Source organism: Fibrobacter sp. UWB13, assembly GCF_900177805.1.
Lineage (GTDB): Bacteria > Fibrobacterota > Fibrobacteria > Fibrobacterales > Fibrobacteraceae > Fibrobacter.
This window is the reverse complement of the sequence record NZ_FXAX01000002.1, coordinates 1-230,686: the sequence shown is the minus strand read 5'-3', so window position 1 is coordinate 230,686 and position 230,686 is coordinate 1. Positions and strand designations below refer to the sequence as shown.

Here is a 230,686-nt window from a genome sequence, read left to right as displayed (position 1 = left end):
TATCGCCCGGGTACCGGCGTGGACCTTTACAAGAAGGCTTCTGGCATTATCGTTGGTTACAACCAGGCTGGCGAATGGCTCGAATACACCGTGAACGTTGCCAAGACGGGTACTTACACAATGAGCGCTTCTGTGGCTTCTGCTAATAGCACCTCGAGCTTCAAGCTCTCCATGGATGGGAAGGACATTACCGAAGAAATTGCTGTTCCGCAGGCAAAATCTGGCGAAGATAATTATGATGACTACAACACGGTTGAAGCGAAGGTGAGCCTGACCGAAGGCGAACACATTCTCCGCTTTACGGTAACCGGTGACTGGATGGACATTGACTGGATTGAGTTTACCGATGGAACGGTGGGGCTGAATAAGGTTCATCTCACGTCGTTTGAATCCGAAAACTCCTATAACGTGTTCAGCGCTACGGGTAAGCACCTCGGCCGCGTGGACTTGAACGGTGCAAGCATGTCGCAGGCTCTCGAAAACGCTGGCTACGCCCGTGGCACGTACATGATGCGCTCCGTCAAGGGTAGCCAAATCTACCGCGTAAACGTCGCTAAGTAAAAGACTAGGGAGGACGCCGCCCTCTCGCGAAATTTCTCCTCACACATTCAAAATGCCCCGCACTCCCGCGGGGCATTTTGTGTTTTTTGTCGCGGTACTCCTTCTAAAAAAGAATATTCCACACTCCCATAGCTATGGATAAACAGTCCACAATATCTCGCCTTAAAACATGAAAAAAACGCATTTTCGAGAATAATTTTAAAGTGTTGTTAGGGCAAACTATGTTTGGTTTTTAAACGTGAGGTTAGGTATGAGCTTCAAAACAATTGGTCATCTTGCCGCAGTTTCTGCACTCTTCCTGGGTGTTACTGTTGCTACCGCCGCTGATCAGGCTACTTTCTATGTCGCTCCCAATGGCAGCGATTCCAACAAGGGTACCGAAGAGGCCCCGTTCAAGACGATTACGCAGGCCCAAAAGGCCGTGCGCGCCATCAACGGTACCATGACGGGAGATATTTCCGTCATTCTTCGTGGCGGAACCTATCAGCTTTCGTCTACGGTCAATTTTACTGAGGCTGATGGCGGTAAGGATGGTTTCTACGTCCGCTATAAAGCCTATCCGAACGAAACTCCGCTTATTACGGGCGGTATCCCGATGTCTGGCTGGACGATTCACGATGAAAAGAACAATATCTGGAAGGTCGAAGGTGTCGATGCCCGTTTCCGCCAAATGTACGTGAACGGCAAAAAGGCAATTCGCGCGCGTATGCCGAACTTGCTCGATAACGGCGACCATAACTTCTTCCGCTTGAACAAAGTGGACTCTGCCGGCAGCGCCTTCCTCCTGAACAGCAGCGATGTCAAGTCTACGGACTGGAAGAATCCGAAGAAGGTCGAAATCCATTTGATGATTGCATGGGCCGAAAGCATCTTGCGTCTTGACAAGATTTCTCAGCAGGGCAATACCTTCAAGTTTGAACCGCAGGATCCTGAAAGAAGCAAGCTTTTCCGCCGCAAGTACCCGATGCTCGGTACCGCTTTCATGAGTAATCCGCCGAAGCAGCAGGTCTACTACCTCGAAAACGCATACGAATTTATCGACCAGCCGGGTGAATGGTACCTCGACGAATCGACCAACACGCTTTACTACAAGGCCCGTGAAGGCGAAAGCATGGCGACCGCAAATGTTGTCGTTCCGCGCGTCAATACGCTCTTCAGCATTCTCGGTAAGGATACTAAGAACAAAGTTGGTTACATGTCTTTTGAAGGCATAACCTTTGCAAACTCCAATTTCTTGCGTCCGAGCGAAGAAGGCTTCCTGGATTTGCAGGCAAGTATGTTCAACATCGAAGTCATGGCTGAAAACGGCCGTCTTGGCTCTAACAAGTTCCTCCTCTGGCGTCCGGATGCTGGTTTCCGCGTCGAAAATGCGCACCATTTCAAAATCAAGAATTGCACGTTCACGCAGATGGCTGCAACTGGTCTTGACTTTGTCTCTGGTACAAATGATGACGTGATTGAAGGCAACGTATTCTATGAAATCGGCGGCTGCGGCATTATGCTCGGCAAGTTCTCTCAAGACTCCACGACCGAAATTCACATCCCGTACAATCCGAAAGACAAGGACGAAATCAGTACCCGCGATACAATCCGTTACAACCTCGTGACAAACGTGACGAATGAACATCAGGGTGCTGTGGGCATTGCCGCCGGGTATCCGCGTTATGTCGTCATTGAAAATAACGAAGTGTCTTATACAAACTATTCCGGTATCTCTGTGGGTTATGGCTGGACCAAGAGCGAAACAGCCATGACGAACAACAAAATTAATAAGAACAACATCCACCACATTGCCCGTTTGCTTTGCGACTCCGGTCCGATTTATACATTGAGCAACCAGGGCACGGGTAGCGAAATCAAGGAAAACTACATCCATGATATGTCCCAGTCCAAGTGGTCGGATTACTGGATTTTGCCGATTTATCTTGACGAAGGCTCTAGTGGCTTTGCTGTCGAAAACAACTCTTACAAGAACGCTCCGAGTGGCGTTGGCCGTAACGCTCCGGGTCAGTTTACCGAAAAGAACAACAATGGCTACATCGCTTCTGTTGCCGAAGCAGCAGGCCTCCAGGGCGAATTCAAAAACATCGGGGATCGCATCAACACCATCCCGCTTCCGGATTTCTCCAACGTGGTTCCGCAGGCTCCGTTTGTCGAAAACATGACCATCCCGGGCACCGTCGAAATGGAAAACTACGATGAAGGTGGCCAGAGCGTTTCCTTCAACGATAAGGACTTTGTGAACGAAGGCGGCGCCTACCGCGAAGATGGCGTGGACATCACTCAGATTGATTCTACGGACAAGTCTAAGGGCTACGCTGTGGGTTACACGCAAGCTGGTGAATGGATGGAATACACCGTGAATGTCACAGCTGGTGAATACGTGTTCCTTGCAAACGTGGCTTCTGGTCTCGAAGGCTCTAGCTTCCAGCTCTTCTTGGATGGCAAGGCTATCAGCGATACGATTGTCGCCCCGAAGGGCGAAGACTGGAACACTTACGACGTGGTCGAAGGAAAGACCACCGCTCTTGAAGCTGGTGAACATGTGCTTCGCGTGGCTATCACGGGTACTTACCTGAACATTGACTGGATCAAGTTTGGCAAGTCCAAGGAAGAAATCCTTTCGATCAAGCCGAGCGTCCGTTACGGTTTGAACATGGATATCTCTCGCAGCTCTACGCTGAACGTGTTCGATATCCGCGGTCATCACATGGGTGCTATCCGCTTGATGGGCATGCCGACGACAAGCTCTGTGATGCAGGCAATGCATGCAAAGAACTTTAAGTCTGGAGTCTACTTTGTCCAGAGCGTGAACAAGGCCTTTGGCAAAATGATTCAGGTGAAGTAGTTTAGGGAAAATGGGGTGAAATATGAAGATGACTAGTAAAATACTTCTCGCGTTTGGACTTGGTTTTGCGTCCAATGCGCTTGCTGAAAATCCGATTATCCAGACGTACTATTCGCCTGACCCGGCTCCGGTTGTGTTTGGCGATACCGTCTGCGTGTACACGGGTAACGACGAAGGCGGTTCCTTCTTTACCATGCACGGCTGGCGTGTTTCTTGCACCACCGATATGGTGAACTGGACCGATATGGGCGAGCTTATCCTCACGAATGAAAGCTTTGGTGGCAATGCCAAGAAAAACGGTGACTGGGCTGCTCAAGTTGTTCGTCGCAATGGCAAGTATTACTACTACGTGACTGTAGAATCGACTCGCGGTGGCCGCGCTATTAACGTCGCTGTGGCCGACAAGCCGGAAGGTCCGTTCAAGGATGCTCGTAATGGTCAGCATCTTGCAGGTCCGAACTGGGATTACATTGACCCGACCGTTTGGATTGACGATGATGGCCAGGCATGGCTCTACTGGGGCAACCCGAAGCTCTATTACGCCAAGCTCAAAGAAAACATGATTGAGTTCGATGGCGATATCAAGGTGACGGATATGAGTCGTGGCTTCTCTCCGAGCGGAAACTCCGTTTACACAGAAGGCCCGTGGATCCACAAGCGTGACAAAAAATATTACATGATTTACGCTTCCCATGGCGTGCCCGAAAAGATTTCTTACTCCACCAGTGATTCTCCGACGGGTCCGTGGAAGTGGGGCGGCGTCATCATGGATCAGGGCAACGGGACTGCGTTCACAAACCATTCCGGTCTCATTGACTTCAAGGGCCGTAGCTTCTTCTTCTATCACAACCAGAAGAACGTGAGTGGCGGTGGCTATAGCCGTTCTACCGCCGTCGAAGAATTCACCTGGAATGCTGACGGTACAATTCCGACCATCAAGTCTACGAATGATGGCGTCAAGAAGCCGATCAAGAACCTTGACCCGTTCACTCGCGTTGAAGCCGAAACGAAGTCTTGGGTCGGTGGCATTAACGTTGACAAGAGCGGTGGGTACACCATCATCAAGCATGTGGCAAAGCAGGGCGATAACGTCTACCTCACCAACATGGGCTCGAACTTCTATACAAAGGTTCGCTCCGTGGACATGGGTGATGGCGCAGACCGCATCATCGTTTGCACGAGAGGTAATGGCGGTAAGATTGAACTCCATGCCAAGTCCGAAACTGGAGCAACACTTGCAACGATGAACATCCCGGCAAGCTCTAGCTGGCAAGAAAACACCTTCGACTTGAGCGATGCCGCAGGCGTTGAAGACTTGTTCTTCGTCGTCAAGCAGGGCGGTTTCGATTTCGACTATTGGTACATGGAAAGCGAAAAGACTGCTGTTCCGCAGACCCCGTTCAAGGAAGTCGCATCTGCAATCCCGGGCAAGATTGAAGCGGAAGATTACGATGTCGGTGGTCACAACAAGGCCTTCTACGATAACGACCGCGAAAACAAGGGCGGCGCCTATCGCGAAGATGAAGTGGACATCGTGCAAATTGACTCTGCGGACAAGTCTAAGGGCTATGCTCTCGGTTACACCGAAGATGGCGAATGGGTGGAATACACTATCGATAACCAGATTGCGTCTGAATACACGGTTCGTTTGAACATGGCTACGGCATCTGATGATGTCGGCGTCCAGTTCTACGTTGATGGCAAGGAAATTACCGATGTCATCAAGGCCGAGAAGGGCGAAGATTGGGATCATTATTCTACGGTTGAAGCAAAGACCAAGGAAATCCCGAAGGGCGAACATGTACTCAGAATGCAGATTGTCGGGAACTTCGTGAACGTAGACTGGTTCAAGTTCTGCATGGGCTTTGACTGCGAAGAAAGCCCGATTGCACTCCAGAAGACTCGCGTGGAACTCCAGATTCCTGAAAAGATTTACGCAGTCTTTGGCATGACCGGCAAGTTCCTCGGCAACGTCGAAGTCAACGGTCAGAGCGTTGCTAAGTCCATCCGCGCCGCAGGCTTTACGCCGGGTGTGTACATGGTCCGCAGCGTTGGTCAGTCCAAGACCTTCCGCGTCCTCGTGAAGTAACGCAGCGTGTCATCCTGAGCGAAGAGGCGTAGCCTCGAAGTCGAAGGATCCAGTAACATTTCAAAATGGCGACCTCCGGGTTGCCGTTTTTTTTTGTTCAAAAATGGTATTTCTTAAAAACGTAAGCTTTTTGAAACGTTTTTGGCGTACATAGTGTTTTTTAGAGTATATTTAATTTCAAAAAAAGGCTGGTAAATATGACTGAAAAGGCAAAAGCAAAGAAAGCTGTCTCCAAAAAAGCTGCAGAATCATCAAAGACAACTACTGCTAAAAAGGCTACGGTTGCTAAAAAGTCTCCTACGGCCAAGAAGGCAGTGGCGTCTCCAAAGGCAACTGCAACCAAGAAACCCGCTGCTGCCAAGAAGCCCGCAGCAACTAAAAAATCCTCTGAACAAAAAATTGTCGTCGCGAAAGACAAAAATGACTTAATAAAGCTGATAAAAGCTGCCATAAAAAAGGATGGCGAAAATTGCGATTTGAATTTCATTGACGTATCTAAAGTTACGGAAATGAACGAACTGTTCATGGAAAGCAAATTTAATGGCGACATCAGCAAGTGGGATGTGTCCAATGTGACTGATATGAGATTTATGTTTGAAGGGTCCCGATTTAACGGCGATATCAGTAAGTGGAATGTGTCAAATGTGACGACGATGGACTCTATGTTCAAACATACTCCGTTCAGTGGCGATATCAGCAAATGGAACGTATCAAATGTGACGAGTATGAACTTTATGTTCTGCGGATCGGCTTTCAACGGTGACATCAGCAAGTGGGATGTATCCAATGTGACCGACATGAGTTTTATGTTTGCTGATTCGCAATTTGATGGTGACATCAGTCAGTGGAATGTGTCAAATGTGACGAGTATGGACTTTATGTTCAAAGAATCTCCGTTCGATGGCGACATCAGCAAATGGAACGTATCGAATGTGACTAGCATGAATTCTATGTTTGATCGGTCCCGATTCAATGGCGACATCAGCAAATGGAACGTGTCCAAAGTAACTACAATGGAAGCCATGTTTGCAGATTCTGAATTCAGCGGTAACATCAGTAAATGGAAGGTCTCAAAAGACGCAAATATGTTTGAATTGTTTGTTGGATCTCCTTTGGAATGTGATCCTCCAAAGTGGTACAAGGAATAAAATTTAACAGTAAATAAATGCGAAAGCAAAAAGGACAAGTGAATATGAAAGACCAGGCAAAAGAAACGAAAAAAGTGAAAAAGACTACTGCCGCCAAAAAGACAACAGTCACCAAAAAAGCTGCAGAATCCTCAAAGACAACTACAGCTAAAAAGGCTACGGTTGCTAAGAAGGCTGTGGCGTCTCCAAAGGCAACTGCAACCAAGAAGACTACAGCGTCACCAAAGAAAACTGCTGCACCGAAGACCGCTGGTCAAAAAACAGTTGTTGCTAAAGACAAGAATGATTTGATGAAATTGATAAAAGCTGCCATTAAAAAGAATGGTACAAATTGTGACCTGAATTTCATCGATGTCTCTAAAGTGACCGATATGAGCAATCTGTTTCATAGATCTCAATTTAATGGTGATATCAGTAAATGGGATGTGTCAAATGTTAAAGATATGTCCTTTATGTTCGCAGTATCGCAATTCAATGGAAATATCAGCCAGTGGAATGTTTCGAAAGTTGAAGATATGGGATGTATGTTCCAAGCTTCGCGATTTGATGGAGATATAAGTCAGTGGAATGTATCAAAAGCAAAGGACATGACTAGCATGTTTGCAGGAACGCATTTCAATGGAGATGTCAGCCGGTGGAATGTATCGAATGTTGATGATATGTCTAGTATGTTCAGTTTTTCGCAATTTAATGGTGATGTTAGTCAATGGAACGTGTCAAATGTTAAAAATATGTCCAAAATGTTCTGTCAAAGTAAATTTAATAGAGATCTAAGTCAGTGGAATGTATCGAATGTTAAAGATATGTCCGGTATGTTCGCGGTATCGCAATTCAATGGAAATATTAGCCGGTGGAATGTGTCGAATGTTGGCGATATGTCCTTTATGTTCAGAAAGTCGCAATTTAATGGTGACATCAGCAAGTGGAAGGTGTCAAAAGATATAGACATGTCTCGTATGTTTGAGGAATCTCCCTTGGAAAAGAAACCTCCAAAGTGGTACAAGGAATAATTTTAACGATAACCCAAAATGCGAAAGAAAAAAAGGCTGGTAAATATGACTGAACAAACAAAAGCAAAGACAACTACAGCTAAAAAGGCTACGGTTGCTAAGAAGGCTGTGGCGTCTCCAAAGGCAACTGCAACCAAGAAGACTACAGCGTCACCAAAGAAAACTGCTGCACCGAAGACCGCTGGTCAAAAAACAGTTGTCGCTAAAGACAAGAATGATTTGATTAAATTGATAGAAACCGCCATTAAAAAGAATGGTACAAATTGTGATTTGAATTTCATTGACGTATCAAATGTTACGGATATGAGCAATTTATTTATGCAATCGCAATTCAATGGCGATATTAGTCAGTGGGATGTGTCTAAAGTTCAGGACATGACATTTATGTTCAGTCAGTCTCAGTTTAATGGCGATATTAGCCAGTGGAACGTATCTAAGGTAAAGAATATGCAAGATATGTTCAGTGAATCTCAATTTAATGGTGATATCAGCAAGTGGAATGTTTCAAATGTTACAGATATGTCTGGAATGTTCTACGGTTCTCAATTTAATGGTGATATCAGTCAATGGAATGTATCTAAAGTAAAGAAAATGCTCATGATGTTCCAAGAATCGAAATTCACTGGCGATATCAGTAAGTGGAACGTGTCTAAGGTTACAAATATGTCCTTGATGTTTGATGGTTCTCAGTTTAATGGCAATATCAGCGATTGGAATGTATCAAATGTTACCAATATGTTCAGCATGTTCTCTAATTCTCGTTTTAATGGTGATATTAGCAAATGGGATATATCTAAAGTGAAAATTATAGGGATGATGTTTGATGATTCTCCATTGAAAAAGAAACCTCCCAAGTGGTACAAGGAAAGCTCCTTGAAAAAATAAAGGATTAAAAGGCTGGTAAATATGAAAGAACAAACAAAAGAAACTAAACAAGTGAAAAAGACTACTGCCACTAAAAAGACAACTACTGCCAAGAAAACTGTAGAAACTAAGAAAACTACAGCTGCCAAAAAGACCGCTGAACAAAAGACGGTTGTTGCTAAAGACAAAAATGATTTAACTAAATTGATAAAAGCCGCTATTAAAAAGAATGGCAAAAATTGCGATTTGAATTTCATTGACGTATCTAAAGTTACGGATATGAGCGATTTGTTTGCGAATAGCGAATTTAATGGTGATATCAGCAAATGGGATGTGTCAAATGTTGTAAATATGAAAGCCATGTTTGCATGGTCTGCTTTTAACGGTGATGTTTGCAAATGGAATGTTTCCAAGGTAAAGGACATGATGGGAATGTTCTTGAGAACGCCTTTCAATGGAGACATCAGCGAATGGGATGTTTCAAATGTCTCTAATATGCAACAGATGTTTGAAGAATCTGCGTTTAATGGTGATATTAGTAAATGGAATGTGTCGAATGTCTCTATAATGAGTTGCCTGTTTCAATATTCGAATTTTAATGGCGATATCAGCAAATGGAATGTTTCAAATGTGACTGATATGTCTAGCATGTTCTGTAACTCTCAATTTGATGGCGATGTCAGTAAATGGGATGTTTCAAATGTGACTGATATGTCCAACATGTTCAGTGAAACGCAATTTAATGGCGACCTCAGTAAATGGGATGTATCAAAAGTTGCTGATATGACCGGCATGTTCGATGGCTCAGAATTTAATGGAGATGTTAGCAAATGGAATGTGTCGAATGTTACGGATATGCGCAATATGTTTGCAAATTCCAAATTTCAGGGGAACATTGATAAATGGAATGTTTCTTTAGAATGTAATGTATCGGAATTGTTTTATGGATCTGATAATGAAGAATATGTTCCAAAATGGAAAATCTTTGACGTCTCTGCAAAAAATGTCGTTGCTCAAAACAGAAATCATTTGGACGCTTTGATTCGTGCGGCTATTACGAAAAATGGTGATAAGTGTGACTTGAATTTTATCGATGTGTCTAAAATTACCGATATGGAAAGCTTGTTCTGTTATAAGGATTTTAATGGCGATATCAGTAAATGGGATGTGTCAAACGTTACAGATATGAGTCATATGTTTCGAGAATCGCAATTCAATGGTGATATCAGTAAATGGAATGTGTCGAATGTTACAAACATGAAGCTTATGTTTAAAAATTCCATTTTTAATGGTGATATCAGCGGATGGGATGTGTCAAACGTTGAGACAATGAGTGAAATGTTCGCATCTTCTAAATTTCAAGGAAATCTTGATAAATGGAACGTGTCGAAAAATGTTGATATGTCCGATATGTTTGCGGATTCTCCCCTGAAAAAGAAGACTCCCAAGTGGTACAAGGAATAAAGTTTAACTATAACAAAAATGCGAAAGCAAAAGGCTGGTAAATATGACTGAACAAACAAAAGCAAAGACAACTACTGCTAAAAAGACTACTGCAACCAAGAAGACTACGACGTCTCCAAAGGCAACTGCAACCCCAAAGCACGCTGCTGCATCAAAGACCGTTGCTCAAAAAACGGTTGTTGCTAAAGATAAGGATGATTTAAAGAAGTTGATAAAAGCAGCTGTTAAAAAGAATGGAAAAAATTGTGATTTGAATTTCATCGATGTGTCCAAAGTTACGGATATGGAAATCTTATTTTATGAAAGCGAATTTAATGGTGATATCAGCAAATGGGATGTTTCGAACGTCACAAATATGCGCCATATGTTTTGGGAGTCTCCATTCAATGGAGATATCAGCGAATGGGATGTTTCCAATGTAACAGATATGTGTGAAATGTTTGAAAATTCTGAATTTCAGGGGAATATTGATAAATGGAATGTTTCCTTAGAATGTAATGTTTACGGTTTGTTAGCAAGGTCTGTTAATGAAAACAAATTGCCCAAATGGAAAATATTTGACATATCTGAAAAGAAAGTCGTTGCACAAACCAGAAATCATTTGGAAGCTTTGATTTATGCGGCTCTTGTGAAAAATGGAAACGAATGTGACTTGAACTTTATTGATGTGTCGCAAATAACCGATATGAGTTCGTTGTTTGCGTGTTCTCCATTTAATGGCGATATCAGTCGATGGAACGTATCTAATGTTACGGATATGAATGATATGTTTAGAGAAACTCCATTTAATGGTGATATCAGCAAATGGGATGTGTCAAATGTTGAGGATTTGAGCTGTATGTTCAGTGAATCTCAATTCAATGGCGATATCAGTAAATGGAAGGTGTCAGATGATGTAAGTATGTATGATATGTTCGCGGGTTCTCCCTTGGAAAAGCATCCTCCAAAGTGGTACAAGGAATAATTTTAACGATGACCCAAAATGCGAAAGAAAAAAGGCTGGTAAATATGACTGAACAAGCAAAAGCAAAGAAACAGGTAAAAAAGGCTGTTGGAGCGAAAAAGGCTCCTGCTCCTAAAAAATCTGCAGAAGCCCCAAAGGTGGCTGCGAAAAAGACTGCTGCACAAAAAATGGTTGTCGCAAAAAATCGAGATGATTTAAGGAAATTAATAAAGGTCGCCATTAAAAAGAATGGAAAGAATTGTGATTTGAATTTCATTGATGTGTCTAAAATTACCGATATGAGTGAGCTATTTAATGATAGTGCTCTTGTCCAATTTAATGGTGATATCAGTAAATGGGATGTGTCTAATGTTGTAAATATGCAGGATATGTTTAGAAATTCTGATTTTAATGGCGATATTAGCAAATGGAATGTCTCTAATGTCACAAACATGCGTTATATGTTTGAAGATTGTGGTTTCAATGGTGATATTAGCGAATGGGACGTGTCAAAAGTCACAAACATGAGTTATATGTTTCAGGATTCTGATTTTAATGGTGATATTAGTAAATGGAATGTGTCTAATGTTAACGATATGATGCGCATGTTTTTCGGATCTAAATTTCAGGGAAATATCGATACATGGCATGTGTCTTTGGATTGTAAGGTCAATAAGACGTTTGAAAAGTCTATTTACGAAAAAAAATTACCCAAATGGGAAATTTATGATATTTCTGGAAAGAAAGTAGTTGCTCAAAATAGCAATCATTTGGCAGCTTTAATTGATGCGGCTATTGCAAAGTCTGGAAATGAATGTGATCTGAATTTTATAGATGTGTCCCGAATAACTGATATGAGTTACTTGTTCTTTTATTCTAAGTTTAAAGGTGATATTTCCAAGTGGGATGTCGGCAATGTGGACGATATGTCCGATATGTTTACTGGCTCACCCTTGGAAGATAATCCCCCAAAGTGGTACAAAGAATAATTTTTAACTAATTTTTGACGGACTAATTAAAACGAAGGTATTATGCTCGACAACAAGTATCACGAGAAAAAGTTCACCAAGTCGGCGTTCAACCAGGCGGTAGAATGTGCGATGTATGCGTATTACTACCGCAATTCCAAAGACTACGCCTACCACTTTGATGGAGTCGATGGCATTGCCGAAGTGGGCGACCAGTTTGGTGCACTTGCCCGCGTTTACGAGGGCGTTCCCGACGAGAACATCATCCGCAGGGATCCGACGCTTTCGCCGGTTCCTGCCCAGATGAAAACCCTTGTAGACACGATGCGCTTTCTCCGTATGGAAAATGCCGATGTGGCTGAAGCCGCCTTTGGCACGAACAACTTCTTGGTCTATGTCGATATCTTGCACAAGCGGGGCGATACCCTCGAAATTATTGAAGTCAAGTCGAAGGGGATTGGTGCCGATGATCCGCTGTATTCTTTTGACGGTCGCGGCGGCAAGTTCAAATCGGATTACCTAGATAAGATTTTGGATGTTACATTCCAGAAATACGTGGTGCAGCAGTTTACCAAGTTCTTTGAGGAATATTCGCACCTCAAAGTTCGTGCCAAGCTGATGCTTGTAAACACGGATGCCGTAAGCGATGTTGATTCTTTGAGCTCGCTGTTACAGATTAAGTTCAAGGATGGTCATCGCGAAGTAGAATGTGCTTCGGACATTCGTGAAAAATTGCAGGGCAAAAATAACATTGCCCGCGTTATCGATGTGGATGAACTCTGTGACAAGATTATCAATGATGAAATTCCTGAAATTGCTAATGAAAAATTTAATGGTTGTTTTGTGGATTTTGTCGAAAAAGTTACGGACATGTATGTCAACAACCGCAAGGACTATAGCCTCTGTAAAGTTGATGTGAAAAATTTCAAGTGCCCGTTCTATGCCACAGACGAGGAACGCAAAGCTGGCAAGAAAGATGGTCGTGCAGAGTTCTTCAAGGATATGCTTGGAGTTGATATTGCAGGGAAACCTTGCATTGTAGATGTCAAGGGTGGTTCAAAGGGACTGCCGCCAAGTCTCAAGGGCAATGGCTGGCTTGAACAGAAAATGCTTCTCCTGACCGATATCAACGAATACGAATATGTTCCTGCTGAAGATGCGACTCCTGAAGCGTTCCAAAAACGCACGAAACTTTCGGATAATGACCTGCGTTTCTTGCATGTTCACAGCGTAAAGACCGGTGAAGTGGCTCCGACTTTCTTGAAGGCTGCCGCGAAAGCTGAAATGGCGAAGTGGACCTATCCGCTGCATTTTATCGATTTTGAAACTTATCAAGGTGCTGTCCCGCTGTTCAAGGGCTCGCGCCCGAACGAAGAAGTTGCCTACCAGTTCTCTCACCATGTCTGTTATGAGGATGGACATTATGAACACAAAGAAGGGCGTGGGGGAGAGTTCATTTCGCTAGAGGCGGGAGTAAATCCGAATTTTAAATTTGTCCGTGAACTGAAAAAACAACTGGACAATGATGACGGAACAATCTTCCGTTATGCAGAACATGAAAATATTATTCTCAACGCTATTCGAGAGCAGTTGATAGAATCAGACGAATCCGACAAGGACGAGCTGGTTCGCTTTATTGAAAAAATTACGCACCCGACGGGAAGTTGTAAGTATCCGTTTACTGCAGGACCCCGTGATATGTTGGATTTGAAGGCGGTCGCTCAAAAATACTTCTACCATCCGATGATGGGGAGTTCCAATTCCATCAAGCAGGTGTTTCCTGCCATTTTGGCTAGTGATGAGACTTATTTCCGCGACCATTACGGCGACGATATGGACCCCTACCATAATTTGCCGATGTTAAAAGAGTTTGCCGCGAATGTTGATGCAAACAAGTTCCCTGCCGATTTCGACGATTCCGACATCTGGAACGATGAAAAACAAATCAACTGCGGTGGCATCAGCAAGCTCGATTACGTGATGCTGCAAGCCGGTCGCTTCAACAAGCTGCATACCGAAGCAATCCGTCAGGCATCCCTCAAATACTGCGAAGTCGACACCCTCGCAATGGTCCGCATCTGGGAATACTTCAGGAAAAACTGTCAGGAGTAAGAGAAAATGAGCGAAGAAATTAACGAAGAACTGCAAAATTTATTTCAGGATTTTCTGTTATGTCCTGATTCAGAATATCCATGGAATATATACGAAAAGTGGAATGAGGTTCGTAATAAAGCAAAAGAATATGAACCTAAAGATTGGAAAGACCTTGTTTATGACAATTCTATATGCTCTGCGAGAGGTGATGGTGCTGTAATTAATGATTTGGATCAAGAAAGTTTGGAAAAAATAAAGGTCTTTGTAGAGAAATGCGATAAAGAAACTTTCCAGTCTTTACAAAAAAATTTAACGAACCTCTTTAATAAGGGAAGAAATAAACAAGCTTCCAATTTCGAAGCAAGAATAAATAGAATTGCTTCCATATTTGATAATGAATGTTCTTTTATACCATCTGTTGGAAAGTTTAAATCTTGTTGTGGAATCTTGAAAGAAAAATGCCAGCTGCAATTAAAAAAAGGCTCTTGGCTAGAAATGAATGCTGAATTAAACGAAAAATTGAAGCCTCTTGTTTCAAATACAGGTTCTGATGGAACTAACGATCCGAGAAAAGATAAAATTTTTCTTTTAAAAGCATTTCCTACATGGGTTCAGTTTTCAAGTAATAGAATTTATCCGACGGAAGATTCTCCAAATGTAATCTTTTATGGTGCTCCAGGAACGGGTAAGACTTATCATGTTAAGGAATATTTGAAAAAGAAATTTGAAGACAATTACGAAGAGCATGTTTGTTGGGTGCAATTTCATCCGTCATATTCTTATGAAGACTTTATCGAGGGTATAAAGCCTATTGGAATAAGTAATGAATCTGTCAATTTAAAATTAGTAAATGGCAAATTTAAGAATTTTTGTAAAAAAGCTAAAGGAAACTTATCTGAAGAGTATTATTTTGTTGCGGATGAAATAAATCGAGCAAATCTTTCGGCTGTTTTTGGTGAAACTTTGTCTCTGTTAGAATCAGGTTATCGAGATTTCCGTAAGATCGAAAATGATGCTAAAGAACAACGTCATTTAATAGAAACTCAATACTCTGAATTAGAACGGAATAGTGCAAATTCCGAAATCTTCTATGAAGAAGAGGAAAAGTATAAAGGAAAATTTGGCGTTCCTCGAAACATTCGATTTATTGGCATGATGAATGACGTTGATAAAAGTATTGATGCCTTTGATTTGGCTTTGCGTCGCCGATTTAAATGGGTGAGGATGGATTGCGATTATAGCGTTATTCGTGATAATATTGTATTGGGAAATGTAGACAAATTTATTATTTCTTGCGCCAAACTGAATTATTGCATTTCAGGTTGTGAACCGAAAGAAAGTCAGGGATTGTCTGATGAAGATATGCAAAAAGTGAAACAGGATGTGTCTAGTAAATTGGAGTTAGGTGCATCTTTTGAGTTTGGACATGCTAATTTTCTTAAAATAAAGGATGTATGTAGGCAAAATAGCATAAAGAAGGTCCATAAGGAAGAATTGTTTGATGGTTATTTGAAACCTACACTAAAAGAATATTTACGTAGCTTGTGCCCTGAAGAAGGAAAACTAGAAAAAAAGCTTAGCGATGCAAGAAATGTTTTTGTAAAAGAAATAGTTGAAAAAAATCCAAAGCAGTGATAGTATGGAAATAATAGATGCGTCCGTTAATCAAAATTTCCATTTTGAAAAGCCAGAAAGCGTTTCTTCAACTAAATTAAAAAATCTTGCGGAAAAATCAGCACTTTCTTTGGGTCGAATAACGGCAGAACGAGATGTTGCTGTTGTATCATTTCGGCAGGATTTTCTATTGAATAGTAATGTTGAATCCGAAGACGATAGGCTTGTTCTTGCTATAGAAAAAAGAAGAAAAAATGATGTAGATGAGTTCTATGTTAAGACTGGCTTGTATGCTGGTCGTATTTCCTATGGCGATGTTTTGTTTAATATAAAACCGGATTGCAGTAATGCTCTGTATGAACAGATGCTCAATTACGCAAATCATATTTATATTGATAAAACTGAAGATAATGGCGAAAGAAAAGATCACAGTGATTTTCCGCTGATAGAATATCTCTTTTTAAGCTCTTTGCAGCGTGCTTCTGTCATGGGGCTTCCTCAAGAATATTCTAAGCAACGGTATCATGATATAAAAGTTCACGGTGGCTTAGATATCCAGAACTATATCAAAAAAGATTTTCCGTTTATGGGACGAATCTCGTCACAAAAAAATGAGCGGCATTATGTTCAGTGTGTTGTAGATGTTCTTTTTACTGCTTTAAAAGCATGCAGAGGCGAAATAGAGAAGAATTTTAAGAGATTAAACTTAATAAAGAATGAGTTAAATGCATCTTACTCAGGAAAATTTCCTTCGCAACAAACTATTCTGAAAGCTCAAACGCACCGAGTGTTAAACAATCCAATGTTTGCAGATTTTAAGCAAACGTTGAAATTTGCAGAAATTGTAATAAGGCATAATGCCATCCTGCCGGATGCGAAGGACAGTGCAATTGCTTCGGGGTATTTATTAGATGTGGCTTCGCTTTGGGAAGTTTATTTGGAACATCTGTTGCAAACAAGATTAGATGGTTGGAGTGTTTCTGCTCAAGAAAAAATAAACTTGTATCAGGATTGTTTCTTTAAACGTGAAAATCGTCCCGATTTTGTTTTGCGGAAAGATGATGGAAGTTGTATTGCTGTACTAGATGCCAAATTCAAGAGAATGGATGGAGTTTATAAAAAATATAGCGATGTTGATAGAGAAGACCTTTTTCAAATACATTCCTATGCAGGCTATTATAGAGAACGGGGCGTGAAAGACATCCGCTGCGGTTTGATATACCCGCTTTCTCAAAAGGTGTTGGAAAAAAATCAAGCGAGTCTTTATGGCTTAACTGAAGAATATCGTGTGCATGATGGTAGTAAAGCAAAGTTTATGGTTGATGGAATTTATAAAGGGATGGATGATTGTTCTGTGTTGGACTCCAAATATTCTGTTGCGGATGCCGAAGATGCGTTTATTGAGCGATTGAAGTTTTTTTTGAATAGTTGATGCAAAATGTATCATCAAATCGCTCTGTTTTGAACATGAAAAAGAAATTATCGCCTTGAACGTATCTCTAACGAAATAGCTCCCGTGCCGCCCCAAATAGCTCCGCGGAGGCTTTTTTGTATACCCATAAATTTTATATATATTACCCCAAGAAAAAAGTGAAGCATATCTAATGCCAAAGCCAAAATTCGTGAACAAAATCAAATTCCAACAAGAGCCAGGCACGTCAGAGACGGTTATGCCGTCAGACGATATGCTTATGTATTTTGAAAAGCACATTATAGCTCCTGCTGAAGAAGAGTGCGGTTACGGCATCTACAGCAAGGCCCTCGAAATCCCTATTTTTTTCGTCAGTGAAAAGACCATCAACCAAAAGGGCCTGGCGATTGATTGTGGCGTTTCCGATGATTTACGTAAACTCCATGATATCGTGGATGAAGATCGGTTTTGGAAACTAGAAACGGCTCTAGTAGATAGGGGTGATCCCATCGGCCTCTACCTCCCTAAGGGCGAGTTTCAGGACCAGGGACCAGAAATTTGGGTCTCATACGAAAAAATTCGCAACCAGCATCAGAAATGGCAGGATTCAAAATACACTACGGCTCTGACCTTGGTTCACGAGCTGGGGCATGCTATTATGGATGCTCCAACGTCGGGCCTTTATTGTCTGAAAACATGGGTTGAGGAGCCTTTGGCTAACATGATTGCCCTCTATTACCTAGATTCTGTCGGCCCGTCAACGACCAATGGATTTGACCGGATGGAATATGTCACGGATTTCGTAAAAACACAGTCGGCGAATTATGCGCTGGGTTTGAATCTGTTCCGTTCCAATCGGGTATTTGATTGGAAGGCATGGAAAAATGCCAAGTGGCTTTTGTGCTTCAAAATTGACGCCCTCTTGGACTGGGTGGAATACATCAAGGGGAACTTGGGCAATGTTGATGATCTGCGTCTTGAGGCTTTGTTCCGCGAGATTGTCCGCCAGCCGATAGAGTTTAACCAGACTCTTTTGCAGCAGGCGGAAAAGCTTTATGAGAAATAAAAAGTAATCTTTTATTGCACAACTCTGATCACGACGACCTCAAAAACGAGAGGCGGTGTGTCCGGAGCCATAATCTCTTCTTCACCGGTTGCGAGCTTTGAGGCGTCCGCGTAATCGAGAAAGTATTTTCCTGCATCGCAAGAATATTGCTCGTATTCGGGCAAGATCTTGATATTGACGCTGTAGAATTTATCGATTCCAGAGATGTCGAAACCGAAATCCTTTTTTACGATGGTGCCCAACTCGGGGGAGTCGTCCAGAATTTTTTGCAGGGGTTCCCTGCGGGGCGATGCGTAAACGACGAGTTGGCCGCCGACCGGGTATTCTCTCATGATTGCGTATGCCGGGTTGTTACTCGATTTAGCCATGTCCATAATATAGATTTTTCTCGAAATCTGCGGTAGGGTCGACCGCCTTGCAAAGTAATATAAATCCACGAATGCGTCTTTATTTGTCGTATGCTGAATCTATATTATAGCCATTCAAATGAATTCTGACTGACTTCAAAAATCGAGGAGGTTCTTATGGCAAATTATGTTCCGACAATGTCCAAAAAAGATTTACTTGAACTAAGAGAAATCCTAAAGCGGACAATTAAAGAAGCCGAAGAAAAAGGTGAAGGAGCGTCAATTGGGTTAGTAGGTACATATGCTGAATTAGAAGATGTTGAAGAACGATTGAAGGAACTTGTATAATTCAGTCTCCATTTGTCGCATACGGTATCTATATTATAACCATTCAAAAGCAATAAAGGAGGTTCATTATGTCAAACGATGAAATTTTCGTCTTTTCTGAAGAGGTTAGTGTCTCGTGTTCTGAATGCGGAAAGGAATCTACAATGAGTCCGAATTTTGCAGAGGTCGCAGGGGACTTACGCCTGAATTTCGTCAAGGTTTGCTCTACGATCCCATCTGATGACACATGCCCACATTGCGGAAACGAAATGGAAGTCGATGTCACGTACTGGCGGCGTGAATTTTACTGCAAAAATAAGGACGGCAAGGAAGTTTGTCGGTATTTCATCCTTTGGCTGGACGATAACTCTGCAGGGTGTTCCGTCGAGGGGTTGGAATCTGTGTATGAGTGCTATGCTTTGGACCATTCCGAAGACCTTACGCTTGATAGCTCTAGTGCTCAGGAACTAATCGACCTTCTCTACAAAAAGACTCGTGACGAATCGTTGCTTCCTATCGAGGAATCGTTGAAGAACGGAAGTGATGTGGAATCCTTAATCCCCGAACTGAAACGAATCATCGATTCTCATGACGATGTGCTGAAAGACGCTTATCTTGCACATTTCCCGGACTAACTTTTACGCTATCAGGAGGTCCTTCATGTTTTCAGTCTATAATTATATTACGATGGACGATGAACAGATTGAAAAGTTCATCAAGCTCTATGGCGAAGGCGATGGGAATTTTTCGCTTGCGAGGGTTCTCCCCGAATACGCCGAAAATGATGCCCGTGAGAACGAAAATGGCGAGGGCCTTGAATTGCGTGCCATATTAAGCGGAAAGGTTTCTTTTGATACGGAAGATTTGCCGCCGATTCCTATTTACGAAAAAATGGCGAAAGACGGGCTCATTTTCAAAATTGACTGGCAGTCCGAAGACATGATAGAGTGGGGGATTGGCCACGGCGAAGTCCGCGATGGCGCATTTTACCATTGCATTGATTTCGAAGAAACAGCAAATTACGTAAGAGAATGGACCGGCGAAGAATGGGACCCGAGCAAGAGTGCTTTTGCGGAAGAATATTCCAAATTGCAACATAAAAGGCTCTAAAAACACCCCTCCCTTTGACAATATATCCACGAAACTAGCAAAATCACTTGTAAAATACCCTCTTTTTGGGGGTATTTTTGAATTAGGAATATGATAAGGGAGGACTTATGAACTTTGGTTCTAGTTTGTCTTTGGTTTTGTCTGCTGGACTATTGTCCGCAGTATCTTTGTTTGCCCAGCCCAACGATGAATGGAATGGCAAGCCAAGAATTTTTGGTGTGAACAGGTTGAATCCGCACGTGACTTCGATGCCATATACGACAGTCGAAGAAGCTGTGAAGGGTGACCGTCACGCTTCGGAATGGTACCAGACGCTTTCGGGTGAGTGGAGATTCTTCCATGTCGATAAGCCTAGCCAGCGTAACAATGATTTCTACAAGGACAACTATGATGTTTCCAAGTGGGATAAAATCAAGGTTCCGAGTTCTTGGCAGCTTTTAGGCTACGATCATCCGATTTACACGAACGTTATTTATCCGTGGTCCCAGAACAACCGCGTTTCTGCACCGTATGCTCCGACGGATTTTAACCCGGTTGGTCATTATCGCCGTACGTTCACGGTTCCCGAAACTTGGGACGGCAAGCGCATCCGTTTGCACTTTGAAGGTGTTGAATCCGCTTACTATGTATGGGTGAACGGCAATTATGTCGGCTACAGTGAAGATACTTTCACGGGTCATGAATTCGATATCAATAAGTACCTCCGCAAGGGCGAAAACAACATCTCTGTGCAGGTGTTCCGCTGGTGCGACGGTTCTTGGCTCGAAGACCAGGACTTTATCCGTCTTTCCGGTATTATGCGCGATGTGTATATCTACGCTGTGCCGCAGGTCCATATTCAGGACTTCCAGATTGATGCTACTCTTACGAACAACTACAAGGATGGTCTCTTAAAGACGACCGCTTGGATTTACAATTCTACGGGCAAGCAGTCTGGTGATTACACCGTGGAACTTTCTTTGTACGATGCTTCCGGTGCCGAAGTAATTAAGCCGACTTCCCAGAAGGTTTCCGGCATTGGTCCGAATGGTGCCGAAAAGAGCGTCCACTTCGAAATTCCGTATTCTTCTCCGAAGCGCTGGTCTGCTGAAACGCCTGACCTCTATACCGCAGTGCTCACGTTCAAGGATGCTGACGGCAAGATTCTCCAGGTTGAAAGTAACAAGATTGGCTTCCGCAAGATTGAAATCAAGAAAGAAAATGGCGCTCCGCGTTTGCTCGTAAACGGCATGCCTGTGAAGTTCCATGGTGTGGACCGTCACGAACTTGATCCGGATAACGGCCGTGCTGTGACTTACGATCGTATGGAAAAAGACATTATCCTCATGAAGCGCTTCAACATCAACGCGCTCCGTATGTCTCACTATCCGAACAATCCGGTGATGTATGATCTCTGCGACAAGTACGGTATTTACGTGATTGACGAAGCGAACGTCGAAAGCCACGGTGCCAACAACGATCTTCCGAAGAATAGCGATGATTGGCGCGCTCCGGCTGTGGACCGCATGAATTCCATGGTGCAGCGTGATAAAAACCATCCGTCCATTATTCTTTGGTCTCTCGGTAACGAAGCCGGTAACGGTAACGTGTTCGCCTCGGAACGTCAGCGTGCTCATGAAATCGACTCTACGCGCTTTGTGCATTACGAAGGCGACTGGAACAATGCCGATGTGAACAGCTGGATGTACTTTGGTCCAGATGCTGTCCAGAATTATCGCGATGCCAACAAGCCGATTATGTTGTGCGAATACGAGCACGCAATGGGTAACTCTGTGGGTGATTTACAGGAATACATGGACGCCTTCTACGGTAACCCGCGCTCTTTCGGTGGCTTCATTTGGGACTTCATTGACCAGGGCCTGCGCCACAAGGGAACTCCGTACTTCGAATTTGGCGGTATGTGGGGCGACTGGCAGAACGACGACAACTTCTGCGCTAACGGTCTCGTGTTCCCCGATCGTAAAATCCAGCCGGAAATGTGGGAAGTCAAGTACCAGTACAGCCAGGTGCGCGTCCATAATGTAGACGCCGCAAAGGGCAAGATTGAAATTGAAAGCCGCTACCTCTACAAGAATCTTGGCGACTTCCTCGATGCCTTCTGGCAGATTAAGGAAAACGGCAAGGTCATTAAGGAAGGTAAGATTGATGGTTCTCAGATGAATATCGGTCCGAACCAGAAAAAGACCGTGACGATTGACATGCCAAAGATTGAAACGACAGTCGGTGCCGAGTACTTCCTGGATATCGATTTCCGCCTCAAAAAAGATGAACTCTGGGCTAAGGCGGGCTACAGCATCGGTCATGAACAGTTCGGCATTGATTTAGGCCAGCTCTGGTCTACTGAAATTGATGTGAGCACCATGGAGGCCCACAAGGTCACTAAGAACAATGGTCTCACGATTGAAGGCTCTGATTTCAAGATTAAGTTTGACGAAAAGTCCGGTACGCTTGCAAGCTACGTTCTTGATGGCGATACGATTATCAAGAACGGCGGACGTCCGAACTTCTGGCGCGCCCCGATTGATAACGACAAGGGCTTCAACATGGAACGTGGCCATGGCGAATGGCGCAAGGCAAGCAATAACCGCTCTGTCACTTCCGAAGTCAAGGAAGTTTCCGCTCGCGAAACGCAGGTGACGTTCAATTTCGGTTTCCCGGATGTCGGCAGCACCCGCATGAAGCTTACGTACACGGTTTACGGCAGTGGCGATATCGTTGTGGAATACACGCTCAATCCAGATGGGTCCAAGAGCTATTTGCCGAACGTGGGTACGCTCTTCACTGTTCCTGGTGGTTACGAAAAGGTCCGTTACTTTGGTCGTGGTCCGGACGAAAACTACATCGGACGTAACCGCGGTAGCTTCATGGGACTTTATTCGACGTATGCAGACTCTATGACCGTCATGTACATGGAAATTGGCGAAACGGGCCAGCGCACCGATGTGAAGTGGGCGACACTTACAAACGAAAAGACGGGCAAGGGCCTTATGATTGTGGGTAACCCGCGCATGGAATTCAGCGCCCAGCACTACACTCCGGAACAGCTCACTAATGTAAAGCTCCCGTGGGAACTCAAGCGCGACAAGGATATCACGCTCCGTGTGGACTTGCACCAAATGGGTGTCGGTGGCATCAACTCTTGGGGCGCAGAACCGCTCAACGCTTACCGCCTGAATGCCAATCGCGAATACTCTCACAAGTTCCGCATAGCTCCGATTCGTAAGCAGTTGAACGATCCGACAGAATACTCGCTGCTTGGTTTCACGAACTTTGGCTGGAACAAGGAAATTCCGCCTGCAAAATACGGCCGTGACGAGATCAACAAGATTTACGAAAATCAGCCGGATAAGGACATTACGGAAGGTGCAAATCCTGATACGGAAGGGCTTATTCCTGTAGCGCTCCCGGGCGAGATTCGTGACCTCTCTGTCGCAGAAAAGAACTACAATGTCTTTGATGCTCAGGGCAAGAAGGTCGGTGCGTTTACGACTCGCGGTGTCGAAGACCTCCATGCGATTACGTCTGGGCTCGTCAAGAATTCTGGCGTGTATATCGTGAAGTCCAAGAACGGTGGCCAAGCTTTCCGCATCACCGTTAAGAAGTAGGAAATAATCGATTGAAGAACTGTCATCGCGAGGCTTCCAACAGCGCCCCGCGATGACTTTTTTTATGCCGCCCGCATGACGTACATTTTGCATTCAAAAAGATTTTTGGTCGATGAGACCCTTTTCTATTGATAAAAAATCAATGAGAAGAATTCCAAACCTATATGAAAACCCCTCTCCGAGGGGTATTTTATATAAGGGAAAATTGTCATCCTGGAGAGTTCGTAGAACTCGATAGGATCTATGAAAACGGTGTTGTTTTGGGTTAATGGAGAACACTATGTTTAGAACAAAGAAATCTTTAGCAAGCCGAATCCTTGGCTCTGCGGCAATAGCTTGTGCCGTAGCCTTTTCGAATGTCGCCGCGACAACGGACAATCCGCTTACACTGTGGTACAATAGTGATGCCGGTTCCGAATTCACGAATGCGCTCCCGATTGGTAACGGCTACATGGGTGGCCTCATCTACGGTGGTGTCGAAAAGGATTACATCGGCCTTAACGAAAGTACGGTCTGGTCGGGCGGCCCTGGCGATAACAACAAGCAGGGGGCGGCAAGCCATTTGAAAGATGCCCGTGACGCCTTATGGCGTGGCGACTATCGCACGGCAGAATCCATCGTGAGCCAGTACATGATTGGACCGGGGCCTGCAAGTTTCCAGCCGGTGGGCGATCTTGTGATTTCTACTTCGCACAAGGGTTCTTCCAATTACCGACGTGAACTTGACCTCAAGACTGCAATCGCAAAGACTACCTACACGGTGGGCGGCGTCAAGCATACCCGTGAATATTTCGCAAGCTATCCCGATCACGTGATTGTCGTGCATCTCTCTGCCGATAAGGATGGCTCCGTAAGCTTTGGTGCAACGATGACGACTCCGCATCGCAATAACCGCATGACCTCTAGCGGCAACACGCTCATTTACGATGTCACGGTCAATTCCATCAAGTTTCAGAATCGCTTGACTGTTGTTACCGATGGTGGCACGGTTTCTGTATCCAACGGCAACATCAACGTGCAGGGCGCAAATAGCGCAACGCTTATCCTCACGACCGCTACAAACTTCAAGTCTTATAACGATGTGAGTGGCGATCCGGGTGCTATTGCATCCGAAATCATGTCGAAGGTTGCAAAGAAGTCCTATGAAGATTTGCTTGCAGCACATCTCAAGGATTACCAGACGATTTTCAACCGCGTCAAGCTGGACCTCGGTACGGCGGACAAGAGCGCAGGCGACATCACCTCCACCCGCGTCAAGAATTTCAATTCCACAAATGACCCGTCTCTTGTAGAGCTTCATTACCAGTATGGTCGTTATTTGCTCATCGCTAGTTCTCGCAAGGGCGGGCAGCCGGCCAACTTGCAGGGCATCTGGAACAAGGACACAAACCCGATTTGGGGTAGTAAGTACACCACCAACATCAACCTCGAAATGAACTACTGGCCGGCAGAATCCGGCAACCTCGAAGAATGCGTTTGGCCGCTCATTGACAAAATCAAGTCCATGGTGCCGCAGGGCGAAAAGACCGCCAAGGTGCACTGGGGCGTGGATGAAGGTTGGGTAGAACACCACAATACCGACCTTTGGAACCGCTCTGCTCCGATTGACGGTGCGTGGGGACTTTGGCCGACAGGTGCTGGCTGGCTCACGACTCACCTTTGGGAACACTTCCTCTACAATCCGACGGACAAGGCGTACCTGCAGGACGTTTATTCAACAATGAAGGGGGCTGCACTCTTCTTCGTAAACAGCCTCGTCGAAGAACCGACTACGGGCAACAAGTATTTAGTCACCGCTCCGAGCGATTCCCCGGAAAATGACCATGGTGGCTATAACGTTTGCTTTGGTCCGACGATGGACAACCAGATTATCCGCGACGTTTTGAACTACACGATTGAAGCTTCCAAGATTCTCGGCGTTGACGAAGATGTCCGTGCCAAGATGGAAGCAACCGTCAAGCGCCTCCCACCGACAAAGACGGGTAAGTACGGACAAATTACGGAATGGCTCCAAGATTGGGATGATCCGAACAACAAGAACCGTCACATTTCTCACTTGTACGGCCTTTTCCCGAGTGCTCAGATTACTCCGGAAGAAACTCCGGACTTAATCAAGGGCGCTGGCGTTACGCTGCAACAGCGCGGCGATGATGCCACCGGTTGGTCTCTTGCTTGGAAAATCAACTTCTGGGCGCGCATGCACGATGGCGACCATGCTTACAGAATGATTCGCATGCTTCTCACGCCGAGCAAGACTTACAATAACTTGTTCGATGCGCATCCGCCGTTCCAGATTGATGGTAACTTCGGTGCAGTCTCTGGCGTGAACGAAATGCTCATGCAGAGCCACAACAACAGAATTAACCTGCTCCCGGCTCTCCCGTCGCAGTGGGCAAACGGCTCCGTGAAGGGCATCCGCGCTCGCGGTGGTTTCGAAATTGATTCCATGGCATGGAAGGGCGGCAAGCTCACGTATGTGGCCATCAAGTCGCTCGTGGGTAGCACGCTGAATGTTGTTTCGGGTACAAACAAGTACTCTACCGCGACTGTTGCTGGTAAGGTCTATGAATTCGATGGCAATCTCAAGGTGACGAACGCTCCGTTCGAACCGCTCGAAATTACGGACAAAATTCAGGCTGAAAACTATGTGGCTATGGACGGCGTGCAAATTGAAGAAGATTCTCTTGGCACTCCGAACATTGGCTGGATTAACGATGGCGATTGGACTCAGTACTACATAAATGTCCCGGCTGCAGGTAGCTACGTCTTGACGGGTCGCGTTGCCACAGGCTCCGAAAAAGAAAGTGTCATCACGGTCACGGATTCTACGGGCAAGATTCTCGGAACGCTCTCCATTGACCCATCAAAGTCTAAGGGCTGGAACGATTGGTATGAAGCAACTACGAAGATTACGCTCCCGGCGGGCAAGCAAAAGCTCACGTTCACGTACACTGGCGAAGACACTTACCTTGGCAACGTAGACTGGTACAATCTTGAAGCCGACCCGACATCTGTTGCAATGCCGGTCATGCGTAATGCTTCGCTCTCCGTAAGTCGCGTGCCGTACTCTCACGCATCCATTGCGCTGATGGTGAATGCACCGGCTAATGATTACGTTGTCCATCTCGTTGGTGTGAACGGCAAGTTCATCGGTACGCAGTGCGGTCACGGCGACGGTCTCGCAGAATTTGGCGTTGGCGCACCTCTTGCACCGGGCATGTATTTTGCCATCGTCAAGAGCGGCTCCATGCAAAAGACCATGAAACTCACTGTCCATTAAACTTGTCACCCCGCACTTGTTGCGGGGGCACCTTACACACTTTCCTCCTCACTCACAAAGCCTGGGACTCTCGTAGCCCCGGGCTTTTTCGTGTTATGTCTCCCCTGATTTATTCCGGGGGCACCTTACACACTTTCCTCCTCACTCACAAAGCCTGGGGCTCTCGTAGCCCTGGGCTTTTTCCTATTGATAAATTGACAAAACAACTTGCATTCACGCATACGACATTCCACATCCAATAGCATATATTTATGGGTGGGGATAGTAGGTTAATAAAAAAGGGAGGATCTCATGAAAAAGAGAGTTCTTGGTTTAGCTTTTCTTCTTTGCGCAAACTCATTCGCCGTTACAAGCCAATTCCGCGGAGTCAACTGGGCGGATAAGCGCGACAACTTCGTCTCGGACGTTCTTGTGCTTTCGGGCTTAAGCCTTTCCGACAATCATGAATCGGCTTATGCCATTGCAGACCGTATTGTCGGGCAGTTCCAGGAAGTGCTTGGTACAAACAGCGTGCGCATGCCGGTGAACGAACCGACCATTCTTAAAGCTTTTGACATGTATTCGGGTGCTTTGGATGCTGCTCTTGAACATGGTCGAGTGGCTATGGGCTACTGGGGCCCTGCGCAGCCTGCGGGGCCCAAGAACATGGACGATTGGTGGAAAATGTGGGCGAAACTCGTCGAAACATACGGCGACCATCCGAACGCCTACTTTGAAATTTTCAACGAACCGCACATGTATAACAAGACGGACCTTCGCAATCTCTATGCGGACTGGCTCAAGAAATTCCCGAACGTCCCGCGCGACCACATTTTGCTCGATGGTTCCGGCCTCGCTTGGAACGTTCCGGACATCGCTGACGACCCGCGCTTTGAAGGCTGCCTCTTTGCCGTTCACGAATACACGTTCTGGAACATGAGCATCACCACTGAACAGGGCTGGAAAAACAGCTTCAAGGGCAAGGTTGGCAAGTACATCGACCGCACCGTCTGCACGGAATGGGGCGGCGCCATGAGTCCTGGCGACAAGGCGGGCGTGCATTACGACTATCAGGATTACAACAAGGCTCCGACCAACTACTTCACCGCTTACATTCGCGGCATGTCCGATCAGCTCCGCGAATGGGAAATGGGCAGCTTCTACTGGCCGGGTCTCCGTGATGGCGACTGGTACAGCATGACCAAGCGCAGCGGGGAAGGCGTAAACACCAAGCTCCAGATAGTGAACCAGTCCGGTGTGGACCGCATGCAGATGGCCTGGGCCGATACGGTTGAAACAACGCCTCCGCAGCAGGACCCGTTTGGCGGCCTTGATGCAGACGGAAAAGCCATCGCCGGTAAGCCTGCAACGCTCCCCGGAAAAATTCAGGCCGAAAATTACGACCTCGGTGGTAGCCGCGTCTCGTTCTACGACAAATCGACCGACAACGAAGGCAAGGCCTACCGCAAGGACGCCGTGGACATTGTTGCTCTTGATTCTGCGGACGCCTCCAAGGGCCATGCCATTGGCTACACGCAAGCCGGCGAATGGATGGAATACACGGTGAACGTCGAAAAGACCGCAACGTATAGCGTTGCCGTGCAGATGGCGACTGCTTCCGAGAAGGCTGGCGTGCAGCTCTTTGTCGATGACAAGGCGGTTTCCGATAGCATCATCGCTACGCAAGGCGAAGACTGGACCACCTATAGCGCCGTCCAGGCCAAGGTGGGCGAGCTTGCTGCGGGCGAACACGTGCTTAAAATGCTCGTCGTCGGGAACTACGTAAACATCGACTGGCTCGAATTCTGCGAAGGCGAAAAATGCGAAGAAACCGTCGGAATCCGCGCAAATCGCGCTTCCTCCGTGCGCACTCTCGAAAACTCCTCCCCGCGCCTCCGCGTCCAAAACAACAAGCTCTTTGTCGAGAAAAACGGCCGCCACTTCGACCTCACCGGCCACCGCATCAAGTAAGCATTGTCATGCCCGCCGAAGCCTCTCATGCCCGACGCCTGTCCTCGCTTGACGGGGATGATCGGGCATCTCCATTACGAATATTCCGTTATGGACTTTTTATCAATAATATGTAATTGCTTTTTCTGAACATATTCTCAAAAAGAGGATATGTTTAGAATGGTTATGGGTATTAACCGTGTACGAGGATTAGGTATATGAGAAAACTGTCTCTCTCTTTGGCTGCAGTAGCCGTTGCTGGTTTTGTCTCCGTTGCTAACGCTGCCCTTGCCGATGGCGGTGCTAAATTCTTAGGTAATATCACTACGGGTGGCCAGATTCGTAGCGACTTTGCTCAATATTGGAACCAGATTACACCCGAAAACGGCTGTAAGTGGGGTTCTATCCATTCCCTTTCTAATGGCAACAGCGGTACAAGCAAGTTCGCCTGGGACAACTTCGACAAGTGCGAAAGCGCCTACAAGTGGGCCAAGGAAAAACCGGGCGAACGCCACTTCAAGTTCCACGCCCTCGTTTGGGGTTCCCAGTACCCGAACTTCCTCTGCAAAAAGAAAAATCCGGGCATTACCGTAGAACTCACCAAAAAGTACATCACCGAATGGTTTGATGCCGTTGCCGCGAGGTTCCCGGACCTCGAATACATTGACGTGGTGAACGAAGCTATTTGGGCGGGTAACAACTACCACTCTGGTTACGGCAAGCCTGCTGCAGGTGCCGAAGGCCACAGCACCGACGATACCGAATGCGGCGGCTCCTACATTATCGAAGCCCTCGGCGGTGACCGCGTTGTAAATGGCAAGCACCAGTACGACTTTATCACGAACGCCTTCAAGATGGCCCGCGAACGCTGGCCGAAGGCTGTGCTTATCTATAACGACTATAACACGCTCTCCTGGCAGATCAACGAAGGTATCGAACTCATCCAGACAATCGTCAAGAATGGAGCTCCGATCGATGCCTACGGTCAGCAGGCTCACGACTGCAAGGGCATGAGCAAGTCCGATTTCGAAAGCAAGATGACCCGTATCCATAACGAGACGGGCCTCCCGCTCCTCGTTTCGGAATACGATATCGGCGAAGCCGACGATACCAAGCAGAAAAACGATTACGCAAACCAGATTCCGTTCATGTGGGAAACTCCTTGGGTCGCAGGCATTACCATCTGGGGCTATATCAATGGTTCTACTTGGGTTGCAAACACCGGCCTTATCGAAAAGGATGGCCGCAAGCGCGCTTCCATGAACTGGCTCGAAGACTACTTCGCCAAGAACTTGAGCAAGGGCAAGAACGATGTGACCTTCACTCCGGTTGAACCCGAACCGCAGCTTCCGTTCAAGGGTGAAGCGATTGCCATTCCGGGTAAGGTCGAAGCCGAAGATTTCGATATTCCGGGTGTGGGCGTCAACGAAGACGGTACGAGCAACCAGTCCTACAGCGACGATTCCGAAAACCACGGCGATAGCGATTACCGCAAGGACACGGGCGTTGACCTTTACAAGAAGGCGACCGGCGTAATCGTGGGCTACAACAGCGAAGGCGACTGGCTCGAATGGACCGTGAACGTGAAGGAAGCGGGCGACTACACGATGTTTGCCGCCGTGGCTGCCGCAGGTTCTACCTCCAGCTTCCAACTCTCTCTCGATGGCAAGGCGCTTACCGAAAAGATTACTGTCCCCGCCGCCAAGGAAGGTGAAGAAAATTATGACGACTACAACAAGGTCAAGGCCAACGTGACTCTCCCGGAAGGCAAACATGTTCTCCGCATGGATGTAACCGGCGCCTGGTTTGACGTGGACTACTTCACCTTCGTGAAGGGCAAGGACGCTACCGACCCCGAACCGATCGAAGAAGAAATTCCGGATGCCATCCACTCGAACCTCCGCATGAATTACCCGGTTCTCAGCGATTACGATGTCTTTGACATGAACGGCGTCCGTCTCGGCCGCATGAGCGCCTACTCCGTAGACGAAGCCGTGACGACCCTCAAGAATACGAGCGCCATCAAGGTCCAGGGAATCTACCTGCTTCGTTCCGTCAAGAGCGGCATGGTAAAATCCGTCCGCGTGACCCGTTAAAATATCCTAATCCATAACTTCCCCGAATGGGGGAGCCTTAAATACCCAAAGGCCTTCGAGCTCACCCTCGAAGGTCCTTTTTTTACTATGTCACCTCGGCTTTGTAAAAATTCCATTATGGACATTTTGTCAATGATAAATTTTGGACTTTTTGGGGCGATTTTTAAAAACAAAGATATGTTTATAATGGTTGTATGGGACTCTTAACCTATGAGGATGTGGAAAATGAAATCAAAATATTTGAAAGGTTTATTGGCTGCTGCACTTTTGGGTGGTGCAGTAAGTTCTTACGCAGGTCCAGGCCTTGCCGATGGCGCGGCCAAGTTCATTGGTAACATTACCCAGAGTAATAGTGTCGGCTCAGACTTTACTGCGCTCTGGAACCAGGCTACGGCCGAAAACGGCTGTAAGTGGGGTTCCGTCGAAGGTACTCGTGGCCGTTACAACTGGGGTGCCTGCGATGCTGCCTATAACTGGGCAAAGCAGAACGGGGGGCACTTCAAGTTCCACGCTTTGGTGTGGGGCTCCCAGTATCCGAACTGGCTCAATGGCCTTAGCACAGACGAAACGAAGAAGGCGATTACCGCCTGGTTCGATGCGGTCAAGGAACATTACCCCGATCTCGAAATGATCGACGTGGTGAACGAAGCTATCCGTACGGGCAACAACAGCTATCATTCTCCTTATGGCAAGAACAACAACATCATTCCGGCACTCGGTGGCGATAATGGTGGCAATTACCAGTTCGTAACGACCGCCTTCAAGATGGCGCGCGAACGTTGGCCGAAGGCTATCCTCATTTATAACGACTATAACACGGTGCAGTGGAACAAGGATCAGGGTATTCAGCTTATCCAGACCATCAAGAAAAACGGTGCTCCGGTTGACGCATACGGTTTGCAGGCTCACGACATGATGAGCCAGGGCGGTGGCGCTGGTGGTACCGGTGGTGGCGGCTCCTGCTTGAGCATCAACACCCTTAAGAGTGTGCTCAAGGAAATTTGGGACAAGACCCAGACCCCGATGTTCATCAGCGAATACGACATTGCAACTACCGACGACAATATCCAGAAGCAGTGCTACTCCGAACAGATTTCTCACTTCATGGAAAACGAACACATTGCCGGCATTACCATCTGGGGCTACATTTATGGTCGCACTTGGCTCGACTGTAACGGCACTGCGAGTGGCTGCTCCGGCATTGTCAAGAATGGCCAGGACCGCGCCGCTTTGAAGTGGATGAGGGAGTACCTCAAGAGCAACAAGGGCGTGAACACGACTGGCCTCAATACAGGTGTTCTCACTCCGGTTGACCCTGTTCCGCAGGAACCGTTCAAGGGCGAAGCTCTCGCTGTTCCGGGCAAGATTGAAATCGAAGACTTCGATAAGCCGGGCCAGGGCAAGAACGAAGACGGTACGAGCAACGAATCCTATGGCGACGATTCCGAAAACCATGGCGACTCCGACTACCGCAAGGATACCGGTGCTGACCTTTATAAGAAGGCTACTGGCGTTGCTCTCGGCTACAACACTACGGGTGACTGGTACGAATACACCATCAACATTGCCGAAGCTGGCGACTACACCGCAATCGCTTCTGTTGCTACCGAAGGCACGGGCGCATTCACGCTCTCTCTCGATGGCAAGTCTCTCGCTGAATTCGAAGTCACTGGCACAAGCTACGACGACTTCTCCGACGTGAAGAAGAAGGTGACGCTCCCGGCCGGTAAGCACGTGCTCCGCATGGACGTGACTCAGCAGTACTTCGACATCGACTACATCAACTTTGTGAAGGGTGAAGTTGCTGACAATCCGGGTGGTGGCGATGAACCGCCGATCTCCATCAAACAGCAGATTCAGTATCAGGCTCCGAGAATTGGCAGCTACGACGTCTTCGACGCAAACGGTGTCCGCCTTGGCCGCATGAACGCTTACTCCATGAACGAAGCCATGCAGATTCTCAAGAGCTCTAACGAAGTCAAGAACAACGGCATCTACATGCTCCGCTCTGTCCAGAATGGTGCTGTGAAGTCCGTGCGTATCTCTCGCTAAAAGGAATCCTAATCCATAACTCCCCTAAACCAAACGGGGAGCCTTAAATACCCAAAGGCCTTCGAGGTTCCCCTCGAAGGTTCTTTTTTTGTGCTTTGTCACCCCGGCCTCCGTGCCGGGGTCACCATCTCGTACAATGTAAACTTCTGTTTGTCGACATTTTGGCAATGATAAATTTTCGCAATCTTGAATAAACTGATGAAAATGAGAATAAGTTTATAATAGTGTTAGAGTACTAACCAAAGAGGATGTTGGAAAATGAAATCAAAATTCATTAAGGGTTTTGTGTCTGTTGCCCTATTGGGTGCAGCGAGTTCCTTTGCAGGCCCCGGCATGGCCGATGGCGGTGCAAAGTTTCTAGGAAATATTACAACTCGTGGCCAGGTTCAGTCCGATTTCGGGACTTATTGGAACCAGATTACCGCCGAAAACGAATGCAAGTGGGCGTCCATCGAAGGCACTCGCGGTCGTTACAATTGGTCGGGCTGCGATGCTTGCTATAATTGGGCAAAAAAGAATGGTGGCAAGTTCAAGTTCCACGCTCTTGTGTGGGGCTCCCAGTACCCGAACTGGCTCAATGGCCTTAGCACGGACGAAACCAAGAAGGCGATTACCGCATGGTTCGATGCCGTTGCCGCTCATTACCCCGATCTCGAAATGATTGACGTGGTGAATGAAGCCATCAAGTCGGGTGGCAGCTACCACTCCGGTTATGGCCGAAACAACAACATTATCCCGGCTCTCGGTGGCGATAACGGCAACTACGAATTCGTGGCAACTGCATTCAAGATGGCGCGCGAACGCTGGCCGAAGGCAATCCTTATCTACAACGACTACAACACGTTCAGGTGGCAGATTAACGAAGGTATCGACCTCGTGAACAAACTCGTGAAGCAGGGTGCTCCGGTCGATGCTTATGGTCAGCAGGCTCATGACTTGACCGATATGAACGCCAACGATTTTAAGAGTGCTTTGAACAAAATCCAGAATAGCGTCAAGAATGCCAAGGGCGAACCGATGCCGCTCTTCATTACCGAATACGATATCGGTACAGATAACGACAACCAGCAGAAACAGCGCTACTCCGAACAGATTCCCGCATTCTGGGAATCTCCTCAGGTCGCAGGCATTACCCTCTGGGGATACATTTACGGCGCCACTTGGACCACGAACGGAAACTCCGGTCTTATCAAGAATGGTAGCGATCGTCCGGCAATGACTTGGCTCAAGCAGTACTTCAAGGAACATCTCAAAGACGGTAAGGATAATACGGGTCTCTTTGCTCCGTATGTACCGCCTGAGCCGGTGCCGCGCAAGCCGTTCAAGGGCTCTGCTTTGGCAATCCCGGGCAAGATTGAAGTCGAAGACTTTGACATTACCGGCGTCGGCGAAACCGATGGCGTCAGCAATGTGTCTTACAGCGATGGTGACCCAGAAAACCACGGTGATTCCGATTACCGCAAGACCGATGCGGCGGATGTCGATATCTACAAGAAGGCGACCGGATACATTGTTGGCTACAACACGACCGGTGACTGGCTGGAATACTCTGTCGACATCGCAGAAGCGGGCGACTACACGGCTACGGCATCTGTCGCTACGGATGGTTCTGGCTCCTTCAAACTCTCCATTGACGGAAAGTCTATCGGTGAGTTCGATGTTTCAGGCTCTAGCTTCGATGAATTCTCTGATGTGAAGAAAAAAGTGACGCTGCCGGCGGGTAAGCATATCCTCCGTCTGGATGTGACTAAGCAATACTTCGATATCGACTATATCAACTTCACAAAGGGCGATAGTGATGATCCGCCTATCGCTATCCAGACCCAGGTTCGCTACGAATATCCGGAAGTCAGCGACTACTACGTCTTTGACGTGAACGGTGTGCGTATCGGTCGCATGAGTGCCTACTCCATGGACGAAGCTGTGACAACGCTCAAGAACACGAGTGCCATCAAGGTCCAGGGCGTCTATATGCTCCGTTCTGTCAAGAATGGTGAAGTGAAGTCGGTCCGTATCGCCCGCTAACTAGAATTCCTAATCCATAACTCCCTCATAGGGAGTCTTTTACACCCAAAGGCCTTCGAGGTACCCCCTCGAAGGTTCTTTTTTGTGCGAAAAATCAAAAAAAACGAAAAATAGGGTTTTTATAGGGATTGTTGTACCTTAATCCATAAAATTGATGTATTTTAATTAATTGCAGAAAGGGAGCGATTATGAGTGATAGTGAAAATCAGGTTGCATACGCTGAACTGTTCTCGGAAATATTTTACGAACAGTTCATTTCCGCATATTATGTGAATTTGCTGGATTTCTCGTATGTCGTTTACTATCGCAAAAAGGGCCTTGAAAAAAAGTATGGCGATGGCGATAACGCCGTATCCGCTCTCCAGAAGTTTATTTCCGAAGATGTCCATCCCGATGACCGCGATGTGCTGAAGGATATGCTATCTGTAGCTTATGTCCGAGGCCGCCTTAAAAAAGAAAGCAGTTTCTCGTTTGTGGTGCGTGAGATTGTAACAGGCAAGGAACGCTATTGCAAGCTCCAGGTGACCCGTGGCCGTGATGAAGACCACATGGCCATCTGCTTCTTGAATGTCGATGACGAAATCCGCAAACGCATGAAGGTCGAGGAAGGCTACCGCGTTATCCAGGCCCTTGCCATGGAATTCAATGCACTTTACCGCATCGATCTTGATTCGGAAAAAATGCATTCCTATGTCAAGTCGCAGACGGCACGCATTTTTGAAAAAGAGCTTCGCGGCGAGATGCTCTATTCCGAGGCTTTAGAGAAATATGCCAAAGAAATTGTAAGTAGCGGAGATGCCAAGCGCGTTTTGACTTTAGCGTCGATCGAGAGCATTCGTGAAAGGTTTTCGAGGCAGAGCCACTTCGAGGTGGACTACAAGAATCGCGATGGCCGCTATTTCCAGATGAAATTCGTCCGGGTTTCCGATGAAAAATCGCCTGTGGTAGTGCTTGGCATTGCAGACCGCGACGAAGAAAAACGTTCGGACGTGATGAACCGCGAATTTTCCGAAATTGCAAATGCGTTGAGCATTGAGTACGAAATTATTTACTATGTGAACTTGAATGACAATTCGTACGACGTGTTCAACCAGGAAAGTAGCTATATCAAGCTCAAGCTCCTGATGAGCCGCCAAAACTTTTTCGAAGAATGTACGAGAGACATCAAGAAGATTATCTACCCGCAAGATGTTGAACGGTTGACTTCGGTCATGAATAAGGATTTTTTGCTTTCTCAGCTTGAGGGCGACAAAACCTTTTCAACCGAATACAGGCTTATGGTCAATGGCGAGCCTCAATACTACCGCCTTAAGGCGCTTTGGTCCAAGGCCGCTGACGATCATATTATTATCGCTGTTGCCAATATCCACAAGGAAGTCCTTGCCCGTAAAGAGCGCGAACGCAACATGGAACGCAACTTCGACATTATCAATGTGCTTGCGACGGAATTCACCTCAGTCTACTATGTCGATCTTGATACGGATACGTTTACGCCTTACACGGTGAGCGACTATGCTGAAGTCAATTACGGAAAGCTGTATCAACACGATAAATGTTATTCTAAAGTGTTCAAGGCGTATGTCAACGGATTTGTCCATGAACTCGATAAGAAAAGAATTGGTGATTTTGCTTCTATTGAACATATCAAGAAACTGCTTGAAGGCCAAAAATCGTTTATAGCGCACTACAGAAAATACGATACTGGAGGAACCCGTTTTAGCGAGATAAAGTTCGTGAAAGTCGGTTCGCAAAATGAAACACCGCGTGCTGTTGTAGTTTGTTTTGCCGACAAGGATGCCGAAATTCTAAACCGCTATGTTGATAGCAAGCTTTATGAAGATTATTTTGGCGTTTATTTTGTGAATCTCGAAGACGATACTGTCCGCAGTATCCGTGAATCGGCGGTTTACGAGAAAGGTAAAACTTATGGCGGCTTTATCAAGTACAGTAGCGCTATTCTTGAGTTCAGCAAGGAGGTCTTGCCGGAGTTCCGCGAAACTTGGGAAAACATGGCGAACGTTGATTTTATGCGTTCATACTTGGCAGATGTCGATAAGCGCGAGTACAGCTACCGTGCGCTCAAGGGTGAATGGCGTCGCGTGACGACGTTTGTTCTGGAACGTAGAAATGGCGTGCCGGTGACCTTTATTATGGCGTTCATGTTCATTGACAATATAACCGCACAAAAGATGGAACTGGACGCAAAGATTGCGGAACAGAAGCGGGAACTTGAGGAACAGCAGAAGCTTTTGGAACAGGCTCTTGTGCAGGCTGAAAAGGCAAACAATGCAAAGACGATGTTCCTTTCGAACATGTCGCATGACATCCGCACGCCGATGAATGCCATTATCGGTTTTACAAACCTTGCGCTGAATAATTTGGATGATCCTGTGCTGGTCAAGAATTATTTGAACAAGACTGTCGTTTCGAGTACGCATTTGCTCTCGCTCATCAATGATATTCTCGATATGAGCCGCATTGAGTCGGGCAAGATTCGCCTTGAAGAGGTAAACTGCAACTTGTCCGAAATCATGCATGACCTGAATACGATTGTTTTAGGTCAGGCGAGTGAAAAACAGCAAAACCTTTACATGGATACGTTCAATATCGAGAACGAACTTGTTATTTGTGACAAGCTGCGCTTGCATCAGATGCTGATCAACCTGCTTTCAAATGCGGTCAAGTTTACGCCGGTGGGCGGTAATATCCACGTGTTTGTCCGTCAGACCGCTAGTGATGAAAAAACGGGAACGTACGAGTTCCATGTCAAGGATGATGGCATCGGCATGAGCCCGGAATTCTTGAAAGTCCTGTACCAACCGTTTGAACGCGAACGCACCTCAACGATTTCCAAGACGCAAGGGACTGGGCTTGGCATGTCCATTACCAAGAAAATTGTCGATATGATGGGAGGCTCCATAAATGTTGTGAGCGCCCCTAATCAGGGAACGGAATTCATCATTCATCTGAAACTGAAAATCCAGGATACTTCTGCGGATTTGACGAATCTCGATGCGTTGCAGAATGCCCGCGCTCTCGTTGTCGCTAGCGATTATAATGCATGCTCCAGTGCGACAAACCTTTTGCGTCGATTGGGAATGCGTGCAGAATGGACAATGTATGGCCGTGAAGCGGTGCTGCGTGCAAAAGAAGCTGTTGATCGCCACGAATGCTATTCCGTCATCGTTCTTGATGACCGATTGCTCGATATGGAAAGCATCAACGCTGTGGAACAACTGCGCATGATTCCGGGGAATGATAATCCGATTATCGTCATGGCATCTTACGACTGTGCAAACATTGAAAAGAGTGCGCGCGAAGCGGGTGTGACATCGTTTATAAGCAAACCGCTGTTCCTGACAGAAATGCATGATGTCTTGGCTCGTGCCATAGGCGTTTTGAAAGACGATGCGAAAGTGGAATGCGATGAGTCTGCGAACTTTGCCGGGAAGAAAATCCTTCTTGTTGAAGATAACGAGCTCAACCGTGAAATTGCGCAAAGCGTTCTTGAAGAAATGGGCTTTGTCGTCGATTATGCCGAAGATGGCTGTGTCGCTTTAGGAAGACTCAAAATGGCAAAGCCGGGCGCTTATGATGTGATTTTGATGGATGTGCAAATGCCTGTGATGGACGGTCTCGAAGCCGCTCGTCAGATCAGGTCTTTGCGCGATGATTACTTCAAGAAAGTCCCGATTATAGCGATGACGGCGAATGCGTTTGAAGAAGACCGCAAAGCTGCTATGGATGCTGGCATGAACGAGCATATTGCAAAGCCCATTGACGTTGAAAAACTCAAGAAAGTCCTTCGTAAATTCTTAGGATAAATTATCGCATACCGTCATGCCCGTGCTTTTTACAATGTCATTCCCCTAACGGGGCTTGACTTGTTCGCCTCGGATATAGAAACATGCAAGCATATTTCTGCATCGCTCGGCTCCGTTGTCATTCCGGCCTCTGTGCCGGGATCACCATTACTTAAAGAATTCCACGCATCCGTAGACGGAAATGAGCTCCGGATTCTCCGGATCGCGCCTGTTCCAACACTGTTGGACTTTAATCTTGCACGGACGCTTTTCGCCTTTGACTCGCATCTCGCTATTGAACGTGAACGAGTCGTTGTTCAGCTGCGGATCGTGCAAAAGCTTTGCAAATTCATCCCAGTTCTCGCGCCCAAAGATGTTCCAGAATTCGCTATTGTTTTCTGGCTCAATCATAGTCTTGGGGAAACTCAAGGATTTTGCATTCTTGGCCTCGAGTTTCAGCATGGAGGGCTCGTAAGTGTATTCGAATGTAACGCCACGATGCAGCGTGGCAAAGAATTGGCTCTTCCGGCGTTCGTTCCGATACTGCTCGTAAATAATGTTGTCTGAACTTTCTTCGGTGCTTTCGAAAATCGAACGTGCGATCTTGGCAAAATCGGCATCGCTGAGTTTGCTTGTGCGTTGGTCGTTCAATTCCTTGGGCAATGTGTCAGCGACATCTCCGAGACATTCCAAAAGCAAAGGGTTGAATACGCCGCACTCGTTGTTGCGGATCATTTCGAGAGCCTTCTCATGGCTGAACGCCTTCTTGTAGCAGCGTTCGCTGGTAAGGGCATCGTATACGTCGGCAACGGAGACGACTTGGGCGCTGATGGGGATTTCGTTCCCTTTGAGACCGTCGGGGTAACCGCGTCCGTCCCAGCGCTCGTGGTGCCAACGGCAAATGTCGTAGGCGAATTTCATCAACGGCTCGTTCTTGAAGAACTGGATGGCATCGAGCATCTTGGCACCGTTCATGGAGTGTTGCTTCATGATGTCGAATTCTTCTTTTGTGAGCTTGTCGGGCTTGTTCAAAATCTCGTCGGGAATCGTAATCTTACCGATATCGTGCATCGAAGATGCTGTAGCGATAGTGCCGATTTCTTCTTCGGTAATCTTGTAATCCTGGGTGCGCTTGAGCAATGCGCGTAAAAGAATGTCTGTAATCTTTTTGATGTGCAGAACGTGCTGGCCGCTTTCTCCGTTACGGAATTCCACAATGTGGCTCAAGATGGAAATCAGCATGTCGCTGTTTCGCGTCCTTTCGTAAATCTTGTCAGCCACAAGTTCCGAAAGCTGCATCTGCTTCACATAAAGATTGATTGTATTGCGAACTCGCGTCTGCACGACCATCTGGTCGAACGGACGGTAGATAAAGTCGGTCACGCCGAGCGAAAAAGCTTTTTCCACTTGAGGGGTGGAGGTCTCTGCTGAAATCATCACGACCGGGGTTCCCTTGATCCACCCTTTTTCGTTCATGACTTCAAGAACTTGGAGACCGTCTCGTCCTGGCATAATCATGTCTAGCAAGACGAGCGTAATGTCTTTTGCCGTTGTTTCAAGAATCCCGATGGCCTCGTCACCGTCTTTTGCTTCGATGATATCATATTCGTCAGAGAGCAGGTCCGAAAGTACGACTCTGTTCATGGCGTCATCATCGACAATCAAAATTTTTGCGCGTTCGTTGCTCATGGTCGAAACACCAATATTTATTTTCTCTTTCTTAAGTGGTTGTACTTCTTTAATTTAAGAAAAATGTAGCGAAAAAGAGCGTTTTGACCCGTGAAAAATCAAAATACCCCTTCCATTTGCGCAAAATCACCATGTTTTTCTAAATTTTCCTCGAAATGCCGAAACCAGCAAATTACTTCCCCGCTATAGACGGTCTCCGTCTCCTCGCAAGCTTAAACATTGTCATGCTCCATTTGGGCAGTTCCAATGCCCTTGTGTACATGTCCGATTGCAAGTGGGTAATGCCCATCATTTCGGCACCAGCTTTTGCTGCGGGGATTTTCTATGTGCTGGCCGGTTTCCTTTTCGCAAGCAAGTACAGCGACCCGGACCGCAGTATCCCGGTCATCCCGTTCATGTTCAGCCGCATTGCAAAGCTTTACCGCTTGCACTTCTTTATGACGCTCCTCATGTTTGTGTTGGTTGTCTTCAAGATGAGCGGCTACACGCATCTGCCTGCGTTTTCTGAAATTGGCGATTGCGCTTCGGCGGGATTAGCTAAGATGTTCCACCCGTGGCGGAGCCTCATCATGCACCTCACGCTCACGTGGTCGATTGTCCCCGATCTTGGTATGAAGTTGAATGAACCGTCCTGGTCCTTGACGAGCTTTTTCCTTTGCTATGCAATTACGCCGTGGTTTAGCCGCTGGCTTATCAAGCAGAACCGCCGTACACTTTGGATTCTCTTTGGCGGAGTGTTCGTTCCGGGAATCCTTTGGGCGGTCGTGTATGGCAATTCGGGCAATTTATGGTTTAATGGTTTCGATGCCAAATACCGCTTTTTCCACATGTTTGCACCGGTGCGCGTTTTTGAATACTTGTTTGGCATGGTGCTTTATCGCCTTTACAATGAGGGCGTCTTTGACGTTTTCAAGAAAGATTATGTGAGCGGTGTGGCTCAGGCGCTTTTGCTCCTCACACTTTACGGAAGCCTCTTCCTCATGCGCCCGGATGCGAACCCTGGCTATAATTACTTCATCCACCATAGCCTTCCGATTTTCATTTACGGTATGTTTGTGGTGAGTCTGCTTTCGGGCAAGGGCTTCTTGGCAAGGTTTTTCTGCATCCCGCTTGTGCGTCGTGTTGGCCGTGCGTCTTTCTACCCGTACTTGATTCATCTGCCCATCATTACGTTTGCATGGGGCATTTGCAACCTGAACCGTCCGAAGAATACCATCCTTTTGCTCCTCTTTATCTATACGGTTAGTACACTTTACATGGAATTTAAAATCTGGCGCCGTAAAAAAGCGAAAGCGAAGGCTTAAATCCAAGACTTTATTCGTCTTTTCTCAAACAAGTCCAAAAAATAAGTGTATTTTATATCCATGGGCGACTGGAGACGCCCGTTGGAAGGGATATTCTTGTCGGAGGAGATACTAAATCATGGACTGTCTTGAATCGTCAGACTTGACTCATGCGATTCTGTCTAGTGCAGGCGTCGGCTTGTGGGTCATCGAAGTAGATGAAGGTCGCCCTCCACGAATGTATGCCGACAAGGCTCTTCTCCAAATTCTTGGATTCCCCGAAGAAACGCTCCCCGAAGACCTCTACAACTTGTGGTGCAATAACGTAGACCTCTCGTATTATGAGGCGTATGCCGAATTTGTAGAGCAGATGAATCGTGGTGAAATGTCCGAACTGGAATACGCCTGGAACCACCAGTCTCGCGGGGTCATATTCTTGCAAAACCACGGCAAGCGCAATGACGAGTACAAGCGGGGGGTGCGCCTTGAAGGCTGTTGCACCGACGTGACCGAACAGATTGAGTTCAAGATGCACTTGCGTGAACTAGACCAGTATTCCGATATTGCAAACACGCTTGGCGATGGTTTCGACAATATTTATTACGTCGATATCAATGACAATTCGTTCATTGAGTTTAACGCCCAAGGTGTCGTGAAGACTCTCGATGCCAAGAACTGTAGTGATTTTTTTGCGGGCTTTGAACAGGCTTTGGAAAAGGTTGTTTACAGGGAAGACTGGGAGGCTGTTCAGGAATTTATCGACAAGGAAAAACTGCTTCGCGATCTCGAAAATGATCGCGCCGTCTCGGTCTCTTTCCGTTTTTCGTTTGACGGGCGCCTGGTTTATTACCGCTTGAAGGCGACTCGAACTCCAGATTCCGAAAACCACATTGTCGTGACGCTTGAAAACGTCGATGAAGAGGAATCCGCCAAGGCGGAACGCAAGGCGATTGCTAACCGCGACATGGCTGTGATTTCGGGTTTGTCCGATGACTTTGGCTGCGTGGTGTACGTGGATTATGAAACGCTATCCGAGGTGCACTATCGCTTTGACCCGATGTTTGATGAGATGGTACCGGGTTGGTCCAAAATCAACAATTTCGGCAAACGTCTGGAAGTGCTTGTCGATACGGTAGTCCACCCGAGCGATCGCGAATCGTTCTGCGCTGCGACAGAACCTGCAAAAGTTCTCGACATGGTGGAACGGGAACACATGTACTTTGTCAACTTCAGGTTGCAGGTCGGTGGCGAAGATATTTACTACCAAATTAAATTCGTCAAGGACGAAAACTTCAAGAACCATGTGATTGCGGGTTTCCATAGCGTCGATGCCGAGACAAAACGCGAAATGGCGAATCTCGAAAAGGCGGAACTTGCGAACAAGGCTAAGAGCGCCTTCCTCTTCAACATGTCGCATGACATTCGCACGCCGCTGAATGCGATGATTGGCTTTACCGACATGGCGGTCAAGAATATCGATGACAAGGCTAAAGCGCTTGATTGCCTCAATAAGTCTAAACTTTCGAGTGAACATCTTTTGTCCTTAATCAACGATGTGCTGGACATGTCTCGCATTGAAAGTGGCAAGGTGGAACTGGATTTGAATCCGGTGAATTTGGGTGAAAATAGCGAAGATTATGTGCCGATGCTCCGTTCCCTTGCCGAAAAGAAAAACGTTCACTTTGATTTTGCGCAACATGATATCCAGAATCGATATGTTTATGTCGACTTCTTGCGTTTGAATCAGGTAGTCATCAACGTCGTCTCGAATGCGGTGAAGTACACGCCTTCGGGCGGTTCTGTGACGGTGGATATATCCCAGATTCCGTCGGAACGGGTAGGCTATGGACTGTACCAGATTGTCATCAAGGATACGGGAATCGGCATGAGTGCCGAATACCAGCAGCACCTTTTTGATGAATTCTCCCGTGAGCGGACATCTACAGTCAGTAAGCAGCAGGGAACAGGTCTTGGACTTGCAATTACCAAGCGCATTATCGATATGATGGAAGGCTCCATCGAAGTGGATAGCAAGGTAGGGGAAGGGTCCAAGTTTACTATCCGTATCCCGATGCGCATTCAGGAACATCCCGAAGACGTTGAACAGGTGCGCTTTGCGCATTCCGAGCAGGAAGCGGTTTCGTTCGAGGGCTTTAAGGTTCTAGTCGTCGAAGATAACGAGCTGAATCTCGAAATTTCCAAAGATATCTTGGAAAGTGCTGGTGTTGTCGTGGAATCGGCAGAAGATGGTTCCATCGCAGTGGAACGCTTAAAAGAAAAAGGTCCCGACTACTACGACTGCATTTTGATGGATATCCAGATGCCGGTAATGGACGGCTTTGAGGCGACGCGTACTATTCGCCAGATGTTCCCGGACAAGCGAATTCCGATTATTGCCCTTTCGGCAAATGCGTTTGATGAAGACCGTCGCAAGTCATTCGAAGCGGGCATGGATGGTCACTTGGCAAAGCCCATCGTCATCGCCCAACTCGAAGACGCGTTGAAGAAGTATCTCAAGAAATAGCTACTCCGTCATCCTGACGCTGAAAGCGGAAGGATCCAGTGAAGCTGAGTAATTAGGTCAATTGCTTGATTCCAGCCACTGCTGCAACGTAGTCTGCTTCGACTTTTTCGAGGAGTGCCTGAGAATTGGCGGTAAATGCTTCCGGACGCAGGTCTTCGGTGAGTGCGCTACTCGATGCGGAGAGCTTGTTCAGTCCGAGATTGGCGGCAACGCCTTTGAGCGTGTGTGCTGCGCGGAATGCCGTCTTGGCGTTGTTTCCGGCAAAGGCTGTCTTGAGTTCATTAAAGCTCGGATCGTTCAAAAAAAGTCCCAAATACTTTGCAACGCGAGATTCCATGCGGAGTCTTTCAAGAACTTCGTCCAATGATTCACCGAGAGAGCTGTAAAATTCAGAGAGTGTCATAAATTTATCCTAACCTTGTTTTGAAATATCGATGTGTCCATAAACGGCAGATAAGACCGGAACATCATTCGCGCCTTTAGTCCAAATCTGAAGCGCCTTGACATTGCAGGGGGTGCTTTGACCGTCTATGTTGAATGTTTGCTTGATAAGGATTGGCTTATCTTTGGGTGTCGATTTGCGTCGTATAATCTTCCTGATCTTTTCGAGGTTTTCTGCGACGTCTTTGGCTTCTTCGTTTGGCTTGTATTCGTCGATAATTGTTCTTGGTAATCCAAGCTTTTGTGATGCCTTTGAAGAAAGCTTTATGACCGACGGGGTGAACGTGTATTCGAAAAGAATCCCGTTCAGTGAGTATTCAAAGAAGTGGCATTTCTTGCGTTCGTCAATTAACTGCCTGAACGCCTGATTGTAAATCGGATGATTTTGGTCGTTCATCATCGCATCAGCGATGTAGTAAAAGTCCTTGTCCGCTTGCTTACTCCAGTCGAACGTCTGTAGCGCAGTCACAAGTCTGTCGGCGATGGCGTCGAGGCATTCAATCAGGATGGGGTTGAATACGCCGCATTCGTTGTTGTGGATCATCTCGAGTGCTTTTTCGTGCGTGAAGGCGTGCTTGTAGCAGCGCTCGCTCGTAAGAGCGTCGTACACGTCTGCGATGGAGACGATTTGTGCGGCTATAGGGATTTCGTCACCCTTGAGACCGTCTGGGTATCCGCGGCCGTCATAGCGTTCATGGTGCCAGCGGCAAATCTCGTAGGCGTATTTCATCAACGGTTCGTCTTTCCCGACCGGGACCGCGTTGAGCATCTGGGCACAGTTGACGGTGTGCGCCTTCATGATGTTGAACTCTTCGGGCGTGAGTTTGCCGGGCTTGTTCAAAATCTCGTCGGGAATCGTAATCTTTCCAATATCGTGCATGGAAGATGCCGTGCAGATAATCCCGATATCGTTTTTATTGATTTGGTACTTGTTCGAACGGTGCAATAGTTCGCGCAAGAGCATTTCGGTGATGGTGTTGATGTGCAGCACGTGCATGCCGCTTTCGCCATTGCGGAATTCCACAATGTGGCTCAGCATAGTCACCATCATGCTGTTGTTGCGAGTCTTTTCGTAAATCTGGTTTAAGACGAGGTCCGAAAGGTTCTTTTGCTTTTGGTAGAGGCGGATGGTGTTGTTTACACGGTTCTTGAGGACCATCTCGTCGAACGGTCGTCCGATAAAATCGGTCACGCCGAGCATGTAGGCGCCTTCGATAAGCGCATGTGCGGTTTCGCCAGAGATCATGATGACCGGGATTTCGTTAATCCAACCGTTCTTGTTCATGATGGCTAGCACTTCCATGCCGTCTTTTTCGGGCATCACCATGTCGAGGAGCACGAGTGAAATTTCGGAGGTCTTTTCTCGGAGGATCAGCAACGCTTCGTTGCCGTTTTCAGCTTCGATAATGTTGTATTTGTCACTGAGTACGTCCGATAACAGTGCCCTGTTCATGGCCACATCGTCAACAATCAGTATAAGAGGGCGTTTCACATCCATAACGCAATCCTTTGAAACCCAAATACAATACGTAATAAATGTATATAATTTTGAAAATCAAGTGTAAGAAAATTGTAACTTCGTTGAAAAAGTTGCTTGCCGTCACAACGCTCTTTTTGTGCTAATATGTTCAATATTGCCATTTTTATAAAAATTGTATATATATTGTAATATAATTATAATAAAATTTGGCTGGATGTTTGCTTATGCGCGTAACGCTCTTAAGTGTATTGTTTTTTCTGCTGGTTGGGGGGCAGATCTTTGCGAGTCCACAGACCGTTAAAGTGGGCTTTTTCGCTAATTCCGGCTATCATGAAATTTCTCCAAAGGGTGAAAAGGGCGGCTACGTATACGAGCTGCTCCGCTTGATGTCGCGCTATGCCGATTTGAATTTTGAATTTGTCGGCTACGATAAGACTTGGAACGACATGCTCAAGATGCTCGAAAGTAGCGATATTGACCTTGTAACATCGAATCAAAAGACTGAAAATCTAGGGGCGTTGTTTACCTGCTCTTTGCCTGTCGGACCCAATGATGATTGCATTCTCGTCCGCAAGTCCGATAAGGGTTTGCTTGACGAAATCAATTATGCGATTGGTCAAATGGATGATGAAAACCCAAGCTGGAGAAACCAACTTTATCTTAAACATTTTGATAAAGAACAAAATAATTCATCGGTGCTTAGCGAACGCGAACGGTTGTTTCTGAAGGCTTTGAAACAATCTAACAAGTTTTTGAAGGTTACTGTTCAAGATGCAAAATTCCCGTACGCCTATATGGATGGTGATGTCGCAAGAGGCGTCTTGATGGATCTCTTTGCTGAAATTGCAGGGCAATACGGCTTGAAGTATGAATTTGTTAAACCGTCAGAAAACGATGGCGATAATAGCGTTAAATTCAAGAAGTTGCAGATAGTTCTTGATGCAACGTATGACATGGCGGGCGGTGACGATTGGTGGGTCTTTACGCCGGAATATTTGCGCGACCGGTTGTTTGATCATAACGACAGCTTGTTGCTTGGCTTGCGCATTGCCGTTCCAAGAGATGTCCCTCGTGAACTGGCTTCTGTCTTGACGAAGAGCATACTGGCGATTTCTCCAAAGACTGTTCGTGCGAAAGTCATCAAGTATGCCGGATTCCGGATGCCTAATTACTCTGGGGTGGAGCGCCAGTATTCTCAGATTATGGTTGTGTTCGGGGCTGTCTTTGGGATTCTTGGATTGATGTTGCTTAGCTCGCTTGTCTGGATTGCTTTTAGACGTCGGTTAAAAAATCGCCAAGATGAACTGGACTTCAAGTTGCGTGAGGCGAATGCCTATGCTGCTGAGGCTAAAGAGGCAAAATCTAAGTTCCTCCTCAACATGAGTCACGATATCCGTACACCGATGAATGCGATTATCGGTTATGCGGACCGTGCCGAGCGCCACCTTCAAAACCAGGTAGATGTCCAGGATGCCTTGCGGAAAATTCGCCTGTCGGGCGGTTTCTTGCTACAACTGATTGAAGAAGTGCTAGACATGGCGAAAATAGAGTCCGGGCAAGTGTCGCTCAAGGAACGTATGGTGAATCTTACCTCCTGCATGGACGAACTTTGCGATGCCTGTGAACCCATGATGAAGCATAAGAATATCTCGTTTGTCAGGGACTTTTCGACAATCAAGAATAACTTTGTCGTCGCCAATGTGAATAGCCTGCGCCAAATCCTGTACAATATTATTTCGAATGCGCAAAAGTTTACGACGTTTGGTGGGCGTGTCGTTTTTACCGTTGAAGAACTCCCGTGCCGTGTTAGTGGATTTGCGGTATTCAACTTTGAAATAAGTGATAACGGTCTTGGCATGTCCAAGGAATTTTTGGAACATATCTACGATGAATTTGCCCGTGAACAGTCTTCGACCCAAAGCGGAGTGCCGGGAACGGGGCTGGGCATGTCTATTGTAAAGCGCCTTGTCGATATGATGGGAGGTGAAATAGATGTCCAGAGTGAAATTGGCTTGGGAACAACAGTCCATGTGCGCACACAGTTCAAAATTGTAAGCGAAAGCGATGTTTCCCTGGAAAATGTAGAGACGTGTTCGCTTGAAAATGCCGAATTTTTAAAGGGCAAGCGTGTATTGCTCGTTGAAGATAACGAGTTCAACCGTGAAGTCGCGCAGGATTTTTTGCATGATGCCGAAATGGTTGTCGAATGTGCCGAAAATGGGTTAGAGGCGGTGACGAAAGTTAGCGAGCAACCGGCGGGTTATTACGACTGCATTTTGATGGATGTGCAGATGCCTGTGATGGATGGATATGAGGCAGCGATGGCTATCCGTAAGCTTTATCCGAGTTCAAAGTTACCTATTGTCGCGCTTTCTGCGAATGCTTTTGAAGAAGACCGTCAGAAGTCGATGGCTTCGGGAATGGATGCTCATTTGGAGAAACCGTTCGTCGCGGCGAAGGTTCTCGGGACGATGAGCTCCTTAATGCAAAGAAAAGTTAACGTAAGTTGATGTATAGGAACACTTTAAGAACACTTTTTGTGTGATTTTACGCATTATGTCAATCCTTTTACAAAAGAAGGGTTGATTTTTTATATAGTATCAAACTATCTTTTAGCTTGGATGGGTGAAATCTTTTTTTTAAAGGAATTCATATGAAGAATTTGGTAAAAGTTATGCTGGGCCTCGCAGCCGCAACTGCAGTGACAGCATCTGCTGCAGGAAACTTCCCGTTTCCGCAGAACACGAAGTATCCGCACGGCAAGATTATTGAATACGCCGATACGGACATGATCAAGTCCCACTATGCAAAGTGGAAACAGGCTTGGTACCAGGCTAGCAATGGTTATGTGCTCGCTCCGGAAGGAACTTGCTCTACCGTTTCTGAAGCTATTGCTTACGGTATGTTGATTACCGTCTATATGGATGATCAGGAAGTTTTCAAAAATCTTTATAAGACTTGGACAAGCAACAGTGTTGGTGCCAATGGTGGTATGAACTGGCGTATCGGATGCAGTGGCGGTACAGGTACTGCATCTGACGCTGACTTCGATGCCGCTCTCGCTCTCGTGATGGCTTCTAAGCAGTGGAATGATGCTTCTTACCTCACTGCCGGTAAGTCCCTCATTACCTGGATTGCTTCTAACGATATCGGCAGCAACAAGATTAAGCCGGGTAACCAGTGGAACGACGGTTTCAACCCGAGCTATACAACGACAGCCAACTTCCAGCTTTTCCAGGACGTTGCCGGTGGTTCTTGGTCTAGCGTCATCTCTCAGGCTTATACGGACTTGAACGCTTGCCAGGATTCCAAGACAGGTCTTGTTCCGGACTGGTGCGACTGGAACTCTCACAAGCCGATTTTGACGTCTGCAGCCGTTGCCAATGACATTGGTTTCTACGATGACGCAGCCCGTACGCCGTGGCGTATGGCATGGGCATATTACTGGTACGGTGATACCAAGGCTCAGGCTTTCAACAAGAAGATTGTGGACTGGCTCATTCCGGAAACCCGCACGGCTAGTGGCGTAAATTCTGGTTATAAGTACACTGGTGGCATCTTCATGGCTGACAAGAGCGACGAACGTAACTTTGTTTCTTCTACGTTCTCCGGCGGTCTCGGCCTTGCAACGTCTTCTATCGATAGCAAGGAAGCTGAAACCTATCTCGGTACGGTTTACAAGGTCCTTAAGGAAAAGGAAAGCTGCACTACCGCCCAGGGTTGCGGTGAAGGTTCTGTCGCTGGTGAAAAGTACTATCCGGCTACTTTGAACATGCTCTACCTCCTCCTCGTGACGGGTAACATGCCGAACTTCTATAACATGACTGGCTTTACCGCCTTCACTCCGGATCCGTCCAAGGCTCCGTCCATCAAGGAAGGCGATGGTGAACACTTGGCATTTGGTGATACGACTGTTGGTGTTTCTGGCCTCTGGAACTGGGGTGCATACCACGACAAGCTCGGTATCGGTACCAAGATGGTCCCGGATTCTGGTGACTCTCCGCTTTACAAGTTGGATGATGGTTCTATCATTGCCCGCGCTTCTATGGAAATCGGTCCGGAACCGGAATGGACTCCGGAAGCTGCCGCTGCTGGTACCCTCAAGTATCCGTCTGCTGGTATCGCTGTTTCCTTCAAGAAGGATGACTGCAAGAAGGACAAGAGCTGCGGTGTGGACTTCTCTGCTCTCGGTATTAAGTACATCCGCGTGACGGCTAAGTCTACTGGCCCGATCCGCATGGCTATCCTCAATACCATTACTGACGAAAACGAAGAAAAGAAGGTCGAAAACGCTGGTGCTGGTTCTGAACCGGGTGTCTATGTTGACAACACCGAAGACTACAAGGAAGTGACCTATGATATGACTCCGAGCGATTACGGTTTCGTTGGCTTGGGTGGCAAGAGTGAAATTACCATTCTTGACTGGGTCAGCAGAAACAATGCTCCGGAAGGCGCTCAGATCCTCAAGGCTATCAAGGGCCTCAAGTGGGAAGTCAAGGATGCTAAGGGTGGCATTGGTGAAATCTCCATCAAGGCTGTCGAATTCCTCGATGGTTCTAAGCAGGCTATTGATCCGGTTAAGCTCACTGGCGTGGAAATCAAGCCGGTCAGCCTCTACAAGGTCTCCATGATGCCGACCTTCAGCGTCCGTGCAAACGGCATGAAGCTCGAAATCAATGGTGCTAAGGCTGGTAGCGTGTTCGCTGTCTACAACATGCAGGGCAAGGCAATTGCTGGTGGCATGCTGATGAGCAGCAGCTTGACCGTTAACGTTCCGGCTACGGGTTCCTACATCGTTCGCGTGGGTTCTGAAATGAACCGCGTCAACGTCAAGTAATCCGCAACGTTACAAGCGAATTTGCAAAAAACCGAGGCGAAAGCCCCGGTTTTTTTTGATGTCATCCCAGCCTGTCATCCTGAGGGCTTAAGCCCGAAGGATCCAGTTATTTCTTGTATTTTCGTTAGGTCAAGAAGGCTATCGATGAACTTTTTTGATTAAAGGCGTTTGACTGGCCGCTTCGGCGCGGATGATGTATGTGCCTTTGGAGAATTTTGCCGGCACTTCAAAGCCGTTGACGTTCCCAAGAGCATTTCCGTTCAAGTCGAAGAGTGTGTACTTTGTGTAGTTTTGGGAACCTGCAAGCGGTCGTTTTGCTACGCCCGGAAGTGACGTTTCCGAATTGGGATTTTCGCCGGCTTTGGGCTTTCGAACCTTGAGGCTTTTTTCTGTGAATTCGATAATGTAGCTGCCATCGCTTTCGCGCTTGATGGCTTTGCCGCCCTGTTCTACGATTGCATTTTCGCCAACGCTTTGTGTGTCGATGTTTACGCGGAGCGGAATGCTTGCGGGCATGTACTCGCTAGGAATTTCCCATTCTACAGTAAAGCCGTCGTCTGTTGCGGTTTCTTTGGCTGCATCGACGATAAAGTGGGCGCGGTAATAGGCACCTACGGTGCCAAACGGTGCGACCCAAAGCTTGTTTTCGATAGCGTGCTTGAATTGCTTTTCGATATCCGCAGGGTCGATGGCGTAATCGTCGCCCTGGTCGTCAGTGACGCCATGGTTTAAGACGACGAGCCAGGAACCGCCTTTCACTTGAACGTCCCACGGGTTCGCGCCTTCGAAGTTGCCGATGAAAGCCGCCGTGTCGAGCGACGAAAGCATCTCGTCTACGGTGGCGCCTGAGCGCGTCCAGATTTTGGCTCTGAGGCTTAACCAGTCCGGTTCGGTATCCCATTCGTTGCGCCCATGCCAACCGCAGTCGCGGTTGATAAAGTGGTGCTTGGCGATGAAACTTTTGATATTGTCATTGTTTTCGCAGAAAGGAGTGGCAAATGAAATCACGCGTATGTTTGCTCCGTTGTCCGCGAGCGTCTTTTCGATGTTTTCGGCAAACTGGATGATTTCTTTTTCCAATTCGCTGTTGTCGCTAATCGAAGTCAGGTGCCCATGCGATTCGGTATGGTTGCCCATTTCGTGACCGCTATTTGCGAGCGCAGCGTAACCGTCAGCCTGTTGCCTATAGCCGCTCCCCATACTCGTGAGGAAAAACGTGACGTGCACGTCGGGCAGTTTGTCAAGCACAGGCTTTAGATTTTCGATTTGGTTTTCGAGAGCGTCATCGAAAGTGAAACTTACGGCTCCGACATGGCCGTTCCAAGGAATGGTTTTGATGGGGTTTGCCATGGCAATGCCTGCGAGTCCGAACGCGAGTCCAGAAGTGAGTGCTAATGTTTTGTAATTCATAATCCTAATCCAACAACAATTTAAATACCCAATAAAAATTAAAATAGTTATATAAGGAAAGGTCCCGGAAAATCCGAGACCTTCGATGGGCTGATTTATAGCAAATCTTGTGATTACATGGCTTCGAGCTTCTTGCCCTTGGTTTCGTTCACCAGCTTGGCGACTAACACAAAGCTTATTGCTGCGAAGGTCGTGTAAATCAAGTAGGTCGGGCCGATGCCGATGCCGTCCTTGCCGACGAGAACCGGGAAAGACCAGCTGACCAGGAAGTTTGCACCCCACTGGGCAAGGCCGCATATTGCGATTGCCACGGCACGAATGCGGTTGTTGAACATTTCGCCGAGCATCACCCACATCACCGGACCCCAAGTAGCGGCAAAGAATGCCACATAGAAGTTTGCGGCGAGGAGGGCGAAAATACCGCTATTGCCTGTGAGGTTGCCGCTTGCATCGGAACCGAAGAGGAAGCAGCACGCGAGAATGCCAAGCGTAACGGTCATTCCTGCAGAACCGATGAGCAAAAGCGGCTTACGACCAATCTTATCGATAAGGAGAATAGCAGCGATAGTCATGGTCAAGTTGATGGCACTGGAAATCACGCTCGTAAGGAATGCATCGCTTTCGCCGAAACCGACACTCTGCCAAAGCATGGAACCATAGTAGAAGATCACGTTAATACCCACGAGCTGCTGGAGGATAGCGATACTGAGGCCTGCCCAGACAATCGGAGCGACGCGCTTTTTGCCAGCGACCGTTTCGAGGAGGTCAGAAAGCTTGGCCGGCTTGTGAGTCTTGAAGGAGTCTTCGATTTCCTGAGCCTTTTCCTTGATGCCGACGGATGCAATCATCGAAAGCACTTTCTGAGCTTCTTCCATGCGACCCTTGCTCACGAGGAAACGCGGGGATTCCGGGAGCTGCCAGGCGGCGACACCGTAAAGGAATGCCGGGATGGCTTCGACCCAGAACATCACCTTCCAGGATTCAATGCCCATAATCAAGTTGCTTGCTGAACCCGAAATGCGGACAATGATGTAGTTCGAAAGCAGTGCCACGAAAATACCGATAACGATAGCGAACTGCTGCATGGAACCTAGACGTCCGCGCAAATGCGCCGGTGAAGTTTCGGCAATGTAAATCGGGGCGATGATGGATGCCACACCGATACCGATACCGCCGATGACACGCCAAGCGATGAAATCGTAGATGGTGAAGGGGAGACCAGAACCGATTGCACTGATAAAGAAAAGGACGGCGGCTGCAAGCATGCAACGCACACGTCCGAACTTATCGGCCAGACGGCCGGCGAAATATGCACCGATGGCAGCGCCGATCAATGCGAGAGAAACCGCAAGACCAAGCTGCATATCGTTACAGTTGAAATAGCCCTTGAGGGCCACGTTGGCTCCGTTAATCACGGATGAGTCAAAGCCGAAAAGGAACCCTCCGATGGCGGCGGAAAGGGTTATCATAACGACATGTCCAACTTTATAATTGTCTTCTACTGCCATTTTCGTACCTCTGTTTTTGATTTTTTCAAATGGATTAGCCGCTAATATAGCTATCAAGAAATTGTAAATTCAAGGTTTACAATAAATCTCGATAGTCCAAAAAGGACTAACGGTTTTCTTACATAAGTCGAAAGTTGTGGCTTCACTGCTCCCGTCCTATTTATTAATAGATATATATAATTTTCTTACAGTGGGCGAATTTTCTTGCGAATTTTGTGAATTTATTTTTGGTAAATTAGTTTAAGTTGGAATACTCTGTGGAGGTAATATGTTCTTTTCTTTTGTTAAAAGATGGTGTGTCGGCTCCGTTTTTCTTTGTTTGTCTGCATTGGCTTTTTCGGGGTGTGCGGTGACCTCGTCAGGGAACATGTTGGGCGATGCGGCGGTTCTCAAGTATTCGTCAGATCAGAAAAAATTTCGCTTTATCGAGGCGAGTGGAATTTTCGCGGGCGATGAAAATAGAGAAATTTCGTCCCCGCATACAACAAGCTCTGTTGGTGGTGGGGCTTTCAATGGAAGGGTAGAATTGCTTTCGTTTGATTACTCGCTTGCAGGGCAAAAGGGCGGATTGTTTTTGTCTGTTCCATTTTCAATTCCGATGGATATTGGGGTGCGCCCGAGTGTTGTGCAATGGATTGGCCCTGCATATTTAGGGGCGGGAGTCTCTTTTGTGGGTGGCTATTATTCCAATGAACAAAAAGAAAATTATGAACCTAATGTGAAAAATCCGACGGGACGTTTTGACGGTTTTATTCTGTACAATGTTGGCGGCGGTGCGATGTTTGATCTCGGTGAAGTATTTTCTTTGGGTGCCTACGTCAATTATGAACGATTGGCTTTTAATAGCGGTGGTTCTACAGTAAAGAACTATGGAATCTATATAGATGTTTTGGGTTCTTCGCATGAGAAAGAAAATTATCCAGGGTATGCTCATCGTGTGAATGTGTTGACGATTGGAATCAGTGCATTTTGGAAAAAGAAACATCCTTGGGGATTGTATTTCGAATATGCACCTGAAGAAATCCCGTTAAATGACAAACGTGGTAAGCTTCAGGCTGGCTGGATTTTCTTGTATTGATTTGATAATAGAGGGGGAATTTGCTAATTGGCGCTCCTTCGGAGCGCATTTAGTTCGGCTCGGCAATGTCAAAACAACTAGTTGTTTTGCCGCTGCACTCGCCTTTGACACTCTTTGAGTGTCTTTTGCTAGGCTCGGAAATGGGCCTGTAAACAGTCCCGCTTCACTCGCCTTACGCAAAAGTTTCTAAATTTACCCCCGAAAATTTAATGTGGGGTGTTTGCCCCTGAGGTTCAATCATGTTTCGTGAAGTAAAGAAAGAAGAGACCTTCCCGCAGATCGAAGAGCGCGTGCTCGGATTGTGGGACAAGGACGATAGTTTCAAGAAGTCGCTTGACAGCCGTCCGGAAACCGAACCGTACACATTCTATGATGGCCCTCCGTTTGCAACGGGCCTTCCGCACTACGGTCACTTGCTTGCCGGTACCATCAAGGACATCGTTCCGCGTTACTGGACCATGAAGGGCAAGAAGGTTCCGCGCGGTTTCGGTTGGGACTGCCACGGTCTTCCGATTGAATCTCTCGTGCAGAACGAACTCGGTCTCGCTGGCGTTGCCGAAATCCAGAAGCTTGGCGTCGACAAGTTCAACGAAACTTGCCGCGGCAAGGTGCTCAAGTACACCAGCGAATGGAAGAAGACTGTGCGCCGCATGGGCCGCTGGGTCGACTTCGACAAGGGCTACAAGACCATGGACAAGAACTTCATGGAATCTGTGTGGTGGGTGTTCAAGCAGTGCTTCGACAAGGGCCTCATCTACCAGGGCTACCGCATCCAGCCGTACAGCCCCGCTCTCGCTACTCCGCTTTCGAACTTCGAAACGAACCAGGGTTATAAGGACCGTCAGGACCCGTCTCTGACGCTCATCTTCCCGCTCAACACGAACGAAGCCAAGTTCAAGGACACGAGCATCCTCGTGTGGACGACGACCCCGTGGACACTTTATTCCAATTTCTGCATTGTTGTTGGCCCGGATATGGACTACAACCTTGTGGAACAGGATGGCAAGAAGTACTGGATTGCCGCAAGCCGTACCGCTGCTTACTTCAAGAACCCGAACATCGTTGATACCTGCAAGGGTTCCGAACTCGTGGGCAAGGACTACGAGCCGCTTTCCCGCATTTCCGATGCATTCGTGACGCCGGACCAGCTGTCCCGCCACTACAAGATTTACCCCGCCGACTACGTGAGTACCGAAGACGGTACTGGCGCCGTGCATACCGCTCCTTCCTTCGGTGAAGAAGACTTCCAGAAGGGCGCTGAACTCGACCTCGGCCTTTTCGACCCGCTCGATACCGAAGGCAAGTTCACCGACAAGGTCCCGATGTGGAAGGGCCTCGGTGCGAAGGAAGCCGACAAGGAAATTATCCGCTTCTTCAAGGAACAGGGCCGCGTGTTCAAGCAGGACACGATTGTGCATAGCTACCCGCACTGCTGGCGTACCGGCGTTCCTCTGATTTACCGCGCCCTCAAGACTTGGTTCCTCAAGATTGACGCTCCTGTTACAAGCAAGGACGGTATCACCAAGACTCTGAAGGAATGGATGGTCGAAAACAACCAGACCGTGAACTGGGTTCCGGACCACATCAAGAACGGACGCTTTGGCAAGTGGCTCGAAGGTGCCCGCGACTGGAACCTTTCCCGTAACCGTTTCTGGGGTACGCCGATTCCGGTGTGGCTCTCTGACGACGGCGACATGATTGCCGTGGGTTCCATCGAAGAACTCCAGCAGCTCACTGGCGTGAAGCTCGACGACCTGCACAAGCACTTTGTCGATAAGCTCACGATTGAAAAGGACGGCAAGGTCTATCGCCGCACGCCGGAAGTTTTCGACTGCTGGTTTGAATCCGGTTCTATGCCGTATGCTAGCCGCCATTACCCATTCGAAAACAAGGAACTCGTGGAACGCAGCTTCCCGGCTGACTTCATCGCCGAAGGCCTTGACCAGACTCGTGGTTGGTTCTACACGCTGACCGTGCTTTCTAACGCTTTGTTCCAGAAGCCGGCTTTCAAGAACGTTATTGTGAACGGTATTATCTTGGCCGAAGACGGTTCCAAGATGAGTAAGTCCAAGCGCAACTACCCGGACCCGAACGACCTTATTGAACGCACGGGTGCTGACGCTATTCGCTTGTTCATGATTAACTCCGCCGCTTTGAAGGCTGAAGACCTCCGCTTCAGTGAAGAAGGCGTGAAGGGCATCGTGAAGCAGGTGATGCTCCCGCTCTGGAACGCCGTTGCATTCTTTGTCTCTAACCATAACGCCGATGCCGCTAAGGGCCAGCTTACGTGGAAGCCGGGTCAGGAAGTCAAGAGCGACAATGAACTTGACCGCTGGATGCTTGCTACGTTGCAGGATCTCGCCGCCAAGGTCGAAGTGGAAATGAAGGCTTACCGCTTGTACAACGTGGTGCCCGCTGTGATTGCCGCGGTGGATGACCTCACGAATTGGTACGTGCGCCGCAGCCGTCGCCGTTTCTGGAAGAGCGAAAACGATGGCGACAAGAACGCCGCCTACGCTACCATGTACAAGGTGCTGGTGGACTTCTCCAAGATTCTCGCTCCGTTCCTCCCGCTCCTCGCCGAAGAAATCTACCAGATTCTCGTGCGCGAAGTGGACGCTAACGCCCCGGTGAGCGTGCACCTCTGCGAATTCCCGAGCGCCGACAAGTCCTTGATGGACGAAAAGCTTGTGGAACGCATCGCCATGGTGCGTGGCATGGTCGAAATGGGCCGTGTGATCCGTGCAACGAACAACGTAAAGAACCGTATGCCGATTGCTAGCATGACGGTCGTTGCTCACGGCAACGAAGAAAAGAATGTTGCTGAAACGATGAAGGACTTGATCCTCGAAGAACTCAACGTTCGCGAAATGAAGTTCCTCGAAGACGAAACCAAGCTCGTGCAGCTCTCCGCCAAGCCGAACTTCCTCGCCATCAAGGCGAAGGGCCCGGATTACGCGAAGAACATGAAGGTGATTTCCGCCAAGCTGAATTCGTTGAGCGTCGATGAAATCAAGGCTCTGCAGAATGGTGAAACCATCAAGTTCGAATTTGGTGAAGTCGGTGCCGACTGCCTGATGCTCAACCGCATCGTGGCCGACGGCATGGCTGTGGAAGCCAACCAGCACTTCACTGTGGCTCTGGACTTGAAGATCACGGACGAACTCCGCCGCGCCTGCGTGGCTCGCGAACTCGTGAACCGCATCCAGAACCGCCGTAAGGACCAGAACTACGCCATCACCGATAAGATCGAAGTGACGCTGTTCTCTGCAAGTGACGTCTTCAAGCAGGCTGTGGCCGAGAATGAAGCCTACATCGCTGGCGAAACTCAGGCCGTGAAGATTGCCTGGGCTGCTACAGCCGATGGCTTGGAAGCCAACGACGCTGATGGCGAAGCCTTCAGCTTCACGACGGTAAAAGCGTAATTGACAGGAATGTCATTCCCGACTTGATCGGGAATCTCCCTGCCAGACCCGAAATACTTTATCCCCGGAATCTAAAATTCCGGGGATATTTTTATATTCATATGAAGATGTTTTGCTCCAATGTTTATTGATGTATTGTGGTAAACCATGTTGTGCTTTATAAAGTATTTCCTGACTCTTATACTATTTGTTGCTTGTGCATCAGGTGACATAGGACCGTCTAAAGAATTGACAAAAGCCCCTCCGCAAAGTGAATATAGAACGGAGTTAGTTCCACCGACGGGTGTGGGTTATTATGTTGATTTTTATGGCCGTATTAGTGACGAAGAAATATCGTGGAAAGATAAGGGGTTTTATATCCTTTTTGAAAAAGATCATCAAAAGAAAATAGGCTTTATCCCATTAGACTCAAATAAAATTCGTATTTATAAGTTCCTTAATTTTCCATCTTGGGATATTGGATATCCGGATATCGGATTATGTGTAGGAGAAAGTTACACTTCCCAGGAATATGAAAATTTTTTCATGGACAAATGTCGTAAAGAATACTCAATTAACTCTATGGATTACAGACTCGTTATGTCTTATTTTTCTGAAAAAAAATGTCCATTAAAAAAAGAGGAATTCCTCCACGTGAATGTGTTGGTGAAACATTGAATATCATTTACTATGACGGAAATGAATATCAATATTTCGACATGATAAGTCCTAAGTGTTTTGATAGCGCCTTGAGGAATAATCCTGAGTCTTTTGAGTATAAACTTTTTTATGAGAAAATAGATGGCATTATGGAAGGTGATTTCCAAGAATGCCGATGGGATAATTTTATAGACTCAGACGTTGTAGAAAAATGTGTATCAAAATATAGATGATTGTAAAATTTATAACTTTATTTATATTTATACATCATGAAGTATTTCCCGTAAAAAAGAAACCGAACTTCTTTATGTTTCCGGAAGGCTTTTTCCCGAGCCTTTGCGGTAGGGCGCCTCGCGCCAGACGCAAGCGAACGCTATCGTGTGGAAGGATTCTACTGCTGGTTTGCAGGAATCTGATGCAGATGGCGAAAAGGTCTTCGTCGAAGCAGTAAGATAGCAGGCTGTGGCCGACAACTGCAAAAGGCGAGGGTCGCGACCGTGCTTGCACGGGCATGACCGAGCCGCTGAGGCTAGGATGCGAAGCATCTATGCTTAATAAGGCGAAAGTCGCATAGTCGTCTTTTTGAGACTTGAATTATTAATCCTCGGAATCTAAAGTTCCGGGGAATTTTGCGTTATACGCAAGACTGCTTCGGTTACGAAATATCGAAATATAAATGTTTCGCTGCTTCGTAACCTTGCACGTCTTTTTTTATTCGGTATATCCCAATCAGTTTACTTTTTATTTTTGTTTTTCGATAATAATTATGCATGTATTAGTATATATGCGCCCGACGTGCGTGGAAGGGGCCTGATTTTAGGGGACCTGGGGGAGCATCGTCGAAAATGGTGAAATTGCCGATTATGATGGAAAAACGGCGTTTTTATTTAAAAAGGAGTCCAATATGGAAGAAAAACAAATTGAAAATGATCAGAAGCAGAACAACAAAACTGTCCCCAACAAGATCGTTCTTCCTCCAAAGAAAGGCGATCCCGGTTACGAAGCGTTCATGAGGAGACTTTTTAGATCAGCAGCTTCGAACATGCTGAGGGATGACGAAATATAAAAGTGGGTAGAATGATTAGACAAGATTTGAAATCAACGCTTAACAATTTTTGGTTTTGGGCGAGTGTTGTTTTTTTTTATATCCACGTTTGTCACAGAGTTGATTATTGAAATCAATAGAGAACGAGAAAATTTCTTGAGGGAGTATACGAGCAAATGCCCTGATGGATTTACCAGTTGGGAAAACACTGAATTTGAAACTACAGACAAGTTTGAAAGAAAAGGCGATACATTGCTCTATTTTCAAAAGCGAATTGAGTCGGGGTGCCGCCCTTTTGATTTTTCGAGAGTTCCTCGTGCTACTGTCGATAGTCTAATTCGTGTCCACAATGTCATTCACTATACTTGGATTGATGGGCTGGTGAACCTTAGTGAAGGAATTTTGTTAAATGCTGACACAATGCGTTCAGAAAAACCTCACAAATACCGTTAAAAACACACTAGATTCGGAGGTGTTTTATGGAAAAGTCGACAATCAGCGATGACCAGCAGGCGTTGCACATGGAAGAAAGTGCAATTGCTGATATTTACAGGGCCCGTAAGGAACGCCGTAGACGCATCCTTCGCGAGAATGTGCCTCTATTTATTCGTAACAGGGAGCGCATTTTTGCTGATGATAAGATGGCGCGTTGCCATATAGACTGCATTCGTTTTGGGCTAGCTTATTCTGGAGAATGGAATGTGCCGGTGGCTTTTTTGGGCGGGTTGCTTCGCTTGTGGGAAAAGCCGATGTTTCAGGCGGAATGCCCGAAGTGTCACGAAACTGCCTATTGTACGGGCGGTGGTGGGAGTCCTCTTTCGGGGGCGAAAAATATCGCGATGACTTGTGGCACGTGCGGTCATCAGTTTGGGACTTCGGTGATGAAAGCTGACGTGAATGCTACTTCTTTTGGAAAAGCCTTGATCGCATCGATCAACAGTTCGAATGCGGGTCTCGGAAGCATGGAAGATGAAAGCCTGCCCATCGAGGATGTTGTCCATATACTGGCACCCTTTTAAGGGTGCTTTTTTGTATATTGTAGAGAACAAATTAAGAGAGTGGAGAAGGATCCCTTATGAAGAAAACGACTTGGAATGTTATTTGTGCCGCATCTGTTCTTGCTTGTGGCATGATGCTTGGCTGTGATGATAATTCTGCATCACCGCAAGAAAATGTTTTGCAGTCTTCATCTTCTGCGGATGTTTTGGGTTCCGGCGCTGGTAATAATCTCAGCTCGTCAGCGGCGCTTTCTTCTGCGGAAAATCCGTTTGCCGAAAGTTCTTCGAGCGTTGCAACTTCGAAGACGTTGTGCCGTATTGATATGACGACGATGCAGGGGTATTACCCGATGGCTTACAATATATCGAAGGTGTCGTTTTGCTTGCCTATGGATAATTGCGACTCTTTGACTCTGGAATTGGGCTTCGCTAAGTGTCATAATAATGAAGCGACAGTAGAGGGCTGCTATTCGATGGCATCTCCGAAGATTGTCGAGGCATGCGATGAATCGTATGATGAAACTTGCGAAACGCGTAATGGTACGGCTTATGTTTACGGAGCTCTTCGTTTGAATTGTCGGAATATTGTGCGGTAGTTCAAGTTTGATTGCGTTTTTGGGTGCTTTGCTTTCATGAAATTTATTTGTCCTTTTATTTTTGCAGTTCTGCTTGCGGCGCCTTTGTGGGCGAAAACGTCGTATTACATATTGCCGGTGCATTTGAAAAATGTTCACGAAGACTATGCTGAAAAAATTGTTTCTTTAACTAAAGAATATGTTGCCGTTGAAGGCAATGAAGTTGTCCCCAATAAGTCTGATTGCGATTACTTGCTGCAAATAAAGTTGATTCGCAAAGAAAAAGGGGTAGCTGTCATTTATGAAAAGCGGAGCCCGGAAGGTGAGTTGCTTTGGTCTTATGGACATATTGCTTATTTACCGGAGGACTTTGCTCCTGTTGCAAGTTATGTTGCTCGGGAAATGGATCGCTGGGAAAAAGAATTTATTTGTGGTTTCGGTTTTGGCGCTATAGGGCTGATTGCTCCGATAAAGTTTGTGGATTACAATTATGAACCGTTTGTGCAGTTCAATGTGGAATCTATCAAGATGGCGGCAAATTTGAATATTGCCTTCTTGGGCTCAAAACCCAAAGGCGTGCATGGCTCCGTGCTGGGCGCTTCTTTTTCTGTGGCGTATATGTTCGGGCGTCGTTTTGTGGTCCCGTATCTGGGTGCCGGTATCAATGGTGGACTCGTCGCAACGGAGATCAAAACAGAGTTTGAAAACAGGTATGGTCTTAAAGAAGAAAAAACGGAAAGTGAATCCGTTGTGACACCGGGATATTTTGTGGAATTGGGACTTTCATTAAAGTTGAAAAATGAAGTCCATATTATGCTGGAATCTCGCTATTTCAGAGAAATTTATAAAATGAAAAATATCCTTGATGGCTCGAAAGAAGTTGTTCATGGTTTTTCTGTTGGAGTGAAGTTTGGCGTATGAGATTCTTTTGCATTTTGTTCGTGATTTCGTTTTGGCTGGTGGGCTGTGCTTCTTATATGAGCGTTTCTGTTTCGGATGGGGCTGGGGATTATTCCATTTACCGGAATGGCGAATTGGTGTGTTCTGCTAGCGATGCCTGCACTATTGAAAATACGGCAGAAAGCGAAATGTATTTGGAAGCGAAAAAGGATGACGTTGTCTATGGTGCCGCGTACGTGCATCGAAAAAAGAAAGAAATAGACCACAGCCACGATGATGAACGCGATTGGTGGACGGGGAAGACGAAAAAAGAAGAAAGGGAAGAGCTTGAAGCTGGAAATAGGGAATTGGCGGTCTTGTTTGCCCTTGTGTTTCCGGTGTTCTTGATTTGTGTGGATTTTGGAGCTTATCCTAATGCGGTTGTGATTCCTGTGAAAGAACCCAATTCCGCGGAGGCGAATTATCCATGGAGTCTGCCGATGGAAAAGGTTAATTTGGCGAGGTGAGATAAAGTAATGAATGTCGTTAATGAAATCCAAAAAGCGCTTTTTGCAAAACAGGATTTAAAGTTCAAAGCTTTCCATAGCAAGCTGATTCCGACGACGGATGCAAAGACGATTATTGGCGTGCGCACTCCTGACTTGCGTGCCATAGCAAAGGAATTTGCAAACCGCCCTGACGTGGAAAAATTCTTGACCATGCTTCCGCATAAGTATTACGACGAAAATCAAATCCATGCGTTTATTTTGTCCTTGATTAAGGACTATGATGATTGCGTGTCGCACATTGATGCTTTCTTGCCGTATGTGGATAACTGGGCAACGTGTGACCAGATGCGCCCGAAAGTTTTTGCAAAGGCCGCGAACCGCAAGCGACTTTTGAAAGATGTTGAACGTTGGATGAGTGCTCCCGTGACGGATGTCTACACGGTGCGTTTTGGTATCGAAACTTTGATGTCGTTCTTTTTGGACGATGACTTTGACCCGAAATTTTTGAAATGGGTTGCGAAAATTCGCAGTGAGGAATATTACCTCAATATGATGGTGGCGTGGTTCTTTGCGACGGCACTTGCAAAGCAGTACGAGGCGACGCTCCCGTTCATTGAAAAACGCGTGCTCGATGTATGGACGCATAACAAGACCATACAGAAGGCGATTGAAAGCTATCGCATTACCGATGAGCAAAAAGCGTATCTGAAGACCTTAAAATTATAGTATCTTTAAAATATGATTGATTATACCGTACAGACCGTAAAAACCGACAATTTTGAAATGGACTACCTCAAGTTTGGCACAGGCGCGCGTACGCTCGTGTTGTTACCGGGGATGAGTCTCAAGAGTACGATGGGCCTTGCCTCGATGGTAGTCGATTCGTATAAAATATTTGCAGATGATTTTACGGTTTATCTGTTCGACCGCAAAAAGAATTTCGGTGAATCGTATCCGATGGAACAGATGGCTGCTGACACTGCTGAAGCGATGGATGCGTTGGGCATTGAACGTGCGTGCTTCATTGGAATTTCGCAGGGCGGCATGATTTCGCAAATCATTGCTGAACAATACCCGCAGAAGGTCGAACGCTTGGCGCTCGGCTGCAGTGCTGCCCGCTTGAACGATATGTCTCGCGCGGTGATGACGGAATGGAAACGCCTCGCCGAAGCTCGCGATATCGAAGCCCTCTGCTCGAATTTTATAGACAAAGTTTTTTCTGCCGAAACAATCCGCAAGTACAAAAAGAGCCTGATGCGCATGAACACGAATGCAACGGAACAGGACATGGCACGCTTCTGCGTTTTGGCAAAGGCCTGCCTTGAATACGATGCATACCCGGGACTTGAAAAGCTCAAATGTCCGACGTTTGTTTTGGGCGCCGAACTCGACCAGGTCTTGGGCGTAATCGCCTCTCGCGAAATCGCAGAAGTGCTAAAGCAAAACGGCACGCCGGTGAAACTCTACGTTTACGAGAACTACGGCCATGCCGCCTATGACGAAGCTCCGGATTACCGTGCAAGGATTTTGGAGTTCATGAAGGGGTAGGGGAATGCTTGTTTGAGGACTTGGTTATCTCGGGTTTTCTCGTGAATTGGGCGTGGCGAGCGTTTTTTTAGCGATTTTATGTTAATTTGCGAAAAAATACACTAAAAAAATGTATATATAAAACGTGCAATTAATATTAGGCACAAAAGCCAAAAAATGTTTTTTAATTAATACCTTGGATGCTCGACTTCTGAGGTGTGTTTTTGTTTAAAATTGGAAAAATTATGGACGAAATTCTTTCTCTCGCCTATTATATCACTTACGCGACTCGTAGGGCTGACGCTCCTATTGGTTTCAACTTTCTTCGTCAAGCAGAAAACTTTATTGCAGCGTTGATGCCTTTTGAAGCTGCTACTCAAGATTACTATGATGACGATCTTGTTGCTTTAATTAATATACACATTGCTAGAGATGAGTTTTTAGATGTCCTAGCGCAAATAGAGCGGGGGGTTCGGCCGCGAAATGTCAGTTTGCCAGTAAGAGGTGTTGTCCCTAATCCTCAAGAACGTCCGAGTTTTTTTGAAAACTATATCAACAATATCCATGATGATAGAACAAAATCGTCGGTTTGCCAGACCATCAATCGCTTGAATGAGGTTATGCAAGGCATTTCCTATAATGGTGTTGATGAAAATGGCAATCCTGTTGTTGAGGCTAATAATCCAAAGTCTAGACCGAATGGTTTGGTTGTTGGTCGAGTCCAGTCGGGTAAGACGCGCAACTATATCGGCTTGATGTTAAAGGCTTTTGATGAAGGTTGGAATACAATCTTTGTTTTAACGAGTAATAGCACTGAACTTCGTACACAGACTGCTAGTCGAATTGCCAAAGATTTTGCCAAAGCCGGTATAACGGATAGGTTTGCTCGTCAGGTAGATGTAAGTATTAGAAATGGAAATCTTCCTGCGAATGACACAAATGGTTTCCTCTATTGGGGCGTGGTAATTAAAGAAGTTAATAATATTGGAAATTTCAAGCAATGGTTGAGTGATAGTCGTGCTGTTCATCAGAATATGCGCGTTATGATTATCGATGATGAAGCTGATAATGCAAGTCCGAATTCTAATAATGATCCCAATTTGTTAGAGGACGCAGAAATTGATTTGGAACTTGAAAAGTTGACTTGTCTTGCTGAAGATGAACAATTTGCAGGACTAGTAGATGTTGTTGAATGGTTCAAAAATCTTAGAACATTGAATGCTGAACATGCTGCATTAATTTTTGCTAAAAATATTTTAGCAGAAGGTGCAAGGTCGGCTACTGTTCAACGCGATGCACTTCTTCGAAATCAAAATTGGTGCAACCTGACTGGTGCGACGGAAGAAATTGTTCGTGAAATTTATAGATACTATAATGTTGGCAATAGAAAGCCAAATGTAAAAGAATTTATTTTATTGGTAAAATCAATTCTGTCTATCGCAACTGACAGAAGTCAAATCAATGGTGGCATCATTGAAATCGTGGATAAGACCCATGATGCTGTCGAATACACGTATAATTTTAAACATTGTGCTTATATTGCCTATACAGCAACGCCTTATGCTTGTATCTTGAATGAAAATCCGAACGCAACTTCCATTTATCCTGATTTTATTCAATCACTAGACAAATCAAATCAGTATTTTGGCCTTGCTGAAATTTTTGGACGGTATGATCCTGATAATCTAAATTCGAGAATGCCTATTTTGCAAACTTTTTCGGACGAGGAAGCTGTTCTCGTTGATAAAGTTAAAAATGGTGCTAGAATAGCGGACGATTTATCTGTTGAAGGTGATGAATGGGTTGGCTTGAAGGATGCAATCAGCTATTTTATTTGTTCTGCCGCTGCTCGCCGCGTACGCCGTTTGAGAGATATTCCTGTTATAGAGAATAATGGAAATGAAGAATTTTATTCGTCTATACGAGACGATTTATGGACATCAATGTTGGTAAACATCCATCATACGATTGGAGTTATGGATGGAGCTAAAGATGCTATAAAAACATATTTGCGAAATTTCTTACGGAGAGACGATTTTATAGATGTTTGTCATGAAGCGTGGGTGCATATGACAGGCGAATTTACCGAAGAATATTTTAGGCAGCTTTTCCCCAATTATGGGGAATTTGAACCCTATCCAAGTTGGGAAGCTCTTTTGCCTCATTTAGAGTATTTTCAAGGCGTGGATAAAATCCAGGTTGTAGTGTTGAATACAGGTATTAGCGGTAGAGAAGATTCAAATCGTTACGCAAATAATGGTGATGGTGTTCAACGTTATACGGATGATCGTGCTTGGATTGTTTGTGGTGGTAACAAAATTTCTCGTGGTTTAACGCTTCCGGGGCTTACTGTTAGCTATTTTGACCGATTGAACAAAACGATTCCCGTGGATACGATGACCCAAATGGGGCGTTGGTTCGGTTATCGTCGTGGTTATGAAATGTTACCGCGAATTTGGATGAAACCTGCAAATTTACAGGAATTGAAGAAAATCGCCCAGGTTGAAGAATTGCTTCATCCAAGCATTAGAGAAAATTTTGATAATCATTATTCTCCGGCTGATCCGAACCATTTCCAAACGGTTTATTCATTTGGTAGAAAACTCTCTGGGAGAGAACAAAGTCGCAGAAGAATGGATGCTCCGATGGGAGCTTTAATCCATTCTAAAGCATTGCCTATTCAGAGAGACTCTGTTTTGGCTGCTTATAGTATTGTTAATCGTTTTGTTACGGAACATCAAGAAAAGGTTCGAAATCCGGAAGAGTACCAGTATAATAAAATTCCTTTATGGGAGAATGTTCCTGTAGAAGATGTTGTTAGGACATTGACCGAATTACGAGATTTCTATCCTGAAAAAACGAAACGCGTTTTGAATGCTTTAATTAGGGATATTAATAGTAGCCTAATAAATGAATGGGATGTTGTCTTAGGTACACCAGCTATTGGAGTGCTGGATAGTGTGCCGGAAAATAGGCCTTGTTTCCGAATAGGGAATTTTATGCTTTCTGGAGCAAATCCGAGAATATTCCATAAGGATGGTGTCTTGGAAGCTGAATCCAGACTTCACATTTCGTTCTATGCTAATTTCCCGACAACTGTTTTGGAAGAAACAACTCAATATTATAAGGATTATTTTAGTCATCATCGAGAAAATGTGCCTCAAGGTAAGGATTTGCCGGAAGGTTTCCGCAACAAATCAGATTCTCGTTATATGGCAAAGGCGTTTGCTGGTTTGAAAATCCCTTCAAATAAGAAGCCTGTATTGCAATTCTATGTGATTGATCCGCAGGGGAATGTAGAAGGACTCGAGGCGGGAATACCTTTAATCGCTATATCTGTTTATTGGCCAGAACACAATCCAGATTACTTCGTTGCAAATGAAGTTGGTTATGAACCTCCTCCACGTTCTATTGACAAAACTCATGTCTTTGTGAAAGTCAATAGAATTCTTCAGGAAGCTAACTTCCCCATGACGACAGCGGCTTTAAGGGCGAAATTCCTTGAGTTTTACCCGCTCCGCAAATTCCCGAATGCGGAAACCGTATATAATGCCAATGTGCGTCGCGGTAATGAGAATGGGTATGGTTATTACCAATTCCCGGGTAAAGATGCTTATGCTTCTATAAATTGGGCTGAAATGGAAAATGCGGAAGCAAAAATTGCTCGTGCCTTTTTGGAAAAAATCGCAATGATTTTACGAGGTACCACGAATCAATTGTCTATTGATGAATTAAAAAATGCAGTTCTTGCTGCGGATGCTAGATGGAATGAAAATTTGATGCCTTCAACTCCGGCTGAATTGCAAAGGCTTATAGGGAATCACCCTGAATATAATTTGAAGTGTGCGCCTGGCCGTCCGTATCGTTTTTGGTTTAATCGTGAGGGAATGTAACTATGGCTGATGCTTTGGATGCTAACTTAAAAGAAGTACTGACTGATTTGATGATGCAAATTGGTCAGACTCGACAGAAGATAGTTCGTCGATTTGCTGGTGACTTCTACTTTTTTTCAAATTTTACTCAGATGGGCGTTGCAATCGCCTTCCGTAATGAAGCGAAGGCGTTTATTCGTCAACTAAAAACGTTCTCTTTAGCGCGTAGTGCTGAACTGCAAACGTCAAATGGCTTGTTGCCTGGCCCGTTTTTGACATTGTCAATTAATCCGCAGGAATTCGACTTTGAAAACTCGCTTTCGGTTGGAATTTTCGTTGATTTGATGATTCGCTTTGTTGATGCTGAATATAGGGAAAAGTTTACAACGGATCCCGATATTTGTTATACGATTCTAGCGGACTTGCTTGGCAATACGTTTAAGGAAACTTCGCCGTATGCAGTACTTGCTGAAGTACAAATGCTGCGGATGCTTAATAGTCAGGGTTTAATTCACTCTGTTCGGGAAAATTGGCCTGGGCCGGATGGTAATGTCCATGATTTTGAACTTGAAAACTGCAGTGTAGAAGTTAAGTCGACTTTGCATGCAAAGGATCGACCTGAACTTGTTATTTCATCTCAACATCAGTTGCAAAGAACAGGGGATAAGCCGCTTTATGTAGTCTTGTTCCAGTACGAAAACACAGGTGATTTATCTATTGGTGAAGAAGTCGCTAGATATGAATCTCCTATGATAGAAATTAATGCTCTTGTTAATAAATTGAAGGATAAGGGGATTGTTGAGGGCTCGCTTTCGTGGCAAAAGCAATACCATTGGATTGAAAATCCTCGTTTTTATGAAGTGACAGACGATTTCCCAAGGATTACAGAAGACATGTTCGTGAATAATCAGTTCCCGCAAGATATAACCAAGATTATTTATCATGTGGATTTGAGAAACCAACAAGCTTACACGTTCGAAGAATTTTTAAACAGAATTTCAAATAATTAGGAGAAAATATGGCTGGTCAAAAGTTGGAGCTTACATGGGTTGGCAAGAATAAGCCGGTAAAACTGGAACCGCGTTTATTGCTAGAAGTGCCCGAAAAGTCTTACTGCGCGAAAACGAAGCATAAAGGCGATATTTTTGATAATATGCTTATTCATGGTGATAACTTACTTGCGTTAAAAGCATTGGAAAGTAAGTTTGCCGGACAAGTGAAGTGTGTGTATATTGATCCTCCGTATAATACAGGTGCTGCGTTTGAACATTATGATGACAATAAGGAACATTCAATATGGTTGAATCTTATGAAGGCAAGATTGGATTTGTTAAAAAAATTGCTTTCAGATGAAGGAATATTGTTTGTTCAAATTGATAATAATGAATGTGCTTATTTGAAAGTTTTATGTGATGAAGTTTTCGGTAGAGAAAATTTCCAAACAATGATTACATGTAAAGTAAAGAGTCAAGGCGGACTCACAGCAAACGATGCAATGTTCTTTGACTGCAGTGAATACATTTTGGTTTATTCGAAATCCGCTACAAAAGTAACGTTTAATTTCCTTAAAACAGCCGTGGAAAAAATTGATTCCAAATCAAAAACTGCGAAGAATTACAATCAAGTTTTGCGGAATATTGATTATAGCAAGATGGAATTGATTAAAGAAATAGATGGAATGACGTATTATAGAATACCTAAAGGGGCTTTTGAAATTATTAGGCTGCCGGTAGCGACAATGACTGCTGTTGATTTTTATGACAATCGGAACGAGATTTTTAGGCTTACGGCTTTAAGTGGAGGAATTGGAAAAAAATTAAAAGAACAGACGGCGGATTTTATAAACAACGATGATTTGTTTGTGTATGAATATATCCCGACCAGAGGTAGGGATGCTGGAAAACGTTCACGCTATTTTTTATACAAGGGTAATAAAGTTAGCTATTTAAACAATTATGTGTCTGTTGATGATGAAAATAAAACTTTGACTAAGTTAGAAGGTGCAAGTAATATAATATTTGAAGATTTGTGGCAAGGTATTGCTTCAGAAGGTGGTGTAAAGCTAAATAATGGAAAGAAACCAGAAAAACTATTAGAAATGATTATTTCTATAGCAACAAATCCAGGTGATTTGGTTTTGGACTCTTTTTTGGGGTCGGGGACAACGGCCGCCGTTGCTCATAAGATGAATCGTCGATGGATTGGCATTGAATTAGGTGACCATTGCGAAACCCATGCGATGTCAAGATTAAAAAACGTGGTTGATGGGACCGATCAAAGTGGAATTAGCAAGTCTACTGGCTGGCAAGGTGGTGGCGGTTTCCGTTTCTATGAATTGGCTCCGTCACTCATCAAAAAAGATGAATATGGAATAGATGTAATTGATCGCAATCATTTTGATGCTGCTAAGCTTGCCGAAGCTGTATGCAAAATTATGGGCTTTGAATATGCACCAAGCCAAGATGAATACTTTATCCATGGACAAAGCACTGAAAATGCGTTTATTTATGTGACGACGAACTTTATGACTGCAGAGCATATTCGTTCCATTAGTCAAAAATTGGGTAATCGTCATTTAAGTATTCTTTGTAAAGCATTTGATGCTGTTCCGGCAGATTGTGAAAATATCACTATTTCTAAAATTCCAAAAGAGATTCTTGACAAGTGCGAATGGGGCCATGATGATTATAGCCTTAATGTTAAGAATTTGCCTATGTCGGAAATTGAATCGGAACCTTCTTTGAATTTGTAGGAGCATCTAAAATGAAGCTTGTTGATAGTATTTCTAAGTGTTTAAGCCTTCGCAAGCCGCAGAAGGTAGCTCTCGAACACCTCTCTGCTGTTGTAGAAAAATTTGCAGAAGCCAATCTTTTGAAAAAAGATGCCGATATTGCAGAACAATTGAACATCGTTCAACAATATCAACAGTCTGCTAGTTTGACTCCTATGTCCGATTTTGATCATGGTTTTAGTTCCATGACATTTGACATGGCTACAGGCGTGGGTAAAACACGTTTGATGGGAGCTTTCATTGCCTACTTATATAAAAAGTTTGGTTTGAAAAATTATTTGATTGTTGCTCCAAATACCACGATTTACGAAAAACTTATTGCTGATTTTACTTCTGGTTTTGACAATAAAAAATATGTTTTTCGTGGGTTGGATCCTTTGGGATGGCCGTCGCATCGAATTATTACAGGGGAAAACTATAATAGCGTTGCTGCGGGGACTGATGTTCTTGATGATGTAACTCCTATTACAGTAAATATTTTCAATATTGCCAAATTGACGGAAAAGCAAAGTGCAAAAGAAAATCATTTAGATAAATCGGATGCCGCTGCAGCTCTTCCCCGAGTTCGTCGAATTTCAGAATTTTTGGGTGATAGTTACTTCAATATTCTTTTGAAAAAAGAAGATTTGGTAGTGATTATGGATGAAGCCCATCATTATAGGGCGAAAGCCGGATATAGCGCCATAGATGAACTTCATCCTGTTCTCGGCTTGGAACTGACGGCTACTCCAACTAATCAAACTAGGAATATCCTATATTCCTATGGTTTACCGCAAGCGATGCATGATGGCTTTGTCAAGATTCCTGCAGTAGCGTATCGTAGCAATTTCAATCCCGCTAATTTCACGCCAGAGGAATTGGAACATTTAAAACTTAAAGAAGCTGATTTAATTCATTCAAACAAAAAGGTTGCTTTGAAGGATTATGAGTTTAATCATGGCTTGAAACAAAATGTTAAACCGTTTATATTTGTAATCTCTAAAGATATCGCCCATGCTAAGCAGATTGAAGAATACACGCAGTCGAAAGATTTTTGTGATGGCAAATACAAAGATAAGGTATTGCGCATAGATAGTTCTTCAAGTGACGAAGAAATTAAAAAGCTGTTATTGCTTGAACACCCTTTGAATCCGTATGAAATTGTGATTCATTGCAACAAATTGGGAGAAGGGTGGGATGTCACGAATCTTTATACGATTGTTCCTTTGCGTGCTGCGAATGAGTTGCATTTGATTATGCAGTCCATTGGTCGAGGGCTTCGTTTGCCTTATGGCAAGCGTGTCGGAGATAAGGATGTCGACCAGGTGGTCGTTGTTTCGCATGATAACTTCGATAAAGTTATTGAACAAGCAATTAAAGAAATGGGCCTTCTAGAAAAGATTGACCTTGGTGCAGGAACTCCTGGCGAAGCCGGTAGTGGCGTTCCGCGTAAAGTGCAGATAACGATGAAACCCAAAACAGAAAAGCTGGTTGCTCCGGTTTCGGCTGGTGCTCCTGCTACGGAAGATTCTGCTCCGTCAATAAACGTTCCTCAACCGAGTTCTGTAAATACGCCTGAAGTTGCGGCAGGTAAGATTCTTACCCAAATGAATGAGGATGCTGGCAAAGGCTTAAAGCCAAACCTGAATAATCCTGTATACGTGCAAACGACAAAAGATTCTTTGGCTGAACAAGGTGTATCTGAAAATGTCGCGGAACAAGGCGTTGAAATTGTAAAACATGTGACGATTGATATTCCTCGAATTACATTGACTCCAAAATTTGCTGTAACATGCAATCTTGACAATTTTACCATTGATGGTACAGAAATAAAGAAGTTGCAACCTGTGGACAATAAATTGATGGTCCGAACGGTGTTGTCAAAGCAGGCTTCTTCTTATATCTTAAAGGTCGAAGAAAGAGGTGATGTCTTTGATGAAAAAGATTTCATGTATCATTTGATGCTTGAAATGGCTGAAATTGACGAAATTGATTATGACAACAATGCGAAAGTTGTTAGTGATATTGCTTGTCAAGTCAAAGATATCCTTCTGCAATGTAATAAACCGTCTAATATTGTTGTGAACTATTTCGGACGGATTTGTGAAATAGTGAAGAAACAACTTTTGGCTCACCGAACTGTTGGTAATTTGGAGTATGAAACTCGTGTAGAACCGGGATATGTCAAATTGCAAATCATAAGCGGAACTATCAACGAAGGTGAAAAAATTCGTGATTTCAGGGACGATAAATTTGTAAAAAGCCAAATTAAGTCTATGGCCTTTAACGGATTTGAAAAATGCCTTTATGATGTTCAAAAATTTGATAGCGATCCCGAACGCAAGTTGATGGTTGAATTGGAATCTGATGAGATTTTGCAGAAGTGGTTCCGTGCAACACAAACTACGTTCAGTATTCCGTATGGTGCAGATGGATCGTGCTACACTCCAGATATCATCATGGAAACAGCAAATGAAAAAATTATGTGTGAAGTGAAGGCTGCCAATAAAATGAAGGACGAAGAAGTTCTTCAAAAAGCGGCTGCCGGAAGAATCTGGTGTGAACGAGCTTCGACGGAAGATATTAAACCATGGAAGTATATCTTGATTTCTGAAGAAGAAATCAACCAAAGGCCGTCTTTAGATGTGAGCGGTTTACTTGCATTGGGCGTTTAAGCTTATATTTCCTTAGTAAAGGGCTCCGCTTTGAGCGGAGCCCTTTGGCTATTGAGCTTTTTTGACTACTTATTTTTATATTAAATTTGTTGCGGGCATTACCAATGTGCAGGATCATGCAAGTGTCCGAAATGAACTGCAAATATTTTTTTCTAAAGAACTTCGTATTTGGGAAAATGGTCTATTTGTTAAATTAGGACTCAATCCGCCTTATGAATTGGCGCCTCCTTCTTCGCCTGACTCTCATTATCCTAATCCTGAAAATACTGATAATGCAAAAGATGGTGAAGTTCGCGATGTTCTTAGTCATGACTATGAGCGTGATCCCAAAAATCGTGCAGCCTGCTTAAAACACTTTGGTTATAAATGCCAAATATGTGGTTTTGATTTTTCAACTTTTTATGGGCCGGAATTTGCTGGGAAAATCGAGGTCCACCATATAGATCCGCTTTGTAGAACAAAATCAGCACATGCGATAGATCCCATAAAGGATTTGATTCCTGTATGCCCTAATTGTCATACTGCTCTACACGGTAAAACGGGTGCAAGTGACGAAGTCTATATGCCTGATGAGCTAAGAGCTATGATAAAACGAGCTAAAAAAGAATGATAATGTTAAGGGCGTTCAAAAGAACGCCTTATTAGATTATTACCATGATTGCACTTTTTTGAATAAATAAAAGTGACATTTATATTATTTTTGTATTGAAGAACATTTTACTACGAGGTCTTTATGGAAGATATCATTGGTATTGCGAAAAATATTAAAGAGCGTCTTTGTGATGAATTTAGCAAGGGCTATTCTAACCGTGCTGTTGCAAGAGTGTATTGTGAAAGAGCTGGTGGCGATGTTACGTATTTTTTGACCAACAAAGCGAATGAAACTGTTAAGTTTGGACATGACTTCGTTGGTAATGTAACCACAATTGTTGGTATGCAAGCTCAGCCGAATATTGGAACAACTGTGTATAAGAATACACTATTGGGTAGAGCTTTGATTGGCCAGTTGGGCGTAGATACTCAATATAAGGCCCCTAAAGGCATAAAAACGGTAAGGCCCGTGAATCGTGCTGTGTATGTGCCTTTTGGTGAAAATGCTGAGGATGTTCAGATTAGTCTTGCTGGCGATGCAAATCATTATGTCTATTCTTCATTGAATGAGTTGCTTGCTTTTAAAGCGGGCGAGGAAGCTAAGCTTCAAGAAAAACAGGATCAGCTGGAAGCTCTCCAACGAGAACAAGAACGTTTAAGACAGGAAGAGGCTGAAGCGAAGGCTCGAGCTGAAGAGGCTGAACGCGCTCGCCTTGAAGCGGAACGAATTCAAAGAGAACAGGACGCAAGGGAACGGAGAGAAGAAATTGCTCGCATACAACAGAATATTGCTGCTGCGGAAGAAAATATTAAAAAACAGAGAGACATTCTTCATAAAAATGTAATGCTCCGTTCGCAGCATATTCTTGATCCGTATCAAGAAGACGCGAAACGTTCACATATTTATGATGGCATTCCTATTGTTATTGATGGCGGACCAGGTACTGGTAAGACTACAACGGTCATTCAAAGATTAAAATTTTTACTTTCCAAAGAGTCGTTAAAAGAATATGAAGCCCCACTTTCTGATAATCAACTAAGCCGTTTCGATGATCCTCATCGCTGGAGCCAGCAATGGTTGTTCTTTTCTCCGACGGATCTTTTGCTTCAGTTCCTTCGTCATAATATGCATGAAGAAGAACTAAATGCAAATGAAACGAATACTCGTACAATAGAACGTTTTCGTAAGGTGATGCTTCGTGAATATGGCATCATAGATCCGGCAAATCCGAGATTTATTGAGTGGAAGGATAGGAGCGGGGACTTGCTCATTCTTCAACCGAAATTAGCTATAGACGCATTTGAAAAATTCTGTATTGACCAGATTAAACAAAAACGCGACAAGATTGTATCCTTAGACGTGTCTGATTATGTGTGGTCTAGAGAAGCCAAGGATCTTAAGGAAATTTGCCAAAAGAATGATGTTGTTGATTTGAATTCTTTGATGCGGCTTTTAGAAGCGCTTTATGAAAAGCGTGATGATTCGGTAAAATCTGTAGAAGATATCCTTAAAGAAGAACTTGAAGACCTTTCAGTTGCTGTTAAGCGTTCTATTATGAAAGATGATGCTGTTTCGGCTTCCTTGAGGGACTTGTTCTCTCAGTGGCATAATGATGCTGACGAAGATGCTGCTGATGATGTTCTTGAAGAAAACGATGAATCATCAGAAGCAGAACGAATTGATTTTGATACTGAACTTTATACGAATGTTCGTAAACTTATTCGTAATATTGGCTTGAAAAAAGTTGACGCTAATGCACGAATTAGAGGGCGCCAACAGGAACTCTATAAAATTGTAGAGCCGTTTATTGAACAGTCCGTTGATGAAGAATCGCTGAAAAATATTGGCGAATATGTACTGTTTTCTAAAATTTTTACATCTTTTAGTCGTGGTACGGAAAATTTATTCATCAATAAAATTCCGCAAATGTATAAGCTGTTCCGTAAAGAGATGCTTGTGCAAAATGATTCAATGTACAACAATGCGCTTCTTGAAAAAATAATCAGAAAGGATAGCAATAGATGTCTGCATGCGGATGAGCAAAATCTTTTAATAGGGCTTGTTAATAATGCTCTTTACACATTTAGCAATGCCTTTGGACGCAAGTTTAGAGCTAGGTTTCTTGAATTGAAGGGTAAATCAGCGAAGGCGTATAAGGAATTTTGTCGTCCGATTATTGGTATTGACGAAGCCACGGACTATACGTTGATGGATTATTATTGTATGATATCATTCCGCTTCTATGATTTTTCATCGATTACATTGAGCGGTGATCTGATGCAGGGAATGCGTAAAAACGGAATTCAAAGTTGGGAAGAGTTAAGAGATCTTTTCCCGAATCTTGAAGTGTTCTCCCTGAATATCAGTTATCGACAAACTCCGACTCTTGTTGATATGGCTAGGGATCTTTACAAGGACAGCCTTGGTGAATATCCCGCATACAACAGTAAAAAAATTAAAATGGAAGATGACGCTAAACCGATTTTGATGATTAGTGACGATATGAGTCAAAAGGTTGAATGGATTTGTAAACGTATTTTGGATATTTATAAGAAATACGACCTTTTACCATCTATCGCAATTTTTGTTGGTGATGATGTTGATGTCGGGAAATTTATTGAGGAAATTGAAGATACATATATCCTAAAAGGAATTGATGTCGTGGATTGTACGGGAGGCAAAACTCTTGATTCGAAGGAAGTTGTCCGAGTCTTCAGATTGTCTGAGATTAAGGGTATGGAATTTGAGGCTGCGTTCTTCTATGACATTGACACTGCAATTCAGGGAAAATCCAATGAGTTGATGCGAAGAAATCTTTATGTAGGCGTGTCACGTGCTGCAAGTCATCTTGCTGCAACTATGACAACTGCAGATGGAAATGAATCTATCATAAAGTATTTCGAAACAGAGAATGCCAAATGGTAAGATGTTTTACAAATGAATAAGTCATAATGATTATAAAACCCGATGATCAGATGGTCACCGGGCTTTCAATAATCTAGAGAAAATGAAAATTTCGAACTTATTATGTCGGCGTTTAATATAGCCGTGTCGCTTAAGCTTAGGGCATCTTTCCTTTCCAGGTGAAAGAAATTTTTCTGTGGATTCTTGGATGGCTGACTTTTTTCTTGTCTGTCGTATCGGATGTGGTCTGTGGAATGTTTGTTTGATCTTTAAGATTGAAAATGTAATCGATTGCTTGTTGCGAGGGGTTTTCGAAACCAAGTTTCTTGAAAAGTGTTACGCCATCCAAGTTACTGCTTGCATTTTTCTGCATAGCGATTGCTCGTTCAAGTAAGTTTAATCCTGTGTCGAAGAATTCTCTGCATCCGTTGCGACCGCCCGGTAGAGGAAGAACTTGTGAAACGAATCCCGTTCTTTTCATTAAGACTCCCGTAGACTCAAAATCTTTCTTTGCTTTGCTGTATGCGCTGATATTGGGAATGCTATTGCGAAAAATCCAAATGCTTCTTAATCCCTCTACTATTTTGGATTTGGGATTTTGCAGGGCTCTTAGAGGAATGCCTGATTCAACAAGAATGCGTGCGCAGTAGTGGAACGCGTTGTTGTCTTGTGCTAGGGGAGGTCTTCCTAATACACTTTCTGCGGTGTTTATTAAGGATGCCCATTGGCTAGAACTTAAATCATCAAGGCCGATTTCAGAGGTGTATTCTGGTCTAATCGTGAGGTCCCAGTCATCAGAGCATCTGTTGATAAGTGCGCATCGAATCAGGAATAGGGTTGCAAAAATTTTTGCTTCAATAGGTGTTCCTGTTTTGTAGTAGGTGTCACGATCTTCGTCATATCGATATATGGCTTTAGAATAGTCGTACGAATTCAACTGTTCTGTGATATCTTGGATGTAGTCGTTTAGTTCGTTTATGCTTGCGTTACTAAAACAGCTCCACTTGTAGATGGGGTTCTTTAGGTTGCCTGCTGAGTAGGCAAGACTATTCCAATATGTGTTGATGTCGTATGACATAACGGTAATATTCCTTCTTGTTTTTCAAAAAGATAAATCAAAGATGTCTGTTTGTCAAAAATTTTTAGAGCCAAGTGTATAAAAGCCCGATGATCCAAAGGTCACCGGGCTTTTCGTTCAACTAGGAGGTAGGCTAAGGACTTTTTTACTTGCAACCCTTTGTGGCGTAGCACCTGCCGTTTTTGTAGATGACAGTCTTTTCTTTTGTGTAGCGGAGAATTATTGTGCCGTCTTTGGTGGTGTAAGTCTTTGTGCGTGCCATGTTGGACTCCTTTTAATTGTTGTTTCTACTTATATATCGAAATGAAACTAGTGAATGTAAAGCTCAAAAAAGAAAAAATGGTAGTGTTAAGGGCTGTTTTTTCATTTGACGCTTAACATGTTTACTCCCAAATATGATTTTTCGATATTATTATATATGTGTTTTTGGAGGTTTTCATGGTAGCGCTTCCTTCGATGGCTCAAGTTGTCGCCTGGTTTGGCTGGGGGAATGGCCCCGGCGCCATTGCTGCTGTCAGTGCCGTTTTGACGATAGTCGTTTTGTTGGCTCCTGTCATTGCGGGGCTGATTTTATTTGGGCTTGAACGTTTGCAAGTGTCGCTCATCGGGTCGCTCAATCGCGATTTGGCGTACTTTTTCGTGAATTTTGTGACGTTTCCGGGGACGTTTGTGCATGAGATGTCTCATTTGATATTCGCTGTAATTACAGGGGCGGAAGTGAATGAAGTCTGCATGTTCGAAAATGATGGTGGGCGCCTAGGCCACATCAGTTACCGTACGAGGGGGCCATGGTTCATGGAGGCTGTGCAGCATTCGTTAACCGCAGTGGCTCCGACAGTTGTCGGATTTGTACTTGGCTATGTGTTGCTTAAGTATATCTTTGCAGGGACTCACTCTGTTTGGGCTTACGTCGGGCTTTGGTATTTGGTCATTTCGCTGATTGATCATTCCACGATGAGCAATTCAGACCTGGAGCATTATTTTCAGGGCGTGTGGATTTTTATCCTTCCGGTTTTCCTTGTGTTTTTCGGGCTAGGGTATTGGGGATGAATTTTTTCGCCATGTGAAAAAATCGCCAGCCGGTGGCTGACGATTTGATGATTCTCTAAGCTGAGGCGGCGTTGTCTAGCAATACATTTACATAGGTTTGATATGGAATGCCTGCGGCTGCAGCTTTGCGTTTGATTGCGTCCACTGTTTTGACCTTGAGCCTTATGGAATACATTTTCTTTTCTTCCTTGGCTTCGGCTATGGCACGGCTGATGCGTGCTATGGATTCCTCGATAGTTTCCGACTCGTGTCCTCCGGTGATGATTATCGGATCTCTCATTGTGGTGTCGTTTTCAAGAGCCTCAATTTCTTCCTTAGAAAGAAAATCATCAACCAGCTTGAAACCCTTGGGCAGTTTAACCTTTTCGGGCTTTTTTCTCTTCATCTTCATGAGCTCTCCTTACGGTTATCAAAGTTTTTAAATCGTCAGAAACAATTAATGTCCAAAAATGATTGTCAACTTCGGATGTGATTTTAGATACACCTTCTTTATCGGATGGATCCCGTACTAGGTCTTTTCTCCGCAGTACTTTTCCAAGCATTTCTACGGTAAAGCCTCTTTCACGCATTCTTTCAAAAGCGTGTTTTGTAATATTCATCTATTACCCTCTTTATTATAGAAAATGTATAGACTGATGTCAATACGTATTGCAATATATCAAATGAATATGGTTCATTTGATTTTTGTCTTGTTCTTGGGAAATTTCCACGATTCGCGTGGAAATGGGATGCTCTTGCGGTGCTGTTGGCGAGGGTTTTCCTCGGCGTTACTTGGCGCAGTTTAATCTGCGCACTCGAGCAGGCTGTTTCTCCTGCCAGCTATCCAACAACATCTACAAGAATGTGGATGCGCCTCGTCGCGGATGCACGTACGGGCCATAGGCCTATGCCGACTGTCACGAGGATTGTCGAAATACGAGGATAAATATATGAATAGGCAAAAGGAAAGTCAATAAGGCGCATTTTACTATGACAAAACCCGATGACCTGACGGCCACCGGGCTTTTTCAACTAGGAGGTTACTATGGAATTTTACGTTATTGACTAGGCGTTACGCCGCCATGAGGAGGCGGCATTCGTCTTCGAGCCCGCAGTCAATCAAAAACTTGCAAATGTTCTTCTTGATCTTTCCCGTGTTGGCGCGGGTGCAGTGCAGCGCTTCGGCGACTTCGACGTCGGTGTACTTGTCGCAATTGCGGCTCACCTCGTACATGGTGTCGAATGCCTTGAGCATCTTGGGGCTGTTGGCGAGGCGGTGCCTGATGATGTCGATGATTTCGCACTGTTCGTAGTCGCTTTCGAGCACGTTGCGTTCCCCGGTGAATGGGTTCATATCGCCGTTGTCAATGATGGAGTCGGCTTCGTCATCGTTTTTTTTCAGCCTGCTTTCGGCTTTTTCGACTTTGTCGCGCTTGGCGTTTTTGCGCTTTTCGTCAGCCATGTGCCAGCTGATTTTTTGGGCGAAGAACGCTTCGAAGGGAACTTTCAAGGTCGGGTTGAAATCCTGTACAGCCTTGCAGAAGACCATGTAGGCGTCACCGGCCAGGTTGGCCTTGCGTTCCTTGGGGCTGCAGCCGTTGAGGTTAAAATCGGAGCAAATCTGGAACGAGTTCTTGGCGACGAGTGCCATGACGTAGTCCCCGAAGATGTCCCAAAGGGTGTACATTGCCTTGTCGTGGGCGTATTCGCTCGGGGCGGCCTGGGCAATGGCGATGAGGTTGTTGATCTGGGCGGCGGTAGCCTTGGTGTTGTTGTGCTGCATAAGCAAGCTCCTTTGGGAAGTTGAAAATTTTGAGACAAGACGGCAAAACGCCCTTTGATAGTTTTTTATCAAAAGACTATGGCGTGAATTGCTGAAATGTTGTTTATTTGGTCAAGCCGTTTGCTGGACCTATATAGACGAAAACCGGTGTTGCGCTGTTCAATGCGCTGGAAAAACGAATAGAGAAAATCTTATTCAATCTCATGCTCCTAAATATAGAAAACCGGTATGTCATAATATGACAGCCGAAAATTTCTTTTGTAAAGTTTTCTAAACTTTTGAGATTGAAGAGTGTAGACGTCCAAATCATATCCGTGTTATATATCGATTGCTGATGTGAAAAAGTAAACTGGGAAAAGTTGAAATTTTTTTTGCGTGCCGTATTTACATGTGGCTGAGATTATTCGATATCATTGTGTACGCTTCTTTGGAGGTTAGAGTGAAATTCTTTAAAATCTTTTCTTATAAAATTTTCGGCCAGCCTTTGGGCTTGTTGCTAATCGTGATGGCTTTCTGGTATGTCGTGGGTGCATTGGTGTCCGGCAGGCTAGAGATTTCGTGGAAAACTCCCCATAATTATGCGCATTGTCCTGAAAAGGATATTGATAGCTACTATTTTCAGAAGCTCGAGACCTTTGTGGACCCGCGCGACAGCAATGAATATATAGTGCTGAAGTATGCTGGGTATACTGGCTGCGACATGTCGGAACACGATTCGGGCTTTGTGGCGGGTGGTGATACCGTGACTTTCCACTTGATGCTGGAAAATTTGCGATACAAGACGCATTGCAGTTTCTGCCTGGATTCCACTTGCGAACGAGGGCGCTATTATTCTTCTATAGGGCGGCTCAACGCGTGTCCTGCGGGCTGGAAAATCGCCTCGGCGGAGCAGAATGCGGGGCTGTTTTTCTCCCCAAAGGGGCATTTGATGTATTGGCCGACATTTAGCCCTACTAAGGTTGTTGATTCTTTGGACCCGAGTGGCCTGCAACGTTTGCGTGCTCACCTGCACGAAGAGACTTATGGGTGGGTCGATACGGTTGAACTGAACCTGTCCGGGTTTTACAATAACGAGAAGGATTCTATGGAATTAGTGGACTCCCTGAGCGTCGTCTGGACGAGTGATGGGTTCCCGACTGTGATTGTGCCGAACAGTTACACGAAAGAACAGCAAGATGGGATTAAGGAAACCATGAGAGGTATCCTCTTGAAACAGGATTATTATTACCCAATCCGCTGCATCCGTATTGACGATCCGAACCACATGATGGATAGCCAGAAATCGAATATGACTACGTATTACAACAATATGAGACAATTGCCGTATCTGTATCGGTAAAAAGGAGAACCTATGCTTTTCGGTAAAAAACGCTGGATATGCGGCGAGGTGGAACAAATGCTGTTGGCGCTCCACCCGGCGTACGACATCCGTGTCAAAATCAAGACTAACGGGAAAACAGTGGATTTCCCGTTCCGCGATAACGAGGGCAAGATGTTCGTGGACCCTTATAGGCGCGATGTCGTCAGTGTGGACGTCGATTACATGCGGGAGGGCTATCCCGTAGAAACATTTTATGTCGGGAAGGACGGACTCGCTGATTGGAGTGTGCCTTACATCAGGGAACGTCTGGATCGGTATGTCTCGCAGTTCCCCAAGATGAGCTGGACAACAAGTTTGAAGCGTTTGGCAAATATGCGCGAAGAACTCCGCACGGCGATCTGCAATAGCATGGGGGTGAATTTCACCCGTTTGGAGGGCGACACTTCGTCGTCTATTGGGGTTGCCTTTAATTGTCTTTCTCTTGAGCAGAGGCGGCGAGTCTGCGATGTCATTTGCAACCTGGATAGCGATGCCATCTCGATTCAGGCTGACTTTTTGCTTGATAACGTGGATGAAAATCGTATTTACGCCACGCTCGATGAACTCGCTCTGTACGATGCCGCGAAAGAAGCGGAACAGTACGGATGTGGGGAGGACGGGCTGGGGTTCTAGGGGAAAATATTGAAGAATGCAACAAAAGGAACGCTGTGCGTTCCTTTTTGTATAAATGAAAACCACCAGCTAGGCTGGTGGTTCAAAAGAGCCTTCTGGCGTTGCGCCCTCGGATAAAAAGAAATCCCTTGATTACTGTTGATATGCGGTCTGCCAACTGCATAACAATAAAATCAAAGGATTTCAAATGAATAATAGAAATAATAACACATTGGCTCATACATCGTGGAACTGCAAATACCATATTGTGTTTGCTCCCAAATTTAGAAGGAAGGTCTTTTATGGGGAGAAAAAGGTCGAAATCGGAGCAATCCTGAGAAAGCTTTGCGAATGGAAACAGGTCAATATTTTGGAGGCTGAGGTTTGCCCGGATCACGTTCACATGTTGGTCGAGATTCCACCCAAAGTGAGCGTTTCGGGTTTTGTCGGGTACTTGAAAGGGAAAAGTAGCCTGATGATCTACGAAAAGTACAAATCACTCCAGTTCAAATACCGTAACAGGGAATTTTGGTGTCGCGGCTACTATGTTGACACGACTGGTAAAAATACGGCAAGGATTGCAACGTATATTCAAAATCAGCTGAAGGAAGACCAGTACGGAGAACAGTTGACAATGCTGGGAAAACTATAGCCCGTTTACGGGCCGCCGGTAAGGACAATTCGCAAGTGGCGGATTGACCGACGCGACGTGACGCGTGGCTAGTATCCTAGGGCAGGGCCCGCATATGAAGAACCACCGGCTTTGCCGGTGGGTTCCTTTTTGTATTGTCGAAGATTTCCTTGTTAATAAACCTTACGCACTTTCTTCCCATTCCTTTTCGACATCTGACTTCGGGATTTCAATCTCGTCGAGGAACTTGCCCTTCGTTTGTGCGATGAACGCTTCCATTTCTTCCCAGCTGGTGCGGATCAGGTAAATGAGGTAACGCAGGCTTTCGTAGCATTCGATATCGTCGTGGTTTTCGAACAGCTCGGAGTAACCGTCGCTTTCGTACAGAGCGCCGGCTTCTTGTAATTTGTCGAGTTCGTCGGAATAAGTGTCTTGATCCATCCACCAGTCGAATACGGATGAGTCTGTCTTGAAAATCATCGGCATTCCATCGCATTCGGTGATGGTGAAAAAGAACGGTTTTCCTTTCGTTGTTTTAAGTTCGACTTCTCCGACGAAAATTGCTGGGTCCGGGCCGCCGCTGCACTGATCTACGCGGGCGTTTGCAATCTGGTACTTTTTCATGAGGCGTTCTCCTTGTTTGTGCCTTCTGTAATTATTATCGTAGGCAAAGTCGTAAGTGTAAAATGAATTTTTAAAAATTTATTATGATTAACAAACTTAAAAGGTCTTTAGATGATGTTTGGGCTGTTTTTTGTTTATGAAAGATCAATCTCATTTTGTATATTGTTGTAAGAATGCATAATATGTTTTAAAAGATATGGTGATTATGACAACAGAATACTCTATCAACGAAATTGAGGCGTATTACAGTGAATGCTTTTCAAAGGATCTGAAGGGGTATTTTGAAAATGGTAGGTTGTCCCCTTGGGGAGGCTGCTTCCCGTCTAGGCGTAATCATAAAGAATGGGTAATATTTGTCTCTCTTACAGCTTCTTTTTATGCTATACAGGTATGTTTAGAACAAAAATGGAGTAGAGACTCGGCTATAAAGTTAATGTATGAATTAGGCGTCAATTGGATGATTTTCAATGCAGACTTTAAGTTATTGGAGTCATTTCTAGAAAGATCTGGTATCAAACGAGAGATAAACCAAATAAAAGAAATTGAAGATATTCTGGATGTGGCACCCATGGTTCTGCAATTTGTGATAGAAAGGCTTGAGCCGTTCTTCAACTCATATCAATCTGATGGCTTTAAAAAAGAATTTTTTGATAAGAATTTCATTGTAGGATATATTCGTCACAGTCTTTTTGAAACGCTACGTATATTATATCGACAATATAAACCTTCAACAGGCCTCACAGGAATTGTCTTTAATTCTAAAATATTTTCTTTTTATTATAGACAAAAGTTTCTCGGGCAATTAAAGCGGTATTTCAAATCAGCAAAGGATGACGAAGGATTCGTTGAAATTCTGTATATTTATGATGGCGTTAACGATCGTTGGGAAGACGGACGTCCAGGAGACGATGCTACCGAAAATATCATGTTTTCGATAATCTTTATGTATATGATTATGGCGGAACAAACTTTTTTAGAAAAAGTGGAATTTCGAGAGGTCCGTTTTCATCAATGTTCTAAGTGGCCTTTTATAAGTTCTGGACCGGGAGCGGGACCTTATTTACATCCTTTAAGAACTTTGGAACTTGCTGGGTTGATTCCGACAAAGAGTGAAACTTCTCTTTATCTAGAAATGGCTCTAAAAATATTTCCTGTTCTACGAGAAGAATTTTTTTCAATTCTAAATAACAAAATGAACGATGTAATAGATGGGCATTTCAGGGCGAGGATAAAGAAGCTGCTGTTTAATGAAGAAAATAACATTAAGAGTATTCTTGAAGAGTGGGCGATATCTTCTGAAAGAACAATTTCTGAGGTGATTCAAAAATTAGGTTTCCGTATAGTGAAGCCTTTTTGAAATTTCTGATAGAACTGTTTTGTAATAGAACGGTTTCTTCTTTTGTATTTGCTTTTTGGGGGAATGTTGAACTTTTCCCCCGCCCGAATCCCCTCGCGACTGCTACGCGGCCATGAGCTGGTTGAATTCTGCAGACAGACCGTTTTCTTCCATCATGCGGAGGAGCGCCTTGCGGTACTGTCCGACGCATGCGCGGGTGCAACCCATGTATCTTGCGACGTTGGCGTCGCTGTAGTCATCGCCTTCCTTACAGACTTCCAGGCTGGCTTCGAAGTACTTGCTCAGCTTGGGAGAATTCTGGATGGCGTGGCTGAGGACCTGGACTGCATCTTCCCAGTAGCAGTCGTTTTCGATGCTGTCGTTGTGGGCGATCCCCTTGAAAATTTCCATCATGCGGGATGCTTCGGGGGTGCATTCGGTGCTGGGGCCGCATTCCAGGGAGAAGTCCACGAATTCTTCGCGCTTGCTGTGTTTGGTGTTGTTGCGCTTTTCGGTGGCGAGGAACCAGCTGCTCTTCTGGGTGGTGTAGGCGATGAACGGAACGCCCAGGGACGGGTTGAATGTGGCTACGGCGTTGTAGAACAGGTAGTAGGCATTGCCAGCAGGCTGTCCTGACGTTCCTTGGGGCTGTAGCCCTTGAGGCTGAAGTCTGAGTCCATCTGGAAGGATTTTCCGGCCATGATACCGGCGATTTGGTCTCCGTAGAGGTCCCAGAGCTCGTTGATGGCCTTGTTGCGGATGTCCTCGTTTGCGGCGGTCTGGGCGATGGCGATGAGGTTGTTGATGGCGGCGTTGTTGGTGTTTGTCATGTGGTGGCTTCCTTTGGGTGATACTTGGGTTGTTTTGGATGGCGATGGTGGTGAAAAGACGACAGAAAACACCCTTTGATTATTATCAAAAGGCAAAAAAGGCGTATATATTTTTATTTATGTGGCCGATCCGAGTGTTGGAGCGGTAGCGGGCGAGGCACTCAAGGTTTTGGTGCCGGAGAAAGCGACGGAGAAAAATTCAAATACTCTCATATCTTCAAAAACAAAGATAGAAAATCCGACTGTCAAAACATGACGGTTAGAAGTTTTAATTTGTAAATTAGAGTTTACAACAAAGATTTTGTAATCGCTTTACATGATGTTTTGCCAGATTTTTCTACTTCTTGTACCATGGCGGGAGCTTGCCTGCCCTTTCGAGAGATGTTCCCTTGAATGCGTTTTTGGATTTTGGCTTGTGGGCGAATTTCCAACCGCTTACATCTCCGCTGAATTTTGAAGCGGTGAACATTTCGTGGAGGTCGGTCACGTTGGAGACGTTCCAATGACTGATATCTCCGTTGAATTTCGCTCCATAGAACATGTTGTTCATGTTTGTTACGTTAGAAACGTCCCACCCGCTGATGTCTCCGTTGAACAGGCTTTGCTTGAACATGCTGCTCATTTCTGTGACGTTCGAGGTGTTCCATTTGCTGATGTCGCCGGTAAATTCGCTTTCATAGAACATGCCGTGCATGCTTTTGACGTTAGACACGTTCCAGTTGCTTATGTCCCCATTGAATTTTGAAGCGTTGAACAGATAGTTCATGCAAGTTACGTTACGGATGTTCCAGTTGCTTATGTCTCCGTTGAAGTTGGAACCGCTGAAAGTTCCTTTCATGTCGGTCACGTTGGAGACGTTCCAATGACTGATATCTCCGTTGAATTCGGAACCGCTGAATGTCCCTCTCATGTCGGTCACGTTCGAAACATTCCACTTGCTGATATCTCCATTGAATTCTGAATTGTAGAACATTTCGTGCATGTCGGTGACGCTGGATACATTCCATTTGCTTATGTCGCCGTTGAATGCGCTTCCTTTGAACATGCCGCCCATCTTAATCACGCTGGATACATTCCAATCGCTTATGTCACCGTTGAACAGGGATCTTTCGAACATGCCATGCATATCGGTGACGCTAGAAACATCCCACTTGCTCAAGTCTCCGTTGAATGGTGTTCCCCAGAATAAATCGCTCATGTTCGTGACTTTCGATACGTTCCATTTGCTGATATCGCCCAAGAATTTTTTGTTTCCGGCAAACATGGCGGACATGTCGATAACGTTAGAAACGTCCCACAGACTGATGTCTCCGCTGAATTCGGAGTCGGTAAACATCTTGTGCATGTTGGTCACGCTTGATACATTCCATTTGCTGATATCCCCGTTGAATGCGGACTGTTCAAACATGCTTTCCATATTCTTGACTTTGGACACGTCCCAACGGCTAAGATCCCCGTTGAAAGGGGTGTTGTGATAGCGCATGTACTTATAAATGTTCGAATAGAACATGTGCGACATGTCCGTTACGTTGGACACATTCCAACCGCTGATATCTCCGTTGAAGTTGGAATTAAAGAAGAGCCGACTCATGTCGGTCACGTTGGAGACGTCAATGAAATTCAGGTCGCAATTTGGGCCATGTTCTGCAATGGCTTTGTTAATGAGTTCGATGAGGTGCTCTTTGTTCTGTGCGACGACGGTAGTTTTGTTTTTGCTCGCAATTCCTTGATAAATGTTATTGAGCAAATGGTTCCATTTATACGCTGTTGAGCGCATTCGGTGCGTGCCCGCGTCAAGATAAAGGTTGCGGCGGAATGCTATGGTGAGTGTTGGGCAGTCTGGCGATCCGACAACGCTGCTGATAAATGGCGGATTGATACTAATGTTGTAATGGCCGGATTCAGCGAATGATTTCTGGACGAATTCGATGATTTTGTCGCTGGGGCGGCTTGCATCGTCATTGAATGCGATGGCGATGTCGATGCGGTTGCCGTCTTGATCGATGGCTTCGGGAGTGTCGTCTGCGAAACTTATTCCGTTGATAAGGAATGTGTTTGGGCCGTTCGTTGCGGCGGCAAGTTCGCTTTGGTTGTCAATAATGGTGATGTCGCTTGCCCGAAGCGAATTCGATAAAAACGTGAAGAGGGTATCTGTCAAATCGTTTTCTTTGTCGGCGAATGGAGCGTTGAGCACAATTTGCATGAGTGTCCTCTTTTGGTGTCTGTGCTTTAATTATCGTATGGAATAAGAAAAATATAAAAAGTTTTTTGAAAATTAATGACCGAAGTAACCAACGCCTCCTTTTTCCAGCATTTTCTCTCGTCCTCTAACTACTGCGTACTAGCCACTAACCACTATAATTTCTATCTTTGGGCTAGCTCAGACAATATCGCCTGGGCGTAAACAATCACCGGCTTGCAAGAGTCGCTTCGGTGGCGCGGTACAATTAATATTGACTTCGCTTTGTGGCTTAATTGCAGTCCGGGTAGTAACAACCGAAAAGGAAAATATACTATGGCTAATTTGCCTTCCGTCGAAGATCTGCTTGCTGCAGGCTCCCACTTTGGTCACCAGACTCAGCGCTGGAATCCGAAAATGAAACCGTACATCTTGGCAGAAAAGAACGGCATCTACGTTCTCAACCTCTCCAAGACTCGTGACCTCCTCGAAGAAGCTGCTAAGGCTGCTGCCAAGATTTCTGAATCTGGCAAGACCGTGCTCTTCGTTGGCACGAAGCCGACTGCACGTCAGTGCGTGCTCGACGCTGCTGCTACCTGCAACCAGTTCTCCGTCACCAACCGTTGGTTGGGCGGTATGCTCACGAACTTCCAGACTGTCCGCAAGTCCATCAAGAAGATTGACAAGATCGACACCATGGAACAGGACGGCACCTTCCAGGCTCTCTCCAAGAAGGAAGTCCTCGACAAGACTCGTGAACGCGCCAAGCTCCTCGACGTGTTCGGTGGTATCCGTGAAATGGTGAACCTCCCGGGCCTTCTCGTCGTGACCGACCTCGCTCACGAAAAGATCGCTGTTGCAGAAGCTCGCCGTCTCCACATTCCTATCATCGGCATCTGCGACACGAACGTCGATCCGACCCTCGTGGACTACCCGATTCCGGCAAACGACGACGCTGTGAAGTCCCTCAAGCTCATTGTGGACTACATCGCTGCTAACGTCAAGCCGCGCGTCGCTGCTGACAAGAAGGAATCCAAGGAAGAAGTGAAGAAGTTCGACAACGGCGAGGACAAGTAATATGCAGATTACCGCATCCCTCGTTAACGAACTCCGCCAGAAGACTGGCGTCGGCATGATGCAGTGCAAGAAGGCACTCGTCGAAACTGACGGTGACATGGACAAGGCCGTTGAACTCCTCCGCAAGCACGGTGCTGCTGTCGCTGCAAAGCGCGCAGACAAGGCTGCTAAGGAAGGCCGCGTTTACCTTATCGAAACTGCTGACAAGGCTGCCGCTTTCGAACTCACCTGCGAAACTGAACCGGTTTCCAACAACGACGACTTCGTTGCCCTCGCTGCTATGGCCACCAAGGCTGTTGAAACGCAGGATATCGCTTCCGTCGAAGATCTCAAGAACGCTGTCGTCGATGGCGTCAAGATCAATGACCGCCTCCAGGACGTCCTCGTGAAGATTCAGGAAAACATTGACTTCCGCAAGTTCGCAGAAATCAAGAAGGTCCCGAACTCCGTGTTTGGCGTTTACAGCCACATGAAGGGCAAGATCGGTGTTATCACTGAACTCGCTTTCGAAGGCTCTGCTGACGAAGCTGCTCTCAAGCAGGCTGCTAAGGACATCGCTATGCAGGCCGCTGCATTCGCTCCGGTTGCATTGAACGATGCTGCAGTTCCGGCTGAAACGATCGAAAAGGAAAAGGAAATTGCCAAGGCTCAGATCGAAGCTTCTGGCAAGCAGACCAAGCCTGAATTCATGCAGCGCCAGATTGATGGCCGCGTGGCTAAGGTCCTTAAGGAAATCGTTCTCGAAGACCAGGAATTCTTCATGTCTGAAAAGAACCCGAAGAAGCTCTCTGTCAAGGACTACCTCCAGGAAGTCGTTGCAAAGCAGCTCGGCCTTACCAGCTTGAAGGTCGTGAACTTCATCCGCTTCGAACGCGGTAACTAAGTTCGCCTGCTGTCATCCTGGAGCCTCGACAGAGGCGATAGGATCCAGATCGAAAATTAAATTGGTCGTCCCTCGCGGGGCGGCCTGTTTTTTTATTAATAAACTATATTTTGTGAAACAGGAGAAGTTTATGCTGAAAAAGTTCTTGTCTTTCTCGTTAACGGGTTATGTCGCTCTTGCTCTTTTTGCTTGTACCGATTCTAATTCGGTTCAGGCTTTGGATTTTGGCAAAAATGAAGAGGCTGGTGTAAGTTCTTCGCTTGAAGCTTTATCGGAAAGTTCTTCGTCGCAAAAATCGGCTGAAAGCTCTTCTTCTGAAGAATCTGTATTGCAAAGTTCCGCATCTGAAACGCTCCCCTTTGACACGACGGGAATCAGACCTCAGCTTATAAAATATACGATCGAACCGGATACATTCTCGAATGAAACCAGAGAAAAAGCAGGTCAGTTCCTTGGACATTTCATCACGACCGATGAAATAGTTAATCCGTACTGCATGGTCATGCATGTTTATGAAAGCGGCAAGATCGTTACAGATTATATGGGCGTTCGTGATGTTTCGAATTGCGTACTTGTCGTTCGAGAGGATTCGCTTATGTTCTCGAATATCCGGAATTGCAGAAATGTCCCAATTTGGGGATCGTGCCAAAATGCGGAAGCATACTCGCGAAAAATTAAGGTCGGAGATGATGAATACTACTTTGGCGTATCTGAAAAGCAGTTGCAGCTAACGCAGTTGACGGATTCGACGATGACTATTTGGATTGCCACAAATCCGTCTTATGAACCCAAGGAAACTACGCCAAGTACATGGAAAAAAAGCGTCTTCGAAAAAGATACCATGGTGACATCTGTTGCGAATAAAGTTGATCCGAGTTATGTCGATACAATTTCCATTAAAAAGTACGGCTTGACTATTACAGATTGGGGCAATACATGGATTTTTGAAAATGAAACCTGTACGACCGAAGATTTTGTACGTGACTCCGCGAAAACTCCGGAGGAACAGTGCAAGGACTGGGAAAATTACCGCAATAGTTTTGTCGATTGCACCGCTCGCAACATGAAGACTCCTAAAGACGTTTATCCTAGATTGTGCCGTCCAAGTAAAATAGACCATTACACCGTCTGGTGCATACTCGATAGCGAAAAGCCAACAGAATTAATCGAAGATTAGAGATTCTCGCCGCATCCTGAGCGGATACGCTGCCCCCATCCTGCGAAATTAAATTGGTCGTCCCTCGCGGGGCGGCCAGTTTTTATTCGCGTTGCTCCAGGTTGACCTTGTAGCCGTGTTCTATGGTTGTCCCGAGCCGCAACTGGATTAACTTCATCGCATGCTCGCGTGCTCTGCGCTTGAGCTCCTCGCTGTTTTCCTGCTCGTACTTTTTTTGTTCGGAAATAAAGAACTGCTTGAAATCTTCAAAGCGGATGTTGTTGAACCAACCCTGCTTTTCCCAAAGAATCTGGATGCTCTCGAAATCGATGCTATGGCTCAGAATCCTGGGCTCCGGAAGGTAAATGAAAATACTTTGCGTGTTCGGCTCGACAAGAATTTTGATGTCTTTCAAGTCATAACCCAGCTTGACATCGCCCTCATAAACAAGCGAGAATTCTTTGATGGATTTGTTGATTCTCCAGTCGGGCATGTATTCGAGGAGTTTTTTCGCGTCCTGGTAGTTTGCATTTTTGCGGTAGTGGTGGTGGAGGGTCGCAAGCTCCGAAATCTCGCTAATTTGCTGCTCCACAAACTCGCTTGTGATGCTCGTCCGTTTTGTGTCGGAGTACAGCTTTTTCATGACAAGCGCAGTCGTTACACTTGTAACGCAAATGATGAGCAAAATTGCAATTATTTTTAGAGCGGGTTTCATGCTATAAATTTATGCAAAAAAGATGCGAAAGGTAAAGCTCATCGGATTTTTCTTGTCATCATTTCTTTCGTCTATAGCGTCTTCTTCATGCTCCAGCTGCCAATTTTTCGGCCGTCGTGCTCAATTTCACATTCGTGGAAGACCTCGTAGCCTCGCTTGCTGTAAAAAGCGAGGTTTTCTTTTGAATTTGTGAATAGCGCCAACTGCTTGCCGCCGCGTTCTCGTACATATTCTTCCATATAAGTTAAAAATTGCGAACCGACGCCCTGCCCCTGTGCAGACGGGTCTACTTCGAGCATGCTGAGATACCAGATGTCCGGCCCTGATTTCTGAAAATCGTGGCAGGGCTTGCTGGCGCCTTCGTCCATGGCCACGAATCCATTGATTTCGCTCCATTTCGTGTTAAGGTATACTCGCCAAAAACCGTGTATGATGTATTGGAATGCGGAAGGTTTCTTGAAGCCGGGTGCCTCCAGTGTTGCGCGGGCAACCAGCTTGCCGTCCCGATGCGCTGCCAGTAAATCTGCTTTTCCATAATTTGCTTTTAGGACGCAGTTCATAAAAATCTGCACCCCCTTTCGGCTTTTTTCTGCATCACGGAAATAGAGTGTGACATAGTCGTAATCCTCGTATGCCCTGGCCATAATTGCGCTCGCCTCGTCAAGTTCTTCGCGAGTCTGTAAACCGAATTCGAGTTTCATGGTTACTCCTTACCTGTGTCTGACTGGTCTAACATCTGAGTGAGAAGAGCGAAAAATTCCTCGGGCACATTTTTATGGAACGCAATTCCAAACATGTACGGAATTTTCGCTGCAGCAAATAGCGGAAGCCGGCGGGTCGCTTCTTCGATTTTCTGTTTGTCGTTAGTCCCGAGATAGGCCGAAAAGAAAATGTTCCAGTGGGTCTTCATCGTTTCTGACGGCAGATGAAATAGAAAGTCTAGTTTATCTGCATCTGGCATGTGCGCCAAGTTCCACATTAGCGCAAGATCCCATTCTGGAGCGCCGTAACCGAACCCGCCCAAGTCAATCCAGAGAGTCCTCTTTCCGTCGGTGATGGCGTTGCCAATCTGCAAATCGCCATGGAGGCAAGTCTCGGTATCTGGAACTTTATCCAAAAATTTCAAGATGCGGTTTCTGTAGTCTTCCGGTACAAAATCCCTTTCGGAATAGAACTGCGTAATCATTTGCTTGTAAGACTTGAGCCGCGAAGTATCTGCTTTTGTCGCATGTAGCTCTCGTGCCATGCGTGCAAATTCCAAGGAAATCTCTTCTAGCTGCTCGGGCTCCTGCGAAATGATTCGCGAAAAAGAACGCTTGCCTTGAATGAGCTCGTATTCCTCGCCAAAACGCTTGCCATCCGTAATCAAACGATAAGGCTCAGGCGTAGAAATGCCCAATTCGAATGCCGTCCGCGATGCCCAAAATTCATTTTTTATTGTGTTTGCGTCAAAATCCGGATTGTACAACTTTGCAAGCGATTTGCCGTTCCTATGCGTATACGCGAGCGCAGTCCCGCCTTCGCCCGTCTGGATGTAATCATTCAGATCAATCTTCTGAAAATCGTTGTTCGCTCCCATAAAAATTCTCCATCTATTTATAAAGCTATACAATTTTTCGGGTGATAGCGCGCGGGGAAGGAAAATAATTGGGATATAAACAAAACCCCGACTCGCTAGAGTCGGGGCCTTCAATTTCGCGTTAGCGAGGCTTAAGCCTGCTTGTAGCTTTCGAGCGATTCCACGCGGAGGCTCTTCACAAAGTTGTAGTGCTTTGCGACTTCGGCTTCGGTGAGGTTCAGGTACACCTTCATGCTCTTGTCGAACAGTTCCGGTGCCTTGGTAGCGTCGCGGAGGAGCAACTGGGTCATCACGCAGTTGGCGGCGAGTTCGTACAAGTGACGGCTGCAGAGGTCGGTGAATTCGTTGTTTTCAACGGACTTCACGTATTCAATAGCTTCGTTGTACTTTTCGTCCATAGCCTTGGCGCGGGCCTTGAGGCTTTCGTATTCCGGGCGAACGTCCATAGCTTCGAGTTCTTCGAGCATGAGGCCGTAGCTGCCGGTGGTGATGTGCGGGAGTGCTGCAACCGTCTGGAGCTGCGTCGTACCTTCGTAAATGGAGGTGATACGAGCATCGCGGTAGAGGCGCTGGCAAGCGTATTCAAGCATGTAGCCCGAACCGCCGTGAACCTGGATACAGTCGTAGCTGTTCTGGTTTGCGTATTCGGAGTTCATGCCCTTGGCGAGCGGCGTGCAAGCGGAAGCGAGCTTCTGGTAAAGCTTGAGTTCCTTCTTTTCGTCGTCGGTGAGCTTGCGGGTGCGTTCGATGTCTTCGAGGCACTTGTAGATATCGACGTAACGAGCTGTCTGGTACAAGAGGGCACGACCTGCATCGAGGCGAGCCTTGATGTTCGAAATCATTTCGTAGACGGCCGGGAAGTTCACGATAGCCTGACCGAACTGCTTACGGTCCTTGGCGTAGGCGAGAGCTTCATTGTAAGCCATCTGGCTGATACCCACGGACTGTGCTGCAATGCCGAGGCGTGCGCCGTTCATGAGGGCCATCACGTACTTGATGAGACCGAACTTGCGGCGGCCGCAGAGTTCAGCCTTGGCGTTCTTGTAGACAAGTTCGCAAGTCGGGCTTCCGTGAATACCGAGCTTGTTTTCGATGCGGCGAACGTCAACGCCACCGTCACGCTTGTCATAAATGAACATGGAAAGACCACGACCATCGTGCGTGCCTTCTTCGGAGCGGGCGAGCACCAGGTGAATGTCGGAGTCACCGTTCGTGATGAAGCGCTTCACGCCGTTCAAGTACCAGCACTTGTCAGCTTCGCTGTAGGTGGCCTTGAGCATCACGCGCTGCAAGTCAGAACCTGCATCCGGTTCGGTCAAGTCCATGGACATCGTTTCGCCGGCGCAGATGCGCGGGATGAAACGGGAACGCTGGTCTTCGTCGCCGAATTCATAGAGCGTCTCGATGCAGTCCTGGAGGGACCAGATGTTCTCGAAACCGGCGTCTGCAGAGGCGATCATTTCGTTGATGGCCGTGTAGGCGGTAATCGGGAAGTTGAGTCCACCGAAGCGGCGCGGCATCGTGACACCGTTGAGGCCAGCCTTGCGGGTGGCTTCGAGGTTTTCGTAGGTCTTGGATGCGTAGCGGACGCGGCCGTTTTCGCAGTGCGGGCCTTCGGCATCCACGTCTTCGGAGTTCGGGAAGACCGTGTTTGCGGTGATGTCGCCAGCGACTTCGAGCACGCGGTTGTAGTTGTCCATAGCGTCGGCAAAATCTTCCGGCGCATAGTCGAAATTGTCCTTGTCAGCAAATCCGTTTTCCTTGAGCTCGACAATGCGTTGCATCAAGGGGCTGCTTTCGAGGTTGAATTTAATCTCGGGGTGATCTGTGTAGAAATTTGCCATAGCGCTTACTTGTTGTTTGCCTTGTAATACTTGATCATCTTCGGGAGAACTTCTTCGACGGTGCCGTTGATCACGTAATCAGCGATAGCGTTGATCGGAGCTTCGGGGTCGGAGTTCACGGAGATGATGATACCTGAATCCTGCATACCAGCGAGGTGCTGGATCTGGCCGGAAATACCGAAAGCGATATAGACCTTCGGGCGGACCGTCACGCCAGTCTGACCGATCTGACGGTCATGATCGACGAAACCTGCGTCCACAGCGGCGCGGCTAGCACCGACTTCAGCGTGGAGTTCCTTGGCGAGTTCGAACAGCATGTCGAAGTTTTCCTTGGAACCCATGCCGTAACCACCGGCGACCACGATCGGAGCGCCCTTGAGGTTGTGTTTGGCCTTTTCCACATGGCGTTCGAGCACCTTGACCACGTATTCCGTTTCCGGAACGTACTTGGCCACGTCGTGCTTGATGACTTCGCCCTTGTAGTTTGGGTCCACGATTTCCTTCTTCATCACGCCTTCGCGGACGGTTGCCATCTGCGGACGGTGTTCCGGGTTCACAATCGTTGCGACGATGTTACCGCCGAATGCCGGACGGATCTGGCAGAGCTGGTTTTCGTAGAACTTCTTCACGCCACCGATGCTCATTTCGAAGCTGTCGATTTCGAGTTCGGTACAGTCAGCGGTAAGGCCGCTGTGCATGGCGCTGGAGATGCGCGGGCCGAGGTCACGGCCGATAACCGTTGCACCGAGCAAGCAAATCTGCGGCTGTTCTTCCTTGAAGAGGTTCACCACGAGAGAGGCGTGCGGGTTGGTGGTGTAGGGGAACAGGCCTTCGGCGTCGAACACATGAACCTTGTCCACACCGTAAGGGAAAACCTGTTTTTCAATGCCATCAAGGCCCTTGCCAGCGCAAATGCACTCGAGCTGAACGCCGAGAGTGTTGGCCAACTTGCGACCCTTAGAAAGCAGTTCAAGGGAAACGTCAACGACGGTGGTTCCCTCAATTTCGCAATATACAAATACGTTATTCATAGGTTAGCCAATAATCTTCCCGTCTAAAAGTTCCTTGATAAGTCCTTCAATGTCGGCGTCGCTTGCGGAGAGCGTGCGGCTTTCCTTGGCCTTGAACACGATGTTCTTGACGGCCTTCACGTTCGTCGGCGAGCCTGCCTTACCGATCTGGGCCGGGTCGGCGTCGATATCGGCGGCACCCCACTGCGGGATGTCGAGGTAGGGCTTCTTAGCGATGAGAGCTGCGTACTTGTCTGCATCTTCCGGCTTGCGTTCGGCAACTGCAGTAGCGTTCTTGAACTTCATGATGCGCTTTGCATTGCGCGGACGGCACGGAGCAGCACTGCCGTTCACGGTCACGACCAGCGGGAGCGGTGCTTCCACAGTTTCGACACCACCGTCGATGTGGCGGCGGATCACGACCTTGCGTGTCTGTTCGTCGAGCTTCAAGATTTCTTCGGCGTAAGTGACCTGAGTAAGTCCGAGCTTTTCAGCAATCTGCGGACCGACCTGTGCGGTATCGCCGTCGATAGCCTGGCGGCCACCGAGGATAATGTCGTAGTCACCGATCTTCTTCACAGCCTGGGCGAGCGTGTAGCTCGTAGCGAGCGTGTCAGCACCACCGAGCGGGCGGTCCGTCACGACGTAACCGCAGTCAGCACCGCGGTACAAAGCTTCGCGGACGACTTCGGCAGACTTCGGGAGACCCATGGTCAACACGGAGATGGTGGAACCAGGGAACTGGTCCTTCAAACGAAGGGCTTGCTCCAGGGCGTTCAGGTCTTCGGGGTTGAAGACCGCGGGCAATGCGGCACGATTGATAGTACCCTGCGGTGTCATGGCGTCCGGGCCTACGTTTCGTGTATCAGGTACTTGCTTTGCAAGCACAACGATTTTAAGACTCATATTACTATAGTGTTTTAATTTAACGGTTAATTGAAAATCCTGCTACTCTGCAAAATTTTACAAGCTACAAGATAGATTTATTAAACCCGACGGATTTCTGAATATGCTCCGAACGGACTGAAAATAACTCCATTTTAAGTTTTGTGTAAGTATTTTGTAATAAATAATTTTGGCTAGGTGGGGGAGACCTCCCCCTGATTGCAGCCTTGCCCTAACATCATATTGCTCCTGATGCAAAATCCAAGTGTCACCCTGAGCGAAGTGCGAAACGCATGTGTCATCCTGAACGAATGTGAAGGATCCAGTAAAGGTATCGGTTGCAAATATGGGGCAAGTCTTCCATCACCCTCTCGCCTAGGGGCTCTGCCCCTAAAACCCTGAATCGCTTGAATCTTGTAAAAAAGACCTTGAAAATAGGAGAAATTGACAAAATTATTTGCACTTGTGAAAAAAAATCTTACTTTTGGTGTAAGAAAAAAACAAGTCTCATATGAAATGAGAAAAATTGCTTTTATGTCAAGTGAAGTGGAAAGAGATAATTCGGGTGAAAATCGTTTTTCTAGTAAAGATCTTAGAGACTTTCTAAAGCTTTTATCAGAAGAAGATTACAATGAATTAATTTACAATGAATTTTCTTTGCAATTTGAATTAGGCTTCTTTTTAAGAAAAAGAGGTTTTAAGGTTTATTTTGAAATAAATGTGAAAAATGATAAAGTCTGTGGAAATTCTACTGATTTATCAAAATTTGTGAAGAAGGAAATAGACCTTTTTATAATTAACGGTGATGGTTCCAAAAGTGCCGTTGAGTTAAAATTTCCCACGCATAAAGCCTATAGCAAACGAAAAAAAGATTGCGAAAAAGATGCTCTATTTATGGAGCGAGTGAGTCTTGAAGATGGGGTTGCAAAAACATATTGCCTTGTGCTTGTTCACAATAATGAAATTGGAGAAAAGTATAGGGCGAAAATGAATGGTGTTTGTTGGGAACCGATTGGAAATGTATTCTGGTTCTCATTACAGGAATTTGGGTGATTTTTTTATTGGTTCTATTTGCATATATAAATGGAGGTTTTTGTTTATGCTAAAAAATATAATTTTAATTCTTTTGCTGATTTCAAGTGTGACTTTTGCGGAATATCAAGCAAAAGTTGATGCGAATGTATTGAATGTCCGAGCTACAAAGTCGGCTTCTTCGAAAGTGATATCTAAGTTGAATAAAGGTGATGAAATCACCGTGTATTCTTGTAGTAATGGCTTTTGTGAAATATCGCTAGGAAATAAGAAAGGCTATGTAAGTGAAAACTTTATATCGTTTGTAGAAACTTCGAAACCGAAAGAATCTCCTAAAGTGGATAAACAAAGTGATAATTCTGGATGGTTGTCTCGATTTGTAATAGCTGTGATTTTGTATCTTTTAATAATTGTGTCCTTTTTTAAAACAATTGCGGGACTCTTTAAGTTTTCGATAATAGCTTTTTTGCTCTATTCTTTGTGGGGGTTCCTTGTTTATGGTTCACCTTTTATGGGAATTATCGTGTTTGGTTTTATAGCGAGTTTAATTCTTTTGATTCCGATTAAGTTCTTGGGGTATGTTTTTGGAGATCAAACTGCGAGTGTGGATACGGAAGAAGAACGAATACAATGGCGCGCAGAACGTGAACAAGAAAGAAATCGAAAGCGGGAAGAACGTAATATGGCAGAACAGAAAAGAATGCTGTACGAGCAGGAACTGAAATCTCGTAAGGAACAAGAATTAAGGGCTAAGCAAAAGAGGTTTATTGCGGAAGTTTTTATGCAAGGCAGTCGTGCTGAATGCCGTTTCATGGATGGAAATGGTAAGATAATACCGTTTTATAGTCTTTCTGTTCAAGCCGATGCAGTTGTAGGATATACAAGTACAACCGTAACTGTTGTACATGGACATAATCAAAATACTTATCAATTAAGTGACAGCGGCTCGTTGAAAATGATTTCATCTCGTACAAGAAGGTAATGAAGAATGCCAATAAAAAAATCAAAGTTTATTGATCCACGTGATAATCATGTCTATAAAACTGTAATAATAGGTAAACAAGAGTGGTTTGCTGAAAATCTTTGCTTTGCAACGCTTGATGGATTCTATTCATATGATCAAGCTGACCCTGATGTCCGTGATGATTTGGATGATTTGGAGGTCGATGGTGGTTATGGATATCTTTACACCATTGAAGCTGCCAATATGGCTGCTCCTGAAGGGTGGCGGTTGCCTTCGGAATCGGATTTTATTCAGTTGGCTCGTGCGGTTGGCGTCCCTAAAATGCAAACAATAAGGTTTTTGAGCAAGTTCTTGAAGAATAGTTTGTTTAATTGCGATAAAAGATGGGATGATGGGGCTGTGTGTGAATGTATTCAAAGCCTGAGTTGGAACGATGCTTGCAAGGATCCTTTTGGATTTTCGGCTATTTATAGTGGATATGGATATCTTATTGAATCGGAGAGTGACGGATATCGTGAGCAATTTTTGGAATTCAAAGGTCGAGGGGGATATGAGGAAGAAGACCCTTGTGTTGAGGCTCGCTTGTGGATGTCCTCGGAATGTGATGGGAAACCTGCGTATTTCTTTATAGAGAAAGATAGAGTTGGTTTTAGCAATAAATTAGATCGAACCAATATAGATACTTTTGTAAATCCCGTTCAATGTCTTTGCTCTGTTAGACTTGTTCGTGATGTAACGTAAATGAATCGTCAAAAACCGGCCTCTTGGGGACCGGTTTTTCTTTTGGGATAACTGCTATTTGCAAAATGATTGCCCTGCAACTCGACCCCTTGCTTTGCAAAAATCCTTTTGGTATATTCTCATTCAAAGTAAGGATAAGGTTATGACTATTCGCAGCAAATCAGCAAAATTCCCCAATTGTAAGCCTGTTGTGGTGCCCTCTTCGCAAGTTGAAAGAGTTTTGAAGTCCCTTTGGGGCGAAATAAAAGTTCCTGTGGTAGACTGTCCGATTATAGACAAGCCTGACGATCGTTAATCCGCTTTCAATGCGAGGCTCATCAAAATTACAAAATTCAGCGAGCGCCCCCATGTCCGTATTTCTTCTCGTATAAAGCGAGCCCGGATTTTTTCATGTATTCTTTTTCGGAGATAATCTTTTCGCCGGTAGTTACCTCGGATTCTTTCTTCTTGAAAACGAATCCTTCTGAATCTTTTACATATACATATGGCATATTAAACATTTTTTCAGGTGGAATTTCGACTTTTTCAGCCCTAGTAGTACCATTAAACCTAACTCTTTGCTAATGCAAAAAGATGATTGAATCTGTTTTTTGCTTTATTTAGCCATTTTGAGATTTCTGTTTCGTTTGCTATTTTTGCTAGCTCTCTTTTGAAATCACTGAAATAAATTGAAGCGTTGTCTAAATCTTTCTCAACAAGGAATGTGAGATTTTCGTTGTCTTCGGAATCGATTTTTATGTGTAGTATCGCAGAAAATCTGAAAAAACCTTGTCCTTGAAATAAGACTTCTTTAACTTTATACAGATGGACATTTCCTTTTATTATTTTGGAAACGCCTGCATCTAGGACTGATGTATGCTCATGGACAATAATCCAATTATTTGCGTATTTGCTGTTTAGTAAAGCTATGTCTCGAACTTTATTTGCTTCGTAAACAGTTTCCAATTCTTTATTGAGCTTGTTGATGTCGGCTTTTATTTCTTCTAGTGTTCTCATTTGTTATACCAATCAGATGTATGATATATTTTAATATATCTTCATTTACAAATTGCCGCAAGAGCTTCAACTTTGATGATTTTATAGCAATGGTGATGAAATCTTTTCACTATATTTAATACAAAAAATTTCTGAAAAGGGGAGCAAAGTATGATTGCAAAAATTTTTGCTGTTGGTTCTGTGGCGGCGATGTTCTTGACTGGCTGTTGCGATAAGCGGGCATCTTGTGAAGACTGTTCGAAATATGAAGATAAGTCCGCGGCGGTTCAAAAGTCCGCGGCACTCCCGACTACGACTGCGGCGGAATCTCGGCAAACAGTAGAATCTCGACAGGCGGCTACTCTCGCCGAGCAATCCAAGCAAACAGTACTTCCCGAGAAACCTCAAGAATCTCTTTCGCTTTGGAACGATCACGCTCCTGCGAAAGATTCTCTTGAAGCGTTTGTGCGTGCAACGACAGATTCAACCTCGCCAGATTTTATTCCAGCGGAACGCCGCATAGCTGTTTTCGATTGGGATGGCACGCTATTCCTCGAGACCGCTCCCACGTATTTTGACTGGATGCTTTTCGAACACCGCGTTCTTGACGATTCCACTTACAAGCCTACAAAAAAGCAGTTGAAGGCGGCACGTGAGGGGCGTGAAAAGAGAGTTTTCCCGGGGCTGAGCGCAGAGCGCGAACGCATGGTGGCTGAGGCATACAAGGGCATGACGCTATCGGAATTCGAAGCGTATGTTCGTGCGTTTATGCAAGAACCGCAGCCGGGATTTACGGGACTCAAGCGTGGCGAGGCCTATTACAAGCCTATGGTTGAAGTGGTAAAATTCTTGACAGCGAATGGCTTCACGGTTTACGTGAGCAGTGGTACTGAACGTTATACAATGCGCCCCGTTGTTGTTGATGGTCTCGGCCTCCCGCCCAAACAAATTATCGGTTCCGATGTAGTCGTGGTGACGAGCAACCAAAAAGGTGCGGACGGTCTTGCATACACGTTCCAGAACGGCGACAATCTCGTGCTTGCAGGGCAGAGCATTATCAAGAATTTGCAGACGAACAAGGTAACGACTCTCGCAAGTGAAATTGGCTACCAGCCGGTGCTTGCCTTTGGCAACAGCGGCACGGATGCAAGCCTCTTGAATTATGCAATTTCTAACAACAAGTACAGATCAATGGGCTTCATGTTGCTTTGCGATGACTTGGAACGCGAATATGGCAACGAGGCGAAAGCTGAAAAAATGCGCACCGCGAGCGAAAAGAACGGATGGATTCCCGTGTCCATGAAAAACGACTGGAAGACTATTTACGGGGACGGTGTTCAGAAGGCAAAATAAAATGCGCAGCGGGTGCCGCGCATTTCGCTTGTCATGCCAAAATTGGCATGTGCATTGTTACTTCGCTATTTCCACATAAATTCCTTTAGGCAGGTCGGGCATTTCGCCCGACTCTGTTCTTTTGCCGACGGGTTTTCCGAGCGCATTGAAAATCATGTTCCCGGGTTTGCCGCGTCTTGAACTGCGGATATTTGAGATCCTCGTTGTCTTCTGTTCTATCGTGACCGTGATTTCGAAAGTGACCTGCTTGCTTTCGTAAACGACTGCCTGTCGCACGGTAAACGAATCTCCGGCTTTGGCCTTATTCGGCATGTGGCCGATTTTTGTGGTCATGGTCGTGAGGTCCATGTTGGAGAATACGATGCTGGTGCCGTTCGGATCCCAGGCGACGATTTTGCCATTCTTGTCAAACCAGTGGCCGGTCCCTTCGCCGGTAGTGCGGCTGTTGAGCGTTCCGTCGGGCTCTACACCGTAGAACTTGACTTTGTTTGCAATTTCGTTTTGCTTGATGCCTAAAATCTTGGCGACTTCGCTACCGTTCAGGTCAAGCGTTACGGGGGCGTAATTGTCGCTAATCGGGAGTGTCGTTTCTAGTGCGATTTTCTGAACCGTGATTTGGACAGAACTGCTCGAGCTTTTCGGTGGCGTCACGCTAGACGAACTTGAAACAACTGGCGCACTGGATGAACTGGACGCGATTCCCGTTGAACTTGACGATTCTTGTGCTGGGCAGTTTCCGCCGATGCAGAACGTTAGCGTTTCTCCGGGCGTCCCGATGTCCGTAATCTTTAGCTCTGTTTTGGAACCGTTGTACCAGCGGATGGCGGGGTAGGCATCATCTGAAAATTCCGAATAAGTACCGCTCTTGAAGAACGTGTTGGCGGTGCTGCCCGGGCTTGGCCACTGGTCGCCGGGATTGTCGCTTGATTTTCCCGCCGCGCTGGCATGCACGATTCGGAGTCCGAGCTTGTCTGCAGCGGAATTGCCTTCGATCGAAAAATCGTAGTGCTGCATCAAGAGTCCGCTTCCTTTTAGCACTTGGTTGCGGCCCTTGTTTTGTACGTAGGACCATACTAAACCTTCTTTGTCGGGCCTTGCGGGGTTCTTGTAGCGGTAGCAGACTTCGCCGGGCTTTGTGGTTTCGAGGCTCACGTCGTTGCTGGTTACGTCCACAAAGGGAATCCAGCCTTGGTCCGCGCGGTAAAAGTCGTTGATGGCGACTGGGTTCAAATCATGCGCACGGTTGCCCATGGTGCAGTAATCGCCGTACCAATAAAGGTCCGGCCAGCCAAAAATCATGTGTCCCGATTCATGCACAAAGACGTAAATGGAAAACTTGCCGGGCATGTCCGTCATTTGATGATGCGTGAGCCGGACTCCGTCGCGCCTTTCGTTGGACCATCCGGAATGCGGCCAAAGGCCTTGTCCCCATGTTTGTCCGGGGCCTGCGTAGACGATGTTGATTGCTTCGGTCGTTCCGTCCTTGTCATTATCATAACGTGAAAAATCGACTAGTGGATCGAAGTAATTGAACACTTCTTTCATGAGCGAGTCCGAACCCGTGTACCCTTGCAGGTTTTCGTACCAGGACTTGGGATGTTTGGCGCGGTACCAGCCGTAAACTTCGTTGGTAAGGTCTAGCTGCCCGTTCGAAACGTCTAGATAGTAGTCGCGCACGGATCCGTTACAGCCGTCCCTGTTGAACCCTTCCTTGTTCAGCCATTCTTCAACGTCGGCTACCGAGACGGGCGCCTTCTGGTCTGAAAAATCGACGAGGAGCGTGAGGCTGTAAATTTTGCCCTTTGGGGCTGCATAATGGCTCTTGTTTTGTGTGACAGGCGTTCGTGCCAAGAGAAAACTTGGCTTGCCTGCGCTTTGGTTGTTGAATGTCGGTCGAGCCTCTTCGGGCCATTCCTGGACGCGTTTCCCTTGATACACGATGTCTGCAAAAAGCATCGTCGGGAGCAATAATATGCTCGATAATAGGCCGAATATAATTTTGGTTTTCATAAAACATCCCTTTCCCTTTAACTCTTTTATAAATACATTAATTTGCGGCAAGAAGGCGTTTCGTATGAAAAAAGCAAGGACTATTCATTTTACCCATAGCCTATTTTTATTACATTTCCTCCGAAACACTAATAACTAATGACTAATAACTAGTGACTAGATTATGAAATTCAAACGCATTCTTCTCAAGCTCAGTGGCGAAGCCCTCGCAGGCGAAAAGGGCCACGGCATCGATAACCAGATCCTTTCTGACATGGCCTCCGAAATTGCATCCATCGTCAAGCAGGGCGTTCAAGTCGCTCTCGTGATTGGCGGTGGCAACCTCGTTCGCGGCATTTCTGCATCTGCAGGCGGCATGAACCGCGCCCAGGGCGATGCCATGGGCATGCTCGGCACCGTGATGAACGGCCTCGCCATGCAAGATGCTTTGGACAAGCAGGGTATTGACTCCGTCGTGATGTCTGCCATCCGCATGGAACCGGTTTGCGAATTCTTTGACCGTCGCAAGGCCCTCAAGCTCTTGTCCGCTGGCTCCGTGGTCATCTTCTCTGCCGGTACGGGTAACCCGTTCTTCACGACGGACAGCTGCGCTGCTCTCCGCGCTATCGAAAGCGAATGCGATGTCATCATGAAGGCCACCAAGGTCGACGGCATCTACACGGCCGACCCGGTCAAGGATCCGACGGCTACCCGCTTCGACGACATCAGCTACAAGGAAGTCATTTCCCGCGGCCTCAAGGTCATGGACACCGCAGCCGTTGCACTTTGTATGGAAAATAACATGCCCATCTTTGTGTTCAAGATGGAAAAGGGCAACCTGACCCGCGCTGCTATCAACGGCGACCTCGGCACGCTCGTCCACTGCTAATCGCTTGCTATTCTAAGCGAAAACGCTTTTCAAGCCCGGCTTCGGCTGGGCTTCTTTTGTTATTTTGGCCCGCTATTCTAATTCGGAGCATTTTTTATTGGAGCGCCGAATCGCCTATTTTGTGTTAATAAAAATTTACACGTCGTTCGATAATCTTAAAAATTGTTTACATTTATATCACAACATCATTTCCCTGTAAGAAGGAGGAAATTATGAAAACCATGCAGAAAATGCTCGCAATGTCTCTAATTTGCGGTGGAGCATTGCTCTCTTCATGTTCGGACGATAGTTCGAGTAGTAATAGCCCTCAGGCTCCGCAGGCTCAGGTTAGCAAGGAACAGGCGGCTTTCGTCGAGAAAACTCGTGAAGACCTCAAGGAAATTGCTTCTAACCTTAACTTCAATTCCTGGAAGTTGGCAAACTCGCTCAACCAGGGTCTCAATGAATACGTGCTCAATAACCCAGAAATCGAAAATGCGGTTACCGGTGCTCTTTTGATCGATGTCCTTAAAACCATGACCCCAGTGGACAAGGATAGTGACCTCGGTAAAGAGGGTAAGGAATACATGGCCACCGTCGATTTGGCCAAGTTCAACTACCGCTTCACTTTGGGCACGGATGCTAAGTTCAAGGTTGCAGAATCCGATAATTTTGAAATGGTTTTCGCAGCCTGGAACCCGGAAACGGAAAAACTTGAAGCCGATAAGTTCAAGGTGTCTTTGAAGATGGGAGGAAGCTCCTTCAAGGTTCTCCATAACATTAAAGCCCTTGAAACGTTGGCGCTCGTGATGGTTGTTCCTGCTGATGTTTCTTTCGCAATCTCTGTGAAGGAAAACGACAAGTGGAACGACCTCTTTACGGGTGAATTCAAGAACGAAGCCAAGCTGAAGGACGGAACGGAATACTTTGACAAGATGACGTCTGTGTTCAACGTCTCTGGTAAGGTCAATGCTTCGTTGCCGGCTCTTGAAAAGGACGGTAAGAAAATGGCTGCAGACAATGCCACTATCGACTTCGCTGTCGGCCAGGACCCTTCGACGCATAAGTCTACGTTGAAGTTCAGCTTTGTGCACAACGACAAGAAGGTCGTTGCTGTTGCCGCCGAAAACAAGAGAGATGGCAGCGAGCCTGTTGACCTCTCGATGCTCCCCAACAGCAATAGCATTATCGACTTGTTTGCTGCTTTGATCGAAGGTCAGAGTATCGAAAGCTTGTCGATTACGTTGATGGATAACCTCGAAATCTCTGTGAAGGTCTCGGATAGGGATGAACTCCTTGCTGCTCAGCGTGCGATGAACGAAGCTCGTCGTAACTATGCGGACAAGAGCACCATTGATACCTACACCAAGAAGATGAACGAATACGTGACGGCATCCTTTACCGCCAAGGGCTTGGAAAAGGAAGTCCCGATGAAGTTCGAAACGGTGCAGTTCGGTGTTGACTTCTTGGCTATGCCGAGCATGATGTTCAACGAGGACGAAGGCTATGTCCCGCTGACGGAAGTGCTTGACCAGGAAACCCTCGTCTACGGTATCAACATCATTGATCATGCTGCAGACCCGATGGCCGAAACGATTGTCGTTGTCCGTCAGTTGTTGCAGTACTTCAATCTCCTCATGGGAACCTACGATCTCAATGAGATTATAGAGGAAAAGACTAAGGCCAGTAACTAAATTATAAATAACTTACAATCTGGCGCCCTTGCGATTGCGGGGCGCTTTTTTGCATTTTGAATATGCTATCTTTGCCGGATAAGAAGGATTGTAAGATGGCTCGTTGTCCTAAGATATTTTTGCTCGTACTTTTTTTTGTTGGCCACGTATTGGCTTCGGAAATGACTGTGAAAATTGGGGATGGGACTGTTGCGAAAAACGATTCTGTATGGGTGCAGAAGTTTGATGAAAAATTTTCGCTGCGCTTTTTGTGCGACTACACTCTTTGGAGCGTCTGGAATACGGCTTATGGCAATGAAGCTCTTGTGTCCAATTCACCGGTATCTTTGGGACTTGGATTTGCCTACGATGACCTTTTTACGTTGTTTGGAGTTTCGTGGGATATCTCGTGGGATTTCACGATGAGTCTCTTCTTGGGGTCCGATGAAGAAAGTTCGAAAATTGACGCCTTTGAAACGGGACTGGATTTATTCCCTGGAAAATTCTGGATTGAAATTTGGCTTTCTTATTATTCCGGTTTTTCGGTAAAGACGGAGCAAGAGGGGAAAAAGGTCCGTCGGTTTAGTGATCTTAATTTCTTCGAAATGTACGTTTCGGCACTTTGGATGTTGACTTCGAAGGACAAGTTCTCGCCTCGTAGCGCGTACTTTTTGGATCGGCGGCAAAAGCATTCGGCGGGTAGCTGGGTCTTTGGTGGGCGTTTTCAGGGCAATATAGTCGAAGATCCCGATAGCCTATTGACTTTTTATGAGGGTGAACGTGTTCTGTCGTCCATATGGGGGAATGTCGGATACACGTATACTTGGGTACTTGAAAACGGATTTTTTGGAAACATTTGGCTGGATATCGGGCTCGTCTATGGAATAAACAACGAAGACGAATATACCGTGATGCCGCAACCCGATTTCAAGACGGCTTGGGGGTATGTCGGGAAAAAATGGTCATGGAATATAGTGGTGGAGGCTGAGTACAACGCTTTCTCGTACAAATCGTATTGGGAACAGAAACTCATCGTGAAGGGCGGGATTTTGGTGGTCCGCAGGTTCTAGGGTATCCCCCTTTTAAAATTTTTACCTATATTTCCCGTGAATAACTAGCAACTAGGAACTAAAAATGTCTGAATATTCTGAAAAGATGGACAAGGCCATCGAGGCCACCGAACGTGAATTTTCCAAGATCCGCGCTGGCCAGGCAAGCCCGGCTATCCTCAACGGCGTACGTATTGACTACTATGGCACTCCGACCCCGATTTCTCAGGTCGCAAAGATTTCTGTGCCTGAACCGCGTATGTTGCTCGTGACTCCGTGGGAAAAGCAGCTCGTCGATACAATTGACAAGGCTATCCTCGCTGCAAACATCGGCCTTACCCCGATGAAGGACGGCAACTGCATCCGCGTGACGCTCCCGATCCTCACGACCGAGCGCCGTAAGGAACTCGCCAAGATCGCCCGCAAGCATGCCGAAGACGGCCGTGTGGCTATCCGCAACATCCGCCGCGATGCTAACGACGCCCTCAAGAAGAACAAGGAAATCTCCGAGGACGAAGTCAAGAAACAGCAGGACGAAATCCAGAAGGCTACCGACAAGGCCATTGCTGAAATCGATCGTTTGCTTGCCGAAAAGGAAGCAGACATCCTCAAGGTGTAGTCCGGGGTTTGCGTGGCAAATCAGCTTAGACATGTCGCAATCATTATGGACGGCAACGGGCGCTGGGCTCGTAGCCGTGGCTTGGAACGTTTTTTAGGCCACCGCAAGGGAACTGAATCGACAATCGATGCGGTCGAGGTGGGAGTGAACCTCAAGCTCGAACACATGACCTTGTACGTTTTCAGTTCCGAAAACTGGGGCAGGCCGTCAAAGGAAGTGGATTACCTGATGAACCTTCTCATTGAGATGGTGGTTAAGGAAATCCCCGACTTGATGGAAAAGAACGTGAAGCTCACGGTCATCGGTAATATGAACCGTATTCCCGAAAAGCCGCGTGCAAGTCTCCAGTCCGCAATTGATAAGACGGCAAACAACACGGGCATGCAGCTGAACCTCGCCATCTCCTATGGCGGTCGTCAAGAAATCGTCGAAGCGACAAAGAGCATTGCTGCCGAAGTGGCTGCAGGCAAACTCTCCCTCGATGAAATCAATGACGAAGTTTTTGCCAAACATTTGTACCTGAAAGGCGCTCCCGATCCGGACCTGATTATCCGCACGGGTGGCGAATTCAGGCTTTCCAACTATCTTTTGTGGCAGGCCGCCTATAGCGAGTTCTATGTGACGAACACGCTCTGGCCTGATTTCACGAAGGAAGAGTTCATGAAGGCGGTCGAGTTCTTTAATACTCGCGAACGCCGTTTTGGGAAGGTTCTTCATGAGTAATTTGACTCAGCGATTGATTACTGCATTTATCGCTATTCCAATCGTTTTTGTTTTACTTTGGTTCAACGACTTTAGCCGCATTGGACTGATGTGCTTTTTGGGCGCTGTGGGCGCCTGGGAATGGGCTCGCATGGCATCGAAGATGTACAAGGGTCCGGACATGCGTTACCTCTCGTTTGCATCGTCCTTGGCATTGACGCTGGCGTGGGCTCTTTCGAAGGGTGGTTATTTTGGACTCCCGGCTGTGCCTTACGTTGTCGGCATGACTTTCCTCGCCATTTTCGCCATTTACATTGGCGTTGCCTACGCGAAGGTCGAAATCGACCACTTGTTCCCGTGGCTCGTGATGCAGCTCGGCGCTCCGCTGTACGTAGGGCTCTGGGGCGGCATGAACGTGCTCATGATGGGCAATGGCCGGGGCTTTGAACATTGCTATCCGTTCATCCTCGTGATGACTGCGGTGTGGCTCTGTGATACGGTCGCGTATTTCTTTGGCAAGTTTGCTGCAGGCAAGGGACCGTTTGGTCGTCATTTGTTTGCGCCGAGCATCAGCCCGAAGAAGACTTGGGAAGGCTCGATTGCAGGTTCCGTCGCAACAATTGCGTGGGTTGCCTACTGGGTTAAGTGCAGCGCTTCGCTCAGCTCGTTCGAAATGAATTTCACTTGGACATCGGCAGTCGTCATTGGCCTCCTCATCACGGTGGCTGGCCAGGTGGGCGACCTCTTGATGTCTGCACTCAAGCGCTGGAGCGGCACGAAGGATTCCGGGAACTTGTTTGTCGGGCACGGTGGCGTGCTTGACCGTTGCGACTCGTTCCTTCTCGCAGCACCTGCTCTATACATCTTCATGGATTTCTTGAAGAGCGTTGTGTAAAAACAAAAGCGCTACGCAAAAGCATTGAAAAGACCGTAACTGATTCTCTCAGTTACGGTCTTGTTTTTTTTGCAAGGTTTAAGTTCTTGATTATCTTTTGGGGGTTAACGGCTTCTTGCCTCCCATGCCGTGCTCCTCCATGTAAATGGCGAGGTAGTCAATAACGCCTGAATCTGCGCCTTTGACCGGAACATAGCGCAAGCTGTTGTCTGCCCCGATGATGATGGCAAGCCCGGCGATGTAATTAATCCAGTGGTAATCTTCATGGTACTTCAAGGCGACTTTGCCTTTGGAGCCGAACACGGCGAGCGGCATGACGAAAATGTCGTGCGAGACCATGATGCTTACGCGTTTCCACTTGGGTAAATTCTTGAGGATGACTTTCTGTATGAATTCTTCGGCGCGTGGGGTGAGTTCGTAAAGCGCGTCTGTGTAGCCGCCTTCGTAAGCCCAGTGGGCCATGAGTTCAACGGAGCCACCCTTCATTCCGAGTGATGTACCGTATTGTGCGAGGGAATCGGCAGAAATTTTCAAGAACCAGTTTCCGGTAATATCGTAGTTCGTGATGAGCTTTGGAAGGCTTGCTTCTCCACGGCCTTTTGAAATGTTGTTTGCAGTCTCGTTGGTGCGCACGAATCCCGAAGTGATGTAACTAAATTCTTCGTCGCTCTTGAGCGTGGTACCTAAATTTTGGGCCATTTTTACGCCGTTAGCGGTGAGTTCCGTTTCTATGGCGACATTGTCTTCGCGCTCGGAATGTCGAATGATGAAGACTGCTTTTTCGTCTGCGGTAAGACTCTTGTAGACGTCGGCGACAGTTGCAAAACCGTTCTCGTCAAGCGAAATCTCTTTTGCTGGTAGCGATGTTTGCGAGGAACTGGAAGATTTTGCTACATCTGAAGACGAAGAAACTGGCGTCTCTTGCGATGATGAAATTGCGGATGAACTTGTTTGAACTGCAGAAGACGAAGACCGCCGATGACTGCTTCGTGATGAACTGGAAAATTGTTTTTGCACGCTTGACGATGAGCTTTGTTGAATGGCTGAACTTGATGGCTCCTCAATTGTTGTAGTTGTGGAAGAGGATGAAGCGGTGCTTTCAGGAGCTGTTGTGGATGTGGCATTGTCACAGGCTGAAAGCATCGCCGTGTATGCGATTGCGGCGAACAAGGGATAAGCCGCAATCGCGCAGAGCGCGCTTTGTGTAGGTTTATTCATTTACGAACCCCACTGGTAATCGCCGGCTTCATAGACTGGATTTTCTCCGTTGAAGCCGCGTGGGCGCTTGATTTTATCATCGAATAAAGTCTTATTGAAAATGCGGAAGTCGCCGCGTTCATAGCTCTGGAATGAAATGTGACAGAAAATGGGGCCCGCCGGCATGTATTCGCTGAAGCTCATGGTGCGTTCGCCCGCCGTGTAAAGGTAGTTGAAATACTTGCCGTTTAAAACGATGTGGAGACCGATATTTCCGACGGTGAACCAGCGCCCTTTGGCGAGAATGTTTTCGTGGTGGGTGTCGTCGTAGTCCATGACGACAAATTCTGCATCGCCGCTCTTGTCTAAGTGGAAGCGGTACTTATGGTTTCCGCCACAGCAACGCCCGTCGAAAAACCACGTGTATCCGCTTGCGGCTGCAATGCGCGGATCGCGAACGCTTGTGTCGGGGTGGGCGAGTTGCTCGTCTGTGACGATGCGCTCGGGTTCTACAGCGGCGATAAGCTGTGCTAAAGTCTTGGGATTGCTTACGGTCGGGAGACTTACTTTATTCTTGGCTTCGCTTGCGGCTCGCCTGTACAGACGGTATGGAATGCCGTCATCGCTAATCATTGTGAGTTCATCTTCGCTGAACACGTAGTAAGCGTAAGTCTTTGTGCCACTCTTGGTGACAACGTTAAAACTGCGGTTGTTGAGCGTGTACCACTGCCCTGAAACATTCGGGAAGCCAGAAACTGCCGCAACACCATTTTCTCCGATAACGACAGTGTAGTCGTCGCTGATCCAGGCTTCGTCTGCGGTGGTAATCAAGCGGCAGTCGCGATTCTTGTCGCCTTGGCAGGTGGCTGCAGACGGATTTGCCGCTTCGCAGGGGCTTACCATTCCCGGCGGGAGTTTCGTAGACATGCCTAGTCTAAAGCCCATGTCTGCAGCGCCATCGCGGCTGCGGATGGCGCGACGGCTCACTCGCGCAAAATCCGCGGGCTCGCCGTAACTCCCGCCTCTTCGCGTCTTGTTGCCACTTCCTGTGAGCTGTACCGGATTTACCTTGTCTGCGTCCGTGTAGGCTACGAGCCAGTCATAGACCCATTCCCATGAGTTGCCACTCATGTCGTAAAGTCCAAGCTTGTTTGGTTTCTTAGTGGCAACATCGTGTGATTTTCCGCCGCTGTTTTCGGAATACCATGCCACATCATCGACGTTGTTACTACCTGAAAATTTAAACTTGTCTGCAATTCCGTCTTTGCCACCGCGGGCCGCAAATTCCCATTCGGCATCGGTCAACAGTCGGTACTGTCTCCCTGTTTTTTGCCCAAGCTTGCAGGCGTAATTGTTGGCGTCAAACCAGCTTACGCCGATTTTGGGAGCTTTGTCCGATTCCCATGCATTCTTTTTCCCGCCCATGACGGCGTTCCATTGGGCTATCGTTACTTCGGTCGGTGCAATATGGTATTCGTCAACTGTTACTTTATGCGAAGGTGTTTCGTAAATTTTATCAGGCTCGGCACAGTTGTCGCAGCCGCGCGTGTAAGTGCCGCCAGCCACATAGACCATGTTGAAGGCGACTCCGTTTACCGTGTCTGCAAAATTTGCGGGTGAAGTATAAACAAAGGAACTCTCGCTAGAACTGGAATTTGCATGTGCACTAGAGGAGTTCCCTTGCTCGATTCCCGAAGAAGAACTTCTGTGCGGATGCCCGCTTGAAGAGCTTTTGACTGAGCCCGAGGAACTCCCTTGCATTCTGGAAGACGTTGCCGAATTCCCCACTGAAGACTCCGCTTCTGAAGAAATCAAATCCCCGGATGGCGAAGAACCGCCTGCGTTCCCTGTAAAACTGGAACTGGACGAAATTCCAAAATCATCTGTAACGGAAGAAAGATTACTGTTTTCTCCGGAGACTCCGTTGTCCGAAGAATCCGAGCACCCTATGAACATCCCCACTGCGCAACAACACGCAGCATATACACCCGAGGAAAGTATGCGCATATGCACCTCCTTCGAGCAAACCTAACCCAATAAAAATATACCCTAAAAATTTTCTTTGGAATGTAAATTATTGTAAGCGTTTTTTGGAGCGGAGCTGTAAATGAAAATTATTATTCTATCTTTATAAAAAAGCTTGCAATTATCGAGGTTTTTAAATGAAAAATGTAGTTCTCCTGGGTGCCACCGGTTCTATCGGAACCTCTAGTGTTGACGTCATTCAACAGCATTCCGATTTGTTCCACCTTTATGCCGTAGCTGCAAATAGCAGTGTGAACAAGGTTGCAGAAATCGTGCGCAAGTACAATGTCGAACGCGTGTGCATGTTCAACGAAGTCGCTGCAAAAGAACTCGAAATCGTGCTTGGCCGAAAGGTCCTTGTCGGCATGGAAGGCCTCTGTGAACTCGCTGCCGACCCGAAGGCGGACATCATCATCAACGCCTTGATGGGCGCTGTGGGCTGCCTCCCGACGATTACGGCGATTGAACATGGCAAGCATGTGGCTCTTGCGAACAAGGAAACGATGGTGATGGCAGGCCCGGTCATTTGGGACAAGCTTGCTGAAAATCCGAAGTCCTTCATCACGCCGATCGACTCTGAACACAGTGCCATTTTCCAGTGCCTTGAAGGCGGCAAGCGCGAATCCGAAGTCGAATTCCTCGAAATCACGGCTTCGGGTGGTCCGTTCCGCGAATGGCCGATTGAAAAGTTTGAAAAAATCACTGTCGCCGACGCCTTGAATCATCCGGTGTGGAGCATGGGCAAGAAGATTACGATTGACTCTGCTTCCATGATGAACAAGGGCCTCGAAGTGCTCGAAGCTCACTTCTTGTTCCACATTCCGTATGACCAGATCAAGGTTGTGGTTCACCCGCAGTCCATGGTACATTCCTTGGTGCAGTTCCGCGATGGTTCCTTGATGGCCCAGCTCGGCGCTCCTGACATGCGCATCCCGATTCAGGTGGCTCTCACGTGGCCTGACCGTCTCAAGCTCGAAACCAAGCGCCTCGACTTGCCGACGCTTGCAAAGCTCACGTTCTTCGAACCGGACTTCAACAAGTTCCGTTGCCTCGCTCTTGCCTTTGAAGCTGGCCGCCGTGGCGGTATCGTGCCGTCGATGATGAACGCCGCAAACGAAGTCCTCGTGGACCGTTTCCTCAAGGGTAACCTCAAGTTCACCGATATCCCGAAGTACGTGGAAATGGTGATGGAAAAGGCCCCGAATGTCACCGGTCATCTTTCTCTTGAACAAGTGCTCGAAGCCGACAAGGAAGCCCGCCTCATGACAGAAGGCTTCTTGAAGTAAAGAGCCGATTGTAGGCTGTAAACAGGAAAATTGCTGTTTCGCACATTGGGTACAGTTGTAACCAGATTGTCCAATAAAAGTTGGGCAATCTCTTTTTTTTAGGGTAGATTTATATTGTGAAAAATGGAAAGGAGTGTCTTATGAAGTTCTCGTTCGGCTTGAAACAGTATATTTCTGCTGCGGCAGTCGCTTTGACGCTTGCGTCTACAGCATTTGCTGCGACGGCTTACATCAACCAGGTTGGTTACCGCACTACGGATCCCAAGGAATTTACGCTCTTTGAAGGTTCTGGTGATATCGAAATTAAGGATGCCGCGGGTCAGGTTGTGCTCAAGGTCACTCCGAAGGCTGCTTCTCGCTGGAATCCGAGCGGTCAGGATGTACAGCTCGTTGATTTCTCTGATTTGACTGCACCTGGGACTTATTCCATCACGCAGGGTGGGCAGGTACTCCGTTCCGATTTGGTGATTGCCGAAAAGCCGTTTGAAAATATTGCTAAGGCCGCCCTCAAGTGGTACTATTATCAGCGTGCTTCCATGGCTTTGGAAGAAACGTATGCAGGTCAGTGGAAGCGTGATGCGGGGCACACGAATCCGACGGCTAAGCTTCACAGCTCTACGGGTGCTTCGGGCACGATTGAATCGAGCAAGGGCTGGTACGATGCCGGTGACTACGGTCGCTATATCGTGAACTCGGGCATTACGACTTACACGCTCCTTTCGCTTTATGAACACTTCCCGGATTACTTCAAGACGTTCAAGTGGAACATCCCTGCTGAAGGAACTTTGCCGGATTTGCTTGCCGAAATCAAGTACAATCTCGACTGGATGCTTACCATGCAGGCTGCAGATGGCGGCGTTTACCACAAGCTTTCGACGCTCCAGTTCCCGGGCGATGTGATGCCTGCCAAGGATACGGAACCGCTTTATGTGATTGGAAAGGGTACTGCGGCTGCGTTCAATTTTGCTGCGGTTATGGCTGCTGCATATCGTGTGTATAAACCGTTTGATGCCGCTTATGCCACAACGTGCCTTGAAGCAGCAAAGAAGGCTTATGCTTGGGGCGTCCAGAATCCGAAGGTGGCATTCGACAATCCGATGGATGTTGCTACTGGTTCATATGGCGATGGCAAATTGACCGATGAAAAGGTCTTCGCTGGTATGGAAATGTTTATTTCTACAGGCGATGTCTCGTACAAGCCGACGCTGGATCCGAACGAATCCAGTATTGTTCCTGCCTGGCCTGAAGTCTATGGACTTGCGGTTTATGGCGCAGCTAGCCATCCGACGGAAGTGGCTGCTGATGCTGCAACTGCAAAAACGATGTTGACAGACTATGCCAACGAATTTGCCTATGCCGCAACGAAGGGCTTTGGCGTTGTCATGTCTCAGGAAGATTTCGTTTGGGGCTCGAATGCTGTTGCTGGTAACCAGGGCGTGTTCCTCCTTTACGCTTACTACGTGACCGGTGAACAGAAGTATTATGAGGCAGCCAAGAAGGTGGTGGACTATTTGCTTGGCAAGAACCCGCTTGATATGTCCTTTGTGACTGGATTTGGTACAAAGTCTCCGAAACTGCCGCACCATCGTCCGAGTACAGCCGATAAGGTGACGGATCCTGTTCCGGGCATGGTTGTGGGTGGTCCGCAGCCGGGTGGTGAAGATATAGGAACGAAGTCCTGGGAATGCAAGGATTATAGAACGGGTGTGGCTGCAACATCCTATACGGATAATCGCTGCAGCTATGCCACGAACGAAGTCGCTATTAACTGGAACGCTCCGTTTGCATACCTCGTGGGTGCCATGGAAGCTTTGAACGCTGGCTATGCCCCGTCCTTCGCTGTTGAAGGTGTTGCAAAGGGTGGAACTTCTGCTCTCAAGCCTTCGATTTTGAGAAACCGCGGAAAGGTTGAAACTGCACCGCGCCTTCGTATTGCTGATCAGAAGGTGTTCATCGAAAAGAATGGCAAGCGCTTTGACCTCAAGGGTCATCTCATCAAGTAATTCTCCTACCTAACCTCAAAAATCCATATTCATAGAATGCAGAAACGGCGCCTCTCCCGGGACGCCGTTTTTCATGTGTTTTTTTACAAAACACTTGCAACACTTTTCTTTAAAATGATGTTCGGACGGGTGGAAAAGATGCTTGAACGGCTCTATATTATATGGGCTAAAACTTGCACTTTTTTACGAGGATGTTTGTGAATAATCATGCGTTAAAGTCCGTAGCGCTTGCCGCGCTCGTCGCAGCCCCAGCTTTCGCAGCGACTGCCTACATCAACCAGATTGGCTATCGTCCGGGCGACTTCAAGGAACTCGCTCTTGTCGATGCTAACGGCAGCGTGGATTTCGTAAATGCCGCCGGTGAGGTCGTTCTCTCCGTGACGCCTAAGGCCGCATCTTACTGGGATGCGAGCGGTCAGAATGTCCAGCTCGTCGATTTCTCCAAGCTTGCCGAAGCGGGCAAGTACAGCATCAAGGTAAACGGCAACGTGCTCCGTTCTGATCTCGTCGTGAAATCCCAGACGTACGAAGAAATCGTCAAGGCTTCCATCAAGTGGTTCTACTACCAGCGCGCTTCCATGGCTCTCGAAAGCCAGTATGCAGGCAAGTGGGCCCGCGCAGCCGGCCACACGAATCCGACTGCCGAACTTCACAATTCTACGGGTGCTTCGGGTACAATCAATTCGACCAAGGGCTGGTACGATGCTGGCGACTACGGCCGTTACATTGTGAACTCGGGCATCACGACCTACACGCTCCTCTCTCTTTACGAACACTTCCCGCAGTATTTCAAGACGCTCAAGTGGAACATCCCGGCCGAAGGCTCCCTCCCGGATTTGCTTGCCGAAATCAAGTACAATCTTGACTGGATGCTCACCATGCAGGCGTCCGATGGCGGCGTCTACCACAAGCTTACCTCTCTCGGTTTCCCGGGCGATGTGATGCCGGCGCAGGACAATTCCAAGCTCTATGCTATCGGCAAGAGCACGGCGGGTACGTTTGACTTTGCTGCCGTGATGGCAATGGCTTCCCGCATTTACAAGCCGTTCGACGCGACTTACGCTTCCAAGTGCCTCGAAGCCGCTAAAAAAGCTTACGCTTGGGGCCAGCAGAACCCGAGCCGCAACTATCTCGCTAATCCGTCGGATGTCTCGACGGGTGCCTACGAAAACGACAATCCGAACGACGAAAAGGTTCTTGCCGGGACAGAACTCTTCATCACGACGGGTGATGCTTCTTACAAGCAGTCCGGCTCATCGGAATACGTCTCTTACTGGGGCGATGTCATGGGCCTTGCCACGTACGAAAAGGCTACACATCAGGCGCAATTTGGTGGCGATGCAAACGAAGCCAAGCAAAAGATTTTGGGTACTGCAGACAACTTTGCTAACCGCGCCGAAAAAGGCTTTGGCGTCGTGATGGCAAAGGATGACTTTGTATGGGGTTCCAATGCGGTTGCCTCCAATCAGGGTGTTTGGCTCTTGCATGCCTACTACCTCACGGGTGAACAGAAGTATTACAAGGCTGCCGTCAAGGTTCTTGATTACTTGCTCGGCAAGAACCCGCTCGACATGTCTTTCGTAACGGGTTACGGTACGAAGTCTCCGAAAATGCCGCACCACCGTCCGAGTACTTCGGATAACGTAGAAGAACCGATCCCGGGTATGCTCGTGGGTGGCCCGCAGCCTGGCGGCGAAGACGTTGGTTCTGCCGCAGAATGGAAGTGCGCTGATTATCGCAAGGGCCAGGCGGCAACCGCTTACACCGATCAGCGTTGCAGCTATGCTACGAACGAAGTCGCTATCAACTGGAACGCTCCGCTCGCTTATCTCGCTGGCGCTATTGAAGCCATCAACGCGGGCTATGCACCAGAATTTGCCGCCGCAGGCGTTGCAAAACAGGATGTACCTGCATCGAGCTCTTCCGAAGCTCCCGCAAGCTCTTCTTCGAGTGTTCCGCAGAGTTCTTCCTCCGAAGTTGCAAGTAGTTCTTCTGTTCCGGGCGTTTCCTCCAGCTCTTCTGCAAACGTGGAATCCTCCAGTTCGCAGGGGACGATTGCAATTCACGCTCCGGTCGAATCTAGAATGATGCGCTCGGCACAGCCGCGTCTCCGCTTCGATGACCAGAAACTCTTCATCGAAAAGAACGGCAAGCGCTTTGACCTCAAGGGTCATCGCATCAAGTAAATCGATTCTCTCATATTCATAGAATGCAAAACGGTGCTCCATTCGGGGCGCCGTTTTTTTCTAAATTGACCGTATGATGTCGAGTATATTAAATAATTTGTTGATGTTTGTTTTGGGGCTTTTGGCATTGAGCTTCCTCGTGACCATTCACGAATTGGGTCATTTTATTGTCGCCAAGTGGAACAAGGTCCGCGTAAATACGTTCTCGGTAGGTTTTGGCAAAAAGCTTTTCCGATTCAAGAAAGGCGAGACGGAATACTGCATTTCGGCGATTCCCTTTGGCGGCTATGTTGCCATGGCGGGTGAAAATCCAGATAGCATTGAAGAAGGTAAAGGTCCTTCGCAAGATGATTTTCTGGGAAAGTCTGTTGGCGCTCGCGCAGCGATTGCGTTTGCGGGTCCATTTGTGAATATCGCATTTGCATTTATTCTTTTGATTTTCCTTTACATGGTCGGCGTCCAGGAACCGGATAACAAGAACCTTATTATCGGTTTTGTGGCGAAAAATTCTTCTGCCGAAATTGCAGGCATCCAGCCGGGCGATACGATTACCGCTATCAATGGCAAGGAAACGCAAGGCTGGGACGATTTCCGCGAACAGATTGGCGTGAGCCTTGGTGCCGATGTGATGCTTGAAGTGCATCGTGGGGGCGAACCGCTTGCCATTAAGGTCGTTCCGCAAGAACTCGTGATTCCGGCGGCCGATTCGACTTCTGAACCCATCAAGATGGGCATCGGCGATATCGGTATTTATCCGCGCAATCGCGTGATTGTCCGCCTGCCGCCGAAGGAAGGCTCAGCCGCGCAAATGGCTGGAATTGCGCAGGGCGACACTATTTTCGAAATCAATGGCGAACATATTTCGCGCTACGAAGAAGTTGTTCGTTTGATTGATGGTTCCAAAGGTGCCGAAGTCAACGTGACGCTTTTGCGCGATGGCAAGAAAGTTGACGTGAAGATGACGCCTGCCTATAGCGAAGAATTCAAGCGTTATATCGTCGGCATCCAGATGGGCTATGTGATGTTTAGTGAAACGCATCTCGTGCGCCGCGGCCCGATTGAAGCGTTCGAAAAGACTTGCGCTACGAGCTGGAAAATGACGACGAGCATCTTCCGCTATTTCAAGCGCTTGTTCCAAGGCCAGGTGAAAGTCGATGCATTCTCCGGTCCGGTTTCGATTGTCGCCGTGATGGGAAATGTGTGGATGAGCGGATTCCAGGATTTCCTCATGCTTCTTGCGCTTATCAGCATTAACCTCGGCGTGATGAACTTGCTTCCGCTTGCCATTACCGATGGCGGTCTCCTCTTGTTCCTCGGCATTGAAAAAGTGCGCGGCAAGCCTCTGAGCCTCAAGACGCAATCCGTGATCCAGAACGTCGCGGCGGCTTTCTTCATCAGCTTCTTCGTGTTCATCACGATTCTCGATTTCGGGAAAATCTCGCTCTTCTTGAAATAAAAAATGGCGGCTTCGGCCGCCTTTCTTTTATCTAGCCTGCATGTACGCGTACGCGAAATTCATCGGTGGTGTGCTGATGCAAATGTATTCGAAAATCTCGGGCCCCATATTGCGTAGCCCGTGGATTTCCTTTTCTGCAAAACGCACGACATCGCCTGCTTCAAACGGAACTTCCTTATCGTCGGCGAGCAAGAGAACGCCACGGCCCTGGACCGCGACCCACACTTGTTCCGACGTATAATGCTTATGACGCGGCTGTTCTGCACCCGGCATGACAGAAACTTTCGTGACCGAAACCTTTTCTGACCTGCTATTCTCGGGCGTGAGCAACTGTGCAGACTCCACTCCAGGGTTGCACAAAACCGTTATGTCGTACTTTTTAATCAGTTCCATTTCATATGCAAAGATAGTTCTTTATTGTGCGCCGATGGCACAAAGCTGTGCTATTCTTGCGTATTTTGCAGGTTTTAGGCTTCCATCCCGAGAACGGCACGGGCGAGCTGGTCTGCGCAAGAGGTTGGCTTTCCGCCGCAGGTGTTTCCGAGTAACTTGGCTGCAATGTCTTCTGCCTTCATGCCGTCGCAAAGTTTAGCAATTGCCTTGAGGTTTCCATTGCATCCACCCGTAAAGCGGATGTTGCGGATTGTGTCTCCGTCACGCGTGAACTGAATTGTCGTTGCGCATGTACCTTTTGTCTTAAATGTTTCTTCCATAGAAAACTCGTTGTTGTAATTTGTAATGTCTGCGCGTCTCGTCATCCTGAGCAACGCGAAGGATCCAGTGAAGTCTTGATTTGCATTAAATATAGAATGTCTTGTCAATGAGTGTGGCACCGTAGCGATCGCTAGTTATTTTTTATAGATTATAGCAACAAACTATATGGCAATGGTTTAAGTATGAATATTCTTGTTCTTTCTGGGAGCCCGCGCAAGGGCGGCAATACAGATTTGCTGGTGGAATCGTTCGTGAAGGGTGCTTCGCAAAAGCACCAAGTTGAGGTCGTTTCGGTTCACGATTACAAAGTCAATCCTTGCATTGGTTGCAATTCGTGCTTTGCACGCGAAGACCACAAGTGCTGCCAGAAAGATGATATGCAAATCGTCTACGACAAAATGGCGAATGCCGAAATGCTCGTGATTGCATCGCCGGTGTATTTCTATGGGTTGAGCGCCCAGCTGAAAGCGGTCATCGACCGTTTCCACAATCCAATTCGCGATACTTTTCACATCCACAAGATGGCGCTCCTCTTGGTCGGTGCAGCTTCGCTCCCGGAACTGTTCGATGGCATCCTCACGCAGTACAGGCTTTGCCTCAATTTCTTCAAGCTGCAGGATATGGGTCAGGTGCTTGTGCGTGGTGCAAAGGACAAAGGCGATGTCAAGAACGGCGATGCGCTCCAGAAAGCTTTTGAGTTAGGACAAAATCTTTAATTGTTTCGGAAAATACGAATATACGCCTCTTCCTAAAAATGTTAATTTAGGGAGGGGGGTGTATGATTGTATTTACGTCAATTCATAAAATGCTGTGCAGAATAACATTGCCAATTCTGGTAATGTTTCTTTGGGGATGCAGCGATAGCGAAGGTATTTCAAAAAAAGAGGCCTCTTCCGAAGAAGAAGTTCCTGTAGAAGGCTTTGCTTATATTCACTCAAAAGGAAAGACAACTGTTCTTGGGACAATGTCGAAAACAGCGAAAGCCGATGAACAACCTGCCATGAAGGTTTATTTCGACTACGATTTCTGTGTCGGGGTCCACGAGGTGACTCAAGGCGAATTTGGCCAACTGATGAATCGTTCCTTCAAGAAGGATTCTTTTGATTATCCGCAAGCAAATGTGACATTTTATGATGCGGTCCTGTACGCGAATGCTTTGAGCAAAAAATATAAGATGGATACGGTTTATACCTATAGCAAAGCTCAATTTGCTGAAGATAAGTCGTGCGAAAATCTCGTTGGTTTGAAGACGAATTATGATGTTTGGGGCTTTCGCTTGCCGACCGAGGCCGAATGGATGTTTGTCGCCAATACTCGTTCTGACGACATTAGTGGAAAACTCAAGGAATGGGTGAACGACTGGAAGGGCTTTTTTGCCGATACGACTATTGAAAACTTTGTTGGCGCAGCGAATGCCAACGGAATGGACGAAAAAATCCTCAAGGGAAGCTCGTTTGTAAAGGAAAATGTCCCACTATATGCTCGCGGAGATTTCTATACGGTGACGCCCCTTTCGAAGGCGGAATATGTTGGCTTTCGTCTGGTTTTGGGAAAGATTGAAAATGCGGTTTGGTTCAATCCTCCGATTGGTGCGGTAACGTCGGTTGTTACTCCGTTAGCCTTGGCGGAAAATATTCGCAATTTGTTCGGAACCTATCAGGCTAAGCTTGTTTTCCGAAATGACGAAACCGGTAATATAGCCTACATTAATTACGCGAATGCGGCAAATTCCGTTGTGGAGATACAGGACGATATCGATTCGTACCATCCCGATGTTTCTCCCGATGGCAAGTATGTTGCGTTCTGTACGGGGCTTGAAGGTGTCGCGGGCGAGTCGTCGGTGTATGTTCGCAAATTAGACGAGTCTGGCTCGGGGCTTGTCAAGTTGAATGTTGAGGGGGCGGCAATTCCGCGATGGCGAATCTTGGATAATGGCGATACCGTGATTGTTTTTGTTACAAATCCGGGAACGAATAAGTCTGAATCGACTTGGAACGAATATAGTACATGGTATGTTCCATTTAAAGATGGAAAATTTGGAACGCCGAAAAAAGTGCTCCAGGGAAGTTTTCATGGCGGTCTTTCCTTTGAAAAAGGTTTTGCCGTGACAGGGGCGTCCTTGTTGCGTGCAACACGGTTTACGGATAAATCGCAAAATAATGAGCTGTGGTATAATGGAGAGCAGGCCTGTAATGTTTCGCTTTCAAGGGATGGCCGTGATAGAACGATGTTCCTTGACTTTGCGGGAAAAACGGGTGCTGCGTTTGTGGGTAAGAAATATTCCGTACATGAAATGTTGCTGATTGCGGACAGTACAGGGAAGCTGGTGCAGTCGATAGAGTCGCCGAAGGGCTATACGTTTGATCATGCGGAATGGGTGGCCGAAAAAAATTTCGCGGTTGCTACGCTTGTCAATGCAAACGGTGTACACCAGAAAATTGCACTGGTGGATGTTGCCTCTAATAAGGTTATGGAACTTGCGGAAGGCTCTGAACTCTGGCACCCCTGCCTGTGGGTAAAGCAGAAGAAAATTGTAACGCAAGAAAGTTCTTCTTCGAGTAAAACCGTTGAATCTTCGACGTCGGCTGAAATTTTGTTTGTTCTAGATCCTGATAGCGCTGGAATGTACCTGAATTCCAAATACGGGGCTGTGGGCAACGGCCTGATGCGTAACAATATGGAACTCCTGTGGAATTTCCACGACCAGGCGAATGTCATTGTGCTTGGATCTTCTAGGCCCCTAGATGGCATTGTTCCTAAGCAGTTTAATGAAAAATTCTTTGTCCTGAATTTGGCGCAGACGCCGAGCGGTATTTATGAGTCTAAGTTCTACCTAGACCATTATGTTTACCCGCATGTCAAGAATTTGCGCTATATTATTTTGTCGCTGGATTATGATTTGTGGCGCTATGGGCCGGAATCGGACCATAATTTCTTCTATTCGAACTACAAGAGTTTCCCGGGCTATATCTATGACAAAAATCATGGATACTGGGCGTCAGGGATTCCAGAAGGGCTTGCTGAACTGACCGAAGACGGGTATAGCGACCAGAATGGGGTGGCCTTGAGGGAAAACATGGGCTATTGGTCGGTAGGAAGTTGCAATGGATGGGGAACTAGTGTTTGTGGCTGGGATTCGACTTCGCTTACTCCGCGTGGTATTAAAATGGCGATGGATACTCTTGTTAATCTCATTGAAACGGCGGATAAGCGGGATATATACGTCATAGGGATAGTTTTCCCTGTGAGTCCGAATTATAAGAAAACAGGTCGTTTCGCCTGTTATGGCACGCGCCGAAGTGTAGCCGATTCTTTGACGAAGGTCTTGACCGCCATGCATGAGAAATACCCTCATTTTATTGTGATGGACGAAAACAAGATGGGTGATCATGATTATCCAGATAGTATGGCAGATGATCAGCAGCACCTTTGCCCTGTTGGTGCAACACAGATGACGCACCGTGTTGATTCGCTCTTAATGACGCTCGATTAGGAGTCGTCTCTTTATTACGCTTCTTTCCCGAGTACCGCACGGGCGAGCTGGTCGGCGCAAGAGGTCGGCTTTCCGCCACAGGTGTTCCCGAGCAGCTTGGCTGCAATGTCTTCAGCCTTCATACCTTCACAAAGTTTTGCAATCGCCTTGAGGTTGCCGTTGCATCCGCCCGTAAAGCGGATGTTGCGGATAATGTCTCCGTCACGCGTGAACTGAATCGTCGTTGCGCATGTGCCTTTTGTCTTGAATGTCTCTTCCATAGTAAACCCGTTGTTTGTTTTGTATGTCATGCCCGCCACTGAACGGGCATCTCCTTTACATTGTCATTCCAGCCTTCGAACCGGAATCTCCTTGAAAGGATTTGCTTTTTTACATTAAATATAGAATGTCTTACCGCGTGGCATGGCTCTTTAGCAATTTTGAGTTTATTTTTATAGATTATAGCAACAAACTATATGGCAATGGTTTAAACATGAATATTCTTGTTCTTTCGGGTAGCCCACGCAAGGGCGGCAATACGGATTTGCTGGTAGAATCGTTCGTGAAGGGAGCTTCGCAAAAGCATCAAGTTGAAGTCGTTTCGGTTCACGATTATAAAATCAATCCTTGCATCGGTTGCAATTCGTGCTTTGCCTTAACTTCTCAGAAAGCTTTTGAGTTAGGACAAAGTCTTTAATAATAATTGAGGAGGGAAAAATGAAACGCTTTCGTGATTTTATCGGCTACTTGTTGGGCGGGATTCTTTTTGTAATGCTCATCCCGACAATCATGTGGCTTGCGTCCGGAATGCCCGCGCTTTGGCCGGTTGATACTTGGCGCTGCATTGTGGCGCCTGTCGTGATGCTTGTGGGCCTTGTGCTGAGCGTTTGGACAATCGTCTATATGCGCAGTCGTGGCAAAGGGAATCCGATGGATGCTTTCGGCCACGAAGTGGCCCCGCGTACGCAACACCTGATGGTTGATGGCCCGTACAAAATCAATCGCAATCCGATGCTTACTGGAACTCTTATTTATCTCGTGGGTGCCGCTGTATGGCTATGGACTTGGCAATCTTGCGCTGTATTCGTCGCCTTCTTTGCCATCATGATGGTGCAGGTGCTAAGCGAAGAAAAACGTCTTCGCCGTGACTTCGGCGAAGAATACGAAGAGTATTGCAAACACTCGAGAAGGTTCTAAAGATTACGTCCACAAGCTCGTGATGAACATTGGGCTTGCGTCGGTTGCTTTCTTGAATCCGCAGTATTCGTAAAAGTCCATTTCCTTGTCGTATGCCACGACGACAATGCGCAAGTAATCCTTGTACACGTCCTTGACCTTTTCGACGAGAGCTTTGCCGATGCCTTTCCCTTGGTATTCTGGGCGCACAAGCAAATAATGGACATACGCATTCATGATGCCATCATCCATCGCGCATATCATGCCGACAAGTTTGTCGCCGTCCCAAGCCGAAACGACCGTCTTGAAATTCTTCATGGCGATAACAAGTTTGTCAGGGAAATGTCCCGAGGACCATTCCACCGAAAGAAACAAATCCTTTAAATCTTGCTCCGAAAAATCATGAATTGTTTGATACGTAATAGACATAATTGCATTTAAATATAACATGTTGACAGAGCGACTATGTAATTTTATCTTGAAAATCAAATGAAAATTGAAATCGCGACAACCAATGATATTCCCGAACTCATGGAACTGCATGATAGGGCGTTTTTTGCTATTGCTGCAGAAGTTAATTGGCTTGATGCCCCCGGCTTGAAGGAATCTTTGGAACAGGCTTGCGAAGATTTTCCGAAATACATGACGCTAAAGATGCTCTCCGATGAGGGCAAAATTGTCGGCTCCGTTCGCGGACGCGTTGAAGAAGGCTCACTGTATATCGGCCGCCTGATGGTGCTGCCGGAATGCCAAGGACGGGGATTCGGCAAAATCCTGTTTCGCGAGATCCAGAAGAGGATGCCTCACGATCGTGCATGGCTGTTCACCTGTGGCGAAGTCCAGCGTATCGTTTCGTTCTACGAACGCGAAGGTTTTCGCACATTCAATACGGAACGCTTTGAAAATGGCCACACGTGGATTTCCATGGAAAAGAAGTAAATGCTCGATTACGGCTTGAAAGATAGAGTGGCCCTGATTACGGGGATGAACAATCCGCAGGGGATTGGCGCGACGACGGCGTTTGCCTTTGCACGCGAAGGCGCAAAGCTTGTCTTGGTCTATAAGAAAATTCCGAGAGCGTTTGACAAGAACAAGACTGACAAAAACGGGGCGGACCGGTATTTTGCGGCGAATGCAGGAAATGCCGAGACCGTAGAGAATAAACTCAAAGAAATGGGTGCTGATTTTGTTGTCCTGGAAGCCGACATTTCCAATGAAGATGATGTCAAGATGATCTATGCGGCAACCATTGAACGATTTGGACGTGTCGATATCCTGGTGAACAACGCTGCCGATGGCGATATGGACGGCATTGATACTATCGAGAAAATCACCCAGAAGGTAATTGACGACACCTTTGCGGTCAATGTCCGCGGAAGCGTCTTGATGACAAGGGAATTTGTGAACCATCGCAAAGATTACGGTCGGATTGTCAATATCTCGACGGATGCGGCTCAAGTTTTTGCAGGGCAAATCACCTACGGCGCGAGCAAGGCGACATTGGAAGCACTTACCCGTAGTATAGCCCTTGAAGTCGCAAAGTACGGAATCACGGTGAACTGCGTGGCTCCCGGCCCGACGCAAACGGGCTGGATCGACGAGGATTTGGAAAAGTCGGTCGTTCCGTTAATCCCCATGGGAAAACTGATTCAGCCCGAAGACATTGCCGAAACCATATTGTTCCTCGCCAGCGAACAGGCCAGAATGCTCACGGGCCAAGTCATAAAAGTCTCCGGCGGACACGCTCTTTAGGCATTTCCCCAGAAATCCCAACTGCATAATTTTGCTAAATTATCCTCCGTAAAAAAGCAAAAGGACTCGCTTATGAATATTCTCGTCGTTGGTAGCGGTGGTCGTGAACATGCCATCGCTCTTGCTGTCAAGAAGTCGCCGATGTGCGACACTCTCGTGTGCGCTCCGGGCAACCCGGGTATGGCTAACCTCGGCAAGTGCGTGCCGGTTGATGTGGCCGACCCGAAGGCTATTGCCGACCTCGCCGTAGCAGAGCATATTGACCTCGCAATTATCGGCCCCGAAATTCCGCTGGTCGCTGGCGTGGTGGATGAATTCCGCCGTCGCGGGCTGCGCGCTTTCGGCCCGACTGCGGCTGCTGCCGCGCTCGAAGGCTCCAAGGCCTTCAGCAAGGATATCATGAAGAAGTACAACGTGCCGACGGCAGCCTTCGAGACCTTCACCGATCTCGCCTCCGCCAAGAAGTTCCTTGCCGAACACCCGGCTCCGATCGTGGTGAAGGCGTCGGGTCTCGCTGCGGGCAAGGGCGCTATCGTCTGCATGACCGACAAGGAAGCAAACGACGCTGTCGAAGAAATGCTCGGCGACAAGGCTGTGTTTGGCGAATCCGGCAAGACGGTCGTGATTGAAGAATTCATGGACGGCGAAGAAGCCTCCATCTTCGTGGTTTGCGACGGCAAGGACTACGTGATTCTCTCTTCTGCCCAGGACCACAAGCGCGTCTTTGACGACGACAAGGGCCCGAACACAGGCGGAATGGGCGCTTACAGCCCGGCTCCGGTGGTAACGGACGCTCTCCTCGACGAAGTGAAGAAGACGATTATCGAACCGACTCTTAAGGGCATGGCCGCCGAAGGCAAGCCCTACACGGGCGTGCTCTACGTGGGCATCATGGTGACTGCGAAGGGCCCGAAGGTCGTGGAATACAACTGCCGCCTCGGCGACCCCGAATGCCAGATTGTGCTCCCGCTCTACGACGGCGATGTGCTCGCGTTGTTCGACGCTGCCGAAAAGGGTGAACTCGCGAAGCTCGGTGCCCCGAAGGCTCCGAAGGGCAGTTCCGCAATCGTGGTGCTTGCAAGTGCCGGTTATCCGGGCTCCTACGAAAAGGGCAAGGTCGTCACGGGTATCGAAGATGCCGAAAAGAACGGCGCCCAGGTGCTCCATGCCGGTACCAAGATGGTCGATGGCAAACTGGTCACCAACGGTGGCCGCGTGTTCGGCGTGGTCGGTCACGGTGCAACGCTCCAGGAAGCCTTGAACATCGCTTACGAAGCCGCCGAAAAGGTTCAGTTCGAAGGCAAGTTCTACCGCAAGGATATCGGCAAGAAGGGACTCGCCCGTCTTGCGAAAATGGGCAAATAAAAAAGGATTTGAAAATGCAGATTAATGAAGTTCCGAATGCAAAGGTCGGTATCGTTGCGGGTAGCAAGTCCGACCAGGAAACTGTAGACAAGATCACTGCGGTGCTCGACCAGTTCGGCATCACGTGGGAATACAACATCCTCTCCGCACACCGCACCCCGAATGCAACCGCGAAGTATGCTCGCGAAGCCGCCGGGCGAGGCCTTCAGGTCCTCATCGGTGTTGCTGGCCTCGCTGCAGCCCTTCCGGGCGTGCTCGCAGGGCACACGATTCTTCCGGTGATCGGTCTTCCCTGCGCCGGCGGCCCGCTCAACGGCGTCGATGCATTGCACTCCATCGTGCAAATGCCCCCGGGAATCCCGGTGGCCACGGTCGGCATCGGCAACGGCAAGAATGCCGGTTTCCTCGCCGTCCACATCGTCGCCCTCTCTGACGCAAGCGTGCGCGAAAAGCTCGTCGCTTACCGCAAGGGCCTCGGTGACATCGAAGGCTAAGCCATTTATTCCTATCTAGAATAAAAAACAGAGCGCCTGTGCGGTTTCCGCGGGCGTTCTTTTATATATTGTCCTTATCTTAAATTTTATCCATTTAAAGAGTATTGGGGCTTATGTTTTATCGTGCTTTGAAAAGTGTTTTGCTGTTTGCGCTTACTTTGTCGATTTCGTCTATGGCGGCGGAGTCTCTGGCTTCGTCCTCGTCCGCGCAGTCCAAAAGCGCGGCGACTCTCGAATCGACATCTCCAAGCGTCCAGTCATCCTCAAGTGCTAGTGCCCCTGAAAAAACTCTCTCCAAGTGGCAAACCCTTCCGGAAGTGAAAGCTCCGTGGATGAAGGGCGAACGCCTTGAATATGAACTCAGCTGGGGCTTTATCACGGCTGGCTATGCTACGCTGGAGGTCAAACCTCGCAAAGACGGCAAGACCGAATTCCTGACTTTTGCAACAGCCAACAAGACGGTCAATAAATTCTACCCGGTACACGATACCGTCTATACGCTTGTCCGCAACAAGGGACTCATGACGGATGTTTTCCGCAAGTCCCTTCATGAGGGAACATTCCACAACAAGTCGTTTATCCGTTTCAATCGCGATGGTAAAAAGGCGGTCCTTTCCGATACAGTCTTTAAGGACCCTGTCAATCATTATGTAAAGCGCTCGGCCGATACTTCTGTGACCATCGAAGGGCTCGAACACAGCATTATGTCGGCGTTCTACCTTGTGCGTACCCTTCCTCTCAAAGAGGGTTCGACTTCTCGCTTTTCGGCTGTGAGTGGGGAAAAACGCTACGAACTCAAAGTTGTCATCCACAAGCGCGAAAAGATTAAAACGGATCTTGGCGAGTTCAATACGGTCAAGGTTGAGCCTGTTTTGGATGGCGATGGCATTTTCAAATCCAGCGGTCGCATTTTTATCTGGTTTACCGATGACGAAAGGCGTCTTCCGGTGCTCATGCAATGCGAAATTAAGCTCGGAAGTATTAAAGCGACGCTGACTAAGCTCAAATAGTCGTACTAGAATCTTACGAAATTGTAAAATCAAACGAAAAAACAACTTTTACATGAAGTTTTTGTAAAAATCTTGGATAAAAAGTTATATTCCAAGCGTGGTTATTTATCCGAGGCGTTTTTAATGCTCAAAAAATTGTTGTTGCTGTTGTGTCTATCGAGTTTGGTTGCTTGGGCTGCCCCTGCAAAAGCACGTAAAGCTAAATCCAAAAAGGCTACTCCGGTGGCCGAACAGACTGTTGAAGCCCCTGCTGCACCGGCAGAATCTGATGACGGATTTATGTCTGTTGCCGAAAGTTCCTCTTCTACAAAGGTCGCTGATGATGACGAAGAGGAAAATGTCGAAGCCTCTATGGCTGGCATGAATGCCGCTCAGAGACAAGACTATCTCGCTCGTAAAAAGTTCGAAGAAGAACAGCGTCTGGATGAATATGCAAACTCCGAACGCCGTCGTGACTGGTTGAAAGACCGTCTTATTTTCGAATTGGGCCTTGGTTCCCGTATGCCGTTCATGGGTGAATCTGGCATGGGCATGGGCTTGGGCGCTGGCATTGAATACATTACCCGCTGGCATATTGCCGCCTTTGCTTCTTTTGGTTTCTTGCCGAAAGTCAAGGATAGCGAATTTGACTACATGGAACTTGAAGGTGGTACGGGCTATAAGATTGGTATTAGCTACTACTTCTTCCCGAAGATTCCTATCCATTTGGGCTTGTCCGCTTCTTATGGTACGGTCTATTTCGACCACGATATGGAACCGGATGAAAATGGTCTCCGTAGCTTGATTTCTGTAAAGGGTTACCAGTTCGATATCTTGATATCTTACCTCTCGAACGAATGGTATTATTTGCAGTTTGCTTTCGGTATGTACTATGCTCCGGATTTGGGCAAGTCTCCTGAAAAGAACCCGAGCTTCAAGAAGACCAAGGATTCCAGAACCGAAGTTGAAGATACTTATGCCTCTCGCGTCGTGAACAAGCCTGATGGCATGGATAAGACTGGCATCGTGTTTGGTGTGACGATTGGTTTTGCTTTGCCGGAATTCTTCCCGGATGATACCGAAAAGCGTCGCCGTCAGCGTGAAAAGGAACGCAAGAACGCCAAGTAATTTGCGCTTAGCTTAAATGCTAAAAAGCCCGCCAGTTCATCGAACGGCGGGCTTTTTGTTTGCTTTTAATACCCATGTCCGGAATCGAACCGGAATACCTTCCTTCGGAGGGAAGGACACTATCCATTGTGATACACGGGCGTGAGCCTCTAAGGCGGGTATAATATAGTAAAGTTGCGGCTTTGCCGCCTTACTTTAACCTAATAACTAATGACTAATGACTAATGACTAATGACTAGTCTATAATCTTCACCACAAGTTCATGCGGCTCGGCATCTACGACGAGTGCGTTGTGGAATTCTCCCACGTCGCCATCGCCTTCGATGACCTTCACGATATCGTCGTTTTCCATCGAGTTGCCTTCCGTGCGGCCATAGAAGTGGTATTCGCTTTCTTCAGCAACCTGGTCGATGATGATACGAACCGTCTTTCCGATCATGTTCTCGGCGTATTCGGCGGCAAGTTCTTCCTGATAGTCCGTGACCGCTTCGAGCCTTGCGCGGGCGTCGCTTTCGTCCACAGCGGGAAGGTCCATTTCCATCACCGGAGTGCCTTCTTCGGGGCTGAACACAAAGCCGCCCAAATGGTCGAATTGCACGTCCTGCAAAAGTTCCATCAGCTCTTCAAAATCTTCGTGCGTTTCGCCGGGGAATCCGACGAGCACTGTGCTGCGGAGTGTCACGCCCGGGATGCGTTCGCGAATCTTGTGCAAAAGGTCAACAAGTTCCTTTTTGCGGTAGTTGCGCTTCATGTTCTTGAGCATTTTGTCGCTTGCATGCTGGATAGGCATGTCCACGTACTTCACGAGGCGCGGTTCCTTAGCCATCAAGTCCAGAAGTTCATCGTCTACGAACATCGGGTACCAATAAAGCATGCGGATCCACGGGATGCTCGTGTTGTCAAGCAGTGCACGCAAAAGTTCAACAAGCGTGCCGCCTTTTTTGCCCTTTTCACGTCCAAAGTAAGTCGTGTCTTGTGCAATCAAAGTAATTTCCTTGACGCCCTGGGCTTCGAGGTCCTTCGCTTCTGCTACGATATCATCGATGGAACGGGAATCCTGCTTGCCGCGAATCAGCGGGATGGCGCAGTAGGCGCAGCGGCGGTTGCAGCCTTCCGCAATTTTCAGATAAGCGTGGTGGCTAAATCCTCCCAAGTTCATGCGGGGGAGGTTCTCGGCGTCACAGCTCTGCGGAGCGACTATGCCCATCTTCTTCAGAAGTTCGCCCGGCTTGTACGTGCCGACCCAGTAGTCCACCTCGGGCAGTTCCTTCATCAGCTCTTCGCCATAGCGGCCACTCAGGCAGCCCGAAACAATCAGTTTCTGCTTTGCCTTCTTTGCCTTAGCTTGCGCAAGGATCGCATTGATGGATTCTTCCTTGGCGGCTTCGATGAACCCGCACGTGTTCACGAGGATGTAGTCCGCCTTCCCGGCGGTATCACAGGTCGCAAAACCTGCATGGAGCATTTCGCCGACGAGATTTTCTGCATCGACCTGATTTTTAGCGCATCCGAGATGCACGACAAAGACTTTTGGCTTTTTTGTAGGCATATCCCAAATATAGAATTTGGGGCAAGCCCTTAAAATCCCTCAAAATCAATAAGAGGATGGATTTTTGAACTTCTTTGAATCAATAGTTTTGGGCTATATCCTTTATTTGTACTTTAAATGAGATAGTTTGTTAAATTTATTAAAAACTTTACTACATTAATCTTAGGATTTTAAAATGAGGATTTTTTATGAAAAAGCTTATTCTTGCATCTGCAATTACGCTTGCGCTTGCTGCTTGCGGTGACGATAGCAGCAGCCCGACTTCTTCAAACGGATATCAAGGAACACAGGGAACTCAGGGTGCTCAGGGACAGGCGAGTTGCACAGTGTCTACAACCGGCAATTCGGTGACAGTTGTACAGGTCATGCCTGGTACGGGATCCTATACTTCGACTGCCACAAAGTACGATTCGCGTTATTCGAGCATCAAGTCTGAATACGTGTATTTTAATGATGTTGATGCTGCGTCGGAATGCGCCCGCATGCAAGATGATGCCTCTGAATGGAAGGACGGCTCGATGAAAGTCCGTTGTTCAGGCAATACAATTTATGTCGATGAGGTCGATGAAGGTGATTTGGATGATTATGAGGCCGATTTCAGGGAAAATTGCGATAATTTCCTGAGAAGGTATCAAAGTAGTGCCACTTCTACGTCTACAAGCACTACGAGCTCAGAATTTATGTGCAAGGTAACCCATACGGACAATTCTGTTACTATCGTTCAGTCTTATAAAGGCGAGGGCTTTGAAGAGACGACGACATTCTATCCCAATGAAGATCCTATAGGCGTGCGCACGATTACGTTTGCAGATCCGGTTGTTGCTGCCGAAGAATGCGAAGAAGAAAAGGAAGAAGCTGCATATTCCACAAACAGCTTGTATAACGTGGAATGCAGTAGCAATGCGGTTATCATTACCAAGCGAGTTAAAGACGAAGATTATTTTGGCTTGAGTGGCTATATCGAGTATTATAATGCCTGGTGTAAGGATCAGGAACGTCGATTGAAAAACGGCGAAATTGACATGTACATCTAGGTAAACCGAAAAAAAGAATAATGTTAAAAAGGCTCCGCAAGTTGCGGGGCCTTTAACAGTTCGTTGCTTTTGTAAAATTACATGTCTTCGCTTGCGCCAGGCTGGCCAATGCGGTCGTTCTTGCGGTTGTCCACCCAGCCGGCATAACCCTGCGGTGCGAGGACTTCCTTGCCAAACTGCTGAGCGTTTGCAATCGTGGAGAAGTATCCGACACGTACACGGTAGAACGTGCCTTCGAGTTCACCCGGATTTTCGACTTCGGCGACGTATGCCTTGATGCCCTGGTCAGAGAGCTTGCTCACGACGCTGTTGGCGGCTCTCTTGGAAGCCTGGATGCTTACCTGGATGACGAACGGACCGGAGGATTCCTGTTCAACGCTAGAGACCGGTGAAGCTTTTTCTGCTGGAACAGCCTTTTCTTCGCTAAGAGATTGGATCGGAACGAGTGCCGGTTCTTCCTGGGCCGGTTCCGGTGCGGCTTCCTGTACGGGAGCTGTTTCTTCGACGGCTGGTTTTACTTCGGCTTGAGGAGTAGTTTTTTCTTCCTTGCTACCGCAGGCGGAAAGTAAGGCGCATGAAAGGGTTATTGCCCCGATAAACGATACCGATTGCAGCTTCATTGGTGTACTCCGATTTGAAAATTTTAATGGCTTTGGCTGTTTGGAATATTCTTACAAAGAATATACATAAGTCTTTGATACTTCGCAAGTTACGAAGATTTGTTTTGACGAAAATTAATGAAATTTTACATAAAATTACGCGAAAAAAGCAAGTTTTTACTTATGATTTGGTGCTCAAATGTTTAATGGTTTTGGACTTGTCGATTTTGCTTGCTTTGGTGGTGTCTTTATTCGACAAAAATTTATTTGAGCTCCTACACAAGTTTCGTTAAGTTACATATATTTTTGCATGTAATAAAAAACAATTTTTGTTATAGCAAAAAGAAAAGGTTTTCCTTATGGGCTTCAATATGCACGGACTGGCATTCAAACAGTCCATGATGACCCTAGTCGGTTTCAGCATCGTGTTCGCGACGCTGTTTGGGGTTCTCAGTTTTAAGGTGCAAAGCGAGCTTTCGACGGTGCTCACGGAAAAAGGCGAAGAGATTAGTCTTGCGAATGTCGCCATCATTGAAAATCTTTTCGAAAAAGGTAAAAAGCTCGGCGATGAATATGCCGAAGTGCTCGGTAAGGAAATGTTGTCGGGTAAGGATCTCGACGATTTCTTGACCCAGGCAGTCTTTGATGCCCGCCAGACGCTTCCGCAGGTGCTTGCCGTGGTTGTCGCTTACGAGCCGGGAATGGCTCCCAAGGCTAAATGGCATCAGGAGGTCATGCGCCTTGCCCAGTATTCGGGTAACGAAATCAAGCTCATGAAGGGCAAGGACTACTTCGAAAAAACTTGGTACAAGAGCACCAAGAACTTGCAGAAGGGCCTTTGGCAGGAACCGTTCGTCGGAGACTTTATCAAGGAACCGATTGCGATTTACACCGCCCCTATTTACCAAAAGGATGCCTATGGGAATACTGTTTTTGCTGGCGTTCTTTGCGTCGATATGTCGATTGCATTTCTCAAGGAAACGGTGGCTTCGATTCCTGTGTCGAACTCAGGCTACGTCGTTGTGCTGTCCGCGAACAATACCATTATCGCGCACCCCAAGAACGAGATTGTTTTCAAGGAAAACTTGTCGGATCTGTCTGTAGAAATGGGTTCGCAGACGGTTACGGAATTCGAAAAGACTGTACAGAGCATGAAGAAGGGCCTCTTTATGGGGACTACTGCTGAAGGGAAGGAAGCGGTTATTTATTTCAAGGCGATGGAGTCGAATGGTTGGACGTTCATGATTGTGTGGCCTGCGCACGAGTTCATGGAAAGCCAGCGCTCTCTAGAAAAAATGTTTGCATGGATGAGTGTTGCCGGCTATGTCGTGATGCTGCTCCTAATATTCGTGATTTCGACTAGGGTGTCCCGTCCGCTTAAGGAACTTGCCGTGGCGGCGAACAAGATGGGACAGGGCGACTTTGATGTGGCAATTCCGCACCTCTCTGGGCGCGACGAGATTGCCCAGTTCGGTTGGGCGTTCTTGAACATGCGCACCTCGCTCAAAGAGCACATGGAAAAGCAGAAGGACCTGGACCGCATCGAAAGCGAACTAGACTTTGCAAAGGATATCCAGATTGGGTTCCTGTCGATGGATGAAAAGGAAGAAGGCTCTGAGGATCCGTACCACGAGCTGACTCCGTTCCTTTTGCCGGCGAAGGAAGTCGGCGGTGATTTCTACGATTTCTTCAAATTGGACGACGGACGTCTATGCGTGGTCGTGGGTGACGTCTCGGGCAAGGGCGTTCCTGCCGCGTTGTTCATGATGGTTTCGCGCATTGTACTGCGAACGATGGCGCAGAACTTGAAGTCTGTTGTTGAGACCTTTGAAAGGGCAAACTATGAGCTTGCCAAGCGCAATCGCGCGAACATGTTCGTGACGGTCTGGATGGGCATTGTCGATTTGAAGACCGGACATGTGGAGTTTGCTTCGGCTGGGCATAACCCGCCGGTCATCCGCCACAAGGATGGCTCTGCTGAATTTGCGAAGAGCAAGGCTGGAGTCGTCATGGCGGCAATGGAGAACTCTCACTACAAGATGCAGACGCTCGAACTAGCTCCGGGCGATACGTTGTTCCTCTACACGGATGGAGTGACGGAAGCGACCAACGAGCATAATGAGCTGTTCGGCAACGATAGGTTGCTCGATGCACTTACGCATGGCGGTGGAAAAGGCACCAAGGAAATGTGCCGCTTTGTCAAACGCCAAATTGATGCGTTTACAAGGAAAGCGTCGCAGTTTGACGACATTACCATGCTTGCAATGGAATATAAAGGGGGTAATGGTATTTAACCGGAAAGCACTCGGGAATGTGCTTACAAAATGTTACCCTTGACAGAAACCAAATATTTAGGTATATTTGGCTATCAAAAAAATGAAATTTTAACCAAAGGATTATCGTGATCGGCGTTATTGTTAAGTCCAACGAACCTTTCGAACGCGCTCTCAAGCGTTTCACCAAGTCTTGCGAAAAGAATGGTATCATTTCCGACGTCAAGAAACGTCAGCGTTTCGAAAAGCCCTCCGAAGAAAAGAAGCGTATTGAAACGGCTGCTCGTCGCAAGCGTCTCAAAGAGATTGCTGACCAGAACCGCAAGCGTCTCTACTAATTCGATTCCTTAATCGGACTTTGTTAAGCTTTAATGAGTTGTCAGCTTGCGCTGATGACTCATTAGGTGTTTTATAACAAATCTTCATCGCTTGGAGCGAAGCGTTATAATCGCTCGAGGTCAATATGAGTTGTGCTTTGCTTACCCAGATTCTCGACGACATCAAGACTGCCATGAAGGCTCACGATGCCGAAACTCTCGGAACTCTTCGTACGCTCCATTCTGACATCAAGAACGAAGCTATGAAGTCTGGTGCCACTCCGGCACAGATTACCGAAAGCATTACCGATGCCATGTGCATCGACGTTCTCGCCAAGAGCGTGAAGCAGAAACAGGAATCCATCGAAATCCTCAAGAAGGGCGGTTTCCTGGACAAGATCCCGGCGGAAGAAGCTGTCATCGCCATTTACCGCAAGTACATGCCGGCTGAAATGACTGAAGACGAAGTCAAGGCTCTCATCGCCGAAATCAAGGCTGCAACGGGCGCCTCTTCTCCGAAGGACATGGGAAAGATCATGAAGGAACTTTCCCCGAAGGTCAAGGGTCGTTTTGACGCCAAGCGCGCATCCGCCCTCGTTCAAGAAGCGTTGAAGTAACGCTACGCTTCCAGCCACGCTTTGTCATGCCCGCCTCCGAGCGGGCATCTCCTTTTTATACGGCTTAAAAAATTTATATTCTTAGTCTATGTCTACGACTCACGCCAAGATTCAAGAACTAGAGCTGCTCTACAAGATCAGCTCCATTTTGAACCAGAGTCTTGATTTTGAAACGGTGGCGCATCCTGTATTGCAGACCGTCGAATCGGTGATGGGCGTTGAACATGCCACTCTCACTTTGTACAATCGTCACACGGGCGAAATTTCCATCGAAATTGCAGAAGGCTTGAGCAGCCGCCAGGCGAGCAAGGGCCGTTACAAGGTTGGTGAAGGTATCACCGGCCGCGTCGTCGAAACGGGTAAACCGATTATCATCCCGTCCGTTGCGAAAGATCCGGATTTCTTGGACCGCACGGGCCGTGGTAAGACTGAGGACAAGGCGTTCCTTTGTGTTCCGATTATCATGGAACAGGAAGTCGTTGGTGCCTTGAGTGCCGACGAACATAATCCCGATGAGGCAAACCTCAACGATCAGATTCATTTGCTCGAAATTATCGCGCAGATGCTTGCGACTGCTGTGAAACTCCGCCGCCAGGCACGAGAAGAAAACGAAATCCTCAAGGCCGAAAACGAACGCATGGCAATGGAACTCAAGGCGCGTTTCCAGCCGGACAATATCATCGGTAAAACGCCCGAGATGCAACAGGTTTATACGCAAATTGACCAGGTGGCTCGAAGCCCGCTTCCAGCGCTCATTGTGGGGGAGGTGGGGACTGGTAAAGGTCTTGTTGCAGAAGCTATTCATTTCCGTTCAGACCGCAATTTAGGGCCGTTTGTGCGAGTGCATTGTGCGGCTCTCCCGGAGTCCGTTCTGGACCGGGAACTTTTCGGTAGCGAAAAGGGCGCCTTGGTTGGCGTCGTCAACGAGGCGCCGGGCCGCGTAGAGCAGGCTGAAGGCGGAACACTTTTCCTCGATGAAGTTGCGGAACTCACGCCGAATTTGCAGATAAAGTTGCTTCGCCTTTTGCAACAGGGCGAAATGGAGCGCGTAGGCGCTCGCTTCCCGAAAAAAGTGAACGTGCGCGTGATTTGCGCGACCACCAAAAACTTGCAGCAGATGGTCTCGGATGGAACTTTCCGCGAAGACTTGTACTACCAGCTTCACATCGTTCCGATTTACGTGCCGCCTCTGCGCAAACGCCGTACCGACATTGTGCTCTTGGCGGATTACTTTGTTGACCATTACTGCCGATTGGTGGGTAAAAACGTGCGTCGCCTTGCTCGCGGTACGATTGAAATGCTCATGAGCTACCCGTGGCCGGGCAATGTGCGCGAACTCGAAAATGCGATTGAACGTGCGGTGCTCTTGACCGAAGAAGATGTCATTTACCCGCATCACTTCCCGCCGACGATTCAGACCGACGAAACGAGCGGAACACCTGTGAGCGGAAACCTCAAGCTCATGGTCGAAGCGTACGAACGCGACATCATTTGCGATGCTCTCAAGAGTAGCAAGGGCAAAATGGCCGCCGCTGCTCGCAGTCTTTCGACCACCCCGCGCATCCTCACTTACAAAATCAAACAGCTCGGCATCGACCTCACCGCCTTTAGTAAATAGTATATTTCCCTTTATGGAACTGACTCAGCTAAAATACTTCTTGGAGGTGGCTCGCACGGAACATGTCACGCAAAGTGCAAAGAACCTCTGCATCGTCCAACCTGCGCTCACACAAGCTATCCACAAGCTCGAAGATGAACTGGGTGTTTCTCTGTTCAAAAATTCTGGGCGTAACATCAAGCTCACGGATAGTGGAAAGTTCTTTTACGAAAAGCTTCAACCGCTTTACGAAAATATGATGGCGCTCCCTGCGCTCCTTAAGGAAATGTCTGATAAGCAGAACAACAACGTCAAACTGAACGTCCTTGCGGCTTCTACGCTTATTACTAGTGCCGTGATTGAGTACAAACGCAGTAATTCCGACATTGACGTGGACATTGTGCAGAACGAAGAAACGAGCGTCTTTGATATTTGTGTTCGTACTTACGCAAACTACAGACCGGAACTTGATAACACCGAAAGTGACGAAACGTTTGTCCATTCCGAAAAAATTTATTTAGCAGTTCCAAATACCGCTCAGTACAAAAAGCTCGATTCCATTTCGCTCTTTGATTTGAAAGACGAAAAGTTCATCCGTCTTTACGGTTCCAAACAGTATAGACAAATTTGCAACGAACTTTGCGATAGTATCGGATTCCATACAAACGTTACATTCGAAAGTGATAACGCTGCGGTAGTCAAGGAAGCTGTTGCTGCAGGCATTGGCGTGGGTTTTTGGCCGGAACTTTCATGGGGAAAAATGGACCACAAGCGCGTTCGGCTCCTTGAAATTACCGATACGGATTTCAAGCGCGATATCGTGGTTTCGCTCCGTCGCAATAAGCAGGACAATTCTAAAACGGAACAATTCTACAATTTTTTGACGAAGTACATTCTCCAGCGCCAATCTAAAAAGCGAAAATAATATAGCTGCTTATTGCTGAAAATGATGATTTTGAAGCATAGTCTTGCGTTATGCGACATCTCTAATGACTAATGACCAATAACCAATAACTACTAATTGCTATCTTTACCCCGTAAATTAACTAACAACTATCAACTATTAACTAGTAACTAAAATGCAATTCCGTCCTGTTAAAGAACAGCTTGAAATTTTGATGCGCGGCGTGACCGACATCGTGCCGCAAGATGAACTCGAAAAGAAACTCCAGAAGTCCTACGAAACGGGTAAGCCCCTCCGTATCAAGATGGGTGTGGACCCGACGGCTCCGGACGTTCACTTCGGTCATACGGTCGTGATGCGCAAGCTCCGCCAGTTCCAGGACCTCGGTCATACGGTCGTCCTCATCGTGGGTGACTACACCGCGCAGATTGGTGACCCGAGCGGCCGCAACAAGGCTCGTCCGCGCCTTACGCACGAACAGGTTCTCGAAAACGCCAAGGAATATCAGGAACAGTTTTTCAAGGTTGTCCGTCGCGAACAGGTCGAAATCCACTACAACGGCGAATGGTTCTCCAAGCTCCCGTTCAGCAAGGTCACGGAACTCATGGGCCAGTTCACAGTCGCCCAGATGCTCGAACGTGAAGACTTCCACAACCGCTATACGGCAAACACGCCGATCAGCCTCCACGAATTCATGTATCCGATGATGCAGGGCTACGATTCCGTTGCTATCCAGAGTGACGTGGAACTCGGCGGCACCGACCAGAAGTTCAACGTGCTCCGTGGTCGCGACCTTCAGATTTTTGAAGGCATGGAACCGCAGATTGGTCTCTTCATGCCGATTTTGCTCGGTACAGATGGCAAGGTCAAGATGTCCAAGTCCATCGGCAACTACGTTGGTCTTAACGAACCGGCTGACGTGATGTACCACAAGATTTACAGCCTCTCCGACAATATTGTCGAGAACTGGTTCGAACTTTTGACGAACATCCCGCTCGAAGAAGTCAAGCAGATGATGGCTGACATTGCCGCTGGCAAGATGAACCCGAACGATGCTAAGCACCGCCTCGCTATCGACATCGTGACGCAGTACTATGGTGCCGAAGCTGCCGAAGCCGCTGCCGCCAAGGAACGCGAAATCCACAGCGGTAACGCTATCCCGAGTGATGCTCTCGAATGCTCTGTCGATGCTGGTACTTATGGCGCTCTCGACTTGCTCGTGAACATCAAGGCGTTTGCTTCCAAGGGCGAAGCCCGCCGCATGGTGCAGAACGGCGGTGTGAAGATTGGTGGCGAAAAGCTCGCTGATCCGCAAGCCCAGATTGAAATCAAGGGTGGCGACCAACTCGTTGTCCAGGTGGGCAAGCGCAAGTTCTTCAAGGTGAACTTCTAAGGTAAGCGATGTCAAGGGAAATCTTAGTTCTCGGTTTGAATCCTGCTTGGCAGAGGGTGTTCTTTCTGGATAAGTTTACTCCAGGTGAAGTGCACCGCATCTCCAAGGTCAAGGAATACGCGTCGGGTAAAGGCATCAACTGCTGCCGTGTGTTGCAGCTCTTGGGCGGCACGCCCCGCTTGATGCATTTCCTCGGTGCCGGGAACGGAGAAAAAATCTTTGATGAGCTTTCTGCTTGTGGCATCCAGCAGGTGCCGATCTGGATTCGCGAAAATACGCGCATCTGCACGACGATTGCTTGTAACGGCGACACGACGGAGCTCGTGGAGCCGTCTCCGACTCTTGCGGATTCCGAGAACGACGATTTTGCACAAACGCTGAATGATTACTGGGATTCGACGCAGTATATCGCTTTGTGTGGAACGTTCCCGCAAGGCTTTAACGCGAAGATGTTCAATGAGCTAGACTTTAGCGATAAGCACATCTTTGTCGATGCCATTGATAGCATTGATGAGCTTCTTGAAAAGGGCGTGGATCTCCTGAAAATCAACATGCTGGAGTATTGCAAGCTCTTGGAACGCATGGGCATTCCACAGGTCAAGTCGAGTCCGCAGTTCTGGAAGATGACTGCAACCGCTGTCCTTGAACGCCTCCCGATCAAGAATCTCGTTGTGACTGAAGAGGACGCTCCTGTGCGTGCCTTCCGCCTTATGGAAAAGAAATTCCAGGGCATCCAGTTGCAGCCGCCTACGATTACGGTCAAAAATGATATCGGCGCCGGAGACTCGTTCTTTGCGGGCTGGCTCTATGCTTTCGAACAAAATCTGAGCTTTGAAAGCTGCTTGGCTAAGGCTACTGCTGTGGCAAGTGCCCGCTGTGAAGTCGAACGCCCGTGGAACTTGAGCTTAGACCGAGTCATGGAACTTGAAAACGAGCTCTCGACAAAGGTCGAACGCCTCGAATAAGGACTTTACGATGGAAGACAACTTTGTTCCTTTGTTTGCGTTTGCGTCAAACTTGGAATTTTTTGGAGTCTTTCCTGAATGCAAGTCCTTTGTTCAAAATAACATTCGTTTAGGCGAAATAGTCGAACTGCCCGAAGGGCGCGGCTTTGCCGTTGTCCTTGGCATGGGCTTGCTTGAATTTGCAACAAATTTATCCGTTTTGCTCTCTCGGTTTGCTGCCGAGGGCCCTTTTACGCATGTGGTGCTGGTGGGCATCTGTGGCGCCTATCCCGGTCGCGGATTGAACGTGGGTGACGTTGTCCGTGTCGATTCCGAAGTTGTAGGGGACCTTGGCGTTGTCGAAAGTGATGGCTCGTTTACGCCGTGGCACAAAGTTTGTGCAACCTCTGCGAATGGCTCTGTTCCTCAAACGTCTGCGCAGGTCTACGAATCTTCGTCGTTACGGGGCGTTCCCGCCTGGCTTTCGAATCTAAAGCCTGTTGCCGGTCTCAGCGTCAATTGCTGCACGGGAACTGCGTCCATGGCGAAAGAACGTGTCGAAAACTTCAATGTCGATGTCGAATCGATGGAAGGGGCTGCCTGCTTCTCGATTTGCCACGCCTTTGGCGTCCCTTGCTACGAAATCCGTGCGGTAAGCAACTTTGCCACCACCCGCGATAAATCCACCTGGCGCATTAAGGATGCTCTCTCCGCTCTTCGTGCTGCTTTTACTTCCTGCATCTAACTTCCTACTTCCTACCGTCTACTTCCTACTACTTATGCAACTAAAACTCGGTATTTCCACCTGTCCTAACGATACGTTCATTTACGAAGCCTTGCTCCAGGGGCTCGAAAACTCCCCGTTCGAATGGAAAGTCACGTTTGCCGACGTGCAGACGCTCAACGAGATGGTCCTGCGCGGCGAACTTGATGTCGCAAAGATTAGCGCTCAGGTCTATCCCCAAATTGAAGGTACGTACCGTTGTCTCGGTTGTGGGGGAGCCATCGGGTACGGCTGTGGTCCGCTTTTGCTCTCTTCGGAGTCCAATGCGTTTAATCCGGAACTCCCAACGACCCTTCCGGGCGCAAATACGACCGCTGCGCTCCTTTTCAAGTTCTGGTACGCCCATCAGTTCAAAAACGCTCCAAAACTCGAATACGCCCTCTTTAACGAGGTTTACCAGGGACTCCTGAGCAAGAATGTTCCTCAGGGGGTAACCATCCATGAGCACCGTTTTACGTGGAAACGCGACGGTCTACACCTTTTGCAGGATTTGGGCGCCTACTGGGAACAAGAAACGGGTTCTCCGATTCCGCTTGGAATTGCGGTCGCTAAAAAGGAACTGGGGGCTGCGACTATCGAATCGGTTGAAAATGAAATCCGTCGTAGTCTCCGAATTGCCCGTCAAAGACTTGATCCGGTGACCCCGTTTATCGTCGAAAAAGCACAAATCGATGACAACGAAGTCATCAAATCCCACATTGCGATGTTCGTGAATGATTTTTCAGAAAATGTCGGAGAGGCGGGTTGGAAAGCTTTGGAGAACCTGTGGCGGTTATCACACTGTTAATAAGTTGTTGAATGACTCTATATCTATGTAATAGTTTGTAAACGTAAACGTAATTTTGCAAAATAGCGAATTTTTAGCAAAAACTTTATTTATTTTCCAAAAAGCATCTTTTTTTGGAGTTTGCTTATGAGTTTAGTAAACGATCTCGAACTAGAAATTGAAAATTTCAAACGCGAATACGAGAAATTCGAACGCGGCAACAAGTCAGCTGGCACGCGCGCTCGCAAGGTCTTGCAGAACATCAAGAAGACCTGCCAAGAGATTCGCGTTTCAATTCAAGGTGCAAAGAAGGAGGAGGAAAAGGACGATCTTCCGAGCGAGGATTGACAGATAAGTTATTCCCCAGAGGCTATACCTGTGTAATTTTTACACGAAAAATGGCGTTTTTGACGAAAAGTATTTGACTAAAGTCATTTTTGAAGGTATATTCCCACATGGGTTTTGTGTTTGCCAAACTGGCAAGCGTATGTTAAACGAATTTTAAGTGTTCTATGATTGGAGAAACGTAGCAGTATGACCCTAAAGAAACTGGTCTTAATTACGGCCGGGGCGATGCTTCTTTCAGGAACCGCCATGGCAAAGAATATCAACGTGCCTGGCGATTTCGCTAAGATTGCTGATGCTCTCGGAAATGCGGATGCCGGGGATACAATCCTTGTCAAACGCGGTGTTTATAACGAAAACATCACCTTGATCATGGGTGTTGTTCTCAAGGGCGAGGACCCATTGTCTACCATCATCGATGGTGGCCGTCGCGGTCCGACCGTCATGGGTACTTCGGGCGCCGAAATGTCGCACTTCACAGTGAGGAACGGTCTCGAAGGTATCCTTTGCGAAAACGCTGCCCCCTACATTCATCATTGCTATGTGATCGATAACCACGCAACGGGTATCGGTGCTTTCATTTCTCTGCCGTGGCTCCGCAACAACGTGGTGTACGGCAACCGCTGGTCCGGCATTCTCGCCTGGGGTGCTAAGTCTCTCGATGCTTACATCGAACAGAACGTCGTGCTCCGCAATGGCTACTCTGGCTTGACCCTCAAGGGACCGACCAACCTGGTCGCCCGTAACAACATCTTCATGGAAAACCACTACTACGGTGTGTTTGCTGACCCGGCTGCCGGTCAGACGAAGGTGGAATACAACAACATCTACAAGAACTACTACCCGTTCAACCAGTTCATCAAGGTGAACCGCACGAACGTGTCCTTGGACCCGAAGTTCATCAACCCGTCTCTCGGCAACTCGAACTTCTTCTGCCAGTCCACCTCGCCGATGATCAAGCGCGGCAAGGGCAAGCTGGATATTGGTCTTACTGCAACTGACGTCGTTAAGGAAGAAGAAGCTGTCGAAGAAACACGTAACCCGGATACTGATGGCGATGGTCTTTGCGATCCGTGGGTTTCTGAAGAAGGTCTCTCCGAAAAGTACGCCGGCGTTTGCTCTGGCTTTGACAACTGCCCTGAAGAAGCTGAAGACTTCGATGGCTTCCAGGACGACGATGGCTGCCCGGATGCCGACAACGACCGCGACGGTCTCTGCGACCCGTGGGTTGAAGCTAAGGGTATGCTTTCCCAGTACGCTCACATCTGTAAGGGTGTGGACCTCTGCCCGGAACAGCCTGAATCTCTCAACAACTACAAGGACGACGATGGATGCCCGGACGAAGTTCCGCAGCCGCCGAAGAAGGTCTTCGTTCTTGAAGGTGTGAACTTCGAATCTGGTAAGTCCACGATTACTCAGGACTCCTACATCTCCTTGATGAAGGTTGTCGATATCATGGAAACCTTCCCCGAAGCTACTTTCGAAATCATTGGTCATACCGATAACATCGGTAACAAGGACAAGAACATGACGCTCTCTGCAGACCGTGCAAACGCTGTGAAGAACTTCCTTGTTGAAAAGGGCATTGCCGAAAGCCGTATGACTACCCAGGGCTTGGGCGACACTAAGCCTGTTGCTTCTAACAAAACACCTGAAGGACGTGCGCAGAACCGTCGTATTGAGTTCATCCGCACGGATATTAAGTAAAGGAGTAGGTGATGATGCGTACTAGTTTCATCAAGACGTCCGTTCTCGGACTTGCCGTAGCCAGCTCTTCTTTGTTTGCAGAGGCCACCTACACGCCGAATAAGTATCAGCAGAATGACTGGTTTGCTGAATATGGTGGCAACACCGCGATGTATGTGAACCCCGCTGGTATTTCAGAAACTGATCAGCTCGAACTTAGCGTTGCTTTCTTTAGCACCATTAGTGGCGAAGCCAGCCAGGAATATGTCAGCTTGACATACCCGATTGACTACAAGCACACTTGGGGCATTTCTCTTTTCGAAAACGGTGCTTCCATCGAAGGTGGCGAATCCTATAGCGAAATTGCCGTTCAGTTCGGCTATGCTTATAGACTCTTCCACTTGCTCTCCCTTGGCGTCAACCTCGATGTGCTTTACATCAACCAGTTCGACGAACTCAAGCAGCTCACTGTCGGTGCTGACGTGGGCTTGAGCTGGAACCCGCTTGCTTCTTCGAAGTACGGTTACTTGCTCATTGGCGCAAGCGTGCAGAACCTCCTTGCTCCGGCTGTCAGCGAAGCTGATGGCGATGGTAGCTTCAAGTTTGTGTTCATGGGCGCAGCTGATGCTTACAAGATCCCGACGAACTTGAACTTGTCCTTGTTCTATCGCGGATTCAACCGTCTCCTCGAAATGAAGGCTGAATTCTCTTTCATCGACATCATTCACGATGCTGATGAAGGTGGTAAGGGTGCTAACCTCGAAATGAGCTTCACCTTGACCTACTATCTTTCTTCTCACCTTGGTGTCCGCGCTCGCTTCACTAAGGAAGGCTACCCGGCCATTGGCGCAACGGTCAACGTTAAGGATGTCAGCATCTTCCGTTACCTCGCTCTTGACCTCGAAATTTCTCACGATGACCTCTGGGCTAAGAAGAACCGTGGCTTCGTGTGGAATGTCAAGCTGACTTCTCGCTTCGGTGATACCCGTGAAGAGAAGATTGGTGAAGAACGTTATCGCCGCTTGAAGATCGAACCTGAAAACGACTACCGCGCTGCAATGCGTCTGTACTTGAACCGTCAGTTCCTCGAAGCTGCTTATGCCTTCGGTAAGGTTCAGACCAAGTACCCGGCATTCCACCTTGTCGACCAGGCTGCTTTCTACAAGGCTAAGTCTTTCGAAAACCTCCGTATGCACAAGGCTGCAAAGTCTGTCTACGAAGACGCTATCAAGCGCTATCCGCAGAGTGACCAGCGTGCTAAGTACCACTTCCAGTTGATGAACATCGACTATAAGGAAGGCAAGTACACGGAAGCTATGACCAAGTATCAGAACATTGCTCAGAAGTTTGGTGAAAGCGACGTGAAGGCTGACGCTGACTACGTTGCAGGTCAGATCAAGTTCGAACAGGGCCTCTATCAGGAATGCGTCGACTTGCTCGCCTCCATCCTCCCGGGTAACGCCAACTACTTCTACGCTCGCTATACCATGGGTATTGCTAACAGCCGTATGGGCAAGTTCGACGAAGCTGAAAACTGCTTCCGCGATATTACGGAACAGCCGGTTTCCAACCAGTCTGAACGCGACCTCCAGGACGCTGCAAGAGTTAAGCTCGGCCACCTCTTCTTCTCTGGTGAAAAGCCGGACATCGCAGCTGCCGCTCAGATGTATGGTCAGGTCCAGAAGGAATCTCCGGTGTTCGACGAAGCTATGCTCGGTATAGCATGGTCCTTCCTCAAGGTCAACAAGCCGGATGAAGCTATGAAGCCGGCAAAGTGGATCATTTCCAACCTTCCGGAATCCTTCCTCGTGTCTGAAGCTTACCTCGTGATTGGTTACTGCCACTTCATGAAGAAAGATTATCAGGGTGCAATTGAAGCTTTGACTCAGGCTGAAAAGCGCACGGAACAGCCGATTGTTTCTGTCGCTGCTCGCGATAGCGCTCGTCAGGCTTACGATGCAATGCAGAGCGAATTCGACTCTGTCCAGGTTCTTGCCTTGGATCTTGCTCGTCAGCTGCCGACTCCGCGTGTGGAAAGCAAGCGCGAAGCTTTGCGTCCGACATTCGACAAGGCTAACCAAGCTATTGAAGATTACGCATCCTTCATGCAGAGATCTATCCAGAGTGACCGCTTCGAATCCAACCGTAAGCGTATCTTGGAAGACGCAGGCTTTACCTTGGCAACTGTCAAGACCAAGGCTAGCGGCGGCATGGGCGGTGGAAGTGCTGGTGGAAGCACATCTTCTCCTGCTGGAGATTTGGAAGACCTGGAGTAATCCGGGTTTTTCCCTTTATTTTTATGATATCATAGGTGGATAGAGAACGATGAAAAATCTTTTGCTCGTCTCAGCAATTGTTTGCTCCATGGTCGGAACATCATTTGCTGCATCGGATCCGTGTCAAGAAAAAACGGCCGAAGCTAAGAAGTTGCTTGCAAAGTGCAAGTCCATTGGTAAGGGTAATTCTGGCTATGAACAGTGCGCCAGTTCCTATAAAGTTGCTAAGAACCAGGCAGAACAGGCTTGCCGTTCTGGCGGTCTCGATGAAGCTGGCATGCGCGATGCTATTGCCCAGTGGGAACGTCAGGTAGAACGCTGCAAGGGCAAGATTAGTAACCGTTGCGCATCTGCTTTGCAACAGCTTGGTCACTATCAGTTCTTGCTCGAAGAAAAGCAGTTCCTGGATATCCAGGCTCAGTACGAAGAAGATGTTGCATGGTGCGCTGACCGCGATAACAAGCCGGCAAAGTGCGCTAACATCAATCAGTTCCCGAAGGCCGATCATAAGAAGTCCTTGGGCTACTTCCTTGAATACATTGACTTGTATCCGAAGGAAAACAAGGCTCCTGTCGTGCTTTACCAGGCTGCTGCTGTGCAGGAAGCTAGTGGTGAAGATGACAAGGCATACAAGCTCCGTATGCAGCTTGTCAAGGACTTCCCGGATAACGGTCTCGTGCCGAAGGCATGGCTCCGTATCGCTGAATACCACTTCATGAACCGCAAGTTCAAGGACGCTATCTCCGCCTATAAGAAGGTGACTGGCTTCGAGAACCTCACGGGTAAGGAAGCTGCTCTTGCCATGTACCACTTGGCAGAATCTTACTATAACACTGCCGAATACGAAATCGCTGCTAAGCAGTACTACGATTACATCGTCGGTGCTGACGCCGGTAAGTATCCGAAGGACTTGCGTCCTGAAGCAATGGACTTCATGGCAGCCTCCTTCTCTGACTTGGAAGGTGGTGGTGTCCAGGAAGCTGAAGCTTTCTTGAAGGACAAGAAGGTTCCGTTCAAGGACTCTGTCTACTACCGTATCGGTATGAAGAACAAGGACCATGACCGTAACGAAGAAGCTGTCCAGTCCTTCAAGCGCTTGATGAAGATCAACCCGGACTATATCGACGCTCCGCTCGCCGATATTGCCATGATCGAAATCTTGATCGTTCAGCAGAAGTTTGACGATGCTCAGGCTCACCGCTATGACGTCGTGAAGCGTTATGACCGTAACTCTTCCTGGTACAAGAAGAACCAGAAGTATCCGGAATCTGTGAAGAACGCTGAAAAGGCTATCCGTGGCGCTATGCTCGACATTCCGCAGTATCACCACGCTCAGGCTGCTAAGCTTACCAAGGAAGGTGATATCGAAGGCGGCAAGAGACAGTATGCCAAGGCTATCGAAGCTTATGAAGCATTCTTGAAGCGCTATGCCAAGGAACCGACCTGGGACGAATACAAGGTTCACATCAACCTCGCTCTCGTCTATCAGGAAATGGGTCAGCATGCTAACGCTGCCAAGATGTTCAATTGGATCGTTGAAACCGATACGACTCGCTACGGCCGTCGCGAAATGGGCTCAGGCAACCTCCTCACGAAGGATGAAGCTGGTTATAACGCCGTTCTCATGATGGACCAGGCTCGCGAAAATGCTCGTAAGACCAAGGCTAACGATGATGCCGTCCAGGCATACAACTTGCCCGAAACCAAGGCTTACTTCGACCAGGTCGATAAGTACATGGCTAAGTTCGGCAAGAACAAGGAAGCTGCAGAACTTGCATACAACGCCGCTATCGTTCATTACGATGCAAAGCAGTTCAGTGTTGCTGTGAACGTCCTCCGCAAGCTCAAGAAGGACTTCCCGAAGCACCAGTACATTTTGCTCATCAGCCGTATGCTTGCTCAGTCTCTCCTTGAATCCAATCAGCTCGATGAATCTCTCACCGAATTTGAATGGCTCCTCAAGCAGTACAAGGCTAAGGAAACTCGCAACGACTCCATGGCTGCTGAAATCGAAAAGGCTATCGCTTACGTCCTCTTCCAGAAGGCTGAATCCTCTGTCAAGGCTGGCAAGAACGAAGCTGGTGCCAAGGCTTACTTGGACCTCGTGAAGCGCTATCCGAACATCGACATTGCTGACAAGGCTATCTTCGAAGCTGCTGCAGCTTACGAAGCCACCAACCAGTTCAAGAAGGCTGCTGAAACCTTCATGCTCCTCCCGAAGAGCTACGCCAAGTCTCCGCTTACGATTAAGGGTATCTTGCGTGCTGCAAGTAACTACAAGAAGGACAAGCAGCCGGTTCAGGCCGCCAAGACATTCTTGTTCATTACCGACAACTTCCCGCAGGATTCCATGGCATTCCAGGCAATTGGTTTTGCCGCTCAGACTTACGATTCCATCCCGGATAAGAAGCAGGCTGCTGTTACCTTCGAACTTGCTTACAAGCGTTACCCGAAGAACGAAGAAACTCCGTCCTTCCTCTATAGCGCATGCTTGAGCTATGACGAAGCTAAGATGACTAACGAAGCTATCCGTTGTAACAAGGACCTCGTCCGCGACTATCCGAAGAGCTCTTACGCTGTTGACGCTGCCTTCTCTATCCCGATGGCATACGCCAATGCTAAAAACTGGAAGCAGGCTATCCAGGAATACACGAACTTCATCAGAATGTATCAGGAAGACAAGGAAAAGCTGATTGCCGCTTATATCGGTATCGCCCGTGCCTACCGCAATGTCAAGGATGAAGAAAGCTCTGTCGAATACTATAAGAAGACTCTCGAAGCCTACGACAAGTACGGCTTGCAGATCAAGAACGCAGATGCTGCTATCCCGGCTGAAGCTGCATTCTATATGGGTGAACAGGAATACAACAAGATGACTCCGGTAGTCTTGAAGGGCAAGGAAAAGGAAAAGGCCAAGATCATCAAGAGCTTGGTTGAAACCCTCCAGAAGGCTATGGGTCACTACTCCAAGTCTGCTGCCTACGCATCTGAAAAGTGGACCTTCCGTGCCACCAACAAGATGGGTATGCTCTTCGTGACGATGGCTGCAAAGATTCGTGAACAGCAGCTCAACGGTAAGAAGGAAGAAGAAAAGTTTGCAGAACGCATCGGCATTGTGCAACAGCTCCCGTCTTACTACGAACAGGCCCGTCCGATCTTCCAGAAGAACATCGACCTCGCTCGTGACCAGGGCTTCTACAACAAGGACGTGATCGCTGCAGAAATGGGCTACATCGAAATGTACTACCAGGGCTGCGCAGTGTTCGTCGAAGTTGCTGATGCATTCGCTAATTCTCCGCTTCCGGATAGTGCTTTGATCGTCCGTGAATACGTCGGTCAGGGCATGGTGAAGGATGACGCTATCATGGCTGCCCACGAAGACTTGGAAGCCTACCGTGAAGAATTGAATAGCCGTTCTGACGCCGCTAAGCAGCTTGCTATCCCGCAGTGCGCTACCGGTATCAAGGCATCTGCTCACTACGGTATCGATAACGAATGGACCTCCAAGCTTTACGAAACCTTGAGAAAGCTCGACGAAGCTAACGAAGATCTCAACACCAAGATCGAAAAGTTCGACCCGTCCACGCTGTTCGCTGACCCGACCTACTTCAAGTTGAAGGCCCGTATCGAACAGATTGAACAGTCTGACGCTATGACCTTGGAAGAAAAGGTTGCTACATTCCGCAACATCGTCAAGGAAACTAAGGACGATCGTGCAAAGCTTGAAGAAGAACTCGCCAAGCTCAAGGAATGGACCGCTAACCCGAGCCTTATCCCGGCTTCCGAAAGAGGCGTAGAAGCTGTTTCTGAATCTTCTGATGATGAAGCAGTCGAACAGACCTCCTCCAAGAAGTCCAAGAAGGGCAAGAAGGCTAAGTCTGAAGCCAAGAAAGCCAAGAAAAAGGCTAAAAAAGGCAAGAAGAAATAGCGGTAAAAACTATTTTACGGGGAATCCTAGTTCATGGGATTCCCCTATTTTATTGGGCTTGAGGGCGATTGCCTAGCGGTAAAGAAAGTTTTACTACTAAAATCTCCCACAACGCTCTAAAAAAAAATAAATATGAACGAAGATTATCAAAAACAACAAAAACAATAACTCAATTAAAGGAGTCTCTAATGTCTAAATTGCTTCAATCCTTCAGCCCTGAATCTGATGGTTACCAGTTCATGTGGATCATCTTGGTCGTGTTCATCATCGGCCTTGGCTTCTCCCTGGAACGTGTTACCTACATTATGATTAAGAGCTCCAAGGGCCGCGGTAAGTTCATGGCCGATTTCGGTAAGCTCGTCATGCAGAACCAGCTCGAACAGGCTCTCCAGTTCGCTAAGAGCTCCAAGCTCCCGATTGCTAAGGTTATGGACGCTATCGTCGCTGCTAAGCTCAACTGCAAGGATGCTGACAAGGCTCGTGACTTGATGACTGCTGCTTCTGACGCTGTGTTCCTCACTGAAGCTCCGCGCCTCACTCGCTACATCTCCATCATCTCCGTTATGGCTTCCATCTCCACGTTGCTCGGACTTATGGGTACGATTTACGGTCTGATCTACACATTCGACGCTGTTGCTAACAAGCCGGCTTCTGAACGTGCTAAGGCTCTTGCTGATGGTATTGCTATCGCTATGGGTACGACGCTCCTCGGACTTCTCTCTGCAGTTCCGCTCCTCGTTATCGTTGGTCTTCTCAACATGAACTCCGAACGCCTCATCCAGGAAATGGAAGAAAAGGGCCTCAAGATTATCAACTCCCTCGCATAATCAATCAGAGAGTTTAATTTTAACTGGAGTTTAAATAAACATGGCAAAAAATATCAAGAAACCAGGAAAGGTCGAAGAACCGGATTTGCTTCCGGCGATGGGCTTGTTCACCATCTTGATTCCTATGCTTTTGACCATGACTGCTTTCTCCAAACTCGCCATTGTCGAAGTGAACCTGCCTGAACGCAGCCAGATGATCATGGACAATGACGTGCCGCCTCCACCTGATGAGCAGGCATTGAACTTGTCACTCGCTATCGCTAACAACTACCTTGTTATCGGTGCACGCGGTGGTTTCCAGCCGAACGTCTATTTCAAGGAAATGTGGACGTTCCGTTGCAAGTCTGATGCTCAGCTCGTTACGTATCCGATGGAAGACGTGAAGACGGCTGTTGAAAGTGGACATGGACCGAAGTGCAAAGATGGTTCCGAAATGGACAAAGAGAAGTATCTCTACGAAATCGAAACCATCGAACTCTGGGCTATTCAGAAAGAATCTGAAGAAGACCCGGGTAAGGTCATCTGGGCTGCCTACAAGAACGACGGTAGTGCTGAAGAAGCTCATGCCGACAGTGCTTATGTAGACGGTGCCAACAACTTCTTGTCCCTTCCGGGTGAAGGCGCAATGGGTTTGCAGAAGCCGGCCGCTCTCAAGGCTCCGACTCCGGGCATGGCTGTTGCAACGCTTCAGCCGAACTCTGCCCGTACTCTCAAGCCGGGCGACAAGACAATGGTTTATCCGCTCTCCGCATACGATCTCATTGCTAAGGACTTGATCGCAATCCATACTCAGTTCATCGACTTGGACGACGTTGATAACATCATCATCGTTGCAAACGACGACACTCAGTTCGACAAGATCATCCAGCTCATGGACCGTGCTAAGGAAGCTGGTTTCAGCAAGATCAACCTTGCAAAGTTGGGAGGTTAATCATGGCTAGAAAATCTCGTAAGTATAGCGAAGACGTACCTTTCTCCTTAACGTCCATGATGGACATGATGACCATCATCTTGGTGTTCATGATCAAGAACATGGACGCTGAAGGTCAGCTCTTGACTCAGGCAGAAAACTTGATTCTTCCGATCTCGACCTCCAAGGTCCAGCCGAAGGAAGTGTCTTTGACTGTCGTGGTCGATGCTAACTACGTTATCGTTGACAATGAAAAGGTCGTGCCGACCGCTGACGTTCTCGCTCAGGAAGACCTCCTCGTTACGAAGGTGGACGAAATCCTGAAGGACCGTCGCGCTATCGAACAGGAACATGCTCTCAAGATGGGCCTTCCTGCTGACGAAGCTGGTCACATCATTGTCCAGATTGACAAGAACATCCCGTATGATGCGATGTATAAGGTCATGGCCACTTGCGGCTTCTCCGGATACACGAATATCGCATTCGCCGTGATGGAAAAGAACGGCGGGGAGGAATAATCAATGGCAAAGAAGAACATAGATCCGTTTATTGCGTCGCTCATGCCGGAATCCGACAAGAAGATGGGCGCAATCGCCGGTGTCTCTCTTGTGATCGCTTTGGCTATGTGTATTTGGGCTTCCATGTACGAACAGGTCGTTGCTGAAGTCGTATTCGACAACGCTGATTCCGTGGACCTTACTACTTCCATGCAGATTGAGCAGAAGGAAGAAAAGAAGGAAGAAAAGAAGAAGCCTGAACCGAAGAAGCCTCGTAAGAAAGCTGGTGGCGGTGGTAAGCCGCGCGGTAAGGGTCAGCCGAACGCTCCGCAGACTCGCGGCGTGCTCAAGCTCCTCACTGCTCAGACCAAGAATGCCTCTGCTGCTGCTTATGACTTGATGAAGAACCAGAAGTTCACCAAGGACATCGATAAGGTGCTCAAGGACGTCGCTGGTCTCCAGACTACGGGTAAGACCGTTCTCGGTGGCCGTCGCGGTAAGGCTAATGGTGGCTTCAATGAAGGTTACGCAGAAGGTGGTTCCGGTGGTATCGGTGACGGCCTTGCAGGTCTCCTTGGCGGTGGTGGCGGTGGTATCGCTACTAAGGCTAAGGGTTCCATCAAGACTCCGTCTATGCGCGATATCGACATGGGTGCCGGTGGTGGTTCTCGTTCCGCTGCAGACATCATGAAGGTTGTCCGCCAGCGTACTCCGGGTCTTCGCCACATCTATAACAAGTGCCTGAAGAAGAAGCCGGGATTCCAGGGTAAGGTTACCTTGAAGTTCACGATCGCTCCGGGTGGCGAAATCATCAGCATCTCTACTGTTTCTTCGACGACCGGTTTCGCAGAATTCGACTCCGAAGTCAAGAATGCAGTTAGCCGCTGGACCTTCAGCAAGGTGAAGTCCGGTAACACGACGGTTACGATTCCGTTCACGTTCACCGAATAATTCACAAGCAAAGCTTGCAAAAAAGACCAGACTCGCGTCTGGTCTTTTTATTTTTTCGCTGGGGATAAAAAGCCCCAAAAAAATCGTTCTTTTATTAAAATATTCTTGCGTTTTTTCTTTTATAAAACTAACTTTATAAAAGAATTTTCAATAGGAGTTAATCCATGAACTTAAAAACTGTAGCCGCCGTAGGCGCCGCATTTGGGATTCTTGGTGTCGGGTCTGCTTTTGCAACGTTTGCCCGAATTGAATCTATGGGTAAGAACACGACTTACATCATGGACGATGTAAGCATCTTCGATAACCCGGCTAACATCAATCTCTATTCGAACTATTTGATTGGTGAATTCGGTCCTTATACGCAGGATGTTGAATCGGGTAAGAACGTTGACCCGCAGCACCCGAACTTCGGTGGTATCTTCTCAATTTCGATTGGCGATGACAACAATCCGGATCCGCGTATCTCTATCGGTGGTCTCTTTGGCCGTATCAATACCGAACTCATGCAGTACTTGCCGGATGTCGTGATTGGCGAAAATGGTGCTCCGACTAATGTTCCTGAAACGGTGACGAACTTTGACGGCTTCTTGGGTGGTACGCTCTCGGACGGCAACTCCTGGGGCTTGCATGTTTACATTGCCCAGCAGGACGGTGGCGACAAGGCTGAAGACGGTAACTACCAGGTCAAGAAGAACGCTTTTGCTTCTGTAGTCCAGGCAGACGGTGGTTTGAACTACCAGATCTCGAACTACTTTGACTTGGAATTTTCTTTGGCTTTGGCTCGTATCCAGTACGGTCCGGAACACCACAGCTTCTTTGATGACGGTAACTTCTCCTGGTTGATCAAGTCCCGTGCATTCTTTACTTTGGATGCTATCAACGGCGAACTTGTTCCGGCCTTGAACCTCAAGTTCATCGATGCTCCGGGTCTGGACGAAAAGCATGCTCAGGTGGGTGTTGGCGTTAACGTCGCTCTCGACCGTGGCTTCTTCTGGATGGGCTTGGACTTCATTTGGAACAAGAGAAAGGCTCATGACTGGCTCTACAATACAAATACCAAAACTTGGACCTACGATTCCCGCAACGAAGACAACAAGCACTGGGACGATCGCACCGATATCGGCGGCATGATCAGCTTCGGTATCGAACGTAACATCTGGTGGGATTGGTTCGTGATCCGCGTTGGCGGCCAGAAGTCTATCCTTTATACAAAGTGCAATGTCAATGACAAGAACGTTGACAAGTACAATGACAAGCAGTATGGCATTTGCAAGGATGACGGCAACTTCTTCAGCACGAACCCGCTCGCTGATGGCACCTCCAAGGACCATGTCGGCTTCGGTTTCGGTATCAACATCGAAGAAAAGTTGAAGATCGACGTGACCGTTGCTGAAGACCTCCTCTTCCGTAACCCGTTCCAGGGCGAAGGCAGACTCTTCTCCAGAATCTCTGCAACGTATTCGTTCTAACTGGTCGTTAGTCAATGGTCATTAGTCAATGGTTAGGCGGCGAAGCCGCGATTATAAAAACTTCCGACTTCCTACCGACTACTTCCTACTAAACACTAGCAACTATTTACGAAACGCATTCCATCTGGGTGCGTTTCTTTTTTTTATTTTATGAGCATGAAGAAAATTTTATCCCTCATATTTCTTGTGTTGCTTTCGTCGTGCTCGGAGCCGACGGAGCGCATCGAAAAGAAACTCCTCACGTACTTGCAGGAAGACTTGAAGTTCATGGTGGCTGAGACTTTGAATGCCAATGCGACAAAGGCGGACTTGCTCGATGAACCGTATTACAAAGTGCGTGATTTTAGGTTGTTCGAAGGCGCCGAAGCGGAAATTTATGCAGCCTATGCCGAGGTCGATTTTTACATCTATCGAGACCTTGCCATGTACGAGAAACGCAAGTACCGTTACGAGGTTCATGGCAGGCATTGGGACCGTTATTCCAAGGTTCTAAAATTCGGCAAGGACAAAAATCCGTAGGTTATAAACGAGCTTGATTTAGTTATATTTGTCTTGTGGGATTTCTTTTTTAGAGGGCTAAATTTTGTTCGGACTTTTCTCTTGTGATATCGGTATTGACCTGGGTACCGCCAATACACTCGTCCATGTGGCTGGACAGGGTATCGTCATTAATGAACCGACTGTGATTGCTGTTGACCGTAAGAGCAATCGTGTGACTGCTATCGGTGGCGAAGCTAAGAAGATGCTTGGCCGTACGTCTGGCGAAAGCCGCGCTATTCGCCCGATGCGTGATGGTGTTATTGCTGATTTTGAACTTGTGGAAACGCTTCTGCGCACCTTTATTACGCGTGTGCAGCGCTATCCGTTGTGGATGGTAAAACCGCGTGTGGCGGTTGGCGTTCCGAACGGAATTACCGAAGTGGAAACGCGTGCCGTGATCGATGCTATCAAGATGACGGGCGCTAAGGAAGTCCACTTGGTCCATGAACCGATGGCTGCTGCTATCGGTATGGGCATCCCGGTTGAAGAACCGGTGGGTAACATGATTGTGGATATTGGCGGCGGTACGTCCGACATCGCCGTGATTGCCTTGAACAAGTCTGATTGCAACGGCTCTGTGCGCGTTGGCGGTGACGAAATGGACGAAGCCATTGTGCGTTACCTCCGTACTCAGTACAACCTTTGCGTGGGTGAAAGCACTGCTGAACAGATCAAGATCCAGATCGGTTCTGCAAGCCCGCTCGAAGAAGAATTGACGATGGAAGTCAAGGGTCTTGACTTTATCGCCGGTATGCCGCGCACGATTCCTATCGGAAGTGCCGAAATCCGCGAAGCCATCAATGAACCGGTGACGACCATTATCGAAGCCGTGAAGCAGGCTTTGAGCATCACTCTCCCGGAACTTTCCGCTGATATTTACGACAAGGGCATTATCCTCACGGGTGGTGGTTCCCAGTTGCGTGGTCTCGACGAACGTATCCGTAGGGAAACGGGGCTCTCCGTGAACGTGATTGACGATCCGATGACTTGCGTTTGCAAGGGTGCAGCCCGCATTCTCGAAGACTTGGATAAGTACCGTCCTGTTTTGGTGGCTTCTTCTACCTAAATTCTGAAATTGCACTTCGATGCTTAGAGCTTTTCGCTTTATTGTCGATCTGTTTTCCCAAAGGCATGGCGTTGTCGCTTTTGCCTTTTTTCTCGTTTTAGGGATTTTGATGCATGCGTCTTCGACGGCGGTGCGCGAGAGCATTGTCGACAAGGCGCTTTCGACGGTGTTTTATCCGGTGCAACTGTTGCTTGCCTCTGTGAACGACTTCAAGTCTTTGCAGGCGGAAAATGACCATCTGAAGGCGGAAAACGCAAGGCTCCGTCAGGAGACTTACCACGCGAGCGAGGGCTTGCAGGAACTGGCGAGGTTACATACGCTGGTGCGCTTTGATGACAAGTGGGATTTCCCGATTGTGACGTCTCGCGTGGTGGGGCACAACCCCGGGCGTTTTCTCACGACTCTCGTGATTAACCGTGGAACGCATCATGGCGTGAAAGAGAACATGCCGGTGATGTCGATGAACGGCCTTGTCGGAAAGATTACGAAGGCTTCGCTGACACATTCGCGCGTGCAGCTCTTGGTGGACCCGAACTTGAAACTCTCTGTGCTTGAACGCCGTACGCGCGTGGTGGGCTTCTTGGAGTCTGTGGACGGTCATTTGCTTTCGGCAATGATTCCCTCGCATGCGGGTGTTGCCGAGGGCGATACGCTCATTACATCGGGGCTTGGCGGTATTTTCCCGAAGGGCATCCCGGTGGGCACGGTGCACAGGGTTCGCAAGGCGGATTTGGACGTGATGAGCCTTATGGACGTGAAGCCGTTCCAGGAATTTTCGACCTTGGAAGAAGTGTTTGTGATGCAGAAGGAACCGGATTGGATTATCCAGGAGTTGCTCGATGAGTAATTACGGGTGGTTAAAGACGCTCCTGATGTTTGTCATCGCTTTTGCGGTGCAGTCGACGATTGGCGACTGGCTTAAGATTTTGGGCGTGGGTCCTGACTTTATCCTTATCTTCATTGTATCCGTGGCTTTGCGTTTTGGAGCTGGTGCGGGCTGCTTCTGGGGATTCTTGGCGGGGTTCACGCTGGATGTCTATGCGCCGGTGGAATGGCTGGGTGCCAATACCATTGCCATGACGATTGTGGGGTTTGCCGTGGGGCAGCTCGAAGAGCACTTCCTCACGCTGAACTTGCCTCCGAAAGTGGGCGTGCTTGGCCTTGCGTTCTATGTGAACGACATGTTCTATTTCCTCATAACGGGTCTCGAAAAGGATGTCGTAACGACTTTGTTCTTGACGAAAACGGTGCCGGAGAGCATTTATACGGTGATTATTGGCGGTATTTTGTTCTACCTCACTTCGGGGAAGAAGTCGGATGTATAACGATACTTCGGAGAACGAGGCTCGAGTCCGTAGGAATTGGAACGTCCTGATATTTTTGGCGGGGACGGTCATTGTCTTTACGGTGATTCTGCTCAAGCTTTTTTCGCTGCAGTACCTGCATTACGAAGAGAACTTCCAGCGCTCCGAAAATAACCGCTTGCGTCGAATTGAGCTGATTGCCGACCGAGGCTACATTTATGACCGCAACGGGAATGTGCTGGTGCGTAATAGACCCTCGTACCAGATTGCACTCCAGGCGCTTGAAATGCCTCGAAAGAAGGCGGCTAGGGATTCCATTTTCAAGAAGCTTTTGAACATTCGCGATGCGGCGGGTGTGCGTCTTTTTGATTCGCTTTCGCTCGATACGGCATTCCAGAGGATCCGCTGGGTGCGTACGCGCCCGGTCCGCATCTTGGAAGATGCGACGATGGAACAGGTCGCGGTGATTGAAGAACATTCGACGGAACTGCCGGGCGTTTCGGTGATTATTGAATCGCGCCGTGAATACCCGTACGGAACGCTTGCCTCGCATGTGCTCGGTTACACGAGTGAGATTTCGGAAGAACAGCTGAAGCTCCCGGAATATGAATCGTACTCGCAGGGCGACCGCGTGGGGCAAAAAGGCTTGGAGCAGGAATACGATAAGGAGTTCCGCGGCAAGAACGGGCTTAAGCTTGTGGAAGTGAATGCTTCGGGGCGCGAGGTGCGTACGCTTACGGATGTGGGCGGCTTTATTGCACCGGAGCCGGGCCTGCACATGGTTTCGACGATTGACTTGAAACTGCAGAAGGCGGCGGAAGCGGCGATTCCCGATTCGGCGAAAGGCGCCTTGGTGGCGATCGATCCGCGCAATGGCGAAATCTTGGCGATGGTGTCTTCGCCGCGACTGGACCCGAACATCTTTTCCTTGAAGCGCCGTGAACGCAACAAGGGCTGGGCGCATGTGGCGCTGGATTCGATGCGACCGCTCACAAACCGTGCGATTTCGGGCGTTTACCCGCCTGCTTCGATTTTTAAGCTTGTGACTTCTGGCGCTGGGCTTGAAAGCGGGATTATTTCGGAGACAAAGTATTATCCGAAAGCTTGTACGGGCGGCTACCAGTACGGGGCGCGTTACCAGAGATGCTGGGGCGTGCATGGAAACTTGAACGTGGTGCATGCGCTGCGCCTTTCGTGCGACGTGTATTTCTATCAGGCGGGCCTTGAAATCGATATGGCGCGTATCAATGAATTTGCTCGCCGCTTTGGTTATGGTGAACAGTTGCTTGGCGTGGATATCCCGGGCGAGCGTGCGGGCTGGCTTCCGGATTCGGCGTCGTTCAACCGGCGCAATAAGCGCCTGGGTTGGCGCTGGGCTCGCGGGCTTATTTTGAACCTCTCGATTGGGCAGGGACAAATGGTGACGCCTTTGCAACAGGCGGTGTTTATTGGATCTTTGGCGACGAACAAGGGCGTGTACCGACCGCACTTTATGAAGGAACTGCAAGACGCCGAGGGCAATGTGGTGCGCCGCTATGAGCCTGAAATCATCCGTCCTGGAACGATGAAGCCCGAGACACATCGGGTGCTTTTGAACGCGATGGATTCCGTGGTGAACCATCCGGGTGGCACGGGGAAGAAAGGCGCTGTGCCGGGAATTCGCGTGGGCGGAAAGACGGGTTCTGGCGAATGGAAAAAAGGGCAGAAGACGCATGCCTGGTTTGCAGCGGTCGCTCCGCTTGAAGACCCGCAAATTGCGGTAGCTGTGATTATGGAAGCGGGCGGCGGCGGTGGCTCTGTGGCTGCCCCGATTGCGCGTAAGGTGCTGATGGCATTCTTTGGAAAAGAAGAAGAGGAGCAACAATGAGTTCCGACCGCATTCAAGACAAGTCGTTAAAGTTTGACTGGTTCTTTATTGTCGTGACGCTTACGCTCATGACGTTTGGCGTGTTCCTCGTGTATTCGGCGACCGTGGGCGAGGAACTGGCCGTTTACGATACGCACTGGTTTAGACAAATCATATACTTTTTGACAGGTATTGCGATTGCTGTGGGCCTTGTTTTTGTGAAGATAGACTGGCTCAAGCGCGTGGCGGTGCCGTCTTACGTGATTGCGCTTGTCATGCTTTTGTTCGTGCTCATTTTTGCGGGCGACGTGAAGGGGGCGGGGCGCTGGATTGATTTAAAGGTCATCAAGTTGCAGCCTTCGGAGTTTGCTAAGATTGCGTACTTGATTACGATTTCGTACTGGCTTTCGAAACATCCGGTGAGTTTGCATAAATTGAAGTCTTTTTTGGTGCCGTTAGGACTGTTTATTGTTCCGTTCTTGCTTGTGCTAAAGCAGCCGGATTTGAGCACGGCCCTTGTGTTTACGGCGGTGACGCTTGTCGGGTTCTTTTTTGCGGGGCTCACGTTTACGGATTTGTTCTTGATTGTGAGCCCTGTCTTGTCTGTGCTGTTTTCGCATTCGCAGTCGATGGTGATGCAAGTCTTGTGGGGTGTTTTGATTTGCCTCGTCGTGTTTTCCGTGTTGCGTAGGCATTTGTCCAAGAAGTTCTCAGGCGTGATTATCGCGACGAACATCTTGGCGGGTTACGCCAGTACGATGGTGTGGAACATGCTGGAACCGCACCAGCAGAAGCGCGTCAATACGTTCTTGGATCCGATGAGTGACCCGCTGGGTGATGGCTATCAGGTGTTGCAGTCGCTTACGGCGATTGGTAGCGGCGGTATTGGCGGCAAGGGCTTTGGGAACGGCTCGCAGACGAACCTCTCGTTTTTGCCCGAAGAACATACGGACTTTATCTTTAGCGTGCTTGGGGAGCAGTTTGGCTTTGTCGGGTGCGCGGCGGTTCTTGTGCTGTTTACGTTGTTCTTGTGGCGGGCGTCGTCGATTTGCAAGACGAACGATGACCCGTTTGTGACGCTTGTGACGATGGGTGCGTGCACGATTTTCTTGTTCCACATCACAGTGAATATCGCAATGACGATTGGGCTTATGCCGGTGACGGGGCTTCCGCTGCCGTTCCTCTCTTATGGCGGCTCGTTTGCGCTTGTGTGCATGTTCCTCGTGGGGCTCTTGATGTGCCTACGTTATCAGGGGAATAAGTAATTAGTAATTAGTTATTGGTCATTGGTTGTTGGTCATTAGTCATTAGTTTGCTCGTAAAATAAATTTTTACTGCACAATTTGCCTGAAAAAAGCGTGTTATAGAGATTGGCGCGGTTTTGCGCTATGTATCGCTCTTTATAACAGGAGGCTTTATGGGCGTTTTACGGACGGTGGCAAATTTTGTTTTCGGGATGGAATGCTTGGGGTGCGGGAGTTCTTCGGAGCGGCTGGACCCTTGGCTTTGCCCTGCGTGCGCGGCGGAACTTGTGCGGGAATCGTGTGCGCCTAAATTCCCGAACGAGGATGCGTTTTGCCTTTTCCCGATGCGGTCTTTGACGCGCAAGCTTGTTCATGCGCTCAAGTACAGGAATATTCCGGGGCTTGCCTCTTACTTGGTGCGACATTCGTCGGCGGTAAAGCAGGGGATGGTGGCGCAGGAACTGTTGATGCTTGCGCAGCCGCTTTACTTTGTGCCGGTTCCGCTCCATAGGGCGAGGTATCGCGAGCGTGGGTACAACCAGGCGGAGCTTTTGGCGGCTGCGCTTGCGACGGCGACGGGAGGCAAGGTTTGCAGGTGGCTAAAGCGCAAGACGTTCGTGGTTTCGCAGACGAAACTTTCGAAAGAGGAGCGCGAATTGAACGTGGCGGGGGCTTTTGTGGCGAATTTCCCGCGGGAGATGCCTACGCGGGGGACTGTGGTCGTGGTGGACGATGTTTTTACGACGGGGGCGACTACTTCATCGTGCATGGCGGTGTTCGGGGCGGAGTTTCCGCTCCCTTTGAAGGTGTGTACGCTAATTTACGATGAGCCAGCTTCGGCGGCGGCCGACTTTGCGGCGGATTGCCGCGCTTTTTACAAATAAGAAGTATAAATAAAAAGCGTTTCCGGGGCTCGGAAACGCTTTTACGGAGGAAGAGGGACTCGAACCCCCAAGCCTTACGGCGGCGGTTTTCAAGACCGCTGACTTACCAATTAGCCTATTCCTCCAATTGGTGCGCAAAGAATAGAAAAAAATCCCGAATATCGTCAACGATACTTTGCATTTTGTGCGAAATTAACTATTTTTTTACATGTTATGAGCTACCTGGAAAACGCTACCGATCTTGGAGACGGCGAAGTCGCTGCTCTACTGTTCGAGTACATGCCCAAAATTGCTGCCGAACATAAGACCGACAGCCTTTTGGTGCTTATGGCGGATTTGGGACGGCAGATTGTTCAAGCTGACCGTTGCTCACTCTGGCTAATCGATGAAGAACGGAACGAACTGTGGACCAAGGTCGCCCATGGTGTAAGCGAACTGCGCATCCCTCTTTCGGCGGGCTTTGTCGGGTATTCGCTTAAGACGGGTGAACCGGTGCTTGTCGACGATGCGTACCGCGATGCTAGGTTTGACCGCCGAAGCGACATCAAGAACGGCTACCACACGACGTCCGTGATGACGATGCCGCTCGAAAGCGATGGTCGCGTGATGGGTGTGTTCCAGGCAATTAACAAGGTCGGGGAGAATGTGTTCTTCTCCAAGAAAGACCTTGAACGCTTGAAGCTTATCTCTGTTTATTCTGCAAAGACGATTGAGTCGGCTATTCGCGCCCAGAAGCTGGAGCGCTATGCAAAGCAGCTGGAACGCAAGGCTGATGAACTCAAGTCGGCGCACATGGAACTTATCCGTATTCTGGGCGAAGTATCTGAATTCCGCAGCCAGGAAGTGGGCGACCACATCCACCGTGTGGCAGAGATTTCTGTGAAGCTCGCCAGGTATCTTGGACTCCCGACAGACCAGCAGGAACTGATTTACTATGCGGCTCCGCTCCATGACCTTGGTAAGGTCGGCATTGCGGACATGATATTGAACAAGGCGGGCAAGCTTACGCCTGATGAATTCGAAATCATGAAGTCCCATTCTGTTATCGGACGCACATTGTTGCGCGATTCCAAGACGGACTTGCTCTGCATGGCGTTTGATATTGCCGGCGCTCACCATGAACGTTGGGACGGTTCGGGTTACCCGGATAAGCTCAAGGGCGAAGAAATTCCGCTCGCGGCACGCATTTGTGCTGTGGCGGACGTGCTGGATGCACTTTCGAGCCCGCGTTGCTACAAGCCCGCTTGGCCGGAAGAACGTGTCAAGGAAGAGATGAAACGCTCTGGTGGTTCGCATTTCCAGCCGGAACTCATCGATATCTTGATGGAGCATTGGGACGATTTTTACTCTTGCTATAAGCCTGATGGCGAATTCGTCAAGAATGGGATGCTCCCGCCTGTGAAATAAATCACACTGAAAATTTTTAGTGCCCGCCGTTGTGCGGGCGATTTTTTTTGTGTGTGGGGAGGGAGATTCCCGATCGTCCCCGTCATCCCCGTCAAGCGAGGACAGGCGCGAGGACGGGTAGGCGGGAATGACAATTAAAAATTGCTGAAAATAAAGAAAAAACCTCGGTTTTCACCGAGGTTTCTTCGTGGTTCCGATTGGAATTGAACCAACGACACGCGGATTTTCAGTCCACTGCTCTACCAACTGAGCTACAGAACCATTTCGACGCACCAATTATACATATTTATTTTCGACTTGTCAAGGGTAAAGAGAATATTACTGTTATTTTTTTGAAAAAACTACTAAATTTAGTGTTGTTGGATGGACAATTGAGGTGTCCCATGGAAAAATCTGTGGGAAATGTGTCTTTTATTTTTTAGGTGGTCGCCGTGATACGCTCAAAAAATTGGTTTAAAGAGATTTTTTCTCTGGCTGCAGTCTTTGGTACAGCTTATATGGTTGGCTGTGCTGATGATACCGCAAATGCTACAATCAATAATCCAGGTTTTCAGCCAGGGTCTCAATGTTTAACACCGGGTGCTTGCAATGATACTATCATTAAGTCCAATCCGGATGGCACTAAAGACACTCTCGTTACTCCGCTGAATCCGAGTTACGATACAATGCGAGTCGTTGTCGGGCACGATACGATTATTAAGATTGATACGGTTTACCTGCCGCAGGATACGTCTCTCATTTGGATTGGGCAGTCTGCGTTACGTATAACTGAAATTACTCCGCTTAACTTGGATTTCTTGGATGAAAACGGCGACGATCCGTCTTGGGTGGAACTTTACAACGCAAGCGACAAGGATGTGAACTTGAGCGGCTATACGCTTGTTGAAAGCCGCAAGAATCCTCGCAAGTTTGTTTTTGGTGACGATATCATCAAGCCGAAGGGCTTCAAGGTCGTCTTCTGCGACAAGAAGAATATTTCTGCTGTTGTAAGTGCAGATAACGGTGACCGCCACACGCGTCCGCATACGGACTGGAAACTCGACAAGAACGGCGGTACGCTTTACTTGATCGACAGATATAATGGAATTCGCGATTCCGTTGATTATCCGGAACTGAATGCCGGCTATAGCTGGGGCATTACGGATGGCGGCTATTGGAAGTACTTTGAAAAGCCGACCCCGGAAAAGCCGAATACTGGCGTAAAGTCTTATGACGAAACGACTCCGCCGGCAGATATGAGCGGTCTCAAGGCTGGGTTCTATAGCGATGCCATTAAGTTGAATCCGCCTGCACTCCCTGAAGGTGTCAAGCTCCGCTGTACGACCGATGGTTCTGTGCCGAACGAAAATTCTCCGGAATTCAATTCCCCGAAGTCGATTGACCATAGCGTAGCCTTCCGTTGCGCAACGTTCAAGTCTGGCGCTCTTTCGAGCAAGGTAACGACGCGTACGTTCTTCATCGATGAAGATGTAGTGAAGATGCCGATTGTTGCCATTAGCGTGGATTCTAGCTTCTTCCGTGAACATTACATCAAGACGAGTTGCGAAGCCCCGAAGAACTGCAAGGACAGTGCGGGCCTCTATGCCGATGTGGAACTCCCGATTCACGTGGAATACTTTGAAAAGGGTTCTTCTACAAAGGATGGCGCAACCTGGGAAAAGGATGCAGGTATTTCTTTGATGGGTGGCTATAGCCGCTTGAACGACAAGAAGTCTGTTTCGATTCGCCTCCGTGAAATTTACGAAGAAGGTAGCATCAATTATCCGTTGTTCGAAACTCGCAAGGGCGTGAATGACAAGTACAAGTCCTTCAACCTCCGCAATAACGGTAACCGCTACGTGAGCGACTACATTGAAGACGCTATGGGCGGTGCAATCCTTGAAGGCACGAGCGTGGACTACCAGAGAAGCCGCCAGGTAGTGGTGTTCTATAACGGCAAGTACTACGGCATCCATGACATGCGTGAACGCTTCAACAAGCATTATGTCGAAACGAACTACAAGATTGACGCCAACACGGTGAACTTCATCAAGCACTTGGGCAAGGAAGTCGAAGCTAGCAACGGAACGACGGATGCTTACATGCAGATGCTCAGCTTTGTTGCACAGAACGATTTCTCTGGCGAAAACAATGCCAATTACGCTACGGTGAAGACGATGCTCGATGTGGGCAACCTCGCCGAATACATGGCTGCTGAAATTTATATGCACAACGGTGACTGGCCGAACAACAACGTTCGCGCATGGTCTGCTCCGGGTTATCCGTGGAAGTTCATGGTCTATGACCTTGACCATGGCTTTGACTGGATGTGGGGCGTGAACAATGGTGAATTTGACCAGGGCAACAACATGTTTGCATGGATCAAGAAGGGTGGCGGAAACAAGCCGTGCAAGGACGAAGGCTGCTTTGCTAACCTTTATAACCAGCTTATCAAGAACCCGGAATTTAAGCGTATGTTCATCAACCGTTCTGCTGTGATGTTCACTAGCTACACGAACGGCAAGAATGTGGAAAAGGTTGTCGATGCCATGGTGGCAACGATTGACAACAACGAAATGACCCGCGACCTTGAAAAGTTCAAGCAGGATCAGAAGTGGTACAAGAACTCTTGCGGTGACGGATTCAGCAGAACCGGTTCTTGCCTCAAGTCTTGGGCTGCTAGCCGTGATTCCAAGGTTATCCAGGAATACGAAGAAGAATTCGGCTTGAGCGGTACGGCTTCTGTGACGATCGGTGCTACCGGTAAGGGTACGGTGCTTATGGAAGGTGCTGCTCTCCCGAACGGCGCTACGACTTACAAGGGTAAGTTCTTTGTGGGTAACCCGATCCTCTTGACGGCTACTCCGAGCGCAGGTGCTACATTCACGGGTTGGAGCGACGGTGTTGCCGAAAATCCGCGTTTGGTGGAACCGAAGGAAGGCGCAACCTTCACGGCTACGTTCAGCGATTAATTTGATGGCGTGAGTGGCGCTTTGTCGAGAAGCGCGGGCGCCTAAATGAGATTCGCGGCCTGGATGAAAGTCCAGGTCGTTTTTTATTTCTACATTTTACTATATGAAAAGTCCCGTGCGTAAGATGTTCGATGGCATAGCGAGCCGTTACGATTTTCTGAATCATTTTCTGAGCTGTTATCAGGATGTGCTGTGGCGCAGGTATTGCAGCAAGCGTTTGAAAAAGATGATGGCTGCGGGTTTGCTCGCGGAAAAGTCTATTGGCGAGACTCCGCGCGGCTCAAATAAAGTTCGCTTGCTCGATTTGTGCGGGGGTACGGGCGATTTTGCCAACACTTTCCGCAAAATTTTCGAATCTGGTTACAAGTGCGGGTGTGCGTGCAAGAGCGCTTCGCAAAACGGGGCTTCGCGCGATTTTGTCGTGGACCCCGCTGTGATTGGCGACTTTTCGTACGGGATGCTCGCCGAAGTCAAACCGAAGAAAATCGATGCGCATGCGGTACAGCTCGATGCGATGAAAATGCCTTTTGCCGAACGCCAGTTTGACGTGATTCTGAACGGTTTTGGCATGCGTAACGTGCCTGACGCCCGTGGCGCCTTGCTGGAATCGTACCGCGTGCTTGACGCGGGCGGCTACCTTTGCGTTCTGGAATTTTTCTCGCCGCGAAACTTGTTCAACAAGTTCTTCTATAAAGTGCTTGCACCGCTATTTATTCCGGTGATGGGCGCCTTCTTTAGCGGTAAGCGCGATGCTTACGAATACCTGGTAAATTCGATTATCCGCTTTTTGCCGGTCGATCAGTTCTGCAAAATGGCCGAAGAATGCGGCTTTGAAGTTAAGCAAGTCAAGATGTTCGATGGCGGGATTTCGTTTGGCGTGTTCTTGCACAAGCCGGGGAATGCATGAGCCACTTTGTGCTTGGAGTGACGGGCGCAAGCGGCAGCATTTATGCGACCCGTACGGCGATGTACTTGCAGCGTTTTCTTCATGAGGTGACGCTCATCGTGACGCACCCAGGCAAACAGGTGCTCGAGTACGAGGGCCAAAGTGCGCTTTTCGACTATTGCAAAGACGTGTGCAACGTGGATGATTCTTTTGCGGAATGCGCGAGCGGTTCTAGCGATATTGCGGGCATGGCGGTGGTGCCGTGTTCCATGGGAACGCTCGGGCGCATTGCGGCTGGGACTTCGGATAACTTACTTGTGCGTGCGGCGGATGTTTGCCTCAAGGAACGCCGCCCGCTTGTGATTGTGCCGCGCGAGATGCCGTACAACTTGATCCACATCGAGAATATGAAGCGAGTGACTTTGGCGGGCGCGGTCGTGATTTCGGCGTCGCCGCAGTTCTACAGCAAGCCGCAAAGCATCGAGGAGCTTGTGGATACCGTCGTCGCGAAAATCCTAAAGCACTTGGGCGTGAGCGCGTCGCAGGTGGCAACCGTCGCGAAAACGTGGAATGGAGATTCCCGCTCCCCGGAACAAGTCCGGGGCAAGCTCAAGCGGGAATGACAAATCCACGAAGGCGGGAACGACAACCAATGACTAATAACTAAACCATGAATAAAATCCTTGAATTTACACATCTTGTCCGTTTGAGCCATTCGCTGTTTGCGATGCCGTTTGCGATTGGTTCCATGTGGGTTGCGGCAAACGGTTTCCGCGATATGAGCGCTTTTGAAACCGCCCGCATTATCGTGCTCATTGTGCTTTGCATGGTGACCGCCCGTAACAGCGCCATGAGCTTTAATCGCATTGCAGACGCCAAGTTCGATGCGGAGAATCCGCGGACGGCAAAGCGCCATTTGCCCTCTGGGCGCCTGAGCCGCAAGTCGGTGATTGCGTTCCTTGCGTTGAACGGCGTTTTGTTCGTGGTGTTCGCGGCACTTTTGAAACCCCTCGCTGGCTTGCTTGCGTTCCCGGTGTGGTTATTGCTGCTCTCGTATTCGTACTGGAAGCGTTTTAGTTGGCTTTGCCATTGGTTCCTTGGTTTTGCGATTGGCATGAGCCCGCTTGGCGCCTGGATTGCCGTTCGCGGTGAATTTGCCGTGTTCCCGATATTCCTCCTGTTCATTCTGATGCTCTGGATGGGCGGCTTTGACATCATTTACGCCACGCAGGACATTGAAATTGACCGCAAGCAGGGCTTGCATTCTGTACCCGCTCGCTTTGGCCTAGAAAAGTCATTGCGCATTGCGCTGGCGAGCCATTTGGCGATGCTTGTGCTTTGTGTGGTGTTCGGCATTTTCTGGAACATGGGCTGGATTTGGTGGACAATTACAGGGCTCATGACTGCTGCTATAGTTTACATCCACCTGTTCCGAAAGTCGAATGACCTGGATGCCATGAACCGCGACTTTTTCCTTGCGAACGTGGCTATTAGCGCGCTCGTGATGGTGGGGCTCATTGTCTGGATTTGCATGGGAGGTGACGTCAATGCCCTTTATTAATCGCCCGAACGGAAAGTTCACGAACGAAGAAAAAGTCAAGATGTTCCATACGATGGGTGGCGTTGCCGCCGTTATGGCTCTCGTTTGCATTTTGCTGATTGAAACGGGGGCGGCGGGTGAACACCGTGATCTGGCGGACATGGGACTTACGGCGATGATTGTGATGCTCGCCGTCTCGCTTATTGGCGCGATGTATTTCAAGCGCTAGCTGGTTATTCAAAAAAACTATAGATCTGTTGTCCAAATGGACTTTGAAAATAATATTGCATTTATGGTAAATTTTTCTAAATTTTGCCCCGTATTAATTTTGTAATAACATTTTATCGTTATTAATCCATAGAAGGGACCAGGAAAATGAATAACCAAAGCATATTTGCAAAAGTACGGTCAGTGTTGATTCTGCTCGTATCGTTGCTTGCCGTTTCAACCGTATGGGCGGAAGATCCTAGCCAAGAGACGATCAAGTATATTGGTTGGAATGGAGAGGAAACGCTTACGGAGGAATTCATTGTACTTGCCGCTGCCAGTTCTAGCAGTGTCTCTAGTTCGAGCGGTGCTGCAAGTAGTTCTAGTAGCATGCCGGAATGGTATGTAGTCAAGGGTGAAGTGTTTTACGATTGTAGCGATTTTAATTTTGCAGGGCAAAGGGTTAACCTCCTTCTTATGGATGGAGCTAAGTTGACTGTTACAAATGGTGATGAAGGATGTGCTGCTGAATTTCTCAATCTTAACATTTATGCTCAAAGCTTGGGCGATGACATGGGCAGATTTGAAGTGCCTTCTTTAAAAGTCACTTATGCTATTAATGTCCTGAGTGGCGCTGTCTTAACAACGGGCAATGTTAATGCGACATCAGTTTGTGTTAATAACGGTTCTGTATCGATAGGTGGCAATGTTGAAGCAAATAGCGTTGAATTCCAAAATGGTTCAGTATCGGTTGGTGGCGGTGTTGTAGCAAAGAAGAGCGTTGAGTTCGAAAATGGTTTTGTATCGATAGGTGGCGATATTAAAGCAGGGGCCGTTGAATTCGAAAATGGTTCTGTATCGGTTGGTGGAGGTATTGAAGCTAAACATGTTCGTTTTTATAATGGAACTGTTGTTGTTACTGAAGGAGTATCTGCTGTAAGTGATGCAGATACCGTTAGTGCTTGTATTCAGTTTGCTAGCGCAACGGTCAGGGCGAATTCGTATTCTGTTTCGAACCTATGTGAAGCGAAGGTTGGGAATAATCTTCTTTATGGGGATGAACAAGGTAATGCGTATAGCGGTACTCTTAGTGCTGAACAGCTTGCATTAATGGCGGGCAAAACGGTTGCCCCTGCGAAATGGCTCACGTTTGTTGATGGCAGCTCTGTGAGTACAAAGGCGTGGATTCCTGGTGTAATTCCTAGCGAACCCACTCGCATTTGGAAGAAGTTCCTCGGGTGGTATGCTGATAAGTCGTATAAGACTCTGTTTGACTTTACGAATTTTGAGAGTGGAGATTTTGCTTATGCCAAGTGGGAGAATTTGGTTAATGTTACTTACATCGATGGAAATGGTCAGGAGCAGACGCTTACGGAAGACTACACTGTACTTGTAGCCGCTAGTTCTAGCAGTGTTGCCAGTTCAAGCGGTGCTGCAAGCAGTTCTAGTAGAATTTCTAGTTCAAGTGGTGTTGCTCCTAGTTCTAGTAGCATTTCTAGTTCAGGTAGCGTTTCTAGTTCTAGCAACACGACGGAATGGTATGTAGTCAGTGGCGAAGTGTCTTATGATTGTAGCGATTTCGATTTTACAGGGAAAGATGTCAATCTCATTCTTATGGATGGAGCGAAGCTGACTGTTACAAATAGCAATAATGAAAAATGCGCTGAATTTGAGAGTTTGTTCATTTATGCTCAAAGTTTGGGCAAAGACATGGGCAAATTTGAAGTGTCTTCTTTAAATGCTGGTTATTTGATCGTTGATGGAGGATCAATCTCAATAAAAGGCTCTCTTGAAGCGGATTATGTTACATTTGAGAAAGGTTCTGTAGTTGTTGATGGTGGAATTATTTTAAATGAGGGTGAATTAACCAGTGTCAATTTTTCTGGCGCAACTGTCAAGGCTAGTTTTTATACAATTCCAGAATATTCATTATGGATTTCGACTGATCTTGTTTATGGTGATGAACAAGGTAATGCGTACCGCAGCTATCTTAGTACAGACCAAATTGCATCAATGGCAGGCAAAATGGTTGCCCCTGCGAAGATGGTCAAGTTTGTTGATGGCAGCTCTGTGAGTGAAAAGGCGTGGATCCCTGGTGTAATTCCTAGCAACCCTACTCACATTTGGAAAAAGTTTCTCGGGTGGTATACCGGCAAGTCTAGTGACGATCCTCTGTTTGACTTTACGAATTTCCAGGATGGAGACTATGCTTATGCCAGGTGGGAAAATTTGGTTGAAGTTACTTACATCGATGAGTACGGCGTAACGCAGACGCTTGAGGATAACTACACTGTACTTGTAGCCTCTAGTCCTAGCTCCAGTTCGAGCGGTGCTGCAAGCAGTTCTAGCATCGTTTCTAGTTCCAGTAGTGTTGCCTCTAGTTCTAGCAACACGACGGGATGGTATGTGGTCAGTGGCGAAGTGCTTTACGATTGTGAAGATTTCAAGTTTAGTGGGGCAGAAGTCAATCTCATTCTTATGGATGGAGCGAAGCTGACTGTTGATTGCAACAGTAATGAAGGCAGTGCTGAATTTGGCGATCTTAACATTTATGCCCAAAGTCTGGGCAAAAATATGGGCGAATTTGAAGTGTCTTCTTTGAAAACAGATGCATTGTCTGTTTGTGGAGGCTCAATTTTGATAGGTAGCTCTATTGAAGCTGATATGTTTGAATTTATTAATGGCTCTGTTATTGTTGATGGAGATGTTGTTGTAAAAGAGAGTGATAAGGATTTTGCTGCTATTTTATTTGCTGGTGCGACGGTCTGGGCTAATTCGTATTCTATTCCAGAAGGGTCCCAGTATGTAGTAATGGTTTACCCCGGTCTTGTTTATGTGGATGAAAAAGGTAATGAGTACCGCAATACTCTTGATGCTGACCAGATTGCATTGATGGCTGGCAAAACGCTTTCTCTTGCCAAAACGATCACGTTTGTTGATGGCAGCTCTGTTAGCGAAAAGGTGTGGGTTCCTGGCGTAGATCCTGGCGCTTCCACTCGTTATTTGGGAACTTTCGTCGGGTGGTATGCCGATAAGTCTTATCAAACCCCGTTTGACTTTACGAATTTCGAAAGTGGTGCTACGGCTTATGCCAAGTGGGAGGATTTGGTTGAAATCACTTACATCGATGAGAACGGCGTAACGCAGACGCTTACAGAAGACTATACTGCACTTGTCCCCACCAGTTCTAGCTCTACTCCAGGCGCCGCTAATTCTGGTAGCTCGATGGGAGTCTCGTTCACGCCATCGGATGGATGGTACGTGGTCAGTGGCAAGATGTATTACAATTGCAGCGATTTCAATTTTGCAGGGAAAAATGTCAATCTCATTCTTATGGATGACGCTTGGCTGACTTTTGAATGCAATAATAGTGAAGGCAGTGCTGAATTTGGCAATCTGACCATTTATGCTCAAAGCCTAGGCAAAAAAATGGGCGGATTGAGTCTTGCTTTAAATGATGCGAATAAGAAACTTTCTTTAAATGTCGCGGATAAGTTTGTTGTAAATGGTGGTAGAATCTGGGCTGACGCTATTGAAACAAGTAATGCTGAATTTAATAAAGGCTCTGTTGCTGCTTCTGGAGAAATTGTTATAAAAGAGACTGATGAGGATTTTGCTGGTATTAAGCTTGCAGGCGCGACGGTCCAGGCTAGTATGTATATTATTCCAGGAGGGGATAAATATTCAATAGCGGTTGCTCCTGATCTTGTTTATGTGGATGAACCAGGTAATGCGTATAGTGAAACTCTTAATGCTGAACAGATTGCATTAATTGCTCACAAAAATCTGTATCCGGCGAAAATGGTCAAGTTTGTTGTTGACGACGCTGATGAGGATAAGCCTGTGATTCTTGGCAAAATTCCTTGCACTCCTGTTGCTAAAGGGAAAAAGTTCAGGTGGTATGCCGACAAGTCTTATCAGGAACTGTTTGACTTTACGAATTTCAATAGTCCTATTGCCTATGGCTTGTGGGAAGATTTGACGGAAGTTACTTACCTTGATGAAAATGGTGAGGAACAGAGCGTCACTCCGGATTACGAGCTTGTCGGTACCGAATGCGCTGATAGTGAATTGTTTACAAACGGTGGTTGGGTCTTGGTCAATAGCGAAGTGTCTTATAAAAACAACTTTGCGTTTGCGGCTCCGACTCTTCACTTGATTCTTGCGGATGACGCCAAGTTGACTGTTGAAAATAATACTTTGTTTGAAAACCTCACCATCTATGCTCAGAGCACGGGCGTAAATCAGGGCGTTTTTGAAGTAAATGCGGATTCTTATTCTGCTATAGATGTTGATGATGCATTGACAATCAATGGCGGCGTTGTTAAGGCTACAGGCGAGATAACCGGTATTGGAGGTAGCTCTGTTAAGATTAATGATGGCGTTGTAAAAGCCTTTGGAAGAAAACAAGCTATTTATGCTCATGGAAATTCTCTGGTGGTCAATGGCGGTACGGTTGAAGCCCATGCTACAGGTGAAAGACCTGAATCTGGATCAGGTCTTTCTTCTCTCGGAAATGTTGACATCAACGGAGGAACCGTTACCGCTACGGGTGGTTACGCTATTAATGCGAACGGGAATGTTACAATTGCCGGCGGTAAAGTCAATGCTACATCTTCAATCTATTATAGCGAAGAAAATTGTGCATGCTTTGGCATCGGCTCCTATGGGAGTGATGTGTATTTGAAGGGCGGTACGGTGACGGCGTTGGCAGAAGATGGTTGCAGGGGTATTTATGCTGACAACTCTAAGCAAATGACAATCTATCTCTCCGGTGCTACGGTCAAGGCCAGTAGCTATAATGACTCCATTTTGGTTGCTAATGACATGAGTTACTACGATGACCTGGGCAACTCTTATACGGGAATCATCCATGAAGAAGGGCTGCTTGAACTTGCTGACAAGTATGTGTATCCCCCTGCCCTTGTGATTACGAAGAATGCAGAAGATAAGATGGTTGCTACGCTTGACGGTAATTTCGACAAGGATATGCCTGTTGTCATTACTCAGGAAACTACGGTGGATGAAGTCAAATTCAATAGAGGCTTTACCGCTGGCAGATATGCAACGGTCATGTTCCCGTTCGAGGTCTATGCGGATAACTTGATTGGCGCTGAGCATATTGATTCATTCTCGAGAATGGACACTGTTAAGAATGATAAGGGCGTGATTATAAGGCTCGATGCTAAAACGCTCGGTGTTTGGGATAAGCCTGCTGAAGCTCCGGCTAAGGTTTGTGACAATCTTGTCGGAGAATGCGATTACAGTACGCTTCTCAAGGCAAATACGCCTTATATTGTGCAACTGGAGAAGGGTCACACGTCTCTTGAAATTCGTGGTCCTGTGAAACTTGTAACAAATGAGCCTGAATTTGCGGTCAGAAGAGGCGACTGGGAATTTGTCGGTGTGTACCAGTACAAGAAATGGGCTGAAGGCGATGCTGAGCTGATTGATGGTCGTGCCATTTATGGGTTTGTCGGTGTCGCTGGTGATGGCTTTGTTATTGGTGATTTTGTCAGAGGGAAGGCTGGTGCTTATATCAGTCCCTTGCGCGCTTACTTGAGATACAATCCGCTGCCGAATGTGCAAAATGTGCTGGCAGTCAAGAAGGTTGCCCGTTACAATGTTGCCGATTGGAAGAGTGCTTCTATTACAAGCGAATTGCCTGAAACGATTACCGTGGTCCGTGAAGGCGAAGATGAAAACGGTGGCGAACATACAACGGTCATCGGACAGATCAATACCCGCTCGGGCAAGTTTGCATTGCCGCGCTCCGCTAACCGTGAGTTCGACTTGAAGGGACGTGCTTACGGCAAGGATGCTCGCAAGGCTCGTGGCGCCTACTATGGCAAGAAGGTTTTAAAGAAATAAATACAGGAATGAAGACTATGAAAGACGAAATGAAAAAAAACTATATCGCACCCGAAATGACCGTGGTTCAGTTTGAACACGAAGGTTGCTTGCTTGGATGCAGTACTAACAATCAAGAAGAAGGCTGCGGTTACGGTAATGGCTTCGGGTATAACGATGGAGTTTCAGATGTCGAACACGTCTAAGAAGGAATATGTGACTCCAGAAATCAAGGTGATTGTGATTGAAGCGCAAGTACCGCTTTTGGAGTCAAGTCCTTATCTCCCCGATCATATTTCGGTAGGTCGAGAAGAATAAAGGAGATGCCTGCCTCCGAGCAGGCAGAATGAAAAATGCCGTCCAGCTCTTGAAACTGGACGGCATTCTTGTATAGAGAAGTATCGGTTATTTCTTGATGCAACGGACGGGGTAGCCGTAGACCTTCTTTCTAGTGGTGGCAGAAATTGTGTTAGATTTGCTGGGGATCACCACTGATGTTGCCGTTGTGTCGGTCACTTGTTCAGAACTCCAGTAGGCGGGAAGGGTTGAGCTTGTCACAAGTTCCTCTGTGTAGTCGATTCCGTTCCGGAAGAAGACGTTTTCGTAGCCTGTCGGGAACGCCGAGAATCCGCAGAGGTCCGTGTGCAATGAATCGTAACCCGTCAGTGTTTTGCTGATGTCTGCGCTGTTGCATTCCTTGAGGAGGATGCTCCAGTCTAGCGTCGAGGGGACTCTCCAGCCTTTCGGACAAACGCCTTGTAAATCTTCCGGGTCTTCGATGTCTGCCAATGTCGGGTGTGCGTCTTTCGGTTGCCCGATGGTCATGTCCCAACTGTACAGGCGACCGTACGTATTGCAACCGTTGATGTTGCCACCGCACCAGCTGCCTTCGATTTCGTATTTCAAGTTTTCGGCAAACCATTCCTGCTTGCCAATCTTGATGGTCTTGTACCTGTTGCCGTCTCTGGAGTCGGTGATGCTCCTGTAATCGCCCGGGTCTCTGCGCCAATTGTTCTCGTAGCATTGCAGGTTCATTCCGTTGAACTCGGCGACTTTGCCTTCGTTTGCCATTCCGCATTTGCCGTAGTACTGGAAAAACGTTGTGGCGGGGAGCCATCTGTAATACCCGTTGATATTTTTGCCGCAATAATAGTGGGCGCCTTCGAACGTCAGCGTGTCGCCAAGCTTGTCGTAATAGCAAGGTCCTTTGATGCTGTCGATGGGCTGTAAGGCGTACCAACCGGTCAAATCATTCGATGTTGAGTTCATGTTGGTGTTGCAATAGTAGTGCTGTCCGTTTAAACCTACCGTAACACCTAGTTTCTCTGTTTGGCTAGAGGTGCATGAGCCGTACATGGGGAACATTGAGCCGGAGCTTGTCCATTTGCCTTCATCGTCATCGCAAACGTAATCTTTACCGTTGTATTCTTTCCAGATTATTTTTTTTACCAACCCATGGCAGAATCCTAAAAGTCTGTCTGCTTCTTCTTCTTCTCGCCAAAAATATTTTCTTTGTCCATTGCCATTTATGAACGCACAACCGTAATTTTTACCGTTATATTCAACGACTTTGTCTATGATTCCGCTATGGCATACGCCAAGTTCCTTATCCAAGGTTGTGTACTCATACCATATATCGCCATCGGAACAGTAGTACTCTACCCCGCGGTACATAGCCGTTTTGCCGAGTTTTTCTGATGTGCATTTATCTAGAGCCTGTAGGGCGTATCTGGCTGGGGCAATTTCCCATTCCTCATCGTCGCTGCAATAGTAGTAATCGCCCTTGTATTCATATACTTTGTAGTAACTTGTTTCTTTGCAGAATCCCAAGGCGTATTCGATGGAGTCTATTAAGGTCCATTTGTTGTGCTTACAAACGTATTCGTAGCCGCCAAATTCGGCAGTCTTGTATTCGTTTTTATAAAAGCATTCCCCGAATACTTGCTCGACGGTGTATTTTGCCCAGCCGGTATCGTTGCAAATGTAGCTTACGTTATCCTTTGACTTTATGATGTTTAGATTTTCCTTTGTGCATAGTCCCAAGGCGGTTTCCAATGAGGTGAGCGTTCGCCATTCGTTGTTCACGCAAGCGTACGTGACGGAGTTGTACGATTTTTGGAGCGTTTGCTTGCTCGAATCGCATGTGCCGAGAACTTCGGCTTTGGTCGCGTTTCTCCAGATGCTATCGCAGATAAAGTCCTTGCCGGATTTGTCTGTTTTTATGGTGCCTTTGAGCTTTGGCATGCAGAATCCGAATTCAGATGTGGGGTGCGTGAGTTTTTCCCATTTTGTGGGGTTCGTGCAGCCGTAAGTCTCGTCGTTGAACGTTTTTGTTGTGTAGAGCTTGGTGGAATCGCAATCGCCGTAATAGTCGTAAATGTTAGTGGTGCGCCAGCTTGTGGAATCGCAGATGTAGCTTGTGCCGCTAGATTTTAAGGTGTCGATTTTTCCGTTGATCTTGGGCGAGCAAATGCCGATGCTCTTTTCGGTCGAGCTCAATATGTCCCATTTCTTGGTGGGGCGGCAAACGTATGTTGTGCTCCTGTATTCGACGGTCGTGTAGAACTTTGAAGATTCGCATTTGCCGACAAAGTCTACCATGACGGTGCTGCGCCAGCCTGTGGAATCGCAGTAGTAAGAGCTGTAGCTGTTGCCGCTCTTGAGGGAGTCGATTTTGCCAATTCGCTTTGGCGTGCAGAATCCGATGGAATCTTCGCGCGTGGTGGCTCGTTTCCAGACGGAATCCCTACAGATGTAGTTCTTGCCGTAATTCTTTTTCTCTTCCCAATCCCTGCTGAGTGTGCATTTACCGATGGAGTCTGTGAGGACTGCCCTGCGCCAGCCTGTAGAATCGCAGAAGTATTCCGTGGTGTCGCTCTTGGTTTTGACAGCGCCCATTTTTTTGATGCTGTCGGGTGTGCAGAGCCCGATGGCGGCTTCGATGGTGGTCGGCTTACGCCATGTGGAGTCTTTGCAGATGTAGTCCTGTTCGTAATTTTTCTTTTGTTCCCATTGGTTTTTCTTGGTGCAGAACCCGATGGAGTCTGTGAGGACTGCCCTGCGCCAGCCTGTGGAATCGCAGATGTAATCCGTGGTGTCTTCGTTGTCCTTGTCGATGGCGGCACTCATCTTCTTTAAGCTGTCGAGCGTGCAAAGTCCGATTGCCGTTTCGACGGTGGAGGGCTTGCGCCATGTGGAATCGTCGCAGATGTAGCTTTGACCGTTGAGCTTGAGGATTTCCCACTGGTTTTTCTTGGTGCAGCTCACGTCTACGTCGCTCATGGTTGCGTATTGCCAGGAACCGCGGCATACGAACAAGGTGTCTTTGTAGTAATGCTTTTCGCCACGTTCTGCGGATGGGCAGGAGTTGTCTTCGGCTTCGACCCATTTTTTGCGGTTGCAGCGGTAGTTGTATCCTTTGCTTGCGACATAGAAGTTGCTGAGGCTATTGTAAGTGGTAGAATCGCAAATCGGGAGCTGTTTGTCGTTTTCGACAAAGTGCGAAGTTTTCATGCAACGGAGTGCGTAATATGCACTATAGTTTGCTTCGGGAAAGTCGAATTTGCTTTTGTTGTTGACTCTAAATACGTTGAAATCGGTGGTGAGGTAGTATGCCTCTTTGCCGAGGCGGGAACATTGCAGTTCGCCATTGACCGTTTCACAGAAGCCGGACATTTGCGGGTTGAAGCCAAATGCGGGGTCGGTAATGGAATTTGTGAAGCGCGTGATGTATTTGAAGTCCGCTTCGGACGGAATTTTGAACCCGCTGGGGCAAGCCTGGTCGGCGTTCATGCTCTGGTATAAGCGTCCGTACGTTTTGCAGTAGTCGGTATCCCCGTCGTAGCATGCACTGCGTGAAATCTTGTAGTTTGCGTTCTCTGCCATCCACGTGTACGGACCGAATTGGATGGTTTTGTAGGAGTTGCCGCTTTTGACATCCAGAATTTCGCTCTTGATGATGTTGACAACGCCCGCGTTGGAATTGAACTGGTTGCTCGTGATGGTGGTGTCCTTGAAGGTTTCGCCACCGAGGTTGTCTTCTTCGTCGTCTTCGATAATTGCGGTTGAATTGTTGTCGCTATCGTCACCGCAAGCGGCTATGTAAAACGGAAGTGTCAGGCATAAAGAAAAGAATGCCTTTTTGAATGCGTTGTACGCAATGTGCATATTGCCTCCTTAATTTGAACGCAATATACAAATATTTTAATTGTAAGACTATGGTTACAATTTTCAGAGTAAAAGAAGTGTTGAGGATGTTGAGGGGGAATATGGTTTGAAAATCATATTGCATGCGAAATGGTTGAGAAAATTATGCAAAAAGAAGATGGATGGGGATATTTTATTTATTTTATGAATGAGTTTTTTCAACAAGGAGAAATTTTGCGCTTGCTGCACTTCCTATACTTTTGTTGAGGTAAAACATGAAAAAAAATTGGATACTATTGTCGATTCCTTTTCTGTTTAACTTGCTCTCTTGTGAAGGATTTTCTACGGGAGGGAACGGTGAGGATGTGAAAGATTGTACTTATGTGTTAAAGGAGCACGCTACAACAATGTATAACAACTTAGAAATAAGGTGTTTATACAATTCAAATTGTAGTATTATATTTCATTTTGGGCCTGCTGGATCATCTAAAGATATTAATGCTTGTGGTAATTATGAATACAAATTCATTAATAACGAGAAAACTATTATTGTTCAGAAAGGTCGTGATTTTAACAAGCCTAGCGTAAATGCAGATATCAACTTAATCCCAGATTCTGACGAACATGTTCGTTTTTCTCTTTTCGATATTAAGAATGTCGAAAAGAAATATGACATTGACCTATCTGGGATAATCCATTCATTTACTGTACGGGGCGATTCCGTCGATGTAAACGTAATGAAGGATTGTCGCATGGATTTATATTCCTGCCAAAGAGAAACTGTATATGGAAATGAATTGCAAGATGATAAATACACATTTTCGGTAAATGAAGGATGTAATGACTATTACCGTTATAGATGTTCTTGGCATAATCAAAGTTCATTAGAAACAGACGATTTGGACATTTCTGCTGCTATATATTGGAAATAATTTATTTTAAATTTCCAGATCAGCGGAGATGACGGTTTCTACAGTGCCGTCATCGCATTCGAAGAGCAGGCTGCCGTCATCGTTCATGTTGATGATGCGACCTGTTTTTTTGACGGAGCCTTCGCCGGTATCGCGGTTTTGATCGGTGCAGTTGTTGTTCACGATGATGGTGCCACGGGCGCCGATGAACTGGTCCATGCGTTTCCAGGCTTCGACCCACGGGCGAATACCGAAGGCTTTGAACTGCCCGATGGCGCGTTCGAGATTCCCGATAAGTGCTTGCAAAAGCTTTTCGCGGTTGATGGCATGCCCGAAGATGGTTTTAAGCGTGGTTACAGCGCGGTTCAGGTGGGCGTAATCGGCGGGGGCGCTGTTGACGTTGATGCCGACTCCCATCGAGAGGGCGGGGCGCGGCGCATTCTCACTTGTCATCCCCGACTTGTTCGGGGATCGCCATCTTGTATAAACAACCTCCGCGAGAATCCCGCAGAACTTGCTTTTGCCGTAGAGAATGTCGTTGGGCCACTTGACCGTGATTTTTGGTGCGCCCGCGCAATCCCGGCTTGCAATTGCATCGCCTTCTTGAATATTGTTGAATGTCTCTGCAAATGTGAGGGCTGCAACTTGCGTGATTTGTGCAAAGTTGCTGGCGGGGATGTTGTCGAGCGGGATTAAAATGTTAAAGTAAAGGTTTTTGCCGGCGGGGGAGTCCCAAGTGCGTTCGTGGCGACCATGCCCATCGCTCTGCGAGTCTGCCACAAAAAGCGTGCCGGGGGCAATTTCACCGGAGGCTGCCATGGATTTCATGAGCTTGTGGGTGCTGCCTATCGTCTCGAAAAGGAAGGCGGGGGCATCGCCAAAGCCTGTGAGCTGCCAGTCTGTAAAATTGCGTTCCTGTGAAAACATTTGCTAGCCGTTAGTCAATAGTCATTAGTTGTTCGAAAATCTAGTAAAAGGAGATGCCCTCCCCATACGCGGATCATGCTCACGTAAGTGCTAAAGCACTAAGTGATCAAAGAGCTCGGAGGCGGGCATGACATGGGCGGCGATTCTCGTCTTTCGCGAAACTTACTCGTCGGCTTTACGTTCCTGGAGTTCCTTGAGGGCTTCGTCGGGGAATATCTTGAAGAATTCCTGCTTGCGGTCTTCAAAGAGCTGCAACATGCGTTCCTGTTCGAACTGTTCGCGGTCGATGTTCTGCATAAAGAATTCATCGCGCGCAAAGTCGCGGGTCGTCATGAGCTTCTTGATATCTTCGGAGAGGTCTACGTTGTCCCAAAGGATGTAGTACGATCCGACAAATCCGTCCGCAAAAATGTCAACGTTCAACTTTATGGAATTGCTTTGTGACGAGTCCACCATCTGGACTGTAGTTTCGCGCTTTTCGGGGCGGAACACATCAACGTCATTTACAGGTTTGTTCAAATCCTGTGCCCAGCAGAACGCTGTTGCACAAAAGAATAACATTACCTTATGCTTGAACGACAAAGTCATATTTACAATATACAATGAAAAATGTTAAAAAGACAATGTTGGTATAAAAAGCATGGCCGAAAATACGGCAAATAGCGCGTTTGTCGCTATTACCGTATCGTGACGATTTGCTTTTTGTTCATGATGTGTATTATATACGATCCTGGGGCCGGTTTGGCAATGTTAAAGTCCGAACTCACCGCATGATGGCGGTACAGAACTCGTCCTTGCATATCCAATAAAGTTACGTTGGCTCCAATCTGTGCTCCGTGAATCGAAATGAAGTTTGGTTCAACGGCAATGTGCAATTTTGCAATTGACCTTACTTTTTCAAGTCCTGTTCCCTTGCTTGAGCTGGAAACAGTTACGCTGGAACTAGACTTTGCATTGCTCGAAGATGACTTCGCGGAGCTGCTCGATTTCGCGCTGCTCGAAGAACTCGAAGCAATCTTTGAAGAACTGCTGGATTTCGCAGAGGAGGACGACGACTTCGCGGAACTACTGGATTCTTCGCTAGAGCTGGAGACCGTTACGCTAGAACTTGAATTCACGCTGCTTGAAGACGATTTTGCGGAACTGGATGACGATTGCGCGGTAGAGCTGCTCGAATTCACGCTGCTTGAAGAGCTAATTGCAATTTCGAGGTTGAGCGTCTTGATGTAAGCGGCTGCAAATTCTTCGACAACATTCTTCTTGAAGTGCGGGTAAGCATCACCTGTTTCTTGCCCCCATACGTCACCATTAATTCCATTCTTGTTGTAATCATGGAGCTTCTTGGCCAGCGACAAATCTGTAAACTCGGTAGCACTTGCTGCGGTTCCGCTTTGAGTTGTTTTTGCTGTATTCACATAGAATGTATTGTTCAATGAGACTTCGGAATTTTCGCCCGTTTCGGCGACGAGTGCGTCTACTAATGAATCCTTTTCGGCGCTGACAATGCCTTTGTTATACGTATTAACGATGGAAAGAATACCGTCCGTTTGTCCAATAATCCCGCCAGATTTAAACGTACCTGCTTGGACGTTGCCAACATTGTAAGAGTTGTAAAGATCTAGGAAATATTTCTGGAATGCAACTAAACCGCCTACTGCAGCATTGATGGAACTGACGAAGCCTTCGTTGTAAGAGTACATCATTGTGGATTTAGATGTGTCGTAGCTAATTATTTGCCCGACTAATCCGCCAATTCCGCCATACCCTAAAGTGGCTCCAGTATTAGACGCGTTGATTATAGTTGATTTTGCATATAAGATAGAACCTGCAATGCCTCCGACGCAATTGAGACCAAAAGTTTCGCCATCATGGTGGACGTTGACTATGTTCAGTTCGATGCCTTCGTCCGGACCTTCATCGTTGCCATAATAACCGATGATTCCTCCAGCGTGATTGGAATTTGCATTGATGTTGCTTTCGCTAGAAATATTTATCACCGACAAAATAGAAGCTGATTCGGCTCGTCCAATGAGACTCCCGACATACTTGTTTCCGTAGAAATAAGAGTCTTTGATGTTGATGTTTTGAATGACTGTTTTGGTCACGGGTGCTTTTTCACCGACTTCTCTTTTTAAGCCGATTGAGCCAAAGAGCCCGACTCCATCTGCGGAATTGGAAACGAAAAGACCTGAAATGGTGTGACCTTGACCATCAAACGTACCAATGAAATTCTTGATTGGAGTCCATTTTTTGAATTTTGCAGAATCTGCTTCGTTGATTTTTCCGTTGACGAGAACATTCTTGTTGTCGATGATGTTTGCCGTAAGCTTGACACATGTGCTCGTGTGCTTCGCTTCGCTGTTGTACATGTCGGCAAATTGATACAGCTCGCCAATGTCGCCGATTTCGTAGCAGTTGTTGACAATGCTCGGGTTGTGCCACCATTGGGCGTAATAAGTCAAGTCGCCTGTTGCATCGTTTGGAATGAATTTCACTGGACTTCCTGAATAGTCCTTGTTGCTGAACCAACCCTTAAAAACATAGTCCTTGCGTTCGGGAATCGGAAGTAAGCTTTCTAATCCTTCGACATATTTGTCGCGATATGTGGTTGTGTCTGTATCGTATGTTACCAACTTCAACGAAGAACTCTTGACAGAAGTAGCGCCTGTGATATTTCCGGTGAGCTTTGGATATTCGTCTGTGCCCACATTTTGACCCCACACGGAGCCGTCGGCGGTTTCGCTTTTGTACATGTGCAATGCGCTTGCGACCGCGCCGTTTTTGAACTGTTCTTCTGTGGCACTGAAAAGTCCAATGCTGTCTTGAGAAGTCCCGGAGTAGTCAATGTGGAAAACGTTTTTGTATGTAACGGGAACTGGAACTCTACTGAGGTGAACATATATCAAATCCGGAGTTGTTGCGGATTTTGTAAGCCCATAGGAATTTTCTATGTTAATTTGTGCTGTAACAGGAGTGCTGCCTGAATAGTATGGCTGTGGCGCGTAACCCACAAGTCCTTGAGCTTGGAAATAGTCGGCGTCGGTGAGGATGCTGTAGGAATTGACAATGTTCAGCGAACCCATGACGTTACCGACAAGTCCTCCTCCGTTGCCATATCCAAACAAGTTGATTTCGCTAGAAGTTTGCTTAATCGTAAGCGTTCCACCATGCAAGAGCCCGACAATGCCACCTCTATACTGTTTCGCTTCGTATATATAAGAGTTCCCCGTTACGGCATTGACTCCGCAATTTTCGATGACAACATCTTTGCTGAGGGTGTCGATTTCGCCCACCAGGGTTCCTGTGTTCAGACCACCACGAATGTATGTATCAGCGATGTTAACGTCCTTGATGATTGTGGGGGAGAGCGGGTCTCGGTTAAAAACAGATGCGAATAAGCCTGCATTTGTGAGTGTCGTATCGTTAATGTAAATGCCCGAAATCGTGTGGCCCTGACCGTCGAACGTGCCGTCGAAATCTCGAATCGGAATCCATTGGATGTCGCCTTTCTTTTTGGCGGCAACGTCCTTGTTGAGGGTAATGTCTTTTGTCAGCTGGGCGCAGAACGGCGTGATGTTGTACAGCGAAGTGTTGACGATGTTTGCAAAACCGAAGAGCTCTTCAACAGTGCCGATCTGGTAGCAACCTTCGACCATCTTTGGAGTTTGCGGGATAATGGAATAAAAGTTGAACTTGTCTGTAAATACGGGTGATTCGTCTTTTCCGATTTCTTGTCCCCATACGGAGCCGTCGGTGCCGGTACTGTCGGATTTGTATTCGCGTAAAAGCTTCGCCACTGTGCCGTCGTTGAATTCATGTGTGGTGACGTGGGTGCCGTACTTACCGATATAGGAACCATCGTAAAAACTGTGGATGACGGTAACACCATCGAGTGATGCCCTATCATTGTCCCATGTTTTTTGGGGCATGTGGTAGGAATTTTCAACAGTGACCGTCCCGTAATTGTACCCGACTAGGCGAATGGGGGACTTGGGAGTAGATGATGAGCAGCAGCCATCGTTGTCTGGTGTAAGGTGCCCTTTATTGTAGGAATTTGTAATGCTGATGTTCCCTTCGACAACGCCGATGAAAGCACCGCCTGCGGCTTTGGCATCGCCGCCCGCTTCGTTGAAGGAATGCGTAATGGTTCCGGTTCTGAGGTATCCTGCAAAACCGCCGATGGCGTATCTTCCGTGGGCGGAACCGTCTGTGTGGACGTTGATGATGTCGGTTTCTTCGCCATGTCCGATGAGTGTTCCGACGCAGGTGTCGCCACTGAAATAGGCGTCGATCAGATTAAGGTCCTTGATGGTGGCGTGGTATTCTTCTTCGAGGGAGACGAATTTTTTGATGGTGCTTCCGAAAAAGCCGATGTTGCCACCATACCAGTCGATGAAACTAAGCCCCGTTATGCTTTTGCCGTTGCCGTCGAAGGTCCCGCAATAGTTCATGATGGGCGTCCACGAAATGATCTCTGAACCATCAGAGTTTTCCGGGTTTTGGGTATTTACCAGAATATCGGCGGTGAGTCTTCCGCAGGCGCAATTGTCGTGAGCTGCATTATTTTCGTCGTTCACGATTTCTGCAAAACCGAAAAGTTCGGCTACAGTGCCAATCTGGTAGCAGTTATCCACCAGTTTGGGGGCGACGGGGGTTACAGTTTTTTCGGCAAAAGCGGATGCTGCCGCTAAAAGCAATACAGACAAGTAGATACGATTCATGTAAGTAAAATAACAAAAATCGACCTACATAGTCAAATAAACTAGTACGTGACGGGAATCCTTCTGTGTCGTTCTAGAATGTCAGCAAACCCCGTTGTAGCATCATGATACACGGTGAAATTCATTCGTCTCTCGTCTAAAGAGCGAGCGGCATCCACGGTTTCACGACATCGATGGACTCGAGCTTGCCCTGCAACTTGCGGCGGATGGCGGCTGCGGCAATCATCGCTCCGTTGTCTGTACTCAGACTACGGTCCGGCACGCAGAAGCGGATACCCTTCTTGTCGCAGTAATCCTGCAAGCGGGTGCGCAACCAGCTGTTTGCACTCACGCCACCGCCCATCACGAGCGTCTTCATCTTTGTCTTCTTGAGCGCGTTGATGGTCTTTGTGACAAGGCTATCGACAATCGCGTCTTCGAGCGAGGCGCAAATGTCACCGAGGTTCTGCTGGATAAATTCCGGGTCGTGTGTTTCGGTGTAACGGAGCACGGCGGTCTTTAAGCCGCTGAACGAGAATTCGCAGCTGTCGTGCGTGTGGAGCGCACGCGGGAATTCCACAAATTTGCGGTTGTGGTCTTTGCCGAGGCGGCTAATGGTTGCGCCTGCGGGGTACTTGAGACCGATAAGCTTTCCGCATTTGTCGAATGCTTCGCCGGCGGCATCATCGCGGGTGCGACCGATGCTTGTGTACTTGAATCCCGGTTCTTCCATCACTAGTTCCGTGTGCCCGCCCGAGACGGTAAGCGTCAAGAACGGCGGTTCAATGTCCGGGTTCGAGAGCCATGCGGCGGCGAGGTGGCCTTCGAGATGGTTCATGCCGTAAGCTGGGATGTTCAAATCGCGGGCGAGACCTTTGGCAAAGCTTGCACCGACGAGGAGCGGTCCCATGAGGCCCGGGCCTGTGGTGTACGCAATCGCGTCGATGTCCTTGAGTTCGATGCCTGCTTCCTTGACGGCAGCTTCGGCGATGGGCGCAATCTTTTGCAAGTGCGCACGGGCTGCAATTTCGGGAACAACACCACCATAGAGGGCGTGTTCGTCAATTTGGCTATAGAGCGGGTTCGAAAGAACTTTTAAAGGTTCGTCCTGCAAAACGGCGCAGGCGGTTTCATCGCAGCTGGATTCAATTCCAAGCCAAATCATATTCCGTATTCCTCGTCTTTATTATCGTCCTCGGTCTTTGTCTTGATGAGCTTGATCTTGTCCGGTTTGACAAGGATTGCCTTGATGGACATGCTGCGGTCGATATCGGGCGGCAAGTTCAACTTGACTGTGGGAGCGAGGCTGTCCGCATCTTCAATAGCGAAGCGGTTGTATTCAATAAAAAGTTCAATGTCGTTGCTGTTCACGGCTTCAATGACTTTTTCACCGCCGGTAATTTCGACGGTCGCCTGCTGCGGCGAGAGCGTATTCAAGGCACGGTCATAGAAACCAATCAGCTGGATGGGGATGTTCTTGAATTCCTTGGACTTGATTTTCTGGACATCGACAAAAATTTTGGCGACGGTATCGCTGGGCGTCACGAACGGCGGTAACTGTTCGGTCTGGAGCTTTACGGAGAACGTCTGGCTCGATTTGATGCTGTCGATAAAGATGGAATCTGTCGGGATATCGATGATTCGCGTGAGGGCGTTACGGGCACCAGAAACCTTCAAGTCTTCTTGCAAAAGCTTGGGCTGCTGCACAATCACATAGCCCGGAGCGGCGTTAAAATTCGTATTGCTCTTGATGGGGATGCTGCGCTCAATACGCGTATCGACGGCGACATCGATAAAGAGGTACTGGTTGTCCGGTTCCACGTAGTGGACGGTAGCAAAGTTCGGGGCGACAAAGTTCTTGGAATCGAGGTGGATGCGCCTGGAACCGAGTTCAGCGAGGTGCATGTCGACAACCATCGCGGCCTGCTTTTGCGACTGCAGGCGGATAAGGTCCAGGGGCTTGCCTTCGACGGTCACCGAAACTGTGCTAGGCGGCTTCGATGCAATCGCGAGCGCTTCGGGCAACTTCACGAACGTAAGCGGAACTTCCATCGTCAGTTGGAAGTCCTTCAGCGAGATGACATAGAACCAGAGGGCCATCGCGCATACCAAGGCGGTAATCTTTAATATGATGTTTCCCATAAAAGCCCCTTAAAGAACCTCTATAAATTTAATTATATTCGAGGCGTGTTCGGACAATTAGGTTACTTAATATCGGAATCTTTTAGAGGATGGAAGCAACACCGCACGGTGATTCTCCCGTCTCTGTTGACGATTTTCCTGTGCTCGCTTTTGCTTGCGGCTTCTTTTACGGCGCTCGGCGTCTCGTTTAAGCTCCTCTCGGTCGAAAAATCGCTGTACGTGATTGAAGCATTCTTGAACGAGAACGTTCCCGAAGATTCCATTGCGGTAATCCAGACGCGGCTTGAGCATACGCGCCATGTGGAATCCGTCTCGTTTGTGAGTGCGGATTCTGCGCTTGTGGATTTTAGCAACCATTTCTCGTCGGACATGCTGGAACTTGTCGAAGGGAATCCGATCCCCGCGTTTTTCCGTGTGTCCTTGAGCGAAGAGGCGCGCAACCCGGCAGACCTTTTCGAAGTGCGCAACACGATTGCCGAAGAAGCTTATTTTGAAGAGGTGCAGGCTCCGATAAAATGGGCTTCGCGAATTGCATCGTGGAAGTTCAAGATGATTTTCTGGCCGATCTGCATCAGTATTCTTTTGCTCATTACGCTCTCGCTTATCATTTGCAATTCGGTAAGACTTTCGCTTATGTCCCGCAAGCTCCTGGTCGAGAACATGAAGTACGCGGGTGGCAGTTATCTGTTTATTGAATTCCCGTTTGTGCTCGAAGGGGCAATGCAAGGGTTTTTAGGGAGTGGCGTTGCTATTTTGTTGCTTGGGCTTGTCATCCGTTCGCTCGTGCAGATGTTCCCGATTGTGGCAAGTGGCGTTGCCTACTTTGGAATCGTGGCGCTATTTACGGTGCTCTTGGAAACGATGCTTGCGGGCTACTTTAGTTTCCGCACGGTGCGCAGTTTCTTGTTCGAAAAGAAGGGTGAGCAGGAATAATGCGACTTGTTTGCCGGTTCATTCCGCTTTTGGTTTTCATCTTTGCCGTGGTGGCGGGTTCTGCAGTTTCGTCTTATGCAGCCCCGAAAAAGACCGATGCGCAGATCGATGAACAGAAGAACGCCCTCAAAAAGCTGGAGGTCGATCTTGCGAAAAAGCGTGAAGAACTTGCCGTCCTTGAAACCGAAGAAAAGGGCGTCTTGAATACGATTTCGCTTTTGGACCAGAACTTGAACCGTACCAGGTCTTACCTTTCGGAACTGACCCGCAATGAGGATATGTTGCAGGGGGCGGTCAAGCAATTGGTAATGGATATTGATTCTCTCGATGCTAAAATCAAGGCCCGCAAACGCGCCATGAGAAAGCGTATCCGTAATTTGTATGTACACGGTCGCAGTAACGATGCCGAAATCCTTTTTGAACTTTTGACAAAGAACGGGAACCCGGAACGCGAAGTTTACTGGGTGCATCATTTGCTAACCCGCGACCGCGAAGACGTGGAAACGCTCCGCCAGCTCATTGCCGAACGCACGCAGAAACAGCAGACGCAAGAAAAGCATTTGGCAGAACTTTCGAGACTTCGTTCCCGCAAGGCGGTCGAAGAACGCGGTCTTGTCGCGCAGATGAACGGTCAGGCTCGAATGCTGAATTCCCTCAAGCACGACAAGGCTGTGCAGCGCATGGCGCTCAAGGAATTCGAACGCAACCAGAAGACCATGCTTGCGCTCCTCAAGAAACTTGAGCAGCGCCGCAAGCGAGAAATCGAAGAAGCGAAGCGCGCCGAGGCAGCCCGCCTCGCCGCCCTCAAGAAGAAGGAACGCGAAGCCGAGAAAAAACGCCAAGCTGCCGACAAGAAGCGTGAGGCGGAAAAGAAACGTGAGGCAGAGATCGCCCAAAAGCAGACTCCGGTATCGCATTTCAAAGGCCCCAAGTGCATGCCGCTCGACGGTCCGATTATCAGCGAATACGGTCTGCAAGAACACCCGGTGCTCCACATCATGACGCGTAACCTCGGGGTGGAAATTCGCGGAAAGCGTGGTGGACGCATCCGTGCCGCAGCTGCCGGAACTGTAGCGATGGTCGCCGAAATTGACGGCCGCGGCCCCTCTGTTATCATTGAACACGAAGATGGAACGTACACGGTGTACGGTCACATGAAGGCAATCCACGTCCAAGAGGGCAAAAGTGTCAAGAAATGCGAAGAAATTGGAGAAGTGGGCGATATCGCTTCGTTAAATGGTATTAAATTGTATTTCCAAGTCAGCGAAGGGACACAGACCGTGGACCCGTTGCAATGGTTGAAACAGAGATGATAGAATATCGCTTAAATGGCCCCGCATCCCAGGAACGAATCCGCATTCGTCTTATGGCGGCGTTGCGTGAGAACCGCTTCCCGCAGTCGATTCTTATCGACGGTCCTGTGGGCATTGGCAAAAAAGCGCTTGCGATGGAAATTGCCCAGGCGCTCCAGTGTACAAACCCGAGCGTTCGCCCGTGCGGTAATTGCTTTGGCTGCAAAATGGCGGCTGATACCGGCGTGACCGATAACTGGGTCGTGCCGATGGAAGCGAAAGAGGCAAGCGCGCGCAATGCGGCCGACGTTTCTGCCGGGAGCTCTGCAAAGACCATCCAGGATTTTAAACAGGCGTACATCGAAGAAATCGCAAAGAACCCGTACCGCGTGGATATTTTCAGTGCGGGCGCCGTGATTTCGGTGGAACTCATCCGTACGATGACCGCCTCCTTTGCGATGAAGGGCGACCGCGTGCGCGTGGTGATTATAGCCGAGGCCGACCGCATGAACGATTCTGCGGCAAACGCTTTCCTCAAGACTCTTGAAGAAGTCCCGCCGAACACGTACTTCATTTTGACGACTTCGTCTCGCGAAAAGCTCTTGCAGACGATCCGTTCGCGCTGCCTTGCGCTCCACCTGCCGCCTCTCACGGATGAGGAAGTCCGTCAGGAGGCCATTCGCGTGGGCGGTGAAGAATTTGACGAATCGACACTGACCGACGATGTGATCGGGCTTGCCGTGGGTTCCCCTGGCATGGCGCTTTACTACGCTGAACACGCCAAGAACTGGTGCCCTCTCGCGGTCGATTTTATCGAGAAGTCGCTTTCACAGGATTACACGGACCTTTTCTTTAAGCTCGAAGATTCTGGACTTGAAGACCCGGCCATCGTGAACCGATTCTTGGAAGTGCTCTCGTTCTTGATTACGGACTTGTTGCGTCAACAATCGGGCGCTCCGCTCCGCATCCCGGAAGCAACGGGCAGCGTGAATCTCAAACGCTACCCGCAAGTGGGGGCGTCTGCCCTTGAAGCAGCTCTCGTGAGTGTGCAAGAAACTATGTCGAGAATCGCCTCCAGGCGAATGGCGGCAGTGACCTGCCTCCAGAACCTCTCGCTAAAACTTTTTGAAGGCTACAAGTAATGGAAGATCTTGTCGCCTCAACTTTGTCCTCTACGCTAAAGATTCCGCATGCGGTCGCGAGGTTCTTGGTCTCGCGCGGCATCAAGACTGTTTCTGATGCGTACCACATGCTGTGCTCTAACGAGAGCGACGTGCATGACCCCTTCCTCATGATGGGGATGGACAAGGCTGTGGAATGGATACTTGCGGTTCGCGAACGTGGCGAGCGTGTGTTCATTTTTGGCGACTACGATCTGGACGGCATGACGTCCGTGACGCTTTTGACCCGCTGCCTTAAGACTGTAGGCATTGATTCTGAATGGCGACTCCCGAACCGCTTTGGCGATGGCTACGGACTCTCGGTTTCTGCTGTCGACGAAATGTACGAGGCGGGGGCGCGCAACTTGATTACCGTAGATACGGGCATTACCGCGAATGTGGAAATTGCGCATGCCAAGGAACTCGGCATGGCAGTCATGGTCATGGACCATCATCAGCCGTCGGGCGATGGGCTCCCGGTGAGCGATGTGCTTTTGGACCCGCACCAAGAAGGCGACAATTACCCGAACCCGGAACTTTGCGGTGTCGGTGTTTCGTACAAGTTTATTTGTGCCTTGTTCAGCCGACTCGGCATAAAGGCTCCGGTGGAATATCTGGACTTGGTCGCCCTCGGGACGCTTGCGGACTTGGTGCAGATGACGCCTGAAAACCGCTATTTTACGCGTACCGGGCTCGAAAGTCTCAAGAACAGCCGCTGGCCTGGTGTGCAAGAAATGTACACCTCCCTCATGAAGCCCCATAGCTGTGTGGGTGGCATCGACGTGATGTACAAGCTTGCACCGCTCCTCAATGCACCTGGCCGCATGGAACGCCCGGACCCGGCGTTGAAACTTCTTTTGTGCGAAAACAAAGGTGAGGCAGGCAAGCTTTTGGAAGAGCTGAAAGATTGGAATACCCGTCGCAAGCAGAAAGAAGCCGAAATCACCGAAATGGCGATGGAACAAGTAAAGGCACTTTACGGCGACACCATCCCGACCGTGATTGTAGTTGCCGGCGAAAACTGGCATGTGGGCGTGATTGGCATTGTCGCGGCAAAGCTTGCCCAGGAATTCCACAGACCTTCGGCTGTGCTGTCGATTATCAACGGCATGGCACATGCGAGCGCCCGTGCAGTTCCTGGATTCAACTGGCACAAGGCGCTTTTTGATAGCCGTGAACTTTTTGACCGTTGGGGCGGTCACGCAAATGCGGCGGGCTTCTCGCTCGAAGCGGGCAAGATTGAAGAACTCCGCGGGCGCCTGTTGCAGTCTGCAAAAGACCAGGGCTATACCGGCGAGGTCATCAACACTGATGAATCGTACCCGTACGATATCAAGATTGCGCTCCGCGAACTGACCGTAGAAACGCGCGTACCGACAGGGCGTTATCCGATTCGTGAACGCTCGATTCTCGAATTCATCGACTTGCTCGAACCATTTGGCGGAAACTTCCCGTACCCCGCCTTCCGTGCCGAAAACGTGACCGTGCATCGCGTGCGTGAACTTCGCGGTGGACACCTGCAGATGGAAATCTCGCAGGCGGGGAGTGCCGTTTTCCCGGCTATCGCATTTGGACTCCGCAAGAGCAAGGCTTTGCTCGGACGCTCCCGCCCGGTGACGGTTGTGTTCGAACCGATTTGGAATTACTATAACAACACCAAGACGGTGCAGCTCTGCATCAAGTCTATCGAGTAGTGCTATGCTGAAACGTAATGCTCCATTGCTTGCCTTTGCTCTCGTCTTTGTTGCTGTGTTGTACTTTGTCTACAGCATCCCGCAGTACGAGCCTATTGTGGATGTTGAGGATGAAGAAGAGGATGTCGCCGAAGAGGCGTTTACCGGTCGCGTGGAAATGCCCTCGATTGACGAAATTTATGTGATTGAAAATACTGCAGGGCGTGACCTGAACAAGCTTGCAATGTTCTTGGAAGGGCGCGCCGCAGGCCTGCATTACCTCTCCTCGGAGTATTTTAAGAAAGCTCGTGTGGCCCGCAAAGGGCACAAGTTATTCAAGTCCGATGATGAAGTGTTCCTCGGACTGCACCTCACGCTCGATAGTCTTGGACGTTTCAAGGACCCGCAAATCATGTTTACGAGTTCTGATAACGAAGTGTTCAAAGTCAAGCTCCTGAAGCACGTCGAATACTTCTGGCGCCTTCCGCCCAGCAAGCAAGGCAAACTCGAGATCTGGATCCCTATCCGCTTCCGTGGCGGGGTTTAACCCCTTACTGTCACCCCGGACTCCGTTCCGGGGTCACCATACACTATTAAAGGCGATGCCGGCTCGTCCCCGTCATCCCCGTCAAGCGAGGACAGGCGCGAGGACAGGTAGGCCGGCATGACAACAAATGCAAAAAAAGCTCCACTAGGTGGAGCTTGGCAAATGCTATTGTTAGCGAGCGATTAGCTTTAGGTTAGGCTCTCAGGATTTCGACGAGCTGCTTTGCGTTCTTTTCGATAAGCACGAATGCTTCGAACATGCGGGCTTCACGCCACTTGGTCAAGTACTTCGTCTGCCAGTCCACCGCGATCATGTCCGGATCCTTAGGACCGTTTTCGTTCTGGTACCAGACTTCCTTCGTGATTTCGCGGATCATGGCGCCCATTTCGGCTGCCGGCTGCAAGGAACCCTTGCAGAGGAGGAGTGCACGGAGGTTGTCGAGGAGAATTTCGTCAGAAGGCTGTTCAGCATCTTCGCGGGCGCATTCCCAAATTTCTTCGCGGTGGCGTTCTGTCCAACCGATCAAGTACTTTTTGGTCTTTTCGAGCTCACCTTTGGCAAGCTTTTCATCGACCGCTTCGCGCGGATAATATATGCTGTTTGGATAGAATTCAATCATGATCTACCTCCCTTCTGCGAAGTGAAGCACAAAAACAATGCCCGGGGCGGGACTTGAACCCGCACGGAGTTGCCCCCAAGGGATTTTAAGTCCCCAGTGTCTACCATTCCACCACCTGGGCAGGTTGTGCGGTGTGTAATATAGCAATTTGTGTGGGTAAAATTACACGGCTACGTGTTTTAATATTGTTTTTATCACGATTTTCATCAAAAACGTATTTTCTGTTTACAAATGTTTACTTTTGAGCCGTGTTTATGTATATTATAAGTTAGACCAAAGCGGAAAAGAACCTCTTTTTATATTAATTTTGGTTCAATCTAGCTTGGAGAAATAGATATGCTGAATCATGGCTCTAAAAAGAACGGTTATACCTTGGTAGAAGTCCTAGTCGTTGTTACGATTATGGGCGTCTTATCGTCTATGGGTGTTGCTGGCTTGAGAGGGGCTGTCATCAATACACGAATAAAAGACTGCGCGCAAAATACGGCCGCTTTTTTGGAACGTGTAGCCAATGATGCTAATCGATTGTCCAAACGCCTTTGTGTCAAAATGGCTGGCGATAACGAGCAGACTCTTTATGTGTATATGGTAAATGATTGTGGTGCTGGATCTATCGAAAATGTAGAGCCTATTGATTCGCTTACTATTGAAGCTCCTGCTAGATTTAGTTGTGATGATCAAGTCCAACTTGACGAATTTAGTACCGCGGATAAGGACTGGGCGAGCGAAGGAGCCTTGTTTATTCCTCGTATAGGTCTTTCTGCGGCGCCATCCGAAGGTTATGTGTGCATGCAGTATGGCACCAGCTATGTTTATGGTCTTGTAGAAAAAAATAGGAATAATAATATGCTTATCCCCCAATGGAGAACAGGCAGTTTTTGGAACAAATTGTAGGTAAATTATGGTGAAACTTTTGAAGAACAAAAAAGGCTTTGGAATTGTTGAAATCTTGGTCGCTGCTGCGGTCCTTGGTTTTATGTACATGGCTGTATTGAATCTTCAAGGCGGTAACCACGATGCCTTGTTGCGTATTCGCGGTCGTGATGGTGCTATTGAAGTTGCCCAGCAGGTGCTGGATTCCCTCAAGTCCGTGGGGATTGCCTCGATTCCGTCGAAATCTGCGGAGGATACGACTTTTGAAGTGCATGATATCAATCGCAAGTGGGCTCGTGGTCTGGGCGATTCTGCTACGGTAACGTACTCGCCAGAAGTGACTGTTTCTGCAACGCAGAACTACACATCGACTGACGCCTCGCAGTACGAAACAATTCACCACGTTTATGCGAAACAAGTAAAAGTCAAAGTCTCCTGGAACTTCAAAGGCTCCACGCAGTCTATCGAAGTCTCTAGTGTAATTAGGTAGTAGGTTACCTTTCCCCTAATATGTGCATTATCACGGGCCGGTTCTTGCCGGCTTCTGTTTTATGTATCGTGAGCTTGCCGGTGCTGTCGTAGCTGAACTGCTCGCCGATGCGTTCGCCGTTCACGTAGTTGAGGCTGTCCTTCAATACACCGCTCGGGTACCAGTTGCGCCAGACGCCGTGACGCTTGGATTTTCCGTTTGCGTCTGTTTGCCAGAACCCTTCGCTTGCCATTCTGCCGCCCATGCTGTCCGGGTAGAAACTGCGGCTTGTTTGAATACTTGGTGTGCTAGGTGTATCATCGATAGTGTTGTATTCTCGTGTCCAGAATTCTTCGTACAAAAGAACGTGACCTTTTTGAATGTAGCGGAGCGTTGCCGGGTACTTGCCGATGCTTTGTTTGAAATCGTCTTTATGGCTTAACGTGCAAGAGTCGAGTTCTCCGTTGGGTTTTTCCGAATGGACGAATAAGGTCTCGGCACAGAATAGCGTTGATGAATTGGCGCAGGTCCCGTAAGCGATGCCTGAATTACTATGGGGCGGGTCGGTTGAATCTGCAACAAAGTTGCTTTCTCGGATAACATTGTTGTTTTCGTCGAACCATTGGATTTTTTCACGACCTTTGAAAAAACTCGACTTGATTTTTTTGATAAGGGACCCGTCTGCCCTGTAGAATGTTAGCGGCAACGGTGCTAATTGACTTTCAATAATCCCTTCTTCCATGATTTGCGCTTGTTCGCAATTTTTTGTGGAGTCCACTGGCCCGTATGATTCGTAGTACTTTTTGTAATTGCCTTCTAAATTGCCACTCACGCAATCGAAGTACTCCGTGATTTTGCAATTTCTCCCGAAACGCTTGATATATCCGTTAGCTTCATGGCATCTGTTTTCTTCGGCAAGCACACCATTGTCGTGAAAATGTTTCCACACACCGATGTGGTTCCCGTTGTCGTCATAATGTTCTTCAAATGCCTTTACCCCATTGTGATGGAATCCTTCCCAGTCGCCAACAGGGAGGTCGTCTTTATAAAATTGGACCGCTTCGACTTTTTTGTTCTGGTAGTAGACTGTCCACTTGCCGTCTTTTTTCCCTTTGTTATAGTGCCCAATCATTGCGACATCGCCAAAGCCAGTCCAGCGTTTGAATTCCCCATGCGGGAGGCTGTCTTCGTAGGGGATTTCGAATTCCTTGATGCCGTCATTGTACCATTCATTACGCTTGAGGATGGTGCCGTCGGGGTAAACCCAGATAGAGGTCTTTTTGACTCCGTTTACGTGCCTTGCGAGGATATGTTCTTCGGCTCGTTCGACGGTACACCCGGCGAAACTGCATAAAATGGCAAAAAAGGCGATTAAATGACGGAGTTTCATTGTTCGTAAAGTAGAAAAAAAGTAATTTCTAGGTGTGAACGGACAGACAAAAAAAACAATTGCAGAAACTTTGCACATGAAAATCCAGACTCCCTGGATTTGGCTTGTTGTCGTTCTTACGATTTGCTTGACGGCGCTGTTTTACGTTTCGCAAAAACCGCAGGTCGCCGTTTATTCCCAGTACGTGAAGTCGCTTTGCGATTACCAGTTTGCCGATGCGAGCCTCATGCGTTCGATGGAACGTGTCCGTAGCGGTTACGAGGTGGATTCGGCGGTGGTGCTTGCGCAGATGATGACGCTCCGCGAAGTAGCGCTCTCATTTGATGCGGGGATCCAGAAGTTGGAACAGACTGGCTTTTCGACGCCTCCGGCTTCCTCGGTATCGCATTTCAAGTCGAGTGTCTTGGCGAAGGTCTCTTGCTTGCATCGCTACCTTTCGGAACGTTCCGCTTGGATCGATGAACTGGAGAATGTTTACCGCTTGATGGAAATGGGCTCTTCGGATGTCGATTTGGCTTTGGTGCGCAAATTGGATTCTGCAAGGGCGGGCTATGCGGTGCTCCCGGATGGGCTTGTGTTGCCGGAGGCTTTTAATAAGCGCGTGGAAACGCTGTTCCAGAAAAATCTGGATTTGTACGATGCCTGGAACCAGTTTAATAATGACAAGACTCTCAGCGCAAGTGACGAACTGCTCCACTTTTTCCAGATGGAAAACGTGAAAGAGATTTCGCTTTCGGCAAAGATCCCGCTGGCGTTCTATTTCTTGTCGCTCGTGCTTTTGCTTGCCACGTTCTTCTTTATATTTAAGTCTAAACAGTAAGGATTGCAATGTCTATTTTTCGTGTTCGTAAAGTTGCCTTTATCAATTTTGGTTTCCTGCTGATATTCCTTGCTAGTTGGGTTTCTTGGTATATCTATCCGCTTGCGAAAAGCTTCTTTGTCGAAGAAAGCTTGTTTTATGGCAAGGTGAGCTACGCCGCTATTCCGAGTTTGTTCGGCGGTTCGAACTTGCCGTTTTTCGATAAGACTTATTTCCAGATCAATGGCGATACAAAATGCACGTTCGTGCTTTATGCAGACGATGATCTTTTGGACGACATGGCGGAATGGTTCGATTTCTCGGCGATGAACGCGAGCGAAATCCCGTTGGAAATTTATGCGTCACGTGTGGGCGACAAGTTTATCGTGAAGTCGATGGCTTCGAAAAATGGCGAACTCAGCTGGGATGACCTGTCGGCAGATTACCAATTTTATTGGTGCTTTGTTGGGACATGCGTAGTGGGCTTTATGCTGATTATGGGGATTATCCTCATTTTTGTGGCGCTGGTGCATAAGCCACGTCAGTTGAAATTTCAGGATTCGCCGAGTGGCGCGGAATGATGCGATTTGGTTTAGTTGCCTCGTTGTTGGTGTTGCTGCTTGCTGGTGTGCAGGCGTTTGCTGCGCCTAGTGCGCCTGCCTCTAAAGTGCTTACCCCTAATGCGCCGGATTCGCTTTTGATTGATGTGCTTGGTGCGGGTTCGTCGTTCCAAAGTCCGGCGGGAATTTGGTGGCCGAAAAAAATAAAGAAAGCGTCGGTTGTCGTGTGGTTCCACGGTGGCATGAGTAGTGGTAACTGTGCGAAAGGGCTTGTTGCTGGGGCTGACTTTGCGGAGCTTTATCCTGAAAAAATTGTGGTGAGCGTATCGGCTTGTCGCGATAACCATTGGGTCACGCCGGCTGCAATTGCCGCTGTTGATGCGGCGCTTGATTCTGTGGCTGCAAAGCGCGGAGCTCCGGTGGAGCGTGTTTCGCTGGTGGGCGTTTCGGACGGCTCGCTGGGGGTCTTGGTTTATTCGCTCGAAGGTCGTCGTGCTGTGGAAGACCGCTTGCTCGTGAGTTCGTTTGGAGCATTCTTGGGTGGACCGTTGGAACTTGCGGCGCCGAAGAAAATGCATGTCGGGCGTTTCCGCTTTTTGCAAGGGGGCAAGGACAGGCTTTACCCGTCTGACCAGACGGTGCCGTGGATTACGGAATTTTGCAAGGCTGTTCAGGTGGACTGCGAACTCCGGTTCGACCCGGAAGGCGAGCACGACTGGAGCTATTGGAAGGGCAAGCGGATGGAATGGATCCGCGACGCCATCCGCAAATAAGCGCCAAATAGCCTTATTTATGAACCTCCCCTTGACAAAAGGGTGTTTTTTTTCAAAATTTGGTGCACCACGCGGATGTGGTGGAACTGGTAGACACGCTAGATTCAGGTTCTAGTGCTCGCAAGGGCATGAAGGTTCAAGTCCTTTCATCCGCACTGAAAAACCCGGTAGTTCGCTATCGGGTTTTTCGTTTTTTTTCAATAATGTCATCCTCGACCAACGGGAGGAGGATCCATAATTTCTTGATATAACTGGATTCTTCGCCATGGATGGCTCAGAATGACGTTGTAATTATGTACTCTTGGGGTTGATTGTTTTTTGCAAAAGGTCATAATGAGCGATTTTTTAGATGATGAACTTTGCGAATTCTCGCTGCAAGAGGTTGAAGGCGAGCGTGCTGTGTTGCGCCCGCTTGGCGAGGCGGACGTGCAGCCGCTGTTCGAGCTGATTGAAGGCTCTCGCGAGTTCTTGTCGGAGCACTTGCCGTGGCCAAGCGAAGAATGTCGCACTCCCGAAGATGTTTCTGCGAAAATAGATGCTTGGGACTTGCAGGCGCAGATGGCTAATGGCGCCTGCTGGGGCATTTTCGAGAAGGGCGCAAACGCAGATTTAAAAATCGCGGGCTGCATTATGCTTGGCTGGGTGCAGTGGAAAAATCGCTCGGCGACAGTAAGCTATTGGCTTGGTCAAGACTTTTGTGGTCGCGGGCTTGCGACCGAAGCGCTTTTGCTTGTGGCGGGCGAATCTTTTGCGATGGGGCTGAATCGTCTTGAACTTACGGCTTCGGTCAACAATCCGAAGAGTGCTGCTGTCGCCCGCCGTGCCGGATTCCAGGAAGAAGGTCTCTGCCGCGAGTACGAACGAATCCATGACCATTTCGAAGACCACATTCGCTTTTCGCTCCTCGCTAGAGACTTTTGTTAAGCATTCACGGCGTTTGTTGCTCTTGTTGCGTTCGGGGCGTTGCGGGGTGGAACCCCGCTCGAAGGGGTGATGGAAGACCCGGCGAGTCGGGGCTGCAATCAGGGGAAAGCCTGCCCCTCTCGTCTCTCGTCTGACATGGTTACTTGGGTAAACGATAAAAGCTTTTTATTCTTTGATTTTGTGGCGGAAGACTTCTATTTTTTAGAATATGGAAACAGGAGAAAATCGCATAGTTGAACCTGATGTTCTGCAATACACGAACTACCGTGTGTATTTGCGGGACTACTATGAGTTCAAGAAGAAGACGGTCTCGGCTTTTAGCCTCCGTTTCTTCGCAGAGAAGGCTGGGCTTTCGAGCCACGCCCATCTCAAGCTCACGATTGACGGAAAGCGAAATATTACAAAGAACACGGTGGTAAAGCTCATCCACGGTCTCGGCTTGGATGGCCAGCGTGCTGCATATTTCGAAAGTCTTGTTTTCTTCAATCAGGCCCAGACGGATGCGGATAAGCAGGTTTACTACGCCCAGCTTTTGAAGGCGAGCCCGCGCTCCAAGCTGCACAAGATGGATGCGGCTCAGTTCCGTATTTTCCGCGAATGGCACCACTCCGCGATTCTCGAGATGGTGGCGCTCAAGGATTTTCGCCCGATTCCCGACTGGATTTCCAAGCGCCTCGGCGGTCTCATTACGCCTGCCCAGGTGACGGAATCCCTCAAGCTTCTCGTGGAACTGGGACTTCTGGTAAAGACCGCGAACGGTTACCGCCAGCGCGACCCCCTGATTACTACTGACGACGAAGTCCAGGATTTGATGGTCAAGATGTACCATCTGCAGATGCTCAAGCTCTCGGCGGACATGCTTTCGGCGCTTCCGGGCCCGCAAAGGGACGTTTCTGCCCTGACTTTCAGCATAAAACGCGAAGATTTCCCCAATTTGAAAAAACATTTGCAACTGATGCGCAAAGAACTACTAGATTTCTCAGCAAAGGCTGGGGAAGGTGAGGATGTTGTGCAAATCAATATCCAGCTGTACCCTCTAACCCGAGGAGTATGATGCGTTCTTTGAGTTCAATAATCGGTTGCGTGCTTGTGGCATTGTGGGCGGTCGGATGTTCGGAATCCGACACTACGGCCGGTATTGAAATTGGAAATCCGGAGATAGCGCAGAACATCGGGCTTACCGCAGATTTCTCCATCGACTATTCTGATGCAAAGCCGGTTTCGCTTGCCAAGGCTGCGGCGAAGGATGAAAAGGTCGTCATCGATACGTTCCAGCTCACGCTTACCGAAGTCCGTTCTTTCTGCAGCTTCTATGTGGGCGTTTCTGTCAATCAGGAAGATGGACTGTTGCTCTGGCCGTATGAAGATGATCCGGCGGCTGTGCTCCCCATTTCGTTCACGGATGGCGAGTTTGTCAAGGATGCCTTCTATAATATCGATTTGAAGAATGACGGGTTCCTTAAGGAAATCGGTGTCGGCTTTGAAGTTGGCAAAAAGAAGTCGGTAAACTCGATTTACGGTCGCATCCGTCAGAATGGCAAGGAAATCCCATTTGTCTATGAGCTGAACAATTTCCAGGTGTTTAAGCTGCTGTACAACCAGTCGCAGATTGAAGTTCAAGATTCTGCGGCGAATTTGTCTGTGATTTTCCGCGTGCATCGCTTTGTCGATGGACTTGACCTTGCTTCGGCGAAGGTGGGCGAGGACGGTGTTATCCGCTTCAGCAAGACCGAAAACAAGGACCTTTGGAATTCTCTGAATGAACGATTCTTGCCGAGTTTCCAGGCGATGCGTTACAGCTATACGGCGGCTGATGGCAAGGATTATGATGGCTTTGTCGACGATGTCTGGACCGCAATTGCTGGGCAGAAGAACAAGAATTTGATTTCTAATGGAAACTTTAGCGAGGGTGGAAAGAACTGGATTTTCCACAAGCAGTTCAATGGCGCTGCCGATACGGCGATTGTCAAAGAGAAAAATTCTAATGTGATGAAGGTGCATGTAACCAAGGGCGGGAATTTCTCTTATAGTGTGCAGTTGCTGCACGAAAATATCCCTGTAATCGTTGGTTATACGTACAAGTTTGTTTTCACAATCTGGTCTGATGTCGAAGGTGAAATGACGGCTCGTTTGGGAAATTCCATCTACAATGGAGAAACGAATGGGTTCCAGGAACACGTCAAGGTTTCGACTTCCGGTAAGTCGTTCGAAATTGAATTTTCGCCTGCGGAAACAGACCCGTATGCCCGTTTGGACTTGAATTTGGGCAGTCGCGAAAGAACGTTCTGGATTAAGGACGTCCAGCTGATTCGGATTAAGTAATATATCCCTACATTGTTAGTATAAAAAGTAAACAAATTTAAACTTCCTCACTTGTAACAATTACATATAATTGTTATATTTTTCTTAAATTCTATTTTTCAATTTGTTTAGATTGGCTTGCAATTATGCTTTTGTGGGTCAAGCTAACTTTTGGATTCACTAACAATGCTTGATAAAAACTCAAAGATCTATGTAGCTGGCCACCATGGGTTGGTCGGTTCTGCTATTTGGAACAACCTCAAGTCCCGCGGGTACAATAACCTTGTCGGACGTACCCATAAGGAACTCGACCTCACGGACCAGTATGCCGTCAAGAAGTTCTTTGACGAAGAACGCCCCGATGCTGTAGTCCTTGCTGCGGCTTTCGTTGGCGGCATTATGGCAAACTCGCTCTACCGCGCCGACTTCATGATGATGAACATGAAAATCCAGTGCAATGTGTTCAGCGAAGCCTACGCCCACAACGTGAAGAAGTTCTTGTTCCTCGGCTCTACATGCATCTACCCGAAGAACGCCCCGCAGCCCATGAAGGAGGATGCCCTCCTCACGAGCGAACTCGAGTACACCAACGAGGAATACGCCATCGCAAAGATTGCAGGCCTCAAGATGTGCGAAAGCTATAACCTGCAATACGGCACCAACTACCTCGCCGTGATGCCCACGAACCTTTACGGCCCGAACGACAACTTCCACCTTGAAAACAGCCACGTGATGCCCGCCATGATGCGCAAGATTTATCTGGCGAAGCTCATCCACGACAACGACTGGAATAGCATCAAGGTTGATATGGACAAGCGCCCCGTCGAAGGCATCAACGGCAATGCCTCGCAAGATGAAATTTTGAAGGTTCTCGCCAAGTACGGCATCGAGAACAACAAGGTGACCCTCTGGGGAACCGGCAAGCCGCTCCGTGAATTCCTATGGAGCGAAGACATGGCTGACGCCTCCGTTCATGTGCTCTTGAACGTGAACTTCAGCGACATTATCGGTATTGAAAAGTATTCTAGCGTGCATTACGGCGCAAGCGTCGATGGCGCTGTAGACCGTAACCACAGCGCTGGCCGTGGCGGAGCTATCCCGAAACTCGGTGAAATCCGCAATTGCCACATCAACGTGGGCACGGGCAAGGAACTCACCATCCGCGAACTCAGCGAACTCGTCGTGAAGGCGGTCGGCTTCGAAGGCGAAGTCGTGTTTGATGCAAGCAAGCCCGATGGCACCCCGCGCAAGCTCATTGACGTGAGCAAGCTCCACAGCCTCGGCTGGACTCACAAGGTCGAAATCGACGAAGGCGTACAGAAACTCTTCAACTGGTACAAGGAATCCCTCAATGGATAAGCGTAACGTAGCACTCATCACAGGCGTCACCGGTCAGGACGGCTCCTATCTTTCTGAATTCCTCCTCTCCAAGGGCTATGAAGTCCACGGTATCATCCGCCGCTCTTCGGTGGACTACCGCGAACGCATTGCGCACCTCGAAGGCAAGCCGAATTTCCACCTGCACTACGCCGACATGGGCGACTCCATGAGCCTCGTGAAGGTCGTGGGCAAGGTCCAGCCGACTGAAATCTATAACCTCGCGGCCCAGAGCCATGTGCAGGTTTCGTTTGACTCCCCGGAATTCACCGCCGATGTTGATGCTACAGGTGTCCTCCGAGTGCTTGAAGCTGTGCGTACCAACCACCTCGAAAAGACCTGCCGTATTTATCAGGCCAGCACAAGCGAACTCTACGGAAAGGTCGAAGAAGTACCGCAGAACGAGAACACTCCGTTCCACCCGTACAGCCCGTACGCCGTGGCCAAGCTCTATGGTTTCTGGATCATCAAGGAATACCGCGAAGCTTACAACATGTTCTGCTGCTCCGGCATCCTCTTCAACCATGAATCCGAACGCCGTGGCGAAACATTCGTGACCCGCAAGATTACGCTTGCCGCAGCCCGCATTGCCCAGGGCAAGCAGGACTGCCTGTACCTCGGCAACCTCGACAGCCTTCGCGACTGGGGCTACGCCAAGGACTACGTGGAATGCATGTGGCTCATTTTGCAGCACGACAAGCCCGAAGACTTCGTGATCGCAACCGGCGTACAGCACACCGTCCGTGAATTTGCAACCCTCGCTTTCCACCACGCAGGCATTGAACTCCGCTGGGAAGGCGAAGGCGTGAACGAAAAGGGCATCGACGTTGCCACCGGCAAGACCGTCGTCGCCGTCTCTGAAGATTTCTACCGCCCGACCGACGTGGTGAACCTCTGGGGCGACCCGACCAAGGCCAAGGCCGAACTCGGCTGGAATCCGCAGACAACGTCTTTCGAACAACTTGTGCAGATCATGGTCCACCACGATATGCAGAAAGTTGCCGCCGACCACGTTGCAAGCGTGACCCGCACGAACCTGGCCGAATATCTTGAAAAGGGCTTGGTAAAGTAAGAGGGGAATGGTTTGAATCAGGACCAAGTGCTAAACTTTCGTCAGAACCTTTTTGCGTTTCCAACGACGGATGTTCTTGATTGGAACACCCGTTGTTTCAGCAATGATATCGTTGGCAATGCCTTTGTTATAAAGGTTGTGTGCGACTTCAAGAGCCTTTGCGTCCTGACCATCCAGGAAAGACCCTTGTTTTTCATAAAGAATATCAGTCATACCGTCAACCTCGTTCAGAAGAATTTCGTCGGTGTACCCTACCATGGATACATCCTTAGCAAAGTCGCTATCAAGAAATTTAACCAATTTTTCTTCAGAAATCTCTTTCTCTTCCAAAATAGCCCTGAAAATACGCAGTATCTCAGCACGATCTGTTCTTTCCCGTTTCTGTGGCAAGATTGTATCTTCAATTTTGAAGAATTTTTCGATTTCTACAAAGAATATATCCAATTTCTTGTAGAAAAAATTTTCATTGCGGACAAACCTCATGTGATGAAAATAACGGTCTTTCTCTTTTTTGAACTGATTGTCTGTCAAAATGGAGAGAACGTAAATATGAGGAAGCTTGTAATCTTGAGCCTTCTTGACGGTGCGAGATATTACGCGAGATGTGTAGTAAATCAGTCTGTCGACAAAAAGCCTATTGTAATTTTGCTGGATTTCAATGAGAACAGGCTCGTTCGCTTGCGTAGTGCCATAAATGTCGAAAATGGCTGTCTTGTCATTGAGAACGCCAGGATTTTCTGGAACTCCAAAACTAAATTCTTTAATTGCTGCACTACCTTTGAGACCAAGCATTGCGTTAAGGAATTTGACGAGTCTCATCTGCTTGCCTTCGCTAGCCATCAAGATTTTGAAAATGCCATCGCTAAAGGGGTAGATGTTCTTGTATTTTTGGCGATAGTAGGAAAGTCTTTCGGGATGTTCGTGGACATCTTTGACGAATTGAATGAATTGTATACGGTTCATGAAATGATTTCCTCTGTTAAGTTTAGAGGCTCAAATCTACAACGGAAATTTTCGAAAAAACAGAACTTTGTAAATTTTGCAATCAACCGTTTGCAAAATCATGGAGATTGCAAACAGTTGGTGACAGAGTATAAGGCGGTGGGATAAGCATATATTGAATGCTTAATATGAATTATGGCTACAGAACACGAAAATAACAAGAGAATTGCGAAAAATACTTTGTTGCTGTATTTTCGTATGTTGCTCACTATGTTTGTGAGTTTGTTTACTAGTCGAGTAATTCTGCGAACTCTTGGAGTAGATGATTTTGGAATATATAATGTAGTGGGGGGCTTTGTTGCTTTATTCGCAATATTTTCAAATGGCTTGTCTACAGCAATAAGCAGGTTTGTCACTTTTGAACTTGGTCGTGGCAATCCTGAAAAGTTAAATAAAGTGTTTTCTACATCAGTCAACATTCAGATAGCAATTTCAATTTTCATCGTCGTCCTTGTAGAGCTGGTTGGTAACTGGTTTTTGACCTACAAAATGGTAATTCCTGTAGATCGATTGAATGCTGCGTTTTTTGTAATGCAGTGCTCTGTTGTTACTTTTGTTGTTGGACTTGTTAGTGTACCATACAATGCGGCCATAATTGCCCATGAAAAAATGTCGGCATTTGCTTTCATAAGCATTTTCGAAACATTTACGAAATTAGGAATAGCCTATTTCATCGATGTTTCTCCATGGGATCGCCTGAAAACATATGCCGTACTGCTGTTTGCATTATCCATTGTCATACGACTCATATACGGTTTTTATTGCAAGCGGCATTTTGCGGAATGCAGATACAAATTTGTCTTCGACAAGCAAATCCTTAAAGAAATCTCGAATTTTGCGGGATGGTCCATGGTTGGTCTGGTCGCATTTGTCGGATACACCCATGGATTAAACGTGATTCTGAACATGTTCTTCGGCCCTGTCGTCAACGCAGCCAGAGGTATCGCGGTGCAGGTACAAAACGCAGTTGTCGGATTCAGTTCGAATTTTCAGCTAGCCCTAAATCCCCAGATTATCAAGAGCTATGCACAAAACGAACTCGACAGAATGCACACGCTGATATTCGCCAGTTCAAAGTACTGTTTCTTCCTCTTGTACCTGTTGTCTCTGCCTTTGATACTGGAAGCTCCGATAATCGTTAAACTATGGCTAGGTACGCCTCCAGAACACACCGTGAACTTCATACGGATTCTCCTTGCCCTGATCACAGTAGACTCTCTGGGCGGAGCGATAAGCTGTGCGCAGCAGGCTTCAGGAAAAATAAAGCTTTATCAGATCGTTGTTGGCGGCATAATGTTCATGATCGCCCCCGTATCCTACTTCGTCCTGAAGGCAGGAGGACGTCCCGAGTCTGTCTACTGGGTCTATTTTGTTGCAGTCATCCTGGCCCATACGGCAAGGATGTTCATCATAAAGAACATGATATCCCTATCCTTTACGAAATACGCAACGGAAGTACTGCTGCCGATCTTGAAGGTCGTATGCATTTCCATATGGATCCCGCTATTGCTCTTTTTCAGGATGCCGGAGGGACTGGCTGCACTGTTCATCATCGGTTCCATTTCAATGGTTTCGGTAGCGGCATCCGTCTACTTCATGGGACTGAAGAAAAACGAGCGAACCCTGTTGAATGACAAGATGGGTGTCTTTATAAAAAAGGTGAGATGCCATGGATAAGGTGTGTGTCAAACTTTGCCCAGAAAATGACTGCACCGGCTGCGGAGCCTGTGCAGCGGCATGTTCACAAAATGCCATATCAATGACATTTGACGCAGAAGGCTTTCCACGCCCACAGATCAACTACGACAAGTGCGTAGGGTGCAATGCATGCCGCAGGATATGCCCCGTAATTAATCCTTTGGCAAAGGAATCCGATGGTGAAGTCTATGCGGCCTGGGCCCTGGACCCAAAAATCCGTAGGCACAGTTCATCCGGCGGACTCTTTACAGTTCTTGCAAGAAGAATCTTAAGAGACGGCGGATGCGTTGTCGGCGCATCCTTAAATGAAGAAACGGGTTTCGTAAGCCATGTCATTGTCAAGTCAGAAGATGACCTACGCAAGCTACAAGGAAGCAAGTATGTCCAGAGCTGCATTGACGCCCTGGTACTGAAAACAGTCCTTGGCGAGCTGAAAAAAGGACGGAAAGTTCTTTTTTCGGGAACCCCATGCCAAGTAGCAGGCGTAACCAACCTGGCAAAAAGACATGCCGAAAATCTTTTCACCATAGACATTGTCTGCCACGGAGTTCCGTCCCCAACCTTTTTTGCCAGGGTCCATAAAGACATAAAGGATTCCACTAAGGGTTTCATTTCGTATAACTTCAGAGAATTAGACAGCTGGAGTACAAATGCCAATGTCGATTATGAAAAAAATGGACAGGTAGAGAACAGGCCTATCCAAGGACTGCATTCTTTTTATCTTGACGCCTTCCTAAAAGGACTGATGCACCGTCCTAACTGTTTTCACTGCAAGTATTCTACAACCAATAGAGTTGGGGACATCACATTAGCCGATTTCTGGGGAATAGGGAATGTGGCCTGGGAGGATGTCAAGGACGGATGTTCCATGGTGTCCGTGAACACCCCAAAAGGTGAAGTTCTATTTGGTTCAATAAAATCAGATATTTTTTTCGATAAACGCGACATAACAGAAACCATCAACGGCGGAAACGAACAGCTGGTAAGAAGTTCCAGCAGGCCAACCGGTCGAGATACCTTTTACAAGGACGCGGCAAGAACAGGTTACAAACAGATCATAAAAAAGTACAGGCTGCAGTTGAATGCCAAGCCGACCTTGATCCGCCGCCTATTCAACAAAGTCCGCCGTCTTTTAGGTTAGAACAGCATGAAAAAAGTATCGCTAATCACAATCTTTGACAACCCGAACTTTGGAACGTACCTACAGGCCCTGGCACTGACCCTGGTCCTGGAACGGCATGGCGTAAAAGTTGAAATTATTCGCTATAAACGCAAATGTCTGTTTCCCAAAAGCAGGCTAAGAAAATGGACCCCGTTTCTCGATCCGATAAGATTAATCAGAGACTTTTTATTTCCAAATAAATGGATAAACCAAATCAAGCTTTGCCACAAGTTCATTTCCCAATACGTGAGTCTTACTAAACAATACTCCAGTTATTCGGAACTTGAGAAAGACCCTCCCAAGGCTGACATATATTTGACAGGCAGTGACCAAGTTTGGAATACAAGCCACAATCACGGGATTGACAAGGCTTTCTATTTGGCGTTCGCCCCCAAGAATGCCCCAAAATTAGCCTATGCCGCAAGCATAGGAATGTCCGAAATCCCGGAACAATACAAAGCGGAAACCAAGCAACTGCTGGACGAATACGACTGCATAACGGTTCGTGAAAAAAATGCCGTGGATCTGCTAAAACAAATAGGAATCTCCGCCAAGGAAGTTCTGGATCCGACGTTGCTGCTTGACAGGAACGAATGGACGAAATATGCAGCTCCAAGAATTGTAACGGAGCCGTACTTGTTGGTGTATTCAGTCGAATCGAAAGAACGGGATTTCATCATTTCAAGAATAGCACGCAAAATTGCACAGAAAAAAGGGTTGAAAGTAGTCGAAGTCAGCTACACGGGAACATCAAAGGAAATCCCGGATTGTGATTCCCATATTTATTACGCCACTCCCGACATGTTCCTGTCCGCAATTTTACATTCATCCTATGTCGTGGTGAGTTCTTTTCATGGGACAGCCTTTTCAATCAATTTCAACAAGAACTTTGTCACTGTGGCACCAGACAGGTTCAGCAGCCGCATAGACAGCCTTTTGGAAAAGACAAATCTTATAAACCGAAAGGTATGCTCAGAAGAAAACCTTGATGAATCTTTTTTCAGCGAAGACATTGATTTTAGCGAAGCCAATGCAGTTCTTCAAAAAGAGCGGGCTGAATCCATGTTATTTTTTGATTCCATGCCCAGATGAAGTCGGAGTTGATTAAATGAGTGAAAGAAAAATCATCTATTTAGGCTTTGCGTTTTCTCACCATAGAAACACTCATGCAGGATATGATAAAATATCAGATTTTCTTGCATATAATAAAAAGATTAACTGCCAGCAGTATATTGAAAATTGTGCTTCAAAAAAATTGTTTAGACGAATCATTCACAAATTGTGTAATGTATTGTTTCATATTCCCGATATTCCTTTCTATCTTCTGAAAGTTATTCAAATTGGATGTATCTCCAAAAACAATGTTTTTCACTTTATTTATGGTGAAAATATATTCTTTAGGTTGCCGAAATGGCTTTTGCGAAAAGAAAATAAATATGTTTGTACTTTTCATCAGCCGTTTGAATGGTTTGAACATAATCCTCGTTTTTTGAACTATCTGAAAGAATTGGATGCGGTGATTCTAGTTGGAAAATCAGAATTAGAAAAGTTTGAATGTGTTACAGGACGAAAAAACGTTTTTTTTATTCCTCATGGTATATGTACTGATTTTTATAGACCTGAAGAATCTATTCATAAAGAACATATGCTGCTGACAGTTGGAAACTGGCTTAGAGATTATGACTTTGCAGATAGGGTGTACCAACGGCTTTTGATCGAAGACCCATCCCTAGTTATAAATGTTGTTGCTAGCGAGAAAAATCAACAAAAAATAAAAAAACATTCACGTATTCTTTTCCATAACGGAATTTCTGATGAACGATTGAAAAAATTGTATTGTCAATGTTCTGTCCTATTTTTGCCTTTGATTCGTTATACTGCAAATAATGCAGTTCTTGAAGCGGGGGCTACGGGTTGCAATCTTGTTGTTGCTTCGAATTATCCTGATAACAGTTATATTCCTGAAGAATATATTTCCGTAACGGAAATGGATATTGACAAAACAATTCTTGCGATAAAAGCGGCTTTGCGCCCGAAATATAATTATGGACTTTCTGCGTATGTGCAAAAATATTTTTCGTGGACTGAAATTGCGAAACAAACGAGTGATGTTTTAAAAAAAATATAGATCTTTTTTGTTGATTTAGTATTTTTTAATTATGAATTCTTATATAAAATCGAAAAAGACTATTGTTTTAGTGATGATTGCCTCTATAGCGATAGGCTTCTTTTGGGGGCTTTATTTTCAGGCTCCTGGTGTTGTAAAAACTATTTTTTCAGCTTTAATGATTTTGTCAGCCTTCATTTTCCCATATGGCTATATTCGGAGTAATGATTTTGATAAAATATCAAATGCAATTTTACGCATAATTCTCGCTTTGAGTGTTTTTTCCATATTGCGTTCCGTGTTTAATGAAGATGCTGATATGTATGCTTTTGGGAATAAATGGATGACTTTATTTGGAAATGAATATTGTGCATTGCTTTTATTGCCTCCTTTATTTACATATCTTGCTACGGAACCAGCGAATATTCTTTATGCGGAAAGAATAAATTATCAGTATATGCTTATTGGAGCATTTTTTATTTTTCTGTTTAAATTTCCTTTAGCCACTATCGTTTTAGTTCTCCCAGTATTTGTACCTTATGTTAAACGTAGCTACAAACTACTAATCGGTGTAGCTGTTCTTCATGCAGTGTTGGGGGCTACTTTGGGGCTTAATCCTACAAGAGCCAATTTTCTTTATCTATTGTTTGCTTTTGCTGCATTCTTTCTTGTTTTTATTGTAAAAAAATTAGCTGTTACAAAAATTTTTTGTGTTTCTTGTGTAATATTGCCTTTTTTTCTTTTTGTTTCTTTGTTGTATAGTAATAATCGTAATGAACCATCTTTTTTTGAACAAGCTCAAACTTATATAATTGGAAAAACGGATGATAGGGACCTTGCTACTGATACAAGAACATTTTTATATCGTGAAATGGCTCTAGATTTAACAAAAACAAATAGCTGGATGTTTGGAAAAGGTGCTTTTGCTCATTATTATTCTTTATGGTTTGATGAAGGTACAAATGGGCGGTTTGGACGTATTGGCTCGGAGGTCCCTTTTCTAAATTTCTTGATGCATGGAGGAATTGTTTATGTGTTTTTCTATTTTTTGTTGTTTTTTTATGCAATATATAAGGGGCTTTGGAAGTCAAATAATAAATTTGTTCAATGCATTGCTGTTGTGGTTACTGGATGGTATTTTTGCAGTTTTGTGTGTGATTTGACTGGGGCTCGTTATTATCACATGTTGTTTTTTATGTTGCTTGGGTGCTGCTTGTCGGAACGTTTTTTAAATATGAATGATGATGAAATTGCTGTGTTGTTTTATGAAGGTGAAAAATTATGAAAGTAGCAATTTTACATGGATCTAATCAAGGTTTTTTTCCGCGATTCTATAGGGATTTAAAATCGATTGTTGAATCAAACGAAGATAATGAGGTAAAGCTTTTTGTTCCTAATAGTGGTCTAAATCATAGATGTGTTTTGCCGAATCAAGTTTGCTTTGGTTCACGATTCAATTGGCATTTGCATTATGGTTTGTTTAAGTTTTTTGGCAAACAGGATTGCTGGTCTCATTTGGATACATGGGATTTAATAAGAAAACTAAAAAAATTCAAACCGGATATTCTTCATTTTCATGTAGTAAATCAGTGCCATATAAATTTCCCGATGTTGATTCGCTATGTGAATAAGAATCATATTCCTGTTGTTTGGACGTTTCATGATTGTAGGGCGTTTACTGGGGGGTGCCCTTATTTTGATGAGATAAAATGTGAAAGGTGGAAAGATGAATGCCGTAATTGCCCAGATAAGGGTGGACTTTATATAAAGAATTTTGCAAATACAGAATGGCTGCGGAAATTTAGGGAAGAATGGTTTAATAAAATTTGGAACTTGCATATTGTAACACCTTCACAATGGCTTGCCGATTTTGTAAAGCAGTCTTTTTTTAAAACTAAAAATGTGCAAGTTATTTATAACGGCATTGATATTGATGCATTTTCATCTCCATCTGATTTTGATGTATATGGATGTTATGGAATTGATAAAACTAAAAAAATTGTTCTTGGTTGTGCTATAAATTGGGAACCCCGAAAAGGTCTTGTGTATTTTGAAGAACTTGCAAAAAGGATGTCTTCTGATTATCAAATCGTCTTAGTAGGCGGAGTTCCTCAAAGTTTGAAAAGTGAATTGGAAAAACTTGGAATTCTCTGTACTGGGCGAACAAGGACTTTTGCAGAAATGGTTGCCTGGTATCAGGTGGCTTCTGTTTTTGTCAATCCGACTTTAGCAGATAATTTCCCGACTGTTAATATAGAAGCTTTGGCTTCTGGAACGCCCGTAGTTATGTTTAAGACTGGTGGAAGTCCTGAAGCTGTTGATGAATGTACGGGAATTGTAGTGGAACAGTGTGATGTTGAAGGCCTATTAATTTCGATTGATGTTATTATATCTAATCCGATAAAATATTCGCGTGAAAAATGTTTAAAACGTTCCCATCTTTTTTCAAAACTTCAGTATAAAAAGTATCTAGAGTTGTATCATAGTGTAATAGGAAATTGATTATATGAAAAGACTTATTCTTGCTGATGTAAAAAGTGTCAATAATGGTGGAAGACCAACGGGTCATTATTTATCGTTGGCACAAAATTATATTGATCTTTATAGTGATTATATTGATGTCCAAATTGCGGGTGGTTCTGTATATGAGCAAAAAATAGATAAGAGCAGAATGTTCCATCTTCCTTTTGAAAATAAATCCTGTTTTGGAAAAATTAAGAATAAACTTAATGTAATAAAGAATTGTAAGTACTTGTTTCAAAATACGAATTATGATGATGTTATTGTGATGCAACATTCCGCTGTGTTTACATTTTTTATAGGCATTATTCTATTTGCAAAAAGCAGAAATAATATTTATGTGATAACGTATGATACAGATGCAATATCTAATGTCATAAAGAAAATAGTGTATTTCTTTGTAAAAAAGAAAATAAAAGGTTTTATTCTTTCTAATGAAAAGGTTGGAAATGCATATGGAAATCCATATTGTTTAGTTCCTGACTATATCTTTGCGGGGAATAAAATTCCTGTAGATGAAATTCCATATGAAAAAAAGAAATATGATTTTATTTCTATTGGAACAATTTGGCCTGATAAGGGGGTTGTTGAAACGGCAAAACATCTTGCTGGAACTCACTACAAAATTCTAATTGCTGGTAAACCCTGTGATGAAAAAATTGCTAAAGAGTTAACCGATGTTTGTAAAAATGCTGAAAATATCGATTTGAAGCTTGGTTTTGTAAATGATAATGATTATTGTAAATATATGTCTGAAACGAGATTCTGTATACTGAATTATCACGGTGTTTATGCAGAACGAAGTAGTGGAGTTGTCTTAGATATTTTATTTGCTGGTGTTCCTGTTGTTGGGCATAGAACTTTTGCTATGCAATTCATTGAGCAAGAGCAATTAGGAATATTGTTTGATAGTATTGAATCGCTTAACCCTGAAATGTTTTTAACGTATGATGTCCGAGAACATTTTAGGAAAAATATTGCTCAATACTTGGAGAAACATATAGAGTATAAAAATGCTTTTTTGAAATTTACAGGGATAAAGGATTAATTTTATGTATTGCGAAAAAATCTTTGCGGAAAATAAAACAAGAAGTGTATTTCGCTTATTTCAGTTCATTTTTTATTGGTGGAGGATGATTCCTTCTCAAATCACATATTTCATATCTTCGTCAAAACAAAAAGAACTTGTGAGAAGTGATTTTGGAAGCTGTGGAAATTTGGTTAGAACACTTGTGCTTGCAAAATACAATAGAAATTTGTTCTATCACCGTATGGGAAAAACTTCCATTTTCTATTCTTGGATCCTTTCTGGGGAAAATAGTTTGAAATTACCCTTTAGTTGTAAATTGGGTCGGCATACTCATTTTGTACATAATGATTGTTGTCATCTAAATGCTGCTAGCATTTGCGACAATTTTGTTTGCTATCCTCATGTTATGATTGGAACAAAAAATTTAAGAGATAATTCAAAACCGACTATTGGTAATAATGTTACTTTGGGTTCTGGCACTGTTGTTGTGGGAGGAATTCATATAGGAGATAATGTAAATGTTGGAGCTAATACAGTTGTAATGAAGGATATTCCTGACAATAGCGTTGTATACGGAAATCCATGTATAGTGATGTCAAAGGGGAAAAAATGAAAAAGAAACTTTTGATATTCCATCCTGTTATTGCTCCTTATCGTATAGATTTCTTTAATGAGTTCAGCAAACGTTTTGATGCTGAAATTTGCTTATTTAGACGTAATTTAAGAAGTCAAAAATTTGATTATACGAAAATAGAAAAACAGTTTAATTTCAAACCTAATTATCTTGTAAAAGATGAACTAGGCCTTTTTTATTGGTTCGTTCAACTTTGGAAAATATTGTCTTTAAGAAAAAATGATGCTGTAATAGTATCTGAATTCGGTATTGTTACAATAATTGCTGTTTTACATAAAATTGTTACTCGAGGAAAGTATAAAATTATAAGTATGGTTGATGACAGCTATGATATGGTTGCGGCGAATAACCAATTTTCTTGGAAGCATAAATGGGCGACAAAAATTCTTATGCCCTTTATGAGTAACGCTATAAATGTAGAGCCGAGAGTAGTTGAATATTATCAGCAAAAATATGGCAAAGGTGTTTATATGCCTATAATTGTTGATGACGAAAGGGCTCGAAATCGTTTGCAACGGATTATGCCGACTAGTCAGGATTATGTAAAAAAATATAATCTTGAAGGGAAAAAGGTTTTATTGTTTGTTGGTAGGCTCGTTAGACAGAAAAATATTTCATTCGCAATTGACGCTTTTCAGAAAGCAAATGTAAAGGATTCTGTTTTTGTCGTTGTCGGTGATGGTCCTGAGATTGGTAAAATTCAAGGGATGGTAAAAGGAAAGGATAATGTTATACTCACAGGCCGTCTAGAGGGGGATCCGCTTTATGCTTGGTATAATATTGCTCAAGTTTTTACGTTGCCAAGCGTTCAAGAGCCTTTTGGCGCTGTAACGAATGAAGCCCTGCTTGGTGGGTGTTATTGCCTTATAAGTAAATTAGCTGGTAGTAATTGTTTAATCGAGGAAAATGTTAATGGGAATATTATAGATCCGTATAACGAAAGCGTATATATCAATTTATTAAAAAGTACTTTTGAAAAAACAAATCCTATTACGATTCCTTTGAAGTTAAGGAATAATGGTATGAATGACAATTTTTTAGTTTGTTTTGAGAATATGATTCGTCAATTTTTTTAATCCTAGAATTTTTTTAAGATGGTTTTTATATGACAAAAGAAGAATTCCTAACACTTTTCTTTTCACAAATAAATGAAAATAGTATTGATTATTTCGTATATGGGGAATATCGTAATTTACCTAAGAGTACTGGAAATGGTGATATAGACATTGTTGTTTGTGGTAATATAGACTTATTTGATTCGCTAGTAAGAACGATAGCTCAAAAAAACAGCATAGTATTAGCTGCTTTTTATAAAAATCCTTCAACCCGTTTTTATAGATTTATAACGATTGGGTGGGGCGTGCAAATGGATGTTTTGGACAATGGTATTAGATATTTAGGTTGTGAATATTATCCGTATCATTATTTAAAAAATTATTTAATAGACCATAATTCCATTAAAGTTCTTTCTTTAGAGAAAGGTTTTTATGTAGATTTTTTCAAAGAGATTATTCATAATGGAACTGCTAAGGAAAAGTATGTGGATGCTTTTTTAAATGAATATACAAATAATAAATTATGCTTTGATGAAATTTATAATATATATGGGAAAAAGGTTTCATCGCTGATAGAAAAGAATGCTACGAAAAATGGTTTAATGCAATGTTCCAAATTATTACAGAAACTATTGAGAGAAAAAGTTACTCATAATCAGTTTTGTACTATTCTACAACATAGATGCTCAACATTATTGAGATTATTAAAAAAAAGAATTGGATATGTGATTGTTGTTGAAGGTTCTGATGGAAGTGGAAAGAGCTTTATTATAAATAGTATTACTACTTGGCTGAATGAAGCGTTTCATAAATGGGTGTTTTACAACCATCTTCGGCCCAATTGGTTGCCTGATATTGCTGTTGTTCTCGGCAAGAGAAAAAAGCCCAAAGATGGTCAAGAAGTCGAGGTTGTAAGTAATCCTCATGCGGGTAAGCAGTCTGGTTTTGCAATGTCCCTTGTTCGCTGGGGGTAGTATATGCTGGATTATACGTTTGGATTCATGAAAAAGGTTTGGTTACCTATTCATTCAAAGAGCAAGGTGTTCATTTTTGACCGCTATTATTATGAATTTTATCTAGATCAAAAACGTTCTCATGTCAAATTGCCTAATTGGGTTGTTCGTGTTGGTGAGTTTTTTTTGCCAAAACCTGATTTGATTTTGTGCTTGGGTGGAGATCCTGAAAAGATTTACGCCCGTAAGCCTGAAACTTCCTTAAAAGAGGTCCAACGCCAAACGGCTGTATTGAAAGATTTCTGCGAAAAAAGAAAAAATGCAGTTTGGATCGATACAACTGTAAAGCCAGAAGAAAGTATCGAAGCTGCGATGCAGGCTATTACTGCTATGATGAGTAAACGTTTTAAAATAGATGATGTTCGATGAAAGTCTTGGTTAATGCATACGCTTGTTCTCCTTATCAAGGTTCCGAACCCGGAATGGGCTGGAACTTTGTAAAGTGTTTGTCGAAAAATCATGAATTGCATATAATCACAGAAAGTAAATACGAAAGCGCAATTTCTGAATATTTGGCAAGTCATCCAGACGAATTTAAATGTTGCAAGTTCTATTTTGTAAAAAGAGCTCGTCATAATCTATTGCGTAAAATTTGGCCGCCATCCTATTATTGGTTTTATAAGGCTTGGCAAAAGAAGGTTCTAAAGCTTGCTCTTGAGCTAGATGAAAAAGAAAATTTTGATTTAGTACACCAGCTAAATATGATCGGGTATCGTGAACCTGGTTATTTGTGGCGAATGAACAAGCCTTTTGTGTGGGGACCTATCGGTGGATTTAATATAACTCCTTGGAAGTTGCTCTATACAATGGGCTTTTATGGGCTGGTTTTCTATACTTGTAGAAATCTGCTCAACTTATGGCAAATGAGGACTTCTCGTAGGGTTAGAAATGCTATTGAAAAAGCCTCTGAAATTATGTGCGCGACCCAAGAGGACTCCGATACTGTAAAACGTTTATTCCATAAAGACAACGTTATTCTACCAGAAGTTGGCTTAACGAAAATGACTGAGCCGGGGAAGAATTTTTCTCAAGCGGATGGAGTTTTGAAACTTTGCTGGAGCGGATTGCATATACCTAGAAAGTCCCTCAACTTGTTGCTGGAATCAATTGTTGGACTTGATAATGTTGAATTGCATATTCTTGGTGATGGTCCAAAAAGAAAAGAATGGATGAAATTGTCGAATGATTTGCATTTGACAAATGTCGTTTGGCATGGAAATTTGCCGAGAGAGAATGCTTTGCTGATTATGCAAGGTTGTGATGTATTTGTGCAGACTTCGTTGAGTGATGCTACGTCTACGGTTTTGTTGGAAGCTCTGTCTTTAGGATTGCCTGTTGTTGCTCTGAATCATTTAGGTTTTGCTAATGTGATTACGGACAACTGTGGCATAAAAATACGTGTAGATAATAAACGTCAAATTGTTTGTGATTTTGCAAAAGCCATTGATCGGTTGAATAAAGACAGAACTCTATTGAAGCGGCTTTCTGAAGGGGCTATAAAAAGAGCCGAAGAAAATTCTTGGGAAAGTAAGTCTGAAATTCTTTGCAAAATTTATGAAAATGCCGTTGCTGGGGATGATAAATGACCCTTTATAGATTCAAAACGAGAACGACAAGCTACTTTTTTCCGAAACTGACAAAGAAAAGTCGGTTTATCTATTCGTTGTATGGAAATTATGGTAGCGTTGTTGCCAAACTGTATTGGTGGTTTTTTCTGCATTGTTCGTTGGTGCGCTATCTTAATAGGGTTGAATCATCTTCTGTGCAAGATTTTGAATTGTTGCAATCACTTTTGGGGGCAGATTCTGTTTTCGGCATAAATTTTGGAACGCCTAGCCCGGATCAAAAGAAGAGTATCTTGGGTTATGATGGGGTGGGTCGGCGTTTCTTTGCTAAGCTTTCTAGAAAAGAGAATGCCCAAAAGCTGAGTTCCAACGAAATTTTTGTGTATCAGAAGTTGGCTGATTCAGGATTAGAGCCTAAGCTGTTTGATTATAAAGTTACCGATGATTATGTTTTTTTGAAAACGGAATGTGTTGAGGGAAACCATATTCATGATCAGGTCTCTAATGACGAAATCTTGAAAATTCTTGAAACCCTCCGAGCTTATCATTATGACGAGACGCTGAAATTGAATGGCTTAAAGACGTGTTTTTCGCACGGTGATTTTTGTCCGTGGAATATGCTTGAGAGCGACGGTTGTCTTAAAATAATTGATTGGGAAATGGCGGGGGAAAGGTCTTTAGGGCATGATTTATTCACGTACATTTTCCAGACATCGTTTTTAATTCGTCGAGAAGAGTCTTTTGAAAAAGTAATGCAAGAAAATAGAACGTTGATAGATTCTTATTTTGAATCTGCCGATATTGACGGTTGGGTTCCGTATTTCAAAGACTTTGCTTTATTGAAAGTTGATGAATTTACGAGAAAGCAGGATGCTTATATGTTAGCCCGGTATAAGGAAACTTTGAATGCTGAATTCTAAGCTCAAAGCTTTCAATGGATTCCGATATAAGCATAATATGCCCGACGAAGTCGGGCATGATAGGTTGCTTATGGGAAAGGCCTTAGTTTTATTTTTGATGTTGCGTGCGACGCTTTGCAATCTCGTCTTGTGGAATACCCGAAACGGAGGAAATTTCTTGGTCGGTCAATTTGGTTTTTGCAAGCATTGCATCGACCATTTCAAGTTTCTCTTCGGCTTTCCCTTCTGCACGGCCCTCTTGTCTGCTTTGGTAAATGTCAAATTCGTATGTCATATACTTACTCCTTATGAGGGTGTCATCCTTGTAAAAAGATACTTGGTCGTTAATCGTTTTGGTTTCATTGATGTCCGCGTTCTTGGTCGCGAAATATTTCATGTACGCCCTGACGACCGGATTAGAGAATTCCTTGTACTTTGTAAATATATAATAATTTTTATAAGTGAGGTCGTTCAAGGTAACACTAGTGTCTTCACGTGCCCTGTTTTCGAAGTGGTAAATGGGGTATCCTCGCCCAAAAATATCTATGGGACACAGAAAAATAATGTACTGTTCCTTAAGGCTGGTATAAAAATCTCCTTTAGAAAGGGCGACTCCGTCACAAATGCTTTGGTAGTATCTAGCCCTTTGCGGGAGTTCTTTTGTATCGACCATTTGCATCTCCAAGTCGAAAGAGCGAATCGTTTCACCCTTCTCGTCGGTTTCTCGCGCGAAAACATCGTAACGGACGCCTTTGTGCTCCGCGTCGTAACTCAAAACTGCTTCAGGAATAGGTGTCTCCAGATGGTCGATTTTGATGCCCAGCAAGTGTTCAATGAATGGTTGCGCGATATGTTTGTTGCTAAAAACGAGCCCGAACATAATCGGATCGGTAATGTCAAGATCGTCAAAAGATTTTATGGTCATAATTATACCTCTGTTAAGTTTAGAGCTCCTAATTTACAACGGAAAAATTTGAAAAAGCGAAACCTTGTAAATTTTGCAAACAACCGTTTGCAGAAAGGGTGCATTTTGCAATCAACTGTTTGCAATGAAGCCGCGTAGAAGGAATTGTTTTATGATAAATTCTAAACCAAAAGTCCTCTTCATTATGCACATGCCGCCTCCGGTTCACGGGGCTGCGATGGTTGGCAAGTATATTCACGATTCAAAAATCGTGAACGAGTCTTTTGACTGCCGTTTTGAAAATATGATGCTTGCCAAGAATCTTGAAGATATTGGCAAGGGCGGTGTCAAAAAGATTTTCAATCTGCTGTCTCAGCTGACGCGTTTTAAAAATGCGATAAAAGGATTCCAGCCGGATTTGGTTTACATTACTCCCAATGCAGCGGGGAGCGCGTTCTATAAGGATTTCGTTGTCGTTCAGTACATCAAGCGTTGCTTAAAGAAATATTCCCCGAATGCGCGGATTGTCGTTCATTACCACAACAAGGGTGTTGCTAGTCGGCAAGGCAAGTTCCTGGACAATATCCTGTATAAAAAGTTCTTTAAAGGGCTCAAGGTTATTCTTTTGGCGAATGTTCTTTACGAAGATGTAAAGAAGTATGTATCAAAAGAGGATGTGTATATTTGCCCCAATGGGATTCCTGAATCGTTGCCAAAAGAACCCGTTGCTGAACGTCATAACGAGACACCTAAGATTTTATTCCTTTCTAACTTGATTGTTTCGAAAGGGGTAATTGTTCTTCTCGATGCGTTGAAAATTTTGAAGGATCGGTCGGTTCGCTTTACTTGTGATTTTGTCGGTGGCGAAACTGATGAACTGAATGCGGCGCGTTTTGCAGAAGAAGTGAAAAATCGTGGATTGGAGGGGAATGCGTTTTATGCAGGGCGCAAATACGGCTCCGAAAAAACACCTTATTTTGAAAATGCCGATGTTTTTGCTTTCCCGACATTTTACCATAACGAAGCTTTCCCACTGGTAAATATTGAAGCCATGGAATTCAAGCTCCCGATTGTTTCGACGAACGAGGGCGGGATCCCGGATATGGTTATAAATGGTCAAAACGGCTTGATTTGCGAACGAAATAATGCTGAATCTTTGGCTACAGCCCTAGAAACGCTTTTGCTTGGTAAAAATTTGCGAATCCAATATGGCGAAAACGGGTATAAAAAGTTCAAGTCCGAATTTACACTACAGTCTTTTGAAAACTGCTTTGCCGGGATATTGAAAGATGTGTTGTCGTGATAAAAGCCCTTGTAAAAAAAGCCCGGGATTGACTCGGGCGTAATAGGCTGCTTATGTGAAAAGCCCCAATTTTATTTTTGATGTTGTGCACGGCGCTTTTGAATTTCTTCCAGGGAAATGCCCGAAATGGAGGAAATTTCTTCGTCGGTCAATTTGGTTTTTTCAAACATGGCATCGACCATTTCAAGCTTTACTTTTTCCTCTCTTTCATGAATTTCATATTCGTAAGTCATATACTTATTCCTTATGAGAGTGTCTGCCTTGTAAAAGGATACTTGGTCGTTGATTGTTTTCGTTTCACGGGAATTGGCATTCCGTGTCGCAAAATACTTCATATAAGCTTTGACAACTGGATTTTCGAACTCCTCGTATTTACCAAATATATAAAAATTCTTGAAGGTACGGTCTCCCAAAGTTATGTTAGTGTCCTCTCTAGCCCTATTTTCGAAGTGGTAAATCGGGAATCCATGCTTAAAAATATCTTTGGGACACAGAAAAATGATGTATTGTTCCTTAAGATTTGTGTAAAACCCACCCTTCGAAAGAGCAACTCCGTCGTCCACGCTTTGATAGTACCTCGCACGCTGCGGGAGTTCCTTGGTATCGACCATCTGCATTTCCAAATCGAACGAACGGACTGTTTCTCCAGTTTCGTTGGTTTCGCGTGCGAAAACATCGTAACGGACGCCCTTATGCTCGGCATCGTAACTCAAAACAGCTTCTGGAATGGGTGTCTCCAAATGGTCAATTTTGATGCCCAACAGGTGTTCTATGAAGGGCTTAGCGATGTGTTTGTTGCTGAAAACGAGCCCGAACATAATTGGGTCGGTAATGTCAAGATCGTCAAAAGATTTTATAGTCATAATTATACCTCTGTTAAGTTTAGAGCTCCTAATTTATAACGGAAAAATTTGAAAAAGCGGAACCTTGTAAATTTTGCAAACAACCGTTTGCAGAAAGGGTGCATTTTGCAATCAACTGTTTGCAACGAAGCCGCGTAGAAGGAATTGTTTTATGATAAATTCTAAACCCAAAGTCCTCTTCATTATGCACATGCCGCCTCCGGTTCACGGTGCGGCGATGGTTGGCAAGTATATTCATGATTCAAAAATCGTGAACAATTCTTTTGACTGCCGTTTTGAAAATATGATGCTTGCCAAAAATCTTGAAGATATTGGCAAGGGCGGCGTCAAGAAAATTTTCAATCCGTTGTCTCAACTAAAGCGCTTTAAGAAGGCGATAAAAGAATTCCAGCCAGACTTGGTTTACGTCACCCAAAATGCTGCGGGTGGGATTCCGGATATGGTTGTAAATTGTCAAAACGGCTTGATTTGCGAACGAAATAATGCTGAATCTTTGGCTACAGCCTTAGAAACGCTTTTGCTTGATAAAAATTTGCGAATCCAGTATGGCGAAAACGGGTATAAAAAGTTCAAGTCCGAATTTACACTACAGTCTTTTGAAAAACGTATTGTAGAAATATTGAAAAAAAGTTGCAGTTTCTGAAAATTACAACAAAAATAAGTTTACAAAATAGTTACAGTAAACTATCTTTAATGTAGCGGATATGGGTACATTATATGATATGCATCAAAGAGTTAAATCTCCTCTGTAGTCGAGCTGAACTGGATAACCTCCCCGAGGGCAAGCTGTTGATCAATACGATTAACGCGTTCTCGTACAACAACGCCCGTCGAGACGTCTTGTTTGAAGAAGCTCTGACTAAAGGCGATGTGCTGATCCCCGATGGTATAAGCATTGTCCGTGTTTGCCGGTTTCTTAAGGGCAAATCCCGCCCCAAGGAGCGCATTGCCGGATGGGACCTTTTTGTGTACGAAATGCGCAAATTGAACGAGAAGGGGGGCAAGGTCATGTTCCTTGGCTCCAGCGAAAAGGTGCTGACGCTCATCCGTCAAAAGGCAGCCAAGGTGTATCCGAATTTGGAAGTGGTGACTTACTCTCCTCCGTACAAGCCTCAGTTCACGATCGAAGATGACCAAAACATGATCCAGGCAATTAACGAAGCTAATCCGGATTTGCTTTGGATTGGGATGACGGCGCCCAAGCAGGAAAAATGGGCTTACGCCAACTGGGACCGCTTGAACATCCATTGCCATGTGGGGACCATTGGTGCGGTTTTTGATTTCTTTGCTGGGACTTACAAGCGTGCTCCGATGATTTGGCAAAAGTTTGGTTTTGAATGGCTTTATCGATTGCTGAAGGAGCCGCGCCGCATGTGGCGTCGCTATGTGTTTGGCAATACCCTGTTCTTGATGCTTGTCGTCCGAGAAAAATTAGGGATTTAATGGCTTACATTGATAGTTGGAATGAATATATATGACAATTACACCAAATAATAAACAAGTAAATCCGCAACAACCAATGTTTATGTCTGCCAAGGCTGGCGATTCTTTTGATTTGCTAGATAGCATTTTGCGCCATTGGAAACTTGTTGTGTTCTTCTCGATTATTGGACTTTTTGTTGGAGTCGTGGTTTCTCGCTATGTTCGCGATTCCTTCGAAAATAAGACGATGTTGCAGCTTGATACGAAGTCCAAGAGTAGCAAGGCTGTTTCTGACTTTGGCGACTTGTTCGATGCGAAGAGCCCGGCAGTTGCCGAAATCCATTTGATAAAGAGCTTGAGTGTCTTGATGCCTGTGGTCGAACAGTTGCATTTGAACTATACCGCGGAACCCCAGGGTATTGTGGATAGGCTCATGCGCCGCGAAGGCAGAATGGACCTGGATCTTTTTGAACCGCCTAAAATGGATAGAGAAGATAAAAGCCTAAAGGGTAAAAAGTGGATTGCCGTGGTCCAGTCGCAGGATACGTACGAGTTGTTCTCGCCGATGGGGCAAAGTCTTGTCGTGGGTAAAATCGGAGAGACGTATCGCATCCCTATGGGGGCGGATACCGTTGCAATTTGTGTTAAGGCGATTTATGCAGCGCCAGGGCAGTCGTTTAGCTTGTCTAAGTCTTCTGTATTGAATGTTGCCGAAGGGTTGCAGTCGGCGATTAACGCTTATGAAAAAGAAAAAAACTCGAATATCTTGGAAGTCTCCTTTTCGGGGCGTTATCCGGATCGTGTCGCCAACGTGCTTAATGCGATTGCCCAGGCGTATGTGCGCCAGAACGTCGAAATGCGCAGTGCTGAGGCTGAAAAGTCCTTGGAATTTTTGGAAGAACAGCTGCCGTCTATCAAAGCAAAATTGGATTCTTCGGAACGTTTGTTGACAAATTACCGCAATAAGATGGGGACTATCGACCTCGGAGCCGAAGCTCAGGGCACTCTTAAAAGACAAGTTGACCTCAAAGCGCAGTTGCTCATGTTGCAGCAGGAATATCAGGAAAAAGCTCGCTTGTTCAAGGAAGACCACCCGGCGATGCAGGCTATTTTGCAACAGCAACAGCGCTTGGGCAAAGAAATTGCAATGGAAGAAGGCAAAACTAAAAAGTTGCCGACCACCCAGCAAGATGTGCTGAAGTTGCAGCAAGATGTAGAAATCAATAACCAGCTGTACACGTCCGTTTTGAACAACATCCAGCAGTTGCGCGTGGTTCGAGCAAGCGAAATAGGTAACGTGCGCATTGTGGACCCCGCTTATGTTCGAGAAAAACCGTCCAAGCCCAACCGCAAGAAAATTATGCTTGCAGGTTTTGGTGGTGGTTTTGCTTTCAGCGTCATCTTGATATACCTCTTGCATACCATGCGTAATCGCGGTGTCGGTTCTTCTTCTGAAATCGAACGTGAAACGGGCGTGAGTGTCTATGCCAAGATTCCTAAGACGCAAATCAGCCGCAAGTTGCCGGGCGTTAGCGACAAGCGCTTTATCTTGGCGAAGGCGGATCCTGAAGATATTGCTGTTGAAAAAGTGCGTACGCTCCGCACGGCGTTGGAGTTCTCTTTCCTCGATGAGGGCGGGCGCGTGCTTATGGTGACGGGTGTTGCACCTGGTGCGGGTAAGTCTTTTGTGTCGCTGAACTTGTCGTACCTGTTTGCCAAACAAAATAAGCGAGTTGTGTTTGTGGACGCTGACTTGCGTAAGTCCCGCCTTTCGCACTCGCGCGAAAAAGGTATTTCTGATATCTTGATCAATAACAGCAAACTGGAAGATTGCGTTATCGATATGGGCGAGGGAATGTATTTCTTGCCAAAGGGATCCCGTGCCCCGAATCCGGGTGAAATGGTCAGTTCCAAGGCTTTTGCGGATCTCATTGACGAATGCAAGGCTAAGTACGATGTTGTTGTGATAGACACTCCGCCGAATTCGCTTGTTTCGGATGCCCAGGCGGTTGCCAAGTTGGTCGACTTTGGTCTTGTCGTGATTGAATACAAGAAACATTCCTTGGAAGTCATCCAGGAAACGATTGACCAGCTCAATATCGCAAAGCTCAAGAAGGTGGCTATTGCTTTGAACCAGTGCGTCAATGATGGCTCGTCTTATGGGTACGGTTACGGCTATGGCTACGGTTATGGTTACCGTTACAGATACGGCGATAAGAAGAAATCGTAATCATAAAGTTTGCTAAATTCTAATCATTATGGCAACTATTCCAACTCTAAAAGAAAATCTCGTTATTGAAAATATCCGCCCGAGCATTGAGGGCGGCCGCTTCATGCTCAAGCGTGAACCCGGTGATACCGTGACCCTCCAGGCAGACATCTTCCGCCACAGTCACGAAAAGTACGATGCAGCGATTTTTTACCGCCACGTTTCCAAGAAAAAATGGGAACAGGCTCCGATGCACTTTGTCGACAATGACTTGTGGGAAGGCTCCTTCACGGTTGGCAACATTGGCTATTACGAATACAAAATTTGCGCATGGACCAAGGAACCGAAGGACGTTCCGACTGAAAGTCCGGTGATGAAGCTCCGTGTGGACCCGGTCTACAGCCGCGTGGGTACGTGGTACGAAATGTGGCCGAAGAGCCAGGGCACGGACCCGAACAAGAGCGCAACGTGGAAGGATTGCGAAAAGCAGCTCGACTACATTGCAGGGCTTGGCTTCGATACCGTTTACCTTGTTCCGATCCACCCGATTGGTGTCACGAACCGTAAGGGCGCAAACAACGCGCTCCACGCCAAGGTCGACAAGAAGGGCAATCCGCTTGAACCGGGATGCCCGTATGCCGTTGGTAACAAGAACGGCGGTCATTACGATGTGGACCCGGAACTCGGGACCATGAAGGACTTCGAACATTTTGCAAAGGCCGCTCGTGCCAAGGGACTTCGCCTTGCGCTCGATATCGCGCTCAACTGCAGCCCGGATCATCCGTATGTGAAGTCTCACCCGGAATGGTTCTATCACGAACCGGATGGCAGCATCAAGTTCGCCGAAAACCCGCCCAAGAAGTACGAAGACATTTATCCGTTCGACTACTACAACGAGAACTACAAGGCTCTGTGGCAGGAAATCGAGAATATTATTTTGTTCTGGGCGGACAAGGGCGTTGAAATTTTCCGTATCGATAACCCGCACACCAAACCGTTCCCGTTCTGGGAATGGCTCATCGCTGACGTGAAGGAAAAACGTCCGGAACTCGTGTTCCTCGCCGAAGCTTTCACGCGCCCGAAGATGATGCACCGCCTCGCAAAGTCTGGCTTTGACATGAGCTACACGTATTTCGCGTGGCGCTCTGCAAAGTGGGAATTCGAACAGTACTTAAAGGAACTCACGCAGTCCGACGCTAAGGAATACATGCGTGGTATCTTCTTCCCGACGACTCCAGATATCTTCCCGAAGTATCTTGCATACAAAGGTGCAAACGCGTTTAAGCAGCGCTACTTCTTGGCCGCGACGCTTTCGAGCCTTACGGGTATGTATAACGGATATGAACTCTGCGAAAACATCCCGAGCCCGATCAAGGAAGAACTCGCCGATAGCGAAAAGTATCAGTACAAAGTACACAACTGGTCTGGCCCGGGCATTCAAGACTTTGTTCGTCGTTTGAATGTCGCCCGTCAGGAACATGTCGCCTTGCAGGAATACGATAACCTCGATTTTCATTACGCTCAGAACGACCAGCTCATGGTTTACTCCAAGAAGTCCGGCGATGACGTGATTCTCTGCGTGTGCAACATGGACATGGACCACGTGCAAGAAGGTATTGTTGAACTCGACATGGCTAAGCTTGGTCTCCAGAATGATTCGTTCTTCTTCTTGAAGGACATTGTGACGGGCGAAAGCTATGTATGGCGTGGTAACAAGAACTATGTGAAGCTTGACCCTGCAAAGGCTCCTGGCCACATGTTCGTGGTGAAGAAAATCTAAACGTCCGCCCAAAACGATAGTGAATCGTCATCCTGAGGGGTGTAACCCCGAAGGATCCAGTCAAATCTCGTTTAGAACGTCCTGGAAGCTCCGCTCCCGGGCGTTTTTTTTAAACCCCGAAAAAAGATTTCTGTTTATAGATTGTTGACTTTGTGTATTTCCGGCGGAGTACATCCCGTTTTTATCGAAAAAAGTGAAAAAAAGTGAAATTTTTTTCGAATTTACCCCTTGCAAAGATATCTGAAAATTCTATAATTGGCGCCGTTCCTGAGAGACGAGGCCGAAACCGAGTCACGAAGGAAAAAGCGAAAGCCCGCGAGACTTTCGGGAAGATTGAAGGAATCGGAGATGTGCTTAGTGACGGCCCAAGAAAATTTCTTGGAAGTCTATTTACGAAAAACAGGACAGACTATTTTAAAAAATCAATGAAGAGTTTGATCCTGGCTCAGAACGAACGCTGGTGGCGTGTCTTATACATGCAAGTCGAGCGAGGCAGCAATGCCGAGCGGCGAA

187 protein-coding genes, 5 tRNA genes and 1 rRNA gene (1 of these 193 cut by a window edge) are annotated in these 230,686 nt (G+C 46.8%); 148 read left to right on the top strand and 45 right to left on the bottom strand.

Annotated features, from left to right (window positions below; genetic code table 11):
- The 13 genes from B9Y77_RS10740 to B9Y77_RS10680 all read left to right on the top strand — a co-directional run.
- A protein-coding gene (locus tag B9Y77_RS10740) for a carbohydrate-binding protein (RefSeq protein WP_085491620.1) crosses the window boundary here: on the top strand, positions 1–561 show its final stretch. Its footprint begins 1,335 nt before the window's first position; only the last 561 of its 1,896 coding nucleotides appear in the window; its start codon lies beyond the left edge, outside the window; the stop codon is at positions 559–561.
- 250 nt (positions 562–811) lie between these two features.
- The gene (locus tag B9Y77_RS10735) at positions 812–3,409 is read left to right on the top strand and encodes a carbohydrate-binding protein (protein ID WP_085491619.1); all 2,598 of its coding nucleotides are present in this window, start codon (positions 812–814) and stop codon (positions 3,407–3,409) included.
- A 22-nt stretch (positions 3,410–3,431) separates the two neighbouring features.
- On the top strand, positions 3,432–5,498 hold the full coding sequence (locus tag B9Y77_RS10730) for a family 43 glycosylhydrolase (RefSeq protein WP_085491618.1): 2,067 nt from the start codon (positions 3,432–3,434) through the stop codon (positions 5,496–5,498).
- 197 nt (positions 5,499–5,695) lie between these two features.
- Positions 5,696–6,646 (top strand): BspA family leucine-rich repeat surface protein, encoded by a 951-nt coding sequence (locus tag B9Y77_RS10725; protein ID WP_254900007.1) that lies wholly within the window; start codon positions 5,696–5,698, stop codon positions 6,644–6,646.
- Between the two features lie 17 nt (positions 6,647–6,663).
- Positions 6,664–7,656: a BspA family leucine-rich repeat surface protein gene (locus B9Y77_RS10720; RefSeq protein ID WP_085491617.1), complete on the top strand. Its 993-nt coding sequence runs from the start codon at positions 6,664–6,666 to the stop codon at positions 7,654–7,656.
- A gap of 45 nt (positions 7,657–7,701) precedes the next feature.
- Positions 7,702–8,541 (top strand): BspA family leucine-rich repeat surface protein, encoded by an 840-nt coding sequence (locus tag B9Y77_RS10715; RefSeq protein ID WP_085491869.1) that lies wholly within the window; start codon positions 7,702–7,704, stop codon positions 8,539–8,541.
- A gap of 21 nt (positions 8,542–8,562) precedes the next feature.
- On the top strand, positions 8,563–9,984 hold the full coding sequence (locus B9Y77_RS16235) for a BspA family leucine-rich repeat surface protein (protein ID WP_254900006.1): 1,422 nt from the start codon (positions 8,563–8,565) through the stop codon (positions 9,982–9,984).
- A 43-nt stretch (positions 9,985–10,027) separates the two neighbouring features.
- Positions 10,028–10,948: a BspA family leucine-rich repeat surface protein gene (locus B9Y77_RS10705; RefSeq protein WP_085491616.1), complete on the top strand. Its 921-nt coding sequence runs from the start codon at positions 10,028–10,030 to the stop codon at positions 10,946–10,948.
- Between the two features lie 44 nt (positions 10,949–10,992).
- A complete protein-coding gene (locus B9Y77_RS10700; protein ID WP_139829305.1) occupies positions 10,993–11,916 on the top strand; it encodes a BspA family leucine-rich repeat surface protein in 924 nt (307 codons plus the stop codon).
- A 42-nt stretch (positions 11,917–11,958) separates the two neighbouring features.
- Positions 11,959–14,007, top strand: coding sequence for a DUF2779 domain-containing protein (locus B9Y77_RS10695; RefSeq protein WP_085491615.1), 2,049 nt, complete (start codon positions 11,959–11,961; stop codon positions 14,005–14,007).
- A 6-nt stretch (positions 14,008–14,013) separates the two neighbouring features.
- On the top strand, positions 14,014–15,624 hold the full coding sequence (locus B9Y77_RS10690; protein ID WP_073424869.1) for an McrB family protein: 1,611 nt from the start codon (positions 14,014–14,016) through the stop codon (positions 15,622–15,624).
- A gap of 4 nt (positions 15,625–15,628) precedes the next feature.
- Entirely contained in the window at positions 15,629–17,035 is a 1,407-nt protein-coding gene (locus B9Y77_RS10685; protein WP_085491614.1) for a 5-methylcytosine restriction system specificity protein McrC, read from the top strand.
- Positions 17,036–17,273: 238 nt separating this feature from the next.
- Positions 17,274–18,080 (top strand): hypothetical protein, encoded by an 807-nt coding sequence (locus B9Y77_RS10680; RefSeq protein ID WP_254900005.1) that lies wholly within the window; start codon positions 17,274–17,276, stop codon positions 18,078–18,080.
- 11 nt (positions 18,081–18,091) lie between these two features.
- Here the strand turns inward: B9Y77_RS10680 and B9Y77_RS10675 are convergent, their stop codons facing one another.
- A complete protein-coding gene (locus B9Y77_RS10675; RefSeq protein ID WP_139829304.1) occupies positions 18,092–18,448 on the bottom strand; it encodes a hypothetical protein in 357 nt (118 codons plus the stop codon).
- A gap of 156 nt (positions 18,449–18,604) precedes the next feature.
- Between B9Y77_RS10675 and B9Y77_RS16005 the strand changes: the two genes are divergently transcribed.
- From B9Y77_RS16005 to B9Y77_RS10630, 10 genes are all read left to right on the top strand, one after another.
- Positions 18,605–18,775, top strand: a complete 171-nt coding sequence (locus B9Y77_RS16005; RefSeq protein ID WP_176221752.1) for a hypothetical protein — start codon at positions 18,605–18,607, stop codon at positions 18,773–18,775.
- Between the two features lie 68 nt (positions 18,776–18,843).
- Positions 18,844–19,389: a hypothetical protein gene (locus tag B9Y77_RS10670; RefSeq protein WP_085491611.1), complete on the top strand. Its 546-nt coding sequence runs from the start codon at positions 18,844–18,846 to the stop codon at positions 19,387–19,389.
- Positions 19,390–19,414: 25 nt separating this feature from the next.
- Positions 19,415–19,864 carry a hypothetical protein gene (locus B9Y77_RS10665; protein ID WP_085491610.1) on the top strand — a complete coding sequence of 150 codons (450 nt, stop codon included), beginning with the start codon at positions 19,415–19,417 and terminating at the stop codon, positions 19,862–19,864.
- A 107-nt stretch (positions 19,865–19,971) separates the two neighbouring features.
- Complete coding sequence (locus tag B9Y77_RS10660; RefSeq protein WP_085491609.1) at positions 19,972–23,469, top strand: beta-galactosidase, LacZ type; 3,498 nt, start codon at positions 19,972–19,974, stop codon at positions 23,467–23,469.
- A gap of 280 nt (positions 23,470–23,749) precedes the next feature.
- Positions 23,750–26,749 carry a glycosyl hydrolase family 95 catalytic domain-containing protein gene (locus tag B9Y77_RS10655; RefSeq protein ID WP_085491608.1) on the top strand — a complete coding sequence of 1,000 codons (3,000 nt, stop codon included), beginning with the start codon at positions 23,750–23,752 and terminating at the stop codon, positions 26,747–26,749.
- A 291-nt stretch (positions 26,750–27,040) separates the two neighbouring features.
- A complete protein-coding gene (locus B9Y77_RS10650) occupies positions 27,041–28,699 on the top strand; it encodes a carbohydrate-binding protein (RefSeq protein WP_085491607.1) in 1,659 nt (552 codons plus the stop codon).
- A 197-nt stretch (positions 28,700–28,896) separates the two neighbouring features.
- Positions 28,897–30,774, top strand: a complete 1,878-nt coding sequence (locus B9Y77_RS10645; RefSeq protein ID WP_085491606.1) for an endo-1,4-beta-xylanase — start codon at positions 28,897–28,899, stop codon at positions 30,772–30,774.
- 225 nt (positions 30,775–30,999) lie between these two features.
- Positions 31,000–32,826, top strand: coding sequence for an endo-1,4-beta-xylanase (locus tag B9Y77_RS10640; protein WP_085491867.1), 1,827 nt, complete (start codon positions 31,000–31,002; stop codon positions 32,824–32,826).
- 258 nt (positions 32,827–33,084) lie between these two features.
- On the top strand, positions 33,085–34,851 hold the full coding sequence (locus B9Y77_RS10635; protein ID WP_085491605.1) for an endo-1,4-beta-xylanase: 1,767 nt from the start codon (positions 33,085–33,087) through the stop codon (positions 34,849–34,851).
- Between the two features lie 188 nt (positions 34,852–35,039).
- On the top strand, positions 35,040–38,675 hold the full coding sequence (locus B9Y77_RS10630; protein WP_085491604.1) for a response regulator: 3,636 nt from the start codon (positions 35,040–35,042) through the stop codon (positions 38,673–38,675).
- 147 nt (positions 38,676–38,822) lie between these two features.
- Here the strand turns inward: B9Y77_RS10630 and B9Y77_RS10625 are convergent, their stop codons facing one another.
- On the bottom strand, positions 38,823–40,343 hold the full coding sequence (locus tag B9Y77_RS10625; protein WP_085491603.1) for an HD-GYP domain-containing protein: 1,521 nt from the start codon (positions 40,341–40,343) through the stop codon (positions 38,823–38,825).
- A 155-nt stretch (positions 40,344–40,498) separates the two neighbouring features.
- Here B9Y77_RS10625 and B9Y77_RS10620 point away from each other — a divergent pair, with 155 nt between their 5' ends.
- Positions 40,499–41,647 (top strand): acyltransferase family protein, encoded by a 1,149-nt coding sequence (locus B9Y77_RS10620; RefSeq protein WP_085491602.1) that lies wholly within the window; start codon positions 40,499–40,501, stop codon positions 41,645–41,647.
- A 118-nt stretch (positions 41,648–41,765) separates the two neighbouring features.
- Positions 41,766–44,150, top strand: a complete 2,385-nt coding sequence (locus B9Y77_RS10615; RefSeq protein WP_085491601.1) for a hybrid sensor histidine kinase/response regulator — start codon at positions 41,766–41,768, stop codon at positions 44,148–44,150.
- Between the two features lie 52 nt (positions 44,151–44,202).
- Here B9Y77_RS10615 and B9Y77_RS10610 read toward each other — a convergent pair whose 3' ends face one another.
- Both B9Y77_RS10610 and B9Y77_RS10605 read right to left on the bottom strand, forming a co-directional pair.
- Positions 44,203–44,553 carry an Hpt domain-containing protein gene (locus tag B9Y77_RS10610; RefSeq protein WP_085491600.1) on the bottom strand — a complete coding sequence of 117 codons (351 nt, stop codon included), beginning with the start codon at positions 44,551–44,553 and terminating at the stop codon, positions 44,203–44,205.
- Positions 44,554–44,562: 9 nt separating this feature from the next.
- On the bottom strand, positions 44,563–46,089 hold the full coding sequence (locus tag B9Y77_RS10605) for an HD-GYP domain-containing protein (protein WP_085491599.1): 1,527 nt from the start codon (positions 46,087–46,089) through the stop codon (positions 44,563–44,565).
- Positions 46,090–46,295: 206 nt separating this feature from the next.
- Between B9Y77_RS10605 and B9Y77_RS10600 the strand changes: the two genes are divergently transcribed.
- Both B9Y77_RS10600 and B9Y77_RS10595 read left to right on the top strand, forming a co-directional pair.
- Entirely contained in the window at positions 46,296–48,581 is a 2,286-nt protein-coding gene (locus B9Y77_RS10600; protein WP_085491598.1) for an ATP-binding protein, read from the top strand.
- Positions 48,582–48,724: 143 nt separating this feature from the next.
- Positions 48,725–50,908 (top strand): glycosyl hydrolase family 8, encoded by a 2,184-nt coding sequence (locus B9Y77_RS10595; RefSeq protein ID WP_085491597.1) that lies wholly within the window; start codon positions 48,725–48,727, stop codon positions 50,906–50,908.
- 138 nt (positions 50,909–51,046) lie between these two features.
- Here the strand turns inward: B9Y77_RS10595 and B9Y77_RS10590 are convergent, their stop codons facing one another.
- The gene (locus B9Y77_RS10590) at positions 51,047–52,318 is read right to left on the bottom strand and encodes a polysaccharide deacetylase family protein (RefSeq protein WP_085491596.1); all 1,272 of its coding nucleotides are present in this window, start codon (positions 52,316–52,318) and stop codon (positions 51,047–51,049) included.
- A 113-nt stretch (positions 52,319–52,431) separates the two neighbouring features.
- Positions 52,432–53,826 (bottom strand): sugar porter family MFS transporter, encoded by a 1,395-nt coding sequence (locus B9Y77_RS10585; protein WP_073424889.1) that lies wholly within the window; start codon positions 53,824–53,826, stop codon positions 52,432–52,434.
- A 268-nt stretch (positions 53,827–54,094) separates the two neighbouring features.
- Here B9Y77_RS10585 and B9Y77_RS10580 point away from each other — a divergent pair, with 268 nt between their 5' ends.
- The 17 genes from B9Y77_RS10580 to B9Y77_RS10500 all read left to right on the top strand — a co-directional run bounded on the left by B9Y77_RS10580 (position 54,095) and on the right by B9Y77_RS10500 (position 77,335).
- Positions 54,095–54,904, top strand: coding sequence for a hypothetical protein (locus tag B9Y77_RS10580; RefSeq protein ID WP_139829303.1), 810 nt, complete (start codon positions 54,095–54,097; stop codon positions 54,902–54,904).
- Positions 54,905–55,143: 239 nt separating this feature from the next.
- Entirely contained in the window at positions 55,144–58,329 is a 3,186-nt protein-coding gene (gene ileS / locus B9Y77_RS10575) for an isoleucine--tRNA ligase (RefSeq protein ID WP_085491595.1), read from the top strand.
- A 147-nt stretch (positions 58,330–58,476) separates the two neighbouring features.
- Positions 58,477–58,986: a hypothetical protein gene (locus B9Y77_RS10570; protein ID WP_085491594.1), complete on the top strand. Its 510-nt coding sequence runs from the start codon at positions 58,477–58,479 to the stop codon at positions 58,984–58,986.
- Between the two features lie 886 nt (positions 58,987–59,872).
- A complete protein-coding gene (locus tag B9Y77_RS16000) occupies positions 59,873–60,034 on the top strand; it encodes a hypothetical protein (protein ID WP_176221750.1) in 162 nt (53 codons plus the stop codon).
- A gap of 99 nt (positions 60,035–60,133) precedes the next feature.
- Complete coding sequence (locus B9Y77_RS15995; RefSeq protein ID WP_176221749.1) at positions 60,134–60,466, top strand: hypothetical protein; 333 nt, start codon at positions 60,134–60,136, stop codon at positions 60,464–60,466.
- A 26-nt stretch (positions 60,467–60,492) separates the two neighbouring features.
- Positions 60,493–61,032, top strand: coding sequence for a hypothetical protein (locus B9Y77_RS10555; RefSeq protein WP_085491591.1), 540 nt, complete (start codon positions 60,493–60,495; stop codon positions 61,030–61,032).
- Between the two features lie 56 nt (positions 61,033–61,088).
- Positions 61,089–61,607 carry a hypothetical protein gene (locus tag B9Y77_RS10550; protein ID WP_085491590.1) on the top strand — a complete coding sequence of 173 codons (519 nt, stop codon included), beginning with the start codon at positions 61,089–61,091 and terminating at the stop codon, positions 61,605–61,607.
- A gap of 36 nt (positions 61,608–61,643) precedes the next feature.
- A complete protein-coding gene (locus B9Y77_RS15990) occupies positions 61,644–62,507 on the top strand; it encodes a hypothetical protein (protein ID WP_176221748.1) in 864 nt (287 codons plus the stop codon).
- Complete coding sequence (locus tag B9Y77_RS10540) at positions 62,504–62,992, top strand: hypothetical protein (protein WP_073424896.1); 489 nt, start codon at positions 62,504–62,506, stop codon at positions 62,990–62,992. Before B9Y77_RS15990 ends, B9Y77_RS10540 begins: the two co-directional genes overlap by 4 nt.
- 9 nt (positions 62,993–63,001) lie before the next feature.
- Positions 63,002–63,700, top strand: a complete 699-nt coding sequence (locus B9Y77_RS10535; protein WP_085491589.1) for a DNA alkylation repair protein — start codon at positions 63,002–63,004, stop codon at positions 63,698–63,700.
- Between the two features lie 12 nt (positions 63,701–63,712).
- Positions 63,713–64,522, top strand: coding sequence for an alpha/beta fold hydrolase (locus B9Y77_RS10530; protein WP_085491588.1), 810 nt, complete (start codon positions 63,713–63,715; stop codon positions 64,520–64,522).
- 224 nt (positions 64,523–64,746) lie between these two features.
- Positions 64,747–68,394: a Z1 domain-containing protein gene (locus B9Y77_RS10525; protein WP_085491587.1), complete on the top strand. Its 3,648-nt coding sequence runs from the start codon at positions 64,747–64,749 to the stop codon at positions 68,392–68,394.
- 2 nt (positions 68,395–68,396) lie between these two features.
- Positions 68,397–69,383, top strand: a complete 987-nt coding sequence (locus B9Y77_RS10520) for a PD-(D/E)XK motif protein (protein ID WP_085491586.1) — start codon at positions 68,397–68,399, stop codon at positions 69,381–69,383.
- Between the two features lie 8 nt (positions 69,384–69,391).
- Positions 69,392–71,125, top strand: a complete 1,734-nt coding sequence (locus B9Y77_RS16135) for a site-specific DNA-methyltransferase (protein WP_085491585.1) — start codon at positions 69,392–69,394, stop codon at positions 71,123–71,125.
- An 11-nt stretch (positions 71,126–71,136) separates the two neighbouring features.
- Positions 71,137–73,818: a DEAD/DEAH box helicase family protein gene (locus B9Y77_RS10510; RefSeq protein ID WP_085491584.1), complete on the top strand. Its 2,682-nt coding sequence runs from the start codon at positions 71,137–71,139 to the stop codon at positions 73,816–73,818.
- A gap of 61 nt (positions 73,819–73,879) precedes the next feature.
- On the top strand, positions 73,880–74,428 hold the full coding sequence (locus tag B9Y77_RS10505) for an HNH endonuclease (protein WP_085491583.1): 549 nt from the start codon (positions 73,880–73,882) through the stop codon (positions 74,426–74,428).
- 123 nt (positions 74,429–74,551) lie between these two features.
- Positions 74,552–77,335, top strand: a complete 2,784-nt coding sequence (locus tag B9Y77_RS10500; protein WP_085491582.1) for a hypothetical protein — start codon at positions 74,552–74,554, stop codon at positions 77,333–77,335.
- A gap of 136 nt (positions 77,336–77,471) precedes the next feature.
- Here B9Y77_RS10500 and B9Y77_RS10495 read toward each other — a convergent pair whose 3' ends face one another.
- The gene (locus tag B9Y77_RS10495) at positions 77,472–78,392 is read right to left on the bottom strand and encodes a hypothetical protein (RefSeq protein ID WP_085491581.1); all 921 of its coding nucleotides are present in this window, start codon (positions 78,390–78,392) and stop codon (positions 77,472–77,474) included.
- Between the two features lie 438 nt (positions 78,393–78,830).
- Between B9Y77_RS10495 and B9Y77_RS10490 the strand changes: the two genes are divergently transcribed.
- Entirely contained in the window at positions 78,831–79,442 is a 612-nt protein-coding gene (locus B9Y77_RS10490) for a hypothetical protein (protein WP_085491580.1), read from the top strand.
- A 55-nt stretch (positions 79,443–79,497) separates the two neighbouring features.
- On the opposite strand, the gene B9Y77_RS10485 is transcribed toward B9Y77_RS10490, so the two are convergent.
- From B9Y77_RS10485 to B9Y77_RS10475, 3 genes are all read right to left on the bottom strand, one after another.
- Positions 79,498–79,833 carry a CopG family antitoxin gene (locus B9Y77_RS10485; RefSeq protein ID WP_014546501.1) on the bottom strand — a complete coding sequence of 112 codons (336 nt, stop codon included), beginning with the start codon at positions 79,831–79,833 and terminating at the stop codon, positions 79,498–79,500.
- Positions 79,799–80,041, bottom strand: coding sequence for a DUF4258 domain-containing protein (locus B9Y77_RS10480; RefSeq protein WP_015732127.1), 243 nt, complete (start codon positions 80,039–80,041; stop codon positions 79,799–79,801). The genes B9Y77_RS10485 and B9Y77_RS10480 overlap by 35 nt, the downstream gene beginning before the upstream one ends.
- A gap of 452 nt (positions 80,042–80,493) precedes the next feature.
- Entirely contained in the window at positions 80,494–81,204 is a 711-nt protein-coding gene (locus B9Y77_RS10475; protein WP_085491579.1) for a hypothetical protein, read from the bottom strand.
- A gap of 439 nt (positions 81,205–81,643) precedes the next feature.
- Between B9Y77_RS10475 and B9Y77_RS10470 the strand changes: the two genes are divergently transcribed.
- The 3 genes from B9Y77_RS10470 (at position 81,644) to tnpA (ending at position 83,828) form a co-directional block, all read left to right on the top strand.
- Positions 81,644–82,543 (top strand): fibrobacter succinogenes major paralogous domain-containing protein, encoded by a 900-nt coding sequence (locus B9Y77_RS10470; RefSeq protein ID WP_073424908.1) that lies wholly within the window; start codon positions 81,644–81,646, stop codon positions 82,541–82,543.
- 12 nt (positions 82,544–82,555) lie between these two features.
- Entirely contained in the window at positions 82,556–83,197 is a 642-nt protein-coding gene (locus B9Y77_RS10465; RefSeq protein ID WP_085491578.1) for a hypothetical protein, read from the top strand.
- A 187-nt stretch (positions 83,198–83,384) separates the two neighbouring features.
- The gene (gene tnpA / locus B9Y77_RS10460; RefSeq protein WP_085491577.1) at positions 83,385–83,828 is read left to right on the top strand and encodes an IS200/IS605 family transposase; all 444 of its coding nucleotides are present in this window, start codon (positions 83,385–83,387) and stop codon (positions 83,826–83,828) included.
- A 162-nt stretch (positions 83,829–83,990) separates the two neighbouring features.
- Here the strand turns inward: tnpA and B9Y77_RS10455 are convergent, their stop codons facing one another.
- Positions 83,991–84,431 (bottom strand): hypothetical protein, encoded by a 441-nt coding sequence (locus B9Y77_RS10455; protein WP_085491576.1) that lies wholly within the window; start codon positions 84,429–84,431, stop codon positions 83,991–83,993.
- Positions 84,432–84,636: 205 nt separating this feature from the next.
- On the opposite strand from B9Y77_RS10455, the gene B9Y77_RS10450 reads away from it, so the two are divergent.
- Entirely contained in the window at positions 84,637–85,788 is a 1,152-nt protein-coding gene (locus B9Y77_RS10450; protein ID WP_139260835.1) for a hypothetical protein, read from the top strand.
- A gap of 102 nt (positions 85,789–85,890) precedes the next feature.
- Here B9Y77_RS10450 and B9Y77_RS10445 read toward each other — a convergent pair whose 3' ends face one another.
- The 3 genes from B9Y77_RS10445 to B9Y77_RS10435 form a co-directional block, all read right to left on the bottom strand.
- Complete coding sequence (locus tag B9Y77_RS10445; protein ID WP_085491575.1) at positions 85,891–86,238, bottom strand: hypothetical protein; 348 nt, start codon at positions 86,236–86,238, stop codon at positions 85,891–85,893.
- A 116-nt stretch (positions 86,239–86,354) separates the two neighbouring features.
- Positions 86,355–86,597 carry a hypothetical protein gene (locus B9Y77_RS10440; protein WP_085491574.1) on the bottom strand — a complete coding sequence of 81 codons (243 nt, stop codon included), beginning with the start codon at positions 86,595–86,597 and terminating at the stop codon, positions 86,355–86,357.
- 337 nt (positions 86,598–86,934) lie between these two features.
- Positions 86,935–88,800 carry a BspA family leucine-rich repeat surface protein gene (locus tag B9Y77_RS10435; RefSeq protein WP_254900004.1) on the bottom strand — a complete coding sequence of 622 codons (1,866 nt, stop codon included), beginning with the start codon at positions 88,798–88,800 and terminating at the stop codon, positions 86,935–86,937.
- A 312-nt stretch (positions 88,801–89,112) separates the two neighbouring features.
- Here B9Y77_RS10435 and rpsB point away from each other — a divergent pair, with 312 nt between their 5' ends.
- From rpsB to B9Y77_RS10420, 3 genes are all read left to right on the top strand, one after another.
- A complete protein-coding gene (rpsB, locus tag B9Y77_RS10430; protein ID WP_015731872.1) occupies positions 89,113–89,853 on the top strand; it encodes a 30S ribosomal protein S2 in 741 nt (246 codons plus the stop codon).
- A 1-nt stretch (position 89,854) separates the two neighbouring features.
- Positions 89,855–90,736 carry a translation elongation factor Ts gene (gene tsf / locus B9Y77_RS10425; protein ID WP_014545687.1) on the top strand — a complete coding sequence of 294 codons (882 nt, stop codon included), beginning with the start codon at positions 89,855–89,857 and terminating at the stop codon, positions 90,734–90,736.
- 130 nt (positions 90,737–90,866) lie between these two features.
- Entirely contained in the window at positions 90,867–91,913 is a 1,047-nt protein-coding gene (locus B9Y77_RS10420) for a hypothetical protein (protein WP_085491573.1), read from the top strand.
- An 82-nt stretch (positions 91,914–91,995) separates the two neighbouring features.
- Here the strand turns inward: B9Y77_RS10420 and B9Y77_RS10415 are convergent, their stop codons facing one another.
- The 6 genes from B9Y77_RS10415 to B9Y77_RS10390 form a co-directional block, all read right to left on the bottom strand.
- A complete protein-coding gene (locus tag B9Y77_RS10415; RefSeq protein ID WP_085491572.1) occupies positions 91,996–92,607 on the bottom strand; it encodes a DUF4230 domain-containing protein in 612 nt (203 codons plus the stop codon).
- Positions 92,608–92,678: 71 nt separating this feature from the next.
- A complete protein-coding gene (locus B9Y77_RS10410) occupies positions 92,679–93,308 on the bottom strand; it encodes a GNAT family N-acetyltransferase (RefSeq protein ID WP_085491571.1) in 630 nt (209 codons plus the stop codon).
- A gap of 2 nt (positions 93,309–93,310) precedes the next feature.
- Positions 93,311–94,186, bottom strand: coding sequence for a TIGR02172 family protein (locus tag B9Y77_RS10405; protein WP_085491570.1), 876 nt, complete (start codon positions 94,184–94,186; stop codon positions 93,311–93,313).
- A gap of 131 nt (positions 94,187–94,317) precedes the next feature.
- Positions 94,318–96,030: an acyl-CoA dehydrogenase family protein gene (locus tag B9Y77_RS10400; RefSeq protein WP_085491569.1), complete on the bottom strand. Its 1,713-nt coding sequence runs from the start codon at positions 96,028–96,030 to the stop codon at positions 94,318–94,320.
- Between the two features lie 5 nt (positions 96,031–96,035).
- On the bottom strand, positions 96,036–97,061 hold the full coding sequence (locus tag B9Y77_RS10395; protein WP_072827777.1) for an electron transfer flavoprotein subunit alpha/FixB family protein: 1,026 nt from the start codon (positions 97,059–97,061) through the stop codon (positions 96,036–96,038).
- 3 nt (positions 97,062–97,064) lie between these two features.
- Positions 97,065–97,946, bottom strand: a complete 882-nt coding sequence (locus B9Y77_RS10390; protein WP_085491568.1) for an electron transfer flavoprotein subunit beta/FixA family protein — start codon at positions 97,944–97,946, stop codon at positions 97,065–97,067.
- 444 nt (positions 97,947–98,390) lie between these two features.
- On the opposite strand from B9Y77_RS10390, the gene B9Y77_RS10385 reads away from it, so the two are divergent.
- The 3 genes from B9Y77_RS10385 to B9Y77_RS10375 are packed head-to-tail and all read left to right on the top strand — an operon-like array spanning position 98,391 to position 100,662.
- Positions 98,391–98,978 (top strand): hypothetical protein, encoded by a 588-nt coding sequence (locus tag B9Y77_RS10385; protein ID WP_139829301.1) that lies wholly within the window; start codon positions 98,391–98,393, stop codon positions 98,976–98,978.
- 46 nt (positions 98,979–99,024) lie between these two features.
- On the top strand, positions 99,025–99,939 hold the full coding sequence (locus B9Y77_RS10380) for an SH3 domain-containing protein (RefSeq protein ID WP_176221747.1): 915 nt from the start codon (positions 99,025–99,027) through the stop codon (positions 99,937–99,939).
- A 6-nt stretch (positions 99,940–99,945) separates the two neighbouring features.
- Complete coding sequence (locus tag B9Y77_RS10375; RefSeq protein WP_085491565.1) at positions 99,946–100,662, top strand: FISUMP domain-containing protein; 717 nt, start codon at positions 99,946–99,948, stop codon at positions 100,660–100,662.
- Positions 100,663–101,211: 549 nt separating this feature from the next.
- On the opposite strand, the gene B9Y77_RS10370 is transcribed toward B9Y77_RS10375, so the two are convergent.
- Positions 101,212–101,658, bottom strand: a complete 447-nt coding sequence (locus tag B9Y77_RS10370; protein WP_073424924.1) for a hypothetical protein — start codon at positions 101,656–101,658, stop codon at positions 101,212–101,214.
- 150 nt (positions 101,659–101,808) lie between these two features.
- Between B9Y77_RS10370 and B9Y77_RS10365 the strand changes: the two genes are divergently transcribed.
- Positions 101,809–102,990: an HAD family hydrolase gene (locus tag B9Y77_RS10365; protein WP_085491564.1), complete on the top strand. Its 1,182-nt coding sequence runs from the start codon at positions 101,809–101,811 to the stop codon at positions 102,988–102,990.
- Positions 102,991–103,047: 57 nt separating this feature from the next.
- On the opposite strand, the gene B9Y77_RS10360 is transcribed toward B9Y77_RS10365, so the two are convergent.
- Positions 103,048–105,000 (bottom strand): M6 family metalloprotease domain-containing protein, encoded by a 1,953-nt coding sequence (locus B9Y77_RS10360; RefSeq protein WP_085491563.1) that lies wholly within the window; start codon positions 104,998–105,000, stop codon positions 103,048–103,050.
- A 163-nt stretch (positions 105,001–105,163) separates the two neighbouring features.
- On the opposite strand from B9Y77_RS10360, the gene pyrH reads away from it, so the two are divergent.
- The 6 genes from pyrH to B9Y77_RS10330 all read left to right on the top strand — a co-directional run bounded on the left by pyrH (position 105,164) and on the right by B9Y77_RS10330 (position 110,785).
- A complete protein-coding gene (pyrH, locus tag B9Y77_RS10355) occupies positions 105,164–105,868 on the top strand; it encodes a UMP kinase (RefSeq protein ID WP_173346818.1) in 705 nt (234 codons plus the stop codon).
- Between the two features lie 212 nt (positions 105,869–106,080).
- Positions 106,081–107,541 (top strand): hypothetical protein, encoded by a 1,461-nt coding sequence (locus tag B9Y77_RS10350; protein ID WP_085491561.1) that lies wholly within the window; start codon positions 106,081–106,083, stop codon positions 107,539–107,541.
- Between the two features lie 161 nt (positions 107,542–107,702).
- On the top strand, positions 107,703–108,590 hold the full coding sequence (locus B9Y77_RS10345; RefSeq protein ID WP_254900003.1) for a DUF4421 family protein: 888 nt from the start codon (positions 107,703–107,705) through the stop codon (positions 108,588–108,590).
- 64 nt (positions 108,591–108,654) lie between these two features.
- A complete protein-coding gene (frr, locus tag B9Y77_RS10340) occupies positions 108,655–109,188 on the top strand; it encodes a ribosome recycling factor (RefSeq protein WP_014546512.1) in 534 nt (177 codons plus the stop codon).
- 12 nt (positions 109,189–109,200) lie between these two features.
- Positions 109,201–109,911, top strand: coding sequence for an isoprenyl transferase (locus B9Y77_RS10335; RefSeq protein ID WP_085491559.1), 711 nt, complete (start codon positions 109,201–109,203; stop codon positions 109,909–109,911).
- The gene (locus B9Y77_RS10330) at positions 109,904–110,785 is read left to right on the top strand and encodes a phosphatidate cytidylyltransferase (protein ID WP_085491558.1); all 882 of its coding nucleotides are present in this window, start codon (positions 109,904–109,906) and stop codon (positions 110,783–110,785) included. Before B9Y77_RS10335 ends, B9Y77_RS10330 begins: the two co-directional genes overlap by 8 nt.
- Positions 110,786–110,875: 90 nt before the next feature.
- Here B9Y77_RS10330 and B9Y77_RS10325 read toward each other — a convergent pair whose 3' ends face one another.
- Complete coding sequence (locus tag B9Y77_RS10325) at positions 110,876–111,802, bottom strand: histidine phosphatase family protein (protein WP_176221745.1); 927 nt, start codon at positions 111,800–111,802, stop codon at positions 110,876–110,878.
- Between the two features lie 22 nt (positions 111,803–111,824).
- On the opposite strand from B9Y77_RS10325, the gene B9Y77_RS15970 reads away from it, so the two are divergent.
- On the top strand, positions 111,825–111,962 hold the full coding sequence (locus B9Y77_RS15970; RefSeq protein WP_176221744.1) for a hypothetical protein: 138 nt from the start codon (positions 111,825–111,827) through the stop codon (positions 111,960–111,962).
- 41 nt (positions 111,963–112,003) lie between these two features.
- On the opposite strand, the gene B9Y77_RS10320 is transcribed toward B9Y77_RS15970, so the two are convergent.
- Positions 112,004–113,989 carry a formylglycine-generating enzyme family protein gene (locus B9Y77_RS10320; RefSeq protein ID WP_254900002.1) on the bottom strand — a complete coding sequence of 662 codons (1,986 nt, stop codon included), beginning with the start codon at positions 113,987–113,989 and terminating at the stop codon, positions 112,004–112,006.
- Positions 113,990–114,144: 155 nt separating this feature from the next.
- Between B9Y77_RS10320 and dxr the strand changes: the two genes are divergently transcribed.
- From dxr to rseP, 4 genes are all read left to right on the top strand, one after another.
- Positions 114,145–115,293 carry a 1-deoxy-D-xylulose-5-phosphate reductoisomerase gene (dxr, locus tag B9Y77_RS10310; RefSeq protein ID WP_014546518.1) on the top strand — a complete coding sequence of 383 codons (1,149 nt, stop codon included), beginning with the start codon at positions 114,145–114,147 and terminating at the stop codon, positions 115,291–115,293.
- Positions 115,294–115,433: 140 nt separating this feature from the next.
- The gene (locus tag B9Y77_RS10305; RefSeq protein WP_085491554.1) at positions 115,434–117,296 is read left to right on the top strand and encodes a glycoside hydrolase family 9 protein; all 1,863 of its coding nucleotides are present in this window, start codon (positions 115,434–115,436) and stop codon (positions 117,294–117,296) included.
- 191 nt (positions 117,297–117,487) lie between these two features.
- A complete protein-coding gene (locus tag B9Y77_RS10300) occupies positions 117,488–119,482 on the top strand; it encodes a glycoside hydrolase family 9 protein (RefSeq protein WP_085491553.1) in 1,995 nt (664 codons plus the stop codon).
- A gap of 103 nt (positions 119,483–119,585) precedes the next feature.
- The gene (rseP, locus tag B9Y77_RS10295) at positions 119,586–120,938 is read left to right on the top strand and encodes an RIP metalloprotease RseP (RefSeq protein ID WP_254900027.1); all 1,353 of its coding nucleotides are present in this window, start codon (positions 119,586–119,588) and stop codon (positions 120,936–120,938) included.
- Positions 120,939–120,965: 27 nt separating this feature from the next.
- Here the strand turns inward: rseP and B9Y77_RS10290 are convergent, their stop codons facing one another.
- Together B9Y77_RS10290 and B9Y77_RS10285 are read right to left on the bottom strand one after the other, a co-directional pair.
- Complete coding sequence (locus tag B9Y77_RS10290; RefSeq protein WP_014546523.1) at positions 120,966–121,331, bottom strand: cupin domain-containing protein; 366 nt, start codon at positions 121,329–121,331, stop codon at positions 120,966–120,968.
- Between the two features lie 74 nt (positions 121,332–121,405).
- Complete coding sequence (locus B9Y77_RS10285; protein ID WP_085491865.1) at positions 121,406–121,651, bottom strand: TIGR03905 family TSCPD domain-containing protein; 246 nt, start codon at positions 121,649–121,651, stop codon at positions 121,406–121,408.
- 183 nt (positions 121,652–121,834) lie between these two features.
- Between B9Y77_RS10285 and B9Y77_RS10280 the strand changes: the two genes are divergently transcribed.
- The gene (locus B9Y77_RS10280) at positions 121,835–122,368 is read left to right on the top strand and encodes a flavodoxin family protein (RefSeq protein ID WP_085491551.1); all 534 of its coding nucleotides are present in this window, start codon (positions 121,835–121,837) and stop codon (positions 122,366–122,368) included.
- Between the two features lie 122 nt (positions 122,369–122,490).
- Positions 122,491–125,145: a TIGR02171 family lipoprotein gene (locus B9Y77_RS10275; protein ID WP_254900001.1), complete on the top strand. Its 2,655-nt coding sequence runs from the start codon at positions 122,491–122,493 to the stop codon at positions 125,143–125,145.
- A gap of 14 nt (positions 125,146–125,159) precedes the next feature.
- On the opposite strand, the gene B9Y77_RS10270 is transcribed toward B9Y77_RS10275, so the two are convergent.
- Positions 125,160–125,405: a TIGR03905 family TSCPD domain-containing protein gene (locus tag B9Y77_RS10270; protein WP_073425029.1), complete on the bottom strand. Its 246-nt coding sequence runs from the start codon at positions 125,403–125,405 to the stop codon at positions 125,160–125,162.
- A 212-nt stretch (positions 125,406–125,617) separates the two neighbouring features.
- Between B9Y77_RS10270 and B9Y77_RS10265 the strand changes: the two genes are divergently transcribed.
- Both B9Y77_RS10265 and B9Y77_RS10260 read left to right on the top strand, forming a co-directional pair.
- The gene (locus B9Y77_RS10265) at positions 125,618–125,821 is read left to right on the top strand and encodes a flavodoxin family protein (protein ID WP_085491864.1); all 204 of its coding nucleotides are present in this window, start codon (positions 125,618–125,620) and stop codon (positions 125,819–125,821) included.
- A gap of 20 nt (positions 125,822–125,841) precedes the next feature.
- On the top strand, positions 125,842–126,321 hold the full coding sequence (locus B9Y77_RS10260; protein ID WP_085491549.1) for a methyltransferase family protein: 480 nt from the start codon (positions 125,842–125,844) through the stop codon (positions 126,319–126,321).
- 3 nt (positions 126,322–126,324) lie between these two features.
- Here the strand turns inward: B9Y77_RS10260 and B9Y77_RS10255 are convergent, their stop codons facing one another.
- Positions 126,325–126,729: a GNAT family N-acetyltransferase gene (locus tag B9Y77_RS10255; protein ID WP_176221743.1), complete on the bottom strand. Its 405-nt coding sequence runs from the start codon at positions 126,727–126,729 to the stop codon at positions 126,325–126,327.
- Between the two features lie 60 nt (positions 126,730–126,789).
- On the opposite strand from B9Y77_RS10255, the gene B9Y77_RS10250 reads away from it, so the two are divergent.
- From B9Y77_RS10250 to B9Y77_RS10225, 6 genes are all read left to right on the top strand, one after another.
- The gene (locus B9Y77_RS10250; protein WP_085491547.1) at positions 126,790–127,239 is read left to right on the top strand and encodes a GNAT family N-acetyltransferase; all 450 of its coding nucleotides are present in this window, start codon (positions 126,790–126,792) and stop codon (positions 127,237–127,239) included.
- The gene (locus B9Y77_RS10245; RefSeq protein WP_073424940.1) at positions 127,240–128,052 is read left to right on the top strand and encodes an SDR family NAD(P)-dependent oxidoreductase; all 813 of its coding nucleotides are present in this window, start codon (positions 127,240–127,242) and stop codon (positions 128,050–128,052) included. It abuts the gene before it with no gap.
- Between the two features lie 72 nt (positions 128,053–128,124).
- Positions 128,125–129,417, top strand: a complete 1,293-nt coding sequence (gene purD, locus B9Y77_RS10240) for a phosphoribosylamine--glycine ligase (protein WP_085491546.1) — start codon at positions 128,125–128,127, stop codon at positions 129,415–129,417.
- A gap of 14 nt (positions 129,418–129,431) precedes the next feature.
- Positions 129,432–129,911 carry a 5-(carboxyamino)imidazole ribonucleotide mutase gene (purE, locus tag B9Y77_RS10235; RefSeq protein WP_085491545.1) on the top strand — a complete coding sequence of 160 codons (480 nt, stop codon included), beginning with the start codon at positions 129,432–129,434 and terminating at the stop codon, positions 129,909–129,911.
- A gap of 113 nt (positions 129,912–130,024) precedes the next feature.
- Complete coding sequence (locus tag B9Y77_RS10230) at positions 130,025–130,921, top strand: DUF3108 domain-containing protein (RefSeq protein WP_254900000.1); 897 nt, start codon at positions 130,025–130,027, stop codon at positions 130,919–130,921.
- 123 nt (positions 130,922–131,044) lie between these two features.
- Positions 131,045–132,028, top strand: a complete 984-nt coding sequence (locus B9Y77_RS10225; protein ID WP_085491543.1) for a hypothetical protein — start codon at positions 131,045–131,047, stop codon at positions 132,026–132,028.
- A 69-nt stretch (positions 132,029–132,097) separates the two neighbouring features.
- Here B9Y77_RS10225 and B9Y77_RS10220 read toward each other — a convergent pair.
- Both B9Y77_RS10220 and rimO read right to left on the bottom strand, forming a co-directional pair.
- Positions 132,098–132,169: transfer RNA gene (locus B9Y77_RS10220), tRNA-Arg, on the bottom strand.
- 94 nt (positions 132,170–132,263) lie between these two features.
- Complete coding sequence (rimO, locus tag B9Y77_RS10215) at positions 132,264–133,577, bottom strand: 30S ribosomal protein S12 methylthiotransferase RimO (protein WP_254899999.1); 1,314 nt, start codon at positions 133,575–133,577, stop codon at positions 132,264–132,266.
- A gap of 188 nt (positions 133,578–133,765) precedes the next feature.
- On the opposite strand from rimO, the gene B9Y77_RS10210 reads away from it, so the two are divergent.
- On the top strand, positions 133,766–134,611 hold the full coding sequence (locus tag B9Y77_RS10210) for a hypothetical protein (protein WP_085491541.1): 846 nt from the start codon (positions 133,766–133,768) through the stop codon (positions 134,609–134,611).
- A 77-nt stretch (positions 134,612–134,688) separates the two neighbouring features.
- On the opposite strand, the gene B9Y77_RS10205 is transcribed toward B9Y77_RS10210, so the two are convergent.
- Positions 134,689–135,231 carry an SPOR domain-containing protein gene (locus tag B9Y77_RS10205; protein WP_085491540.1) on the bottom strand — a complete coding sequence of 181 codons (543 nt, stop codon included), beginning with the start codon at positions 135,229–135,231 and terminating at the stop codon, positions 134,689–134,691.
- Between the two features lie 338 nt (positions 135,232–135,569).
- On the opposite strand from B9Y77_RS10205, the gene B9Y77_RS10195 reads away from it, so the two are divergent.
- From B9Y77_RS10195 to B9Y77_RS10075, 25 genes are all read left to right on the top strand, one after another.
- Positions 135,570–137,504 carry a SpoIIE family protein phosphatase gene (locus B9Y77_RS10195; protein ID WP_085491538.1) on the top strand — a complete coding sequence of 645 codons (1,935 nt, stop codon included), beginning with the start codon at positions 135,570–135,572 and terminating at the stop codon, positions 137,502–137,504.
- A 107-nt stretch (positions 137,505–137,611) separates the two neighbouring features.
- Positions 137,612–137,821, top strand: a complete 210-nt coding sequence (gene rpsU / locus B9Y77_RS10190) for a 30S ribosomal protein S21 (RefSeq protein ID WP_014546541.1) — start codon at positions 137,612–137,614, stop codon at positions 137,819–137,821.
- Between the two features lie 125 nt (positions 137,822–137,946).
- Positions 137,947–138,417, top strand: coding sequence for a GatB/YqeY domain-containing protein (locus B9Y77_RS10185; RefSeq protein ID WP_073424949.1), 471 nt, complete (start codon positions 137,947–137,949; stop codon positions 138,415–138,417).
- Positions 138,418–138,505: 88 nt separating this feature from the next.
- Positions 138,506–140,035: a sigma 54-interacting transcriptional regulator gene (locus B9Y77_RS10180; RefSeq protein ID WP_073424950.1), complete on the top strand. Its 1,530-nt coding sequence runs from the start codon at positions 138,506–138,508 to the stop codon at positions 140,033–140,035.
- A 13-nt stretch (positions 140,036–140,048) separates the two neighbouring features.
- The gene (locus B9Y77_RS10175) at positions 140,049–140,939 is read left to right on the top strand and encodes a LysR family transcriptional regulator (RefSeq protein ID WP_085491537.1); all 891 of its coding nucleotides are present in this window, start codon (positions 140,049–140,051) and stop codon (positions 140,937–140,939) included.
- Between the two features lie 154 nt (positions 140,940–141,093).
- Positions 141,094–142,311: a tyrosine--tRNA ligase gene (tyrS, locus tag B9Y77_RS10170; RefSeq protein ID WP_073424952.1), complete on the top strand. Its 1,218-nt coding sequence runs from the start codon at positions 141,094–141,096 to the stop codon at positions 142,309–142,311.
- An 8-nt stretch (positions 142,312–142,319) separates the two neighbouring features.
- On the top strand, positions 142,320–143,276 hold the full coding sequence (locus B9Y77_RS10165) for a 1-phosphofructokinase family hexose kinase (protein ID WP_085491536.1): 957 nt from the start codon (positions 142,320–142,322) through the stop codon (positions 143,274–143,276).
- A gap of 10 nt (positions 143,277–143,286) precedes the next feature.
- A complete protein-coding gene (gene mqnB, locus B9Y77_RS10160) occupies positions 143,287–144,000 on the top strand; it encodes a futalosine hydrolase (protein WP_085491535.1) in 714 nt (237 codons plus the stop codon).
- Positions 144,001–144,034: 34 nt separating this feature from the next.
- The gene (locus tag B9Y77_RS10155) at positions 144,035–144,826 is read left to right on the top strand and encodes a 1,4-dihydroxy-6-naphthoate synthase (protein WP_085491534.1); all 792 of its coding nucleotides are present in this window, start codon (positions 144,035–144,037) and stop codon (positions 144,824–144,826) included.
- A 126-nt stretch (positions 144,827–144,952) separates the two neighbouring features.
- Complete coding sequence (locus B9Y77_RS10150; RefSeq protein ID WP_014546551.1) at positions 144,953–145,153, top strand: hypothetical protein; 201 nt, start codon at positions 144,953–144,955, stop codon at positions 145,151–145,153.
- A gap of 246 nt (positions 145,154–145,399) precedes the next feature.
- On the top strand, positions 145,400–146,857 hold the full coding sequence (locus B9Y77_RS10145) for an OmpA family protein (RefSeq protein ID WP_244536605.1): 1,458 nt from the start codon (positions 145,400–145,402) through the stop codon (positions 146,855–146,857).
- Between the two features lie 11 nt (positions 146,858–146,868).
- Positions 146,869–149,112, top strand: coding sequence for a tetratricopeptide repeat protein (locus B9Y77_RS10140; RefSeq protein ID WP_073424957.1), 2,244 nt, complete (start codon positions 146,869–146,871; stop codon positions 149,110–149,112).
- A 49-nt stretch (positions 149,113–149,161) separates the two neighbouring features.
- Positions 149,162–153,040 carry a tetratricopeptide repeat protein gene (locus tag B9Y77_RS10135; protein ID WP_085491533.1) on the top strand — a complete coding sequence of 1,293 codons (3,879 nt, stop codon included), beginning with the start codon at positions 149,162–149,164 and terminating at the stop codon, positions 153,038–153,040.
- Between the two features lie 188 nt (positions 153,041–153,228).
- A complete protein-coding gene (locus B9Y77_RS10130) occupies positions 153,229–153,867 on the top strand; it encodes a MotA/TolQ/ExbB proton channel family protein (protein ID WP_073424959.1) in 639 nt (212 codons plus the stop codon).
- Positions 153,868–153,907: 40 nt separating this feature from the next.
- Positions 153,908–154,798, top strand: a complete 891-nt coding sequence (locus B9Y77_RS10125) for an ExbD/TolR family protein (protein ID WP_073424960.1) — start codon at positions 153,908–153,910, stop codon at positions 154,796–154,798.
- 2 nt (positions 154,799–154,800) lie between these two features.
- A complete protein-coding gene (locus B9Y77_RS10120; protein ID WP_014546558.1) occupies positions 154,801–155,295 on the top strand; it encodes an ExbD/TolR family protein in 495 nt (164 codons plus the stop codon).
- Between the two features lie 3 nt (positions 155,296–155,298).
- A complete protein-coding gene (locus tag B9Y77_RS10115) occupies positions 155,299–156,225 on the top strand; it encodes an AgmX/PglI C-terminal domain-containing protein (protein ID WP_073424961.1) in 927 nt (308 codons plus the stop codon).
- Positions 156,226–156,389: 164 nt separating this feature from the next.
- On the top strand, positions 156,390–157,694 hold the full coding sequence (locus B9Y77_RS10110) for a hypothetical protein (RefSeq protein ID WP_085491532.1): 1,305 nt from the start codon (positions 156,390–156,392) through the stop codon (positions 157,692–157,694).
- A 156-nt stretch (positions 157,695–157,850) separates the two neighbouring features.
- Positions 157,851–158,213, top strand: coding sequence for a hypothetical protein (locus B9Y77_RS10105; protein ID WP_244536606.1), 363 nt, complete (start codon positions 157,851–157,853; stop codon positions 158,211–158,213).
- A 64-nt stretch (positions 158,214–158,277) separates the two neighbouring features.
- On the top strand, positions 158,278–159,300 hold the full coding sequence (locus tag B9Y77_RS10100) for a rod shape-determining protein (RefSeq protein WP_073424964.1): 1,023 nt from the start codon (positions 158,278–158,280) through the stop codon (positions 159,298–159,300).
- A 19-nt stretch (positions 159,301–159,319) separates the two neighbouring features.
- On the top strand, positions 159,320–160,147 hold the full coding sequence (mreC, locus tag B9Y77_RS10095) for a rod shape-determining protein MreC (RefSeq protein ID WP_073424965.1): 828 nt from the start codon (positions 159,320–159,322) through the stop codon (positions 160,145–160,147).
- The gene (gene mreD, locus B9Y77_RS10090; RefSeq protein ID WP_073424966.1) at positions 160,140–160,625 is read left to right on the top strand and encodes a rod shape-determining protein MreD; all 486 of its coding nucleotides are present in this window, start codon (positions 160,140–160,142) and stop codon (positions 160,623–160,625) included. The genes mreC and mreD overlap by 8 nt, the downstream gene beginning before the upstream one ends.
- Positions 160,618–162,471, top strand: coding sequence for a penicillin-binding protein 2 (gene mrdA, locus B9Y77_RS10085; RefSeq protein WP_085491531.1), 1,854 nt, complete (start codon positions 160,618–160,620; stop codon positions 162,469–162,471). The genes mreD and mrdA overlap by 8 nt, the downstream gene beginning before the upstream one ends.
- A complete protein-coding gene (gene rodA, locus B9Y77_RS10080; protein ID WP_085491530.1) occupies positions 162,468–163,715 on the top strand; it encodes a rod shape-determining protein RodA in 1,248 nt (415 codons plus the stop codon). The genes mrdA and rodA overlap by 4 nt, the downstream gene beginning before the upstream one ends.
- A gap of 152 nt (positions 163,716–163,867) precedes the next feature.
- Entirely contained in the window at positions 163,868–164,578 is a 711-nt protein-coding gene (locus tag B9Y77_RS10075) for a ComF family protein (protein ID WP_085491529.1), read from the top strand.
- A gap of 44 nt (positions 164,579–164,622) precedes the next feature.
- Here the strand turns inward: B9Y77_RS10075 and B9Y77_RS10070 are convergent.
- Positions 164,623–164,703, bottom strand: a tRNA-Ser gene (locus B9Y77_RS10070).
- 88 nt (positions 164,704–164,791) lie between these two features.
- On the opposite strand from B9Y77_RS10070, the gene B9Y77_RS10065 reads away from it, so the two are divergent.
- Positions 164,792–165,985, top strand: a complete 1,194-nt coding sequence (locus B9Y77_RS10065) for an HD-GYP domain-containing protein (protein ID WP_073424970.1) — start codon at positions 164,792–164,794, stop codon at positions 165,983–165,985.
- A gap of 188 nt (positions 165,986–166,173) precedes the next feature.
- Here the strand turns inward: B9Y77_RS10065 and B9Y77_RS10060 are convergent.
- Positions 166,174–166,246, bottom strand: a tRNA-Phe gene (locus tag B9Y77_RS10060).
- Between the two features lie 236 nt (positions 166,247–166,482).
- Between B9Y77_RS10060 and B9Y77_RS10055 the strand changes: the two genes are divergently transcribed.
- The 8 genes from B9Y77_RS10055 (at position 166,483) to B9Y77_RS16230 (ending at position 177,737) form a co-directional block, all read left to right on the top strand.
- Positions 166,483–168,936, top strand: coding sequence for a CotH kinase family protein (locus B9Y77_RS10055; protein WP_254899998.1), 2,454 nt, complete (start codon positions 166,483–166,485; stop codon positions 168,934–168,936).
- 103 nt (positions 168,937–169,039) lie between these two features.
- Positions 169,040–169,843, top strand: coding sequence for a class I SAM-dependent methyltransferase (locus tag B9Y77_RS10050; protein WP_085491528.1), 804 nt, complete (start codon positions 169,040–169,042; stop codon positions 169,841–169,843).
- Positions 169,840–170,445 carry a UbiX family flavin prenyltransferase gene (locus B9Y77_RS10045; protein ID WP_085491527.1) on the top strand — a complete coding sequence of 202 codons (606 nt, stop codon included), beginning with the start codon at positions 169,840–169,842 and terminating at the stop codon, positions 170,443–170,445. The genes B9Y77_RS10050 and B9Y77_RS10045 overlap by 4 nt, the downstream gene beginning before the upstream one ends.
- A 47-nt stretch (positions 170,446–170,492) precedes the next feature.
- Positions 170,493–171,383 (top strand): 4-hydroxybenzoate octaprenyltransferase, encoded by an 891-nt coding sequence (locus B9Y77_RS10040; protein WP_073424973.1) that lies wholly within the window; start codon positions 170,493–170,495, stop codon positions 171,381–171,383.
- On the top strand, positions 171,370–171,591 hold the full coding sequence (locus B9Y77_RS10035; RefSeq protein ID WP_073424974.1) for a hypothetical protein: 222 nt from the start codon (positions 171,370–171,372) through the stop codon (positions 171,589–171,591). Before B9Y77_RS10040 ends, B9Y77_RS10035 begins: the two co-directional genes overlap by 14 nt.
- A 182-nt stretch (positions 171,592–171,773) precedes the next feature.
- On the top strand, positions 171,774–177,440 hold the full coding sequence (locus tag B9Y77_RS10030) for an InlB B-repeat-containing protein (protein ID WP_085491526.1): 5,667 nt from the start codon (positions 171,774–171,776) through the stop codon (positions 177,438–177,440).
- 17 nt (positions 177,441–177,457) lie between these two features.
- On the top strand, positions 177,458–177,625 hold the full coding sequence (locus B9Y77_RS15965; RefSeq protein ID WP_217807241.1) for a hypothetical protein: 168 nt from the start codon (positions 177,458–177,460) through the stop codon (positions 177,623–177,625).
- The gene (locus B9Y77_RS16230) at positions 177,609–177,737 is read left to right on the top strand and encodes a hypothetical protein (protein ID WP_254899997.1); all 129 of its coding nucleotides are present in this window, start codon (positions 177,609–177,611) and stop codon (positions 177,735–177,737) included. Before B9Y77_RS15965 ends, B9Y77_RS16230 begins: the two co-directional genes overlap by 17 nt.
- An 87-nt stretch (positions 177,738–177,824) precedes the next feature.
- Here B9Y77_RS16230 and B9Y77_RS10025 read toward each other — a convergent pair whose 3' ends face one another.
- A complete protein-coding gene (locus B9Y77_RS10025; protein ID WP_085491525.1) occupies positions 177,825–181,586 on the bottom strand; it encodes an FISUMP domain-containing protein in 3,762 nt (1,253 codons plus the stop codon).
- A gap of 254 nt (positions 181,587–181,840) precedes the next feature.
- Here B9Y77_RS10025 and B9Y77_RS10020 point away from each other — a divergent pair, with 254 nt between their 5' ends.
- Positions 181,841–182,497, top strand: a complete 657-nt coding sequence (locus B9Y77_RS10020) for a hypothetical protein (protein ID WP_085491524.1) — start codon at positions 181,841–181,843, stop codon at positions 182,495–182,497.
- Positions 182,498–182,503: 6 nt separating this feature from the next.
- Here B9Y77_RS10020 and B9Y77_RS10015 read toward each other — a convergent pair whose 3' ends face one another.
- The 5 genes from B9Y77_RS10015 to B9Y77_RS09995 all read right to left on the bottom strand — a co-directional run bounded on the left by B9Y77_RS10015 (position 182,504) and on the right by B9Y77_RS09995 (position 190,245).
- Positions 182,504–183,403, bottom strand: a complete 900-nt coding sequence (locus B9Y77_RS10015) for a biotin--[acetyl-CoA-carboxylase] ligase (RefSeq protein ID WP_085491523.1) — start codon at positions 183,401–183,403, stop codon at positions 182,504–182,506.
- Positions 183,404–183,565: 162 nt separating this feature from the next.
- The gene (locus B9Y77_RS10010) at positions 183,566–183,991 is read right to left on the bottom strand and encodes a hypothetical protein (RefSeq protein ID WP_085491522.1); all 426 of its coding nucleotides are present in this window, start codon (positions 183,989–183,991) and stop codon (positions 183,566–183,568) included.
- A gap of 89 nt (positions 183,992–184,080) precedes the next feature.
- Positions 184,081–188,124, bottom strand: coding sequence for an InlB B-repeat-containing protein (locus B9Y77_RS10005; protein ID WP_085491521.1), 4,044 nt, complete (start codon positions 188,122–188,124; stop codon positions 184,081–184,083).
- A 136-nt stretch (positions 188,125–188,260) separates the two neighbouring features.
- Positions 188,261–189,268: a tRNA (adenosine(37)-N6)-threonylcarbamoyltransferase complex transferase subunit TsaD gene (tsaD, locus tag B9Y77_RS10000; protein ID WP_085491520.1), complete on the bottom strand. Its 1,008-nt coding sequence runs from the start codon at positions 189,266–189,268 to the stop codon at positions 188,261–188,263.
- Positions 189,265–190,245 carry a CdaR family protein gene (locus B9Y77_RS09995; RefSeq protein WP_085491519.1) on the bottom strand — a complete coding sequence of 327 codons (981 nt, stop codon included), beginning with the start codon at positions 190,243–190,245 and terminating at the stop codon, positions 189,265–189,267. The genes tsaD and B9Y77_RS09995 overlap by 4 nt, the downstream gene beginning before the upstream one ends.
- Before the next feature lie 45 nt (positions 190,246–190,290).
- Between B9Y77_RS09995 and B9Y77_RS09990 the strand changes: the two genes are divergently transcribed.
- From B9Y77_RS09990 to B9Y77_RS09970, 5 genes are read left to right on the top strand one after another with little or no spacing between them, the layout of a single operon-like run.
- Complete coding sequence (locus B9Y77_RS09990) at positions 190,291–191,178, top strand: cell division protein FtsX (RefSeq protein ID WP_085491518.1); 888 nt, start codon at positions 190,291–190,293, stop codon at positions 191,176–191,178.
- Positions 191,178–192,491 carry a murein hydrolase activator EnvC family protein gene (locus B9Y77_RS09985; protein ID WP_085491517.1) on the top strand — a complete coding sequence of 438 codons (1,314 nt, stop codon included), beginning with the start codon at positions 191,178–191,180 and terminating at the stop codon, positions 192,489–192,491. The genes B9Y77_RS09990 and B9Y77_RS09985 overlap by 1 nt, the downstream gene beginning before the upstream one ends.
- Positions 192,473–193,612 (top strand): DNA polymerase III subunit, encoded by a 1,140-nt coding sequence (locus B9Y77_RS09980; RefSeq protein WP_254899996.1) that lies wholly within the window; start codon positions 192,473–192,475, stop codon positions 193,610–193,612. Before B9Y77_RS09985 ends, B9Y77_RS09980 begins: the two co-directional genes overlap by 19 nt.
- Positions 193,612–195,324 carry a single-stranded-DNA-specific exonuclease RecJ gene (gene recJ, locus B9Y77_RS09975; protein ID WP_085491515.1) on the top strand — a complete coding sequence of 571 codons (1,713 nt, stop codon included), beginning with the start codon at positions 193,612–193,614 and terminating at the stop codon, positions 195,322–195,324. Before B9Y77_RS09980 ends, recJ begins: the two co-directional genes overlap by 1 nt.
- A 4-nt stretch (positions 195,325–195,328) precedes the next feature.
- Positions 195,329–195,850 (top strand): hypothetical protein, encoded by a 522-nt coding sequence (locus B9Y77_RS09970; protein ID WP_085491514.1) that lies wholly within the window; start codon positions 195,329–195,331, stop codon positions 195,848–195,850.
- 193 nt (positions 195,851–196,043) lie between these two features.
- Here B9Y77_RS09970 and B9Y77_RS09965 read toward each other — a convergent pair whose 3' ends face one another.
- A complete protein-coding gene (locus B9Y77_RS09965; RefSeq protein ID WP_014546584.1) occupies positions 196,044–196,469 on the bottom strand; it encodes a hypothetical protein in 426 nt (141 codons plus the stop codon).
- Between the two features lie 38 nt (positions 196,470–196,507).
- Positions 196,508–196,590: transfer RNA gene (locus tag B9Y77_RS09960), tRNA-Leu, on the bottom strand.
- Positions 196,591–196,805: 215 nt separating this feature from the next.
- Between B9Y77_RS09960 and B9Y77_RS09955 the strand changes: the two genes are divergently transcribed.
- A complete protein-coding gene (locus B9Y77_RS09955; protein WP_085491513.1) occupies positions 196,806–197,363 on the top strand; it encodes a prepilin-type N-terminal cleavage/methylation domain-containing protein in 558 nt (185 codons plus the stop codon).
- Positions 197,364–197,370: 7 nt separating this feature from the next.
- Positions 197,371–197,832, top strand: a complete 462-nt coding sequence (locus B9Y77_RS09950) for a type IV pilus modification PilV family protein (protein ID WP_073424987.1) — start codon at positions 197,371–197,373, stop codon at positions 197,830–197,832.
- Positions 197,833–197,836: 4 nt separating this feature from the next.
- On the opposite strand, the gene B9Y77_RS09945 is transcribed toward B9Y77_RS09950, so the two are convergent.
- On the bottom strand, positions 197,837–199,201 hold the full coding sequence (locus B9Y77_RS09945) for a toxin-antitoxin system YwqK family antitoxin (RefSeq protein ID WP_254899995.1): 1,365 nt from the start codon (positions 199,199–199,201) through the stop codon (positions 197,837–197,839).
- Positions 199,202–199,235: 34 nt separating this feature from the next.
- On the opposite strand from B9Y77_RS09945, the gene B9Y77_RS09940 reads away from it, so the two are divergent.
- The 9 genes from B9Y77_RS09940 to gmd all read left to right on the top strand — a co-directional run bounded on the left by B9Y77_RS09940 (position 199,236) and on the right by gmd (position 207,007).
- Positions 199,236–200,021, top strand: coding sequence for a hypothetical protein (locus B9Y77_RS09940; RefSeq protein WP_254899994.1), 786 nt, complete (start codon positions 199,236–199,238; stop codon positions 200,019–200,021).
- Between the two features lie 8 nt (positions 200,022–200,029).
- On the top strand, positions 200,030–200,581 hold the full coding sequence (locus B9Y77_RS09935; protein WP_085491510.1) for a hypothetical protein: 552 nt from the start codon (positions 200,030–200,032) through the stop codon (positions 200,579–200,581).
- Positions 200,578–201,333 (top strand): hypothetical protein, encoded by a 756-nt coding sequence (locus tag B9Y77_RS09930; RefSeq protein WP_254899993.1) that lies wholly within the window; start codon positions 200,578–200,580, stop codon positions 201,331–201,333. The genes B9Y77_RS09935 and B9Y77_RS09930 overlap by 4 nt, the downstream gene beginning before the upstream one ends.
- A gap of 71 nt (positions 201,334–201,404) precedes the next feature.
- Positions 201,405–201,488: transfer RNA gene (locus tag B9Y77_RS09925), tRNA-Leu, on the top strand.
- A gap of 178 nt (positions 201,489–201,666) precedes the next feature.
- Complete coding sequence (locus tag B9Y77_RS09920; protein WP_085491509.1) at positions 201,667–202,257, top strand: GNAT family N-acetyltransferase; 591 nt, start codon at positions 201,667–201,669, stop codon at positions 202,255–202,257.
- A gap of 208 nt (positions 202,258–202,465) precedes the next feature.
- Positions 202,466–203,311, top strand: coding sequence for a TIGR02147 family protein (locus B9Y77_RS09915; protein WP_085491508.1), 846 nt, complete (start codon positions 202,466–202,468; stop codon positions 203,309–203,311).
- A complete protein-coding gene (locus B9Y77_RS09910; protein WP_254899992.1) occupies positions 203,308–204,579 on the top strand; it encodes a carbohydrate binding domain-containing protein in 1,272 nt (423 codons plus the stop codon). Before B9Y77_RS09915 ends, B9Y77_RS09910 begins: the two co-directional genes overlap by 4 nt.
- 165 nt (positions 204,580–204,744) lie before the next feature.
- Positions 204,745–205,917: a GDP-L-fucose synthase family protein gene (locus B9Y77_RS09905; RefSeq protein WP_085491506.1), complete on the top strand. Its 1,173-nt coding sequence runs from the start codon at positions 204,745–204,747 to the stop codon at positions 205,915–205,917.
- Positions 205,910–207,007, top strand: coding sequence for a GDP-mannose 4,6-dehydratase (gmd, locus tag B9Y77_RS09900; RefSeq protein WP_073424995.1), 1,098 nt, complete (start codon positions 205,910–205,912; stop codon positions 207,005–207,007). The genes B9Y77_RS09905 and gmd overlap by 8 nt, the downstream gene beginning before the upstream one ends.
- 30 nt (positions 207,008–207,037) lie before the next feature.
- On the opposite strand, the gene B9Y77_RS09895 is transcribed toward gmd, so the two are convergent.
- Positions 207,038–207,970 carry a PD-(D/E)XK nuclease family transposase gene (locus tag B9Y77_RS09895; protein WP_085491505.1) on the bottom strand — a complete coding sequence of 311 codons (933 nt, stop codon included), beginning with the start codon at positions 207,968–207,970 and terminating at the stop codon, positions 207,038–207,040.
- Between the two features lie 174 nt (positions 207,971–208,144).
- Here B9Y77_RS09895 and B9Y77_RS09890 point away from each other — a divergent pair, with 174 nt between their 5' ends.
- The 13 genes from B9Y77_RS09890 to B9Y77_RS09830 all read left to right on the top strand — a co-directional run bounded on the left by B9Y77_RS09890 (position 208,145) and on the right by B9Y77_RS09830 (position 221,713).
- Entirely contained in the window at positions 208,145–209,686 is a 1,542-nt protein-coding gene (locus tag B9Y77_RS09890; RefSeq protein WP_085491504.1) for an MATE family efflux transporter, read from the top strand.
- Positions 209,679–210,848 (top strand): Coenzyme F420 hydrogenase/dehydrogenase, beta subunit C-terminal domain, encoded by a 1,170-nt coding sequence (locus B9Y77_RS09885; RefSeq protein ID WP_085491503.1) that lies wholly within the window; start codon positions 209,679–209,681, stop codon positions 210,846–210,848. The genes B9Y77_RS09890 and B9Y77_RS09885 overlap by 8 nt, the downstream gene beginning before the upstream one ends.
- A 6-nt stretch (positions 210,849–210,854) precedes the next feature.
- Positions 210,855–211,961, top strand: a complete 1,107-nt coding sequence (locus B9Y77_RS09880; protein WP_085491502.1) for a polysaccharide pyruvyl transferase family protein — start codon at positions 210,855–210,857, stop codon at positions 211,959–211,961.
- Positions 211,962–211,977: 16 nt separating this feature from the next.
- Positions 211,978–212,997 (top strand): glycosyltransferase family protein, encoded by a 1,020-nt coding sequence (locus B9Y77_RS09875; RefSeq protein ID WP_085491501.1) that lies wholly within the window; start codon positions 211,978–211,980, stop codon positions 212,995–212,997.
- Positions 212,998–213,028: 31 nt separating this feature from the next.
- Positions 213,029–214,261, top strand: a complete 1,233-nt coding sequence (locus B9Y77_RS09870) for a hypothetical protein (RefSeq protein WP_139829300.1) — start codon at positions 213,029–213,031, stop codon at positions 214,259–214,261.
- Positions 214,258–215,478, top strand: coding sequence for a glycosyltransferase (locus B9Y77_RS09865; protein WP_085491499.1), 1,221 nt, complete (start codon positions 214,258–214,260; stop codon positions 215,476–215,478). Before B9Y77_RS09870 ends, B9Y77_RS09865 begins: the two co-directional genes overlap by 4 nt.
- A 4-nt stretch (positions 215,479–215,482) precedes the next feature.
- Positions 215,483–216,544: a glycosyltransferase family protein gene (locus B9Y77_RS09860; protein WP_085491498.1), complete on the top strand. Its 1,062-nt coding sequence runs from the start codon at positions 215,483–215,485 to the stop codon at positions 216,542–216,544.
- An 85-nt stretch (positions 216,545–216,629) separates the two neighbouring features.
- The gene (locus B9Y77_RS09855) at positions 216,630–217,139 is read left to right on the top strand and encodes a DapH/DapD/GlmU-related protein (protein WP_139829299.1); all 510 of its coding nucleotides are present in this window, start codon (positions 216,630–216,632) and stop codon (positions 217,137–217,139) included.
- A complete protein-coding gene (locus B9Y77_RS09850) occupies positions 217,136–218,236 on the top strand; it encodes a glycosyltransferase family 4 protein (RefSeq protein ID WP_176221742.1) in 1,101 nt (366 codons plus the stop codon). Before B9Y77_RS09855 ends, B9Y77_RS09850 begins: the two co-directional genes overlap by 4 nt.
- Positions 218,237–218,265: 29 nt before the next feature.
- Positions 218,266–219,189, top strand: a complete 924-nt coding sequence (locus B9Y77_RS09845; RefSeq protein ID WP_085491495.1) for a hypothetical protein — start codon at positions 218,266–218,268, stop codon at positions 219,187–219,189.
- 3 nt (positions 219,190–219,192) lie between these two features.
- Complete coding sequence (locus tag B9Y77_RS09840; RefSeq protein WP_085491494.1) at positions 219,193–219,597, top strand: nucleoside/nucleotide kinase family protein; 405 nt, start codon at positions 219,193–219,195, stop codon at positions 219,595–219,597.
- On the top strand, positions 219,594–220,814 hold the full coding sequence (locus B9Y77_RS09835) for a glycosyltransferase family 4 protein (RefSeq protein ID WP_085491493.1): 1,221 nt from the start codon (positions 219,594–219,596) through the stop codon (positions 220,812–220,814). The genes B9Y77_RS09840 and B9Y77_RS09835 overlap by 4 nt, the downstream gene beginning before the upstream one ends.
- A complete protein-coding gene (locus tag B9Y77_RS09830) occupies positions 220,811–221,713 on the top strand; it encodes a phosphotransferase (protein WP_085491492.1) in 903 nt (300 codons plus the stop codon). Before B9Y77_RS09835 ends, B9Y77_RS09830 begins: the two co-directional genes overlap by 4 nt.
- An 88-nt stretch (positions 221,714–221,801) precedes the next feature.
- Here the strand turns inward: B9Y77_RS09830 and B9Y77_RS09825 are convergent, their stop codons facing one another.
- On the bottom strand, positions 221,802–222,617 hold the full coding sequence (locus B9Y77_RS09825) for an Rpn family recombination-promoting nuclease/putative transposase (RefSeq protein ID WP_085491491.1): 816 nt from the start codon (positions 222,615–222,617) through the stop codon (positions 221,802–221,804).
- 151 nt (positions 222,618–222,768) lie between these two features.
- On the opposite strand from B9Y77_RS09825, the gene B9Y77_RS09820 reads away from it, so the two are divergent.
- Positions 222,769–223,899 (top strand): glycosyltransferase family 4 protein, encoded by a 1,131-nt coding sequence (locus B9Y77_RS09820; protein ID WP_217807237.1) that lies wholly within the window; start codon positions 222,769–222,771, stop codon positions 223,897–223,899.
- A 71-nt stretch (positions 223,900–223,970) separates the two neighbouring features.
- On the opposite strand, the gene B9Y77_RS09815 is transcribed toward B9Y77_RS09820, so the two are convergent.
- On the bottom strand, positions 223,971–224,762 hold the full coding sequence (locus B9Y77_RS09815) for a PD-(D/E)XK nuclease family transposase (protein ID WP_085491490.1): 792 nt from the start codon (positions 224,760–224,762) through the stop codon (positions 223,971–223,973).
- 151 nt (positions 224,763–224,913) lie between these two features.
- On the opposite strand from B9Y77_RS09815, the gene B9Y77_RS09810 reads away from it, so the two are divergent.
- From B9Y77_RS09810 to B9Y77_RS09790, 5 genes are all read left to right on the top strand, one after another.
- On the top strand, positions 224,914–225,405 hold the full coding sequence (locus B9Y77_RS09810; RefSeq protein WP_085491489.1) for a glycosyltransferase: 492 nt from the start codon (positions 224,914–224,916) through the stop codon (positions 225,403–225,405).
- A gap of 74 nt (positions 225,406–225,479) precedes the next feature.
- Complete coding sequence (locus B9Y77_RS09805) at positions 225,480–226,205, top strand: WecB/TagA/CpsF family glycosyltransferase (protein ID WP_085491488.1); 726 nt, start codon at positions 225,480–225,482, stop codon at positions 226,203–226,205.
- A 76-nt stretch (positions 226,206–226,281) separates the two neighbouring features.
- On the top strand, positions 226,282–228,414 hold the full coding sequence (locus B9Y77_RS09800) for a polysaccharide biosynthesis tyrosine autokinase (protein WP_217807236.1): 2,133 nt from the start codon (positions 226,282–226,284) through the stop codon (positions 228,412–228,414).
- Between the two features lie 28 nt (positions 228,415–228,442).
- The gene (locus B9Y77_RS09795; RefSeq protein ID WP_085491486.1) at positions 228,443–230,173 is read left to right on the top strand and encodes an alpha-1,4-glucan--maltose-1-phosphate maltosyltransferase; all 1,731 of its coding nucleotides are present in this window, start codon (positions 228,443–228,445) and stop codon (positions 230,171–230,173) included.
- 422 nt (positions 230,174–230,595) lie between these two features.
- A 16S ribosomal RNA gene (locus B9Y77_RS09790) occupies positions 230,596–230,686 on the top strand; the annotation flags it as partial.

Coding starts and splice junctions, on each gene's coding strand:
- B9Y77_RS10735 (WP_085491619.1), top strand. CDS start 812: ATGAGCTTCAAAACAATTGGTCATCTTGCCGCAGTTTCTGCACTCTTC.
- B9Y77_RS10730 (WP_085491618.1), top strand. CDS start 3,432: ATGAAGATGACTAGTAAAATACTTCTCGCGTTTGGACTTGGTTTTGCG.
- B9Y77_RS10725 (WP_254900007.1), top strand. CDS start 5,696: ATGACTGAAAAGGCAAAAGCAAAGAAAGCTGTCTCCAAAAAAGCTGCA.
- B9Y77_RS10720 (WP_085491617.1), top strand. CDS start 6,664: ATGCGAAAGCAAAAAGGACAAGTGAATATGAAAGACCAGGCAAAAGAA.
- B9Y77_RS10715 (WP_085491869.1), top strand. CDS start 7,702: ATGACTGAACAAACAAAAGCAAAGACAACTACAGCTAAAAAGGCTACG.
- B9Y77_RS16235 (WP_254900006.1), top strand. CDS start 8,563: ATGAAAGAACAAACAAAAGAAACTAAACAAGTGAAAAAGACTACTGCC.
- B9Y77_RS10705 (WP_085491616.1), top strand. CDS start 10,028: ATGACTGAACAAACAAAAGCAAAGACAACTACTGCTAAAAAGACTACT.
- B9Y77_RS10700 (WP_139829305.1), top strand. CDS start 10,993: ATGACTGAACAAGCAAAAGCAAAGAAACAGGTAAAAAAGGCTGTTGGA.
- B9Y77_RS10695 (WP_085491615.1), top strand. CDS start 11,959: ATGCTCGACAACAAGTATCACGAGAAAAAGTTCACCAAGTCGGCGTTC.
- B9Y77_RS10690 (WP_073424869.1), top strand. CDS start 14,014: ATGAGCGAAGAAATTAACGAAGAACTGCAAAATTTATTTCAGGATTTT.
- B9Y77_RS10685 (WP_085491614.1), top strand. CDS start 15,629: ATGGAAATAATAGATGCGTCCGTTAATCAAAATTTCCATTTTGAAAAG.
- B9Y77_RS10680 (WP_254900005.1), top strand. CDS start 17,274: ATGCCGTCAGACGATATGCTTATGTATTTTGAAAAGCACATTATAGCT.
- B9Y77_RS10675 (WP_139829304.1), bottom strand. CDS start 18,448: ATGGCTAAATCGAGTAACAACCCGGCATACGCAATCATGAGAGAATAC.
- B9Y77_RS16005 (WP_176221752.1), top strand. CDS start 18,605: ATGGCAAATTATGTTCCGACAATGTCCAAAAAAGATTTACTTGAACTA.
- B9Y77_RS10670 (WP_085491611.1), top strand. CDS start 18,844: ATGTCAAACGATGAAATTTTCGTCTTTTCTGAAGAGGTTAGTGTCTCG.
- B9Y77_RS10665 (WP_085491610.1), top strand. CDS start 19,415: ATGTTTTCAGTCTATAATTATATTACGATGGACGATGAACAGATTGAA.
- B9Y77_RS10660 (WP_085491609.1), top strand. CDS start 19,972: ATGAACTTTGGTTCTAGTTTGTCTTTGGTTTTGTCTGCTGGACTATTG.
- B9Y77_RS10655 (WP_085491608.1), top strand. CDS start 23,750: ATGTTTAGAACAAAGAAATCTTTAGCAAGCCGAATCCTTGGCTCTGCG.
- B9Y77_RS10650 (WP_085491607.1), top strand. CDS start 27,041: ATGAAAAAGAGAGTTCTTGGTTTAGCTTTTCTTCTTTGCGCAAACTCA.
- B9Y77_RS10645 (WP_085491606.1), top strand. CDS start 28,897: ATGAGAAAACTGTCTCTCTCTTTGGCTGCAGTAGCCGTTGCTGGTTTT.
- B9Y77_RS10640 (WP_085491867.1), top strand. CDS start 31,000: ATGAAATCAAAATATTTGAAAGGTTTATTGGCTGCTGCACTTTTGGGT.
- B9Y77_RS10635 (WP_085491605.1), top strand. CDS start 33,085: ATGAAATCAAAATTCATTAAGGGTTTTGTGTCTGTTGCCCTATTGGGT.
- B9Y77_RS10630 (WP_085491604.1), top strand. CDS start 35,040: ATGAGTGATAGTGAAAATCAGGTTGCATACGCTGAACTGTTCTCGGAA.
- B9Y77_RS10625 (WP_085491603.1), bottom strand. CDS start 40,343: ATGAGCAACGAACGCGCAAAAATTTTGATTGTCGATGATGACGCCATG.
- B9Y77_RS10620 (WP_085491602.1), top strand. CDS start 40,499: ATGCCGAAACCAGCAAATTACTTCCCCGCTATAGACGGTCTCCGTCTC.
- B9Y77_RS10615 (WP_085491601.1), top strand. CDS start 41,766: ATGGACTGTCTTGAATCGTCAGACTTGACTCATGCGATTCTGTCTAGT.
- B9Y77_RS10610 (WP_085491600.1), bottom strand. CDS start 44,553: ATGACACTCTCTGAATTTTACAGCTCTCTCGGTGAATCATTGGACGAA.
- B9Y77_RS10605 (WP_085491599.1), bottom strand. CDS start 46,089: ATGGATGTGAAACGCCCTCTTATACTGATTGTTGACGATGTGGCCATG.
- B9Y77_RS10600 (WP_085491598.1), top strand. CDS start 46,296: ATGCGCGTAACGCTCTTAAGTGTATTGTTTTTTCTGCTGGTTGGGGGG.
- B9Y77_RS10595 (WP_085491597.1), top strand. CDS start 48,725: ATGAAGAATTTGGTAAAAGTTATGCTGGGCCTCGCAGCCGCAACTGCA.
- B9Y77_RS10590 (WP_085491596.1), bottom strand. CDS start 52,318: ATGAATTACAAAACATTAGCACTCACTTCTGGACTCGCGTTCGGACTC.
- B9Y77_RS10585 (WP_073424889.1), bottom strand. CDS start 53,826: ATGGCAGTAGAAGACAATTATAAAGTTGGACATGTCGTTATGATAACC.
- B9Y77_RS10580 (WP_139829303.1), top strand. CDS start 54,095: ATGTTCTTTTCTTTTGTTAAAAGATGGTGTGTCGGCTCCGTTTTTCTT.
- ileS (WP_085491595.1), top strand. CDS start 55,144: ATGTTTCGTGAAGTAAAGAAAGAAGAGACCTTCCCGCAGATCGAAGAG.
- B9Y77_RS10570 (WP_085491594.1), top strand. CDS start 58,477: ATGTTGTGCTTTATAAAGTATTTCCTGACTCTTATACTATTTGTTGCT.
- B9Y77_RS16000 (WP_176221750.1), top strand. CDS start 59,873: ATGGAAGAAAAACAAATTGAAAATGATCAGAAGCAGAACAACAAAACT.
- B9Y77_RS10555 (WP_085491591.1), top strand. CDS start 60,493: ATGGAAAAGTCGACAATCAGCGATGACCAGCAGGCGTTGCACATGGAA.
- B9Y77_RS10550 (WP_085491590.1), top strand. CDS start 61,089: ATGAAGAAAACGACTTGGAATGTTATTTGTGCCGCATCTGTTCTTGCT.
- B9Y77_RS15990 (WP_176221748.1), top strand. CDS start 61,644: ATGAAATTTATTTGTCCTTTTATTTTTGCAGTTCTGCTTGCGGCGCCT.
- B9Y77_RS10540 (WP_073424896.1), top strand. CDS start 62,504: ATGAGATTCTTTTGCATTTTGTTCGTGATTTCGTTTTGGCTGGTGGGC.
- B9Y77_RS10535 (WP_085491589.1), top strand. CDS start 63,002: ATGAATGTCGTTAATGAAATCCAAAAAGCGCTTTTTGCAAAACAGGAT.
- B9Y77_RS10530 (WP_085491588.1), top strand. CDS start 63,713: ATGATTGATTATACCGTACAGACCGTAAAAACCGACAATTTTGAAATG.
- B9Y77_RS10525 (WP_085491587.1), top strand. CDS start 64,747: ATGGACGAAATTCTTTCTCTCGCCTATTATATCACTTACGCGACTCGT.
- B9Y77_RS10520 (WP_085491586.1), top strand. CDS start 68,397: ATGGCTGATGCTTTGGATGCTAACTTAAAAGAAGTACTGACTGATTTG.
- B9Y77_RS16135 (WP_085491585.1), top strand. CDS start 69,392: ATGGCTGGTCAAAAGTTGGAGCTTACATGGGTTGGCAAGAATAAGCCG.
- B9Y77_RS10510 (WP_085491584.1), top strand. CDS start 71,137: ATGAAGCTTGTTGATAGTATTTCTAAGTGTTTAAGCCTTCGCAAGCCG.
- B9Y77_RS10500 (WP_085491582.1), top strand. CDS start 74,552: ATGGAAGATATCATTGGTATTGCGAAAAATATTAAAGAGCGTCTTTGT.
- B9Y77_RS10495 (WP_085491581.1), bottom strand. CDS start 78,392: ATGTCATACGACATCAACACATATTGGAATAGTCTTGCCTACTCAGCA.
- B9Y77_RS10490 (WP_085491580.1), top strand. CDS start 78,831: ATGGTAGCGCTTCCTTCGATGGCTCAAGTTGTCGCCTGGTTTGGCTGG.
- B9Y77_RS10485 (WP_014546501.1), bottom strand. CDS start 79,833: ATGAAGATGAAGAGAAAAAAGCCCGAAAAGGTTAAACTGCCCAAGGGT.
- B9Y77_RS10480 (WP_015732127.1), bottom strand. CDS start 80,041: ATGAATATTACAAAACACGCTTTTGAAAGAATGCGTGAAAGAGGCTTT.
- B9Y77_RS10475 (WP_085491579.1), bottom strand. CDS start 81,204: ATGCAGCACAACAACACCAAGGCTACCGCCGCCCAGATCAACAACCTC.
- B9Y77_RS10465 (WP_085491578.1), top strand. CDS start 82,556: ATGCTTTTCGGTAAAAAACGCTGGATATGCGGCGAGGTGGAACAAATG.
- tnpA (WP_085491577.1), top strand. CDS start 83,385: ATGAATAATAGAAATAATAACACATTGGCTCATACATCGTGGAACTGC.
- B9Y77_RS10455 (WP_085491576.1), bottom strand. CDS start 84,431: ATGAAAAAGTACCAGATTGCAAACGCCCGCGTAGATCAGTGCAGCGGC.
- B9Y77_RS10450 (WP_139260835.1), top strand. CDS start 84,637: ATGACAACAGAATACTCTATCAACGAAATTGAGGCGTATTACAGTGAA.
- B9Y77_RS10440 (WP_085491574.1), bottom strand. CDS start 86,597: ATGACAAACACCAACAACGCCGCCATCAACAACCTCATCGCCATCGCC.
- B9Y77_RS10435 (WP_254900004.1), bottom strand. CDS start 88,800: ATGCAAATTGTGCTCAACGCTCCATTCGCCGACAAAGAAAACGATTTG.
- rpsB (WP_015731872.1), top strand. CDS start 89,113: ATGGCTAATTTGCCTTCCGTCGAAGATCTGCTTGCTGCAGGCTCCCAC.
- tsf (WP_014545687.1), top strand. CDS start 89,855: ATGCAGATTACCGCATCCCTCGTTAACGAACTCCGCCAGAAGACTGGC.
- B9Y77_RS10420 (WP_085491573.1), top strand. CDS start 90,867: ATGCTGAAAAAGTTCTTGTCTTTCTCGTTAACGGGTTATGTCGCTCTT.
- B9Y77_RS10415 (WP_085491572.1), bottom strand. CDS start 92,607: ATGAAACCCGCTCTAAAAATAATTGCAATTTTGCTCATCATTTGCGTT.
- B9Y77_RS10410 (WP_085491571.1), bottom strand. CDS start 93,308: ATGAAACTCGAATTCGGTTTACAGACTCGCGAAGAACTTGACGAGGCG.
- B9Y77_RS10405 (WP_085491570.1), bottom strand. CDS start 94,186: ATGGGAGCGAACAACGATTTTCAGAAGATTGATCTGAATGATTACATC.
- B9Y77_RS10400 (WP_085491569.1), bottom strand. CDS start 96,030: ATGGCAAATTTCTACACAGATCACCCCGAGATTAAATTCAACCTCGAA.
- B9Y77_RS10395 (WP_072827777.1), bottom strand. CDS start 97,061: ATGAATAACGTATTTGTATATTGCGAAATTGAGGGAACCACCGTCGTT.
- B9Y77_RS10390 (WP_085491568.1), bottom strand. CDS start 97,946: ATGAGTCTTAAAATCGTTGTGCTTGCAAAGCAAGTACCTGATACACGA.
- B9Y77_RS10380 (WP_176221747.1), top strand. CDS start 99,025: ATGCTAAAAAATATAATTTTAATTCTTTTGCTGATTTCAAGTGTGACT.
- B9Y77_RS10375 (WP_085491565.1), top strand. CDS start 99,946: ATGCCAATAAAAAAATCAAAGTTTATTGATCCACGTGATAATCATGTC.
- B9Y77_RS10370 (WP_073424924.1), bottom strand. CDS start 101,658: ATGAGAACACTAGAAGAAATAAAAGCCGACATCAACAAGCTCAATAAA.
- B9Y77_RS10365 (WP_085491564.1), top strand. CDS start 101,809: ATGATTGCAAAAATTTTTGCTGTTGGTTCTGTGGCGGCGATGTTCTTG.
- B9Y77_RS10360 (WP_085491563.1), bottom strand. CDS start 105,000: ATGAAAACCAAAATTATATTCGGCCTATTATCGAGCATATTATTGCTC.
- pyrH (WP_173346818.1), top strand. CDS start 105,164: ATGAAATTCAAACGCATTCTTCTCAAGCTCAGTGGCGAAGCCCTCGCA.
- B9Y77_RS10350 (WP_085491561.1), top strand. CDS start 106,081: ATGAAAACCATGCAGAAAATGCTCGCAATGTCTCTAATTTGCGGTGGA.
- B9Y77_RS10345 (WP_254900003.1), top strand. CDS start 107,703: ATGACTGTGAAAATTGGGGATGGGACTGTTGCGAAAAACGATTCTGTA.
- frr (WP_014546512.1), top strand. CDS start 108,655: ATGTCTGAATATTCTGAAAAGATGGACAAGGCCATCGAGGCCACCGAA.
- B9Y77_RS10330 (WP_085491558.1), top strand. CDS start 109,904: ATGAGTAATTTGACTCAGCGATTGATTACTGCATTTATCGCTATTCCA.
- B9Y77_RS15970 (WP_176221744.1), top strand. CDS start 111,825: ATGGCTGAACTTGATGGCTCCTCAATTGTTGTAGTTGTGGAAGAGGAT.
- B9Y77_RS10320 (WP_254900002.1), bottom strand. CDS start 113,989: ATGCGCATACTTTCCTCGGGTGTATATGCTGCGTGTTGTTGCGCAGTG.
- dxr (WP_014546518.1), top strand. CDS start 114,145: ATGAAAAATGTAGTTCTCCTGGGTGCCACCGGTTCTATCGGAACCTCT.
- B9Y77_RS10305 (WP_085491554.1), top strand. CDS start 115,434: ATGAAGTTCTCGTTCGGCTTGAAACAGTATATTTCTGCTGCGGCAGTC.
- B9Y77_RS10300 (WP_085491553.1), top strand. CDS start 117,488: ATGTTTGTGAATAATCATGCGTTAAAGTCCGTAGCGCTTGCCGCGCTC.
- rseP (WP_254900027.1), top strand. CDS start 119,586: ATGTTTGTTTTGGGGCTTTTGGCATTGAGCTTCCTCGTGACCATTCAC.
- B9Y77_RS10290 (WP_014546523.1), bottom strand. CDS start 121,331: ATGGAACTGATTAAAAAGTACGACATAACGGTTTTGTGCAACCCTGGA.
- B9Y77_RS10285 (WP_085491865.1), bottom strand. CDS start 121,651: ATGGAAGAAACATTTAAGACAAAAGGTACATGCGCAACGACAATTCAG.
- B9Y77_RS10280 (WP_085491551.1), top strand. CDS start 121,835: ATGAATATTCTTGTTCTTTCTGGGAGCCCGCGCAAGGGCGGCAATACA.
- B9Y77_RS10275 (WP_254900001.1), top strand. CDS start 122,491: ATGTTTCTTTGGGGATGCAGCGATAGCGAAGGTATTTCAAAAAAAGAG.
- B9Y77_RS10270 (WP_073425029.1), bottom strand. CDS start 125,405: ATGGAAGAGACATTCAAGACAAAAGGCACATGCGCAACGACGATTCAG.
- B9Y77_RS10265 (WP_085491864.1), top strand. CDS start 125,618: ATGAATATTCTTGTTCTTTCGGGTAGCCCACGCAAGGGCGGCAATACG.
- B9Y77_RS10260 (WP_085491549.1), top strand. CDS start 125,842: ATGAAACGCTTTCGTGATTTTATCGGCTACTTGTTGGGCGGGATTCTT.
- B9Y77_RS10255 (WP_176221743.1), bottom strand. CDS start 126,729: ATGTCTATTACGTATCAAACAATTCATGATTTTTCGGAGCAAGATTTA.
- B9Y77_RS10250 (WP_085491547.1), top strand. CDS start 126,790: ATGAAAATTGAAATCGCGACAACCAATGATATTCCCGAACTCATGGAA.
- B9Y77_RS10245 (WP_073424940.1), top strand. CDS start 127,240: ATGCTCGATTACGGCTTGAAAGATAGAGTGGCCCTGATTACGGGGATG.
- purD (WP_085491546.1), top strand. CDS start 128,125: ATGAATATTCTCGTCGTTGGTAGCGGTGGTCGTGAACATGCCATCGCT.
- purE (WP_085491545.1), top strand. CDS start 129,432: ATGCAGATTAATGAAGTTCCGAATGCAAAGGTCGGTATCGTTGCGGGT.
- B9Y77_RS10230 (WP_254900000.1), top strand. CDS start 130,025: ATGTTTTATCGTGCTTTGAAAAGTGTTTTGCTGTTTGCGCTTACTTTG.
- B9Y77_RS10225 (WP_085491543.1), top strand. CDS start 131,045: ATGCTCAAAAAATTGTTGTTGCTGTTGTGTCTATCGAGTTTGGTTGCT.
- rimO (WP_254899999.1), bottom strand. CDS start 133,577: ATGCCTACAAAAAAGCCAAAAGTCTTTGTCGTGCATCTCGGATGCGCT.
- B9Y77_RS10210 (WP_085491541.1), top strand. CDS start 133,766: ATGAAAAAGCTTATTCTTGCATCTGCAATTACGCTTGCGCTTGCTGCT.
- B9Y77_RS10205 (WP_085491540.1), bottom strand. CDS start 135,231: ATGAAGCTGCAATCGGTATCGTTTATCGGGGCAATAACCCTTTCATGC.
- B9Y77_RS10195 (WP_085491538.1), top strand. CDS start 135,570: ATGGGCTTCAATATGCACGGACTGGCATTCAAACAGTCCATGATGACC.
- B9Y77_RS10185 (WP_073424949.1), top strand. CDS start 137,947: ATGAGTTGTGCTTTGCTTACCCAGATTCTCGACGACATCAAGACTGCC.
- B9Y77_RS10180 (WP_073424950.1), top strand. CDS start 138,506: ATGTCTACGACTCACGCCAAGATTCAAGAACTAGAGCTGCTCTACAAG.
- B9Y77_RS10175 (WP_085491537.1), top strand. CDS start 140,049: ATGGAACTGACTCAGCTAAAATACTTCTTGGAGGTGGCTCGCACGGAA.
- tyrS (WP_073424952.1), top strand. CDS start 141,094: ATGCAATTCCGTCCTGTTAAAGAACAGCTTGAAATTTTGATGCGCGGC.
- B9Y77_RS10165 (WP_085491536.1), top strand. CDS start 142,320: ATGTCAAGGGAAATCTTAGTTCTCGGTTTGAATCCTGCTTGGCAGAGG.
- mqnB (WP_085491535.1), top strand. CDS start 143,287: ATGGAAGACAACTTTGTTCCTTTGTTTGCGTTTGCGTCAAACTTGGAA.
- B9Y77_RS10155 (WP_085491534.1), top strand. CDS start 144,035: ATGCAACTAAAACTCGGTATTTCCACCTGTCCTAACGATACGTTCATT.
- B9Y77_RS10150 (WP_014546551.1), top strand. CDS start 144,953: ATGAGTTTAGTAAACGATCTCGAACTAGAAATTGAAAATTTCAAACGC.
- B9Y77_RS10145 (WP_244536605.1), top strand. CDS start 145,400: ATGGCAAAGAATATCAACGTGCCTGGCGATTTCGCTAAGATTGCTGAT.
- B9Y77_RS10140 (WP_073424957.1), top strand. CDS start 146,869: ATGATGCGTACTAGTTTCATCAAGACGTCCGTTCTCGGACTTGCCGTA.
- B9Y77_RS10135 (WP_085491533.1), top strand. CDS start 149,162: ATGAAAAATCTTTTGCTCGTCTCAGCAATTGTTTGCTCCATGGTCGGA.
- B9Y77_RS10130 (WP_073424959.1), top strand. CDS start 153,229: ATGTCTAAATTGCTTCAATCCTTCAGCCCTGAATCTGATGGTTACCAG.
- B9Y77_RS10125 (WP_073424960.1), top strand. CDS start 153,908: ATGGCAAAAAATATCAAGAAACCAGGAAAGGTCGAAGAACCGGATTTG.
- B9Y77_RS10120 (WP_014546558.1), top strand. CDS start 154,801: ATGGCTAGAAAATCTCGTAAGTATAGCGAAGACGTACCTTTCTCCTTA.
- B9Y77_RS10115 (WP_073424961.1), top strand. CDS start 155,299: ATGGCAAAGAAGAACATAGATCCGTTTATTGCGTCGCTCATGCCGGAA.
- B9Y77_RS10110 (WP_085491532.1), top strand. CDS start 156,390: ATGAACTTAAAAACTGTAGCCGCCGTAGGCGCCGCATTTGGGATTCTT.
- B9Y77_RS10105 (WP_244536606.1), top strand. CDS start 157,851: ATGAAGAAAATTTTATCCCTCATATTTCTTGTGTTGCTTTCGTCGTGC.
- mreC (WP_073424965.1), top strand. CDS start 159,320: ATGCTTAGAGCTTTTCGCTTTATTGTCGATCTGTTTTCCCAAAGGCAT.
- mreD (WP_073424966.1), top strand. CDS start 160,140: ATGAGTAATTACGGGTGGTTAAAGACGCTCCTGATGTTTGTCATCGCT.
- mrdA (WP_085491531.1), top strand. CDS start 160,618: ATGTATAACGATACTTCGGAGAACGAGGCTCGAGTCCGTAGGAATTGG.
- rodA (WP_085491530.1), top strand. CDS start 162,468: ATGAGTTCCGACCGCATTCAAGACAAGTCGTTAAAGTTTGACTGGTTC.
- B9Y77_RS10075 (WP_085491529.1), top strand. CDS start 163,868: ATGGGCGTTTTACGGACGGTGGCAAATTTTGTTTTCGGGATGGAATGC.
- B9Y77_RS10065 (WP_073424970.1), top strand. CDS start 164,792: ATGAGCTACCTGGAAAACGCTACCGATCTTGGAGACGGCGAAGTCGCT.
- B9Y77_RS10055 (WP_254899998.1), top strand. CDS start 166,483: ATGGTTGGCTGTGCTGATGATACCGCAAATGCTACAATCAATAATCCA.
- B9Y77_RS10050 (WP_085491528.1), top strand. CDS start 169,040: ATGAAAAGTCCCGTGCGTAAGATGTTCGATGGCATAGCGAGCCGTTAC.
- B9Y77_RS10045 (WP_085491527.1), top strand. CDS start 169,840: ATGAGCCACTTTGTGCTTGGAGTGACGGGCGCAAGCGGCAGCATTTAT.
- B9Y77_RS10040 (WP_073424973.1), top strand. CDS start 170,493: ATGAATAAAATCCTTGAATTTACACATCTTGTCCGTTTGAGCCATTCG.
- B9Y77_RS10035 (WP_073424974.1), top strand. CDS start 171,370: ATGCCCTTTATTAATCGCCCGAACGGAAAGTTCACGAACGAAGAAAAA.
- B9Y77_RS15965 (WP_217807241.1), top strand. CDS start 177,458: ATGAAAGACGAAATGAAAAAAAACTATATCGCACCCGAAATGACCGTG.
- B9Y77_RS16230 (WP_254899997.1), top strand. CDS start 177,609: ATGTCGAACACGTCTAAGAAGGAATATGTGACTCCAGAAATCAAGGTG.
- B9Y77_RS10025 (WP_085491525.1), bottom strand. CDS start 181,586: ATGCACATTGCGTACAACGCATTCAAAAAGGCATTCTTTTCTTTATGC.
- B9Y77_RS10020 (WP_085491524.1), top strand. CDS start 181,841: ATGAAAAAAAATTGGATACTATTGTCGATTCCTTTTCTGTTTAACTTG.
- B9Y77_RS10015 (WP_085491523.1), bottom strand. CDS start 183,403: ATGTTTTCACAGGAACGCAATTTTACAGACTGGCAGCTCACAGGCTTT.
- B9Y77_RS10010 (WP_085491522.1), bottom strand. CDS start 183,991: ATGACTTTGTCGTTCAAGCATAAGGTAATGTTATTCTTTTGTGCAACA.
- B9Y77_RS10005 (WP_085491521.1), bottom strand. CDS start 188,124: ATGAATCGTATCTACTTGTCTGTATTGCTTTTAGCGGCAGCATCCGCT.
- tsaD (WP_085491520.1), bottom strand. CDS start 189,268: ATGATTTGGCTTGGAATTGAATCCAGCTGCGATGAAACCGCCTGCGCC.
- B9Y77_RS09995 (WP_085491519.1), bottom strand. CDS start 190,245: ATGGGAAACATCATATTAAAGATTACCGCCTTGGTATGCGCGATGGCC.
- B9Y77_RS09985 (WP_085491517.1), top strand. CDS start 191,178: ATGCGACTTGTTTGCCGGTTCATTCCGCTTTTGGTTTTCATCTTTGCC.
- B9Y77_RS09980 (WP_254899996.1), top strand. CDS start 192,473: ATGGTTGAAACAGAGATGATAGAATATCGCTTAAATGGCCCCGCATCC.
- recJ (WP_085491515.1), top strand. CDS start 193,612: ATGGAAGATCTTGTCGCCTCAACTTTGTCCTCTACGCTAAAGATTCCG.
- B9Y77_RS09970 (WP_085491514.1), top strand. CDS start 195,329: ATGCTGAAACGTAATGCTCCATTGCTTGCCTTTGCTCTCGTCTTTGTT.
- B9Y77_RS09965 (WP_014546584.1), bottom strand. CDS start 196,469: ATGATTGAATTCTATCCAAACAGCATATATTATCCGCGCGAAGCGGTC.
- B9Y77_RS09955 (WP_085491513.1), top strand. CDS start 196,806: ATGCTGAATCATGGCTCTAAAAAGAACGGTTATACCTTGGTAGAAGTC.
- B9Y77_RS09950 (WP_073424987.1), top strand. CDS start 197,371: ATGGTGAAACTTTTGAAGAACAAAAAAGGCTTTGGAATTGTTGAAATC.
- B9Y77_RS09945 (WP_254899995.1), bottom strand. CDS start 199,201: ATGAAACTCCGTCATTTAATCGCCTTTTTTGCCATTTTATGCAGTTTC.
- B9Y77_RS09935 (WP_085491510.1), top strand. CDS start 200,030: ATGTCTATTTTTCGTGTTCGTAAAGTTGCCTTTATCAATTTTGGTTTC.
- B9Y77_RS09930 (WP_254899993.1), top strand. CDS start 200,578: ATGATGCGATTTGGTTTAGTTGCCTCGTTGTTGGTGTTGCTGCTTGCT.
- B9Y77_RS09920 (WP_085491509.1), top strand. CDS start 201,667: ATGAGCGATTTTTTAGATGATGAACTTTGCGAATTCTCGCTGCAAGAG.
- B9Y77_RS09915 (WP_085491508.1), top strand. CDS start 202,466: ATGGAAACAGGAGAAAATCGCATAGTTGAACCTGATGTTCTGCAATAC.
- B9Y77_RS09910 (WP_254899992.1), top strand. CDS start 203,308: ATGATGCGTTCTTTGAGTTCAATAATCGGTTGCGTGCTTGTGGCATTG.
- B9Y77_RS09905 (WP_085491506.1), top strand. CDS start 204,745: ATGCTTGATAAAAACTCAAAGATCTATGTAGCTGGCCACCATGGGTTG.
- gmd (WP_073424995.1), top strand. CDS start 205,910: ATGGATAAGCGTAACGTAGCACTCATCACAGGCGTCACCGGTCAGGAC.
- B9Y77_RS09895 (WP_085491505.1), bottom strand. CDS start 207,970: ATGAACCGTATACAATTCATTCAATTCGTCAAAGATGTCCACGAACAT.
- B9Y77_RS09890 (WP_085491504.1), top strand. CDS start 208,145: ATGGCTACAGAACACGAAAATAACAAGAGAATTGCGAAAAATACTTTG.
- B9Y77_RS09885 (WP_085491503.1), top strand. CDS start 209,679: ATGGATAAGGTGTGTGTCAAACTTTGCCCAGAAAATGACTGCACCGGC.
- B9Y77_RS09880 (WP_085491502.1), top strand. CDS start 210,855: ATGAAAAAAGTATCGCTAATCACAATCTTTGACAACCCGAACTTTGGA.
- B9Y77_RS09875 (WP_085491501.1), top strand. CDS start 211,978: ATGAGTGAAAGAAAAATCATCTATTTAGGCTTTGCGTTTTCTCACCAT.
- B9Y77_RS09870 (WP_139829300.1), top strand. CDS start 213,029: ATGAATTCTTATATAAAATCGAAAAAGACTATTGTTTTAGTGATGATT.
- B9Y77_RS09865 (WP_085491499.1), top strand. CDS start 214,258: ATGAAAGTAGCAATTTTACATGGATCTAATCAAGGTTTTTTTCCGCGA.
- B9Y77_RS09860 (WP_085491498.1), top strand. CDS start 215,483: ATGAAAAGACTTATTCTTGCTGATGTAAAAAGTGTCAATAATGGTGGA.
- B9Y77_RS09855 (WP_139829299.1), top strand. CDS start 216,630: ATGATTCCTTCTCAAATCACATATTTCATATCTTCGTCAAAACAAAAA.
- B9Y77_RS09850 (WP_176221742.1), top strand. CDS start 217,136: ATGAAAAAGAAACTTTTGATATTCCATCCTGTTATTGCTCCTTATCGT.
- B9Y77_RS09845 (WP_085491495.1), top strand. CDS start 218,266: ATGACAAAAGAAGAATTCCTAACACTTTTCTTTTCACAAATAAATGAA.
- B9Y77_RS09840 (WP_085491494.1), top strand. CDS start 219,193: ATGCTGGATTATACGTTTGGATTCATGAAAAAGGTTTGGTTACCTATT.
- B9Y77_RS09835 (WP_085491493.1), top strand. CDS start 219,594: ATGAAAGTCTTGGTTAATGCATACGCTTGTTCTCCTTATCAAGGTTCC.
- B9Y77_RS09830 (WP_085491492.1), top strand. CDS start 220,811: ATGACCCTTTATAGATTCAAAACGAGAACGACAAGCTACTTTTTTCCG.
- B9Y77_RS09825 (WP_085491491.1), bottom strand. CDS start 222,617: ATGACCATAAAATCTTTTGACGATCTTGACATTACCGATCCGATTATG.
- B9Y77_RS09820 (WP_217807237.1), top strand. CDS start 222,769: ATGATAAATTCTAAACCAAAAGTCCTCTTCATTATGCACATGCCGCCT.
- B9Y77_RS09815 (WP_085491490.1), bottom strand. CDS start 224,762: ATGACTATAAAATCTTTTGACGATCTTGACATTACCGACCCAATTATG.
- B9Y77_RS09810 (WP_085491489.1), top strand. CDS start 224,914: ATGATAAATTCTAAACCCAAAGTCCTCTTCATTATGCACATGCCGCCT.
- B9Y77_RS09805 (WP_085491488.1), top strand. CDS start 225,480: ATGATATGCATCAAAGAGTTAAATCTCCTCTGTAGTCGAGCTGAACTG.
- B9Y77_RS09800 (WP_217807236.1), top strand. CDS start 226,282: ATGTTTATGTCTGCCAAGGCTGGCGATTCTTTTGATTTGCTAGATAGC.
- B9Y77_RS09795 (WP_085491486.1), top strand. CDS start 228,443: ATGGCAACTATTCCAACTCTAAAAGAAAATCTCGTTATTGAAAATATC.